Source organism: Psychrobacter sp. H26 (assembly GCF_059073035.1).
Window position 1 is genome coordinate 2,133,846 of the sequence record NZ_JCACRW010000001.1, and the last position, 230,686, is coordinate 2,364,531.

Below are 230,686 nucleotides of genomic sequence, written 5' to 3' on the forward strand. Positions count from 1 at the left end.
GCTGCCATCGGTCGCCTAAATGTTGGGTCAGCATCACCCCAACCGAACACCAATGGCAACATACCAGCGCCCATTGCAATAGTAGTCATGATAATAGGGCGCGCGCGTTTGCGGCATGCATCTACGATAGCTTCAAAACGTGCCAAGCCTTGGCGCTGCGCAATCAGTGCATAGTCGACGAGCAGAATTGAGTTTTTGGTCGCAATACCCATAAGCATGATAAAGCCAATCATCGAGGGCATCGACAAGCTACTATTGGTAATGACCAAACCAACAAACGCCCCGCCTATCGATAACGGCAATGCCATTAAAATAGTAAACGGCTGCAACAGACGACCAAACAACAAGATAAGCACACCCAAAATACAGACCACTCCTACCGACATGGCAATAATAAACCCACTAAAGAGATCGGCCATGTTCTCAGCTTGACCCTGATCAATGATAGTAATCGCAGATGGCAGTTGCTGCATGGTGGGTACAGATTTGACCGCTTGAACCAAATCACCAAGCTCACCACTCGCTGGTTGTACGGTGATACTGATAGCCCGCTCGCGATCTAACCTACTGATCTGCGCAGGACCTGTGCCAAAGTCTAGATCAGCGACCTCGCCCACACGTACCCCTTGTCCTGCAGGTAGTGTACTCGGTACATATAGACCTTCTAACTGACTCACATTTTGCTTGGCCACATCTGGCAGACGCACCACGATAGGAATCTGACGCGTATCCAGATTGAGCTTTGACAAGCGCTGCTCGTAGTCGCCAACAGTCGCCACGCGCAATGTGGTCGCTATGTCCTGAGTTGTGACCCCTTTATCAGCCATTGCCAGTCTATCAGGCGTTACCGTCAGCTCTTGACGCGGCAGACTACGGTCACTGGTCACAGCGCCTGCGCTCGGTAGCCCGCGTATTTCGGTCATGATTTGCTGGGCCGTTTGCTCCAGCAGTTGCGGATTGGTGCTGGTCAATGAAAAGTTATATCCACTCTCTCCGCCACTTGATAAGCCTACCGTAAAGCGTGCTCCTGGCACACCTGTCATCAACTCGCTGATTTTTCGTTCGATTTCTTTTTTGGTGCCTCGTTCTGCACGCGGCGCCAGCACAATATCTAAGCCTGCGATGTTCTCAGCTTTACCGCCACCACCATCTGATGCGCCCATTGACGCTTGCGCCTCTCCCACTGAGGTGAAAATATTGGTCACTTCAGGCATTGCTAAGATACGAGTGCTAGCAAGTGCCGCCACGCGTTCTGTATCGGCCAATGAGACATCAGGTGTCAGCTCAATGGCTACCCGAGTCTGGTCGATGTCATTATCCGGAATGAACGAGGTCGGTAACAGTTTGACTAACCCTAGTGAAGCCACGAACAGTACCAGCGTAGCAGCCATAGTGAGCCAGCGATGATGCAGTGTCCAAGAGACAATCTTAAGATAATACGTCATGATCGCGCTTTGTTTTTCGATGTGCTTTTTCTCTGGTCTGAGTATATACGCTGCCATCATAGGGGTGATCAGACGCGCTACCATCAGTGATGCAAAGATAGATAACGCAGCGGTCCAACCAAACTGACGAAAGAACTGTCCGACAATACCGCCCATAAATGCCGTCGGTAAAAACACCGCAATCAAAGTAAAAGTAGTGGCAACCACCGCCAGACCAATCTCATCGGCCGCTTCCATAGCCGCCTCATAAGGCGTCTTTCCCATACGTAAATGCCGAATAATGTTTTCGACCTCGACGATGGCATCATCAACCAACACCCCGATGACCAATGACAACGCCAGCAGCGAGATGATATTGAGGCTAAACCCAAACAGATACATACCCAAAAAGGTCGGTATTACTGATAAAGGTAGGGCAACAGCAGCCACAATCGTCGCTCGAATATTGCGCAAGAATAGAAATACGACGACAACGGCTAAAATACCTCCTTCGATTAGCATACGTAGCGAGGATTCATAGTCTTCAGCTACTGGCGTTGCGCGATCATAAACTTTTTCGATATTGATATTACCTACATCAGCTGTGAGCTTGGCAAGTTCCTCATCGACAAGCTTCATGACATCGACTTCGCTGGCACCGCGTGAGCGAGTGATGTCGAACGCCACCACCGTCTCCCCATCCAACTTAGCAATAGAGCTTGGATCAGCGGCGCCATCAGTAATTTGTGCCATACGTCCAAGCGCTTGTGTACCGCCTGTGGGCACAGCAACCTGTACATTATTGAGCTCATTTGCACGCTCAACAGCACCCAGCACACGGATAGTTTGAGTGGTATTACCCACTTCAGCTTCCCCACCCGAGCTGTCTTGCTGGATACCAGCGATTTGCTGTGACAGTTGCGAGATGGATAGTTTTAGACCACTGAGCGCAATTGGATCAGCAGCAACTGTGATTTCACGCTGTAGACCTCCAACACGGCTAACGGTACTGACACCAGGTATATCAGAGAGCCGCTTGGTGACGGTATCGTCGACAAACCACGATAGATCCTCCACACTCATGTTTTGAGCGGCCACAGAATAAGTGACGACTGGAAACCCTGCCGTAGATACTTTGGTAATAATAGGATCATTGGCAGCGGCTGGTAAATCTCCTCGTACTTCACCGACTGCCGAGCGTACATCATCGACGGCTTCTTGAATGTCTTTTTCTAACGTAAACTCAGTCGCCATCGTCGCGGCACCAGTCTGTAACGTGGTACGAATGTGACTCACACCCTCGATACTGGTCAGCTTATTTTCGATCTTTTTTGCGATGTCGTTTTCGAGCTGTGAGGGCGCGGCGCCTGGTAGTGTTACCGTCACGACCACAGCGGGTAGATCTATATCTGGGAACTGCTGCACCTTCATTTTCATGAAGCCGTAAATACCGCCCAATGTTAGAAGCACAAACAGCAAGATAGCCACTAGCGGGTTTTTGATCGAGTAAGCGGAGACGTTTAAACTCATGACTGTGCCTGCACTGCTGTACTCGTTTGGCTCACACCATCTACGATACGCACCAAGTCACCATCATTTAAAAAGCTACCACCTTGTTTTACAATTCGGCTATCACTTGGCAAAGGCTCTAATACGGCGACATTTTCACCCAGTCTTTCGCCTAGTGTCACACGCTGTTGCTTGATACGGCCCATAGACTTGTCGTCTCGAGACGTGGTCTCAGCCATCACTAGCATCACATAATCGTAGCCATCGTTGCTCACGATAGCGCTATTCGGAATCGTTTGGGTATTGGTACTTCCAAGCAGGAACTGGCCTGTCTGATACATGCCAGCACGTATGTTTGCATTGGGAGCCAAACTTGCATAAATCGTGATTTGGCGATTGCTGTCTGCTGTCGGGGCAATACGGCTCACCTGCCCCATCACTGCATCACCGCCAGGCAGAGCGACTCGTACCGATGTACCAACGTTGATATCGCCAATGAGTTTAGGGTCGATATCAGCCTGCCATTCTAAAATACCGCCTTTGATAATTGTAAATAAAGGCTCGCCGCCTGCGACCTGCCCAACCTCTACCATCTTGGCACTGATGATACCGCTCACTGGTGCGACCACTTTTGCATTATCACGTGTCAAACGCTGATTGCTCAAACGAGCTTTGGACGCCTGCAAAGCGGCTCTTGCACGTACTTCAGAGGTACGATAGCGATCAGCTTCTTGTTTGCTAATGGCATCAATATCGATAAGAGGCAATACACGTGCCGCATCTGCACTAGCATTGGCAAGCGTTGCTTCTGCTTCTGCGACATCTGCCTCAGCCTGCAGCACTTGTTGCTCCATCGCATCGGTGTCAAACATTGCGAGGACTTGTCCTGCGCTTACACGGTCACCCTCCTCGACCAGTATACGTTCGATGGCAACACCATTTACTTTTGCACTGACGTTGGCAGTGTCTTTGGCATTAATGGTGCCATCAGCACTGAGTGTACTACCGATATCCTCTTGGCTTGGACTGATAGTTTCTACTGAGAGCACAGACTGCTCCGTACTAGTGCTACCATCGGCTACACTATCGCCTGCCAAACTAGTGGACGCTGCTGACTCGTCCGTTGCTGCCGTATCATTATTGCCCCAATACTTGCCCAAGAGGACACCAACGACCAGCACCGCTGCCAATACAGGCAGCAGCCATAGCGGCATTTTGGAAGTGGGCTTTTGAGACAGGGTATCAGATTGACGATACGGTGGTAGTTTGGAGGGTTCGGATGGCTCAATATTGGTGTCTTGCTCGCGAGTTGGTACGTGCTTATCCTCAGGCTGTTTAAAATCACTCATAGTTGGTCTCTATAAATAAGCACGGTACTAACGCCGCAAAAAGTATAAGGGAAACAAGATGATGTAAACCGATATTATCAACAATAGTCTTTTATCATTGTAGACTATCTCTTTACAGGGTCAATTGTGTAGAATATCTGCATAGTCAATTGATGATGATTATCAGAATATAGTAAGACATTGAACTTGATAAAGATATTAACAGCCAAAATTATAATGTGAGTAAAAAACCGACCACGATAGTTTATCGTTGTGTATCCACATTGCGTCCAAACCTATTTATCTATTCTTTTATATCTAATATTCAACCTTCAAGGCATCTCTTTGACAATAACGCTTAATCCTTTATCCTTTGGATAGATAAGTAGCTGAACATGATGTCGCAGCGAATGCACGGATATGTAAAAGGCGCACTTAAAACAGCAACTTGCAATAACTCACGATACATACGCCCTACAGTTTATACTTGTATTTATGAGGTAATTTGTCATTATTGATATAATGTCATCAATAAAGGAAACCATCATGGCTAATAAAGTAGAAGTAAAAAAGATTAAGCAAGAGATTAAAGATACCAAAGTAAAAATTAAGAAAAAACAGAAAGACCTTAAAGATTTAAAGAAGTCATTAAAAAAAGCTAAAAAAGCCAAATAGCTTTTTGCTGAGAAATGGCTTAATGCTGAGAGTAAGCCGCTTTTATGAAATAGCTTGGGTTCAAAATAGAAGAGGATAGCTTTGGCTGTCCTCTTTTTTGCTGTTTATTAATGGTACGAAAATCGCAGACGATATTGCTAGGCTTGAGCTGACTAGGCGTTGGTATAACGACTGGCCTCTGGCATCCAGCGATGAATTAATTGGCTGACATCTGGTTTACGCGCTGGATCTGCTATCAAATGCTTAGCCAAACGCTGAGCAATGGCAAATAATTGCTCATCACGTATCAGGTCAGCCAAATAATATCCAACGTTACCCGTTTGGCGCTTACCCAGCAGTTCACCCGGTCCACGCAGCTCTAGATCCTTTTGAGCAATGACAAAGCCATCAGTGCTATCACGCAATACCTTGAGACGCTCTGTGCCAGTCTCTGAGAGTGGCTTTTGATAGAGCAGCACACAGTAGCTTTTAGTAGAGCCTCGCCCAACACGCCCGCGTAATTGATGCAGTTGTGATAGACCCAAGCGCTCAGCATTTTCGATCACCATAAGCGACGCATTAGGGACATCGACACCTACTTCGATTACCGTTGTCGCAATCAGCAAGTCCAAGCTACCTTCCTTAAACGCTTGCATGATAGCTTGCTTATCAGCAGATTTCATTTTGCCATGCACCAGCCCAATGCGAATATCTAAGCGCTCATTTAAGTCTTCATAGGTGGCTTCAGCCGCTTGTGCATCTAGCACGCTTGATGCCTCGACTAACGAGCACACCCAGTAGGCTTGCCTGCCTGCCTCACAATTAACAGCTATGCGCTCAATCACCTCATCACGTCGGTTCCGATCAACGGTCACCGTCGTAATTGGTGTACGTCCTGGCGGCAACTCATCAATGATGGAGGTATCCATGTCGCCATAGACACTCATCGCCAGCGTCCGCGGAATTGGTGTTGCTGTCATGATCAGTTGGTGCGGCGTGCTATTGGCCACGCCTTTATTGGTCAATGCCATTCGCTGCTCAACGCCAAATCGATGCTGCTCATCGATGATGACAAGACCCAGCTTGGCAAACTGCACTTGCTCCTGAAACAGAGCATGCGTACCAACGATGACTTGTACGGTATTTCCTGCAACTGCTTCCAATGCCTCACGACGTTGTTTGGCCGTTTGCTTGCCAGCAAGCCAGCCAACACTGATCCCTAGTGGCTCAAACCATTGCTTGAAGTTTACCAAATGCTGTTCTGCCAAGATCTCAGTCGGCGCCATTACGGCCACTTGCCAGCCGCTATCTAACGCATATCCGGCAGCCCCTGCTGCAACCAATGTCTTACCAGCACCCACATCACCCTGTACCAATCGCAGCATCGGAATTGAGGTTGCCATATCTGTGATGATATCTGTCATTACTCTTTTTTGCGCACCTGTTAAATCAAACGGCAATGCGCCAAACAACTTATCGGTAATCTGGCTATGAGTAGTACATTTAGGCGCTTTGTGCTGATGCAGTTGCTGGCGGCGATATAGTAGACTGAGCTGATGAGCAGTTAACTCTTCAATAATCAAACGCTGACAGGCAGCATGAGTGCGTGCCGTCAGTTGAGTCAATAACTTGTACTGCTGGCTCGCATTTGTATAAGTCGGCGGTGTATGTAACAGCACTAATGCTTCAAATATCGTCAAATTATAGACATTGTGCTGAGCAATACTGGCAGCGACGTTATGTATGTCGTTATCTGCCTGATAGGTAGAAGGACTGGGTTTATAGACTCTATTGCCAATCGCATTGCTAGTCACATTGTCAGGCACGCTACGCGCCAACGTCGAAAAAATATCTTCTGGGTATTCTGTCTCAGATACAGCTGGTGTGGCAGGTTCAAACGGCACGAGTGGTAAATCAGCAACGACTGTAAAGTCTTCGGCTGTGAATAAAGTCATGGGCAAACCCTGACTACGAACTGTCTGCAATGCCAGTTTAATCAAGGTGCGTAGTTTGTTTTGATGCAGACCTTTCACGCTAGGATAGATAGGCTGTAGACCGGTATCGGTTGTGACAGTATTGTCAGTGATGATCTGATACTCAGGATGATGTATTTGTTTGCCGTAACGGCTGACTTTGACTTCCCCAAACAGCTGTAGCCGTGTCCCCATATTCATGGTCTGTACCAGACCACGATAGACCTTAAAAAACCGCAAGGATATCGTGCCCGTATCATCGTCCACGGTCACGGTCATACCGCTGCGTTTGGTATCGACATGGACGACCCGACCAGTGATCAACGCCGACTGTCCATGCGCCACCTCACCGATTGATACCAGCCGACTACGATCTTCATAATCACGCGGTAAGTGGAGTAGCAAATCAAATATCCGTTTGATATTCAGTTGCGCTAGTTGCTCTGCCACTTTTGTCCCAACGCCTGCCAGCGCTGTCACTGGCATGTCTAGCGATGAAAGTGGTAAATCAGACCTTGTGTGGACTTTTACACTGGCTAAAGAAGTATTCGTTGATACTGACATCAAAAATCCTAACGATATTATTTTTAATTTTTATATACTAAGTGTGTTTTTAATATACCGTACATGTTGGCAGTTGTCATAAAATAGCTACCATATATAGCACATATAAAAATACCAATTCGTATCATTATAGCTGACAATACAATTGCTTATGCCCAGCTATTTGGTAGTACTGCTGCAAAACAATCCAATGGCAAACGACTGAACGTCTGACTGTTATCCATTGAACAACTTCTATCTTCTTTTTACATCATGGCAACGCTATAAGGTGCTTTTATGTTCGCTTCTGCTTTTTATAGTCACCTTCCTCTAGGCCTACTACGCGCCAGTCTGATGACTGTATTTGGACTTACTATCAGTGCTTGTAGCACCTTGACGCCCAACTATTCAGTAACGTCAGAACCAGCCATAGAGCCACCTAGTGTTGCACTGGTATTGGGCGGCGGCGGTGCGAAAGGCTTTGCTCATGTGGGGGTAATCAAAGCATTAGAAGAGAATGGCATTAAGCCTACAATGGTGGTTGGTACCAGTGTCGGTAGCTTAATTGGCAGCTTGTATGCGAGTGGCTACACGCCTGCACAGCTTGAGCAGTTGGCACTGACCACATCGAGCAGCCAGCTGACAGATTTTACGATATCCAATCAAGGATTTGTTGAAGGTATCAAGCTCAAAAACTTTATTAATAATAAAGTGAACGCAAAAGCAATAGAGGAATTTCCTATTAGCTTTGCAGCGGTCGCAGCAGAAAAGCATACTCTAAAAAAGGCCGTCTTTACGACGGGTGATGCAGGTCTTGCTGTTCAAGCCTCTTGTAGCGTGCCTAATATTTTTATCGCGCCGCGCATCCCCGAAAAAGTCGGTAAAAAATACGTCGATGGTGGGGTGGTGAGCCTAGTCCCTGTAGATAGCGCTCGTGACTTGGGTGCGGATATCGTTATTGCTGTTGATGTGACCACTGCTCAAGACAATGTCGCTACGATTAATCCCCCCTTAACCATCAGCTCATTGAGTGACTTTTGGGGGTTTCTCGAAACCAATATCGTATCACCCGCAACGAACAATCGCACCTCACCAATGCGCCGCGAGCGAGATCGTGCTGATATTGTCATTGCACCAAATGTGGGACACATAAGCTCAATAGATACCGGGCAGCGCCGTCATCTTATAGAAGCAGGCTCACAAGCGACTGCATCACACATCAGCGCTATCAAACAACTGATACAAGAAAAATCCAAAAGCAAATACGCAACCCTTTAGTCAGGCCTATCCAAAGACGCTTATCTAAAAGCACTTACTAAAAAATTTCAGCCAACATTTATTTCAGTACATAAAAAAGCACCATAGCCATAAGCCGTGGTGCTTTGTACTAGAACCTATTGTTACTTATTAGCGCTTAGCAAACGCCTCAAAGTAACGTTTTCCAAGCCGTAGCTGATTTAGTGTTATTTAACACGTGCGCGGTACTTTACTGCTACCGTATCATTCAGACCAACGCCTTCGAGATCCCAGCGAACTGCTTTATAGTATCTGAGCGCGACATCTTGCAGTTGATTATCTACCTTTGTACGTAGTGGCATACGAGCGAAGTTGTTGCCATCAACACTACCATATGGGAAATCAGGTGCCACAGTACCAAGCAGCTCTACTTGATCAGGAATACTCATAGTAACCGTCATCTTACGCACACGATCTGCATTGGTATTGGTGAAGTATCCTTGATACTCCAAAACATTGCCAGATTGCAATCTAGTATTAGTATCAACAGGAACGAGAGTCTCTTGACCATTGGCATCGACGCTTACCAACGATGCTGTGATTTTGCTATTGACCGCTTGGGCGCTTGAGTTACCGCTCGCACTTGCCTGCATTGCCATTGAACTATCAACTGCTTGCTCTGGTGTTGGGAGCATTGCTGACGCTTGCGTGACTACCATTGCACCGATGAGCGTACCGGCAACAACGTGAAATAAGCGATGACCGCTCCAAGCACTAAATGGGCTAGCAAATTGGTTACTTTTTTTCATAATTCTCATTATCCCTAGTTGATATTTCGGTAAAACGCAGATGGCAAAACGTAAACTTTTTAAATCTATTCAATAGTTGTCTTATATCGCTCATGACTACTTGAGCAACCTAGCCCTAATACTACAGCACATATAACTGATGGTATGACTTAAACCATAGCCGATAAGCAAGTTAGCATTATTTGCTTTTTGACTATTTTTTCCTATCAAGTACATGATCACGTCACAGTTGCTATTTTTTCAGAGCCACTCTTTTTATAAAGTCACTTCTTACAGAGTTGCTTCTTACAGAGTTGCTTCTTATAAAATCACTATTTTTATGATTATCTTCGTTCGCTAACCGTAAAGCAATAGCGCTTAGCATAGCAAAAAGCTTTTGTGTGTACATTAACCCCGTGTTGAGGTTGTGTATATCATAATATTGCGATAAAACACCCGAACACAGCTGAAATAAAAGATAGCTCATAACCGCGTTTTTTGCTATGGTAAATCTTTAGCGTAAGGCATGTTTTTGCTGCGCACTCTTTCTTATTCTAACGACTACTGCTCCCATTATGACTACTAGTTCCATGCCCCAGATTAATCCTGAATACGTCCATTGGTTCCGTAACTCTGCCCCATACATTAATACCCATCGCGGCAAAACGTTCGTGATCATGTTTGGCGGTGAAGCGGTCAATCATCCTAACTTCAGCACATTGATTCATGACTTTGCTTTGCTCCATAGTTTGGGCATCAAGCTGGTACTGGTGCATGGGGCACGACCACAAATCGAAAAGAACCTCAAAGACGACAACATTGAGTCTCCGCTACATCAAGATATCCGTATCACTCCGCGTGCAGCGATGCCAGCTATCCTACAGGCGGTTGGCGCTATTCGCTTACAGATCGAAGCACAGCTGTCGATGGGGCTTGCCAATTCGCCTATGTATGGTTCGCGCATTGATGCTATCTCAGGTAACTTTGTGACGGCGCGCCCTTATGGCATCCGTGAAGGCATTGATTATCAAATGACGGGCGAAGTTCGTTCTATCGATGTGGAAGCCATCAAAAACAATTTATTACACGACCACACCGTGATATTAGGCTCTATGGGCTATTCAGCGACGGGTGAGGTGTTTAACCTGTTGGCAGAAGACGTTGCGCTTAGTGCTGCAGTAGCGTTAGGAGCTGATAAGCTTATCTTCTTGGGTGAGGAAGCTGGCATCAATGATGGTGATCGTTTATTACATGAGATGATTCCCAACGAAGTGGATCGCTTCTTGCGTGACCGTGATCTAAACTGTGAAATCAATTACTTCTTAAACTGCGCAAGTCTAGCATGTCGCCAAGGGGTACATCGTACACATATCATCTCCTACGCCAAAAATGGCGCACTACTAGAAGAGCTATTCACTCGTGATGGTTCTGGTACGCTTATCAGCCACGACCCTTACGAAGAGATTCGCCGTGCTAACATTGATGACGTGGTTGGTCTTATCGAGCTGCTATCTCCTCTAGAAGAGCAAGGCATCTTAGTCAGCCGCTCACGTGAACGCCTAGAGCAAGAGATTGATAATTATAGTGTCATCGAACGTGATGGTATGATCTTGGGCTGTGCCGCGCTACATACGCTAGATGCTGAATCAGCAGAAGTGGCTTGTGTGGCTGTACGTCCTGAGTATCGCAGTGGTAGTCGCGGTGCTGACTTGCTGGCGTTCTTGGAGCAACAAGCGCGCAGTCATGGCTTGCATAAGCTATTTGTTTTGACGACTCGTACTGCGCATTGGTTCGTTGAGCAAGGCTTTGCTGAAGTTGAAGCAGATGCCTTACCAGAATCACGTCAAGAGCAGTACCACAATGGTCGCAACTCTAAAGTTTTTCAAAAGAACCTATAGAGGATAGCAAAGCTGATATTATTCTTATTTGACTTGTTCTAACAAGGGTAATATCAATCAAAACTAAAATATTTGCGCAAAAAAAGCCTTCATAATCATTATGAAGGCTTTTTATTCGCTAGATACTTATTTCACGCGCTAAATACTTACTTTACACTCAATAGCTCAACCGTGAAGATAAGCGTGCTGTTAGGCTCGATACCCGCATTACCCGCTTCGCCATAGGCGATATCTGATGGGATATAGAACTCGTACTTGCCGCCCTCTTTCATCAACTGTAGACCTTCTGTCCAGCCAGCGATTACTTGGTTAAGTGGGAACTCGATTGGCTCACCGCGCTCATAAGAGCTATCAAATACGGTACCATCAATCAATTTACCTTCGTAGTTGACTTCCACCACATCAGTTGCTTTTGGTGATTTACCAGTACCTTCTTTTAGTACTTTGTACTGTAAGCCAGAATCAGTTTGCTTGACGCCTTCTTTCTTCGCATTTTCTGCTAGGTATGCAGTACCTGCTGTTTTGTTTTCTGTTGCTTTGTTTTCCATGTCTTTGACGAACTGCTCTTCTTGTTCTTTTTGATAGGTCATCAATACTTCTTGCATCTGCTCTTGAGTCAATGCTGAGTCATTGCCTTCATAGCCATCACGGAAGCCTTTTTCAAAAGTATCTAGGTTCAGATCTTTAACTGCTTCTTTATTACCTTCTGCCATCATGAAGCCTAAGCTATAGCCCACTTTTTCACTTGCTGAGCTTTGCTCTGTGATAGAAACGCTTTGAGCGGCTGTTTCTTGACTGCCGTTATTAGTGCTACAACCTGTCATTAACAACATAGCACTAGCAAGAGCGCTAACGCTTAAAGTAGTGATTTTTTTCATAAAGTACTCTCTAATTGTAAGAATAGTGGCGAGATGTCACATTTCTCTATAATAACAAATCTTAGTTTTGGGAACCACGCTTTGCGCAAAATTATCGGGCGAATGTACAATCTGTGTAAATATTTCCTGTGATAATAACAAGTTATCACACAAATATAGTGTCGGGTAAAGCTTTCTGTCTTTAAATCCATCAATACTTCAGTTAAGCTGAGTTCGTTAAGGAGATAAGTAATCGAATGTTGACATTTATTATCAACATATGAGTATCAGTAGTAAATCGATAACTAAAAACCAAACTGATGCCGTTGATGATAGAACCATTCAAAAAATACTATCTTCGTATAACTAAACCCCAAGACATTATTTTAATAATCATCTACATATCTGTCTCGCTCACTCATAGTTTTATTAGCGATATTTATAGGATGCTTCAAGGAGGATAAGATGAACCCAATGTATACATCTTTTAACGGTTATCTTGGTGGGCCTATCGGTTCTATCATTGGTGCTATTTTGATATTTATCATTGGTTGGCTAGTAGCACTCGGTATCGCAGCACTTGTCCGCGGTGTCCTATCTAAAGTCAATCTCAATCAACGCATGAACTCTTCAACCGGTAAAACTTACGATCTTGAGGGCATTATCTCCAAGATTGTTTTTTGGTTTATCTTTATCATTGCCATTTCAGGCGCGCTTAGCCAACTGAACCTAAACTCAATCTCGGCGCCATTTGCAAATATGGTCAACCAAGTATTGGCGTTTATTCCTAACCTCATCGGTGCAATTGCTCTTGGTGTCATCGGTTGGGTCGTTGCTACGGTAGCTCGTACTGCTATCAATGCTGCACTGTCTAAAACCTCAATGGATGAGCGTCTAAGCGCAAAAGCTGGCGTAAAACCGATGAGCAGCACGATTGCTGACATGGTCTACTGGTTCATCTTGTTAGTGGTGTTGACCATGGTACTTGGTCAGTTAGAGCTTGATGGTTTGTTTGCCCCATTAACAAATATGGTCGACAAAATCTTCAGCTTTATTCCTAACATCCTGATTGCAGGTGTGGTATTTGTTGTCGGTTACATCATTGCCAAAGTGGTTCGCGGCATCGTAACCAATCTTGTTTCTACGTTTAACGTTCAAGCATTGGCGTCAAAAGCAGGCTTAAGTGAACAAAACAGCCTACCTAACATTGCAGGTTCGCTAGCATTTTTAGTAGTTATTATTCCAACGATTATTGCTGCGTTAAATGCATTGAAAATCGAAGTAATTGCTCGTCCTGCGACCAATATGCTTAACAAAATTATGGAAGCATTGCCAAATATCTTTATGGCAGTCGCTATCCTAGTAGTGACTTTCTATGTTGTTCGTATGGTCGCCAATATCGTCAAAGGTTTGCTTGAGAATACGCAAGTGAATCAATTGCCTGCCAAAGTTGGCTTGCAAGAAACCATGGGCAGCCAGAGAGTATCGGACTTAGTTGGTCATGCGATTATCTTCTTTGCTATGCTATTTGCAGCTATTGCAGCCGCCGATCTATTAGGTTTTGTTGCTATATCAGGCATCATCACGATGTTCATCGCTTTTGGTGCTAACATCGTATTGGGTGCGATTATCCTATTCATTGGATTCTGGCTTGCCAATATCATTGCAGGCGTTGTTGAACGTTCTGAGCAAGGTTCACAGTTTTTAGCAAACATTGTACGTGTATTGATTATGGGCCTTGTACTTGCTATGGGTCTAAAAGCAATGGGTATTGCTGATTCGATCGTCAATCTAGCATTTGGCCTAACTTTAGGTGCCGTAGCCGTTGCCTTTGCCCTATCGTTTGGTCTTGGTGGTCAAGAAGCAGCCGCACGCTTCCTACGTAAGATGCAAGACAAAATGGATCGTGAACGTGACGAAGCGAAAGCGAAGTCTGCAGTCACGCCAAGCTCATCGACGCAAGAAAAAGTCGCTGATTCAGTACGTGAAAACACGCCTTCAGCTGCTACTACGTCTACCACTGACTTGCGTACTGATGTTATCGAAACGCCTCGCGTAGATACCAATGACATCTACAACAGTGATCAGACGCTTCCTGGTAGCAATCTTAACGATGATATCAATAAGTAAGCATCCATAACGCCTTACTCTTAAATAAAAAAAAAGACAGCCTAGGCTGTCTTTTTTTGTGCGCGTATCAGTAGAAATCGCTTAGAGGTAGGGTACAAAAAAATTGAAACCACATTGAAATAGCGTTGAAACAGCACCTGACTCAGAACCACCCTGCTCTAAAAACTACTTTGTAGAAATCGTTAATCCCTATTTGTCTTTTTTTGCAGGTATAGAAAGACTTAGCTGTATTTGAGGTAACTTAGCAGGCTTATTATTGTTCTCGTCATTGTTCTCGGATTTAGCATTATGATCAGCTTGCTTATTTGTTCTTTGGACGTTTTTCTGCGACTCCTGCTTTTTTAACTGCTGTATTTGTTTAGTCAACTGCCGCTCTCTTTGAGTCATCGTATCGACTGGCTGTATCCACACATCAATATCAATAAATGTCTCATTATCTTCAGTAATAAAGTCGATACCAAGCACAACGATATGATGTAACTCTACTATTGGTAAGCGCGTCGCTACGTCCTGTGCAATTTTTGCTAGATTCGGCTGGATAGCCGCTTTGCTGTTATTTGCCTGAGCATCCTGACCATAGAATATGAGTACATAGTGCCGACCCAAGCTCTCGTAAGAATGCTGATGTACCACATAGCCATCTTGTCTCAGCTTATCACTTTGCTTAGGATGTCTATATAGCGTACGGACCAGCTCATGCCGCGAGAACAACGACTCATCCAGCAGTTGTTGCTGCCAGCGAGACACTGAGATATCTGGCTGTGTTTGGTCGTCTGTCGCTGTCTGCTTTTCACGATACATTGCTATCATCTGTGCACTTAACTGCGACCATAGTGTCGCTGCTTGTTGCATATGCTGATGATACATCTGGGCAGTTGCGCTCTGATTTTTGTACGCGAGCGCCATGGTGACAAGTGCTGGATTGGGTTTATCCTGAGTTTCATGTTTGATAAGCGTATTATCTACTGTGATAGCAGGCGCCAATAAAGATGGACTTTGCAAAAACTGAGCCGCGAGTACTTCTTCTGATACAAAACTTGGCGCATGACTGATAGCCGAGTATTGCAACTGTGCTAAATGATAACTCAAAAACCGCCATAACTCGCAAGGGGTCTGTACCGCTACCAAGACCGATTGCCAGTCGTGCCAGCTGAACACGTGTAGTTGTGGCCCAGCCTCACTCATATCTACCACCAAATCCTCCAAAAAATAGCGAGCGCCGAAGTCATGCTTTAGACGACTGGGTGGTTTGGTCTGATGACTATCAGTATGTGCTGCACTCCTCTCTTCCTCATCAGTCAGCTGAATATCGACAACTAAAACATCATGGCAAGCGGGCTCTATGTCTTTAGTGTTGGTGTCGATACTTTCGGTGCGGTTTTTTTCGATGTCGTTTCTTTCGGTGCTTTTATTTTGAGAGGCTGATGCCTTACGCCATGCGAGGGCAGATTTTACCGCAGTCATACGTGCTGCACTAATATCAGCTGAGCTGGTATCTAAAGGTAAATACAGTGTCAACGCCAGCAGTTGCAGCTTGCCTACTGAGAGTTGGTAGAGATATTGGCAAGCATCATATTTTTGTCCAGCTGCTTGTATAGCAGGCAGCGTGACGCCTATCGCAGCTGACTGTAAATAACAGGCAAGCTCACTAGCAAGATAACTTTCATCAGATATTGCAGTAGAGGACTGAGACACAAATTCCAACCTTTTATTATCGTATATTAGGCGATTAGTCGCCTTTTGACTTCTCAAAACCATAGCGTTTTTACTAATATCATTGCTAGTACTTTAGTGCATTTACGACTGTAAAATTACGCTACATAAGCACCATCATACACAGTCGCTTTCAACGCAATGACTTGTTATGATGATATCAAAGCGGTGTTACTTGTTCGTAGATTTTATAATTATAGGCTGCATTCACGCACCGCTGTTAGGTTCATTTATCAAATTTTAATCAGCACTATATAATAACAAGGATTGAGCATTATGAAGCGTTTTAAAGAAAAAACCGTGATCGTCACTGGAGCAGGTTCAGGTATTGGCCGTGCCACTGCCATTCGCTTTGCTGAAGAAGGTGCTAGAGTGGTTTTGGTAGGGCGTACTGCTGATACCTTAGCAGAAACAGCAGAACAGTTTCCAGAAGATCATACGTGGATTCATACTGACAATTATCTATGTGTTACTTGCGATATCAGTGTACAGAGCCAAGTACAGGAGATGATCAAGCATACTATCGATAAGTTTGAAAGGATTGATGTTTTGGTCAACAACGCTGGAAAAGCGACTCAAGGTAAGATAACAGATCTGTCTGCTGAAGACTGGCGCTCAGCCATTGATGTTAATCTAAATGGTACATTCTATGTCTCACAAGCAGCGATGCCCCATTTGATAGAAACCAAAGGCAGTATCGTCAATGTCTCATCCCTCTCGGGAATGGGCGGTGACTGGAATATGGCCGCTTACAACGCTGCCAAAGCAGGTGTAACCAACTTAACGCGTACACTGGCGTTAGATCATGGTCCTGACGGTGTGCGCATAAATGCTGTCAATCCAAGTGTGACTAAGACCAGCATGACCACTGCCATTCAAGACAATGACAGTAAGACAGACAAATTTCTAGCTCGCTGTCCACTTGGGCGTTTGGCTGCCCCAGAAGATATTGCCGCTGCCATTACTTTTTTGGCCAGTAGCGACGCTGCTATGATTACTGGGGTGAACCTACCTGTCGATGGCGGCGTTAGCGCCTCTAACGGTCAGCCACAGTTCTAGTATCTTGGCTATGTAAATTAACAGCCACGATAAAATCACTTAAAAAAAGCCCCTGATAACATATTATCAGGGGCTTTTTTATCTTTGGAGATATACTAAAAAAGGCTTATTCAGATTTAGCTGCGTTGTTGATATCCTGTAGCGGCTGCGATAGACGCTCAGGATGCCTTGGCATGACGCCTTGGTATTGAGCATAAATCTTTGGTAAATCCGCTTCAATATCTCCAGTTGGATGTATCACAGATAAAAAACGAACTTCTTTGGTATTATAATCCAGCGCGACTGGCAAGATAGGCACGCCAGCACCGAGCGCCAAATAGTAAAACCCTGTCTTCCAGCTCTCGGTATACTGCCGTGTACCCTCTGGTGATAAGCCCAAAAATAGTGGCTCACCCGTCTTAAACTTATCGATGCTGGCTTGCAATACTGAGCCTTTTTCAGTACGATTGATCGGGATAATTCCCATCCAGTACAGCAGCTGAGACAATACTGGCACTCTAAACAGCGTATGCTTTGCCATGATACTGATTTTTAAATCTAGCGCAAACAAACTAGGAAGTGCATAAACGCCATCAACATTAGAGGTATGGGGCAGTGCCAATACCACAGCCTGAGAGATATTAGGAATATCACCAACCGTTCGCCATCCCAATGTCTTCATGAGCCACAAGCCAATCACAGGCGACACTTTATTACCGCGCCTAGGCACGTTGTCACCCACTTGTTTTCTACTGAGCTTTGGCAGTATCTTTGAGCGCGTAGATTCAGTAATGGCAGACTTAGAACGTTTAAACATCTTTGGTATCCTGACAGCACAATATAGTGAAAGGTACTGATATGATAACATCTAGCCTGTTTAACTAGGCTGAATTTTGCGTGCTTTTACTATGTGCAATAGCGCGCAGCCATAAATATAAGTAATACCCTATGTCGTTCACTTTTACACACATTTCCCAAGGCTCACTGATATCGATTAAGAAATATCAGCCAAGTCCCCTTTGCTCTCAAGCCACGACTTACGATCAGCGGCACGTTTCTTTGCCAGTAGCATGTCCATGATGCCATTGGTCAGTACCATGTCATCCATATCTAACTGCACTAACCGGCGCGTATCACGGCTCATCGTCGTCTCACGCAGTTGCTCGGCACTCATCTCACCCAGACCTTTAAAACGAGTGATTTGCGCTTTTTTGTTACCCGGTACCTTGGACAAAATATGGGCAAGCTCTGGCTCATCCAATGCATAGTGCACTTCTTTGCCCACGTCCACGCGATACAATGGCGGCATCGCAACAAATAAATGACCAGCATCCACTAGCGCAGGGAAATGCTTGACGAACAACGCACAGATCAGCGTCGCAATATGTAGGCCATCAGAGTCAGCATCTGCCAAGATACATATCTTGTCATAGCGCAGCTCAGACAGATCATCAGAGGCAGGATCCACACCGATCGCAATAGCAATATCATGAATCTCTTGGCTTGATAGTACCGTGTCTGAAGAGACTTCCCATGTATTTAAAATCTTACCGCGCAGAGGTAATATCGCCTGATAATGACGATCACGTGCTTGCTTGGCACTGCCACCTGCCGAGTCACCCTCTACTAAGAACAGTTCCGCGCCATCACGCAAATCACCACGGCAATCTGCCAGCTTACCCGGTAATGCAGGCCCTTGGGTAATCTTCTTACGAGCAACTTTTTTGGCTGATTTTAGGCGACGTCCAGCTTTATTAATTGCCAATTCCGCAATCTGCGTACCCATATCGGCATGTTGGTTGAGCCACAGACTAAAGGCATCTTTTGCCAAAGTCTGTACAGCGCCCGCAGCTTCACGGCTCGATAAACGCTCTTTGGTCTGTCCAGAGAACTGCGGCTCAGAGAACTTCAAGGATAAGATATAGTTCACCCCATCCCACACATCTTCTGCGGTCAGTTTCACACTACGCGGTAGCAAATTATGAATATCACAAAACTCACGCAACGCTTCTAAGATACCCGTGCGCAGGCCGTTGACGTGCGTACCGCCTTGCGCTGTTGGGATCAGGTTCACATAGCTTTCTTGAATCGGCGTACCGCCCTCAGGTAACCAAGATAATGCAAAGGTCACACCCGCACGTTCGCCTGCTTTTGCATCGTAGTTATAATAAAACGGTGCTTCAGGTAGCGTCTCAAGACCATCTAATTGCTCGCTTAGATACTCGACCACCCCATCAGTAAATTGCCAAACGACCTTTTCATCATTGATATCATCGGTGAACTCAATCGTTAGCCCCGCAGACAATACCGCTTTGGCTTTTAGATTGTGTTTGAGCTGCTTTACATTAAATTTGGGCGTATCAAAGAAACTACCATCGGCCCAAAAATGCACTCTAGTACCACGTTTACGTTTATTGGAGCTGACCGCTTCTGTCAATGGCGTCACGGGTGCGCCATTTTCAAACGCCATATCAAACTGGGTGCTATCACGCCATACCGTCACTTCAACACGTGTGGATAACGCATTGACGACAGAGATACCCACACCATGCAGACCGCCGGATACTTCGTAATTGGAGGTCGAAAACTTACCACCCGCATGCAAACGGGTCAAAATCAGCTCAATACCTGATTGACCAAACTCAGGGTGAATATCAGTTGGCATACCGCGCCCATCATCTTCGACAGACAGCGACCCATCACTGTGCAGCTGCACCTTGATGGTTTTAGCATAACCCGCCAATGCTTCATCCACCGAGTTATCAATGACCTCTTGCGCCAAATGGTTTGGTCGCGTGGTATCGGTATACATACCTGGGCGACGACGAACAGGTTCAAGCCCTTCTAAAACTTCTAACGATTGCGCATTATATTGACTCACAAATGCATCCTTAACTATTCATGTGCGTTTAACTCTATAAAGCCATTATAACCAAAAACAGCGACGTTAAGGTCAATAGTCCATTGTTCACGTCATATAATGTCGTCTGTTTAAGACTTTACTAGGGCGTGTCATCATTTAGATAGCGAGGCTTAAAATGAGATAAATAGTAGTCAAACGAGGAAAAAATTGCAGAGAATATAGGTATATTCGCAAAATTTTTGACGATGTTTGACAAGATTTAGCCATTTTAAGACCGCTAAATGATTGAATGAGCTAGTTGATGATACGCCCTAGCTCTCGTAGCCTCTCTATTACCATCGGTAGCTGCTCACCAAAATCACTAAAGCGATGATCGCCGCCTGCTTGTACGGTTACCGATGCACCCTGCCCTTGATAAAAAGTTTGAGACAGTTCAGAATTCAGCAGCTCATCCCCTTCTTTAAGCAATACAGCGACCTTGTTGGGATAAGTGACTTGAGATATCTGATGGTCTGCAAACCATTGCAAATCTGACGGCGTAATATGCCAACCACCCGCTGTTGTATGCAGGACTTTATTATCCGATGACTTACCATCGCTATCTTGAACTGTCACTGAGTTATCAGAAAAACGCTGTAGCGTGATATGAGGTTGAATACTAGGATTTAGTAGCAATGCAGGGCAACCTATTTGATTACTGATTAAAGTGGAAAAATACCCACCCAATGAGCTACCGACCAATACCGTGTTGGACGATTCCGTCTGCTCATCTTGGCTATTGCTCAACCCATCTACCAATGACAACAACTGCTCACGCACTTGCGCAGGAGATTTGTTTAAATCAGGACGCAGTACATTGATATCAGGATGATACTGCTGGCAGTATTTTTCTAACAGCAGCCCTTTGGTCGAGTTGGCATCGCTGTCCAGTCCATGGATATAAATCAGGTTCACGTATCCTCTCACTTATTAATTTTGTTATGATTGTCTTATATAGGCCAGTGACACTAAGCATAGCACCCGATGCGCAAAAATAATAACAATAAAACGGCACACTATTAGTCGGTATTTACGACATAACAATATGGTCATAATCGTTTTGTGCCAGTCAAAGGAATGACGGTAATCGCAATGGAGTCGCCATGAATCAACAGTTTGAGCTGTTCGACATTGACAACCCTTGTATCGGTGTCTGTCAAAGCAATAAAAAAGGCTATTGCTTCGGTTGCCTGCGCAGTCGAGCCGAGCGCCAACGATGGCATCATATGACAACAGAGCAGCGACGCGAGGTGCTAAGGCTTATCGCAGGACGTAAGCTGCGTATCGAGCTCATGCGGCTACGTAAAAACGAGCAGCTAGGATTTGATTTTGAAGAAGACGTTGAGATGGGTGAGTTGTTTTAGGTTAGATAAATGATTTTATGGGTCATAACTATTTTTGAATAATGTATAAATAATCTAAAGAGACACTTTTAATCTAAATCATATTTTAAATCAACAGTGTCTAATGCTTACTCATTTGAGTAGATTATAATTCTCATTTTACTGTTCTGAACATTTAATTTTATCTTCAGTGATATTCTCTGGATCGGTATATTCACTTTATATAAAAGAATTTTCGTTGGCTTCATTTTTTTCAATTTGTTCTATAGTAGTTGGTTGATAGCCAAAAACTTCTGCGAAACCTGTTATAAACTCATCAGTATCTCTAAAATCTTTGAAACAAGGCCATTCTATATAATCAACCTCACCAACTGAACCTGAATTCCCAATTCTAAGCATTATTGTCTTTGCGGCTTCAAAATTTTCTTTAAGTACAGATACACATATATTGTAATTGTCACCACAAGCAGACCAATCTTGAGATGATAGTATTGATTGACATTTATCATTGTTCCCAGAAAATTTATAAGCTAGAGCTCGATTAATAACGTATACCAATCTATCTCCTTCTGAGCCCCACTTCTTCAATGTGCAACATGCAAAGTCCAATAGTCTTATAGCTAATGAATAATTTTCTTCAATCAGGAGCTCATATATACAATGTGAAAGACTTTTTTCTGCTTTTTCTATTTCATTTGGACTAAGCTTTCGCCAAAGTACTTGAGATAATTTTAAACCTATTTCGTAAAGCACTTCATAAGACTGTCGAAGATATTTTACATTTGCTTCAAGTTTTTTACCTAAAACTATTTCTTCATCAATAGTTACATTGTATTTATTGCAAACTTTTAGGTATTGCTCAGAAACCACCCCATCGCAATGAACAAACAAGTTTCTACGCTCTGTTAGTTCTACAAAGTTTGGCCATGAATTTAAACCTTTAGTCAAAACTACAGAAAAGTTTCTCTCCATCCATGAGAACTGTTCCATATGACTTGATCTTAAAAAGCTTTCAACTTCTTTTAATATAATCTGTTCACGAGCTGCCTCTATACTACCTAGTTCAACTAGATCAGATAGTGATATGTTTTTATCTTTGGAATCTATTATTTCCGGCTTGAATGTTAGTATTTTAGTAAGCAAATTGCCTAGATAAGAATCAAATTCTGACACATAAGATACGTGGAAATTCTTAGGTAAAATTCCCAAAACAGTTTTGGCTCTATCACTTTTTCGTCCAAGTCTATATGAGTTTCTAATATCTTTATAATTTAACTTATACTTGGTCGAATCATCATCTTCTTCAATTTTTTCTGCATTATTGTCTAGAAATGTTTTATGCTTCTTATCTGCTTTGTCAGCCGCTACACTAGCTAACGCTAGTTGTATTGGTAGCACTTCATGAAGGGCTTCTAAATTATGAATATAATTATCAACTACTTGGTGCAAGTCTAAATTATTTGTGTTGTTCATACTATTTACTTCTCATATATATAGTAAAGGTATTAGATTACAAATTATTGTTTACTAAAACATTGGAATCTAATTATTATAAACTAATAGTATGAATATAGTACTTCAATCAGAAATATTTGACTCCTAATAAAAGAGCAATGACAAAGAAAAGCCCCCAACGAATTAACGTTGGGGGCTTTTACTTTAGAATAGAGAGCTGACGATGACCTACTCTCACATGGGCGAACCACACTACCATTGGCGCAACGATGTTTCACTTCTGAGTTCGGGAAGGGATCAGGTGGGGCCATCGCGCTATTGTCGTCAGCAAAGGGGGCTAGATATGAGTCTGTTGTTTTTATTGTTTGACTATAAATGTTTAGTTTATGGTCGATCAACTTGTAACCTAACTGAATCAAGGTTAAAGGTGATATCGAAATGTTCTGTCTGTGACAGATTAATTAGACTTGGTACAAACCACTTGGGTGTTGTATGGTCAAGCCAAACGAGCAATTAGTACAGGTTAGCTACACACATCACTGTGCTTCCACACCCTGCCTATCAACGTCCTAGTCTTGAACGGCTCTTTAGGGAAATCTAATCTTGAGGTGGGCTTCCCGCTTAGATGCTTTCAGCGGTTATCCCATCCGAACGTAGCTACCGGGCAATGCCATTGGCATGACAACCCGAACACCAGTGGTTCGTCCACTCTGGTCCTCTCGTACTAGGAGCAGATCCTCTCAAATTTCCAACGCCCACGGTAGATAGGGACCGAACTGTCTCACGACGTTCTAAACCCAGCTCGCGTACCTCTTTAAATGGCGAACAGCCATACCCTTAGGACCTGCTTCAGCCCTAGGATGAGATGAGCCGACATCGAGGTGCCAAACACCGCCGTCGATATGAACTCTTGGGCGGTATCAGCCTGTTATCCCCAGAGTACCTTTTATCCGTTGAGCGATGGCCCTTCCATACAGAACCACCGGATCACTAAGACCTACTTTCGTACCTGCTCGACTTGTGGGTCTCGCAGTTAAGCGCGCTTTTGCCTTTATACTCTACGACCGATTTCCGACCGGTCTGAGCGCACCTTCGTACTCCTCCGTTACTCTTTAGGAGGAGACCGCCCCAGTCAAACTACCCACCATACATTGTCCTCGGTATTGTTATACCTGAGTTAGAACCCCAACATGACCAGGGTGGTATTTCAAGATTGGCTCCACCAAGACTAGCGTCTCGGCTTCAAAGCCTCCCACCTATCCTGCACAAGTCAGGTCAAAGTTCAATGTAAAGCTGTAGTAAAGGTTCACGGGGTCTTTCCGTCTAGCCGCGGGTACACAGCATCTTCACTGCGATTTCGATTTCACTGAGTCTCTGCTGGAGACAGCGCTGCCATCATTATGTCATTCGTGCAGGTCGGAACTTACCCGACAAGGAATTTCGCTACCTTAGGACCGTTATAGTTACGGCCGCCGTTTACTGGGGCTTCGATCAAGAGCTTCGCTTACGCTAACCCCATCAATTAACCTTCCAGCACCGGGCAGACATCACACCCTATACGTCCACTTTCGTGTTTGCAGAGTGCTGTGTTTTTAATAAACAGTTGCAGCAGCCTGGTATCTGCGACTGCCAACAGCTCAAGGAGCAAGTCCTATCACCATCAACAGCGTACCTTCTCCCGAAGTTACGGTACCATTTTGCCTAGTTCCTTCAGCAGAGTTCTCTCAAGCGCCTTGGTATTCTCTACCTGATCACCTGTGTCGGTTTAGGGTACGATTCGTTTATAACTATTGCTTAGAAGCTTTTCCTGGAAGCATGGTATTTGCCACTTCGTCCTACAAGTAGGACTTGCTATCAGATCTCGGTATGAAATAGCCCGGATTTACCTAAGCTATAAACCTACATCCTTTCACCTGGACAACCAACGCCAGGCTGACATAACCTTCTCCGTCCCTCCATCGCATTATAAACAAGTATCGGAATATTAACCGATTTCCCATCGACTACGCCTTTCGGCCTCGCCTTAGGGGTCGACTCACCCAGCCCCGATTAACGTTGGACTGGAACCCTTGATCTTCCGGCGTGCGAGCTTTTCACTCGCATTATCGTTACTCACGTCAGCATTCGCTCTTGTGATACCTCCAGCATGCTTTACAACACACCTTCACAGGCTTACACAACGCTCCCCTACCACTTGAAAACAAATTCAAATCCGCAGCTTCGGCTCCTAGTTTGAGCCCCGTTACATCTTCCGCGCGGGCCGACTCGACTAGTGAGCTATTACGCTTTCTTTAAAGGATGGCTGCTTCTAAGCCAACCTCCTAGCTGTCTATGCCTTCCCACCTCGTTTCCCACTTAACTAGGAATTTGGGGCCTTAGCTGGCGGTCTGGGTTGTTTCCCTCTCCACAATGGACGTTAGCACCCACTGTGTGTCTCCCGGATATCACTCATCGGTATTCGGAGTTTGCATCGGTTTGGTAAGTCGGTATGACCCCCTAGCCGAAACAGTGCTCTACCCCCAATGGTGTTCGTCCGAGGCGCTACCTAAATAGCTTTCGGGGAGAACCAGCTATCACCGAGTTTGATTAGCCTTTCACCCCTATCCACAAGTCATCCCCTGGCTTTTCAACGACAGTGGGTTCGGTCCTCCGGTGCCTGTTACGGCACTTTCAACCTGCTCATGGATAGATCACTCGGTTTCGGGTCTATGCCCTGCAACTAATCGCCCTATTAAGACTCGGTTTCCCTACGGCTCCCCTAAACGGTTAACCTTGCTACAGAACATAAGTCGCTGACCCATTATACAAAAGGTACGCGGTCACCTAACAAGTAGGCTCCCACTGCTTGTACGCACACGGTTTCAGGTTCTATTTCACTCCCCTCACAGGGGTTCTTTTCGCCTTTCCCTCACGGTACTGGTTCACTATCGGTCAGTCAGGAGTATTTAGCCTTGGAGGATGGTCCCCCCATCTTCAAACAGGATTTCTCGTGCCCCGCTCTACTTAATATGTTAATGCTAATGTTTCGAATACAGGACTATCACCTACTACGGTCAGCTTTCCCACGCTGTTCTTCTACATTAGTACTAATCGGCTTCTCCCCGTTCGCTCGCCGCTACTAGGGGAATCTCAATTGATGTCTATTCCTAAGGGTACTGAGATGTTTCACTTCCCCTCGTTCGCTTCCTAATAAATTAGGATACCTACCTTATGGTAAGTGGGTTTCCCCATTCAGAAATCTCCGGATCACAGGATATTGCCGCCTCCCCGAAGCTTATCGCAGGCTGTCACGTCTTTCATCGCCTCTGACTGCCAAGGCATCCACCATGTGCGCTTCATTACTTGACCATACAACCCCAAGTAGTCTCTCGACTTCTAAGTGTCATACAATCTAATTATGATAACGATATCACCTATGTTTATACGCTTGATTCAGTTCTCTTTACTTTTTTAATAACTCACCCCTGGGATAACAACTGATGTCGTTAAGAGGTGAGTTATTAAGGTTAAGAAGTGCGCGTGAACACGCTCTTCCTAACCCAGACTCATATCTATGTTTTTAAATAGTCTCTATGCTCTCGTCGAGTCACAGATTCTGTATAAAACAGAAAGAAGTAATCGTGTCTTTATTCAAGATGAATCACTTGTTTCTATTTGATACCTATTTTTATTTAGCACTCTAAGCTTAACTAAAGTAGTGGTGGAGCCAAACGGAGTCGAACCGTTGACCTCCTGCGTGCAAGGCAGGCGCTCTACCAACTGAGCTATGGCCCCATTATATAAATGGTGGGTCTAAGTGGACTCGAACCACTGACCCCCGCGTTATCAACACGGTGCTCTAACCAGCTGAGCTACAGACCCTAATACGTCCTAAAACGTAAGCTTAAACTAAAGAACAACTTGTTGTGAATTCTTGCTGACCGAATGCCATCTATAAGGAGGTGATCCAGCCGCAGGTTCCCCTACGGCTACCTTGTTACGACTTCACCCCAGTCATCAACCACACCGTGGTGAACGCTCCCCCGAAGGTTAAGCTATCCACTTCTGGTGCAATCAACTCCCATGGTGTGACGGGCGGTGTGTACAAGGCCCGGGAACGTATTCACCGCGGCATTCTGATCCGCGATTACTAGCGATTCCTACTTCATGGAGTCGAGTTGCAGACTCCAATCTGGACTACGATAGGCTTTTTGAGATTCGCATCACATCGCTGTGTAGCTGCCCTCTGTACCTACCATTGTAGCACGTGTGTAGCCCTGGTCGTAAGGGCCATGATGACTTGACGTCGTCCCCGCCTTCCTCCAGTTTGTCACTGGCAGTATCCTTAGAGTTCCCGGCTTAACCCGCTGGTAACTAAGGACAAGGGTTGCGCTCGTTGCGGGACTTAACCCAACATCTCACGACACGAGCTGACGACAGCCATGCAGCACCTGTATTCTAATTCCCGAAGGCACTCCCGCATCTCTGCAGGATTCTAGATATGTCAAGACCAGGTAAGGTTCTTCGCGTTGCATCGAATTAAACCACATGCTCCACCGCTTGTGCGGGCCCCCGTCAATTCATTTGAGTTTTAACCTTGCGGCCGTACTCCCCAGGCGGTCTACTTATTGCGTTAGCTGCGTCACTAAGTCCTCAAGGGACCCAACGACTAGTAGACATCGTTTACGGCGTGGACTACCAGGGTATCTAATCCTGTTTGCTACCCACGCTTTCGAGCCTCAGTGTCAGTATGATGCCAGGAAGCTGCCTTCGCCATCGGTATTCCTTCAGATCTCTACGCATTTCACCGCTACACCTGAAATTCTACTTCCCTCTCACCTACTCTAGCCTAACAGTTTCAGATGCAGTTCCCAGGTTAAGCCCGGGGATTTCACATCTGACTTATCAAGCCACCTACGCTCGCTTTACGCCCAGTAATTCCGATTAACGCTTGCACCCTCTGTATTACCGCGGCTGCTGGCACAGAGTTAGCCGGTGCTTATTCTGCAGCTAATGTCATCGTCTCCGGGTATTAACCGAAGAGTCTTCTTCACTGCTTAAAGTGCTTTACAACCAAAAGGCCTTCTTCACACACGCGGCATGGCTGGATCAGGGTTTCCCCCATTGTCCAATATTCCCCACTGCTGCCTCCCGTAGGAGTCCGGGCCGTGTCTCAGTCCCGGTGTGGCTGATCATCCTCTCAGACCAGCTACAGATCGTCGCCATGGTAGGCCTTTACCCCACCATCTAGCTAATCCGACTTAGGCTCATCTAATAGCGAGAGCAACAAGTTGCCCCCTTTCTCCCGTAGGACGTATGCGGTATTAATACGAGTTTCCCCGTGCTATCCCCCACTACTAGGTAGATTCCTAAGTATTACTCACCCGTCCGCCGCTCGACGCCTGGTAGCAAGCTACCATCGTTTCCGCTCGACTTGCATGTGTTAAGCCTGCCGCCAGCGTTCAATCTGAGCCATGATCAAACTCTTCAGTTTAATCTTGCTATGAAGCTCTTTAAAGAAGCTTCTAAACTTGGCTCATCTAATCTGGCAAAATCGCTAAAAATTATGTTCGTAATGAATTAACTTTGAGTTTTTCTGCTGTCTTAAATGATAATTTTTATAGTTAATAATCTTCCCGAAAAGAAAAGATAGTCAACTTTATTTTTTAGCATTCTGAATCAGCAAAAATCCACACAAGTTGTTCTTTAGTTATGCTTTTAAATAGTCTCAATCACTGTCGTCCAGTCATCGATATATAGGGTATTTCTTTTGCCATCTAGCCAATCCGTCTCCGGTTAAGCTATCTAGCGAGCCGACTATCTTATCATAATGATTTGATTTGTCAAGACTTTTTATAATTTCGTTTCACCAGGTTAACTAAGTTATTTATATGTAATTGACATATAAGCTTCTCAGTCCGTCTGATGAGGGCGTATTATAGACGCTTTATTTATTTAGTCAAGAAGTATTTTCTATTTAATTCAAACAATCTACATCGTTCAAATCAGTAAACCACTTCCCTTTCGACTGGGTGGCATTATACGCATATCTATTGAGAACGCAAGGAGTATTGTAACTATTTTATAAATAGATCTTTATACATATTTCAAAATTCCGGACAAAGAAAATCCCCCGCCTAGATAACTAGTCGGGGGATATTTCAGAATAGAGAGCTGACGATGACCTACTCTCACATGGGCGAACCACACTACCATTGGCGCAACGATGTTTCACTTCTGAGTTCGGGAAGGGATCAGGTGGGGCCATCGCGCTATTGTCGTCAGCAAAGGGGGCTAGATATGAGTCTGTTGTTTTTATTGTTTGACTATAAATGTTTAGTTTATGGTCGATCAACTTGTAACCTAACTGAATCAAGGTTAAAGGTGATATCGAAATGTTCTGTCTGTGACAGATTAATTAGACTTGGTACAAACCACTTGGGTGTTGTATGGTCAAGCCAAACGAGCAATTAGTACAGGTTAGCTACACACATCACTGTGCTTCCACACCCTGCCTATCAACGTCCTAGTCTTGAACGGCTCTTTAGGGAAATCTAATCTTGAGGTGGGCTTCCCGCTTAGATGCTTTCAGCGGTTATCCCATCCGAACGTAGCTACCGGGCAATGCCATTGGCATGACAACCCGAACACCAGTGGTTCGTCCACTCTGGTCCTCTCGTACTAGGAGCAGATCCTCTCAAATTTCCAACGCCCACGGTAGATAGGGACCGAACTGTCTCACGACGTTCTAAACCCAGCTCGCGTACCTCTTTAAATGGCGAACAGCCATACCCTTAGGACCTGCTTCAGCCCTAGGATGAGATGAGCCGACATCGAGGTGCCAAACACCGCCGTCGATATGAACTCTTGGGCGGTATCAGCCTGTTATCCCCAGAGTACCTTTTATCCGTTGAGCGATGGCCCTTCCATACAGAACCACCGGATCACTAAGACCTACTTTCGTACCTGCTCGACTTGTGGGTCTCGCAGTTAAGCGCGCTTTTGCCTTTATACTCTACGACCGATTTCCGACCGGTCTGAGCGCACCTTCGTACTCCTCCGTTACTCTTTAGGAGGAGACCGCCCCAGTCAAACTACCCACCATACATTGTCCTCGGTATTGTTATACCTGAGTTAGAACCCCAACATGACCAGGGTGGTATTTCAAGATTGGCTCCACCAAGACTAGCGTCTCGGCTTCAAAGCCTCCCACCTATCCTGCACAAGTCAGGTCAAAGTTCAATGTAAAGCTGTAGTAAAGGTTCACGGGGTCTTTCCGTCTAGCCGCGGGTACACAGCATCTTCACTGCGATTTCGATTTCACTGAGTCTCTGCTGGAGACAGCGCTGCCATCATTATGTCATTCGTGCAGGTCGGAACTTACCCGACAAGGAATTTCGCTACCTTAGGACCGTTATAGTTACGGCCGCCGTTTACTGGGGCTTCGATCAAGAGCTTCGCTTACGCTAACCCCATCAATTAACCTTCCAGCACCGGGCAGACATCACACCCTATACGTCCACTTTCGTGTTTGCAGAGTGCTGTGTTTTTAATAAACAGTTGCAGCAGCCTGGTATCTGCGACTGCCAACAGCTCAAGGAGCAAGTCCTATCACCATCAACAGCGTACCTTCTCCCGAAGTTACGGTACCATTTTGCCTAGTTCCTTCAGCAGAGTTCTCTCAAGCGCCTTGGTATTCTCTACCTGATCACCTGTGTCGGTTTAGGGTACGATTCGTTTATAACTATTGCTTAGAAGCTTTTCCTGGAAGCATGGTATTTGCCACTTCGTCCTACAAGTAGGACTTGCTATCAGATCTCGGTATGAAATAGCCCGGATTTACCTAAGCTATAAACCTACATCCTTTCACCTGGACAACCAACGCCAGGCTGACATAACCTTCTCCGTCCCTCCATCGCATTATAAACAAGTATCGGAATATTAACCGATTTCCCATCGACTACGCCTTTCGGCCTCGCCTTAGGGGTCGACTCACCCAGCCCCGATTAACGTTGGACTGGAACCCTTGATCTTCCGGCGTGCGAGCTTTTCACTCGCATTATCGTTACTCACGTCAGCATTCGCTCTTGTGATACCTCCAGCATGCTTTACAACACACCTTCACAGGCTTACACAACGCTCCCCTACCACTTGAAAACAAATTCAAATCCGCAGCTTCGGCTCCTAGTTTGAGCCCCGTTACATCTTCCGCGCGGGCCGACTCGACTAGTGAGCTATTACGCTTTCTTTAAAGGATGGCTGCTTCTAAGCCAACCTCCTAGCTGTCTATGCCTTCCCACCTCGTTTCCCACTTAACTAGGAATTTGGGGCCTTAGCTGGCGGTCTGGGTTGTTTCCCTCTCCACAATGGACGTTAGCACCCACTGTGTGTCTCCCGGATATCACTCATCGGTATTCGGAGTTTGCATCGGTTTGGTAAGTCGGTATGACCCCCTAGCCGAAACAGTGCTCTACCCCCAATGGTGTTCGTCCGAGGCGCTACCTAAATAGCTTTCGGGGAGAACCAGCTATCACCGAGTTTGATTAGCCTTTCACCCCTATCCACAAGTCATCCCCTGGCTTTTCAACGACAGTGGGTTCGGTCCTCCGGTGCCTGTTACGGCACTTTCAACCTGCTCATGGATAGATCACTCGGTTTCGGGTCTATGCCCTGCAACTAATCGCCCTATTAAGACTCGGTTTCCCTACGGCTCCCCTAAACGGTTAACCTTGCTACAGAACATAAGTCGCTGACCCATTATACAAAAGGTACGCGGTCACCTAACAAGTAGGCTCCCACTGCTTGTACGCACACGGTTTCAGGTTCTATTTCACTCCCCTCACAGGGGTTCTTTTCGCCTTTCCCTCACGGTACTGGTTCACTATCGGTCAGTCAGGAGTATTTAGCCTTGGAGGATGGTCCCCCCATCTTCAAACAGGATTTCTCGTGCCCCGCTCTACTTAATATGTTAATGCTAATGTTTCGAATACAGGACTATCACCTACTACGGTCAGCTTTCCCACGCTGTTCTTCTACATTAGTACTAATCGGCTTCTCCCCGTTCGCTCGCCGCTACTAGGGGAATCTCAATTGATGTCTATTCCTAAGGGTACTGAGATGTTTCACTTCCCCTCGTTCGCTTCCTAATAAATTAGGATACCTACCTTATGGTAAGTGGGTTTCCCCATTCAGAAATCTCCGGATCACAGGATATTGCCGCCTCCCCGAAGCTTATCGCAGGCTGTCACGTCTTTCATCGCCTCTGACTGCCAAGGCATCCACCATGTGCGCTTCATTACTTGACCATACAACCCCAAGTAGTCTCTCGACTTCTAAGTGTCATACAATCTAATTATGATAACGATATCACCTATGTTTATACGCTTGATTCAGTTCTCTTTACTTTTTTAATAACTCACCCCTGGGATAACAACTGATGTCGTTAAGAGGTGAGTTATTAAGGTTAAGAAGTGCGCGTGAACACGCTCTTCCTAACCCAGACTCATATCTATGTTTTTAAATAGTCTCTATGCTCTCGTCGAGTCACAGATTCTGTATAAAACAGAAAGAAGTAATCGTGTCTTTATTCAAGATGAATCACTTGTTTCTATTTGATACCTATTTTTATTTAGCACTCTAAGCTTAACTAAAGTAGTGGTGGAGCCAAACGGAGTCGAACCGTTGACCTCCTGCGTGCAAGGCAGGCGCTCTACCAACTGAGCTATGGCCCCATTATATAAATGGTGGGTCTAAGTGGACTCGAACCACTGACCCCCGCGTTATCAACACGGTGCTCTAACCAGCTGAGCTACAGACCCTAATACGTCCTAAAACGTAAGCTTAAACTAAAGAACAACTTGTTGTGAATTCTTGCTGACCGAATGCCATCTATAAGGAGGTGATCCAGCCGCAGGTTCCCCTACGGCTACCTTGTTACGACTTCACCCCAGTCATCAACCACACCGTGGTGAACGCTCCCCCGAAGGTTAAGCTATCCACTTCTGGTGCAATCAACTCCCATGGTGTGACGGGCGGTGTGTACAAGGCCCGGGAACGTATTCACCGCGGCATTCTGATCCGCGATTACTAGCGATTCCTACTTCATGGAGTCGAGTTGCAGACTCCAATCTGGACTACGATAGGCTTTTTGAGATTCGCATCACATCGCTGTGTAGCTGCCCTCTGTACCTACCATTGTAGCACGTGTGTAGCCCTGGTCGTAAGGGCCATGATGACTTGACGTCGTCCCCGCCTTCCTCCAGTTTGTCACTGGCAGTATCCTTAGAGTTCCCGGCTTAACCCGCTGGTAACTAAGGACAAGGGTTGCGCTCGTTGCGGGACTTAACCCAACATCTCACGACACGAGCTGACGACAGCCATGCAGCACCTGTATTCTAATTCCCGAAGGCACTCCCGCATCTCTGCAGGATTCTAGATATGTCAAGACCAGGTAAGGTTCTTCGCGTTGCATCGAATTAAACCACATGCTCCACCGCTTGTGCGGGCCCCCGTCAATTCATTTGAGTTTTAACCTTGCGGCCGTACTCCCCAGGCGGTCTACTTATTGCGTTAGCTGCGTCACTAAGTCCTCAAGGGACCCAACGACTAGTAGACATCGTTTACGGCGTGGACTACCAGGGTATCTAATCCTGTTTGCTACCCACGCTTTCGAGCCTCAGTGTCAGTATGATGCCAGGAAGCTGCCTTCGCCATCGGTATTCCTTCAGATCTCTACGCATTTCACCGCTACACCTGAAATTCTACTTCCCTCTCACCTACTCTAGCCTAACAGTTTCAGATGCAGTTCCCAGGTTAAGCCCGGGGATTTCACATCTGACTTATCAAGCCACCTACGCTCGCTTTACGCCCAGTAATTCCGATTAACGCTTGCACCCTCTGTATTACCGCGGCTGCTGGCACAGAGTTAGCCGGTGCTTATTCTGCAGCTAATGTCATCGTCTCCGGGTATTAACCGAAGAGTCTTCTTCACTGCTTAAAGTGCTTTACAACCAAAAGGCCTTCTTCACACACGCGGCATGGCTGGATCAGGGTTTCCCCCATTGTCCAATATTCCCCACTGCTGCCTCCCGTAGGAGTCCGGGCCGTGTCTCAGTCCCGGTGTGGCTGATCATCCTCTCAGACCAGCTACAGATCGTCGCCATGGTAGGCCTTTACCCCACCATCTAGCTAATCCGACTTAGGCTCATCTAATAGCGAGAGCAACAAGTTGCCCCCTTTCTCCCGTAGGACGTATGCGGTATTAATACGAGTTTCCCCGTGCTATCCCCCACTACTAGGTAGATTCCTAAGTATTACTCACCCGTCCGCCGCTCGACGCCTGGTAGCAAGCTACCATCGTTTCCGCTCGACTTGCATGTGTTAAGCCTGCCGCCAGCGTTCAATCTGAGCCATGATCAAACTCTTCAGTTTAATCTTGCTATGAAGCTCTTTAAAGAAGCTTCTAAACTTGGCTCATCTAATCTGGCAAAATCGCTAAAAATTATGTTCGTAATGAATTAACTTTGAGTTTTTCTGCTGTCTTAAATGATAATTTTTATAGTTAATAATCTTCCCGAAAAGAAAAGATAGTCAACTTTATTTTTTAGCATTCTGAATCAGCAAAAATCCACACAAGTTGTTCTTTAGTTATGCTTTTAAATAGTCTCAATCACTGTCGTCCAGTCATCGATATATAGGGTATTTCTTTTGCCATCTAGCCAATCCGTCTCCGGTTAAGCTATCTAGCGAGCCGACTATCTTATCATAATGATTTGATTTGTCAAGACTTTTTATAATTTCGTTTCACCAGGTTAACTGCGTTATTAATATGTAATTTACATATCAGTCACCGCTAGTCCGTCCGATGAGGGCGTATTATAGAGAGTTTAATCACTGTGTCAACCAATTTTATACATGTTTTTAAACTTATTTTACAGCTGTCGAAAATACTAAATAGTTTCAATAGCTTATAAGTTGGTCGATTGGTGGGTATGGTAGAGGAATAGGTACGTGCTGCGATAAGTGCGCTTTTATAGCTACTTTTGGCTTTTATTAGTATAGATAATATTTGTGTTTTCTACCTTTCTAATATTCGCTCTACTTAAGCACTTTATCGATTCTACCTTTTATATTGATATTTTCACAAATTATACTATATAGGAGAACCACGATAATCATTAATAGAGTACTAGCGATACTTTGACCCACAGAACTGGATTTATAGAATTGCGCGTTCAAAACTGTTTCTTCTTATCTCTTAGCTTTTGTACCTTCTGTTAACTGCCTCTCTATCCTTTGATATCTAGTGTTGTTAGAGGGTTTTTGCTATAATCATCGGTCTATTGCATTATTTGTTTTTGCGCCGCACTAGCATTGCTCTGACAACGAAGTATTACTTACTGTATTAATAGTGGTGAATCTCCTTGAAGAATAATTGAGCTTCGCAATATGCAGTATTGGACAGCTTATAGAATAATGTATACCTCCCACTACATATCACAATGATTGGATATAATTGATGCGGTCTCACGGTTACATGATTGATGGTTGCAGTCATCACTGCCAACGGACCCAATAACAGGCGAATAGATTATGGTAGCGATTACTTTACCCGATGGTAGCGTAAAAGATTTCGAAGGTAATACAACAGTCATGGAAGTGGCGCAGAGTATTGGGACGGGACTCGCTAAAGCGACGGTTGCTGGACGTGTAAATGGTCAATTAGTCGATGCGCACGACCCTATCATTGCTGATGCCAATGTTGAAATTGTAACGCCGAAAGATGATGACGGTGTCGATATTATTCGTCATTCATGTGCTCATCTATTAGGACATGCGGTTAAGCAGCTTTATCCTGACGTCAAAATGGTCATTGGTCCTGTTATTGACGACGGCTTTTATTACGACATCTTTAGTGAGACACCGTTCACACCTGAGCATATGGAAGCAATTGAAAAACGCATGATTGCGCTAATTAAGCAAGATTATGACGTTATCAAAAAAATGACGCCTCGTGCCGAAGCAATTGAGATATTTGAATCACGTAACGAAGACTACAAGTTAAAGCTTATTAATGATATGCCAGGCGAAGAAGCATTTGGTCTGTATCATCATCAAGAATATGTCGATATGTGCCGCGGCCCACATGTGCCGAACACACGCTTTTTAAAAGTATTTAAACTGACTAAAATGTCAGGTGCTTATTGGCGCGGTGATGCGAAAAACGAACAGCTACAACGTATTTATGGTACGGCTTGGGCAGATAAGAAACAGCTAAAAGCTTATATACAGCGTATTGAGGAAGCTGAAAAACGTGACCATCGTAAAATCGGTAAAGCGTTAAATTTATTCCATATGCAAGAGCAAGCGCCAGGTATGGTGTTTTGGCATGCGAATGGTTGGACGATTTATCAAGTACTTGAACAATATATGCGCAAAGTACAATACGACAATGGCTACGAAGAGATCAAAACACCGCAAATCGTTGATCGCAGCTTGTGGGAACGCTCAGGACATTGGGGCAATTATGCAACTAATATGTTCACCACTGCTAGTGAAAACCGTGATTACGCGGTAAAACCAATGAACTGCCCTTGTCATGTGCAAGTGTTCAATCAAGGCCTAAAGTCTTACCGTGACTTACCGCTGCGTATGGCTGAGTTTGGTTCTTGTCATCGTAACGAGCCATCAGGGTCATTACATGGTTTGATGCGCGTACGCGGTTTTACGCAAGATGATGCACATATTTTCTGTACTCAGGCACAGATTCAGCAAGAAGTGGCTGACTTTATTAAGCTAACGCTTGCTGTTTATGAGGATTTCGGCTTTGATAATATCATTATGAAGCTCTCTACTCGTCCTGAAAAACGTGTTGGTAGTGATGAGTCTTGGGATTTTGCAGAAAAGGCTTTAGCAGATGCGCTTGATAGCTCAGAGCTAGACTGGGATTACTTACCTGGTGAAGGTGCATTCTATGGTCCAAAGATTGAGTTTAGTCTAAAGGATTCATTAGGTCGTATTTGGCAGTGCGGCACCATTCAGGTTGATCCAAACATGCCTGAGCGTCTCGATGCAGAGTTCGTCAATGAGCAAAACGATCGTGAAGTACCTATTATGTTGCACCGTGCAATCTTAGGTTCGTTTGAGCGTTTCATTGGTATTTTGATCGAAAACTACGCGGGTTGGATGCCAGTATGGCTAGCACCGCAGCAAGTTGTGGTCATGAATATCACTGATAAACAAGCTGATGCCTGTGAAAACGTGGTTAGCGAGCTCAAAAATGCAGGTTTGCGCGCTATTAGCGACTTGCGTAACGAAAAGATTGGATTTAAGATACGAGAGAAAACATTAGAACGTATTCCCTATATGCTAGTATTAGGGGATAAAGAAGTTGAATCGGGCAGTGTCAACGTCCGAACTCGCGAAGGTGAGAACCTTGGCGTCATGAGTATTTCTGAATTTATTACATTAGTACAGACCGCTGTCAGCAAGAAAGGCCGACAGACCCCAAAAACAGATGAGGAGTAATACCTATTAAACAGTCAAACCGTTTGAACATCAACGAAGATATCAACGTCAAAGAAGTCCGTCTCGTCAAAGAAGATGGCGAGCAAATGGGCGTGGTTGATATCGCAACCGCGATGAAAGCGGCACGTGATGAAAACCTAGATTTGGTTGAACTAGTTCCTGAAGCTAAGCCACCAGTATGTAAGATTATGGATTATAAGCATTTCCTCTATGATCAAAAACAAAAGGCTAAAGAAGCTAAGAAAAACCAAAAGCAGACTCAGCTAAAAGAGATGAAGCTACGTCCTAGTACCGAAGAAGCTGATTATCAGGTTAAACTGAGAAAAATCGTAAGCTTCTTGGAAGATCAAGACAAAGTTAAAATTAGCATCCGTTTCCGCGGACGTGAAATGGCGCACCAAGATATTGGTCGCAAACAACTTGATCGTATCATTGAAGATACTGCTGATATCTCAAACGTCGAACAATACCCTAAGATGGAAGGTCGTCAAATGGGTATGCTGCTCGGACCTACTAAGAAAAAGTAATCTGTTAGTAGGATTGCTTTGAGTAGTGGCTGTTAGTTGATATAGCTATTTATAACTCTGACCATCAATATGCTGCGGGATATTGATGGTTTTTTATTACCTGTGCTGATGTATACCTCTTTGAGATGTGGGCAGGGAAATGTGTGTAGCCAGATATAATTGGCTGACGCTATTTTACAAAATCCACCTTCTCAACTATTTGATTACGCGGTAATCTAAAGGTCTGTTTTATATTTGCTAATCAGCATTTATTCGAACTTTTTAGGTAAGTGTATAAAAATAACGTACATCATGACCATCAGAGTCATTGACAACAAACACTACTTTTATCAGACATCAAAGGAAATTTCATGCAAGAATTGACGCCACCAGAAAACGCCGCAACTCCTACTATATCTCTCACAGCGCCTGAGCCTGTCAAAGAAATACAGAAAAGTGAAGCCGATCAGATGGTCAAGTTGGATGAAAGCCAAATTCCAGAACTCGATGCTAAAGTTGATGCATTTGTCGATCATGTGATTACCAATTCAGTGCATAGTCCAGAGTTTCAGCAAAACGTTCAATCTATCCATAATCTAGGGACAAAAGAGATTCGTGAATCGGCACAAGTCTCTAATCGTATGCTGGATCTACCAGCAAAAAGTCTTAATGACAGTTTGTTTGATAACTCCCCTATTGCAAAGTCTTTAACTGAGCTACGCGGTATTGTGGAAGATTTAGACCCAAGTAAAAAAGAGTTGACTAACTCACGTAAGCTATTCGGTCTGATTCCATTCGGTAATAAAGTACAAGACTATTTCCGTCAGTATGAGTCCGCCCAGTCGCACATTAATGCTGTTGTGACCAGTCTATACAATGGCAAAGATGAGCTGCTCAAAGACAATGCGATGATTGAGCAAGAAAAAGTCAATATGTGGGAGCTGATGCAATCTATTCGTCAATATGTCTATGTTGGCAAAAAAATTGATGAACAGTTGGAGCAAAAGGTCTACGCGATAGAAGCAACAGATCCAGAAAAAGCGCGCATCATTAAAGAAGAGATGCTGTTTTATGTCCGTCAAAAAAACACCGACTTTTTGACCCAGTTAGCAGTAAATGTACAAGGTTATCTGGCACTGGATACTATTCGCCGTAATAACCTAGAGCTAATTAAAGGCGTTGATCGTGCAACCACGACCACCGTTTCAGCGCTGCGTACGGCTGTTGTCGTTGCCCAAGCAATGACCAATCAAAAACTGGTACTAGATCAAATCACAGCATTGAACAAGACCACCAGTAGCTTGATTGAATCAACCTCGGCCATGCTCAAGCGTCAGTCAGGCGAGATCCATGAGCAAGCGACCAGCAGTAGTATTGAACTTGATAAACTGCAAAACGCCTTCAATAATGTCTATGACACTATGGATATGATCAGTAATTATAAAATTGAAGCGCTAGAAAATATGAAGCAAACGGTCAATACCTTGACCACTGAAGTAGATAAAGCACAAAAATATTTGGATAAATCAAATCAAACCACGGTGCTCGAAGTTTCAAAAGAATTGGATAGCAAAAAAATCACTAACCAATCAAACAGTGTCGATATTGATATTTGATTTATCTATATAGCAGTCACTAAAAGTTGGCTGCTTCCTGCTATCGAATACACATAAGAAAATTGACGCAAGATATTGCGCCGTCGTTCGTGTTAAGATAGCCCCTATTAATAGTCTTAAAAATAGATACGGTAATTTATGAGTTGGAATGATCCAAACGCCTCGAGTGAGGCAAAAAAATACGACAACCCGATTCCTAGTCGCGAACTGATACTCAGTACGATTAATGAACATGGGGAAGTCACACATCAACAATTGGCAAAAGCCTTTAATATTGATGATCCCGACCAATTCGATGCTTTAGGCAACCGCCTAAAAGCAATGGCACGTGATGGACAAGTAAACCGCGAAGGCCGTCCTTATCGCTATCGCACAGTTACTAAGCAAGATATCGTCACAGGTATGGTGTCTGCACATCCAAAGGGTTTTGGGTTTGTGGTATTGAGTGATATGCCAGATTTGTTTTTACATGAAAAACAAATGCGCTGGGTATTCAATGGTGATACGGTAGAAGCTGTCGGTACATCAACAGACAATCGTGGTCGCACTGAAGGTCGCATCGTCGATGTGGTTGAACGTCGCCAAAACAACTTCATTGGAACGCTTGCACGTGATGAAGACGGCTACTGCGTGGAGCTTGGTAGTCCAAACAACCATCAGCCAATTACCGTTACTGATGAAAACGTACAAGCGCTAAATGCTAAGCAAGGCGCACCTGTCAAAGTTGATATCATTGACTGGCCAAACCAGCATGAGTTTGGTACAGGTAAAATCACTGAAGTCCTATCTGACGATAATGATCGTGAACTGATCATCGAAACAACCCTTCTTAACTATGATATTCCATCAGAGTTCAGTGAGGCGGCTCTCAAGCAAGCTGGTGACTATCAAGAACCAACTGAAAATGATATCAAAGGTCGTAAAGACTTGCGCCATCTACCACTTGTTACTATCGATGGCGAAGATGCTCGTGATTTCGATGATGCTGTATTTGCTGAGAAACGCTCAGGTGGTAACTACCGTGTGGTGGTTGCAATTGCTGATGTTAGCTACTATGTCACGCCAAATTCACCACTTGATCAAGATGCCTATGAGCGCGGTACGTCCGTATACTTCCCGCATCGCGTGATTCCGATGCTACCTGAAGTGCTCTCTAACGGACTGTGTTCACTGAATCCTAATCTAGATCGTCTATGTATGGTCGCTGATATTAAGATATCGCGTGCTGGTAAAGTGACCGGATATGAATTTTATCCATCAGTCATGCATTCACAAGCCCGTCTAACCTATAATCAAGTGAACGATTATTTGGTGAACCCGAATGATAAGAGATTACCTAAGTCACTGACAGGTAATAAAGAGGTTAAAAAGTCTGTTGATACGTTGCATCAGTTGTATGAACTACTGCTCAAAAAGCGTGAAGAACGTCATGCCATGGAATTTGAAACGGTTGAAACGTACATCAAGTTCAACGAAAAAGGTGGCATCGAAGCGATTTTGCCACGCACTCGTGGTGACTCTCAAAAGCTAATCGAAGAGTGTATGCTCCTTGCTAACACCTGTGCGGCTAACTTTGCGCTGAAACACGAGTTACCAGTCTTATATCGTAACCATGATAAGCCTGATAACGAGAAGTCGATGCGTATCCATGAATATGCAAAAAACTTCGGTTTACCTTTCCCAGAAGAGAACCCAACGCAAGCGGATTATCAGCGGATTATTGAAGCGACCAAAGACAGACCAGATGCAATCAGTATTCATAGCATGCTACTACGTTCGATGATGCAAGCAAACTATGCACCTGACAATATTGGTCACTTTGGCTTGGCTTATGACGAATATAGCCACTTTACTTCGCCTATCCGCCGTTACCCAGATCTGATGCTGCATCGTGGTATCAAAGCACAAGTAACGAACAGCAAGCAGCCTGTCATGGACTTCTCGCTTGAGGGTGCTGGTACGCAGACCTCAGACACAGAACGCCGTGCAGAAAAAGCATCGCGCTTTGTAGAGTCATGGCTCAAGTGTCATTACATGACTGACCATGTTGGTGAAGAGTTTGAAGGTGTGGTGACTACGGTAACGAGCTTTGGTCTGTTTGTCACATTGACTGACTTATACATCGATGGTTTGGTACATATCTCAAATGTCGGTGATGACTTCTTTGTCTATGATGAGCAGCAACAACAGCTGATCGGTAAAGACAAAGGTACATTATTTGGGCTTGGTGACTCAGTCAAAGTACAAGTTGCTGGCGTGAACATGGACCTACTGCAAATTGATTTTGATTTAAAAGAAAAATTGCAGTCGAGTGCCATGAACCAGACAAAGAAACAGCCTGCTAAAAAAGATCAACCTAAAAAGAGTCCTGCGAAGAGAAGTAATAATCGCAGAGGGTCTAGCAAAAAGAGCTAATCTGTAACTGAGATTGTAATATTATAAATAAAAAGGGCTAACGTTATCGTTGGCCCTTTTTATTTATGTGCACTTCAATTATAAGATAAGTCGATGATTACTGTGCATTATTCATTTGATCCAAGCGATCTTGCTCAGATTGCTGCGCTTGATTGATTTTGTTAGTGGCATCGTCTAGCATGGCTTTTGGCTGTTCGCCAAGTGGCTTACTAGTAATAGCTGCTGCGTTGTCCTGACTACTATCTGCATCAGTAGCTGAATCAGTAGCGACAGTACTGACGGCAACCTCCCTATTTTTCTCGCGACTGTTACCGTTTATGATATTAAAGCCCAACAGTGCGACTATGCCAATCACTGCAAATATAATGACATGTTTCATTTCCATAAAAAACCCCGTGTTTGACTCACCATCAAATACGGGTTTCGTTGCACTTTTTGTGCCTATCTTGTGAAGCAGTAACTGAATATCAGTAATAGTAAATAAAATGAAAAACAACATGCAGATCGCCATAGTTACTTATGCGGACGAAAGCTTAATAGATATCGCTTGTTAAACAACATGTTAGAGCAGTAGCCTCAAAATGTGATAAACACAAATAACATTAATAAGAGTGGTCTGATACTATCAATCAACGCCTCTCAAAAAACAAAGCAACTGAAAATGAGATAAGGAACATTTATGGAAAAGGTACTGGTCAGCGCTTGTCTGTTGGGCAAACCTGTACGATATAATGGCAAGGGATTAGCAGCAGCCAGTGACATTCTGACACGGTGGCAAATAGAAGGACGACTGGTTTTAGTGTGTCCAGAGGTCGACGCAGGTATGAGCATACCAAGAGCGCCTGCAGAGATCGTACGCGGTAATGGTACTGATGTCTGGCTGGGTAAATCGGAGGTTATAGGAGAGACAGGCACTGATGTAAGCGTGTATTTCAAAAAAGGGGCTCAGTTGGCATTGGCACTGTGTCAAAAACATCATATTAAAGTAGCAGTGCTGACTGAAAGCAGCCCTTCTTGTGGTAGTAATACCATATACAACGGCCATTTTAGCAATAATAAGATAGCAGGTATGGGCGTGACGGCAGCGCTACTGAGAAAGCATGGTATTGAGGTTTTTAGTCAATATGATCTTGTTGCTGCTGCTAGCGCATTACAGTCCGTCATGCCCACAGGGGATTAGACTGTCTATTATCTAATAGGGTTTACTCTTGCGGACTATTGTTATTGAGTAAATCCGTCTCATCTGAGCTCTGGGCAATCTCCTGCTCGACTTTTTCCATTAGCTTGGCATCAGGGCGAGCATCGAGAACATCATCAGCATTTTGACCTTGTAAAATAACTTTGGCTCGTGCTTTTGCCTGTTTCTTATCCTTATCATCAATATCACGCTCATCATTTGCTGGTGCATCAGGCATAGTAGGCGTAATTGTCAGGTCAGATTTGTCACTACTCGCACCACTCTGCATATGCTCAAAGGCTTTTTCTAATTTGTTATTGAACCTGAGACGATAAATAGGTTCAGGCAAGCTAAAGCCCTCGTTTTCTAACGCATGCTTGGTTTCGCGAATGGCAATACTACGTGCTTTTAAAAAATCCGTTTCGGATTGATCAACCCACACTTGAAATTCAAGCACGATATTAGAATCACCTACATTGGTAATAATCGCAATTGCTTTTGGCTCTTCTAATACAAATGCTAATGTATGTATCGCATCCAGCCCTACTTTGATTGCCGCCAATGGATCATCATTGGCATCCACACCCAACTCAAAGGTGAAGCGACGCTCGGGATTTTTGGTATAGTTTAAGATCGTACCTTTAAACACTTCAGCATTTGGAATACGTAGCTGATTGCCATCTAGCGTCATTAATATCGTCGCACGTGACGTCAGACGAACCACAATCCCCTCTTGACCATTAATCACTACTTGATCACGTGCACGAAAGGGCTGACGGATACTGAGCATTAGTGAGGCGATATAATTTTCGATAGTGTCTTTGACCGCAAAACCGACCGCGATACCAATGACACCAGCACCGCCGAGCAACGTGCCCAATACTGTTTCTGCACCGATCAAGCTCAGTGCCAGAATAAGACCAAAAATAATAAAGATAACTTTAATGGTCTGCGACAAGAGCTCAGCGACAAAAGGATTGGGCGTGAGGCGCTGCCACATTTTTTTGCGTCTAGATAACCAACTACCAAACCATGTCACGAGTGCAAATATGACGATACCAACCAGCAATAAAGGCAGCGCCTTTACTAGGTTTTCCAGTTGCGCTTTTAGACCCTGATAAACTGTCGATACGTTTTCTTGAACATCTAGTGTACGGTTGATATTGTCATCAACCGTTACGACGTCTGTCAAACGGTTGGTCAGATTGATGGCTTGCTGCGCCTTTTTTTCGTTGGCAGTCTCTCCCGCCAAGGTGACGACACCTTGAGTAACACTGACAGTGACAGCTTGTAATCCTTCTATTTCAGAAAAGATACCATTGATTCGCTGACGGATGTCGTTGTCTTTTTGGAGGGTGGGTGTAGTTTCAATTTGACCATTATTGGTACTTTCGCCATTGATTGCGGGTGGCGGGGCAGGAGTCGGTGTGGAAATGTTGGTTTCTGACGTGTCGTCATCTGCTGTCGTTGTATTATCAGGTATTGCGTCCTCTACACCCAATGCCGCTGCAATACCAGAAACCTCTTCACCAGCAGCATAGGCTGGCAACGTACAAAAGATGCTTAGTAGCAACACCATTTGACCCCACGCTCTTAGAAGATGACGTATCCTTGGGCGGTCAAGATAAGTGTCCATAAGCATCCTTTGCTGTTATAGAGTTTGTACCATTACGTTTTTACTAACTTTGAGCGTTAGCTGTCTAGATAGCGCTGCGCCTCACTCAAGTTCAATGTGCCTTCGTAGATAGCACGGCCAGTGATAATACCTTCGATACAGTCGCCATAAGGCTTCAATAGCTCAATGTCTTTTATATCAGTAACGCCACCTGAGGCAATCACTGGTAATCCGCCTTCACGAGCCAAATTGACGGTTTGCTCTACATTAACGCCTTGCATCATGCCATCACGGGCAATATCAGTATACACAATAGAGGAGACACCCACATCAGCAAAACGCTTGGCAAGCTCAGTTGCCTTAGTATCAGTAACATTGGCCCAGCCATGTGTAGCCACCATACCGTCTTTGGCATCGATACCAACGATAATGTGTCCTGCAAACTCACGGCAAGCTTCTGCAACAAAACTAGGATCTTCGACCGCTTTTGTCCCAATGATAATATAAGTCAAACCTGCAGTGATGTACTGCTCAATGGTATTCATATTACGCACTCCGCCGCCCAACTGAATAGGCAAGTTCGGATAGGCTTTGGTAATGTCATTGACCACTTGTCTATGCACGGGTACGCCATCAAAAGCACCGTTCAAATCGACCAAATGCAGACGACGTGCGCCTTCATCTACCCAACGTGCTGCCATCGCAACCGGATCGTCAGAGAATACCGTATCATCTTCCATACGGCCTTGTTTTAAACGTACACATTTACCATCTTTTAAATCAATAGCCGGGATAATGACAGGCACAGCACACATATAGCATTCCTTATAAAGCACAGTATTGGTAATAAATTTAGACAAGCATATTTTTGGAAATCAAACGATATCGAAGCGTTAAACAACGATAGACAACACCACTTAACAGCGGTATAAATTACAGACAGATTATAAACCAAATACAAAAAGTCAAAAATCTGCTCAGATAGAAATAGGAAATGAGGGAAACCGAACAATCATAACCATAAGTTTTCGTATTTGGAATCACCACCAACATTCGTTAAATTCCATTACTGACTGGCAATTTTAGGTCAATTTAGCGTATAATCCTAGGTAAATTTTTATTTGTTTCTATGTGATGGTAACCAGGTGTTACGCTTTTTGTTGAGTCATTATTACTTAGTCGTAATTCAAGAGGACTCAGAGACAAAGAGCAATAGCTGAATGTATCCGTATGATATTGACTGATATATTGCCCAAAAAGGTTATAATAGAAATCTAATCTGGTAGCCTGTATACCACCGATTCTGCAGTATTAAGCCCCATTGGATACCTTTTAAATTCCTGTCACTAGCCAACAATATCAGAACCGTTAGACCTAGCGTTGTAGCAGCTCATCACAACGATGTGATCCTGCTGACCTAGATTATCTTTTAGCCAGTTTATCATCTACTCAATAGATCGTTATGTGGTCACACTTCTAACCAATCAGGTATGTTTGACTGATACTGATTGGATAAAAGTGGTCCCTATACTGGTGTTACAAGTTTTAAATTTCAATGAAACGTGTGATAGGACTGTTATTTTCAAAATAGTTTCTTTTGGCAATGTGCTTTAGAGGATTAATTTGGCTTAATAGTTTTAGCATACACCTTGGTAGCCAGTCGCCACTTTGGTAATTCGAATAAGACATTAACGTGTTGTTAAGGAGTCTAAGGTCAGCGTTAATACTCTTAATAGTAGTTATGATTATGTATTGTCCCAACAGAGCTTTCATCCCTATTTCGATATAGAAATAGACGATTGAAGGCTCTATTGAGTGATGCAGGTTTTCATACTACCGATGTGCCAAACAGGATGTCTGGTATCGTTTTAGACTATGGACTAAGTTTTCGCTTATGATTACCATCAAAAAAGGTTTGGATTTGCCCATTACCGGTGAACCCTCCCGCGAGATATCTGAGCACCAACCGACACATGTAGCACTTGTCGGCTATGACTATGTGGGTATGAAACCTACAATGAATGTCAAAGAAGGTGACATTGTAGCCAAAGGTCAGCCCGTTTTTGAAGATAAAAAACGTGTCGGCGTCATCTACACTGCCCCTGCTGCCGGTAAGGTCGTCGCTGTTAAACGTGGCGAGCGTCGAGTGTTTGAGAGTCTTGTGATTGCGGTCGACCCAAATGGTGAAGAAGTAGACTTTGAGCGCTATGACTCACAGCAGCTTGCTGACCTAGACTCTGAAGTCGTTGAAACCCAACTGATTGCCTCTGGCGAATGGACAGCGTTTCGCACGCGTCCCTATAGCCGCGCACCAGAAATCGGTGCTCGTCCACACGCTATCTTTGTCACAGCGACAGATACCAACCCATTAGCGCTTGACCCAATGCTGGTGATCAATGAGCAGCTACAAGCGTTCAATGATGGCCTTGCTGTACTGTCTACGCTCACGCCAAAGACCTTTGTCTGTCATCATGGTGATGCCAAACTGACGCCAGTTGCAAAAACTGCTGCGGATAATGTCACTGAATATCATGGTTTTGCTGGAAAACATCCAGCTGGTCTTGCTGGTACGCACATTCACTTTTTGCATCCGATTATGCGCGGTGTGACCGTGTGGACAGTTGGCTATCAAGACGTGATCGCGATTGGTAAGCTGTTTACGACAGGTCGTCTATATACTCGCCGTATGCTGAGCCTAGCTGGTCCTGCGGTTACCAACCCGCATTTGGTTGCAACCGAGCGCGGTGCTGATATTACGGCATTAACCAAAGGCAAGCTTGCTGCTGGCGAGAATCGTATTATTTCAGGTTCAGTGTTGTCCGGTCGCAAAGTGTTTGACAATGTGGCTTATCTTGGTCGTTTTCACAACCAGATCAGTGTACTGACTGAAGGTCATGAGCGCCCAGCGTTTCATTTCTTTAGCCCAGGTAAAAACCGCTTTTCAAAACTGCCTATCTATATTTCGCAGTTCTTTGGTGGCAAAAAATACAACTTCACCACGACAAGTAATGGCTCACCGCGAGCGATGGTACCCATCGGTGTCTATGAAGAAGTCATGCCACAAGATTACCTACCCACTCAATTACTACGTGCATTGATTGTCGAAGACATTATTAGTGCTGTAGATTTGGGCGTTCTTGAATTGGATGAAGAAGATTTGGCACTATGCACCTTTGTATCTCCTGGCAAATATGAGTTTGGTGATATTTTGCGTGATAATTTAACGCGCATTGAGCTGGAGGGCTAACCACGATGAAATTTTTACACAATATGTTCGATCGTATGGAGCCATCTTTCACCAAAGGCGGCAAACACGAAAAGTACTATGCTATTTTTGAGATGTTTGATACGTTTCTGCGTCAACCAGGTACAACGACATTTGCCTCATCACATGTACGCGACGGGATCGACCTAAAGCGTATTATGATTACGGTATGGCTATGTACGTTCCCAGCGATGTTTTGGGGTATGTACAACATCGGTCATCAAGCACTGACGGCTATCGCCCAGCTTGGTCTGCAACCTGAAGGCTGGCGTACCATCATCACTAGCATGGCAGGCTACAACCCAGACAGTATCTGGGCAAGCTTCGTTTACGGGGCCATGCAGTTTTTACCCATTTATATCGTCACTTTTGCTGTCGGTATTCTCTGTGAGATTATCTTCGCGGTCGTACGCGGACATGAAGTTAACGAAGGTTTCTTTGTGACTTCGGTTCTGTTTGCACTATGTCTACCACCAGATATTCCTTTATGGCAAGTTGCCTTGGGTATTATCTTTGGTGTGGTCGTCGCAAAAGAAGTGTTCGGTGGTACGGGTAAAAACTTCCTAAACCCTGCCCTATCAGGCCGTGCGTTCTTATACTTTGCTTATCCGGCCTACATGTCTGGTGACTCAGTATGGACAGCGGTAGATGGATTCTCAGGTGCAACCCCTCTCGGTCTTGCCGCGCTTGGTGTGGTTCCTCAAGACTTCGTTGATGTCTATGGTAATGCGATCACGTGGAGTGATGCATTCTTAGGCAACATGCAAGGCAGTATCGGTGAAGTATCAACGCTGGCTATCTTGATGGGTGCTGCCGTGCTGCTATGGACACGTATTGCCTCTTGGCGCATCATGGCAGGTTGTGTGGTTGGTCTGATTGCGACCTCTCTTGTATTCAACATGATCGGCTCTGATGACAATATGATGATGAGCTTGCCATTCTACTGGCATCTGGTCATTGGCGGCTTTGCATTCGGTGCGGTCTTTATGGCGACCGACCCTGTTTCAGCTGCACATACCAATAAAGGCCGCTGGGCTTATGGTATTTTGATTGGTTTTATGACCGTATTGATTCGTGTCATTAACCCAGCTTTCCCAGAAGGCATCATGCTGGCCATCTTATTTGCCAACTTATTTGCCCCATTGTTTGATTATTTTGTGACTCAAGCAAACATCAAACGCCAAACTGCTCGGAGGGTTCGTTATGTCCAAGCCCAAAAGTAATAACGCAAAAACCATCAGCGTGGCGTTGACGCTATGCTTGGTGTGCTCAGTATTGGTCTCAGCGGTCGCTGTTGGTCTAAAGCCTGCACAAGTCGAAAACGCACGCTTAGACCGCAACAAAAACATCTTGGTTGCTGCTGATCTATATGATGCTGAATCTGATACCGCCGATGATGTTGCTGAACGTTTTAAAGACTTTGATGTGAAAATCATTGATCTAAACGAAGGCACTTATCTCGATGACGATGCGCTAAAAACTGCTGGTATTCCTGATCGTAATGCCTATGACGCCAGTCAAGCGACGAAGAACCAAGCCTTGAGCGAAGACTTGGGTGACAACGATCCTGCTGGTATCGGTCGTAAGCCAAAGTATGCCAAAGTCTATGTCAAAGAAGATGATTCCGGTCAGCCAGAGGCGATTGTACTACCTATTCAAGGCTACGGTCTGTGGGGTACGATTTATGGTTTCTTAACGCTTGAGAGCGACATGAATACCATCAAGGGTATCAGCTTTTATGAGCATAAAGAAACCCCAGGTCTGGGTGCTCGTATCGAAGAGCCTGCGTGGCGTGCAAAGTGGAGCGGTATCGAGTCTTATGACGAAAATGGTGACGTCGCTACTGGTGTAACCAAAGCGGGTAATCCAAAAGAAAACTGGGTTGATGGCATCAGCGGTGCAACACTGACTAGCCGCGGCGTGAGTAACATGATTCAGTTTTGGTTAGGCGAGCAAGGCTATAAGCCTTATCTAGATATGCTACGTGAAGAGAGCGGTCAAACGATTGATGATGCAGAAGCGCAAGCCAATCAATCAAAACCGGCCGCTCAACCTAAAACCGAATTGGCAGCCAAGCTACCAGTAGCAAACGGCAAGGAGGCATAACATGGCTGATACTAAAAGTATTTTAACCACGCCTATTTTTGACAATAACCCCATTGGCCTACAGATCCTCGGTATCTGTTCGGCGCTGGCGGTCACCACAAGTATGGCAAATGCCATGGTTATGTGTGTGGCATTGACATTGGTGACGGCGTTCTCAAGCTTCTTTATCTCCGTGATTCGTAAAAAGATTCCATCAAGTATACGTATTATTGTACAGATGACGATTATTGCGTCATTGGTTATCTTAGTTGATCAGGTGCTAAAAGCTGTCGCTTATGATGTGAGTAAAGGTCTGTCGGTTTTCGTTGGTCTGATTATCACCAACTGTATCGTTATGGGCCGTGCTGAAGCGTTTGCCATGAGCAACCCACCAATTCCAAGCTTTTTAGATGGTATTGGTAACGGTCTTGGTTACTCTGCGGTACTGCTGTTCGTTGCCACTATCCGTGAGCTATTAGGCGCGGGCACTTGGTTTGGTATCACGATCCTACAGCCAGTTACTGATGGCGGTTGGTATATACCGAATGGGCTGTTGCTGTTGCCACCATCAGCGTTCTTTATTATTGCTTTGTTTATCGCGATTGTGCGTATCTGGAAACCAGAACAAGTGGAAGAAGCTGAGTTTGTAATGAAGCCGCAGTCTAAAGGCATGGCACATGGAGGCGGTCACTAATGGGACATTATATTAGTTTATTTATAACCTCAGTCTTTATTGAGAATATGGCACTTGCCTACTTCTTAGGCATGTGTACTTTTTTGGCCGTATCCAAAAAAGTCTCAACTGCTATCGGACTTGGTGTTGCCGTTATCGTCGTTATGGCCATCACGGTTCCGCTAAACAACTTACTATTCCAGTTCATTCTAAAAGACGGTGCACTGGCATGGGCAGGCTTCCCTGATATCGATTTGAGCTTCCTAGGATTGCTCAGTTATATCGGTTTGATTGCGGCCACCGTACAGATTCTAGAGATGTTCTTGGACAAGTTTGTACCCAGTCTTTACAACGCGCTTGGGGTATTCTTACCATTAATCACTGTAAACTGTGCCATCTTAGGTGGTGTACTATTTATGGTAGAGCGTGATTATAACTTTGGTGAGTCTGTTGTCTATGGTGTGGGTGCAGGCTTCGGTTGGGCACTTGCTATTACTGCATTGGCAGGTATTCGTGAAAAGCTTAAATACTCAGACATTCCAGCGCCATTGCGCGGTCTTGGTATTACCTTTCTCACAGTTGGTCTGATGTCGCTCGGCTTTATGTCGTTCGGTGGTATGTCCATCTAAACTGCTAAGCTCAAAGCTCTCATTAGCTGTTTGACTTATTTAATTCATTTATTCGGTAAGGGTTCGGATACAGCATAAAACATGCCTCCGCTCCCCTACCCCATAGATTAAGGATACCTACCATGGATTACGCTACGGCGATTGGTGGCGTTGCTATGTTTACCTTGATCATCATGGGCCTTGTCGCTATTATTTTAGCGGCACGCTCAAGACTGGTCAGTTCAGGCGATGTTACTATCCATATCAATGATAATCCCGATAATGACGTGGTGACACCAGCAGGCGGTAAGCTACTGCAAACCCTAGCAGGCGAAGGTATATTTTTGTCTTCAGCATGTGGTGGTGGTGGTACTTGTGCGCAGTGCCGTTGCCGCGTTATTGAAGGTGGTGGTTCTATTTTGCCCACCGAAGAAGGCTATTTTACTCAAGGCGAAATCCGCAATCACATGCGCTTGGCCTGTCAGGTAGCTGTTAAGCAAGACATGAAGATTGAGATCGACCCTGAGTTCTTTGATGTACAAAAGTGGGAATGTGAAGTTATCTCTAATGATAACGTGGCTACTTTCATCAAAGAGTTGGTACTAAAAATCCCAGAAGGCGAGGAAGTGAACTTCCGTGCTGGTGGTTATGTACAGCTTGAAGCGCCACCGCATGAAGTACATTACAAAGACTTTGCGATTGATGAAGAATATAGAGAAGATTGGGAAAAATTCGGTATCTTCGACTATGTCTCAAAAGTTGATGAGCCTGTTATCCGTGCTTACTCGATGGCCAACTACCCTGAAGAGAAAGGCCTGATCAAGTTCAACATTCGTATCGCAAGTCCACCACCACGTGGCGGTGAAGGTATTCCGCCAGGCAAAATGTCCTCATGGGTATTTAGCCTAGTCCCTGGTGACAAAGTGACGGTTTCAGGTCCTTATGGTGAATTCTTTGCCAAAAAGACTGAAGCTGAAATGATCTTTGTTGGTGGTGGTGCTGGTATGGCTCCGATGCGCTCGCATATCTTTGATCAGCTAAAGCGCTTAGACACTGATCGTAAGATCAGTTTCTGGTATGGTGCTCGCTCGATTCGTGAGATGTTCTATGTTGAAGATTATGATCAACTAGAAGAAGAGTTTGATAACTTTGAGTGGCATGTTGCACTGTCTGACCCATTACCAGAAGATAACTGGGAAGGTCCAACAGGATTTATCCATAATGTATTGCTCGAAAACTATCTGAAAGACCATCCAAATCCAGAAGATTGTGAGTACTACATGTGTGGGCCACCGATGATGAACGCTGCCGTAATCGACATGCTACACAGCATGGGCGTAGAAGACGAAAACATCATGCTTGATGACTTCGGTGGTTAATTTAGCTCCATATATCTAAAATCATTTATAAAAAGAGTCTCAATTGAGGCTCTTTTTTTATGCCAAAAAATCATCACGATATTTTAACTACAAATCTAATTGGTAGAGTGGCTTTGCTATCCTATACTATGGATGCTCTACATACTAAGAAAGGACTCTTATGAAAACAAAGTACAAAGATCTGACCATCTGGATCACAGGGGCCTCTAGTGGCATAGGTGAAGCCCTCGCTATTGCCTTTGCCAAACGTGGCGCTCGAATCGTTCTAAGTGGCCGTGATAGTAAAAAACTAGAAGCCGTCAAAAAAAGCTGCAAGCGTGCTGGCAAGCATATCGTAGTACCATTTGATATCAGTGATGCCAGTCAGACAAAAGCCGCTTACGATACTGCCAAAGCTCAAGCAGGAAAGATCGATTGGCTTATCAACAATGCTGGTATTAGTCAACGCTCGCTCATCATGGAGACAGATGAAGAGGTAGAGCGTCGGATTATGGAGATCGACTACTTTGCCCAAACGCGTCTAACGAGACTGATATTACCTGACATGATTGCACAAGGCGGTGGCAAGGTAGTGATGGTCTCAAGCGTGGCAGGTTTACTAGGGACGCAATATCGCGGCGCTTACGGGGCAGCCAAAGCGGCACTTCATATGTGGGCAAACAGTTTACGTGCTGAATTGTATGATCAAGGCATAGAAGTGGCGACAATATTCCCAGGGTTTATCCAGACCAACATCTCTATCAATGCGTTAACAGGTGATGGTAGTGCTCAAGGTACCATGGATGAAGCAACCAGTAACGGTCTGACTGCAACTGAGTTTGCCAAACAAGTTGTGAAGGCGCTCACAAAGGGCGAAGAATATATCATTGTCGCTGGTAGTAAAGAAAAGCTGGCAACCAGAGTCAATCGCGTGTCACCGCCAAAGCTGTATAAGCTGATACGTGAGTCACAAGTAAAATAGCTTGATATGCAGTAGATTGTCACTGAACATTGCCATCATTGGTATTTCTAGGGTCAAGGGGTGTAAAATGAGCATGACTTGTTTTACACCCTATTTATTTGTGCATCATACCGAAGATATTATGAAAAATAACACGTACCGCCCAGCTTCCAGAAACCTTTTGAACAACACGCTACTTAGCATCGTCGGTCTTGGTAGTATTATGAGCCTCAGCGCCTGCCAGCAGACACCAGATTATAACTATCTGACTGGTGAAACTATGGGGACGAGCTATCATATCAGTTATCAGCTGCCTGACGATGTGGACCATGCAGACGAAGCTGCCATACAAGCATCGATTGATAAGCGATTAAAACAAATCAACGACAGTATGTCGACCTACCAGAGCGACTCGACCATCTCTACATTCAATCAGTTGGGTGCAGACACCCCTATTGTCATTGATGCTGACTTCAGTCAGGTACTGGATATCTCTCAGGTTGTTTATGGAAAATCTGGCGGTGCGTTTGATCCTACTGTGATGCCATTAGTAGAAACTTGGGGCTTTGGCAGTACCATGACCGTTGAGCGTTTGCAGAGTCCCCCAACAGCACTTGAGATTGCTCAAGCAAAAGCGCTGGTAGACTTTGAAAGCATTATAAAAAAAGACCAAACCCTCTATAAGACGAAAGACGGTGTCGAGCTTGATTTTTCTGCGGTTGCTAAAGGATATGGCGTTGATGTGATTGCTGATGTACTCAGAGAAGAATATCAGATTCGTAATTATATGGTCGAGATTGGTGGTGAGATTGCCACTTCCGGTGTGAATAGCCAACAGCAGCCATGGCAAATTGCGATTGATGCGCCTATCGAAGGCAGTACTGTCAGCGAACGCCAAACGATATCTGCCATTCGCCAACCAACTACTACCGCTACCCGAATGCACTTGGCAACCTCAGGTAACTATCGCAACTCTGTGATCTTCGATGGTAAACGCTATAGTCATACCATCGATCCGACCACAGGCGAGCCTATTGCAGGCGGCGCGCCTTCGGTAACGGTTGCCGCTGACTCTGTTGCACTGGCCGATGCATGGGCGACTGCTCTTACGGCAATGCCTTATCAAAAAGCACTAGATGTGGCTACCACGCAAGACTTAGCCGCCATGTTTGTAATATTGGCTGATGATGTAGAGGTAGGTGGTACTGAGAGTAATACTTCGGATGACGCTACCAACGACAGTATCGACAACTGGCAAGTGGTGCAGACTCCAGCGATGCAAGCATTACGTGCAGACAAAAAACGCTAAACCTATGCTGAGCTCAGGGTCATGCAGTAGATGTATAGATGTGAAACAAGAGAATACGTTAATGCAAAACGAGCAGCGCCAAAATTTGTTATAATACAGCTATAGTTGCGAGCAAAGTTATTTATGAAAATCATTCATTAATATTTAACGCGACTGCCCTATTTTAAAACGAGGTTACCTCTATGCTTAGCCAATTGCTTCCTATGCTTGCCATTACTTTTACTGTCTTTGTCCTATTCTTTATCTTTATGGGCATTGGTTATATGGTCAAGAAAAAACCGCTCAAAGGATCTTGCGGTGGTGTTGCTAAGCTCATGGGTGATGAGCAGTGCTCATTCTGTGGTGACGATCCCAATAAATGTGACTCATTGATGGCTGAACAACAAGAGAACGCATTAAGAGCAGCTCAACTGGGTAAGTCGGTATAAGATTTTTCGATTACCTTATGCGGGTAGCATTTACCTGACATCTGTTCGTATAATAGCGTCAAGTTTTCTATAGGAGGCTTGACGCTATTTTTATTGCGCAATGCTATTTTCTGGCTATAGATGCCTTTTATTTGGATGCTTTCTATATAGAAATATTAGCCAGCAGATTTGTCTGTATTGCTTCCTGCAAAATTTTCGAATGCTGATCGATACTATCAATGATCGTCTCGGTCTGTTTCTAGGTATCAGTTTCTAGATAAATGCTCTCTGGTGTTGTTTTGCGGATGACGATATGTCGTCTCTGTCTTACAACAGTTCTTTTCTATTATCATCGTTGTATTGCTATGTCCACCTCCTCCCATCTACCGTCACCGCGTTTTACATTTTGGCTAGTCCTATGTGCCATGGTCTTGCTGGCGACCAATATGCGCGCGCCTATTGTTGCACTCGGCGCTATCGCTCCTGTGGTACAAGAGGCATTAGATATCTCCGAGTTTCAGATTGGCTGGCTAGGCGCTGTCCCTATGCTGAGTTTCGCCGTTGGGGCACTGATCTCGCCAGCAATTGCTAAACGCTTCGGGCTGGAGAATACGCTGATTGCGATGATTGGGCTACTGACCACAGGTATGATGATTCGTACCGTTATCCCAACGTGGACAGGATTTTTGGTAGGTACGTTGTTACTAACACTAGCTATTGGCTTTGCCAACACGCTGGCCGCGCCTGTCATTAAGCAACGTACGCCTAAGCATATCCCGCTGATTACAGGTTTGTTCAGTTTAACCATGACCGTGACCGCGGGAATAGTCTCAGGGGTAGTTCTGCCTTTATCTGAGCGAGTAGGCTGGCAATGGGCGCTAGGCGGTTGGACGATTTTAGGGGTTTTTGCCTTATTGATTTGGCTATTTTTGCGTGTGCGTCTTGGCTCATCAAACCATCAACCCATAGTCTCGACAGACCCAGACGCCTCTGATATTTCGATGTGGCGCACGGCCTTTGCGTGGCAGATTGCTGTTTTTATGGGGTTACAATCATTATTGTTTTACACCGTTGCCAGTTTTTTGCCGTCTATTTGGGTCAGTAAAGGATTATCTGCGGTGAGCGCTGGGCAAATGGGTTCTGTGTTTCAGTTTATGGCGCCCATCTCTATTTTGAGTCTCACATGGCTAATCAATCGCGGTCGTCCTATTCAGGCGCTCGCTGTGTTTGCCGCGGTGCTCAATGTCATTGGGGTGCTGGGCGTCAGCTATCTATCCACGGAGTTGGCGTGGCTCTGGTCAGCCCTGATGGGGATTGGGTGCTCAGCGATTTTTACCTTGAGTATGATGCTGTTCTCCCTACGAACCTATACCACCAATCAATCAAGTGAGCTATCTGGTATGGCGCAAACCGTCGGTTATTTGATTGCATTCTTTGGCCCGCTAGGCACAGGTTGGCTCCATGAAGCGACTGGTAGCTGGAGTGTACCTCTTTTTATTATGCTGATACTGATGATTGCAAACGTGGTGATTGCGTGGCTTGTGAGTCGTCCAGTGATGGTCGATGGCAAATATATTTGATTATAAAATTTTAAATACTCTAAATAGCACTCTCTACAAGTCTTTGATTTCTAAAGCGCAATAAACCTGTCTCTAAATTAACCTTAGGGCAATATTGGTTGCTGTCTTATTTTGCTACACTGGTTCGATTGCTTATAGGACACAACTCCCATGATGAACTCCCCCTTACGTTTCTTGCCTGCTATCGTCACGCTCGCGGCTGTCATGGCTATCAGTGGCTGTCAAAAAGAGACGGAAACTACTGAATCTACCAACACCACTGAAACACAGAGTACGAGTACTGAAACGACTAATAGTCAAGCCAATACGACGTCTGTAGACACTAATGCCGACGTATCCACCGATATCCAAGTCAACGACGCGCCCCTGACTATTTTGGCGCTTGGTGATTCGTTGACAGAGGGTCTTGGGGTGGATAAAGATGATAACTACCCCGCGCAGTTAGAAGATCGTTTGCAAGCCATGGGGTATAAGAATACTGAGGTCATCAATTCAGGGCTGAGTGGTGAAACCAGTACTGGACTGGTCAATCGTCTTGACTGGGTGCTACAAACCAAACCTGATGTGACGATTTTGACCATTGGTGCAAACGATGCTATACGAGGTATCGATGTAGCAACGATTGAAGCGAATATCCGCACAGCGGTTAAACGTCTACAAGACAATGGCAGTGTCGTCGTCTTGGGCGGGATGTCAATCTATGACAACTTAGGCGATGACTATGTTGCTGCATTCTCAGATATCTATCCTCGCGTAGCAAAAGACATGAACGTCACCCTTATTCCGTTTTTCTTAGAGGGTGTGGGCGGTGATCGTGAGCTCAATCAAGCGGATGCCATTCATCCAACTAAAGAGGGCTACACTATCATCGTTAATGACAATATCTTGCCTGTCTTAGAGCCCACGCTAAAAGGGCTAACAACAACTGATAGTATCAACGCAACTGAAGCCGCTCAGAACGACATGACCGACAAAAAGACAAACGAGACCACTTAACGAGACACTGTAATGACATCACCTTCGACTGCCACATCAACACCGCCAGTAGATACTAAAAAAGCCGCCCTACTCACCGCCTCCCAGTTAAACAAAACCGTGCAAGTCGGCGAGCAAAGCCTGTCTATCATCAAAGACGTCGATATATACGTCAACGCTGGCGAGTTTGTGGTTATCATGGGCAAATCAGGCTCAGGCAAATCGACTTTGCTAGGACTACTTGCGGCACTAGACTATCCCGATAGCGGTACGGTTACTTTGGCAGATCAAACGCTCAGCAGTTTGGACGAAGACGCGCTTGCCGTTATCCGCCAACAAGATATGGGCTTTGTCTTTCAGTCATTTCATCTACTGCCCACACTGACCGTCGCCGAAAACATCGCCTTCCCATTAGATATTGCACGGCGCTCAAACCCAGCGCGAGTAGACGAGCTTATTGACGCGGTCGACTTAGGTCATCGCCGTGACAGTCTACCCAATCAGTTATCAGGCGGTGAGCAGCAGCGTACAGCGGTGGCAAGGGCATTGGTGTCGCACCCAAAGATTGTGTTCGCCGATGAGCCAACAGGTAACCTCGATGAGCAAAATGCTGATCAGGTCATGCAGCTATTATTGGACTTACGCCAGCAAGTTGGCTCGGCATTGGTGGTGGTGACTCACGATCCTGCGCTTGCCGAGATGGCGGATCGCGTTATTACCATGCATGATGGGCGGATTGTAAGCTAATGAATCAACGCACAGACAACCAATCAACTGATGTTAAAAATACTGATACTAGTATGCTCAATCAACTGTTTACCAAGACGCTAGGCTCGCAAGCACTCAGCCGTAGCTGGTGGCAGCGCTGGGTCTATCCAGTATTGTTTTTGCTGACGCTCACCCTATCGCTTGCCACCTATCTGACCCTAGACTCGGTGCAGCAGTCTGTTGATCGCTATATCAATGACAATCAGCGTGCGCTCGTTGGTGGCGATTTGATTTTGAACGGCAAGCAGGATTGGTCAAGCGACGTATTGACCCAAGTAGAAACGATCCCTGACACGCAGGTTGTATACGATTATCAGTTTAGCGCCATGCTGGTCACTGATGAGCAAACCTTGCTTGCCCGCGTCAAAGCCGTCTCACCGTCCTACCCTTTATACGGCGACGTTGAGCTGGCCTCAGGACAGCCGCTATGGGATCAGCTAACCGCTGATAATGTCGTCGTCGCCCCAGAAGTGCTGAGCAGCCTAAACGCCAGTGTCGGCGACAGTATTGCTATTGGTGATGCGCAGTTTACCATCAGTGATGTGCTGACCAAAGAACCTGATCGACCGCTGACCGCGTTTGGTTTTGGCGGGCGGGTCTTGATGAAACAAGACGCCTTGGCAGCGACCAACCTACTCGGGCAGCGTAGCCGGGTAAATTACCGTATTGAAATAGCAGGTGATCCTGAGCTGATCACGACGCAGCGTGATGCGTTCACAGATATTCTGACCAATTATCCTGATATCGAGCTGTCTGAAGCCGAGTCCGAAGACACCTCTGTGTCACGTATCTCTGACAATGTATTGATGTTTTTAAAGCTACTGGTCATCGCCGTATTGCTACTCTCGGCGGTTGCCATGTATGGCGTCATTAGCGCGTTCGTCACCAAGCAGCAGTCAAACAATGCGATTCGCTTGGCGCTAGGTGAACCGCTTAGCTCACTCAAGCGCAGCTACTATCAACTATTAATAGTCACGACTGTCATAGCTTGTATCGCAGCAGTTGCCCTCAGTCTGGGTTTGCTTAAAATCGGGCAACCTTATCTCGTGGCTATCTTACCTGCTGATGTCGGTCTCTCTATCAATCCAATCAGTGCGATTAAGACCATTGCGATTGCCTTAGTACTGACGCTACTGATTGCGCAGCGCGGCTTGAGTACATTGAACACCACCAAACCCGCCACCCTACTCAATCAAGGGGCGAGCACTCAGACGCAAAACTTGCCTTGGTATCGACGCGTGCCATTACTGTGGTATGGACTGGTGCTGGCAGGACTGTATGCCTTCTTTGCTTATGAAGTTAGCTCACTGTCATTAGGGGCGCAGTTATTGGGCGGCTTAATCGCTCTGGTAGCGATATTTTGGCTATTGGCGCGTGGCTGGCTGTGGCTACTTAATAAGTTAGCGAGCAATACCAAGGTCAGCTGGATGCAGCGTATCGCCATTCATAATCTGGCGCGTAAGGGCAATCAGTCCGCATTATTCTTTGTCACCTTATCGCTATCAGTTGCGGTACTGACGCTCATCACCACCCTCAATCATAGTATCAATGCGCAGTTTATCAACGCCTATCCTGAAGACGCGCCCAATCTGTTTTTGCTCGATGTGCAGAGCGATCAGCATGATAAAATTGATACCATTATTGAAGCACCCGTCACTTATTATCCCGTCATTCGTGCGCGTGTAGAGACGGCGAACGATGTACTGGCAAAAGATATCGAGCCTGAAGATGGGTTTGATGACCCTACGCGGGTGTTTAACTTAAGCTACGCCGATACGGTGATGGATACCGAATATATCGTTGACTCGCTCACAGACGACGCGCTGTATACGCCTATCGACGCTACCGATCAGCAAGTCAAACCTTTGTCTATCTTGGACACTGCCGCCAGTATGCTCAATGTCGGCATGGGTGATCAGGTACGCTTTAACATTCAAGGTATCGAGATCGTCGGGCAGATTACCAGTATTCGCACGCGCTATGAGCGTGGCCCAAGCCCGTATTTTTACTTCTTGTTTGAGCCGTCGGTGCTGTCCGCTGCCCCGCAGATTCAGTTTGCTACTGCTCACGTATCAGAAGATGCGATTCCAGAGCTACAAGGCAAACTGGTACGCCAGTTCCCTGCGGTTACTACCATCGATGGGACTGCTATTGCGAAGCAAATCCAAGAGCTGGTGGTACAAATGAGCCGCTTGGTCTATGTATTCACCTTGCTTGCCCTACTCACTGGCGTCATGGTGCTGATCAGCTCGCTACTGTCTACTTCGCAAGATCGTATGAAGGACAGCGCATCGTTTAGACTGCTTGGTATGCAAAAACGTGACTTGTATATGCTCAATATCTTGGAGCTGGGCGTGCTTGGTATTAGCGCGGCGACCTTTGCCGTCGTCATCGCCAGCGTGGGCGCATGGGCGGCGATCACGCAGTGGTTTAATTTACAATTTAGTGTGCCGTGGACGAGCTTGGCTATTGGCGGTGCGGCATTAATCGTATTGCTGTTTGCCATTGCTATTATCTATGTGAGATTGGTGATTGGACGCGGGATTATGGCGAGAGTGAGGGCAATGATTTAGGCGTATTCAATTTCAGCTTAAACGAAAAAAACCCTTAATTGGGTTTTTTTTGATTTGCTATTGTTAGAACTAAACTACACCTTCAGTCAATGTTAGTTATATTTAATATATTAATACTAAGTTTCAATATTGCAACAATACTGTTATATTTTGAGATAAATTAGCTTTCAGAGTATGGCTTTCCTATGCAAATATCTCATCTTAGAATAAAGGGATTCAAATCATTCGCTCTAGATAGCGAAGAAATACCTTTGAAAAATAAGCTATCTGCTTTTATTGGTCTTAATAGTTCTGGCAAAACCACAGCTTTAGAGTCATTACGGAAACTATTTGGTTCCTCATTGTCAGAAAGAATGCTTGTAAGAGAAGATTTTCATATTGGTAAAGATGAAGACCCAAACACTATAGAAGAACGTGAGCTTTCAATTGAAGTAAAGATTCAATTTTCTGATGAAGATAGCGAACAAGAAGCAGTCGTACTTTATTTTGGTGATATGGTTATTGACGCACAAGGTGAAGACCCATATATACGCATTCGGTTAGAAGCACAGTGGAAAAAATCAGAAATTCAGCCTGATGGTGAAGTCGAATTTCAAACATTTTTTATAAAAGTTGCTGATAACGAAGAAGAATCTACAGAAGATAGAGTAGTATTAAAATCTCACTTAAGAAATCTCATACAAATCCTCTATGTACCTGCTATTAGAAAGCCTTCAGAACAAATAAAATACGCATCAGGTTCTATTTTATATAGAATTCTTCGAAAAATTCAATGGAATGACGCCTTTAAAGTAGAATTTGACGGCAAAATTCAGGAAATCAACCAATCGTTTAAAGGGCTAGATGAATTTGGTGTGATTGATGACGTCATTAAAAGTGTTTGGGGCAGGTTTCATAAGGATAAGCGCTATAGAGATACGGCTTTAGGGTTTGGCTCTAGCACGTCAGACGAAATTTTGAAAAAGTTAGAAATAACGTTTAGTCCTACAGGTACTCATAAACAGTTCCAGATTCATGAGTTAGGCGATGGCTATCGCTCTATGTTTTACTTAACCTTAGTATGCGCTTTATTGGAGATTGAAGAGAAGTTAGCAAATGAGAGTGACGATGACTCTCTAGAAGCTACTCGTCCTTTATTGACCATTTTAGCGATAGAAGAACCTGAAAACCACATTGCTCCGCAACTGCTTGGTCGTGTAGTCAAAATCCTTAATAAAATTTCTGAACAACACCACTCTCAAGTATTACTCTCCTCACATACTCCTTCAATTGTTAAACGAATAGACCCTGAAAGCATTCTTCATTTCAGAATAACTGATAGTTACGAGTCAGAGGTCAACGAAATAATACTGCCTAAAAAAGAAGATGAATCTTATAAATATATTAAACAAGCTATTAATAACTACCCTGAAATATACTTTGCCCGTTTAGTCGTTATTGGAGAGGGCGATACAGAAGAAGTTATTTTTAATAAATTTATGGAAATAGAAGAAGTTGATTTTGATGACAATATAATTACTTTTGCTCCATTAGGTCATAGGTTTGTCAATCATATATGGAAGCTATTGGAAACATTGCATATACCCTATATCACCTTATTAGATTTGGACTTAGAACGACATGGGGGTGGTTGGGGAAGAGTAAAGTATGCATTAAATCAACTTATCGAAAATGGAGTGGACAAAAACCAACTTTTAGTCTTAAAAAATGGAAGCATTTTTCCAGATGAAAAGTTGAAAATTATGCACAAACGCGATTTGAGCGACAATAATGTTAAAATTATATACCAGTGGATTAAACGCTTAAATACATACGATGTCTACTTCTCTCAACCTCTCGACTTAGATTTTTTAATGCTACAAAACTATGTAGAGTCCTATAAAAAGGCGATACCAAAAAACGGGGGTCCTGAAATACCTGACAGAACAACTCATCCTGCTGAATTTCTAGCAAAGGTAGGAGCTGGGGTTAAGGCAACTCTTAAATCAGACAGTGCTACAGGTGATACTTACAGTGAAGAAGATAAAGAACTAATGATTTGGTATAACTATCACTTTTTAGGAAGAGGCAAACCTACAACCCATATTCTCGCTTTATCAAAAATGACAGATAATGAAATCAAAAAGGCTACTCCTGACTTATTTAAGACACTCTTCAATCGTATAAAAGAGTTGCTCGTAGAACAACGATGAACATGCCAATGTTGAGCTTGGATGACGTTACAAGTATTTTTCTTTTGAAATTTTAATAGAGGGTTTATGCTAATAATTAGTCCAGAAGAGTGGCAACCTAGCGATGGTCTAAATCTTGAAGCTAACGCTCTACTCAGTGTTAAATCAGTAGATAATCGTTTGATTTTAGCAGGTCCAGGCGCAGGTAAAACGGAAATGCTGGCTCAAAGGGCTAGCTATTTGTTAGAAACTAACACTTGCAAATATCCTCGTAAAATTCTGGCTATTAGCTTTAAGAGAGACGCCTCGTTTAATCTTAAAGAAAGAGTCGAAAAGCGGTGTGGAGAAGATTTAGCTAAACGATTTGATTCTTTTACATTTGATTCTTTTGCTAAACAAATTTTAGATAGATTTAAAAAGGCTTTACCAGAGGGAATAAATGTTACTTCTGACTATCAGTTACTTTTAGATGATAAAGAGGTCCTAAAGCTTTACTCTAACAGAGGAGAAAGCCTAATTTATTCTCGTGAAAAGAAACGAATGATGGCTAGGCATAATGAGCAATTACCAATAGACTTTAATAAAACGTCAACAGGTGTAGTACATGAGGTTTGGTTGGAATTAATAAATTCTGCTCAATCTAAATTAACTTTTGCAATGATAATGCGGTTGGCTGAATTAATCATAAAGACCAACCCAAAAATCAAAAAATATCTACAGATTACTTATCAATTTGTTTTCCTTGATGAGTTTCAAGATACTACTAGTATTCAGTATGATTTATTCAAAGCCTGTTTTCTTAATAGTGATTCTATTTTTACAGCCGTAGGTGATGATAAACAACGTATTATGTTATGGGCAGGAGCAATACCTACTGTATTCCAAGATTTTATAAATGATACAGATGCAAGTGAAATACGTCTTCATAGGAATTACCGAAGTGCTCCTAGAATTGTTAATTTACTAAATTATTTCAGTGAGTATATGTTAGGAGACGCACAAACAGCCATAGCAGATACAAGATGGGATGAAGATGATGGTGACTGCGATATAGTATTTTTAAAGAATACAGAACAAGAGAAAGAATTTTTATTAGATGGTATTCAAAGTCTCATTTCTGATGACCATGTAAACCCTAGAGAGATATGTATCTTAATTAAACAGAGGTTAAACCTATATGTGGGAGAATTAATCACTCACCTTTGTGAAAATGGTATCCAAGCTAGAGACGAAGGTCATTTTTACGAATTACTCTCGGAAGAAATCACCCTTTTCGCTATTAATATGCTGTACAGAATTTTAGATAATAAAGACTCTACTACTAGGAAAGATACTTTTGACTTTATCAGTAATTTATATTCAGAGCTTGACCATCAGGGTTTATTAAATATAGAAAAGAAACTCTTCAAATTCATTAAGCAAGAAAAGATTAATTATAACTTTAATGACCTAACTGTAGATAATTTAAAGGAGTTGCTTAGAGATACAGTGAAGTTAATAGATACCAATAGATTAAAAGCTCAGTTTCCCAAGTATAAAAATAAAAAAGAGTTAAGTAGGCTTTTAACCAAATTGTATAAGGAGTTATGGAAATCCTATCAAGAATCTAATGACCTTAAAACTGCTTTAGATACCCTTGTAGGTAAAAACACCATACCTGTAATGACTATTCATAGAAGTAAAGGATTAGAATATCATACGGTTATATTTGTAGGGTTAGAAGATGATGCCTTTTGGTCATATAACAGTCAAGCAAATGAAGATAACTGTGCTTTTTTTGTTGCTCTGTCTAGAGCTAAAGAGAGAATCCTATTCACTTTCAGTCAAACTCGTAAGGATAAGGAAGGTAATTTAAAAAATCAATCTTTTGATAATATTAGACCTATATTTAATACTATGGATAAATCTGGTTTAGTTAATTTGGTTGACAAAATGAGTGATTAGATAATTAAGGACCACAAACGTCAATTGGAGGAGCGGTTTAGCCTCGACAGTAGTAAGTATACTTATGTGATCACTGGCTTGCGAGGACTTGGCTGAGAGGGTTATCGAGGCAACAGGAACACTATCAGCCTTTAGTCACCGCGCCAGTGGGCATATAAGATATTAGCGGATGGCGAGATTAGCTCCAAAACCCTAAGCCGTTTAAACCAAAACGCCTTCTACTCACCTAGAAGGCTTTTTTTTGCTTCATAAGCTGTATAGACATTTAAACCAATATCATCCATGCACTTTGCTTATTTTATAGTCCTCATTTGCTATACTAGCCCAACTTTATCGGTTCAATACCAACTTATAACACCCTCCCAAACAGCATGGTAGCCTTATGAAATTCTCAAAATTCGGTCAAAAATTTACCCAGCCCACTGGCATCTCGCAATTGATGGATGATCTGGGCGACGCGCTAAAAAGCGATCAGCCTGTCAACATGCTGGGCGGTGGCAACCCTGCCAAAATTGATGCCGTCAATGAGTTATTTTTAGAGACCTATAAGGCGCTGGGCGTTGATAACGACGCAGGCGTGCCCAATAGTAGCGCGATTATCAGTATGGCGAACTACTCCAATCCGCAAGGCGATGCCGCCTTTATCGATGCCTTGGTTGGCTTCTTTAACCGTCATTATGATTGGAACCTCACGGCGGAGAACATCGCCCTGACCAATGGCTCGCAAAATGCATTTTTCTATCTGTTTAATCTATTTGGCGGAGCGTTCACAAACGAGCAGAGCGAGTCTATCGACAAGTCCATTCTACTGCCATTGACCCCTGAGTATATCGGCTATAGCGATGTGCATGTCGAAGGTCAGCATTTCGCAGCCGTATTACCACACATCGATGAAGTGACGCATGATGGCGAAGCAGGCTTCTTTAAATATCGTGTCGATTTTGAGGCGTTAGAAAACTTGCCCGCGCTAAAAGAAGGCCGTATCGGCGCAATTTGCTGCTCACGCCCGACCAACCCGACGGGCAACGTGCTCACCGACGATGAAATGGCGCATTTGGCCGAGATTGCGGGGCGCTATGACATTCCGCTGATTATCGATAATGCTTACGGTATGCCCTTCCCAAATATCATCTATTCTGATGTCACTTTAAATTGGGATAACAATACAATCCTTTGCTTTAGCCTATCGAAGATTGGTTTGCCTGGTATGCGTACGGGTATTATCGTGGCCGATGCAGAAGTGATAGAGGCAGTTAGCGCGATGAATGCCGTGGTCAATCTAGCACCGACACGCTTTGGTGCAGCGATAGCCACACCACTGGTCGAAAACGATCGTATCAAGCAGTTATCTGATAATGAGATTAAACCGTTTTATCAACAGCAGGCGAAACTCGCGATAAAGCTGTTAAAAGCAGAATTAGGCGATTATCCATTGATGATTCATAAGCCTGAAGGGGCGATATTCTTTTGGTTATGGTTCAAAGACTTGCCGATTACCACCCTTGAGCTATACGAGCGTCTTAAAGAAAAAGGCACGTTGATTGTACCAAGTGAGTACTTTTTCCCCGGTGTCGATGTCAGCGATTATCAGCACGCACATGAGTGTATCCGTATGAGTATCGCGGCAGATGAGCAGACGCTAACGGATGGTATTAGGGTGATTGGTGAGGTAGTACGCGAGTTGTATGATGAGGCTAATAGCTAACATATAAACTCAAAGTCTGATAACTATGTACCCAATATTTTTACTTTATGGCATATTTATATTCTCAGCTACTTTTTTGGTGTGGATCTTAATAGGAATTATGACTGACTTTGCATTTTTATTTTTTCCAAAAATATCTGCAAAAGTTTTAAATAAAAGAATAGTGATTACATCTGCCAAATTCTCTTATCTGGGTGACGTACATGAGCTTTTTATTAAGTATCAATATGAGTTCGAAGGTGTCATTTATACCAACACATTATTGAATGCTTTTGGAGGAGTGCGTAGTTTTGGTGAAAACGGAGTTAGAAAGGCAGTAGCTAAGTCGATAACTTCAGAAGACAGAATAGCTGTCTATGTCTGCCCTTTTTACCCGAAACTGGCTTATGCTTTGCCGTTTGGATGGAGTAAATTTTTGGTGCTACCGATAATTGCTGTGGTATTAGCTTTGTTCCTTTCCTCAGGTAACAAACTAGATATCTTTTGAGTTACAACGAAAAACGGACCTTAATAGTCCGTTTTTTTATGCTCTGAAATGATCTACTTTATTTTAAGTGAACGGTTTGCCACCCTTTTAGCTAAGCGCTTTTAGTAATTCATTAACGCTTAGTTTACCAAACTCATTGGCAGCTAATGGTCCATCTCCTGAGATCAGTTTTCTATCTTGATGAGTGCTACCGGTGGCCAGTTTATTGCTAATAGTGACGCCTAGGTCTTCAAGCTTTTCCCCAAAGTACCATGGCATCGTACCAGGCAGATAGCCAATTTTTGGCATTTGCTTATCCATACCAGTGGGGAACGCTACCATCTCATAACCTTTAAAGATAAAGTCGCGCTCGGACTTATCATCTGCCTTATCAGAACCGTTTAGGTTAGCGGACAATAAAGCGGCAGGTCCATGGCAAATCGCTAAGGTAAACAAGTCATTTTCATGGCCCCAGCGTAGCAATTCGCCAAGGTTCTTGTCCTCAGGCAAGCCTAGCATCGCGCCATGACCACCTGGAATAAAAATCGCTGCATAGTCGTCGCTATCGGCCATGTCATTTTTGACAAAGTTAGCGATACTGTTCGGACTCTCAAGCTTTGACTGATACTCAGCGTATAATTGTTTAACGTCGTCATCATCTTCTGGCATCGCCCATTGCTCAACTTTGACAGACGCTCCTGTTGGCGTAAAAACGTCCACGTCAAAACCCGCTTTTTTAAAATGCAATAAGGGCACCATCATCTCAACAGGGTGATTGCCAGTATCAAATTTTTTACCATTTTCCATAGTCATGTATTGCTGCTCGGTACAGACCATGAGGATTTTTTTATTGCCCGTATACGGCGTGTCATACTCTGTATTGTCATAATTAGTTTTACTTGGGGCCGCCAATTTCAAAGATGACTTGGAAGGAATATATACCCCCGCTTCGGTTTCTTGTGCTTGCAACCCTAACGTTTCTTTTGCATTGTCTAGTATTTTTTGGATATTCATAGTGCTTCCTAGTTATTATTAATTATGGAGGATCGATACCGAGTCAGGCGATATCTAAAGGCAGTATCTAAAGACAATGTGCTTAGGATATACGCCGATACCGCGACTCTTTACTTTAAAATAACAAACTGAGAAAGGGTTAAATAGACAAGACTTTTTATATTTCGTAAGCTTTGTAAAGAGAGCGTGTTTGATCTGTCAAATCACAACCGCTGCAATAGCGATCAATTTAGGTGGAAGCTATTTTAGAAGTCATTTGTGTGGATGTTCTTATAGGAATACTGCTCTTGACAAACAAATGCAAAAGCATGGTATCAAAGCGATTGGCGGAAGTGTTTCGTGAGCTTTATAATTAAGCGCAAAGCAAATAGTCGTAAGTTCAAACGAACAAATAAAAACGGACTGATTAATAGTCCGTTTTTTTATGGCGTTTGGTTATTGAAGTAGATTTATTGGTTGGGTGAAAGACCGTCGTCCATTTATTGAGCGCAAAGAGCACATAAGATAGCAAGCACGTATTCATGAGATCGTGCAGGCTGGCCTTTATGTCCACCATTTCTAAAGCTAGGAGCCCTTTGGGTACGATGATATGGCGATTGTCCAAGTATTCACCAAATAACGCCACGCCAGTCACAACAATTAAAGCGATAAATGCTCTGATATTTTGGCTTTTAATGATAGGACGCAGTAAGAATAGACAAAGCAGGTAGACACCAATACCGACATAGATATGCAAAGCATCTTTGGCAAGCCCCGTAATCTCGACCATATTGAGTTTAAAATCGGTAAATTCCAATAGAGTATTCCAAATATAAGCGAACAAGAAGTAATTGAGCGTATCATCAAACAATAATAACTGAGAATCGACAACTAAGAATGACAACAGCAGAAAATAAAAAAGGTAGATTATACAATTGATAATCTACCCTTTGCTAAATTAAATATTCATTTTGCGTTTATTACCTGTTTATATATCCCACTCTACAAAATTCTTGAGTAGTTGCAAACCCGCAGTATGGCTCTTTTCTGGATGGAACTGGGTGGCGAATAGATTGTCTTTGATGACACTGGCACAGAACGGTTGACCATAGTCACATACCGCCGCGACTTGCGCACTATCAGCAGGCTCGCAGTAATAGCTATGTACAAAATAAAAATGCGCGTTGTCCTCAATACCGTGCCACAGCGGATGATCGGTATCCATCTCATTGATAGTATTCCAGCCCATATGCGGTACTTTTATCGTAGCGCCTTGCTCGTCTTTCCACGTCGGATCGAATGCTTCTACCGTGCCGTTTAAGATGCCAAGGCAATCTGTGCCACCATTCTCAGCGGATTGCTCAAACAATGCCTGCATACCCACACAGATAGCCATGACGGGCTTGTTGAACACTGCTTGGCGTATGACATCATCGATGCCTGCATCGTGCATACCAGCGATACAGTCGCGCATCGCGCCGACACCAGGGAAGACGATCTTGTCTGCTGCCGCCACGATTTTTGGGTCATTGGTGATAGAGACGTCTGCGCCAACGACTGACAACGCTTTGCCAGCTGAGTGCAGATTGCCCATGCCATAATCTAATAATGCTACTTTGGTCATCAACTGGCTCTCGTTTTTAAATATTTTGACTACTATACTATTTATATTACTAGCTATTACTAAGGTGTAGATAAGGTTTTGCTACAAGGAAGTCGAGCGCAGGCTGTACAACCAGTACACCAAGCTTGACTGACCCTCTTGAGTAACCCTTGTAGAAGAGCCTCAAATGCGCCTTAGAAAGCCTCTTTGGTCGATGGCAAGGTGTTCAATGCACGCTCATCATATTCACAGGCCATACGTAGCGCACGCGCAAAGGCTTTGAAGGTTGATTCGATCTGATGATGGCTGTTTTTACCTTTGAGATTATCCAAATGTACGGTCATCCATGAGTGATTGACGAATCCATAGAAGAACTCACTGAACAGATCAACATCGAAGCGGCCAACGTGCGAGCGGGTGAATGGAATATCCATGTGCAGCCCTGGACGACCTGATAGATCAACGACCGCGCGGGTCAGCGCTTCGTCTAGCGGCGCATAGAAATGTCCGTAACGACGGATGCCTTTTTTGTCACCTAAGGCTTTGTTGAATGCTTGGCCCAGCGTAATACCCGTATCTTCGACACTATGGTGGTCATCGATAAAGGTGTCGCCAACACATTTGATGTCTAGGTCAAACAAACCGTGACGCTTAATTTGATCAATCATATGATCCAAAAACGGTACGCCCGTGTCTACCACACCTTTACCAGTCCCATCGAGGTTGACGGTACAGGTGATTTGCGTTTCGGCTGTGATGCGCTCGACAGTCGCAATACGCTCAGGGCGACCATGTAGATTTAGGTTTGTTGTTTGATTTTGCTCAGTTGCATTGGCTGTCATGGCTACTCTCTATCGGTTCTTTATCAGTGAAAAGCGGTCAATAAGTAAGGCAAAAAATACCTATTACCTTATATTATGTTTTCTGCTAGCACTCTAATCAGCACTAGCGTTACAAGTATTAAAAAATGATATATACAAAAGATATCAATATATTAGGGTTTATACGTACTTAATATTATGTAGCCTCATCATAGCAAACCCTAACATTTACTGCCACGCTCAAGGGCCAAACCACGCACAAAATCACCTCATTCTGCTAAAATAGTGTGTTGAGTATTATCAATCATGACTTGCACCAACTTTTAGATACTCTATTCTGTAGCCTACTCTTTATAACGTTGTGCCGTGTTATGACTTTGTGCTGTCCCGTACTATACCCTTATACTATAAAAACCCTCTATTTATAGGAACCACTATGCCTTTAGAAGCGATCGCCATCAATAGTTTGGATGCACCACTCATCAAAAAACCATCTCGCGACAATGAGCTAGCAGAGCGTTTGCAGGCATTGTACGATAGCGATGATACGCAGCCTAATGGTACTGAGGTGTTAAATATCGTTGAGCAAGGGTTTAAACGCGGACAGACCCTATATGTCGGTATGTTCAATGACAAACCTATCGCTGCGGTTGGGTGTTTTGATGATGGACAGACCGATGCCAAACGTTTGCAGTATCTCACCGTGCATCCGGAGAATCGCAAACGCGCCATCGATGCCAAATTTATTAAATTGGTCTATGATGCGGAGGTCAAAAAAGGCGTCCGTGAGTTTGTACCTGCTGATACTGATATTCACCGTATTATGAGCGAGTATGAACTGCTGCGCGTAAAAGACTAAACCGAGCGCTAAAACGGTTAATTTTGTCCATATCTGATTATTTATCGTCTTTTATTAGATATAATTCGAAAATAGCTTGACAGCGACGCGTATATTTAGTTTAATAGCGACCTCAACGAAGACGGCTCGATAGCTCAGTCGGTAGAGCAACGGATTGAAAATCCGTGTGTCGGCAGTTCGAACCTGCCTCGAGCCACCATTCGTTAATAGAATTCTAAAAAGCCCCGAACAGCAATGTTTGGGGCTTTTTTTATGCCTGTTATTCATGCTTGTCGCACACCGTCACTATTGCATAACATTTTTATCCTGTTTTCTAAACAGCTTGGCTCAGTATACTCAATAACCATATGTGAGTAGATACCAATTATAATAAAGAACAAGGGTAGCCATTATGAGAGAATTTGATTACGACTTAGATTACAAAAACTTAGATTTGCGCGCTCAGCCTGAATTGTATCGTGTTGGCCGCGGTGAGCAAGGGGTGCTACTCGTAGAACCTTATAAGTCTGAAATCTTACCGCACTGGCGCTTTGCCACGCCTGATATCGCCACCGAGAGTAGTGAGACTATTTATCAGATGTTTTTGGACTACTTGGCCGACGATGATTTTGTTGGTGCGGATATGGCGCGTAAGTTTATACAAATGGGCTATACCCGCGCTCGTCGCTATGCCAATCACAAAGGCGGCAAAAAGTATAAAGGCGCAGTCCCTGATGATAAAAAAGGTCAAAGCGGTGCTCATGGTCGCGAAGAATTGCCAAGGCAAATCGAGGATCCTATCAAAGCAGAGTCTGCACGAATCTTTAAGGTCAAATGGGACGAGTGCCGAGAGAATGAAGATTATCTAAGAATGAAAAAAGAGCACCGCGAACGCTACAAAGATGTCGAGTAACTACAAGAGCAAATGCAAACCCATTAACCAATAGGCACGGCAATGAGTAAAAAAGAAATGAACAATAACGACAAGCAGCTTTTGATCTTTGATTTTGATGGCACACTCATTGATAGCGTGCCCGATTTGGCTGATTCGACCAATGCTATGCTGACCACTCTTGGTAAGAAAACCTACCCTATTGAGACGATACGCAATTGGATAGGCAATGGTTCACGGTTGCTGGTAGAGCGCGCGCTGGTGGGTAAAGTAGAGGTAGCAGACAGCGAGTTAACGGTTGAGGAAGCCGATCACGCAGAACACATATTTCTTGATGCGTATAACAAGCTAAGCGGTAGCAAAACTGTCGCCTATCCAGATGTCGACGAAGGACTCAAAAAACTCCATGACGCTGGCTATACACTTGCCCTGGTGACTAACAAACCCATTCGTTTTGTCCCAAAAATACTACAGTCATTTGGCTGGCAGGATTTGTTCAGTGAAGTGATGGGCGGTGATAGTCTACCTGCAAAAAAACCAGACCCAGCGCCCCTACTACACGTCTGCAAAAGTCTTGATATTGATGCTGCTCAAGCAATAATGATTGGCGACTCTAGAAACGATATGTTGGCTGGACAAAACGCCAATATGGATACGCTTGGACTGTCTTATGGCTATAACTACGGACAAGATATTCGTGAGCTAAACCCGACCGCAGCATTTGATAATTTTGCCGACTTGGTTGCTTGGATTATGGCAGATAGCATTTAATCCGTAATAATATCTGTCCAGTGCTCAGAAGGAATTGCCAAAAAATCTGCTAAAACCAAGGTTACGCTTTGCTGCGATAGCTCAGCGCCTCAGACACATGGGCGCTATTAATATCAGTACTATTGGCCAAGTCAGCAATGGTACGAGCCACTCGCAGTACCCGATGGTAACCACGAGCAGAGAGGTTCAAGCGCTGCTGGGCAAGCTGCAATAGTTGCTTTTCACTGTCACCCAGCTCAATGTACTGATCAATCTCACTAGGACTAAGCTCATTATTGACTTTTTGTTGCCGTTTTAACTGCTGCTGATGCGCAGTCGCTACTCGAGTACGCACTTGCTTAGACGTCTCACCTGCCTGCGTGTTTTGCAAGTCAGCAATAGGCAGCGCTGGTACGGTGATATGCAGATCAATACGATCTAATAGCGGCCCTGATAATTTGTCTTGGTAGCGTTTGATTTGCTCAGGTCGACAACGACAACGCCCTGAGGTATCGCCATCATAACCGCACGGGCAAGGGTTCATAGCAGCGACCAGCTGAAAGTTCGCCGGAAAGGTCATTTGAGAGTTGGCACGGCTAATAGTAATTTGCTTGGCTTCTAACGGCTGACGCAGCACCTCAAGCACGCTGCGATCGAACTCTGGTAACTCATCGAGAAACAAAACGCCCTTATTCGCCAAAGTAATCTCGCCCGGTTTGGGCCGTGAGCCACCACCGACCAATGCGACGGCCGATATCGTATGATGAACCTGCCTGAACGGCCTTGTCCCATAGTCATAATCGCTGTCTGCCACTGAGTACGTACTGGCAACTTCTAGCGCATCTTCATCGCTCAGATCAGGCAGTATCGTCGGCAGCCGTGATGCCATAAGCGTCTTACCCGAACCTGGCGGTCCAGTAAACAACAACGAATGACCACCAGCTGCTGCAATCTCTAGCGCGCGTCTGGCATGATGCTGTCCCTTAACATCCGCTAAATCTACTTGATACCCGACATGCTGCGGTGCTGGACGGGGCTGCACTACTTCCAAGCAGTCATAAGTTGCACTTGGGTCAGTCAAGGATTGTAGATGGTCGCAAACTGCCTTTAGACTCTGCGCGGCCAGTATCGTCACGCCATCGACGCGACTGGCCTCACCCCCATTATCAACGGGTACGATAAGTTGCGGTGTCTGCGATAGTTTTGATGCTAGCCCTTCCGCTTTGATCGCGCGGGCAACTGCCAAACTGCCAGTGACCTGCCGCAGTTCACCGTTAAGTGCCAGCTCTCCTATAAACTCAAACTTCGATAGCACCTCTGGCTCAAGCTGTCCGCTTGCCGCCAATATACCTATGGCTATTGGTAAATCTAAACGTGCACCATCTTTAGGTAGATCAGCCGGAGCTAAATTAATCGTGAGACGCCGATTGGGAAACTGAAACCCTGAATTAAGAATAGCAGAGCGCACTCTGTCTTTGCTCTCGCGTACAGCCGCTTCAGGCAGACCGACGATGGTCAACGCAGGTAACCCTTGCGACAGATGAACTTCAATGATGACTTTGGGAGCATGCAAACCGACGACTGAGCGGGTATAGACTTGAGCAAACGACATCAGTGTTTTCCTAATATTAGGGGATGATTGATGATAGAGTATTCTTTATCAGTGCGCAAATGTCGTGTTTTATCACTGGTATAGTGAGTAAATAGTGTTATATGATGAGTAGATGTTCGTTTTAATTTTGATCCTACTGGCTAAAGACTGAGGCATGTTTGATACCACTCTTGTTTGCTGCTCAGCAAACATCAAATCACTACTAGCGTTCAAAATCAATCAGAGCATTGGCAATAAAAGGATTTTATTGTCTATATAAAGCGGCTTCTTGCTATCCGCTTTATACACACCAACTAACCATGGATGGATAAGCTTATGAGCATCGATATGCTTCCTCAGCGTGTGCCTAGGCTCGCGCTACTCACAGTGGCTGTTTCTGTAGGACTGTCTGGTTGTTTCACAGATGGCGATAACGACCCCTTTGATTCTGAGACTACCTACGCTGCAGATATTCAGCGCACTGAATTTGGCATTCCACATATTACCGCACAGGATTATAAAGGGCTCGGTTACGGCGTAGGTTACGCTTTTGCGGAGGACAACATCTGTTCACTAGCACGTGAGGTCGTCGTAGCCAGCGGACAGAGCATGCGCTACCTCGGTGACGACGGTGACGTAGACAGCGACGTTTTTTATACTTGGTATAACTCTCCAGAGAGACGCGCTAGTTTCTTGGCTGCTCAGGATCCCGAGACTATTGATGCTGTCACAGGTTACGCTGCTGGCTATAGCCGATATCTACGTGATACAGGGGTTGATAACATCAATCCTGACTGCGCTGGCGCCGAATGGGTACGTGAGATTACGATTGATGATTTGCTGACTGTCTACGGCAAAGCAAACTTGCGCGGGGGCTTGTCTAACTTTGTCAGATCTATCGTCGCAGCAGCACCGCCTGATCAAGATATGACTATGGACAGCAGTAGAATGCGCACTATCAACCCAGAGCCAACAGCTGATTTTGATAATTCAACAATCAATGCGATGAAGGGTGGTAGTAATGCCTATGCATTTGGCAGCGAGGTAACCGGTACTGATAGCGGTATCTTGTACGGCAATCCACATGAGCCATGGGAGGGCGTACAGCGCTTCTATGAGTTTCATTTGACCTTGCCAGGTGAGCTCGATGTGATGGGCGCCGCTCAACAAGGCCAGCCCTTTATCAATATTGGTTTTAATAAAGATGTGGCGTGGAGTCATACGGTCTCTACCGCCAAACGCTTTACCCTTTATCAGCTTAGCTTGGTAAATGGCAATCCTATGAAATACAACTATCAAAATAGCGACGGTGTATTTGAGCAGCGTGATATCGAAGAAGTCGAGGTAACGATTCAGTTGCCAAATGGCGGTGAGCGCGTTGAGTCTTTATATCTATCTCAATATGGACCGATGCTGAATGTAAAAGCACTAAACGATCAGCTGCCTAACTGGGGTGATAACAATCTCGCTTATACCATTCGCGATGCGGCATCTGAGAATCCGCGTGCTCTCAATCAATGGCGTAGTATGAATAAAGCCACGAGTGTCGAAGACCTAGTCGATAGAATGCAGGATACCCTTGGTCTTGGGTTCGTCAATACCATTGCTACTGACCGCTACGGCAAGGCCTTGTACGCCGATATCTCAACCGTACCGCATGTTACCAAAGATAAGCTTGAAGCTTGTAGTGCCAATGCTGGTCCATTCCTTGGCGCGTTGATTGCAGCAGACTTGCCAGCACTAAACGGAGCCACAGCTGCCTGTGAATGGGGCAATGATGCTGACTCACCGCAAGCAGGTATTTTTGGACGCTCAAACCTGCCATTTTTGATTCGTGATGATTACGTCGCCAACTCAAACGACAGCTACTGGTTGAGCAATCCACAGCAGCCACTGACTGGGTTCTCACCGCTCCTACGTCGCCGTCTAACACCATTCTTAGGACCCAATGCAGTAGAAGGCGTACCGTTACTGATGCGTTCGCGTATGGGACTGACACAGATCTCAGACCGACTGAGCAATACAGACCAACTTGGTGGCACCACCTTTAATCTGGATAATATGCAAGACGTGGTCTATGGCAACCGTAGCTATGTTGCTGAGCTCGTACTCGATGATGTATTGGCAGACTGTACAACCAACCCTATGATGCCACTGACTAGCGGTGGTACTATCGATGCCACTCACGCTTGTAATATTCTGAGCAATTGGGATCGCCGTAATAACCTAGATAGCAAAGGTGCTCATGTATTCAGAGAGTTTTGGCGCAGCGTCGACTTTACTGAAACTACAGATGATGCCTTCAATGTGAAGTTCGATATCAATGACCCTGTCAATACGCCACGTGACCTGATTATCAATGATAATACGCGTCAGGCATTGGGAGATGCCATTAGCTACTTCAATGACAAAAATATCGCCCTTGATGCCTCTTTGGCAGACTTACAGTACGTCATCGATGCAGGTAGTAATAACGAAAAAATCTCTATGCATGGCGGACTTGGACGCGAAGGTATCTTCAACGTCGCTCAAGGCCCAGGACTCAATGAAGATGGTACTTATAAGCCAATCACTGCTGGTCCTACCTATATGCAGACCGTAACTTTTGATAGCAACGGCCCTGTCGTAGAAGCGTTACTGGCATATTCACAAGCCTCAGACAGCACGCGACCGTATCACCGTGATCAGACACGCCGTTACTCAGCCAAAGACTGGATACGCTTGCCTTTTAGTAAAACTGAAGTCAATGACCAAGCGGTTGGTGGTACCATTCAACTGAGAGAGTAGCATTGGCAAAATGAAGTAGATAAGTAAAGCAGAAATATAAAAACCTCAGCCCAGTGCTGGGGTTTTTTTTATCCAAAGTGCTGGGGTTTTCTGTGTCAAAGTAACCGCTGTATTTTAATAGCTGAGCACACTGACCAACCACCCCACTGGCAATAAGGATTTGTTATACTAGCCATCACAAATTCGGTGATAAATACAGCTACCAATAACCTGCTCAAATATTCTTATCAGCTTATTAAAAATAAGACTAGCATTCACTTACTGAACGACTAACCATATAAGAATCCGTATGTTCGGCGTCAAAACGAGGAATATCGCATGACAGACTACTCAGAACAACACACTCAACAGCCTTACAACCGTGCGGACGACTCGCCCACCACGGTGCGCCCTGTTATGCAACCAGACAATCCTTATGCCAGCACGCGCGGTAGCATCACCAGTAAGCAACTACCCCCGTTCGATGAGAGCATCATCAACAAGTATAATCGTTCAGGCCCACGTTATACCTCATACCCAACGGCGTTAGAGTTCACGCCGATACCGGACAGACTCGAAACGACTGCTCTTGAGACAAAAATTCTCCAAAATCGTGAGTCGCGCGCGCCACTATCTTTGTATTTTCATATTCCGTTTTGTCGTCACCTTTGCTATTACTGTGCCTGTAATAAAATCATTACCAAAAAAAACAGCGACTCTGGTGACTATCTACAATACCTGATCGCTGAGATTGCTCTGAAACGTCGCTTACTATCTGCGCCAGATGGCAGCGAAAAACCACTGGTCAAGCAGCTCCATCTAGGCGGTGGTACACCAACGTTTTTGCGTGACGAGGAAATAGTAAAACTGTGGGCGTTCTTGCACACTCAGTTTGAGTTTTTACCTGAAGATGAAGGTGATTACTCTATCGAGATTGATCCCCGTGAACTGGGTGACAATACCCTACAAACACTGCGCAACCTAGGTTTCAATCGTATCAGCTTGGGCGTACAAGATTTAGATGGAACGGTACAAATCGCCGTCAATCGCGTGCACTCAGCAGAAATGATTGAAAATGTGTTAAACGAAGCGCGTAAGCTTGGTTTTGGCTCTATTAATATTGACCTCATTTATGGTTTACCGCATCAAACACCTGATACTTTGGGCAACACTGTACAGCGTATTATCAAGATGTCACCAGATCGTCTGTCAGTCTTTAACTACGCTCACCTGCCCGAGCGCTTTAAAGCTCAGCGTCAGATCAAAGATGAAGACTTACCAACTCCAGCTGACAAACTTGCCATGCTCGGCAATACTGTCAATACACTGACCGAAGCTGGCTATCAATACATTGGCATCGATCACTTTGCCAAGCCTGATGACGAGTTGGCTGTTGCCCAGCGCCAAGGTAAGTTACATCGCAACTTTCAAGGCTATACCATCATGGGCGACTGTGATTTGTTGGGCTTTGGTGTCTCATCCATCAGTCAGATTGCCAATAGCAACACCCGCTATATATTGCAAAACGATACCGATCTACACACCTATCAAGCTAGAATAGACAAAGCAAAATCTAACCCTCTGGTTATGCCTGCTGTAAACTATATCAAGACATCTATCAGAGATCGATTGCGTGAATATGTCATTATGAATCTGCTCTGTCATGACTATCTCGACTTTAAAGATGTGAATCAAAAGTTTGGTATCGATGCCATTACTTACTTTATTGATGAGATTCAACAATTAGGGACGATGCAAAACGATAGACTGATCGATATGGATGCAGCGGGTATTCGCGTCTTACCAAGAGGACGCCTACTCGGTCGCAATGTTGCCATGGTGTTTGATGAGTACTTGAAAGATAAACATAATAGCCACTTCTCAAAAGTGATCTAAGCTTACGATTCAAAAACCAATTATCAGTCATAAAAAAAGACCTCATGCGAGGTCTTTTTTTATGACTGGCTAACTACACTTTCTACACTTTTAATTTATCACCGACCATACCTTTTACAGTGCTCAAGATATCTGCTGGTAGTACCACCATTTTTGAGTTATCAGACTCTGCCAGTTGGCGAATAGACTTGATGTACTGCTCACCAAGTAAGTAGACAATCGGCATCTCTTCATCACCCATCGCCGCTGTGATAAGACGAATCGACTCCTCTGAACCTCTGGCCAGTACCACTTGCGCTTCAGCATCGCGACGTGACGCTTCAAGACGTCCATCTGCTTCCAATATAGCCGCTTGTTTTTGGCCGTCAGCACGGGTGACTGTCGCTCGGCGTAAACGCTCTGCTGCTGCCTGCTCTTCCATAGAGGCTTGCATGGTTTGCGAAGGATTAATGTCTTGAATTTCTACCGTCTTTAAAGTAATACCCCAATCAGCGATGTCTTCTGAAATCGCTTGTTTGAGCAATGCCTTGATCTCATCACGACTCGATAAGGCATTATCAAGGTCCATCTCACCAATGATTGAGCGCAATGATGTCTGTACTAGATTACGGATACCATGCTCATAATCTTCGATACCATAGACTGCTTTGTCTGGGCGTAAGATGTTGATATAAGCGACCGCATTAGCGATGATGACCACGTTATCGCGGGTGATAACCTCTTGCGATGGGATATCTAGTACGATGTCTTTGGTAGTAACTTTATAAGCGATTCTATCCACAAAAGGAATAATAAGGCTAAAGCCAGGCTCTAAGGTCTGCTGATATTTACCCAGTCGCTGCACAACCCACTTGTACCCCTGCGGGACAATACAGACACTCTTAAAGACAGTAAAAACCACCAAGGCTGCTAATACCAACATCACGATACCGCCGCCATTTAAAATACTTAAGATGCTACTCATACGATTCTCCTTGATCCTCGCCTTGTTTGCCAGCGACGTGATTTATGTCCTTTTTATCTTGATTTAAAAATATTCGGTATATCATGCGCGTCATTTGCTAGTGCCTGTCTCTGTGGGGTCAGGTTTGTGCAAGCTCAGTCTATTCCCGTTAGGTTTTTTGGTAGACACTTGAGTATTTGCAGGTACTTGGCTATTGAGTGTCGGTGTAATATTTGGGCGTATCGTTTTGGGTGCTTGGAGGCGCTGTGTGGGAGCAACCACCAGCTCATCGCCGACCACTTTTAAGACCACCACGCGATCGCCCATCTCGACCCTCGCACCTGCTGTGCGGCATGGCCACTCATCCGCTCCCCAAACAGGTACGTTAAAGCGCACCATACCAGGGATACCTTTTTGTGGTTTGACCACGATCATACCGGTCTCACCAATCACTAAATTACTGCTTTGCGCCGCCTTTTTGCGACTCATGGATAGGGGCTTGATGTATTTGATCCAAGCCAACATAAACAAAACCGAAAGCGTAAGCCAGATCAGCACCTGAAATAATAAAGAAATAGGGAGCAACCACGCTAAGGCGGCAATGATCACGGCGGCTACGCCAAACCACAAGCTGGCGAACGTCGGCACAAACATCTCAACGATCAATAGTAAGAAGCCCAATACCAGCCAATGCCAAGGTTCAATCATCAAAAACATCTCCATCCTTGCCACCATTCCTATCTTTATCATTCCAGTTTTTAATGTATCATATTTTTAAGGATAACAATGCTTTAACCGTATTTCTGATACACATTTACATACTGTGCGCTCAAAATATCTGTTACGAATTTTAGGCAAAAAAAACGACCACCTAAGTGATCATTTTTTAGTTAAGGTTTGAGACTTAGAATTTGTAATGTGCACCAAGAGTTAATAGCGTAAGGTCTTCAGCAACATAGTCATATTCAGCTTCAACACTCATGTTAGGGTTGAAGTTATACCCTAAACCAATACCACCAGCGACACCACTATCACTACCACTGTTATTTTCAAAGTTGCCAAAGTCGTCGCTTATAGAAGCATCAATCTCGGCTTTAGCATAGCCTAGTTTACCTTTGGCATATAGACCAGTGTTAGGGAATGCATAGCGGTAAGTACCATAAGCACCATAGGTTTTAAGGTCATACTCAGCGTCAACACCACTATTACCTGTATCGACATCAGTATCACTAGAGCCTACGTATTCAATCTCGGCACCAAAGTTAGAATCAAAATTATAGCCAGCATATACACCGTACGCCGTTGGATCATCTAGATCATCAACATCTACCATGAACTTACCGGCTTTAATACCAACATACGATTGACCAGCACCATAAGAGATTGCTGCTTGCGCACTCATTGTCATTACTGAACCGACGATTGCTGCAAGTAACGCTTTTTGTAGATTTTTCATAGACTATTCTCAACCTTGGATTTAATAAACAAATGATTTGTTTAACCTTGAATACTACTCAACTATATTTCACTTGTTTTTAGTAGTGCGATATCATACCAAATTACCCAATAAAGTAAACATATGTTTTATATAATTTTAGACGAAAAAAAACGACCACTTAAAGTGATCGTTTTTTATTGCAGTACTTAAGCTAAATGCTTAGTCTAGGCTAAATACTTAGAATTTTAGCTGTGCACCAACAGTCATAAGATCTACATCATCACCTAACATGTCGTATTCAGCTTCAACACTGAAGTCAGAGTTTACTGCGTAACCAAGACCTACACCACCAGCAAGATTGGTATCGTCTCTTGAACCATCAGATAAACCTAGATTAGTATTAGATGCTTCTACTTCAGTTTTCGCTACACCCAGCTTACCTTTTGCATATAAGCCAGTATTTGGGAATGCATAACGATAGGTACCATAAGCGCCATATGTTTTGGCATCGATGTCGCCGCCTCTATAGTCAGCGTCATCTGAACCAACATACTCAGCTTCTACGCCGAAGTTAGGATCAAAGTTGTAACCAGCATACACACCATAGGCAGTTGGATCATCAGCATTATCGATATCTAAATCGAATTGACCGACTTTAGCACCAACATACGGCTGACCTGTATAGCCATTACCATAGTTAACAGCGGCTTGTGCGCTAACAGTAAGTAAAGAACCAGTTGCTAGTGCAAGTAACGTTTTTTGTAGAGTTTTCATTATTAGCTCCTCAGAGAAAATTGGGACAAACAAGTTGTTTATTTATAGTGGTCTTAGTGACCTATCGTCTTGTCTGCTAACGATGAGGATATAGTAACAAACTATTTCAGACACTCTGTCAGTGTTTAATGGTATGACAGTTAAAGTTTGAAAGCATTTATCAGTCCACTAGTTACAAAGGCTTAGATATGAAACCTTTTGTTACAACCGCTCCATTTGTGCAATAATTCCTACTCATTTCGCAGAATTTTTGCCAAATACGACTTAAATAATAGAAAAATAAAGAGAAAAGATGAAAAAAGCCATCACCGATCATTTGCAAGTCGCGCTTGCAGACCTCAAAGCAAAACAACAATATCGCCAACTGCCCGAGCTGCAACATCATGGTCGCTACATTATTAAAGAAGGCGAAGCATTACTCAATATCGCCAGTAATGACTATCTAGGCTTGGGCGGTGATACCGAGTTGCAGGCTGAATTCCTTGATCAGTTGGAGCAATCATCCGATACGCTGCCTCCCAAAATGAGCGCTACTTCATCGCGGCTATTAACGGGCAATGACACCCAGCTACAAACATTAGAGTCTGAACTGCAAAATTGGTACGAGAGCGCAGTAGAAAAACAAAACGTTCCTAAACAAAAAATCCTTAACTCAAAAACAGCACTGGTATTGAATAGTGGCTATCATGCTAACCTTGGTATTTTGCCCGCGTTGACCGCCCTGCCAGTCAAGACGCTGATATTAGCTGACAAGCTGGTACATGCGAGTATCATCGATGGTATGCGTTTGAGTCAAAGCAAACTGGTCACCTATCGTCGCTACCGTCACAACGATTACGAACATTTGGCTCGGTTTATTGAGCAGGCAGATGAGAGCGTTGAGCGCATCATCATTGTTACTGAAAGTATTTTTAGTATGGATGGTGACCGCGCGGATTTGCTTCAATTAGTACAACTAAAAGCAAAAGATGCTCGTATTGAATTATATGTCGATGAAGCACATGCTGTTGGCGTACTTGGCAAAACAGGTTTGGGCCTAGCAGAAGAAACACATACTTTAGTAGATATTGATTACTTAGTAGGGACGTTTGGTAAAGCCTTTGCATCAATTGGTGCTTACATCATGTGTGACGATATCACAAAGCAGTGGCTGATTAACGCTATGCGCCCACTAATTTTTAGTACCGCCTTACCCCCTATCAATCATGCATGGACACGATTTATTTTAGCAAAAATGCCAGCGCTCACTGATCAACGCGTACACCTGGCGCAAATTTCAAAACAACTGAGCCAAGCCATCAGTCCTGAATATCGTGTCCCATCATCAGCACAAACTCCTACCTACGAATCGCCTATTGTGCCTTATATCTTGGGTGACAATGCGCGTACCATGGCAAAGGCAAAACAGCTCCAAGCCGCTGGATTTTACGCCTTGCCTATTAGACCGCCTACTGTTCCTGCAAACACCGCTCGCATTCGACTCGTTATGAATGCCAAATTGACCATCGCAGACTGCGAGCAACTGATAGCGCAGTTATGACATAGTCGTTTAGCACAAACGTTTGCGCTCACTATCAGCTGATTAGTGACTCACTTGGATAGAATAAAGCACATGACAATACTTAGCGCCCCTAATACCTTTAGTGTCCGAAAACAAACCATCGCTCGTCACTTTGCTAGTGCCAGTGACTATGATCAGCACGCTAGTATTCAACAAGCAGTCTGTCAGTATTTGCTCGCAAATATCGCTCATACGAAGCAATCAAGTGTGTTAGAAGTTGGCGCAGGTACCGGTCAGATGACACGCCTGCTTGCTGAACATATTCATAGCCAACACTGGCTCATTAATGAGTTATGTACTGAGCAAGCTGCGACATTGCAGTCGATACTACCAACGGCTGAGATAGCCATCGGCGATGCTGAAACAATGAATTTGGCAGCAAATCACAGCCTAATCATCAGTGCCAATGCCGTGCAATGGTTTGACAATCCGCTCAGCTTTATTGCGCAATCAGCACAGCGCCTACAATCTGGAGGACAGCTGGTCTTTAGCACCTTTACGCCAAATAATTTTCTGCAAATCAAGACGCTCACTGGTCAAGGGCTGAGTTATCCAGACATTGATGCATGGCAATCAGCATTAGACTGTGCTGGTTTTAAAAATACTGAGCTTTCGGTTCAGCGCTATGATTTACCATTTCTATCTCCCTATGCTGTCTTAAAACACATGAAACTCACTGGCGTATCGACCAATCAGACACAACAGTCAGCCCATGATACTCAGACTTTTAGATGGACAAAGTCACGTCTACAGCAATTTGAGTCAGACTACTGGCAACATTTCTCCGCAGAAAATGAAACAGGGCAACCTGTTGTGAATTTAACCTATGAAGTACTGGCAGTGAGCACCTTTATGCCATAGGCGCGTAGCACGCAATCAAGGCAGTAGCTAGGGCATATCATAAATAGAAAAAGTAACAGCCATAAAAAAACGCATCTCGAAAGATGCGTTTTTTAATTTAACTGCTTGTCGATTTGTATCGACTATACCATTTTCAAAAACTTGAGTAGCCGAGAAAACGAGCGTAAGTACTACATTAAGTAGACTAGGCGAGTTTGACGCAGCTAAACGCGTTTTTGGAGTTGATATTATTTTTTGTCTTCGTCTACTTCAGTAAACTCAGCATCAACGACGTCGTCATCAGCCTGGTTGTTTTCTGCTGCACCTTCAGCGCCTTGTTGGAACTGGCTTGGATCCATACCTTCTGCGCCAGCACCGCTATCAGCGTAGATTTTTTGGCTGATTGGCAAGAAGGCATTGTCTAATGCTTCAAGCTTGGCTTTGATTTCGTCATGATCGTCTTCTTTCGCTGCCGCTTCAAGCTCAGTAATCGCAGCTTCTACTGTTGATTTTTCTTCATCAGTAACTTTATCTTCTGCTTCTTTCAGTGCTTTTTGTACCGCATGGATACGGCCATCTGCTTCGTTACGAACTTGCGCTAGGTTAGCGAATTTCTCATCTTCAGCAGCGTTGGCTTCTGCATCACGAACCATTTGTTCAACTTCTTCATCCGACAAACCAGAGTCTGCTTTGATTTGGATGCTTTGTGCTTTACCAGTACCTTTATCGGTTGCTGAGATGTTCATGATACCATCAGCGTTGATGTCAAAAGACACTTCGATTTGCGGTAGGCCACGTGGTGCTGGTGGAATATCCGTCAAGTCAAAGCGACCAAGCATTTTGTTTTGGTTAGCGATTTTACGCTCACCTTGATATACCTGAATCGTTACTGCTGGCTGGTTGTCTTCGGCCGTTGAGAATACCTGTGATTTCTTGGTAGGAATCATGGTGTTTTTCTCGATAACTGGCGTCATCACACCGCCCATGGTTTCGATACCTAGGGTCAATGGTGTCACATCAAGTAGCAATACGTCAGTTTTATCACCAGACAATACCGCACCTTGAATCGCTGCACCAGCTGCAACTGCTTCATCAGGGTTCACGTCTTTACGTGGCTCTTGACCAAAGAACTGCTGTACGTTTTGCTGTACTAGTGGCATACGAGTCTGACCACCAACTAGGATAACGTCATCGATATCGCCAATTTTTAGACCAGCATCTTCAAGTGCAGTCTTACATGGACCGATTGTACGCTGTACTAGGTCTTCAGTTAGGCTCTCAAGTTTTGAGCGGCTGATAGTAACAACCAAATGCTTAGGACCACTGCTATCAGCGGTGATGTATGGCAAGTTGACTTCAGTGCTTTGCGCGCTTGATAGTTCAATCTTCGCTTTTTCAGCCGCTTCTTTTAGACGCTGCATCGCAAGAGAGTCACCTTTTAGGTTCACATCTTGCTCTTTTTTGAATTCAGCAACTAAGAAATCAATCAATGCTGAGTCAAAATCTTCACCACCAAGGAAAGTGTCACCGTTGGTCGCTAGTACTTCAAACTGCTGCTCGCCATCGACGTCTGCGATTTCGATGATTGAGATATCAAAAGTACCACCGCCCAAATCATATACAGCAACCGTGCTATCGCCTTGCTTCTTATCCATACCATAAGCAAGTGCCGCAGCAGTTGGCTCATTGATGATACGTTTTACATCAAGACCAGCGATTTTACCCGCATCTTTAGTTGCTTGACGCTGTGAATCGTTGAAGTAAGCAGGTACAGTTACGACCGCTTCAGTTACGCTCTCACCAAGATAGTCTTCTGCTGTTTTTTTCATTTTTTTCAAGATTTCAGCAGAGACTTGTGGTGGCGCAAGCTTTTTACCGTTGATTTCTACCCATGCATCGCCGTTGTCTGCTTTAGCGATTTTGTAAGGTACCATGCCGATATCTTTTTGCACTACTTTGTCATCGAAACGACGACCAATCAAACGTTTGATCGCAAATAACGTGTTGCTTGGGTTGGTTACTGCTTGACGCTTAGCTGACTGACCAACAAGCGTTTCATCGTCTTTATAAGCGACGATTGATGGTGTGGTACGCGTACCTTCAGCATTCTCGATAACTTTAACTTTGTCACCTTCCATCACTGCTACACACGAGTTAGTTGTACCTAAATCAATACCAATTACTTTACCCATAATCAATTGCTCCTAATTTGTTTTTAACTATAAATACTTATTTATCCAGACCGTAGTCGGTCACTTGTTGCTATATATCGGTTTGCCTGTCGTATTTTTCAAGGCAATAAATACGCAAAAACTGTCTTTCCTGTGGTTTTTTGTGAAAAACCTTCATATTAGTAGGGTTTAGCCCCTAAAAATACTACTGACCAACACGAACCATCGCCGGACGCAATAGACGACCGTTTAGGCTATAACCTTTTTGCAAGACCGTACCAACCGTATCCGCTTCTGCTTCTGGGTCAATACCAACGGCTTCATGGAAGTCAGCGTTGAATTTTTCGCCTTGTGGGTCGACGGTCTCTACGCCATTTTTGGTCAATACAGCGACCAGCGCTTTATGAGTCAATTGAACCCCTTCAGCTACTGGATCGTTTGCATTTGCATTTTCCATAGCGCGCTCTAAGTTATCAACGATGTCGAGTAACTCTTTAGCGAATTTTTGCAGGGCGAATTTTTTGCTCTTATCTGCTTCTTGCTCAGCACGCTTTTGCGCATTGTAAGCTTCAGCATTAGCGCGCGCAGTACCTTCTTTGGCTTGTTTTACTTCGCCTTCTAGCTCAGCAATACGTGCTTTGAATGTATCGAGGTTGATTTCGTTTTCGATAGTCGCCTCTTCACCTGAGTTGTTCTGCGGATCAAACTCTTTCATGGTTTCTTCTAAGATACTGTTTTGATGCTCAACATTATCGTGTACCACAGTCTGGTCAAGCGTTTCTTTATTTGGGGTTTGCTCGCTCATGATAGCTCCTTGGAATTTCAATAATAATGATTACGACAATAATAGTTACGACAAGACGCAACAACTCAGCCAATTGTTGGCTGTATTGAACCTTTATCAGATGCCTAACGATTCTTACTCATTGTTTTTATTAATGCGCTCTAATAGCTGATTGATAAAGGTGATGCGTATAAATTTCAAGCCTAAAACGCAGGATTTTTTCGTATTTACGACAAATATAGTCAAAATACTCTTTAGCAGCGTTGCACAGTATTTTTCCGTTGTGTCAACGAATCTCCATATTTACTCACAAAACGTACAAAAAAACGTCAATTAGTCAAAACACTTTACTATTGCTATTCACGCCATTACTAAACAACACCCTGCTTTACGCACTACTGCCTTATTATTGCTACAAATATTATGACTTACATCAAAACGTACCTCGATGTAATCGTAAACACCCAAACCGTTATGAGAGATGTTATGTCTAATCCCACAGTATCATCAATCAACACCTTACTTAACAAAACCTTGATGGCGATGCACCTAGCATCGAATGATGAAACAGCCAATGGAACAAGAGAAAGTAGTCCACATGAGAAGCGTTTGAGCGTCAGAGAAAAAGTACTCAGCTACAATCCAGTTTCACAGTACCAACCACATACTTTGCATTATGCGATGAAAGGCTTTGGTTATTTGCCAACGCCGATACTAGAGGGCTTAATTGCCTATCTAAAAGGTCCGAACTCAAAACAATATCTTCATGCCAATGCACATTTACGCTTGATCCTCGCTGTAAACAGTCATCTGAAGACGCCTTTAGAGCTGACGCCCATGCATGAGCTTCGCGAAAGGTTCACTACCGATGCGGTGGCAATGCAGGCACCAAGAGTATGGCAGCAAGCTAGCGACAACATCCTGAACAATATCAAACCCTTTACCAAAAAGGGCGAGAAGCCTGTCAATTGGGAAGACAAGACGATAGCCAATGCTGATGACGGTGATATGACCATTCGCTGCTATCAAACGAAGGTCAATAAAAAACGTTCTAAGAAAGGGGCTGTCCACAATCCTGATGAGACAGTGATGTTGTTTTTCCATGGCGGTGGGTTCTGTATCGGCGATGTCGATACACATCATGAGTTCTGCCATGCAGTCTGCGAACAGACTGGCTGGCCTGTCGTTAGTGTCGACTATCGATTGGCCCCTGAATGTCCTGCACCAGCCGCCCTCAAAGACTGTATCACAGCTTATGCTTGGTTGGCTGAAAACTGTCATACACTAGGCGCGTTACCATCACGTATCGTACTTGCAGGTGATAGTGCAGGCGGAGGTTTATCTACTTTGATCGCACAGCAGCTGACTGCACCGACCGAAAGCGCTTGGTCAGACTTGGGCGCTCAAGGTCAGAAGATGTACAAGCTACTAGACAGTCTACCAAAGCCATTAGCACAAATGCCGCTGTATCCTGTTACTGATATCGAAACAGACTATCCAAGCTGGGAGTTATACGGCGAGGGATTATTGTTAGATCATGCGGACGTGGCAGTGTTTGATGCAGCCTGCCTAAAAGACAGTCCCCTACCACGCCTACACATACTAAACTCACCCATGCTCGGTGATAACAGCAAAGTGTGTCCGACTTATATCGTGGCCTCTGAGCTCGATGTACTGCGTGATGAAGCGTTTGCTTATGCAAAGCAGTTGAAAGGCTACAATGTGCCCGTTGAAACTCATACTGTTTTAGGTGCACCGCATGGTTTTATTCATTTTATGAGCGTGCATCAAGGTCTTGGGCAAGAGACAAAAGACATTATCAATGGGTTTTGTAGTTTTGTACGCGATGTCATCAGTACTCGATCACAGCTGGCAGCATAGTGGTTTTTGAAGGTATTTGGCTTAAAGGTATCGGCTTAAAGGTACCGTGATTTAAAGATGCCGCTATTTAAGAGTGCTATTACTTAGAGGTACCACTCAAAGACACTTTTTAGAAATGCTATTGTACGAATACATCAGTATGTTGAAGGTACAGGTCAATCGAAGGTACTGATCAATTAGAAACATCTATCAATCAGCATTACCAGACATCTTGATCAACCAGACCTCAGAGCGTGAACCCAATCTAAACGGAATGCCCCAAAACCCATAGCCGGAGGAGACTACAAAATGTCCTTGGCCGATTGCTTCATATCCATAGCCTAGTCTATTGATAGCACTGACAATAAAGTTAGCAGGAAACACCTGACCATTGTGGGTATGACCTGATACTTGCAGATCGATTGGTAACTGGCTATGCTCGTCGATATCACTCGGTCTGTGGTCTAGTAGGATCACAGGCTGTGAAGTATCAACCTTCGCTAACAGGTCAGTTGTCGCGACACGCTGTCGTTTGTGGTTATCAAAACGTCCAACCAACCATACCTTCTGCCCTTCATGCTCTATACAAAATACGTCATCATTTAATAAATGCACACCTGCATCATATAATGCCTCGCTAATCGGTCGCTCATGACCGTACAAATCATGGTTGCCAAGCGTCGCATAGACACCATATGGCAGGTTGGCACACAGTTCAGCTAGGTTATTTTCCATACTATAATCATCAAATGCATCTGTATTATCGTCCATGATATCCCCTGGCATCAGCAGTATATCTGCACGTGTGCTGTTCATCAGACGGGTGAGTCTATCTATCGCCGTCACACCGAATAATCGCCCTAGATGTAAGTCACTTGCAACTGCGATACGTAGTGGTTTTGCTAGAGGTTTATCAATACTGATAGACAGATGACGTACGATAGGGACATAAGCGCTGTACAGCGAAAAGATAAACAGTCCTAAAAATACGACTACTGCCAGTGCTCGCAGCCTAAGAGAAAGTGTATTTAATCCGTACCCTGTCTCACCTATTAGTGACACTACCAGCCAATAACAACCATACAAGAAACCTACTACCAAAGCGGTTAATAGTATGAAGTGCATGATTAGCATCCAGCCACTGACCCAGCGATAACTGTTTGCAAAGACTCGTTTTACACTAAGTACTAATAAGCCATTGGTGATAATAAACACGGCAGACCATACGATAGTTTGCAGTGTTTGGGTGATCCAAGGTTGTAGCCACCACTGTATATTCAACGCCGCACCTGCACTGAACAGCTGCAATAGCATAAAGATAGTAATAAAGAACGCATAGCGCATGGTAGATCCTTGAGCATGATTTACTGCAATATATAATGCCCAGAGCAAATAAAGCTATATAGAATAGCTTACTATGTTTCACATGAAACAATAAAAATTTACTGGTTTTGCTCTTCTAGTGCTTGCTTGAGTGTGGTGTGCTCAAATGAATAACCTGCTTCCAACAGTGCTTGTGGCAGCACCTTTTGACCATCGATGAGTAATGTCGACATCTCACCAAACATTAGCTTGAGCAAAAACTCTGGTAAAGTAAACACTGTCGGGCGATGTAACCACGAGCCTAGCGCCTTAGTAAAGGTATGATTGGTCACAGGCTCAGGTGCTGTAAGATTATAGACGACTGCCGTTGTATTATTTTGCGTCTTTAAGCTATTGTTATTTAAGGTGCGGTCGCTTAAAACTCGGTCGTTTGAAACATTACCACCTAAAGCCTGTTCGTTAAGACTCATAGCATCAGTAACTGGCTTACTGATATGTTTGGCAGCTTTTGTATTAGCAAGATGCTGTTCGATAATAAAAATTACCGCACTTACCCAATCATCTCGGCTAATCCAGCTCATGATTTGTTGTCCATCACCCAGTTGCCCACCAACACCAAACTTAAATGGTAGCAGTAACTTGGCTACCATACCGCCGTTGGGATGAATAACCACACCTGTTCGCACGATTGCCACAGGGACGTCATGCTCGGTCGCTCTGAGTGCCATATCCTCCCATTCCTGACACAGTGCATGCGCAAAATCTTCTTTGTAGTCGCTAGTTTCAGTTAGCGGTTTGTCGCCTTGTGTACCATACCAACCAATGGCTGAGCCGCTTACTAATAGCTTGGGCTTTGTGCTGATACGGGCGATGAAGTCGAGTATTGATTGCGTAGGTTTGATACGACTGGCAACCAGTTGCTCTTTGCGCTCATTGCTCCAGCGTGAATCGGCAATACCAGCACCCGCTAAATTTAAAATGACATCAAAGCTCGTCTCACACGTCGTAAGCTCATCATAAGTCATCATATTGACGTCACTGGGGTGCGCCTGACTACTATCGCGAGTCAACCAAGTCACACTCACATCTTTATCTTGTTTACGATACCGTGCCAGTAGCTCTCGGCTGAACGCACTGCCCAAAAATCCTGAACCACCACTGATTAAAACATGCATACCCTACTCCCTATATGTACCCAACACTGTTTGTCACTAACATTGCAACTATGACTTATCGTTAAATAATTTGTTATTCCATAAACACCAAACGGTTATAACCATCGTCTGCTTTTTTGTGGTGTTTATCAAAATGACTTTTACATACTTTTGGTAAAGCAAGCATGAGATTAGATAAGATTAAGATTAGTTGGGGCGGTACTCAGGAGAGATATTTCTATTTTAATGATATGACGATCGTAATCACTCGCTCAAGAACAGTTACTTTATACAAGAACAGTTAATTTATATAAGGAACTCTGCTTCATAAATGATAAAGTCAAAAGGAGTTATTGTAGAAGATTGCATTGCAGTTTTGTGTAAAGGGATATATTACATTTTAACGAATAACTAAGCCGGTCATGGCATCACGGATTTGGCTAGGGAGCGTGTAATGCAACGTATCCGCCTGCAAATAGCCGATTTGCTCATCAAAATACGCATAAGCAGCATCGAAAGTACTGGCAGGTGATTGACTTGATGGGTTGCAGCTGGTCGAGACAAGTAAGCCAAACGGATTACGGGTACTGACCATCTGTTGACACAGTTTACGTATGGTCGGATGAGCAATGACTCTTACCGCGACAGTCTGATGCTCACCAGTTATCCAAGTAGGAATGGCTGTAGACAAAGTATCAGGAATGGGTAGCAACCAAGTATGGGCTTGTCGGTTCTGTAGGTTATTGTCATCGTTATCATCACTGCCTATCTGCCAGCTGTCAATGACTTGTTTTCGCTGCTCATCGTTTAACGCAACCAATAACGGTGTCAAGCGAGCTGCGCTGTCAGTGATAACAATCATACCTTTGGCTTGTGGACGCTGCTTAATGTCTAAAATGCGCTGTACAGCCGCTTGGTTATAAGGATCACAGCCAATGCCCCAGACGCTCTCTGTTGGATACGCGAGCAGCTGTCCTTCTTTTAGCCACTGTGCAGCTTGGACGGTAGAATCAGTAATAAAAGATGTAGAGTGGCTCATAGCTGAAATATTTCATACTGGAATGGAGGTAGATGCTCATAATAGCATAACAAAAAGAGCAACTCAGAGCGCTACCATTATAGATGAGCCTTCTTTATATGTAGAAGCAAACATGTGTAACACTTTAAACACGTAGGTACCGTCCGCCCTGAACACTAATAATACCCATTAGCTCAAGCTCCATCAACTGTCCGATGAGCTGTGATGGCTCAAGCTTGGTTGCGACAATAAGCGCATCTAAATCCTGCCCATGCCAATCGAGCTGCTCATAGATTGGCGTCAAATGCTCAGGTATAACAAGCGCGCTACGAGTAGGTCTGACATTAGAAGGCTTTTGCTGGTTATTCGCTGTGCTAAGCGATCTACTAGGCAATGTACTAGGCGATTTTTCGATATCTGAGCCCTCAGAGAGCATTTTTGGAGAATGACTGGTTGCTGGTTGATCGCGACTTAGGTCAGTAGTAGCGCTTAGTGCACTATACGAGCGATTGTCGTAGTCGAGCTGAGCATTCACATCTTCTAGTACTTGCTCAGGATGATAGATCAACGTTGCGCCTTCACGTATCAAGTGATGGCAGCCTTCGGCATTGCTATTATCAATATGACTTGGAATCGCAAAGACTTGTTTGCCCTGCTCTGAAGTTAGACGGGCGGTAATGAGCGAGCCACTTTTTATTGTGGCTTCGGTCACGATAGTGGCTAGACTGAGCCCAGCTACCAGACGATTACGACGCGGGAAAGTATGCTTGTGCGGCTGAGTATGAGGTAGCAGCTCACTGATAATGCAGCCACCTTGATCAACAATTTGTGCAAATAACTGGTCACGATGATTGGGATAGTTCACATCAATCCCTGTACCCATCACGCCAATAGTACGGCCTTGATAGTCCTGATTTGTCTGCGCCAAGGCTCCTAAGTGCGCTCGTTTATCCACCCCTATCGCCAGACCACTAGTGATAATATATCCTGACTGCGCAAGATATTGCGCCATATCAAAGGTAATTTTTTGCGCGTGTGCAGTGGGTTTGCGGCTACCCACAATAGCAATTTGAGCCTGATGTAGACGCGCACTATTCCCCCGAAAAAACAATAGGGGCGGTGGGTCGTAAATCTGTAGGAGCTGGGCGGGATAATCAGGCTGATCAGCAAACAATAGACTATAGCGACTATCAACGAGTGCTTGCTGGATTTTATCGATACTAGCGCGCGTTTGATCTGGCTGCTCGTGGCGTTTGAGATGGGTGTGGTGCAGACCCAACTGCTTCCACGCCTCTACTGTGGCTTGCCAAGCAAGCTGCGCGTTACCATAAGAGGTGACTAGCTTGTGGTAGGCAGACAATGATGCATTCACCTCGTACCATAGCGACAATATAGCACGCTGATCGTCGGATAAAGAAGCGGTGACTGCCGTCATTTTATCTGTCTCTTATAAGCAAATTTAGTATGGCTGTTTTATCACTCGTATTTATAGATAAGGTGGTGGTAATAACTGGTCACCAACGTTGAGTGGTAGCTCAGAATCAAGTACATAAGCATAGCTGATGTGGTCAAAGGTGTTAAACACCATTACCATCCCACTTGGCTCATTTGGCAAACGTACAGGCATATCGTTGTCTTTGGTGTCACGTACTAATGGACCTTTTTGATAGACAGTCAACACATCGCCTGGCTTGGCACCATGTAGGCTACCTAAGTTGATAGCGACCACACTACCTTTAGCAGCAGCACTAATGGAATCCATCACCCGTACAATCATACCGCCACGGCTAACACTGGCAGGTGTTGGGTAAAATACTGGTGGAATAGCATTATCAAGCTCAACAAACACGCGATCGCCTTCGCGCACTTCTTTATCATAACTTTCGGTCAGCTGTAAGCTGGTAATACCATTCGTTTCTGTCGATGTGACAAGACCAGTCGCTACCTGTGTAACCTCTAATCCGATAACCTCTTGAGTTTTAGGATCGACATACAGATCACCCTCGCGGTATACGCCATAACGCTGACCGACGATAAGCGGTACACCTTTGGCATAGACCTTGTCACCGCTTGCAGTAATGAGGTTGCGGTTTTTTGACGCCAAAATATAAGGAGTAGTATTGAAATCTTCTGGATTTACAATAAGGGTTTTATCCAACCAGTGTTGGATAGCAGACCATGGAATAGGCGGGACACTATTGGCGGTTGAAGTAACAGTGACTGTACTCGCAACCACGTTACCCATCATTTGTTTTTCGATACCTGCACAGCCTTCACCCGTATCGACTCCGATCAAGGTTTTGCCTTGAATAACACAAAGGATCAGAATGTCATTGGGATAAATAAGGTTTGGGTTTTTGATTTGTTTGTTGGTGGCCCAGATCTCTTTCCAGCGCCAGGGACTGTCGAGGTAGCGACCTGAGATATCCCACAACGTATCGCCTTTTTTGACAGTATAGCGGTTGGGAGCATCAGCTTTGATAGTAGGTGGTGGATTGTTTGCGTGTGCTGTAGTCATCAACATAGCACTGCTAAATGTCGTAACTAATAATCCTTTTGCCAGTGCTTTTGCTGTCTTTTTTAAGCTCATCTTCATGGTTATATCCACAATATGTACCACTGTTTTGATCATGACAAACTGCACTAGCACCATTGATCTAAAGATATTTTACTTTATTAAAAAAATAGCAAAAATCATTTAATATCAGCAATCTACAAGCAGTTCAGTCATGACAACTATAGGGCGGCTGTTCAGTATAATTGGCTGGAACGATTCCTAAAAAAGCATCTAGCATAATGATGACTTGCCGACGCTGTTTCTAATACTACAATTATCTATACCATAACACAATCATAAACACTTTATTACAATAGTGTAACCTTTGGACCGCCCTATTGATTCCTTGAAGATAGGCTTAAACTATCTTGTTGTTTAAGCTGGGTTTGGGGCCACATGCTGACGAATTTGTTCAGCGACCAGATCAGCACTATTTTCTAGAACCACAACATGCTGCGGTAGGCTCTCTAAACCTTCCGTGTGAGCTGGGCGCTCGATGCCGATTTGACCCACTGCTTCGATGATAGTGTCAGCAAACTTGACAGGCAATGCGGTCTCTGCACAGATAATGATTTCACCCGCACGTTGTAGCTCTTTAGCGACCTTGATGCCGTCAGCCGTATGTGGATCGACAAGCTCACCATGCTGCTCATATAGTGCTTTGATTGTGTTTAAGCGATCGCTGTGGGTTGATTTGCCAGCAGCAAAACCATAACGCGTATTGACCGCTTCCATCAAATCAGACAAGTCAAAGCCTTGTCCTGATTTTACGCCGTCAAATAACTCGTGGACGCGCGCGCTGTCTTTATCCAGCAACAAATAAACAAAGCGCTCGAAATTCGAAGCTTTTGAGATATCCATTGATGGACTCGAGGTAACATAAGTTTTGTCAGTGGGACGCGGCTGATAAGCGCCTTGATTAAAGAAGTCATTGAGCACATCGTTTTCATTGGTGGCTACTATCAAACGCTCCACAGGCAGACCCATTTCACGTGCGATGTGACCGGCGCAGATGTTGCCAAAGTTGCCTGATGGCACGCTAAAACTGACTTTTTCGTCGTTACTCGTCGTCACCGCAAAATACGCTTTAAAGTAATAAACGATCTGCGCGAGGATGCGTCCCCAGTTGATAGAGTTGACCGTGCCCAAGTCATACTGAGCTTTGAAGTCAGCATCTTGCTGTAGCGCTTTCACGATATCCTGACAGTCATCAAACATACCATCGATCGCGATATTATGAATATTATCGTCGGTCAAGCTATACATTTGCGCCCGCTGAAACTCACTCATTTTGCCATGCGGTGATAGCATAAAGACTTCGACGTTTTCTTTACCACGCAGAGCGTATTCTGCCGCACTGCCCGTATCGCCGCTGGTTGCCCCAATGATAGTGATACGTGCCTCTTTTCTTTTGAGGACATACTCGAAGGCATTGCCCAAGAACTGCATAGCAACGTCTTTAAATGCCAGCGTTGGGCCGTTTGATAATCCTAAAATGTATAAGTTGTCTTCGAGCTTGCGGACAGGGACAATATCATCGGAGCCAAACACATCGGCCTTATAAGTACGCTCGATAATGTCCTGCAAATCAACCGCGGGAATATCAGTGGCAAAGCGCTGCATAATCGCCATCGCAAGCTGTGGATAGCTGAGCGTGCGCCATTCATCAAGTACAGCGCTATCAATCGTTGGGTAATGCTCAGGCAGCATCAAACCACCGTCTGGCGCAAGACCCATTAATAGCACATCACTAAAATCCATCGGTGCTGTCTGACCACGAGTACTGATATATTTCATTAGATCGTCCTGTCTACAATAATGTTATTCAATAGTTAAAAACGGTTTATTCAGCAGTCTTTTGCAATAACGCATAATAAAAACCATCGCCACTCTCGCTATCAATTGGCAAGCACTGGCGACCAATCTCTTGGGCAATACCCCAATTACAATCCTCAGTAAACTCAATCACTGATACATCGTTGTGATAGCTGATGAAGTCTTGCATTTGCAGCACGTTTTCTTGCTTTAAGATAGAGCACGTAACGTACAACAGATAACCGCCCGCTTTGAGCTGTGGCCATAGGTTATGCAATATATCAGCTTGCAGCAGGACCGTTTGTTCGATGTCTTCTTCAGTACGCAAAATACTGATATCAGGATGGCGGCGAATCACGCCCGTCGCGGTACAAGGAGAGTCCAATAATATCGCATCAAATACCGGCTCATTGGTCGCGGCTTTTTTATTTTTGCCGTGCTGCCATCTGGTGGCATCAGCACAGACAACGTTAAGGGCGATATTTCTCTCAGCTTGTTCTAAATCCTGCTGCTTCAAATTAAGACGCTGTAAATTGTCATAAATACGTTCGATGCGCGGTGCTTCATTATCGATAGCCGTTAGCTTGATTTTGGACACGGGCGAAATTGCTTCTGCATCGTCTTGTTTCACGTGAAACAACGATGGAGAGTCGTTTGAGCTGAGTAGCTCTAACCAATGTGCAAGCTTGCCACCGGGCGCAGCGCAGGCATCTAGAATATGTATCTCGTTATTGGTATTTTCCGTATCAGACTTTTCAGCGCTGAGCTTCGCCATTAACGCTTTGTTGACAATAGGTGCCGCAAGCTGAGCATGCATGTCTTGCACGCTAGCAATGCCTTCAGCAAAATGAGGCAAAGCATTGACAGCGGTAGTCTGATGCAGTCTTAAGCCTTTGGTCGACAACGTCGTCGTTGTCGCTGCCTCTGATGAACCAGTTAATTGTAAACCACTGGTAAGCTCAACGATATCGGCATCAATTTCTGCACCACACAGCGACTGTTGATAATCCTCTACTGAAGTAACTGCCGAGTTGACTCGCAAAAACATTGGCGCCGCTTGGCGTAAGCCTTGGGTCAGCTCATCGTACTGCTCACTCCAATCTTGCTTAAGCTGATAGGCAAGCCAGTTGGGCAAGCTGTGTTTTTTATCGCACTTCTTACGGAATTTACTCGGATTCTTAGCAACTTTACGCAAGATAGCATTGATCAAACCTGTCGCATGCGCAAATTCAATCTCCTTTGCCGACTCTACTGTCTCGTGGATCGCAGCATGATCTGCCACTTCTAAATACAACAATTGTGCTAAACCCACCTGAATTGTGGTACGAACTTCGACCTCATCTATAGGGTTGTCAGCTAGCGTATCAAGCAATCGTGCCAGAGCATGCCATTGACGTAGTGTTGTCAGCAATAACGCATGCGCAAAACCTTTATCACCATCGTGCAAGCTGTTTAATAACGGATCAAGCACGCTTGAGAGCGACTGACCATTTTGGATAGCCAATAAGGTACGAATCACACGTACGCGTACGCTACCGTTCATAATCAGATTGCTTGACGGTTTTAGCTTGTTGTTTCTAGATGCATTGTTTCTAGAGCCAGTGCTGGTTTGTCTCATTGAGTTGTATTTCCTTGACGTCGTATCGATCGCGTCTTGTGCAAGTAAAAGGGAGTGTAGTGAAACTATTTTGATTCTACTGTGAATTTATCACCATCGTTTAACTGGTTGCCATGACAAAGTTGCTCCGCCGTCATCGGCTTACCACCAGCGAACTGCAACTTAGTTATGGCCAGTGTATTACTCAGCTGTATGTCATGAGCGGTATTGTTGTTTGACGTCTCTACCTCTTTGCCGCAAGCGACCAAAATTGCTTTGCGCCCGACACTTACAACCGTACCTGCAGACTTATCTGATGTTTGTGTGGTGTTAATGGGTAGTGCCGTCAGTATTTTGACGCGTTGGCCTTCTAAGAAAGTGTATGCACCTGGCCACGGGGTCAATCCACGAATTTGACGCTCAATGGTAGCAGCTGGTTGTGTCCAGTCAATTTCACCTTCGGCTTTGATCAGCTTTTCCGCATAGTTTGCTTGACTATCATCTTGGGGAACGGCGTTCGCTTGATACTGTGACAAATCACCAAGCACCGTAGTGATCGCGGTCGCACCAAGAGTGGCCATCTTATCATGTAGGCTGGCAGCAGTATCATCCGGCGCGATACTGGCGCTAATCTTGTAAATCATATCACCCGTATCTAGCCCTTTGTCCATCTGCATAATGGTGATACCTGTCTCATCATCGCCTGCCAAAAGCGCACGATGGATAGGAGCAGCACCGCGCCAGCGTGGTAATAACGAGGCATGAATGTTCAAGCAGCCATGAGTAGGCGTGTTTAAGACGCCAATAGGTAAAATCAAACCATAAGCAGCAACAATCATAAGATCTGGCTGATACGTACGCAGTATTTGACGAGCATCCACTCCTTCTGTGCTCGATTTCTTAAAAGTAACTGGCTGCTCTACCGTGATATTATTGGCTAATGCCACTTCTTTCACAGCAGATGCTGATAGTTTCTGACCACGTCCCGCTTTGCGATCAGGCTGAGTGTATACCGCGACAATATCTATATTGAGTGCTTCTTGCTGACGTATCAACGCCTCTAGACTCACCGCAGCAAACTCAGGCGTCCCTGCAAATACCACCCTTAATCGCTGGACAGATGAGTTATCATGGTTAAAAGACGAATCAGATGGAGCAGAAGTGGCAGCAGTGGCAGCAGTGGCAGCAGTGGCAGCAGTGGCAGCAGTGGCAGCAGTGGCAGCAGTGTTAGTCATAATCATGCATTATATAAAGTTAATTCGCTCATTATAGGTGAGTTTGCGACGTAGTGCCATGACCGTGCTAGTGACAAAACCTGTAGAACCCTTGATACTGTTTACCTTTATAATATAAAAACGATAAGTATTTTATTGATAAACATTCTATTTATCGTCTTTATGCGTAACATAAAAACGTACCAATCGTGACGTGCTACAAACAGTGACCCATTATTCTGTTATAAATAATAGCTACAGGGATTCAGTATCAAGTCAGTACCAAGTTTTTGAGAAGATTAATTATTAAAAAATTACTATGATTTCACTATATTTCTTTGTGTCGATATAGGGCCATGCTCTTATGCAACAGTTTCAGTCCTTACAGCGCTTATTGATTTTTTATGCATTGACTCTGTTAGTAATGCTACTGCTGTATTACGTCACAATGTTCGATGGGATAAGACAACATAGCGAACAACATAGCATAGATACTTTTTACTCATTACAGCACAGTATCATTGAGCATGCTGACCCTATTGATGAAGATATAGAAACTATTTTAGATCAACCTACCCTTCACCATGTCAGTTATCAGCTTATTTTAATGATGCCATCTGGGCAAACCTATATCTATCGTAGGACTCGTCCTAACGAATCAGCGTTTGCTAACGTAACATTCCCTGCTATCAGTGCAACTGCCTCTGATAATAGTCAGCAGAGTGCGTATAGGGTTGGCAGTAGCGAGCTCACAGGAACTATAAACCTCAAAAGTGGCCATCAGGTCTATGTTATTTTGCGGCATGAGCCTTTTACGATTGACTGGACGTCTTATCGTTATTGGTTGCCTTTGATGGTCGCAATCATACTATTTTTTATGGCTATGCTTTACATGCTCAATCGTCGAACCAACTGGGAACAACTACTGGTTTATACCGACAACTTGAGCAGCCGGGCAAAAGAAGCCTACACACCGCCGCCCTTCTCACAAAAAAAATCTACCACTGAATTTTTGCTTTTAGGTAATGCGCTGAGCCGTGTCAGCTATCAGCTTCATAATGACTATCGACGCGTCAAAACACTAAAACATCGTTTGGAGCGCTTGGTTGATCAAGCACCGCTGCCCATGCTGATGAGTGTACGTCATGGTCAGATTAGCTTTTACAATCAACGCTTTGAGCAAATATTTTCGCCATCTTCCCAAAATAGTGGCAGGCATGAGCTTACTGATTTTTTTGTAGGTAAGGATGAATCGACCCAGCAACTATTACAGACTTTAGCCAACTTACGAGTTACACGCATTCTGACAGCTTACAGTATAGAAAATAAGCAAACCTACCAATTACATATTACACCGTGGTTTGGTGAACATGGACAGGTTCATGGTTTTACTGTCATTATAAATAATATCCATGAACTCATTAGCCAAAACGAACAATTGCAGCAGCAAAACACACAACTACAGCGTAAGCTTGATGAGTTTAATACGCTTAAATTTGCCATCGGTCACAAGCTACGCATACCGCTAGAGGCTATGATCGATACCCTTGAGCCAATCGACCCCAACACGTTAGATGCTAGGCAAAATAAAACGTTAGATATTTTGATTACCACCAGCCAAGATATGCTAACAGCGCTGAATGATACTCTACATATAGGAAATATCGAGGCAAGGAAGACTCGTCTCAGTGTTGAGCCTGTCGATGTATATAAACTGGGTCAAGAAGTTAACGACCTAATCTTAAATGATGCGCGGTACAAAGGGATTGAGTTAATATACTTCTTTTCGCCAGATGCTCCACGCTCTATCGCTACTGACGATATTCGTCTCCGGCAGATCTTGCTTAACTTATTGCACAATGCTGTGAAATTTACCCCTTCTGGTCACGTCGCGCTGACTATCAACCCGATAACTCAGGAGCAAATGTCAGAGGCCAGTAGAGAGACATTACGTCTTATTAGTAAAAACATAGTCACAAATGAAGTTGATTGCTGGATACAGTTTAGCGTGCAAGATACTGGTATCGGTATCTCCTCTGCAAAACAGCAACAGCTATTGGCATACTTCAATAAACCCCGCGGTCAGGATAATAACGAGATAGAGAAAAATGTAATCGACACAGGGCTTGGTCTAAAAAACGTCAATAGTTTTGCACGGTTATTAGGCGGATTTATTGAACTGACAAGTACGGTCAACGAAGGCAGCATATTTAACCTTTATCTACCTTGTAGACGCCCAAGTTATCAGCCGGTATATCATCATAGTCAGCATTTGAGTCAGATTTATCTTATTGCAGTTGTCCATCAACCACTTGTTGCAGCACACTTACAGCAACTGTGTGACCACTTGTCTATATCGACAACGATTTATACCTCTGTGGACCTAGCGACTATAGAGCAGCTGACAGACCGACTCAAACAGGATAAGCAAACCCTAGCACCTTTGCTGTTACTGGACTACGAGTACTATGATACCAGTACCATAGTAGTGGGCAGTAACTCTAATTCTGATAGTCTGGACACCTATCCGCAGCAGTTGAAACAGGCACAAACTGAATCGGCAACAGCCATACTAAGCAATAGCCCTAAGATAGCCCCTAGCATCGATAGACGACAAGCGCTAGACAGCCTACTTGCTAATACCATACTCCCTAAGATATTGTTCAGCATGAAGCCTGAGCGCCGTATACCGTCTGTGCTGCTCGATCAATGTGATGGTTTCTTAGCAAAACCTCTAGACAGTGCGCTGTTACTATCTGAGCTGATGCGTCTGACGTTACCAGTCAGGCAAACATTGACGCAGGTAAAAAACGTCAAAAACAATGTCAGTCAGATAAATACCTCAGATAGCGCTGAACAAGAAATACAGCCGCTTGTTTTAGTGGTAGAAGACAGCCCAACCAATCAAAAGATAGCTTGCAAGATGCTGAGTAAGATTGGCTATCGCAGTATCGTGGCAGAGGATGGACAGCAAGCGCTGGATGTACTGCAAACCCAACGCAAAGAGATTTCGCTGATCTTAATGGACTGCCGCATGCCTGTCATGGATGGACTAGAAGCCACCCAAGCAATCCGCGCACAAGGGGATAATATACCTATCGTGGCATTAACTGCAAACAACACAGAAGAGGATCGCGAGGCCTGTATGCAAGTCGGTATGGATGAGTTTTTAGCTAAGCCAATCAGTAAGAAAGAGCTAGAGACTGTTTTGCAGAGCTTTATACCCTAAGGAATAAATAAAAAACACTCTTTCAATATCACTAAATTAAAGCAATATTGGAAGAGTGAGTTATTTGATAAAGAGACTGAGATGGTGGCAGATTAAGGACCTAAACGTTATTTCATAAAACCATTATCTGCCAAAAAACCTTCCGTAATTTGGCTTTGAGGGTTTGACGTATTCATGCCACTAGGTTGCGACTTATTTAATAAACGCTCTAAATAACGTGCAACGATATCCACTTCAATATTAACCTTATTACCAACCAACCAATGCTTAGCGATATTGGTCACTTGAGCCGTATGCGGAATAATGTTTAAACAAACGATGTTGTCACGTACAAGATTGGTAGTCAGGCTAATACCATCTACTGTAATAGACCCTTTAGTCGCTGTATAGTGCGCCAGCTCTTGTGGTATTTCAATTTCAATATAGATAGAACGCGCATCTTGTTGCAGCTTACTAACAACACCCACCCCATCTACGTGACCAGCAACGATATGACCACCAAAACGAGTCGTTGGCAGCATTGCTTTCTCTAGGTTAACTATATGGCCTGCTTTCAACTCTTCTAGCGCTGTACGAGCAATAGTTTCACGTGAGACATCGACAGCATAGTAGTTGCTACCGAACTCTACCACAGTCAAGCAAATACCATTTGACGCAATAGAATCGCCTAACTTCACATCACCAAAATCCAAATCATCAGACTCTACGGTCAAGCGTATATCGCCACCTGTGGGCTGCATGGATTTAACTTTACCAACGCTTTCTATAATTCCAGTAAACATATTACCCTCATCTCATTATTGTATTGTCTTTAGCAGCGATATTTTGTGGTATACCAAAACATCAGTATTGTTCGATCAGATCTATGTGTATGGTGAGTTATATACTCAATGTAGACGTTCATAAGATAGATTGTGGATAAGTAATAGTAAATCAACGGTCATTCACCAAAAAAACTTGAGAATTATAGAGTTATCCACAACTTTTCTAAATTCATTTTTTAGCATAAACAGTAATAGCGTTTATGCCAAGTTATTGTTTTATAAAGTATTAATTTTTTTTAATATAAAAATTCGTATTTTACGTTTCATGTGAAACAGAGTTATACACAGTTTCATGTGAAACCCAACATATTCTAGCTTACTTATCCACATATAATGCACACAATAAGAAACTTATAAAGCGCAAGACGGAAAATAGGCAGTTTACAAAGGTAACAAGGTTAACTTGAGGTCAGAACCGAGCTGCTCGTGGCTCTGAATATCAAAGCGTAACTGCTGTGCCAGTGAAATAGGGTTAAAGTTAACCATCGGCCTTGCTTGATCACCGAGTAGACAAGGGGCTTGATAAACAATTAATTCGTCTACAAGCTGTTGACTCAAAAAACTACCGGCAACGCTAGCACCCGCCTCCACTAAGATGTCATAACATTGATACTTACTTACTAGCTCCGCGAGTAACCCTGTAAGATTATCTGTATGCCAATAAATTGTGTCTGTATGGCGACACAATTGATAATCAGACTGCAGGCTGTGTGCTAAACGCTGACGCCTATCAAGTACAATTACTTTAGGTCTTGGTATCTCATCAGCTGATACGCCTAACTGTGTTGAGCGTACATTGAGTTTTGGATCGTCCATTATTACTGTTTCACTACCTGTGATAATCGCGCCACTTATTGCTCTTAGTTTTTGCACATCTTCGCGAGCAGCAGCTGAGGTAATCCATTTAGATTCACCAGAAGCCATAGCTGTACGACCATCTAAACTGGTTGCTATCTTTAGTCTGACGTAAGGCATCTGTGTACGCATGGCTTTCAAAAACCCACGATTCAACGTCTCTGCCTGCTCTGTTAGCACACCAATTTTCACGTCAATACCTGCTTGCTCCAGCAGCTTTACACCGCGGCCTGCGACCTGCGGGTTCGGATCTAGACCTGCGATTACAACGCGCTGCACACTGGCTGCAACCAGTGCAAGCGCACATGGTGGCGTACGACCTGTATGACTACATGGTTCTAATGTCACATAAGCAGTTGCACCTACTGCGCGCGCGCCTGCTTCTTTGAGCGCAAATACCTCAGCGTGTGGCTCACCAGCTTTGGGATGAAATCCTTGACCGACTATTTCTTCTTTTTGGACAATCACACAGCCGACCGCTGGGTTGGGTCTGGTGGTATATAAACCGCGTTTGGCTTGTTCGATAGCAAGCATCATGAAGTAACGATCTTGCATATCTTGAGCGTGGTTTTCGGTTGGCATAGCAGTAGACTTAATGAATGATTAATAGTAATTAAGAAACAATGAGTGATTAGGAAACTATGTGCCGATAAGCTGCGAGCTTATTTATCGTTTGGACGGATATTGGCAATTTCTTGATGGAACGCATCAATATCTTGGAAGTCGCGGTAAACACTAGCAAAGCGTACATAAGCAACATCGTCCAATGATTTTAGCTCACTCATGATAATTTCGCCCAATACTTTACTGCTGATTTCACGCTCACCCATCTGTCTGACACGTTTTTCGATGCGACTGATCATCGCCTCTTGCTCGTCGATAGTGATCGGGCGCTTTTGCAACGGCAGTAAAATAGAACGGCGCAGCTTTTCGTTGTCATAAGGCTCAATTTTATTGCTTGATTTGATAATTCTAGGCATAACGACTTCTACCATCTCAAAAGTCGTAAAACGCTCTTGGCAGCTATTACATGAACGGCGGCGACGTACTTGTGCACCTTCTGCAGCGAGACGTGAGTCAATAACCTTTGTCTCTGATGCATTACAATACGGGCAGTGCATAGCATTTCCTTGTTTTACGATTGAGAATAAGATCGATGTTCCATAAGTAGCTAATACAAGTGATTCATAGAAGCTATTGCTGGGTCATTACTTGCCGATACAAAAGCTACCAAATATCTTACCTAATAAGTCATCAGCGCTAAACTCACCTGTAATCTCACCCAAGCTCTGCTGGGCTTGACGCAAGCTTTCAGCAACCAACTCACCTGCTTGAAATACGGTTAGTTGCTCATGTGCCTCTGCTAAAAAGTTAGCAGTTCGTCTAAGCGCATCTATATGTCTTGTACGAGCGATTAGACTATTTTCTGGTGGGTGAAAACCTACCTTTGCGCATAGTGCTTCGACCAGCATATCGATACCAACGCCTGTTTCACATGAAACATTAACTTGTTCATAGCCTCTACTTTTGATTTCGGCTTGCGTAATAGACGCAGATATCTCACTACTATGATCGCTCAATAAGTCGCTTTTATTGGCAATGATTAGTAAGCGTTTGGCTTCTGGTAGCTCACCAAACAACTGCTCGGCGAGTTGCAATGGTGTGCTCGCCTCTTCGACATCGCGAGTCACATCGTAGACCATTAACAGCATATCAGCTTGAGTGATCGCTGTACGGGCACGTTCAATACCGATACGCTCTACGGTGTCCTCTGTGTCACGTAGACCTGCCGTATCGGTAAGATGTAGGGTCAAGCCATTGAGTACCACTGTCTCTTGTAGCGTATCACGTGTGGTACCCGCGACATCTGTAACGATAGCACGTTCCTGTCCCGCTAAACGATTGAGCAAGCTTGATTTACCCGCATTTGGTCTACCTGCTAAAACAACGTGAATGCCATCACGCAAGAGCTGCCCTTGTTTTGCAGTCGATAAGACTTGCTGTATTTTATCTTGCGTTTGCTCAAGCTTGCTTTGTATCACACCATCAGATAAAAAATCGACATCCTCTTCATCAGGGAAGTCAATCGCCGCTTCAACATGCAAGCGCAAATGGATCAACTGTTCTAATAACTGATTGATTTTTTGTGAAAATTCACCGCTCAAAGAACGAATCGCACTACTGGCTGCAGCAGCACTGGTCGCATCAATCGCATCGGCAATCGCTTCTGCCTGTACCAAATCCAACTTATCATTATCAAAAGCGCGATAAGAAAACTCTCCAGCACTTGCTTGCTTGGCACCTAATTCGAACACGCGCGCGAGCAATTGGTTTTGCAAAATAACGCCACCATGCCCTTGCAGCTCAATCACGTCCTCACCCGTGAACGAATGCGGACCTTTAAAATACAGTACTAATCCTTCATCGATCACCGTACCATCCGCCTGATAAAAACGGCAAAAACTGGCCATACGCGGTGTAAATGCAGATTTGCCAGTGAGGGCGCAGGCCATGGCATAGGCACGGCTACCTGATAAACGTATAACGCCCACACCCCCACGTCCAAGCGGCGTTGCAATAGCGGCAATCGTGGCGAGTCCTGCTGTATTAGATTTTTCAGAAGAATTAGGTGTGGCTAGGGCCATCTCTAAGGAATCCACAATTACTCTCAATAGCTTAAAACCATATTATAGACGCCTGAACTCATACTGACAAAACAAACTTTGAAAGGTAGTCCTTTCTTTACTGTGTTGATAAGCTGTGGATAACTAACCTATCACCTATAAAAAAACCACCGCTTACGCGATGGTCTTTATTATTGAGTATTAAATAGTGTATCGGTTAATCAACTACTTTTACCGTACGGCGCTTTTGCTCTTCTTCAACCTTTCTGTTAACAATATATTGCTGAGTCATACTAAACAAGTTATTCACTGTCCAATATAGAACCAGACCTGCTGGGAAGAACAACATGAACGCTGTAAAGATAATCGGTAAGAACTTCATAACTTTTGCTTGCATTGGATCAGCTGGCTGAGGGTTCAGCTGTTGCTGTACAAACATTGAAGCGCCCATTAGCAATGGTAAGATAAACCATGGATCCATCGCGGAGAGATCTTGAATCCACAAAATCCAAGGGGCATGACGCAATTCGACACTCTCTACCAACACCCAATATAGCGCTAAGAAAATTGGCATCTGCATCAAAATAGGCAAACAACCCGCCATTGGATTAACTTTTTCCTCTTTGTATATCGCCATCATTTCTTGCGACATTTTCATGCGATCATCGCCGTGCTCTTCTTTAAGCACCTTGAGTCGTGGGGCGATAGCGCGCATTTTTGCCATAGAGTAGTAGCTCTTATTAGAGAACCACATTAGAGCAATTTTGACCAAGATAGTCAGTATAATAATCGACCAACCCCAGTTTCCTACTACTTTATGCACACCATCCAAGATAGCGAATAGGACCTTAGATATCGGCCATAATAAACCGTAATCAACTGTCTGGTTAAGACCTTCAGCCACATCTTTAAGCTCAGACTGTACTTTTGGACCTGAGTATAGCGTCGCATTCAAAGTCACTTGTTTGTTCGGTGCTACGTTTACTGGCTGACTATTAAAGCCAATAAAGTAATCATCGCCAGTTTCACGACTAAAGAACTTACCCGTAAAGTTTTGAGGCGTCCATGCAGAGACGAAATAATGCTGGACAATGCCGACCCAACCTTTATCACTGGTCGTAGTCAACTCACCATCACTAAAGTCACCAAATTTCAGCTTGTTATAAGGATCGTCTGGTGTACCCCAAGCACCGCCTAAATAGGTCGCCATGCTCAGCGCGCCTTTATCAGACATGCCAGGATCTTTACTATCGTCACGCTTTAGCTGCGCAAACATTTGGCCTTGCCAAGCGTTGGTAGAAGCGTTTTGAATTTTGTAACTGATATCGATTGGATATTTATTTTCGGTAAAGGTAAAGGTCTTAGTAACTGTTACACCATCTTTTTTGTACGTAAGCGGTACTGAGAGTGTTTGTTGACCATTTTCCATGACATAGTTGTTAGCAGTGTGCGTATATATCGCTCGACCTTCTGCTGTATCAATACCACTTTGACCAATCAGACCAGACTGAGCGACATATACACGGTTGCTATTATTTTCTAGCAATACGAAAGGCTTATCGCTATCGAGCGTTGCGTCATACTGCTTGAGTGCAGCATAGACAATATCACCACCTTCTGGGTTGATTTTAATATCATAGCGATCGGTCGTTACTGTGATTAAGCCTGTATCTTTCGCAGGCGCAGCTGTCACAGCTCCGTTATCGACAGGTATTGTCTGTACCGGAATATCACCTGCTGCACCAGTAGTAGAGGGAATGTCAGCACCTACTGAACTTGTAGTTTCTGGCACCGCATCGACAGCTGGCGCATCGGCATAATCATCTCGCCATGCCAAAATCAGCAGATAAGCGGTAATTAACATCGCAATGATGATCATCACCCGAAATATCTTTTGCATAAACCTTTCCTAGATTAAAAAATTAGGGAATGAAAAATTAGGGCATGTGTCATGACTGTACATCACAGTTGCTGGCTAACATGACAACTGCATTGATAGTCATTTACATAAAATGTGCATCATTTTACTAAAAATCTACTATAAATGATACCAAGAGTGTGGATAACTTGTGGGTAACTCATTAGTTATCCACATTCAAGTTTTGACGCCTTATTTTCTACATTGATTTCATCAAATAGTTGAGACGTGAAACGTAGCTCTGACTGTCTCGGTAAACGCTCCATCCTTGAACGCTACTAACTGATATGATAGTAGAGGATAAGTAATGATAGTGATAAGAGGATAGAGGAAGGGGTACAAAATCAATGCCATGTCCACCAAGGGGATGGCACTTACTAAGGCGTTTTAAAAGCAACCAACTACCTGCACGTGTTCCATGCCAAGCTAAAGCTTGTTTGCCATAGCTTGAGCAAGTTGGGTAATAACGACAGCGAGCAGGTAGTATCGGGCTAATTATTTTTTGATAAATAACAATTAAATTAAATAAGATTTTATAAATTATTTTATTTAATATATTTAATGAAAAATTCATTTTATTTTTTTTCTATTTTTTTAAAAATATTATTTATTTGATTTTTTATTTCTTCAGAATTTATATCTTTCAAAGGTTTTTTGATAATAAAAACAATATCCTTATTTTCTATTTTAAAAGCCTTTGTCCGAAACTGTTCACGTATATGTCGTTTGATCAAATTTCGAGCCACCGCAGTAGGGACTTTACGCTTAGTGATCGCCATGCCAATACGTGGTTTTCCGTACGCGCTGGGCTTCACAAAAGCCATAAGGTGGCTCTGATGTAGTTTACGCTCAGGTGCGTCAAACACTTCACGGAAAGCTGCAGGCGTAAGCAGACGCTGCTCTTTAGTGAAACTGGCTGCAGGTATAGCTGAAACGGATTTTGGCATGATATAACCTAGTATAAGAGCGAATGACGTGTGACAGATAATAGCAAACTATAGAAACAAAAAAAGCGCCGATGCGGGCGCTTTTAATATGTGGCTAAGTGTTAGTTGTGATGACTGCCTATAGCAATCCATAAACAATAAGAACACAACAAGCACTATTAGCCATGCTTATCGCAATCTAATGATTACACAGTAAGACGATGACGTCCTTTAGCACGGCGACGGGCTAAGACTTGACGGCCTTTTTTAGTTGCCATACGAGCACGGAAACCGTGAGTACGTTTACGCTTGATCACGCTTGGTTGGAATGTACGTTTCATAACTCACCTATCAAAATAATGGACTAAATTCGTAATAACGGAGGATTATACCATTCAGCATAGTATTGGTCAATAAACTAATTTTGCTAACTGTTAACTAGTCGATCTCTACTATCAAGTTAATAGTAATTCTCCAATGAATTCGTCATCTAATATCAGCTAATTTGGATCTTTATTCACTTGTACATTTTGAAGTTATCCACAGTTATTCTTCAACTCTATAATAATAATTAATTAATATATATGAGTATTGTTGTTATTGGGATCTTATTTTTCTGTGGTTAACTTGTATTTCTTCTTTACTATCAAAATACTAGACTATGGGTAAACCTGTGGATAACCTGTGGGCTAAATATGGATAACTCTCTGTCTGAACTTATCCACAAAACTGTCCACAGCCTTATCCCCAAAAAACAAGGTTTTATCCACAGGGTATCTGTGTTAGATTAGCGCCTACCTCAAAATCGCTTTCACATACTGTGCTAGTCTGGTTTTTGAGGTAAATAAACACTAGTGATATTGATAACTAAGCAACAAGCTAAACGGCTAAAAGTAGCTATCATTTCAAATTATAGGGTCAGTACTTTTCATGATAGACACAGCAAATATTTGGGATAGATGTCTGAACGATTTGCGTTATAACGTCAAAGATAACGTATTCACTATGTGGCTGAGGCCTTTGTCAGCTCATCAAGAAGCACAAACGCTTATCATTCTTGCTCCTAATGACTACTTTGTAACGTATATCAAAAAAAATCACTTGCAGGATATTCAGCAATTGGTAGCTAAGCACAGTCAAGGAGGTATTGAAGAAGTTGTCGTACGTGTTGATAATGCTGGTCGTGACGTAGAAAGTAGTAACCAAGATCAATCAGGCTCGTTGTTTGTAGAAGATAACCCCTCCCCTACCCCATCTGAGCACAAATTTGAATCTATTCATCATAATAATTCAAAAGCAGATATAGACGCTAATATGCGTCATGCAGAATTGATAGATTCCGTTGACGCCAAGTCACTAAGTTATCTTAATCCTGATTTTACTTTTGAGACGTTTGTCACTGGTAAGTCTAATAACCTAGCTTACAAGGCCTGCTATGAGCTTGGTAAGAAACAATCAAAAAATCGACACAATCCTTTATTTATATATGGTCCTTCTGGATTAGGAAAAACACATTTAATGCATTCTGTAGCGCATCGCTATTTAAAAAACAATCAAACTTTTTATTATTTCACTTCTGAAAAATTTATAAATCAATTGGTTTATTCATTGAGAAACAATAAAATAGAAGATTTTAAAAAGAAAATAAAAAAAGTAGATTTATTGATTGTAGATGATATTCATGTATTGGCTGGAAAGACAAAAAGTAGTAATGAATTTTTGACATTATTTGCTGATTTCACCAGTGGTGATAAGCAGCTGATCTTGGCCTCTGATCGTCATCCCTCACAAATGACAGAGTTCGATGAACGTTTTAGATCACGTTTTTCTTGGGGACTAACAGTTGCTGTTGACCCTCCCGAGATTGATACTCGTGTGCAAATTCTGCAGAAAAAAGCAGCCTCCTATGGCATGGCACTACCTAAAGAATGTGCTCTGTTTATTGCTCAGAATGTCGTATCCAATGTCAGGCGTTTGGAAGGCGCCTTAAATCAGGTATTTGCAAATGCTAACTTAACAGGCGCACAAATTACGCTTGAAATGGTGCAATACGCACTAAAAGATATCGTTGCAATGCGTGTGCAAGCCGTCAACATGGATAATATCCGTAAAATAGTCGCCGAATACTACGATGTAACTGTCAAAGATATTATGGGACGTAAACGTACACGTAGTATTGCAAGACCTCGCCAAATAGCGATGGCCCTATCACGTGAACTAACAGGTGATAGCTTCCCTGAAATCGGTCAGTCATTTGGTGGACGTGACCACACTACAGTGATGCACGCTTGCGATAAGGTAAATGAGTTAAGAGCAGCAGATCCTTCATTTGACAAAGACTACAAGACATTGGCTTTAATGCTACAGGCAGGTTAGACGCTGCAAATATCATTGTGTTTTAGCAGATGGAGATGGTCTATAATAGTGAAGATATAAGCGTACAGATGCTTTGTGGATTATCGTTAGTAGACAAGGTATTATTAGACCATTACGTTAGGTCATCACAAAAGAATCATTCAAATAAGAGTAACTAAGCATGCAATTATCGATCAATCGAGAATCGTTACTAAAAGCTATCAACTTGATCGCCAAAGCCGCTGATAAACGACACAATATGGTGATATTGGGTAATATTAAGCTTCAGTTATCAGAGTCTGAACTTGTCTTGATAGCCTCAGATTTAGAGGTGGAGCTGACATCGACATTGAAATTGCCTGCTGGCGCTTGTATTGAAGCGGGTAACACCACTTTGCCTGCGACAAAGTTAAAAGATATTTGCAAGTCGTTACCTGCACAGGCACAAATCAATCTAGCCACGCAAGCAAATGAGCGTTGCTTGCTCACTAGTGGTAAGAGTCGTTTTACACTAGGCACATTACCAAGTGAAGACTACCCAAGCTTGGGTAATCCTGAGAACATCACACCATTGAACATCAGTCGCAGCCGCCTAACAGACTTGATCCATAAGACTCAGTTTGCAATGGCGATCCAAGATGTACGCTACTATCTAACTGGTATGCTGTTTGATGTTTCACAGCAGCAACTGACGACAGTAGCAACTGATGGGCATAGATTGGCTCTAGCACGTAGCGTTATTGATGTGAATGCTGATCTAAATATGCAGGCTATCTTGCCACGTAAGGCAGTAATAGAGCTTGAACGTTTGGCGACTGAGCTGGGTAAGATGCTGGGTGATCAAGACAATGCGGTTACCTTGAGTTTTGGTCGTGAGTTTCTGCAAGTGAGCTTGCCATTTGGTGATGTAGATAGTGCAGGGCAAGTGAGCCAAAATCTAATGGTAACCTTTACTGCTCGTCTGATTGATGGAAAATTCCCTGATTATCGCCGTGTCATGCCAAGTAATACCGATAAACTTGCGTTATTTAGTCAAGAGAAGATGGCTGATGTATTACGCCGCGTTGCTATTTTGAGTAACGAAAAGTCTCGCGGTGTGGTCTTTAATTTTGCCAGTGATGGTATGGTGGAAGTACGTGCCAATAATGCTGAGCAAGACGAAGCCGTTGAAATGATACAAGCAAAATATCAAGGCGAGCCAATGGAGTTGTCATTTAATGCCGCTTATCTACAAGACGTGCTAGGAGTGATACAAGGTGATTTGCAGATGCATATGAGTCAGTCTAATGCATCTGTACTAGTAAATCAGCTCAATGATGAGTTCCATCAATACGTTATTATGCCGATGCGTATATAGTTTGATTTTTTACGATCTATACAGCATTTAACCACGTTAGTATTTTGAGAAATCTATGTGAACGAATGGAATTTAAATAAACTTTTGCCTAGTTTGATGTCTGGAAATAATAGGCGGCTATCGATAATATGATTGAACGTCTACAAATATCAAATCTGAGGAACCTCACACAAGTTAATTTACAGCCAGCTGTTTGCAACGTTATCATCGGTGCAAACGGTAGCGGTAAAACCTCCTTACTTGAAGCTATATTTTTGCTATCAAGAGGCAAAAGCTTTCGTCATCATCAGCCTAAACGCTATATTCAGCATCATCAAAATAACACCGTTGTATACGCTAAGCTTAATGATAGCCGTACATTAGCTATTCAAAAGCAAGCAGATGCCACAACTATTCTACGTCTTAATCAAGCCACTGTTTATAACCAAAGCATACTAACGGAGCAGCTACCTACGCTACTGATAGATCCTTCTACAATGGATATGTTAGAGCAGGGTAGTGCCAGTCGTAGGCAACTGTTAGATTGGTTAGTGTTTCACATGAAACATGGATTCCATGCACAGTGGGTAGCCTATCAACGTCTCCTGAAACAGCGCAATAGTTTGCTAAAAAGCACGCGCAACTTGACTAAATTTCAGTTGGCTGAACTCAAATCGTGGGATAAAGGGCTAAGCAATCATGCTGCATTGATCCATCATTATCGTGAGCGTGTCTTTACAGAATGGCAGCCTTATTTTGCTGAAAGTGTCCTCAAATTATTGCCAACCTACGCTGAACAATTGAGCCTAACGTATCAAGCTGGCTATGATACTAGTATTGCGCTGGATATACAGCTCAATGAGCGATTAGAGCAGGACTTACAATTAGGGTATACCCGTATAGGCAATCATCGCTCTGATGTTCATGTGCATTGGCGCTCTGATAGCGACACAGGCAAGCATGCTGAAAGTCTCAAAACGGCATCATCATCTCATGAGATGAGTGCTAAGCTGCCAGCTTTGAAAGAGCAAGCAGCAAACGTTTTATCTCGTGGTGAGAAAAAACTGCTTATTACCGCACTGCGCTTGTCTCAATTACCACTGCTACTCAACAGTACTGAAAACAACGCTTTAGTTGATACTGGTTCGACATTAGGATTTACTCCTGTTGTACTGTTAGATGACATCACCGCAGAGCTAGATGGCAGAGCGATAAAGATTCTTTTATCAGCCTTGGCTAAGCTGCCTTGTCAGGTTTTTATGACCAGTTTGACGGATGACATTGTTCCTTTAGTTAATGAGTTATGGGTAGAGCCTAAAATGTTTCACGTGAAACGTGGGCAGATATTCCCTGTTGATTAGTCTCTTATCTATCATTGCCTATGACTTTTCTTGGTCTATTCTCAACTCTTTTATGTGATATCTACTTACCGTCATAGGGCAGATATGGCGCAGATAATCTATCGGGTCAAAACACTGACTCTCTAGCAGTAAAACTCCCAGTAAACAGTGACTTAGAGACAAAAAAATGCTAAAATAGCACTTTATTTTTGTCCTGTTCTCAGCAAGTTATTTGATTGCATCATGCAGTTAGCTTTTATCGTTTCTTGATTTTTAACATATTGATATATATACGTTTTATTTTTGTATGGCTTTTATTGTGTTTAAAACAACAAAGGTCATCGTTAATAAATAGTTCGATAATTTCAATATTGTGCGCCCCTCCAAATGATCATGGTTGATAGTATATTCACCATCTATGTGCACTCAAGGTTTTGACGATAAAAGTTAATTTTAAAATGCCATCATAAAGCTTAGCCGTATAGGCGAGCTGATAAAGAAACAGCTGATAATGGCTAGATTAAGGAATGTACATGAGTGATTCATTACCTATTGACCACGAACAACTGACGTCAGATAGTGCTACCGAAACGATGGCCCCTGTGGTAGCGCCAGAAGGGTTGCCTTCTGATTATAGCTCTAAAGATATCCGTGTACTGCGCGGGTTAGAAGCGGTACGCGTGCGCCCTGGTATGTATATCGGCGACACTGACGATGGCACAGGCTTGCATCATATGGTCTTTGAGGTCGTGGATAACTCTATCGATGAAGCACTGGCCGGCCATTGTGATCAAATTGATATCATCATCCATGAAGACGAGTCTGTCAGCGTGATGGACAACGGTCGCGGTGTACCCGTTGATATTCATCCAGAAGAAGGGGTATCAGCGGCACAGGTCATCATGACGGTCCTGCATGCAGGCGGTAAGTTCGATGATAATAGCTATAAAGTATCGGGTGGCCTGCACGGGGTTGGGGTATCGGTCGTTAATGCGTTGTCCAAAAAGCTTGAGATGAATATCTGGCGTGAAGGTTATCACTACCATCAGACTTATACTGATGGGGTGCCTGACGCTGATATTCAGCAGATGGAAGCAACGGATCAAACGGGTACACAAATCCGCTTTTATCCGAGTAGTGAAGTGTTCACTGGTACGATTTTTGAGTATGATATTTTGGCAAAGCGCCTACGCGAGTTGTCATTTTTGAACTCTGGCGTGCGTATCGTTCTGACCGATGAGCGTATTGATAAGCGTCACGAGTTTGAGCACAAAGGTGGCTTGCTAGAGTTCGTCAGCTACATCAATGCGGGTAAAGACGGTATCAATGAAGTCTTTCATTTTACCAGTCAGCAGGATGACGGTATCAGTGTTGAAGTTGCATTACAGTGGACGGATACTTATAACGAAAAAGTATTGTGCTTTACTAACAACATTCCGCAAAAAGACGGTGGTACGCATCTATCAGGTTTCCGCTCAGCACTCACACGTGGCTTGAACAGCTATATGGATCGCGAAAACTTGTTTAAAAAAGAGAAGGTTGCGGCGACTGGTGATGATGCTCGTGAAGGGTTGACAGCTATTGTTTCGGTAAAAGTACCCGATCCGAAGTTTTCAAGTCAGACTAAAGATAAGCTGGTATCGAGTGAAGTAAAGTCTGCTGTCGAATCAGCGATGCATGATAAGTTCAATGATTATCTGCTCGAGAACCCAAGTGCGGGTAAGGCCATTGCCAATAAAATTATGGAAGCAGCACGTGCGCGTGATGCGGCTCGTAAAGCGCGTGAAATGACCCGTCGTAAAACTACTTTAGATATTGCAGGTCTGCCTGGTAAGTTGGCTGATTGTCAAGAAAAAGATCCTGTACTATCAGAGCTGTATATTGTGGAGGGTGACTCTGCAGGTGGATCAGCGAAGCAAGGTCGTAGCCGTAAGACCCAAGCTATTTTGCCACTAAAAGGTAAGATTCTAAACGTTGAGCGTGCACGCTTTGACAAGATGCTATCTTCTGCTGAGGTGGGTAATCTGATTACTGCACTAGGCTGTGGTATTGGCCCTGATGAGTATAATCCGGACAAAGTACGTTACCACAAAATCATTATCATGACCGATGCCGATGTGGATGGCTCACATATTCGTACGCTGCTACTGACGTTCTTCTTCCGTCAAACGCCTGAGCTAATCGAGCGTGGTTATGTATATATAGCTCAGCCACCGTTATACAAAGTCAAAAAAGGTCGTCAAGAGTTGTATTTAAAAGATGATGAAGCGCTGAAAGCGTATCTATTGTCGTCAACGATTGATAATACTAAGCTACATATCAGCGCTGATGCGCCTGCGATTACTGGTCAAGCGCTTGAGACATTGCTGAATGACTATAACCAAACGCAGCTTATCAAAGCGCGTTTGCAGATTCGTTTTCCAGCGGTGATTTTGGACGCGTTGACCCACACGCCAAAGCTCAGCACTGATATGACTTATGATAAGTCTGCAATGCAGGACTGGAAAGCAGCGATGCAGACGAAGCTCGATCATTTCGGTAGTGATTTAAGTCCTGAGATTGAATTGGTTAATATTCATGCGCCTCAGCCAGAAAACATGGACGCAGCAGCAGCCGATTTACTAGGTATGGCACCAGTACTAGGCGCTGAAGAAGGTGAAGTATCAGATAGTGAGGCGTTGTCTACTAAGGCTCAGTGGCTACCACGCGTCACGGTATACGTGCACCAGTTGGCGCATCATTATCTACTAGATGCCAGCTTTATCAACTCAGGTGAGTACAGCAAGCTGTTACGCTTATCGAGTGAATGGAATACCCTGCTTGAGGACGATGCTTTTATTCGCCGCGAGAGTAATAGTGGTAGTAAAGACATGCCGATACGCGACTTTGATTACCTGTGGCAGCAGATGATGCTTGACGCACGTCGTGGTCTATCGGTTCAGCGTTATAAAGGTCTAGGCGAGATGAATGCCGACCAGCTATGGGATACGACTATGGATCCTGAAAATCGCCGGATGCTACGCGTCACTATCGAAGATGCGATTGCCGCTGATCATATGTTCACTTGCCTAATGGGTGATCATGTTGAACCGCGCCGTATCTTTATCGAAGAAAACGCACTGACAGTGTCAAATTTAGACATCTAAATTTAAATTTGATCAGCAATAATATAAAAAATACCGCTTTGATAATCGAAGCGGTATTTTTGTTTCACATGAAACCTTTCTTATAAAGATTGCTATATCTAGCACTTGAGATAAGGTAAAAGTCATATGGCTACAAAGTCGCTCAATTAAATGACATTTTTCTTTTTTGCTGTATCAGTATCTCCAGAGGCTAAGAAAAATATCACTTAATCTTATTATCATCCCTTTATAAAATATGGACTATATCCCAAAATATTCCCAATAAAAAGCACCACTTTGATTATCAAAGTAGTGCTTTTCCGTTTCACGTGAAACTTGAACTAAGTGATATGTTTATCGATTATTCTTCATCGGTATCAAAACGCCAAGCGAGTACACGGGTGCTTTTTTGACCTTGGCTCATCTCAATGATACGCATTTGCGCAACATCCAGCTGCTTTAATAGCAGTTGCAAAGGTTTCACGTTTTCTGATTTTGAAACCAGTGTTGTGAACCATCCGACATGTTCAGCAAAGCTTTGGCTTTCTTTTGCCATCTTGGTTAAGAAAGCAATCTCGCCACCTTCGCTCCATAGCTCTTTATGCTGACCACCAAAGTTTAGGTTTTGCGCCGCGTTACCTGACTTGGTTGAATGACGGCTGATCTGCTCGCTTTCATTTTTACCACGATGGCGTTGCAAGTTGTGTTGCTTGCGGCTGTTGGCTTCCATCGCTTCTTCTAATGACGCGTGAAATGGAGGGTTACAAACCACCACATCGAAATAATCTTGACGACCGATGATGTTCTTAAAGATAAACTTAGGCTCAGGTTGCAGCTTTACTTTGACTGCGCTTTTTAGCTTAGGATTGGCGTCACAAATGAGGGCGGCAGTATTGACCGAAATCGGATCGATATCACTTGCGGTAAAGCGCCAGCCGTAGCTTTGGCTACCGACGATCGGGTAGATCGCACTGGCACCCGTACCAATATCAAGGGCATGAATCTCTTTGCCCGTTGGCGGTGTGTTGTCGGCATTGACATGCGTGGTTTGCGCGAGTAAATCCGCAATATAGTGGATATAATCGGCACGTCCAGGGATAGGTGGACATAAGTAGCCGTCTGGAATATCCCAAAACTTAACGCCGTAATAATTTGCCAGTAGCGCCTTGTTCAGCACGCGAACCGCTTGATGATTCGAGAAATTAATCGTCGGCTCGCCTTTGGGGTTGGTGATGGTGTGCTCAGCAAGCTCAGGCAACGCGCGTGTCAATACGGCAAAGTCGTAACGACCTTGGTGCGGGTTTCGCGGATGCAGCTGACCAAGTTTTTTGGCGGTCGCAGGCGATCGGTTTCTATGTTTGCTATTGGCAGGATTACGGGTCATGGGCTTACTTGTCATAATGTCAGGCTACGATATATGGATATAAGTCAGCAGTGTAGCAGATTTCACCGCTCACAAATGAGTTATCGATGACGCAAAATCAGGTTGAGTCCTAATACAATCATCGTGGACCCCAATACACGGTCGATCCAATGCTCAAAACGCTGAAATCGGCGGTGAATCGCAGGAATAGAGAGTAGCATCACCACGGTGCTAAACCATGCCATCTGCAATACCATCATCCATACACCATAGATGGCCAATTGCCAAAATGGGATGTCTGGCGATAAGACGAGGGTAAAGATAGCCACAAAATACACAGGCGCTTTTGGATTAAAGACATTACAGAAAAATCCACGGCGTAATGTGGCAACGGTAGGCTCAGCATTCAAAGATTCACTATTTACAGATTTGATATGCGTAGGGGCGTTTTGCTTCGCTTGTAAGTAATCAGTAGGTGCCTTCTCTTGCGTTACCGATGTTGCTAGTTCTGCTGACTTTTTTGGTTTTGCCTGAATACCTTGCCACCCTAGATAAATCAAATAGCCACCACCCAGCCATTTGATCGCGGTCAATAGCGGCTGCGAGTGAGCAATCACCGTTGCTAGCCCCAGCACCGAATAGATAATATGCACCGACAGCCCTAATGTAATCCCCAAACTACAAATCAAACCAGTACGGCGACCCTTAGCTAACGTCTGCTGTGAAACCAAGACAAAATCAGGACCGGGTGAGGCGGCTGCTAGTAAATGAACGCTCGTGATAAGCAAAAACCCATGCCAAAATTCCATAAAATACCCTGTACGCTACCTGAATCTGAATTATAGTTGCACTTATCGCAAATGAGGTCAACTTTTATCGATTAAGCTTCATGCAAGTCATCTCTACTGCTTGTGTTATGGCATCATGATGTCTATATTAAAAGTCAGATTAAAGACAGAACTATCGAAAAATCTCTATCAATATATCTCTATCAATAAGCAATCGAGATTGAGCGATGTGAGCGATATAACCACTTAATACAAAAAATTATTTCAACAAGGACAGTACCATGACAACGGACAGTAATACTCAAGACAATCGCATCACCTATGACACAGACGGCTACGTCTGCCTGATTGGGCTAAATCGCGCTAACAAACGTAACGCCTTTGACAGTCATATGATTGCTCAGCTCTCCGAAGCCATGAGCCGATATGAAAACGATGATCATTTACGCTGTGCGCTTATCTTCGCCCATGGTGATCACTTCACTGCTGGACTAGATTTGGTCGAGCTACAAGACAAGCTAAACGACGGTGTGTTTGAGTTTGATGACAATCAAATTGATCCATGGGGTATCAGTGGGAAGCTACGTACTAAGCCAGTAGTGGTTGCGGTAAAAGGCACATGCTTTACGGTAGCTATCGAGCTGATGCTCAATAGTGACGTGGTTATCGCCAGTGATAACTGTAACTTTGCTCAAATGGAAGTCCAACGCGGCATCATGCCATTTGGCGGGGCGACGGTACGGTTTGTCGCGGCGGCAGGCTGGCAAAAAGCCATGCCGTACCTACTCACGGGAAAAGCGTTCGATGCGCAAACGGCTGATCGACTGAACTTGGTCAGTGAAGTGGTGGCAAATGGGTCTGAATACGAGCGCGCATTAACGCTGGCACAAGAGATCTGTAAAGCCGCGCCGCTGGGTGTCAGAGGCGCACTATCCTCAGCGCAGGATGCGAGCCGCAATGGGGCTGCGACGGCACTGGCCAATATCCACAGCTATCTGCCACCGTTGTTTCATTCAGAAGATGCAAAAGAGGGCGTGATGGCGATGGTTGAGAGAAGGGAAGCTAAGTTTACTGGTAAATAGTTTTAGGAAAAATACTAAAAAATTATTAATTTATAGGAATAAATATGGAGCAGGTTGTCGTTAGAAGTGATGATTATAATTCTAATTCGCAAGTCACTAAGTATGAATGGTTAGAGATATTATCTAACGATAATTTTATGACCAATAACTATAAATATGTGCTGAGCATCTTCTTTTTAGAACCTGAGCACAAGGCAACCTGTAAATATTTAGCTGAGAAACATAATACCTCTCCTTTCTCAATCAGTGGGTTTATCACTGGGTTTAGCAGGGCTGTTCAAGAGCATTTAAATAGGTTTGAAATAACTACTGAGGAGGGTGATAAGACCTACTGGCTAGTTACAATGCTCGGTGAGAAGGTAGCGGGTAACTTGTTTGAATGGAAACTACGAAATGAGTTAGTTGAAGCAATGATGGAACTCGACTATATCAATGCCAATGCTATCAAAATAGACAGCATTGGTCATTTAGTCAGTCTTATAAACAAAGACGTTGGTAGTTTTAAAAAAGACTTTCTCATAGCGAGAAAAGAGCTGGTAGGTAATCAAAAGATCACTAACTCACAATTATTGTTTAAATATGATAGTGAAGATAGACAATGGGCGATCAATGAAGGAGCAGGCACCGAAGTTCAGTATCATATTTACTTATCAAATAATAAGATTGGTTATGGACTGGGGTTTAATACGCTGTACGTTAGATTTAAAGATGAAAAGACACCGATAGAATATATCAAACCTTATATGGATGCTTTTATAGCTTTGAAAAACAGTAACGAAATAACGAAGCTTACCGATAGAGATTTTGCATTGAGTACAAGCGATGTTGACTTCCGAAATCCTGTTGAGGATGAGCACTACTTATTCGGTCGAATTATAGAATTAGACGATGCACAGCAATTGTCTTTAATTGACTATTACTGCATCATAAATGACTTGAAGGGAGATTTATTTAACGCATATAAAAACATTTTTGAGTTTGCCAATAAGCTAAATTTGAACGGGAAAATAGCTACTCAAAAAATACAGCAGTTAATCACTCACCCACTACTTAAAGAAATTAGCGAGTTATTACTTGCTAATAAAAATCTCATACTTACAGGTGCACCTGGAACAGGTAAAACCTATTTAGCTAAAACGTTGGCTGAGGAATGGGGTGCAAAATATGAACTCATTCAGTTTCATCCCTCTTATGACTATACTGACTTTGTAGAAGGCTTACGTCCTATTCAAAATGAAAATGGAGAAGTTGGTTTTGAGCTACGAGATGGGAGCTTTAAAAAGTTCTGTAAAGAAGCCCTAAAATATCAAAATAATCAACAGTTAAGTAATTTTGAAGAAGTTTATCAAAGATTTATAGATGATATATCCGAAAGCGCTATAGACTTAGTGACGCCTAGCCATGGAAGTCCATTCACAATTATCGTGAACACGCGTGAAAATATCACAGCTGTTTTATCAAGTGAAACACAGAGACAAATCACATTAACTAAATCGTTGATACAAAATTACTTTGAAACAGGCAAAGCGCTCAACTGGAAGCCTTATCTGATTCCAGTATGCGAATACATCAAAAAAAACTATGACTTAACCCTTACCAATACAGATAATCAGAATAAAAAATTCATTATTATCTTGGATGAGATTAATCGTGCTGAAATCTCTAAAGTATTAGGTGAGCTTTTCTTCTCTATTGACCCTGGCTATCGAGGGGAGAGTGGTAGAGCCACTACTCAATATGCCAATTTGCAAACGGACGAAGATGTATTTAAAGAAGGTTTTTATATACCAGATAACGTCTATATCATCGGCACTATGAATGATATCGACCGCAGTGTTGAGTCTTTTGATTTTGCTATGCGCCGTCGTTTTGCATGGAAAGAAATTAAATCAGCAGATCGACTATCTATGTGGGAAGGTCAAATTGATGATTGGGCAGAGGAAGCAGAACAACGCCTAATGGATTTAAACAAGGCTATCGAATCTGTGCAAGGATTGAATTCGGCTTATCACGTTGGCCCATCTTACTTCCTAAAGCTTGCCAACTATGATGGCGATTTTGATAAGTTATGGACATATCATTTAGAGTCGCTACTTTTTGAATATCTGCGTGGTTATCCTAATGCTGAGCAACAGATTCAAGGATTAAAAGATGCCTATAATCTACAGTTAGGGTTTGATGATGATCGTAACGACGGATAATACCTCATTAATTTTAGGCTCTAATGAGCCAAACCTTAATAAAATTATAGATGATTTATCACTACTCGCTAGTAAAAATATTGGCGAGCTAGTGACCGCACACCCCAATTTATTGATTTTCCCTACACGTTTTGAAGATAACGAAGATGATGTTGCCAGTAAGCCAATCTTTGAATTAAATGTTAGTGAGTCTCAGACCGTTTTAGAGACAGGCAATGTCATGGGCTTTATTGGTGTAAAAGGTACACAGTTGAAAATCCAGTCCCGTTTTGCTCGGGCATCTGTTGTAGATAGTGATGACCAAGCCAATCAAGAAGAGGTTATTGAAGAAGATTATTTTCTACATTATATGCTGCAAAAAGTATTGTGTATTAACCTGTTTGATTTAAAGCACAGTAGAAATCAAACCAACCTATTTGATTTTTTAGTATATTTATTTCCTCATTTTCTTAAAAAAGCGCTCTCACAAGGCCTGTATAAAGAGTATCAAAAGCAAAGCTATAACGACAGTAGTCTCAAAGGGGCTATCGATGTCAAAGCCCATTTACGACAGAATCTGCCGTTTCGAGGCAATGTTGCCTACAGTGTGCGTGAGCATAGTTTTGATAATCCAATTTCCCAGCTCATTCGTCACGCCATAGAGTTTATCAAACAAAAACCCAATCTGAGAGATGTGTTGCATAGCGACAGCGAAACACTTGATTTCGTCAATCTGATTGTCCAACATACTCCGTCATATCATGTACGTGACCGGCATACTATTATCAATACTAACCGTAAGCCTTTTGTACATCCTTACTTTACGGAATACAGTGGCCTGCAAAAAATCTGTCTGCAAATTTTACGTTATGAAGGTTTGAAATACGCTAACGATGATGATAAAGCTCACGGCATTTTGTTTGATGGAGCGTGGTTATGGGAGGAGTACCTCAACACACTACTACGTCCTATCGGATATGACCATCCCACTAATAATAACCGACAAGGTGGTATCAAGGTCTATGCTCAAAAATTTTCAGGTAATAACGTCCGTCGTTATCCTGACTTTGTGAAAGACAATCGTATTATTTTAGACGCTAAATATAAGCGCATGAAAGATAATAAAATCGATAGAGATGACCTTAATCAAGTCCTGTCATACTTGTTTTTGTATAAAGCAGATATTGGAGGTTATATTGCCCCTACAGAAGAGGATAACTTGGCGCTAAATATGGGATTGCTTAATGGTTTTGGTGGCAGTATCCACAAATTTAAGCTCTCTATTCCGCAAAAAGTCACAAGCTATCAAGTGTTTAAAAACGCTATTGCTGAGAATGAAACTAAGCTGATTAATGCTATTAAAGAGCTGTCTTCTGAGCAAAATAATAATGAATAGTTTGCAATCATATAATAGTCATTTCGAGAAGCGTTTTAGCCCTGACAGTAGCGGCTATCCTGCTTGAATAGGCGTGTTGCGAAGGCTAGGTTTTGGGGCAGTATCGTGACCAAACAGGAATGACCCAAACCGTAGCCTCGCCACGCCTAGATAAGCAGATAATAGTGGATGGCAGGATTGGCTACTTTCTGCCATTACATATTTTATATCTCACCCAAATCTTCCAAATCCACATACTCTTTTTTACCATGTATCTTATACATCTTACGATTAATATCGGGATATAGGGTGATGTCAATCGGTGGTCGGCTGCCGCCCATCAAATAAGTGGCATCGGCATCACTATCATTGCGCATCGAGTGCGCCGCACCATGTGCAGGGAACGCCGCAAAGTCGCCAGCCTTTAGCTGATACTGCTCATCACCATAGCGTAGTGACAGCTCGCCTGACAGCACATATATGAACTCATCTGACTCCTCATGATAGTGATGTGTCGTCGTCTCATCGCCTGCCTCTACTCGCACCAGATGCAAGCCAAACTTGGTCAGACCGACAATATCACTGAGCGACACCGTATGGCGAATAGCGTGCTCGTTGAACTGATGGATATGCTTGGTCTCGGCAGTGTTATCGATATCGGATTTGGTTAAGACATATGTTTGCGTGTCTGTAGATGGCTTTTGTTCTGTCGTCATCATCGATCTCCATGATTTTTATTTTGAGTTCACACAGTCATTATCTAATAGTATTAGGTTGCAAAAAGTACAAAGTAGGCATGATTTTGTTAATGTCATCGCGCGTTTGTCTAATTCTCACAAAGCAATTGGTGATGATGCGATTCCTGTTGTACTCTAGGCCATTATCTTTAGATTTAGGAGCGTGCAGGTGTCATATAACTTTGATGAAGTCGTCGACAGACGGGATACAGGGTCGCTCAAATGGCATTATAGCGATGACACGATTCCGCTATGGGTGGCAGATATGGATTTCAAAGCTGCCCCGCCTATCTTAAACGCGATCGAGCAAGCCGTGCAGCATGGCATATTGGGTTACACCAAACCCACCAAAGCACTATATGACGCAATTATTAATTGGCACGGCAGTCGCTATGATTTGGCGCTTAATCAAGAAAATATATTGTTCTCACCGGGTGTCGTGCCAAGCCTAGCGCTAATGATGAATGTCTTCACCGATGTAGGGGATGCGGTACTGGTCAACGCTCCGATCTATACGCCATTTATGAGTAAGGTTGAGCAAAATGGGCGCACGCTCATTACTTCCTCGTTACAAGAGAGCGAGAGCAAATATCGTTTGAATTTGGTCGATATCGAAGCCAAGATTATCGAGCATAATGTGAAGCTATATTTACTTTGCAATCCACACAATCCGGGCGGGCGTGTGTGGACAGCTGATGAATTGAACGCACTGCTTGCTACTTGCAAAAAGCATGACGTGGCGATTGTCAGTGATGAGATTCACCAAGATTTGACCCTGAATGGACATACTTTTACGCCGTTTTTAACACTAGCGGCAGGATATGAGCATAAGGTGGTGAGCCTAACTTCTATGACCAAAACCTTTAATATCGCGGGTATCAAAGGCTCAATGATTTTTGCTAAGGATGCAGCATTAATCCAAAAAATCAATCAACAGCAGCAGCTAAACGACGAGTATGAACTGAATTTATTTGCATACACAGCGATGCGTAGTGCGTATAGCGAGGGCAGGGACTGGTTGTCGCAGGCGCTGGATTATATTGAGGGTAACATTAATTTAACCATGCAGTATTTCGCTGAGCACTTGCCTAAGATCAAGGTCATGCGTCCAGAAGCGTCCTATTTAATCTGGCTAGATTGCGCAGCCTATAGTCAAGACGATCAACAACTTTATAATGCTCTGCGTGCGGCAAAAGTGGAGCTCAACGCTGGAATTAAATATGGTGAAGAAGGGCACTCAAAAATGCGCCTTAACGTGGCTTGTCCTCAAGCGGTGTTGGTAGAGGGATTAAACCGCATCCATCACGCTTTTAGCACTATATAGTTCCTGTATATAAAAGCTATATACAGGGGCTATTATCAAATGACTTGCTCACAGGTTTCGTCACAGTGAGATATAAAAAACCCCGCAATAGCGGGGTTTTTTATTGTTGATAGAGTGAGTTGTAATTTTCTCGTATTATTGAGCTGATTTATAATAATCAACAAGCATGGTACCTAACGTGCCGTTCTCATCAATCGTTACGATACTGACTTGACCTGTCTGTGAGGCGGTACTTGATTTAACTTGTCCTGCATTACCCAAGACGACTTGATGTTTATTGGTTGCTTTAACGCCGTTACCGATAGCGATGCTGTTCAAACCGCTAGCAACTGAGATATTACCGATAGCAATAGATGCTTCACCCTGTGCCGCAGCGGCTTCACCAACTGCCGTTGCACGTATGCCACTAGCATTGGCTAGGTGACCAAACGCTTGCGCGCGCTCGCCCGTGGCTTTTGATTTCCAGCCGATAGAGGTGGAGCCTAGACCTGCTGCATTGGCTTCGCCGCCAACCGCTGTGGCAGAGTTCATGCCAGCATTGGCTTTGTTACCGACCGCGACAGTATCGTTAGTTCCACCAGCCATCGCGGCTTCGCCGACCGCTGTTGCGCGTACACCGCTAGCATTGGCTAGATGACCAAATGCTTGTGCACGCTCAGCCGTGGCTTTTGACTGCCAACCGATAGAGGTAGACCCTAGGCCCGCTGCATTGGCTTCGCCGCCGACCGCTGTGGCAGAGTTCATGCCAGCATTGGCTTTGTTGCCGACTGCGACAGTATCGTTAGTTCCACCAGCCATCGCTGCTTCACCGACTGCCGTTGCTCGTACACCGCTAGCATTGGCGAGATGACCAAATGCTTGCGCTCGCTCAGCAGTGGCTTTTGACTGCCAACCGATAGAGGTAGATCCTAGACCTGCTGCATTGGCTTGACCACCGACCGCTGTGGCAGAGTTCATACCAGCATTGGCTTTGCTACCGATAGCGACAGTATCGTTAGTACCGCCAGCAGTTGCTGCGCTACCACAGGCAATGGCAGACTTGACGTTGCTAGTAGCACCCATAATGGTTTGGGTATTGGCATCATTGATCTGACATTCAGCTGCCATCACAGCGGTAGTGCTTAAAGACGCTGCTGCAACTGTTAGGGCAAGAGTGCTGATCTTTCGTGCTGAGTATGACGAGACTGCAATTTTCATAATTTTTTCCTCTGTTAAAATAGTTAAAGACTTCCTAGTTGTTTTGATGGAACCGTAAACACGTCTCTGTGAAACGAATTTTTATCTATATTGAGTAAACCTCTAACGCTAAAAGATATCTACCTCGCTATGTTCAAATACGCATGCAGACGAGGTAAATATCCGTGTATTGACTAGCCCATATATCAATTAATAGACGAGCCAGTTGCTAAGCCAAAATTATCAAACGAAAATCACTAAGCAACACTTACCAAGCAAAGGTTACCCCGCCGCGTGCGCCTACTTTACCAGTGTCAGTACCGAAACCTGCACCAGTTGAGATAGTGATACTATCACTGACTCGACCAGCGAATGAGGCGCTGATGGCTGCGCTACTATTGTAATAACCCGTACCGATAGTCATGGCGTAACGCTTACCTGAAGGAATCACTGGGGTTTCCATCGATAGAGCCATCGCAATACCATCTTCCGCTTCATCTAAGCGGTCTTCTTGACGGTTGTATTGACTACGCAAATCGTTGAATTGTCTTGATGTTGCTAGGGATTCCATATTAAGAGTACCTAGCGTACCACTTGCATCCGCTGTCACAATATTGGTTACGCCAGATTGTGATAGAGTGCTCTCTTGCAGTTGGTTTGTGCTACCTAAGACGATTTGATTGTCGTTTGCCGCTGCAGCACCGTTACCGATAGCGATACCGTTTGAGCCACTAGCAGATGACTGATTACCCAGTGCTACTGAACCTGAACCTTGTGCTTGCGCAGCTTCACCCACAGCAGTAGAGCGTTCGCCAGTTGCAGATGCTAGATGACCGAATGCCTGTGCACGAACGCCACTAGCGGTTGACTGCCAGCCGATTGCGGTCGCACCCGCTTGCGTTGCTTGGGCTTGTGCGCCGATAGCAGTAGAAGAGGTACCAGAAGCGGTCGTTTGACGCTCGCCACTTCTATCACCACCGACCGCTACACCATCGAGACCTGAAGCGACTGAGTTATTACCAATAGCAATTGCATTGTCTGATTCAGCACTAGCATCTTCGCCTACAGCAAGTGAGCGTACGCCAGAAGCACTGGCTAGATGACCAAAAGCCTGCGCCCTCTCTGCGGTAGCCGTTGCACGCCAACCGACAGCGGTCGCACCTGCAGTCTCACCCGTAGAAGTTAGAGAGCCTGCGTTTAAGTCTGTACCATCCGCCACTGTTCCGGTAAAGGCTTCGCCGCCCAATACCGTCGTCGAATTACCATTGGCTTGAGTCTTGTTACCGATAGCCACGGTATCGTTAGTCCCGCCAGCAAAAGCGTCTTCACCGACTGCGGTAGAACGAACACCAGTAGCACTGGCTAAATGACCGACTGCGGTCGCTCTCTCTGCCGTAGCCGTTGCACGCCAACCGAGGGCAGTCGCACCTGCTGTCTCGCCTGTAGAAGTTAGAGCACCTGCATTTAAGTCTGTACCATCAGCCACTGTTCCAGTAAAGGCTTCGCCGCCTAATACCGTCGTCGAATTACCATTGGCCTGCGTCAAGTTACCAACAGCCACGGTATCATTGGTCCCGCCAGCAAAAGCTGCTTCACCAACTGCAGTAGAGCGTACACCATTTGCTTGAGCCAAGTGACCGAATGCTTGCGCACGCTCTGCATTTGCACCCGACTGCCAACCGATAGCAGTGGCACCAGGACCAGTTGCTACTGACTCACCACCAACCGCTGTCGTAGAGTTGCCTTGCGCGCTAGCACCAGCACCGATTGCTACAGCGTCATTACCATTGGCATTTGAGCCAACACCATCTTCGTCTAAGTTCCCGTCATTATTGACATCATTATTACCACCAATCGCGATAGCACCGTTACCTGTCGCCGTGGCATCCTCACCGACAGCAACTGACTGAACACCGATTGCAGAGGTCTGATGACCCAGTGCGGTTGATCGATTGCCTGCAGTAACTGCTTGCCAGCCGATAGCCGTTGCACCTGCACCATTTGCCGCTGACTCACCGCCAACGGCTGTAGTTGAGTTACCAGTTGCCGTAGAGTCTGTACCGACAGCAAGCGCATCTACACCTGTTGCAGCCGCATTGACACCGCACTCTAGAGCGGTGGCGTCAGTGCCTGCATTACAGTCTGGAGTGGTATCAGCAAAAGCAGAAACCGAAGTCAATGTTGCTGCAGCAACTGCTAAAGTGAGTGAGCTAAGCTTAAGTGCTGAGCGCTTTGAGAAGTCCTTTTCCATAATCTTATTCCTTTGATAAAAGCTCCTACGAGCTTTTTAGTTGGTACGGCAGGTGTGGGTAAAGGTGTATCAAACCCTGGATATATAGGGCGGTTATCTAAATGATTTAATGGTTTATTGTCTCTGTGATAGTAAGAACCTCTTAACAATGTACACGTCCTAGCAACAAAAATCGACTAATATTTCGCTATTGTTTGAATATATTTTTTATTGGATAGCAGTGCTTTATCGTCATTTAAGGATAGGTGTTAAGTGGGTGTAGTCGTTGTACTCTTGAGAAGATTTATAGCTAAAACATACTGAATAAAGAGCCGCTATAAAAACACAAGAATCGTTATATAGATATGATGCTGTAGCAAGTGAAAAGTTAGGAAAGTCTTAAACATACAACAATACGATTGAAAAATAATAGGATGCCAGAGGACAAGGTCGTTTAAATGACAGGATTGAATGTTTTTTCTAAAGAAAATGATTGAATAGTGAAATATTGCGGAGGAAGTAACCCTTATGAGGCGTAAACTTGTTAAAATAGGGCACCAATTTATCTATTGATGGACATCGATTTATGACCACTGCCGCTGCCACTCCTACAATCAAAGAAGATCGCATCTTAATTCTCGATTTTGGCTCGCAATACAGTCAGTTAATCGCCCGCCGTGTGCGCGATTCTGGGGTGTTTTGTGAGATGTTCCCTTATGACATCGATACTCAGCGCATCATCGATTTTGGTGCAAAAGGCGTCATCTTATCGGGTGGTCCTGAGAGCGTTCATGCTGAAAACAGCCCACGTATCAACGATGCAGTGTTTGAGCTAGGCGTGCCCGTATTAGGTATCTGCTACGGCATGCAGGCGATGGCAGACCGTTTCGGCGGGCAGGTTCATGCCAGTGATATTCATGAGTTTGGTGCCGCGACCATTGATGTCACTGGTCACTCGCAGCTCACTGACGGTATCGAAGACAGCAAGACTGACGGCGCGGCTGCCAAGCTAAACGTTTGGATGAGTCATGGTGACAAAGTCATCGAAGCGCCTGAAGGCTTCGACATCATCGCCAGCACGCCAAGCTGTCCGATTGCGATTATGGCCAATGATGACAAGCAATACTATGGCCTACAGTTCCACCCAGAAGTCACACATACCCTACAAGGTCAAGAGTTGCTTGGTCGTTTCGTCCATCAGATCTGCGAGTGTGCAGGTGAGTGGACGCCAGACAACATCGCTGATATGCGTATCGCACAGTTAAAAGAGCAAATCGGTGACAAGCAAGTATTGCTAGGTCTATCGGGCGGTGTTGATAGTTCAGTCGTAGCCGCGCTATTGCATAAAGCAATCGGCGATCAACTGACTTGTGTGTTCGTTGATAACGGTCTCTTGCGTCTACACGAAGGCGACCAAGTCATGCAAATCTTTGCAGAAAACATGGGTGTAAAAGTCATCCGCGTCGATGCTGAAGATTTGTTCTTAGATGCGCTAGCAGGCGAGTCTGATCCAGAGAAAAAACGTAAAATCATCGGCAAGACGTTTATCGACGTATTCGCTGATAGCGCGCGTCAAGTGAGTGAGCAGAGCGATGGAAAAGTCGTTGAATTCTTGGCACAGGGTACGATTTACCCAGACGTGATCGAATCTGCTAAGTCGCATCAAGGCAAAGCCCACGTGATTAAGAGCCATCATAACGTTGGCGGTTTGCCAGATGACTTGGCATTCAAACTGATTGAGCCGTTACGTGATTTGTTCAAAGACGAAGTGCGTAAGCTTGGTATTACGCTAGGGTTACCAGCCAAAATGATCTATCGTCATCCGTTCCCAGGTCCAGGTTTGGGTGTACGTATCCTTGGTGAAGTTAAGAAAGAATACGCCGACGTGCTGCGTTTGGCTGATGCCATCTTTATGCAAGAGCTTGAGCGTTCAGGCTGGTATGATAAAACGGCACAGGCATTTGCCGTATTCCAACCTATCAAATCTGTCGGCGTGGTCGGTGATGGCCGCCGCTATGCGTGGGTCATCGCGCTACGTGCGGTTGAGACGGTAGACTTTATGACCGCTCGCTTTGCACATCTGCCATATGATTTGATCGAGACGGTATCGAACCGCATCATGAATGAAATCGCTGACGTATCACGCGTGACTTATGATGTGTCGAGCAAGCCACCTGCAACGATTGAGTGGGAATAATTCGTTTACGTATTCTAAACGGCAACGGTGTTAACCTCGCTAGATGTACAAATACGTACTATCTGCGCTCGGTTGCCTTGTTACCATCTTAGATTACGTAAACTTATCTAATAGCTTTTCAACTCAAATTTTTTGAATTGATATACAGCTTGTCGTCAATAAAAAAACACTCAACTTTGTTGGGTGTTTTTTTGGTTGTTACAAGTACCTTATTGGTTTAGACTAGCTTCGATAGCAATAACTGTATCCATTAATTTACTGTTAAATTCTAAATGATCTAGAGAGTAGTGAGCTTTTCGATGACATATAGGGCACAACGCGATAACGTTTTGAGGTAAGTCTGCCCCACCGTCTGCCAACCTAGTTAAGTGATGGACTTCAAGGTAAGGTCCAGACTTAGTTTCAAATGGAGCTATTTTGTTACACCCTTCGCATATGCCATTAGCTCTTTTCTTAGCATAAAGTTTAATTGCTCTACTACGGTTTTGGATAGACTGAATTTTTTCTTGTGTACTTCCTTGGGTTGGCGTTGAACTTAAAGCAATCTCTCGTAATTTTTGTAATGACTGGCCTTTGCTAGGCTTAGTAATGTACATCGCTTTAGGTGATTCAACTAATTTGGAAGTTAGAGTGTGAGCTGCATCAATATTTCGATTGTTGACTATATCTAGATGGAAAACGATAGCCTCGCGAAGATTACCATTTCTATCTGGCCGCTCTTCAATATGATGAAAAACATAATTGCACGTTCCTAGAAGCCGTACATAACCTCGTGATGTAGATTCAAAGAGTAGGATTTCTTTATTGTTTTTTTGATGATCGCGAATAGCTAAATTGCCTTTAGACATTTTCATGTCACCCTCTTGTCCTTCTCCTGTGTATTTAAAGGTACCGTTAGGATCGAAATCGTCAATATATCCATACTCGCTACCAGAATCACCTGTAAATATAAATATATATGGATGAGCGGCAGGAGTAGCTATACCACCATATTGTTGGCCTTTATACCTACCGTGTATATCAGCACGCCTATTATAAATTTTTCCTATTTCAAACAATTTAGCTTCCTTATTATTAACATTCCATAAAGTTAATATACTAAACTTAAGTTCGTTCAAGTCAATTCATGTTTTTCGGATTTTTATTCTAAGTTTCAACATAGATAAATTTTTCATTGTTTATATGCAAAAAAAAGCGATGCTCTTTTAGATAAAGAACACCGCCACTGTTTATAATATCTGTCTTGAAGAAAACCTAACCCTTCACATTCACCACATAACGCCCAACTACTTTGCTCGACATAAAGCGATCTAAATACTCTGGCGTTTGCTCTAGCGTAATCTCTTCGCCATAGCTCTCAAGATTGGGCAGTTTCATATCAGTGGCGACACGTTTCCAAATAGCTTCTTTGTCAGCCAATGGAATATAAACCGAGTCGATACCCAGTAATGATACTGCTCTAGTGATAAACGGCATGACCGTCATGGAGAACTCAGCACCACCTGCTAGACCACAATTGGTCACTGCACCGCCCGCTTTGGTTTGCTTGAGCAAGTTAGATAGATACTCACCGCCGAGGGTATCGATAGCGTTTGCCCACAGCTCACGGCCGACAGGTTTTTTGCCGATTTCATTGATGGTATCGCGATGACGGACTTCGCTTGCGCCCACTGCTTTTAAATGATCGCTTTGCTCTGGCTTACCTGAGAATGCGATAACTTCGTAGCCGAGCTGCTTTAAGATAGCGATACTGATCGTACCGACGCCACCCGTTGCCCCAGTTACGGCAACTGGACCATCACTTGGTTTTGCACCCATTTTCTCTAGTTTTTGGACACTTAGTGCTGCGGTCAGTCCGCCCGTACCATAGGTCATCGCTTCTTTTAGTGTCAGCGTCTCTGGGCATGCTAGCGCCCACTCTGCTGGTATAGAGATCATTTGACCCAGACCGCCATCGGTATCCATACCGAGATCATAGCCGAATACCAATACCTTTTGCCCTACGCTAAACGTGCCTGACTTATCACTGACGACCACGCCCGCTGCGTCGATACCAGGGGTATGTGGATATTCTCTGGTGATTCGCTTGTTGCCTGACGCTGACATTGCATCTTTGAAGTTCAATGACGAGTAGTGTACTTCGATGAGTAGGTCGTTCTCTGGCAGGTCGCTGACACTACGTTCTTGGATACTTTTTTTGAATTCACCGTCCTCGGTTTCTTCGACGACGAGTGCTTTGAATGTTGTGTTGTTTGACATAGTTATATCCTTATTCGGTTTTATTATGGGTACTTATTGATGATGTAGCGACTATACTAGCGTCGCACTATGGTTAGAGACGTCTGGCCAAAGCAAAAGAGCCCACGGTATTATCTGACGAGTAATACGAGCGGGCTCTTTTGGATGTCATGTTACTTCTCTAGAGGACAGTCATTGTAAGGGTAGTATATTGCTTACGGCTTTAGGATGACCTTGCCTTTTTTGTTTGATTGTACTTTTCCAGAGACGGCAGTTGTGATGTCATCCAGGCTATAGATGGCTTCGATAGGGAGTTTTAGATCGCCGTTCGAAGCGCGCTCTAGTAGCTCATCGATCAGACGTTGTTTGTTATCGAGATCCATTTCTTGACTGGTTTTGCTGCCCCAGAACCCTTTTACCACCGCTTGTTTAAAGATGAGGCTACCAGCGTCTAGTGCCATTGGCTTGCCTGACATAATACCAAATGAGACCAGCGTGCCTTTGCTGCCCAGTAGTGATAGCAACTCATTGCTTGACTCACCGCCGACAGAGTCAACGGCTGCGGTAATCTTGTCATCACCGATGATGGCGCGGACTTGGTCTTTCCAATCATCGTCAGCGGTGACGACGTTGTTTTTGATATCAAGTGCAGTCAGCTCTTCAAGCGAGTCTTTACTACGTACTAGATTGATGGTATTCACGCCGCGCGCGGCAGCGAGCATGGCTAGTGTCTTACCGACTGCGCCATTTGCAGCGTTATGAATAATCCACTGACCGCTATCGACTTCTAAGAACTCTAATAGCATCAAGGCAGACAATGGCATAGCAATCAGCTGGGCTGCTAGCTCGTCTTTGATACTGTCAGGAATGACAAATACCATATCGGCAGGGGCGACAAAATACTCGGCCCATGTCTCATGCACACTGGCGCAAGCGACTCGCTGACCGACACTGAGATCTGTGACGTCGTCGCCGACAGCATCGATGATACCTAGCGCTTCACTACCACCGATGGCTGGCATCTCAGGCTTATAGCCGTATTGACCGCTGACGGTTAGCAGGTCATGGTTGTGAATAGGGGAGAGAATGGTTTTGATGCGGACTTCGTTGGCAGCAGGCTGCGGCATGGGACTATCGCCCACGCTTAAGACGTCAGAGGGTTTACCAAAACTGTTATGAATAGCACTACGCATGATGATTTCCTTTGCTTATTTGTGGTTTTATTTATAAGTATATTAAGAGTCTGAATAACCAGCTAAAACATGATGTTATCAAGGTTATCCACCAATATTTTTTTGTTCGAGTGAAAACAATACCACGATAATGATAAATATAGGCTATCGATTCACAAAGATAATATACTTGAAAAAGGATACTATACTTAAAAATAGACTGGTCGTCTAGACAGTGGATACATTCGTGCTAAATGGATTTTATTATAGAAAGTTTGGCTTACATCGGTAATATTTTTGTCTGCTACCTAAGTGCTCTAATAAAACTCAATACGACTGAGGACATGCTCTTGTATCATATAGGCACAGATATACGCGCTCGGCCATGCAAAGATAAAGGCTAATCCCCAAGAGTGCATCAACTCTGCAAAAAAGCCATCAACGTAGCCTACTTTTACCAATAATAGCGCTGACGAGATAATAAGCGACATCATCATCGCCATGAGACCTGTAAAAATAAGACGATAGAGTTTGCGACGGATGCGTATTCTGATAGTGGGGAAGTTTGTCATAGTGTTCGGTGTCCTACAGGATGATAGCAAATAGCGACGCTCAGCCTATGATGCTGGCGTATGGCATACATCTATGGTAATTAACAAACGTAGCCGACAGGATAGCTGGCTACGAGCGCACATGATACGCCTCAAAAATGAGTAGGTAAAATCGTTATTATTAATGGTAGTAATCGTTGTATATTGATTACAAGGGTTTTGTTTTGAGCAAAATAGCATTTATACACACGCGCATACTATAAATAGCCAACGTTGCTACGATAATTGGCGATGAGCCAGACGATAAAATACCTAGGAGAGTGACATGGCAGATTAACAACAGCGTGACTTTGAACAACGAACATTGGGCATCATCGGCGGTATGAGCTGGGAGAGCACCGAGAGCTACTATCGCCTGATTAATGAAGGTATCAAACATCAGCTTGGCGGACTACATTCAGCAGACTTGATGATCCATAGCGTGGATTTTGCCGCGATCAATGAGTTACAAGAGCAAGGTCAATGGGACGAGCTGGGCGCGATAATGGCTAGTAGTGCTCAGCGTTTGCAAGCAGCGGGCGTGCAAGGCATCATGATCACCTCCAACACGATGCATAAATTGTTTGATAACGTAGCAGCTGTCACAGCGCTGCCGTTGATTCATATCGCTGATGCGACTATCGAGGCTATCAAAAAGCAAAACCTGACCACAGTAGCACTACTCGGTACGCAGTTTACAATGACTCAGGACTTTTATAAGCAGCGCCTGATCGATGCAGGCTTGCAAGTGCTGATACCAGAGCAGGATGCAAGAGTAGAGGTACACCGTATTATCAAAAGAGAGCTGTGCGTTGGTGAGTTTAAAGACAGCTCAAAAGCGTACTATCGTCAAGTGATTAAGGACTTGGCAGCGCAAGGAGCAGAGGGTGTGATATTAGGCTGTACTGAGATTGGTCTACTTATCAAAGAAACCGATAGCTCAGTTCCTGTATTTGATACTACTGCTATTCATGCTGCGGCTGCGGTAGAGTTTTTGTTAAATAAATAAAGGCAGTGGAAAAGGCTAGAGCACAAAAGGGTGGCATAAATAGGTGTTGTGCGACTCATTTACCGATAACTAATAAGGATGTTTTGATGTCATTGATGCGTATATGTTTTCCTCTTTTCTTGGCTTTGTCCGTTGCCAGTTGTACAACGCCTAATAGTTTCACCGTTGCCACAACCCAAAAAATCATCCAGCACGAGCGCAATAAGTCTGATCTGACCACTAAGGTGTTTACGCTGGCGTCAGGTGAGCAGCTGACGTATGCCGAAAACAACAATACCACTGCTGAGCCTTTATTATTGATTCATGGCTTTGGTAGTAATAAAGACAGCTTTACGCGTGTTGCAAGCGAGCTTGGAGACTATCACCTCATTATCCCAGACCTACTAGGATTTGGTGACTCAAGCAAGCCCGATAGCGCAGACTATCGCGCAGATGCACAAGCGCAGCGCTTACATGAGTTGATGCAAGCGAAGGGCACCGCTGCCAACCTTCATCTAGGTGGTAACTCTATGGGCGGTGCTATCAGCGTGGCGTATGCAGCAAAGTATCCAACCGATATCAAAAGTCTTTGGCTCATCGACAGTGCAGGATTTTGGTCAGTAGGTGTCCCAAAATCACTGGAAAATGCCACGCTTGAGAACAACCCACTATTGATCAATAAAACAGAAGACTTCTACAAGCTGTATGAGTTTGTCATGTACAAACCGCCTTATCTACCTAAAACGGTGCAAGCAGTCTTTGCCCAAGAGCGTATTGAAAATAAAGCGCTACATGCCAAAATTCTTGAGCAAATCGTGGTAGACAATGTTGAGGCACGCGCCGCAGTCGTCGCAAACTATAACATTCCAACGCTAGTCGTTTGGGGCGAAGAAGACCGAGTCATCAAGCTTGAAACCACAGGATTGATCAAAGAAATCATCCCGCAGGCACAAACTATTATGATGCCTAAGGTCGGTCATGTGCCGATGGTCGAGGCGGTAACAGAGACTGCTGAGGATTATAAAGGGTTTCGGGAGGGGCTTAAAAGTGAGTAAATCTATAGCTGTTTTACCAACCGCCCAAGCAGATCAAGCGTGCTTTCTTGTTTGACTAAAGCCACCCCTTGTCCTGCCCATAATGATAGATGTTCTGCATCAAGATTATGAGCAGCATGCGCGCGCATAGACTTAGTCATAGCATTGAGTTGCGGGTAGGGTGGTAGCACATCCGTGTTCTCAAACTGAGCAAAATCACGTAGATAATCGTTCAATAAACCACGAGCGAGCTTACCTGAAAACAAACGAGTTAAGCGTGTTTCTGAGCTACGTCTGCTGTGGCTGGCATCGAGTAAGGCTTGTTTATAGGTGTCGTTAATACCGCATTGATCTGTGGTCAAAAACGCTGTTCCCAGTTGCGCAAGCTCAGCACCAGCGGCTTGTACTGCCTTGATATCTTGTGCTGTCATGATGCCGCCTGCTGCAATCAACGGAATCTCTATGCATGCGCGCGTTTGGCTAATCAGTGTCAGCAATCCCAAAGGATCGGTTTCGCTTTGTGGCAACCAGCCACCGCGATGACCGCCAGCTTCCACGCCTTGCACGCAGACCGCATCAGCACCAATCTCGCTCCATGCTTTGGCTTCTAATGGATGATTTGCCGTACCGACGACGCGTGTGCCGAGACTTTGTAGATGCTGAACCTGCTCTGCGCTGATAATACCAAAGGTAAAACTGGCGACAGGCACAGGGTTGTCATAGAGCACTTGTAGCTGATCTGCGAAATTCTGAGCGGGGCGTTCAGGTAATTCGGCGACTATGCCATTCTCTTGATAGTACTCACTTAGCCAAGCAGGTATAGCGGTATCAAAAATGTTCGAATCATACTCGGAGAGCACCATCAGATTAATCATAAAAGGACGGTCGGTCAGGGTCTTAATCGTATTGATTTGGCTATCCAAAACATCTGGTGCGGTCATGCCAGATCCCAATGAGCCCAACCCACCAAAGTTACTTACCGTCGCTGCCAGTTCAGGTGTGGTTGCGCCTGCCATCGGTGCTTGGATGATCGGGTAGGTTAAGTTTAGAGTATCAAGTAAGGTCATGACGGGTAGCCTTTTATTAAGGTGTTTGCATGACTTACTTTAACAGAGCTGAGTACAGAGTATATGAGATAGTGTTTATTTAGTTAGGAAATAGGAGGGGGGGGGTTTGGACTACAGTTTTATAGTTAAGATAGTTGACTATGAAAATGTCGCTAAGTGAATCAGCTACATTTTTTATCATACATATCTGAATAGAAGTTTGAGAAATAATCGACAGTAATTTCTAAACCATCTGGATTGTCCTTCCACTTAGGTATGTCACTCCCAATGTTAGCGTACTCTTCGTAAATACCATTATTACTGGGACGAATAGAGTCAGGAGCTTCAACAAGTCCTACCAAGCGTTTTTTGAGAGTGATATAACCGTCGCTTACTCTATAGTTTTCTGCATCTTGATAAACATAACCTGTATAAAAACTCTCATTATCAGAATTTCTTATTACCTCATTTGTCATATTTGTAGAGAAAAAAGGAGGCAGTTTGCTAACAGTGTAATTGTTATCTAAGTAGCTCTTTAATCTGTTATAAGTTTCATTCTGTTTTTCTTCAGTCTTTACATTCTTGACGAATAAAACTCTCTGCAACGAGTCTTTTTCATTAAAAGACATCACTGCTATGTTGAAATTAACATTGGCAAATAGACTGGGTTTACCTGTGTGCATTGTCCAATTAGGTAGAGTAGTAAAGTCATCCTCACAAAAAATATTAACCCCATTTATGTCTTGACCTATCTGTCTAACATTATCAGCTAGATTGAAACTGTCTGCTTGCGAGTTGTTAAGCGTGAAATAAAAGGGTTCATCCTTTCCCTCAGGAATAGCCTCTTTTATTTTTGCTTGGCTGATAGTTGTTTCAGAACACCCTGTCAAAAGCATAGTAGGTAAAAGAAAACTGAAAAAAACATTAGCTGATTTACTATTCATTTTTATATTTACTCATTACTTATAATATATTAATGAGATATTAGCATACTAAAGTTCATGTATTTAAGTTCTTAAAGTGTTCAGCGAAACAAAAAAAGGTCAGTCCCCAAACCATCAAAACGATGATTAAGAAACTGACCCACTTCTGTAGCTTTATTAACTGTTTTTTTACTTTTAGCTCAACTGCAACGACCCTTTCGCATTCATCAGCAGCTCAACCACATCATCACCGCTAATGACTTCAAAGCGTTTGTCGATGTCTGATTCTTCGACACCGCCATGTTTCATACAAGCGCCGCAGACTAGTACTTGTCCGCCTTTTTCGATGAAGGTCTCTAGTAACTCGCCAGCGGGCTCAAACGGATCGCCAATATCGACACCGTTTAGTGCGTTTGGTTTTGCCAGATGTACCGCATCCACCATGAGTATGACAGTAGCAGAATGACCTTTTTTGAGTGCTACGCCAGCCATAGTAAAGGCTAGGGTGATCTTGCTTGGGTTTGTCTCGCTATTATCAAATAACGTACCGACAAAATCCGTCATGTTAGCCATATTGTTCTCCTTATAGGACTATTTTTAGGTGAGTCAAATATAATACTCACTATTATTCTAACATTTATTATATATATTTATATAATGAGTTGTTATGGAATAGTAGCTATAAGGTGACTTGTTTGTGACATGACTTTAACTTGCCTGTAGTGTGCTTTTTCATGGCTTTGACGTGCTTTTAATCAATGTTCAGCAGCGCCGTTTTTAGCTAAGCGACAGGCACATTATTCCGTTGGCGGCCATGGACGATCAGCATCACTCTTGATCCATTCAGCCACGTAACCCGTTGGCGGGAGATCCCAATCAGACTGTCCTAATGCTGCCAGTACCTGTGCCGTGTCGATTACCCGTCCGCCTTTGGTCACACCCGTACGCAGTAATCCAGACGAGCAAGGCTTGCCCTTGACCCACATCGATTGCTCGATATAGAGCCAGCGCGCATCGATACCGACGATTTTGGTCTTTAGCGTGACTTTGTCAAAGGCGCGAATACGCTTACGGTATTGGATAGTACTGCCAGCGATGACCAAACCCCAACGCTGTTTTAGTAGCTGGTTGCCAAGACCTGTCCGTACCGCAAAGTCCATACGCCCCAAATCATACAGCGTAAATACGCGACCGTTATTCATCTCCAAAAAGTTATCGATATCAGACAAACGGCAGCGAAACTGAATCTCACTGGTGTCTTTGAACGTCAACGTATCACCTCGTTTTGCTTTTAGGGCGGCATGAGCGATGGTGGCGGCATAGCGGATAAATGGATACATAGAGCACTCTCAAAAGTTTGTAAACGTTGGCGTTATTATTTTGTCATTGATTATTTGTTGTCAGAGACCACATCTTGAGAAGGCCCGCTAATAGAAGCCAAACCAATCCAATTAAAATAAGCACTAACCGTTTCAGGTATCCAGTTAATATCGAATTTTGAAGTCTTAGATTTTTTATCATTGGTGACAGACGGTTTGCTTTTGGTCTGAGCACTGTCTGAGCGATAGCGCAGATAACCGATATGTCCACCGTGTTCCGTATCCAAGATAGTGACGCTATCAGAGACATCGTTTGGCGTTGCGGTAAAGCCAATGAAAGGATCGTCTTTTGCACTAATTAATAGTAGAGGCTTGGTGACGCTGATCAAGTAAGGTAGGGCAGAAGAAGAGTGATAATAGTGATTGTTAGAGCGGTAGCCATGACGGGGCGCAGTAAAGATATCATCGAAGTCGCTGATACGATTGACGGCTTTGATAGCATCAATTTCTTCTTTGGTGATGTCGTTCGCCAACGCTTTTTTAATAATTGGATTGAGCAGATAAGGCGTATAGATACGATGACTCAAAAAACTATGCATAGTAATGGCAGCTGATGACATATCGACGGGAGCAGAGATGACCGCCGCGCCTTTGCAAATGGCTTCGTCACCATACTCGCCCATATATTTCGCTAGTGCATTACCACCAAGTGACACGCCAGCCGCATAGATATTGGCATACTGCGCACGTAAGTTCTGTAGTGCGTGATGCACCTCATTGGTATCACCGGCATTATAAAAAACTCGTCCATTAGCTGGAATACCGCCACAACTACGAAAGTGCACCACTACAAAATGCCAGCCTTGCGCGTGCATCTGGTAAGCCAATGCACGAGCATAGTGACTGTCACTGCTACCCTCCATGCCGTGGAATAGGACAATCAACGGCGTTTGCTCAAGTGCTCCATCAGTCGATGGATTTATAGGATGCGCATCATAAAAGTCGTAAGCAATATCGGTTTCACTCAAGGAATCTTGCATCACCACACGGCGATACGTTGGTGCTTTGGGCGCAAAAAACTTGGGCAAGATGCTCTGCAAATGAGGGTTGGTCAGCCAAAACGGCGGCTTAAAGGGAGCTGGAGAAAAAGTTGTGGTCGAGGTGGACATATAAGGTTCTTATTTAAAGAGGGTTAAAAAGTAGTGTTTTTATCATAACGCTAGTACCTACGAAAACCAATGATTTTCAGTGAACGCATGCTTACTGAAAAACAGCTACTGAAAGTAGTTGTTCCAAAGCATTTTTTTAGAAGTAGCTATGCAATACAGAGACCAAAAGCAGCAGTTGAAAAAAGCGACTAGCAATAAAGCTGTCTAAACGAGCAGACGAGAGCAGTTAGTCAGATTTTTAACCTTATGGCTGATTCAACACGCGACCATCCATTGCCAAACGCTCTTTTAAATTATCAATGTCTGCTTCAGCAAGTGTTGCGTTCAAAGTGACTTGTTTGCTGTATGCGACATCATCAACACGCCCACCAAGACTCTCTATGATATAGCGGCATTGTGCCTCAGTCGCAAACGTCGCCAGCACCTGCACTTGTGCCATCGGTACATAGGGGCTCAATATCATCTCGTCAACAGCTGCTTGGGCCGCGCCTGCATAAGCACGAGTAAGACTGCCAGCACCTAATTTGATACCACCAAAATAACGCACCACGATGATAATCACGTTGCCGATGGACTTGTGTTGCAGAACATTTAATATCGGCCTGCCAGCCGTACCGCTTGGTTCACCATCATCATCGAACCCTGCACTGGTGGTGTTGTCAGGGTCACCAACGATATATGCCCAGCAAAAATGACGGGCATCAGGGTACTGCTCGCGTAGTTGTTCCACGTGAAACATAGCTTGCTCGCGGGCGGTCACAGGATAGGCATAAGCAATAAACTCGGACTTTTTGATTTCTAGGCGCGCGGTAACCGCACGTTTTAGCGTTTGATAGCTCATATTTCATCAGGCTTAGGTTGGATATGTTAAACTGGTCTGACTGTCACTGGCTTTTATATTGGGCGCAGTGTTCATTCAATTTTTCATTATAGTACCATTTCTAACCATCGAAGATAACGAGGCGCTCACGGCTGAGAGCTGGTATCGTTAGTTTCTGATTTAGGGCTGGTATCATAAAACCGATGGTAGTCATAGTATGCGTTTAGATAAATTTATTAGTAAAGCCACCGAGCTGTCACGCAAAGAATCAAAAAAAATCATGCACGCCGGCGAAATCACCGTGAACGATCAAGTGGTCAAAGACCCTGGTCTACATGTCGATATCGTCAATGACGATGTGATGTGGGCAGGCGAGCCACTGTCAGTGGCTACTGGCAATCGCTATATATTGTTATATAAGCCTGAGGGCTTTGAATGTACATTAAAAGCCAAAGAGTATCCAATCGTCACCGAGCTGATTGCGGTACCAGAGTTGGGTAGCTTGCGTATTGCGGGACGTCTCGACGTCGATACCACCGGCGCACTGCTCATGAGTGATGATGGTGGCTGGCTACACCGCGTCACTAGCCCCAAGCACGAGCATGCCAAGGTGTACGAGCTGACCTTAGCAGATGCGATGGATAGCGATTCACAAGAGAAAGCTGTGAAAAAAGTCGCCGAAGGGATTCTATTAGAGGGAGATTTTGAGCCAACCAAGCCTGCTGTTCTAGAATTCATTGATGAGACTCATGCACGCCTGACACTAGAGCAGGGTAAGTATCATCAGGTCAAACGCATGATGGGCTATTTTGGCAATAGAGTCACTGAGCTGCACCGTGCTAGTATCGGTCATATCAATTTAGAAGGTTTAGAAAAAGGCGATAGCCGCTTCTTAACACCAGAAGAAGTTGCCAAGTTCTAGTTATAGACTGGATTTACTCTTCGCACTATCATTTTTAGACTATTGTTGTACAACTCATAAGCAGCCGCGACACCGTGTGCTGCTTTTTGCTGTCCGCTGTTTTTGTTTACCGTTTTCATCCACTGTGCTTGTGTTGCCTATCTCTTAAGATTAGGTAGCAGTTTTGCGATAGGGGCCATTTATCACTTTGCAAAACCATCCTATGTGCTACAGTTATTTTTATCTATAGCGTGACTTGTCTATTATCACTTGCCGAGTCTGATTTGCTCAGTATGCCTGAGTCGTAAAAATAATCGTTATCGAAAAACTATCATCATTGAATAACCGTCATTATCAAAAACCAGATAGGAACCCTTCAGTGACATTATCTGTATTAAAACCTGTCAGTCTAATCAGCGTTATACTACTAGCAACCACGGCCTGCGCTCAGCCAAGCTCAGCGGATGCTACCAGTGCTCAGTTGAATAACAACAGCCAAAGCGCGCAAAAATCCAAAGCGGTAAGTACGGTTATCGATCAGCGCTTGCGCCAAGTATTGACCCAGGCAGGTATCAAAACGCAAATTACCTCTATCGTACCTTCCAACTTACCTAATATGTATCAAGTAAACTTGGCAGGGCAGTTACCGTTGCACATCACTGAAGATGGTAGATATGTCATCCAAGGTGAGCTGCAAAAGAATCCAAGCAAGCGGGTAGTGACCAAAACACCAGTACGTAGCACGAGTGCGCAGGTAGGCAAACCTGTCAGTGCTAGCGTCAAATCTGACATGCTAGCCAATATGGCAGCGCTGAAAAACATGAGTGCTAAAACGCCATTCTTTTATACTGCCGTACCAGGCGTGATTTGGGGAGCAACGCTAGAAGGCGTGCCGTTTTTACTATCAGATGATGCACAGTACATTACTGATGGTGAAATATCAGTGATCGAAAACGGTCAATTTATCGGGCTCGATGAGAATTTTGAAAAGCGCAAAAATCAGGCTGTATTTGTGACATTGGATAACAGCCAGTTGATTACTTATCCAGCGACTAGCCCTGAGAAAGCCGTTATCTATGTTGCGGATGATGTGAACTGCCCTTACTGCCGCAGACTGCATCAGCAAGTACCATCGCTCAATGCAAAAGGCGTGACGGTCAATATCATCGGCTATCCAATATATGAAGCATCACCTGAGCAAATGCGGGGTATCTGGTGTCAAGCTGATGAAGACAGTCGTCGTCAAGCATTTGATAAGGCGATGCTACAAGGTCAGATGACACCTGCATCCTCAAGTTGTACCGTCGATCATGTCACGCCCAATCGTGAAAAAGCCGCGGGACTCGCGGTAATGGCAACGCCAGCCATTTACCGTGAAGATGGTGTGCTATATCAAGCGAGTTTTGAAAGCCCTGAGTTCTTAGAGTTTCTGGGCGTAGAGTAACGATGTCAGCATAATACAACATTCATGATTCATGTAGTCCCGCACTTCAAGCGAACAGAAAAAACCGCCTTATGACGCTACGTATAAGGCGGTTTTTTGTTTCATCTAATAGCAGTTCGAATACCATAGTTTAAGGGTTATAGTTCGAATGCTATAGTTTAAAGGTCATTGGCTGCCAAAAAATAGTTATGGTAGCACCACATCTACAATTTTCCATCCGATCAGGCCTTCACGCTGCATCTCGATAGTAAGTGGATAGCCTTTCACTTGACCACTAATATCGAAGCAATTGATACCGCAATAGCTTAATGTTGGTTTTTCGCTGTCATTACCTTGGGCGGCTTGTTGTTCAAGCTCAGCCGCTTGTTTATTCATGACTTGCTGCATTTGGCTTTTGACCACAGCATCGACGTCGCCGCGTTGAGTAATCAAGCTTCGAATAAGGTTTTTTAGATCAACCTGATCACTAGCGATTGCCCATGCAGCAGCCAGCTCTTTGGTGGCTGTGTTTGCTTGGCCTTGGGTATTAATGAGCTTTTCGATATTTTGCGGGATGATGGCACCGTCGACGGCTTGCGTAATAAAGCCATTGGCCGCTTGGGTAAGTGGCTCACCACCCAGCTCAGAGATCAGTGGGTACTTGGTCAGGGTCGTCGCAAATTGACCAGTCAGCTGATTTTGAATACTTGGTCGCACCTGCTCATAGTCAATAGCTGCTGCGATAGTGGCCCCATCTTTATCATCATAAGCGTTTTTGAGCTGATAGGCGCTGTAGTAAGGGGAGCCTGCATAGACGACTACCGCAATGATGATTAATAAGAACATCAGCTTTTTCATAAGATTTGGCACCTTGTTGCGTGTTGTCGCAAACGTTATCGCTATAGGTATAAATGGCTGTAGATATGGCGGTAAATATTAGCACGACTGGACATTACTTCGGTACGAAAAGCTGTGTAGCAACCTTAATAAATCGTGTATATCGCTACCTAACAGCGTTAACTGCGAATTTCATGGCTTAAGCGCTTGATAAATCAGCAGACCATCTCCATAAATAGCGCAAACTTTTTATAATTGATTTGGCTAAGCAGCCCACCAAATTTGCTTGTTGCAACCACTTGTTATTAGCCCGTATTACTGTTGTTTTTTATGTTTCACATGAAACCTAATCGTGTAATTACATACGAACAAAGAGCTAATGAGTAACGTTGATGAGTCAATGAGCTGGCGGCACTGCGAAGACGATAGGAGAAACCATGAGTAAACGCGATTTTTATGAAGTATTAGGTGTCAGCAAAACCGCTGACAGCAAGGAAATTAAGCGAGCCTACCGCAAGCTTGCTATGAAATACCATCCAGATCGCAACTCTGATGATCCTGACTCTGATGACAAATTCAAAGAAGCATCGATGGCTTATGAAGTGCTAAGTGACGAAGAAAAGCGCTCAGCCTATGACCGCATGGGTCACGCGGCTTTCGAAAATGGTATGGGCGGCGGCGGTTTTGGCGGTGCAGGCGGCGGCAACTTCCAAGACATCTTTGGCGATATCTTTGGCAACTTTGGCGATATCTTTGGTCAATCACGTGGCGGCGGCGGTGGACGTTCACGCCGAGGCTCAGACTTACGTTATGTCATCGAGCTGACATTAGAAGAAGCGGTACGTGGCTGCAAAAAAGAAATCAGCTTTACTGCGCCAGCGCCCTGTGATACCTGTGATGGTAAAGGCGCAAAAAACGCCTCTGATGTCGTGACCTGTCAGATGTGTCATGGTCAAGGTCAAGTGCGTATGCAGCAAGGCTTCTTTGCAGTGCAGCAGGCTTGCCCACAGTGCGGTGGCTCTGGTAAACAGATCAAAAACCCATGTCCTGACTGTCATGGTAATGGCGTCAAAGACAAATCACGCACACTAGAAGTGTCTATCCCAGCAGGCGTCGATGATGGTGACCGCGTTCGCCTAGCAGGAGAAGGTGAGGCGGGCGGTGCAGGTGTACAGAACGGTGATCTGTATGTCGAAGTACGTGTCAAACAACACAATGTCTTTACCCGCCAAGGCGCTGACCTATACATGGACGTACCTGTTAGCATCACCGATGCAGCATTAGGTAAAGAAGTTGAAATCCCAACCTTAGATGGCAAAGTAAAGATCAAAGTCGCAGAAGGTACACAAAGTGGCAAATTGCTGCGTGTACGCGGCAAAGGCGTGACGCCAGTACGCACCACAATGAAAGGTGATTTGATCTGCCGCGTTGTCATCGAGACACCTGTCAACTTGACACGTGAGCAAAAAGATCTGTTACGTCAATTCCAAGATACTTTGGATGATGACAGCAAACATCAGCAGTCACCACACAAAAAATCATTCTTTAAAAAAATCGGCGATTTATTCGATTAAAAAATAGTCTAACTAAGTAGCTAGTACTAAACTAAGCCCAAAGGTTTCACATGAAACCTTTGGGCTTTTTCTTGTGCTGATAAAAAACCACTCAGGTAATGATATTTGCTAAACTTACGATAAATGATATTCACAATAATCCCAGTAAATATAAAGTATTTAAGGTAGAGAGATGAGTCAACAAACAAATGAGCAAGCCATCAAAGTTGGTGTGATCGGTGCAGGTGGTCGTATGGGCCGCATGCTTATCGAAGCCGTGCAGAACAATTCAAAAACTATGCTTAATGCCGCGATTGAGCGCCAAGGATCTAGTCTCGTCGGTGCTGATGCAGGAGAGATTGCTGCTATCGGATGTTTAGAGGTACAGATTGTTGATAACCTAGAGACTGTGATTAACGACATCGATGTGCTGATTGATTTTAGTCTGCCTGATGCGACCGAGCAAAATATGCAAGTCTGTGCTGAGCACAAGGTGGCAATGGTTATCGGTACGACTGGGTTCAATGAAGCCCAAGAGCAAGTACTAGCAAAAGCAAGCGAAGCAATCGCCGTCGTGTATGCTGGCAACTATTCGACGGGCGTAAATTTATCATTAAAACTACTTGGCATGGCCGCAAAGGCATTTGGTGCTGATGCTGATGTAGAAATCATCGAAGCACATCATAAGCATAAGATTGATGCGCCATCTGGGACAGCCTATATGATGGCAGAGGCTGTCGCCGACGCCCGCGGACAAAATCTAAAAGACGTCGCTATCTATGGCCGCGAAGGACAAACGGGCGAGCGTGAAACAGGAACCATCGGTATACATGCCGTACGCGGCGGCGAGATCGTGGGTGACCATACCGTAATGTTTATCGCAGATGGCGAGGTGGTTGAGATCACCCATCGCGCACGAGAGCGCATGACGTTTGCCGCAGGTGCTGTACGTGCCGCGACGTGGGTGACCGAGCAAGCAGTTGGGCAATACAATATGCAAGATGTACTAGGTCTGAATGACTAAAGCGCATTGATAATGGCGTGGGAACAATGAGGGGATGCAGGTGAGCCGTATTAGAAATGATACAAAGCACAAGTTGGCGAGTACTATTTTTGCGGTCAACATTGCTAACCGTATATGTTTCCCAGTGTTTGCCCTGAGTCTGGCTATCCTACCTATTGCAGTACAAGCGAGTAGCGTCGAAACCTATGTAATTCACACTTATGGTGGTGCGGCACTACTACCCGCAGTCAGACAACAGCTAAACACTAGCGCTGATGGTGGTACGGCAAGTGTGTATCAGGACCAGCTGATACTGAGAGCTACACCTCGCAATTATCAAACGATACAGCAGCTACTCGTGCAGATTGATCGTCAGCCGCAAGCGCTCACCGTTGCTGTACGTGTTGGGGGTACTCAGGACAGTCAAAGTAGCACTCGGCAGGGTCAAATCATTATTACCAACCGAGGTATCAAAGGGTCAGGTATTATCAACCAGCGTCGCAGCCAGCAGCAGAGCAATAATCTATACCAAGTACAAACGCTGTCTGGCAGCGCGGCCAGTATCAGTACAGGCACGCTCTACTCACTCTACAATACTAATATTTATTCAAGTTATACTCGACCCCCAAGACAAATCATTATCCAGAATCAAGTATTGCTACCGACTAGCAGAGGCATCGCTGTCATACCAAGGCTACTGCCCAATGGACAGGTTGAGGTCACACTGTCTCAAGTTGAAGAAACATTAGCTAAAAACGGAGTTGCGCGATCCAAATCGTCTTATCGTCAACATAGTTATGGCAATAATATGGTCGATGCTCAAAGATTGAACAGTACGCTCACTGTGCCACGTGGACAGTGGGTGACGATTGGTCAAATCTCACAAACCTCAATCAGTAGCGGCAGTCGAACGTCTAGTAGCAATAATAACGCACCGGTTGCTTTATTGGTTCAATAGCCTCTCAATCAAACAGCCAACCACAAAAAAAGCGCGGTGCTGTGATTAATCTATAATCAACAACGCTGCGCTTTTTTATGGACAACAGGTTTGAAATCTAGTCAATATAAACCACTTCGAGCGGCGGGAAACCGTTGAACTCTACCGATGAGTAAGAGTTGGTATAAGCGCCAGTGGTGAGCCAGTAGATTTTGTCACCAATCTCAAGCTCTTGAGGCAGCTGATAACCAGCTTCTTCGTACATAATGTCGGTTGAGTCACAGGTCGGGCCTGCCAGTACGACGGTACCTTCGCTGGTTGAGGTTTCCATCTTGGGCGTATAGACAGGATACTTGATGGCTTCGCCTAGCGTTTCGATCAAGCCTTGGAATAGACCGACATCCGTGTATACCCAGCGGGTCAAATCGGTATCTGATTTACGCGAGATAAGCACGACATCACTGACCAGCACACCTGAGCCACCGACCAATGAACGACCTGGCTCCAAGATGATTTCAGGCATCTCTTCAGCGTTGTAGTCATCGGTTAAGTAACTGGTAATCTCTTCGGCATAAACCTTGATCGGGTTGACTTCACTGATATAGTTGGTTGGGAAACCGCCGCCCAGATTGATCATCTGTAGCTTGATGTCTTCTTCGTTTTTCATCCAATCAAACATATATTTGACCTTGGCCAATGCATCATCCCATGCAGCCACGTCTTTTTGTTGACTGCCCACATGGAATGAGATGCCATACGGTACCAAACCCAGCTCGCGTGCTTGAACCAACAAATCAATGGCCATATTAGGGTGACAGCCAAACTTGCGCGATAGTGGCCACTCTGCGGTCTCTGAACCTTGAACCAAAATACGAACAAACACTCTAGAGCCTGGGGCATGTTTGGCAATATTTTTGAGATCAGCTTCTGAGTCGGTAGCGTATAGATCGATACCTTTTTCAAAAGCATATTTGACGTGTTCGGCTTTTTTGATGGTATTACCATAAGAGATGCGAGAAGGCTCAACCTCGCAGTCTAGCACTCGATCAAGCTCATAGATTGACGCGCAGTCAAAGTTTGAACCAAGCTTTGCTAATAAGTTGATGACTTCTACCGCAGGGCTGGCTTTCATTGCATAGTGCAATTTGGCAGTCGGAAATAGACTGACCATTTCGTGGTACTTTGTTTCTATGCGACTAAGGTCTACCACCAGAAATGGGGTCTCACGACCTTCGGCAGCTTTGGTAAATTTCTGCCAGCTGGCAGGTTCAAAATATTGGTCGATTTTGATCATTGTCATAGTAATAAACCTTTAGTAAAAACAATACCCAACAAAAAACGTCGCCACACCGTGAATGTTATAGAGTCACAGTCACGTTAGGCGAGACGATATTAAGGATAAGAAATTTAAGAGTTGAGGGTTTGTGCTTGCTTGTCAGCCGCCTGAGCTTCTTGTTTTTCTCGTATTTTGACGACTTTACGAACTTTATCACGCGCACGAGTTTGCTTTAGACGAGAGAGGTAGTCGACGAATATCACACCATTTAGATGATCCATTTCATGCTGGATACAGACAGCAAGTAAGCCTTCTACTTCTTCATCAATGATGTTACCTTCACCATCCAAAGCTTCGATGCGTACCTTGGTAGGACGTTCTACTTTGTCATAGACGTCAGGCACAGATAGGCAGCCTTCTTCATAGGGTTTTTTGTCATCTACCAAGGGCGTGACTTTTGGATTGATAAATACTCTAGGAGCAGTTTTGTCTTCAGACAGATCCATGACGATAAGCTGAATGTGACGATCGACTTGGCTAGCAGCAAGGCCAATGCCTTGAGCATCATACATCGTCTCGATCATGTCAGCGATTAAGGTTTTGATTTCAGCTGTCACTTCCTTGACAGGTTTGGCAATCGTGCGCAAACGCGGGTCTGGGTAACTTAAGATAGGGAGTAGTGCCATAACGCTCACCTCAATGATAGGGACAAAATAGGGTTGATATTATAAGATAAATGGGGACAAAAGTAATGCTTATCAATACTTTCCCGTTCATATTAGGTTCTATGAGTCTATAGAATAGAGAGGTTGATGTTTGGTGATACAAAAAAACCTCGCTTGTTGCGAGGCTTCTTTGAGTGTTTCATGTGACTACTAACTATGTGCAGCAATTATGCACGTCGTTTGTTTACAATCATTTCATACAAGAATAGCAAGATAATGGCACCGATTACTGAGAAGATAAGACCAGTGAAGCCGCCATCCGCATTAATACCAATCAAACCGGCAATGAAGCCACCTAGCATAGCACCGACGATACCTAATACAATCGTCATGATCCAACCCATAGGATCACTACCTGGCTTGATAGCACGTGCCAATAAACCTGCGACTAGACCTACGATAATCATCCAAATAAAGCTCATGTTATTCTCCTAAATTATTAATATTTATAATATGTCGTTAATTTGATGACTCCATTGTAAACAGTCTTCAAACACAAAAGTAAGCACGAAATGTTACCTGTGTAGGGGCTATGTGAGAAAAAAGTCTGATTTGCTATTACGTACAGGTAATAAGTAAACGAAAGGTTACAAAGGTAGCCGTGGTGCTAACAGGAGAGAATGTTGGCAGGTTGCGAGAGGTGAGTGTGTTCAAAAGCGCTTGCTTAGAAACAACTTATCCAGAAAAGCTAATTTGGAAAAGGCTAGATAAGTAAACTGGAATAAAAAAATGCAGCTCGTTTGCTAAACGGCTGCACTTTGCCCCATAGTAAATGCTGGATCTATTCTTTGGTTAATCGTCTAGTTATTACGCAGTGCAGTGAGCAGACGCTGATGAATACCCTCAAAACCACCATTAGACATGACGACAATGGCATCGCCTGCCTGTGCATGGGTAATGATATGTTCGATGATGGTATCGATGCTAGACATCACTTGCTGGTTACCGATAGAGTCACTTGTAGTGCAGGCGTGTTCGATGACTTCTTTTAGACCCCATTCTAGGCCCGTAGGCTCGTACCATATCGTATAGTCAGCGAGAGCAGCTGACTCAGCCAAGCTGTCTTGGTGAATACCCATTTTCATCGTATTACTACGTGGTTCGATAATCGCCCAAAGTCGTCTGTCGGCCAGTTTCTTTTTGGCGCCGTCCAAAGTCATCGTAATAGCGGTTGGATGATGAGCAAAGTCATCAAAAACGAGGATATCGTTTACATCACCGATCAGCTCCATCCGGCGTTTGATACCAGCAAACGCAGACAGCGCAGCGCAAGCAGTAGAAACGCTCACGCCAACGTTGTAAGCTGCTGCAATAGCAACCAAGGCATTGTTGACGTTATGAATACCGCTCATCGACCAATTTACGATAGCAGTTGCTTCTTTATCAGCTGCAAAGCTTACTTGGAACTGGCTGCCATCTGCTCGAATAAGCTCAGCTTGCCACTCGCTATTGTCTTTTAGCGTATCGTCCGTGTTCGAAACAGTAGTAGAGTCGATAACCGCCGTACGCCAGATAGGAGTCCAGACCCCTTTTGCTAACGTATCCTCTAAACTGATGGTCGCGGCAGGCATGATGATTTTACCCGTGCTTGGAATCATACGTACCATGTGGTGAAACTGAGTCTGAATAGCATCAAGATCTGCAAAAATATCAGCGTGATCAAACTCTAGGTTGTTCAAGATAGCAGTACGCGGGCGGTAATGGACGAACTTTGAACGTTTATCAAAAAACGCAGAGTCATATTCGTCGGCTTCAATGACAAAATAACCAGAAGGGACGGTATTATCATCGTTTGTTGTTTCTGCGCCCAGATAGCTACTGTGTGCAAACACCTTTTGCAAGTGCTCATCAGTCGTATCGACTAGTGGCACACCGCCGATCAAAAATCCTGCATCGATACCAGCGTAATGTAGTATCCAAGCGAGCATAGTGGTCGTGGTGGTTTTGCCATGGGTACCTGCGACGGCTATCACATGACGGGACTGCAACACTTGCTCGGACAAAAACTGTGGACCTGAGGTATAGCGTAGACCACTATCTAGCATATACTCGATAACATCCATACCACGTTTCATCGCATTACCAACGACGACTAAGTCTGGCGCTGGTTGTAGATGCTCAATGAGGTAACCTTCTTCGATAGTGACGCCAGCATTTTCAAGTTGGGTAGACATAGGAGGGTATACGTTGGTATCTGAACCAGTAACGGTATGCCCAAGTTCACGCGCTAATAACGCTAGCGAGCCCATAAAAGTACCACAAATACCAAGGATATGAATATGCATAGACGTTCCGTACGAGCTAGAATAAAGGAGGTAAACAGCTAATGAATGATAAGGTTTGGTGTGCTTAGCCGCTATCAGCAAGGATTAGTGCTTTGATCAGGCGTTGCCACTATAGCAGTGTGGCAGATCAGCAATCATTGTAAAGTAAACGCTGTTCGATGACCAACAAAAAACGCCCAACAAGTAGGCGTTATGTGGCTGACAAAATATGACTCGTCCAAAACGATGTTGAATACAGCTTACCTATTTAGAGAGGTAGGTTGTTGATATTGAGTTCATTGATGACTGCTCACGTCGTTTTACTAGTGACTATTTGCGCTAATGATTATTTACGTGACAACGTATAGTCGTTATTGAGATTCTTTTGCTCATCTATCAAAATCAAATGGTTGTCTTGAATGTGATAGGACTCAATGTTCTTGTCTTCGTATACGATGGTGATTTTGTCATTGTCTTGACGATAAACGCCAGATTCAAGTAAAGGGGGTCGCGGTCGTTCTGGATTGTGATAGGTACTGGCTTTCAGTACAGAACCGTCAGCAAATAAGTTTAATGTGACATCAATACTGTCGCAGTCTACGCAAGGCACCATACCGCCATAATCGCCCATTAATGTTGCTTGTAACGTACTGCTATTCGATTTTGAATAGGGTACCGATGATTTGGTTTTTCCATCATTATTTGATTGGGCAGCAGCAATAAGCGATTGCCCTTCGGTAGACTCGCTCAAGTTACTATTGGCATCTGATAGGGAGGTGCCGTCACTCTCTTCTGGCTTGTTTTGCGGTTCAGTCGTATCCGATGTATTGACAGAGCCAATTTTGGTCATCATGTCTTGGTCAGCATTAGATGAAGCGCTATCACAACTGGCCAACAGCGCACACAGCGGCATCGCCAACAAAGGTAGACGCCAGCGTTTGATAACAGTAAGTGTAGTAGAGCGAATGGGTGCAAGAGATATCATGGTCATACCAAAAACAGTTTCTAAATAGTGTTTCTAAAAAATCACCCTTACTATCGAAACCCCAAACTATTGACAATATAATGCCGTTGTCGAAACTAATCGACATTGGGGAATACAAGTTTAACGATAAAATAAACTTAGGAACTTGAGAACGTCATCTGCTCATCGAGATGCAGATAGCCTGTCGTTCTAAAGCAATTGAGCTATAAGGGCTAACGACTAATTGAATAAGCTGTATAAAGATATCAAAGGGTTAGGAATATCTCTGTAGACTTTTTGTTGTGCTTATTATATGTGCTAGATAAAAGAATATAGTTTTGCATCTGTCGATCGCCCTAATAGAGCTAATAAGAGATATTTAACAATGACATAAGTTAAAACAGACATTGCATAACAAAGTATGAATGTCTGTTTAGAAAAAACATTAGCTATAAAGTAGTAGAGTGCTTTGATGAATTACTAAGCGATACGAGCGTTAGGGGTAGGTCGTACGATACGCCATAGGATCAACCCGTGTACCACTAGGAGTACACTAAACAAAATCAAGGACTGCTCAGGAATACTCAACCCCATAAATGTCCAATCGACAGAGGCGCATTCACCAGAGCCTGCAAACACCTCTTTGAATACTTGCAAGATAGGCAAGGTATCAAGCCAATAGTCCAAACCCGGACCACATGAAGGAACTTGGTCGGCAGGCAAATGTTGTAACCATACATGGCGCGCGGCAACAGCAGTCGCCCAGCCAATACCTGCCAAGCTACCAAGCCATAACAGTAGCCTGACAACTTTAGACTTGGGATTGAACAACGCTGATAGTAAGGCAAAACCGCCCATGACCATCAGACCAATACGTTGAAAAATACAGAGTGGACAAGGGGATAGTCCAAGATGCCGCTGCAAGTAAAACAGCGCAAAACTCATGCCTGTTATGGCCATTATCACCAAAAATACTTGCAAGTTACGGTAAGTGGTCAGGTGTCGCATAGTGCGTTACTCTTATATAGTCATCTACAATAGATGTTGGATAGCAGTCAGAACCTAGTAATCAGAGCTCAGTGATCAGAACCTAGCAATTAGAACTCAGTCATAAAGACTCAGTAATCAAAACTTAGCGATACTGCTGCAAAAATTCCATAAAGTCTTCTGTTTCAGACTTTTCAATATCAGCTTGTTGTAGAACAGATTTTTCTGCCAATACTTCATACTTTGCTTGGGTATTCGGACTGAGCGTTTGTTGCAACAGAGAGTCACGGTGCTGCTGAGCCAAGGTAAAGCCAAGCTGCCATAGGCTACCCAAACGTTTGCTATCTGAGTTTACTTGCGCAGATATGGTCGACTCAGAGTGTCCTGCTTTGCCTTGCATCAATGCTACTGCTGCGCGGTAGTCATTACCACCGTAGTGAGCATCCAGTAGTGCGGCAAGGGGCTGCATACGCTCCAAATGTGTGAGCATCCAACGCCCTAGTGACTGCTCTTGACCGTTATTGATAATGTGTAAATCATCGCGGCGACCTTCATTGACCACACGCTCAAGATTGATAGCGAGTGTCTCTTCTTCTTCAGGAAGCAAGTCTGGCGACTCACTGAATAGACAGTAGAGCGCCATCACTTCTAAGAAGCAAGCACTGGATAGACGGATACCGACATCGCTATAAGGATCAAGGTCAATCGCACGAAACTCAACATAAGCGATACCGCGACGTTCAAGCGCTTCGGTCGGTGTCTCACCACTCATCGCAATCTGTTTAGGACGAATAGGGCTGTAATATTCGTTTTCTATCTGGAGGATATGATTATTGATTTGGACAGGGTTACCGTCGGCGTCTTCTAAACCAAGTTTAGAAAAGCTGTCATGCGGCGTTTGAATCGCACGGCGTAGCCCAGCGACATACTCTGGCAGATAGTTATAACGAATATCTAGCTGTTCTTGCACGCTATTGGTGTAGCCAAGCTTGCCCATACGTAGGCTCGTCGCAGCAGGCTTATAGTAGGTTGAGTCATTGAGCAACTCAAGATCATGCTCACGCCCTGCCACAAAACAAGGGCACACGCTTGGGCTGGCGCCCAGTAAATATAGCACAAGGCTGGTTAAGCGCTTGAAGTTACGAATGAGCCCCAAGTATTTTTCGTTTTTGAACTCTGTCAGCGTCTGATCTTGTGCCGTTGGGGTTTGCGCTTGCCAGGTTTCAAAGAGCGTATCACCAAAAGACAAGTTGTAATGTAGACCTGCGATGGTCTGCATGCGGCGACCATAACGAATACCCAAACCACTACGATATAAGGTTTTTAGCTTACCTGTGTTAGAGCTGCCATAATCAGCCAATGGAATATCTTCATCTTTCGATGACAACATACATGGCATAGACAAAGGCCACATCAGCTCACCTTCAGGCATACCCTGATACACCAACACGTGCAGCTGGCGCAACATGTTGAGGGTCTCTTTTGGGGAGGTTTTTGGTTCGGTGATGAGCTCGAGTAGGCTCTCTGAGTAGTCAGTAGTAATAAAAGGATGTGTCAGTTTTGATCCCAATTTGGCTGGATGCGGTGTCTGTGCCAAAAAACCATCAGGCTTTACGCGCAGTCCTTCTTTTTCGATACCACGAAGCATACCCGTCAGATGCTGGCTATCGAACCAGTTAGGAATGTCAAAGTTAACAAAGCTACTCGTAAAATTACTCATAATAGTCATCTATTGTTATTTATTATGGTGGATCAAAACACGATAGGCGTTTGACCATAAAATAGGTAAATGTTAGGTCAATAATCCCGTCAGTTTAGCTCAAAGCCGTATTGAAAACCACGGACAATTACAAATACGATAAGCTTTAGGAAGGATGATTTGACGAAGTTTTTCTCAGTATTTAGAGTCAAATTAGCTAGTATTCATGCTAGCCAGTTTTATCAGATAGACTTAAGAGTTATAAAAAAAGCACCTACCGTGTAGATAGATGCTTTGACCATTATGCTCTAAATCATCCAATCTCGTTTTGGCGCGCCCATTAAGTATCTTAGGCCATAGTGCCAAAACGACAGGCCATTTAAATAGAGAATGACGAGCCGCAGCCGCAAGTGGTGGTTGCATTTGGGTTGGTCACCACAAAACGAGCACCTTCTAACCCTTCAGTATAATCAACGGTCGAGCCTTGCAAGTACTGATAGCTTAGTGAGTCGACGACCAAGGTCACATCACCGTTATCAAAATTGGCATCGTCTTCGTTCAGATCATTGGCAAAGTTGAATCCATAGGAAAAACCAGAGCAACCGCCACCAGTCACATAGACGCGTAGCATCAGATCGCTATCACCTTCTTCTTCGCGTAGACGGCGTACTTTTTGGGCAGCACTATCGGTGAGACTCAATATGGTTGGGTCTACTGGTTGACTTGAGCTTGGACTAAATTGGTTGGCTGATTCGTTCATATCTACCTCAGTTGCTAGGATCAAATGCGGTCGTCGTCCTGTTTGGGTTTGCAATAAAACGATTGCAAAAAAAGATACGCACGGCGTTTGATTTAATTGGGTGCTGTCGTTATGTCAAAACTAGTAATGCATTATAAGCCGCTTTAAAAGAGTATTTGCGCTGCCACAATGCGTTATAGATGCTAAGCGCTTATATCCTGCACTGGTGCTTTCTACTTATATTAAGCACTTATTTTTTAGCAGTATATCATAATGGGGGTGCGGTTTCGTTTGTCAAGAGTGACACGACTCACTGTGTGCTAACCATGCCATTGATGACAATAGATAATGGGTTACTATCCTGATATTGTCTGTGCTGTTTTCCTTGCTAGGCTTCCATCTATCGTGTCTTTATCATTGTCTTTAGAGTGAAGACACGCTCTAGTATAAAGCACTATTAGACAGTACTAGAATGTATAACGCTTACTAGGCAGTATTGATACTCGCTGTCTATACATAGGCGCATTGTGATCATAACCTTTATAATAGTTATCTTTAAATTGCTAATCGGTATTTGAGCGCTCAATAGCCGACTATCGAACCTCAAGCTATTGTCATAATAAACACTTAGTTTTGAAATAGTTATTTAATTGTTTGCCTATGTGGCAAGCGTTTGAAATAATAGCCGCCAGTTGGCATACCCTATGTGTGTTTTTTATTGCCCTATATTTATATTATTGCTGAGATGAAGAAATTATATGATCGAATTTAAAGACGTTGGTGTTCGCCGTGATGGACGTGAATTGTTTGCAGGTGCAAGCTTTCAGCTACATCCAGGTCACAAAGTTGGCCTGACGGGCAACAACGGCACCGGCAAGTCGACCTTGTTTGCGCTACTACTGACGCAAATGGGTAAAGGCGATACCGAAGTCACGCTGGATAGAGGTGAAGTCAGTATTCCTGATAGCTGGCAAGTGGCGCATATGGCACAGGAAGTGGGTGCGACGACGCAGTCTGCGGTCGATTATGTACTCAGTGGTGATGAGCAGTGGTATGAAATCAATGCGGCACTCAATGACTTGAGCAGTGTCAGTGATGAGCAGATCGGCGTATTGCATCAGCAGTTTGATGAAATTGATGGCTATCGCACGCCCACCAAAGCCGCTCAAATCATGGCAGGTCTTGGCTTTAATACCAGTCAGCATGAGCTGCCTGTAGAAGGGTTTTCTGGTGGGTGGCGTATGCGCTTGAACCTTGCCAAAACCCTGATGAGCCGTGCTGACTTAATGCTACTCGATGAGCCAACCAACCATTTGGATTTGGATGCTATTTTGTGGCTTGAGACATGGATCAATGCCTATATGGGTTTAGTGATTGTCATCTCGCATGACCAAGCCTTCTTGGATGCGACAGTTGGTCATATCTTGCATGTCGAACAACAAAAAATCACCCTTTATACGGGTAATTATCAGCAGTTTATTCGCACGCGTCATGAGCGTATGGCACAGCAGCAGCAAGCCTTTGAAAAGCAAGAAGCGACCAAGGCGCATTTAGATGACTTTATTCGTCGTTTCCGTGCTAAAGCTAGTAAAGCTAAGCAAGCACAGAGCCGTATCAAACAGTTAGAGCGTATGTCGGAGCTGTCACCAATGATGGCAGACAATCCATTCTCATTTCAGTTTTATGAGCCAGCAAACATGAGCTCACCACTGATTGAGCTGACCCATGCAGATATTGGCTATAGCGAGACGCCACTGCTGCACAATGCCAGCATGCAAGTGACGCCAGACACGCGTATTGGCTTGCTGGGTATGAATGGCGCGGGTAAATCCACACTGATTAAAGCATTGGTTGGTGAGCTTGGCGTATTGACAGGTACCTACCGCGTTTCAGACACCTTAAAATTGGGCTATTTCAACCAGCATCAAATGGATATCTTGGACGCCAAAGCCACGCCCATAGAGATGCTGCGCCGCCTAGCAGGTAAAACCTCTGATGCGCTATTGCGTTCGTTCTTAGGCAGTTTTGATTTTCGCGGTGAGCGTATCGATACTCCAAGTGAGTTATTCTCTGGTGGTGAGCGTGCGCGTCTAACATTGGCGTTGATCGTTTGGCAGCGTCCCAATGTTCTCGTACTTGATGAGCCGACCAACCATTTGGACTTACAGATGCGCCAAGCATTGACCATTGCGCTGCAAGGGTTTCAAGGAGCCGTTGTCCTGGTATCACATGATCGCGAGCTGATTGCCAACGTCTGTGATGAGCTATATCTCGTTCATGATGGCAAAATCGATGAGTTCGACGGTGACATCAGCGACTATGGTAAATGGCTGGCTGAAAAGCGTAAGCAAGAAAGTACACAAGAGAAGAGTAACCATAAAAAGAAAAGCAAAAAAGAGAGTAAGAAGTTTGTTTCACGTGAAACAGATAATAGCCAAGCAAGTAATAAAGCAGCTGATCATTCCTCAAAAAGCAAAACGACGACGCCTGCACTTAGTAAAGAAGAACAGCGTAAGCTCGCTGCTGAACAACGTAAATTGACAGCGCCTATTCGTCGTGAGATAGAGGACACAGAAAAGCTACTGGCTAAAATTGACGGGCAGCTCGTGACGCTTGAGGAAAAACTGGCTGATACGACTCTATATGAAGAAAGCCGTAAGTCCGACTTGCTGGTTTTGTTAAATGAGCAAACGGCATTACAACAGCAGCATAGTGATAATGAAGAAAAGCTGTTGCTATCGATGACGACGTTAGAAGAAATGGAAAGTAGGTTTGCATAAACCGCTTTGAATACTTAACAGTGAACAATAAAAAAGGGAGGGCGTTAGCCCTCCCTTTTTTTTAGATCTATGACATCATTCTTTACGGTATTTACCATCACCGTAAGACAGTACTTCCATTGTGGTCGTACAAAGTTTACAGTTTATTTGACCAGCAGCGGCTTTCGATAAATCAAGAATGCGCCCACGAACAAATGGACCTCTATCGGTGATTTTTACGACTACGCTCTGCTTTGTCTTTTGGTTGGTTACTTGAACCTTCGTACCAAACGGTAACGTGCGATGTGCAGCGGTTAAAGAGTTCATATTGAAAATACTACCACTCGCTGTACGCTTCCCATGAAACTTACTACCGTAGTAACTGGTATTACCAGCAAAAACTGTAGTGCTCAGCAATAGTGATAACGCGACAACCAAAGACTTGATTAAATAAGACATTTAATACCTATAAGCAATTAATAAAATAGACAGATGCTCTTGCCTACGCTATCTATACTCCCTATGAGTACGAATAATGAGGGGATTCTACAAGAGATAGCTTGTCATATTATTACTGCTGTGTAAAAAACTCATGAGGTCAAATGATTGTTTTTTAAGGAGAAAAATATGTTTTTGCCAAGAAAAATTGATACAGAAAAGACTTAATATGACGTTATAGAGACTGGTTCTCATAAACAAGCTAACAAAATACGGGAGACTGAATAATACAATGCAAATGGGTAATATATAAATACAAATACTATCGATATAGCATTATTAAGGCGGTTTGCATCTATTAAAACACTATCTATTGAATGTAACAAAACCTTTCTATAGTGTTTCCAAACCACTAATATAAGAAATTAAATACTCTTTTAGACGCTTCATAAAAAATATTTATCAATTAATAAATACCTAGCTCAGAGTAAAAATACTTATTTATCTGTATTTTGGAGTCTCAGCATAGCTATACGTCGTGGCTGGTAATATTTATATAACGGTGTTTATCTTTATTATTACTACCATAAAAGGTAAGTTAGAAAGAGACAACATACCAGTATTAAGTGGTCGTTTATGACCTATCATTCAAAACTGGTGAACCGATATCACTAATATGCTTTTATTTTGAGGGAAATAACATGGCAGAAAAAAACTACTATGACATTTTAGGGGTCAAAAAAGATGCTTCAGATGCTGATATCAAAAAGAAATACCGTAAGCTCGTTCGTCAATACCACCCTGATGTCAGCGATCACCCCGACGCGGACAACAAGATTGCAGAAATAAACAACGCTTACGAGACCATCAGAGACAAAGACAAGCGCGCTGAGTATGACGCGATGCTAAACAATCCATTTGCAAATCAAAGCCGCGCAAGTGGCTTTGGTGGACAGAGTAGTGCAGGGCAAGGTGGGTTTCGTTGGGAAGATATCAAAAGCCAGTTTGGTGATGGTGAGGCTTTTGGTGATGGTGGTTTTCGCTTTGATGATATTTTCTCAGCGTTCGGTCGCGGCGCGCGTGGATCAGCTGGTGGGCAAGCGGGTAGCCGCTCTCAAAGCAGCGGGTTTGAACAGTTTGGTGGTGATTTTGGTACGCAAGATAGTAAAGGTCAGGACCAACATGCCGAGATTACGGTTGATTTATCCTCAGTATATAGTGGTGACGACTACAGCATCAAACTAAATGTCCCTGTGCGTCAGGCCAATGGTAACGTCGACTATGACAACAAAACCCTAAAAATAAAAATTCCAAAGGGTATCACGGATGGTAAGCAAATCAGATTGGCTGGACAAGGCGCTGCCGGTAGTAGTCATGGTAAAAATGGCGATTTGTTTTTAAAGGTTAAAATTCGCCACGATGCCAATATCCGAATAGAAGGCGCGGATGTCTACCAGACCGTAAATATCGCACCGTGGGAAGCGGCACTGGGCGAAAAAATTAACGTCAGTACGCCAGCGGGTACGCTTGGGGTAACGGTGCCCAAAGACAGCAAATCAGGTAGCAATTTACGTCTAAAGGGTAAGGGTATTCCTGCCAAACAATCAGGCGATTTGTACTTAACTTTAAATATTGTCAATCCTGATATCAGTAGCGAAGAGGCCATCGATGCGTATGAACAGCTCAAGCAAGCCTTTGCTGATACCAGTATCAACCGTTAGACGACGCCCTTGATAAGAGTCATCTATCACTACAATGATAAGCTATCCGTAGAGATGACTAGGATAACGATAAAATAGAGCAAACGAGGATAATAGCTATGAAACACTCGACTGAATTTACTGACATTATCATGAGTTTAGATGAGCTGGTCACGGCCTGTGGTCAAGAGCGCCAATGGGTCATTGAGTTAATCGAAGAAAATATCATTGAATATGATGTGCCAGAGCGCGAACAGTTCACTGGCTATCAGTTGACGACCGTACGCCGCGCTTCACGGTTGAGTCGTGATTTTGAAGCCAGTGTACCTGCCATTGGTTTAATTATTGAGTTATTAGATGAGGTTGAGCAGCTACGCCAACTCAAACGCCAAACAGAGCTGCAAACGCCAGTCATAGAGGTTGATATAGACAGTATAAAGTAGTTATTTGCTTGTAATACTCAATAAAAAAGGGCCCTTCAAAGGCCCTTTTTTATGTCTATAGAGATGCTGTGCTAGAGATTAGCGCGAGTAAGTAGGATCAGCGGCAGCGGTAAATAGTACATCAGTTGAAGAGTTCAAGGCTGTCTCTGCTGAGTCCTGAATGACGCCAATAATAAAGCCGATGGCCACCACTTGCATGGCGATATCATTTGGAATACTGAACAAGCTTGCTGCCAATGGAATGAGCAATAACGAACCACCAGCCACACCAGAGGCACCGCACGCACTGACCGTCGCAACGAGGCTTAACAATAGTGCTGATGCAAACGTGACTTCGATACCTAGCGTATGAGCGGCCGCAAGCGTTAATACGTTAATTGTGATTGCAGCCCCCGCCATATTGATTGTGGCACCCAGTGGAATGGTTACTGAATACGTGTCCTCATGTAAACCCAGTTTGCGTGCCAGGTTCATATTGACTGGGATGTTGGCAGCTGAACTACGGGTAAAGAAGGCCGTAATACCTGACTCACGCAAGCAAGTAAACACAAGGGGATAAGGGTTTTTGCCAGTCTTCACAAGGACAATTAATGGATTGGCAACCAAAGCAATAAATAGCATACAGCTGATGAGTACCATCAAGATACGTGCATAACCTGCCAAAGAAGCAAAACCTGTCTCAGCGACAGTACTGGCGACCAGTCCCAAAATACCAAATGGTGCCAACGCAATAATCCACTTAACGACCTGTGAGATGGCATCAGCAAAATCACCAACGACATTGCGCGCACTATCACTGGCCTGACGCAAGGCAAAACCAATGATAATCGCCCATGCTAATATACCGATGTAGTTGGCTTCAGCGATGGCATTGATCGGGTTTGCGACCAGATTCATCAACAAGTTGGTTAATACTTCTTTTAAATCAGCAGGTGGTACTTGCGCGATATCGGCGTTTACCAAGACCAAATTCGTCGGGAATAAAAAGCTGGCACCGACTGCTGTTAGTGCGGCCAAAAAAGTGCCGAACATATACATGATCAGCACCGGCTTTACGTAGACCTCATTGCCGCTACGGTGCTGACTAATCGCTGCCATGACCAAAACAAATACCAAGATGGGAGCAACTGCCTTTAAAGCACCGACAAATAGTGTACCGAGTAAGCCTATGGCAGTACCCACACTTGGTGCAAGCCAACCGATCAGTACGCCTAACACCAAACCAATAATAATGAGCGGCACCAGTCCTATACGCTGATACATCGCAATCAATGAACGCATTTGTATATCCTCGACGTCTGTCAAAAGTAAGTGAATTGTTTAAGGGGAAATTTGTCGAGGGATGGTAGCATTTTTTGGCATATTCGCATACCGCTCATAGCAGCGAGTGCCGTACGCAAAGTGGAAGGTAGTAGGCGAGCATATAGAATAGGATAAATTATGACGCTAGAAAGGGTTATACCTAGATAATACTTAGCTAAATCTAGGCAATAAAAATGCCTCAACAATGAGGCATCAAAGACAGCGATATATCAGGTAACAAGTAGATTTTATGACAGTAAATTCTATAAAAAGTGGCAAACAGACAAAGTGACAAGGTAAAAGGTAAAGCTAAACCTTAAAGTGGGTCAACTCATAGCCTAATTGCTGATACGCTTTATACTTATCACGGCCCGCTTGGGTACTTGCCGTATCTGGTTTGATCAGCTCAAGGACTCGGGAGGGTTTGGCATTACTAGTAGCTGCCATGAAATCATTAACAGGATGTGCAGTGGTATTGAGCACAATACCGTTGAAGTCTGCTGGCATATGATTACCAAGCAATACAGGTGTCATAGACTTACTAGCCGCCATGTCGACATCAGTTTGATTATCTAAAAGACACTGATGCGGTATAAAGCTCGTAGCATCGTATGCCCAAAGTGCCGTATCTAGGTCTGATAGTAAGGCTTTATCTTCAATTAAAATAAGCAAAGACTGAGCGCTTTTGTTGAGCGCTGTCTGAGTCAACTGACAAATAAAGCCCAAGAAATCTTGGGCCTTACTCTCACTTAATACATAAAAGCTGATCTTCATAGAACGCTTATACTCTGTCTGCGCTGTTTTTTAGATATTGCATGAATAGTGGCACAGGGCGACCAGTTGCTGCTTTGTCTTTACCTGAATTCCATGCGGTACCAGCGATGTCTAAGTGCGCCCATGCTTGACCTTCTTCAACGAAGCGCGACAAGAAGCAGGCGGCAGTGACAGCACCAGCACCTTTGCCACCGATGTTTTGCATATCGGCGATTGGTGAATCGAGCTGAGCCTGATACTCGTCATCTAATGGCATATGCCAAACAAGATCGCCCGACAGATTACTCGCGTTTTCTAAGTCAAACAGTACGTCTTCATCGTTACTAAACACCGCTGAGCGTACATGACCTAAGGCAACCACACAAGCACCAGTCAGGGTTGCCACATCGATAATGGCTTTTGGGTTGTAGCGCTGTACGTAACATAAGGTATCCGCGAGCACTAAACGACCTTCGGCATCCGTGTTCAAGATTTCAACTGACTTACCATTCATGGCTTTTACGATATCGCCTGGACGTGTGGCATCACCTGATGGCATGTTTTCAGCACAAGCGAGTGCGCCAACGACATTGATGGGTAGACGTGCTTCACACAAGGCTTTGATGGTACCAAGTACTGACGCCGAACCGCCCATATCAAACTTCATCTCATCCATTGCTGCACCTGGCTTGATTGAAATACCACCTGAATCAAAGGTAACCCCTTTACCGACCAATACGATTGGGGCATCATCGCTAGCATTGTCTGCTTTCTTAGCTGACTTTTTGGTTGGTAGCTTATCAGCCAGTGCTTTTAGACCAGATACTTTTGCGTTGCTGCTGGTTGTCTCAGTCGCTCCTGCCTCTGTGCCAAATGCTGATTTACCGCGATACTCCATTAATACCAGCTTGCCTTCTTTGGTAGAGCCTTGTGCAACGGCTAAGAAACAATGCATACCTAGCGCTGTCATCTCATCCTCGCCAAGTACCTTGACGGTCAACAAATCAGGATAAGTGGTTGCAAGTTCTTGAGCTTGTTCTGCCATATAAGCTGGGAAGCAAATATTACCTGGCTCATTGGCCACGTCACGAGTGAGGCTCTGACCGGCAAATACTGACTGAGCAAATGCAAGTGCAGGTTGCAAGGTGTCATCAGCTACTAGGTAAACATCAGTTAATACAGGCGTCGCTTGCTCAGACTTATACTTATCAAAACGATAACTGGCGGCTAGTAGATTGAGCGCAAATTGACCAAAATGATTCTCTTCTAGCGCGTCGCCCAATGCAACCGTAATAGAAGACACACGCTTTTGTGTGCTGCTATAGATGGTCTTAGCAATCTTTTGCAGTACAGTATTATTGAACTTATCCATGTTGCCTACACCGACTAGCAGTAATTGTACAGGATTCTGTTTGGTTGTCTTTTTATCACCTGCCAACGCATAGTCAGCAACGGTCTCACAAGCAGTGCCTTTGAAATGTGACACATCGATCAACTGCTCAATACGAGCGGTATATTCAGTCAGCACAGATTTTGCAAGAATGTTTTTCTTATCATCGACCAATACAACCAGACAAGCGTCGTCTTTGCTCTTGGCTTCTTTTTTTAGCATTTTTTGCGTATGGGTCTTTGGTAGGTGCTGAGATAATTTGATATTCATATCGTTATCCTTATTAGAGTTATGAAAAATACAGCGTTCGTATGAGTGCGTATGCCTGTTAAATTATTAGAGTATTTGGCCTATTGAGCAATCACAGTAGTGTAGCATATTGCGATGATAGTGCGCAGTTAGCAAGGCTTAGGTAATAAGTTCGTACAATTTTACTGCGCCAATTTACACGATCATTTTAAGACTTAGCCATTAACCAATTCGTCTGTCGTCATTAGGGCACTGAATCTATCTTGCAATGCTGCCATCGCCGTATCGTGCATAACTTCAGCACTGATGGTTTCTTGTTTGGCGCTCGGTAGGGCGCGAGTCGCACAAGCGTCATGACAGACAAAGCTATCAAAGCCCAAGTCAAATGCGGCGCGAACGCTTGAGCTGACACACATATGACTCATAAAGCCTGCAAAAATAACTTGCTGCTTTGATGCAGATGAAATCACTGATTGTAGCTGAGTATCGTGAAACGCATTGGGATGTTTTTTGGTAATCACCGCCTCGCTATCTTGCGGCTGGAGCTGCTCAACAATCTCAACGTTGTCTGATAGGGGATCAAAGACATTGCCGTTTTCTGGACCGTGATGGGTAATATGAAAGACAGGCACATTTTGCTGACGGGCTTTATCTAGTAAGCGCTGCGCGTTTTCAATCGCTTTGGTGCCAGCATCTCCTAATGGCATCGCGCCATCGACATATTCATTCTGATAATCAATAAGCACGAGCGCGCACTTCGACCAGTCGAGTGCATCAAACGTGCCGCCAGCGAGTTCAAGTAGGGTAGAGGGGGTAGACGTCATATTATTCATTGATCTTATTCTCCATTTGACGATATAAAAGTATTTTTTGCACTTGGCATTTTTTTACTTAACTTTATTTAGCAATGTCACTCAGTCTAGCAATTAATATTGGCCATACGCACTCAGTGATACGAACGACAAACAAACCTTTCTAAAATAAATAAAGCAAAAATATAATGGAAGAGAGGTCTTTTCAGTTAATCTCATTTGAAGCCTGGTTACTGCTTCATCCAATATTTGCTATATTTCTCTCTTACTGTCAATAATGCGCTATTAGCAAGGTGTAGGTAATGTTTTCAAACACATTTCACAGCCATTTTTAGGCAAAACATGCTAGCATTAGCGGTTATATTTGCCGCTTGTATTTGTTTAGTGTGACTAATCAGTCGTCCAGCAGTATTTGCTGAGACCTGAAGGTCTATTTGAACTTATGTCTTGACTATGCTGTGTTATCGTCGTCTTTACATTCGATGAGAACTGCTCAATCGACCATGCGCCTACCAACTGTTTAAGAGTACCCATTGTGATATTACGCCGCTATATGACTCAACAAGTTGCCTCGACCACTGCACTGGTATTGGGGTTTTTGGTGGTGATGATGCTTGGTGGACGTTTGATACGTTATTTTGGCATTGCTGCCGAAGGGCGTTTGGACGTTAGCCTATTGTTCACGATCATTGGGTACAATCTGCCGTACTTTTTAGAATTGATATTGCCGTTAGCTTTTTTTATTGCCTTGATGTTGGTGTTCGGTCGCTTATACGTCGATCAAGAAATGGCAGTTATTAATGCTAGCGGCGTGTCTCGTGGTAGATTGGCGCGATTGATGACGCCATTGATATTGGCCTTGTTCGTTGGAGAGGCTGCGTTGTCTATTGTTGGTAAACCATGGGGCGTACGCTCATCTGAGGCGGTCTGGCAGCAGCAAGCACTGACCAGTGCGTTTGATTTGATTCGACCGAATGAGTTTATCAGTAGCGGTAACTATCACTTATATGTAGGCAGTCTCAGCGATGATAAGAAAAAACTGCAAGATGTGATATTGATCCAGTCTGAGCCTGCGTCAAAAGGCAGTGATACTAAAGATGCTGCCGATATGAACAACACCATTGATCAAAAGACAGCAGATCAGGTCGGCATCTCTGATATGCCAAAAGACATTATAAATAGTGGTGCACAAAATATCAGCAAGGATACGATTACGCTTGCCAAGCGTGCTGAGCAAGTAAACACAGGTAATAGTGGCGTGACCCAATTAGACTTGTTCCAAGGTCGTCGTTACGAAGTGGGCGCAGGTAGCTTAAAATATAATCAAGTGGCTTTTGATCGTTATCGCATCACACTCACCGAGTCCTCACAAGACGTTATCACCGAGGACAATATAGAAACTCAAGCGATAGGACCTCTATGGCGCGCTGCAACGGGTGACGCACGGACCAGTACTAATAATGCGCTGCGTGCTGCCCAAGGCGAGCTAGGTTATCGTCTGGCATTACCATGGCTGATGATTATCGCACCGATGCTAGCAGTACCGCTTGCACAAGTACGTCCACGGCAGGGACGTTGGTTGCGTCTGTTTCCCTCTATCTTGTTATTTGTGAGCTGTGCGTTAGGTATCATCTCGCTCAAAAATGCGGTGAGCAAAGGCAGCGTCAGCGTGTGGGCATATGCATGGTTAGTGCTAGGGTTTATGGCATTGGCGCTCTATTTGAATTGGGGTAGCCGTGTGCAACATCGCCTGCGTTTTCGCAAACAAGAAAATAGACTGGCTGCAGCCACTACACATAGTGATATCGATAATAAAAATAACCGCTCATCAGGAGGGCAGTCTTAATGCGCTCTTTATTTGCTAAGTCTGCAAGCGCTGATCAACTGGCCAAAAAACCAGGTAGCCTAAAAGTGCTAGGCCGTTACGTCAAACTCAACGCCTTGCTTGCTATTATTGCTGCTGTCATGGGTCTATGGGCGTTGCAGCTGGTATTTTCTTATTTGTCAGAGCTTGATTCTTTGGATGACAGCTATACGATGGGTGAGGCGCTTAAATATATATTCTATCGTTCGCCGTACTTTTTAGAGCAGTTTATCCCAACGGGTGCTTTACTGGGTGCTGTTATCGGACTGGGCTTACTTGCTAACAAAAGCGAGCTGGTTGTCATGCGTGCAGCTGGAGTCAGCATCTATCGTATCGTTGGCTGGGTATTACAACCTGCTTTGATCTTTGTGCTGTTGGCATTAGCGATCAATCAGTTCGTCTTACCATCCTCTAATCAATTGGCAAAGCAGATCAATGACGAGGATAATATCTCTCTGGTTACCTCAGTACGAGGCTATTGGACGATACAGCCACGGTTTGATAGTGCAGAGGATGGTAGTGCCATACCTGATGGTAGCGATATTTTGTACATCGATTATGCTGATGTTGCAGGCAACATTGGCGAGGTCAAACGTTGGCATTTAGACAACAATGGCAATTTGCAAACGGCAGTTCATGCTGAAGGCGGCAAATATACGGGGCGTGAGCCGATTGACCTTAGCAGTGATAAGCCAAGCGAGCAGTATCGCTACGAGTGGCAACTGAATGACATGGTCAAGCTCAGTATCAATCAGGGTTTTGAAAGTAGTCAAGCAGTCTCAGCATCAGATACCCTCAGCTTACCTTTTGCCCCAAAGTCGGTTTACTTGCTCACGCGAAAAGCAGAAGATTTGTCATTGACGCAGCTATATGAGCATCGCACATTTATGCGTCAACAGGGCAATCGCTCCTTAGAGCATGAAGTGGCGTTTTGGCAAAAGCTGCTCTCACCTTTGTCAATATTGTCATTGGTCATCGTTGCTTGCTCGTTTGTCTTTGGCTCGCTGCGGACACACAGCTTAGGCTTACGTATCGTGGTGGCCTTGCTTTTCGGTCTGCTATTTAGCTATATTCAAGACTTGGTTGGGTTTGTATCGCTCGCCACAGGATTCTCGCCCATGCTCATGGTGTTACTACCAATTATCGGCAGTGCAGCGCTCGGTGGTTATTTGATAAAACGACAAATGTAGCAGATAACCTATACCCGTAAATAAGCCAATAAAAAAGCACGTTACATCAGAGGTAGCGTGCTTTTTTTAACGATCTTTTATGGCTAGATGCTAAAGATTATTCTTTGGTCGCCATAGTAATTGTGTAGGTTTTACCTTGTTTGATTTTATCGCTATTGCCAAACACTTCAGTAAATGAGCGTTTCACAAATTGACGTAAGCCATTGATCGTGACGACATAAAAACGTCCACCCTTGCGCATGCGCGCATAAGCATCTAGGAAATACAGATAATGCTGTTCTTTACCTACTTTGGCGGGCAAGTTTGACATCACAAGGCTGAAGTCTTTGTCGGCTGCCACATGGTTGAAGCCATTTGATAAATGCACATCGACGTTGTTTAGACCGTTTTTCTCACAGTTACGGCGCGCATACTCTACCGCCATAAAGTCTTTATCAATGAGCGTATGCTGACCATTTGGACATTCACGTGCTGCTGTCATACCCAGCACACCATAGCCACAACCCAAATCAATCGAATCATCATCGTCTTGGAAATCTACATAATCAAGCAGCATCAGGCTACCATCATCGAGCTTTTGCGGTGAAAAAATACCCCACGTGGTCGCAAAATCAAACGGCTTACCCAGTACGTCTTGGCGAAAGTTAATGTCTTCACGCCAGTGTTCAGCGTTTTTGAGGAGGTCAGCAGGTGGTCTATGGCTCATGGGATTCTCAATTGATAAGTATGGTGAGTATTGTAGCGACAACCGAATAAAATTTCAGCTTACTTTTTGGTTTGCTTCTCTGTTTTAAATGGACTAGAGAACTGCAATATCAAAAAACTAACAACAGATAAAATAATAGCGATCTCGTAGCGGCTGTAAGCGACTGAGATGCCAATAGCACCCGTATTCCATAAACTTGCTGCTGTCGCTGTACCCTTTACGCTGCCGCCACTTTTAAAAATAGCGCCACCACCGATAAAGCCCATACCAGTGATAATACCGTACATGATACGTGCTTCGGCATCACCATCTGAATAAATATCTCGACCCACCAACATAAAAGCACAGGTGGCAATCGTCACTAGCGGAAAGGTTCTGAGCCCTGCACCACTGTCTTTCATCTCCCGATTGAGGGCAATGGGCAATGACAATATAAAGGCAATACACAACTGAAAAAAATGATAACCCATTAACTGTAAGTCGATATCAAACCCAAACACAGCGCACCCCGCTATTCACAAGCCAGTAGACAATAATTCATGATACAGGGTTACGGCTCATTTAAAAAACAGCGATGTTTTTTTACTGGTTTCTGCACTATCGTCATCACTTCAGGGTATAGGTTTGTGTCATCAAGACTTTTTAATACTACTGTACCAGCCGCTTCTTCAATAAGTGATCAAACACAAACGGTCCAAAGGGTAGAAATGAGCCAAGCACACCAGCGGGTAGCGCCCATAGGGGCAGTTTTATTCTACCCGCTGTAATGATCAGCACCATGATATAAGCAACGAATAACACCCCATGGACTGGCCCGATATAGCTCACTGCTTCAGGTATGCCCAACATATATTTGAGTGGCATAGCGATACCAAGTAACAGCAAAAAAGACGTGCCTTCCAAATAACCCATAATGGTCAGTTTTTTGAGCGCAAATTCTTGCGCTTTGGTGAGAGTTGGCTTGGATGATGGCTCGGCGTACGACACGGTGTATTCCTCTGACGATTATAAATCAATATTTAATGACAATTCTATTCACCACGCTACCCAAAAGTTACCCACGCGGATGATGCGCGGCGTGTAACTGCTGCAATCTTGTGGTCGCCACATGGGTATAGATTTGCGTGGTGGATAAATCACTATGCCCAAGCAATAACTGCACGCTACGCAGGTCGGCGCCATGATTAAGTAGATGCGTGGCAAAGGCGTGACGCAGGGTATGCGGTGATAGTTCCTTATCGATACTGGCAACTTTGGCATACTTTTTAAGTAGATACCAAAAGTTCTGCCGCGTCATGTAGCCGCCTTGTGCCGTCAAAAACACCGCTTGGCAGTTGCCAGATTTCAAATGCGCAATCAAATCCCCGCGCCCATGCGAGAGATAGTCTTCTAGCGCGTCGCTGGCATATTCACCAAGTGGCACCAGCCTCGTTTTATTGCCTTTACCTGTGATTTGTAGCCAGCCAGCGTTTAGGTTCACTTGCTCAAGTGCTAGGTTTATCAGCTCACTGACGCGCAAACCACAAGCGTAGAGTACTTCTAGCATAGCTTTATCACGGAGACCGAGAGCAGTGCTGGTATCAGGCGCGGCTAAGAGGTTATCAATATCAGCCTCGCTCAAGTCTTTTGGCAATGGGCGACCAAGCTTTGGACTTTTGATACGCTCACAAGGATTGTCTTCACGTAGGTTGCTCGCGATCATCCACAGATAGAACTGACGTAGGCTTGAGAGCATACGCGCTTGGGTACGCGGGGTTTTGTCATCTTGAGTGAGTAGTGACAGACAGTGCAGCACATCATCAGGCTGCCAGCGAGTCAGGGCAATAGGATTGGTTAATTCACAAGCACGTAAATCGCGCACATACGCATTACGAGTACGCGTCGCTAGACCACGTGCCAGCATGGCTTGACGAAACTCCGTCATATAAGCTGGCTCATCATCGACTGCCAGTGCTTTGGGTTGCCTTTGCTGTACGGCGCGATCACGGCTCATAAGACAATCTCAGATAAGGGGTAGGTTAGCAGTGACAGGTAGTTATTAGGAAAAAACCAGACCTATTACGCCTCTTTTTTCTTAACCACATAACGGTACAGCGTCACGCTTGCAGGTGTAGTATCGTCACTATCGATGGTGATTTCGTCAGGGTCAGTGTCTAAGCTTACGTTTTCAGCCAGCGTTTCTTGGCCGATTAGTTCATGACCCAAATGACGACAGAAATTTGGAATATCGCGAGTGGTAGCAGGGTCGGTTGCCAGTATTTCGATTATATCTCCACTATCTGCTCTGCGGATGACTCGGTGTAGCATCATCACAGGTTCAGGGCAGATCAGCCCCTGCGTGTCTAGGTGATGGTTGATTGGGGTATCTGGTATAGAAGTGGTCATAGTCATTATCGTAAAGCTAAATAGGTGGGTTTAATAACAGTTGGTTTGCTTGATTTATTGATGCGTGCTGTCTGAATCGTCTACCATATCTGTCTCTGGCGTTTCGTCATTATCAGGCAAGTCAGCCACTTCTAAAAAGTTAAAAAAGCGCTTAAAACTTACTTTAAATAAAAAAGCCACACCCAGCCAACAGGACAATCCCAACCAGACGGTATCTGCAAATATTAATCCACCAACGAGTATGATAGTCGAGACACCAATGCTCATCGCAATCATCGAGGGCTGGTTCAAACGGTAGCGATACACCACCAGCGCATCATAAATAGTAATAGGAATGGTGAGAGCAACTAGAGCATAGGGTAGGTTATAAAACAATCGATAAAGAAGCTGGTTGTCATGGAACATCTTAATGCTAGCGATGGTGCCAAAGACCACAAATGCGAGAATAGCCGCATAAATAAGATAAATCGCTACTTGGTTTGCACGCTGCGCACCTTTAATACGGGCAATAGCAAGCGGTGCAAAACCATGTTGCGACTTAGTATGCAAATCTTGGTCTGAAGCGGTGGTCATAGTAATCAGTCATTTATCTGTGGAAAGAGACAATATAGCGAAGTCGCGTCATAAGGCAACTATGTATTTCAGGTGCTTTTTTAACTAGTCGGCTTTGATCGCGTCAATGGCAATACTGCTAGTTGGGTCCGAAAAATAGGTCGACATCAGGATACAGGCAGAGATGTCATCAATCGGGTCGCGCTCGTTTTTTATCCAACCGTTATCCCATGCGATTTCTCTTGCTTCGATTGAGGTCAGGCGCTCATCACATAGTGACACGGTTACGGGCAGATGTTGCTCCATAATCCTATGTGCCAAACGACGCGCAAATTTATGTGCTCGTTTTGAGAGCATAGAGCTACTGCCATCCATATTAAGTGGTAGACCGACGATAACTTGTGCCACGCCCCAGACCTTAATAATACCGATTAGATTGTCCCAGTCAGGCTGACCATTATTCATCGCCAAGATGTCAAATGCACGGGCGGTCTGAGTCATGGTATTACCAAGCGCCATACCCATTTTTTTGACACCATAATCTAATGCCAAAATAAGATGCGGCTTTACCGTTGGTTCAGCACTCTCAGTAATGCCAGTCTCAGCGGTACTGTCATTGTTACTATCAATGGTACTAAGGTCGCTGGTATTCAGGTCACTATGACTGACACCAGCGGCATTGAGACTATCAATGGCACTATTTATAGCGTCTTTGCTAGTGGCTGTAAAAGGGCTATCTACCATAGTCACGGCTATCCTTTGGTTCTCTATCTGTATTTATAAGACGCAATGCATGAAATATATGATATCAAGCGTGACCAATTTCACTGCTGAGATAATCAAAATTGACACCGATTTTGTCCGCAGCGATTTGCCAACGTTCTTCGAATGGCGTATCAAAAAGTAAATTAAGGTCGGCAGGGCACACCAGCCAATCACCATTACCCAGTTCTTGGTCCAACTGTTTTTTACCCCAACTGGCATGACCCAGACACAGCTGATAATGACCGACACCTTGTCCTGCAGCGATACGCTTTAGGATATCTTGACTGGTTGTGATACAGACGTTTTCCGAAATCGCAAAAGAGGACGCCCACTCTGGTTGACCAGTATGCAGCACAAAACCAACCTCAGGATACATGGGGCCACCTTCTAGTGCCACATCTTCCATCACTTGTGGATTGGTCACTTCGATATCTAAATCTTCTAATAACTTACCGACTCGAGATTGCTCAAGTGGACGATTAACCATCAGACCTAGCGCACCATGCTTGTCATGACGGCAGATGTAGATGAGCGCCTGCTCAAACCTGGGGTCTGACAGCTCCGGTGCTGCAATCAAGAAGTGATGGGTCAAATTGGTTTTAGACATAGAAACAAACGCAACCGAATAAAAAGGGTGAGAGACCACTATATGGTGATAATGGATAGAAAAGCAAGATTCACGCCACATGCTACTGATTGTTATAACTATCTAGTAAAAACTGTTTTGCTGACAAACAATAAAAGATTTGGCGACAGTGGGCGTGCTATTTGATAGTAGGCTATTTGACATCAGACAATAAGCTGCGAGCATGATCACGAGTGACCTCTGTAATAGTCACCCCGCCAGACATACGGGCAAGCTCATCTACTTGTGCACTGTTAGTCAATATGAGTAGCTCGCTTTCAGTTTGCTCTTGATGGTGCTTTTGTACCAATATATGCTGATGCGCCTGCGCTGCGACTTGGGCTTGGTGAGTAATGGCAAGCAATTGCTGCGTTTGCCCTAGTGTGCGTAGCAGCTCACCAACGACTTGTGCCGTACCGCCACTGATACCGACATCGACTTCATCAAATACGAGCATGGGCTTGGCAGCATTATTATCAGCATTGGTCGCTTGTAGTACTTGCATGACTAGCGCCATGCGCGATAGCTCACCACCTGAAGCGATTTTGTGTAGTGGCTGCATCGGCATACCGACATTGGCACTGAACAGTAAGTCGACATCGAAGCACCCCTGCGCGTTATAGTGACTCGGCTCTGCCTTTTCGGTAAATATGAACTCGCAGCGAGCATTAGGTAGTGCAAGCGGCTGTAACTGCTCAATAAGCTGTTTACTGATTGAGGGCGCGGCTTTTGTACGCGCTTTATTTAGCTGAGCTGCCAATGCCAAATAGTCTTGCCAAGCTTGCTCGATTTGCGCGGCCATTACATCACTGCTCGGCTCATTTTCTAATTGCTCTAATTGCTCTTGCCATCCTTTTGCTTCATCGATCAAATCACCCGCTGGCAAGTTGTGCTTACGAGATAGGCGATGACCCAAACTGATGAGATTGTCTAATGATTGCAAACGCTCAGGGTCAGGCAGTTGCTGCTCAGCATAGTCCGACAGTAGGGTCGTGGCTTCAGTGATTTGTTGCTGTGCCAAATGCAGCTGTTCAGAGGCTTGCTCAAACGTTTGGCTGACACTTACTTGATGATCACAGAGTTTTATAGCCTGACCAAGCAACGTCATAACGTCTGGTTCGTCGGTATCATTATCGAGCAGATGCAAGCCATGACTGGCTTCTTGCATGAGCGCTTCGATATTGGATAACTCTTCATGCTCAGATTCAACGTCTGTATAATCGACAGCCAATAAAGGGGTAACATCCGCCAGTTGGCTTTGTAATAATTGAATACGGTCTTGGCGCTGTGCTTCACGGCTAGCAAGATCATCAGCGCGGCGTTTTAGCTGCTGATACTCCTGATAGCTACTGGCAGTTTGTTCAGCTAGTGGCGTGATTTGTGCCATCTCATCGAGCCACTGCACCACAAACTGCGGCTTTAACAAGGCTTGCTGAGCATGTTGACTGTGTATATTGACCAGCAACGTGCCCAAGCTTTTTAGCTCAGCCAAGCTGACGGGTGAGCCGTTTAACCATGCTTTTGAGCGTCCTGTATCACTGAGCTGTCGACGAATAAGTACTTCAGGCTCTTCTAGTGCTCGATCATTTTTGGTAAACCACTCAGTGATAACAGGGTTATTCGCTATATCGAACTGAGCATAGACATCTGCATGTGCTGCGCCATGTCTGACCATCGCACTGTCTGCACGCGCGCCGACACATAAAGACAGCGCATCGAGTAATAACGACTTGCCAGCCCCTGTCTCACCAGTGATGACATTGAAACCTTCAGCCACACTCAGCTCATGCTTAGCGATCAATGCAAACTGATGTAAAGTTAATGATACTAGCATCAACGCCTCTCGTGACAGACAATGGACTTCATATAAAACTCAAGGAGCCATCTATGAAATGGGATAAATAATGAGATGATTTTATCTGCTTAACCGTATTAAGTAGATAGATGTTGTAGGCAAATAGTATGGTGCTAAATAGGCTTAAATACAAACTTTAAGACGATGTATAATAGACTTTCTTCTTGGAAGAGTATCATATAACTATCGAAAATAGACCGCAAGTCATTACTATAATGTCTACAATATCAACTATTAGGATAGTTTGATGTCCCAAAACCAAGTAGATATATAAACAGCCAATATATAAAATAACTCAGGCAGTGCTCATGACAGCCTATCTCTTATACTGATTAAATAGTCATACGAAAAAACACTAATTAAGTCGATGGATAATCAGTACTAAGCAGTATTTTCCTAGTCGCTTTAACAAACTTTATGGATATAATGTGGTAGCATAATCTCACACAATGATAAAATGTAATACATGACAACAAGTCATGAGTTTGTAAAATTATAGGCGTATAGTGGGAAGCACAATGTCCCGATCAGTTGTTGTTCCAAAGCGTTTTCATAGAAGCTGCGACTACTTGTAGTGCGCAGATATCTAGTATAAAAGGATACAGTACGTCGAGCAGAAGTGTCTGGTCATGACGCTATGCTGGGATGACTGTAACCCGTTACTTATTTTTTAGTTTTACCATAATTATTTGATAAGGAAGCCACGATGACAGCGGCGCAATTTACTAACGTAACAGTCAATGCACAAGCGACAATATCTTATGACGGTCGATGCTCGAGCCATACCATTATGTTTGAAGATGGTCGCCATAAGACATTGGGTGTTATCCTACCCTGTGATAATCTGGTAGAGCACTATCACTTTAGCACCAATACCTCCGAGCGTATCGAAATCACCAGTGGCGAATGTGAAGTGAAAATCAACGGCGACGAGGAATTTAGCTACTACCGTGCAGGTCAATCATTTGTCGTCGAAGGCAACAGTGGTTTCAATCTTCGTACCGAAGAGATCGTTCAGTATGTCTGCCACCTAGAGGGCTAATAATATTAGAAAGCTGATAGTGTTAGCAGTACAATAACAGTACCGTTACGCTAATATCATTAATGATTGGCTAATAATGTCAACAACCAAAAAATAAACAATATCAGGTTGGTATTGTTTATTTCTGTTTTTAAGTCTTGTTTAATTGGTAATGAGTAGTTATAGCTACATCTATTATCAGTGCCGATAACATCTTTTTTACTCCATCGCTTATCGCGATACCCACCTCATATTTAATAGGCCTATTATGGCAAAACCCATTTATTTTTATGGCATCCATGCAATTGATGCGTTACTTGAACATCGTCCTCTTGATGGTCTTAGCTTGTTTGTGCAGCAAGGACGCGAGACTGACAGTCATGTACAAGCCATCATAGCCCAAGCCCAAGCTAACGGTATTAGTGTTCAGCCAACCCAAAAAGACAAGCTAACGCAGTTATGCGGTAGTCCGCAGCATCAGGGCGTGGTTCTCAATGCTCGTCCACTAGGTTTCGCCGATGAGGGCTTATTCGATACCATTATTGGTCGTGAGCAGTGCTTGTTATTGGTACTGGACCAAATCACAGACGCGCATAACTTTGGTGCATGCTTGCGTACGGCAGTTGCCATGGGAGTAGATGCGGTCGTTTGTCCCAAGCACCATGCAGCAAGCCTAACGCCCACAGTAGCCAAAGTATCGGTTGGTGCAGCAGAGATGATGCCGATTATCAGTGTCACCAATTTGGCACGCACGTTGTCACAAATTAAAAGTGCTGGTGTATTTGTATTTGGTACGGCGCTCAATGCCGATGCCAAACCAATACATGCTGCTGATCTGACTGGGAAAACCGCTATTATTATGGGTTCAGAAGGAGAGGGAATGCGTCGCCTAACAATGGAAAGCTGTGATGAGCTTGTATATATCCCAATGTCAGGAAACGAGCATGGCAATTTACAGAGTCTAAATGTGAGCGTTGCAACTGGTATGGCATTGTACGAAGTTAATCGACAGCGAACTTTAGCTGCTGGGCAAGCATAAGATACTCTTGATGTAAGGGTTCTAGCTGTAGGTATAAGGATGCCAGATCACTTTCATTGAGTATGACGTTGTCCGCATGACGATTACGCTCTTCACGACTGAGCTGATTGGTCATAATGGCTTTGATTTTTTGTATACTTTGATCATCACGCTGACTGGCACGTGCAAGCTGCGTGTCCTCAGTGGCGTCCATGACTAGAATACGTTGACATAAATTAGCAAGTCCTGCTTCCGCAGCCTCAATCAGTAGCGGTGCGGACAATATCACATAGGGGGAGGTACTAGCCTCTAGCTGTGCTTTTGCCGTTTCACGTATCGCTGGGTGAGTGATAGCTTCAAGCTCAATCAGTGCTTCGGGGTTTGTAAACACATGAGTGCGCACAGCAGCTCTATCCATTGACCCATCACCGTTCAACACCCAATCACCGAATTTTTTCTGGATTTTGCGTAACGTGTCGCTGCCTTTGGCAACAGTCTCATGTGAAATCACATCTGCATCGATGATATCGATACCTTGTTCAGCAAACCAAGCGCTAGCAGCAGATTTACCACTACCAATACCACCTGTCAAACCGATTACAAGTGTTTTATTGCTCGTTTGGGGACTTTGTGATTGGTGCGAATAAGGGTGAGGCGTGTTTTTTAACATAGTAGTAGCTTGTCTAGTATATATAATAAGGAATGCAGCGATAAACCAACCATTAGATTTCAAAAAATCTTGTTTATTCGTTTATACATGTCCGCTGAAAAGTTATGAGAATCATTTAGTAAGTATACATGCCAAGATACCAACTGACGATATCTGAACCATACAACAACGCCACGATACCTGCGATAGCAATGTAAGGACCAAAGGCAAAAGGCTTGCTCTCACCTTGTTTTTTCATCAAGATTAACCCGACAATCGACCCAAGTAGAGATGATAATAGAATGATTAAGGGTAACATCATGGGCCCAAGCCAAGCGCCCAGTACTGCCAATAATTTAAAATCGCCTTGTCCCATTCCATGTTTTTTGGTGATTAAGTAAAACACCTTCACGATGATCCATAGCGATAAAAACCCGAGCAGTAATCCCCAAATCGACTGTGTTGGTGACACAAACCAACTTTGTGAGTTCACTGCGAGCCCTAAACCTGCCAATGGAAACGTCAAACGGTCAGGTAGTAGCTGCGTATCAAAATCAATCCCTGTCAAAGCCACTAATGTCCATACCAAAACCAGAGCAGACAGCCCCGTAGCATTTACACCGAATTTATAAATCACTAACACTGATAGTAGGGCAGTTATCAGCTCGACTAAAGGATAACGTATGCCGATCGAGGCTTTACAATCAGAGCAGCGTCCGCGCAGCATTAACCAACTGATTAAAGGTATATTTTCATACCACCTGATTTTATGGGCACAGTGAGGGCAACGTGACGCTGGACGACTCAAAGTGATTGGCTGATCTTTAGCTACAATGTTTGCTATCGGTAGCGTGTGCTCGCGCGGCATGTCTACTTGTTCAGTCATGAACTGACTGCATTCTTGTCGCCAGCCATGCAGCATCATGAGCGGAGTACGATGAATAACCACATTCAAAAAACTACCAATACAAAGACCCAATAGACCGAATATAACCAAAGCTAAGGCAGTATGTTCTTGTAGTAACTGTATAAATTGCATCGATTTATTATCCTACCACAGCGCCCATCTGGAAGATTGGCAAATACATTGCAATGACTAATCCACCGACCAACACCCCTAACACTGCCATAATCATTGGTTCCATCAAACTGGTCAAACCGTCGACAGCATTGTCGACCTCATTCTCGTAATAGACGGCGACTTTATCTAGCATTTCTTCCAAGCTACCAGACTCTTCACCGATACCAACCATCTGAATGACCAGACTTGGAAACAAGTTGGTAGATCGTATGGAGAATTGCAGTTGCTGACCAGTAGATACATCATTCTTGACCTGCTGCGTAGCATTGTAAAAAACAACATTGTTGGTTGCGCCAGCAGTAGAGTCCAAAGCGTCAATAAGTGGCACACCAGCAGCAAATGTTGTAGATAGTGTGCGAGAAAAGCGAGCGATAATTGCCTGATAGGCAATATTGCCAAATATTGGCGCTTTTAAGACAGCGCGGTCTAAAAAATCACGGAATTTTTTGGAACGTTTTTTAGCTTCTGAAAAACCAATAATGGTAGCACCAATTGCAATAATTAGAATGAACCACCATGCTTGCATCCATTCAGACATGTTAACTACCATTTGCGTAAACGCAGGTAATTCTGCACCAAACGACTCAAACAGATCTGAAAATACAGGTACTACTTTGATCAAAAGAATCATAGTAACAATAATAGCAACTATGATGACAGCAATAGGGTATTTTAAGGCTTTTTTGATTTTCGCTTTTAGTATTTCGCTTTTCTCTTTATAGGTAGCTACGCGTTCGAGCATCGTTTCAAGTGCACCTGATTGTTCACCTGATTCAACAAGCGAGCAGAACAAGTCATCAAAGTAGCGAGGATGTTTACGCAAAGACGAGGCAAACGTGCCACCTGCTTCAATATCTGCCTTAATTTGTAGTACTAAGTCTTTCATGCTTGGATTATCAAGCGAGTCAGCGACAATCTCGAAAGACTGGGTGAGCGGAACCCCTGCCTTCATCATCGTTGCTAGCTGACGAGAAAAAATAGCAATATCAATTGCTTTGATCGGTTTTTTAAAGGTATAAAGAGGCTTTGGTTTTTTCTTGATACCTTTAACCGTGATACCCTGTTTGCGTAGGGTCGCTTTGGCTAATTCTAGGCTGCGACTGGTCGTTTCGCCCTTTACTTTTTGTCCGCGTCGGTTTGTACCGTCATAGACAAAGTCCAACAACATATCTGTCTTAGCTTTTGCCATGTTACTACCCTCAAAATTATCCAGTATAGATATTACAAATGTATAGGATGATGCCGAACGCGTAATATTAGCTAGGCATACTTCATTTTAGCGTAAAAAACCAGTGTTTATCTGTTTTATTTTTAATTACTAGCTATAAACTTATGAGAGACCGATATCAACACTCAAGTGTCTATTCAGAAGTAACTCGCATCATTTCTTGTATACTGGTGACACCTTGTAGGACTTTTAAAATACCCGAACGTCGTAGATCGCGGAAACCATTTTTGAGGGCGGCATCTTTGATATCTATGGCATTACCGTCTTCCATAATAATTCTTGAAATATCAGGGCTTACCTTCATTACTTCGTAAATACCGACACGGCCTTTGTAACCTTCACGGCATTCATTGCAGCCTACTGGCTCATAAATAACATTATCTTGATTGTCCAAGTCAGCATCGGTAAAACCAATCTCTAGTAGGCTCTGCCGTGGAATATTAATAGGTCTTTTACAGTTTTTGCATAGTCGCCGTGCCAAGCGCTGAGCGATAACAAGATTGACCGAAGTCGCAATATTAAAAGAAGCCACTCCCATATTGCGTAACCGGGTTAATGTTTCGGGTGCAGAGTTAGTATGCAAAGTTGAAAGTACCATATGTCCAGTCTGAGCTGCTTTTATAGCAATCTCGGCGGTTTCTAAGTCACGAATCTCACCAACCATGACAATATCAGGATCTTGACGTAAGAAAGATTTGAGCGCATTGGCGAAGGTTAAGCCGACTTTAGGGTTGACGTTAACTTGGTTAATCCCTTCAAGGTTGATCTCGACAGGGTCCTCGGCAGTTGAGATATTGGTGGCACCAGTATTTAAGATGTTGATACCAGTATATAGCGAGACGGTTTTACCAGAACCTGTAGGACCAGTAATGAGGAGCATACCTTGGGGCTTGTGTAGTGCTTCTAAGAACATTTCTTGTTGATCAGGCTCATAGCCCAATGCGTCAATGCCGAGCATTGCTGATGAAGGGTCCAAAATACGCAAAACGATTTTTTCACCAAATAAGGTTGGTAAAGAGTTCACCCGGAAGTCGATGGCCTTAGTTTTAGAGAGTTTGAGTTTAATGCGTCCATCTTGCGGCACCCTGCGTTCCGAGATATCCATCTGTGACATGACTTTCAAACGGGCTGCGATTTTGTTGGCAAGTTGTACAGGTGGGTTGGCCATTTTTTGCATCACCCCATCAACGCGAAAACGTACTCGAAAAGACTTCTCGTAGGGTTCAAAATGTAGATCAGAAGCTCCCATACGTATAGCGTCAACCAGCATTTTATTAACAAACTTTACGACAGGTGCCTCATCGATACCTTCATTAAGTTTCGTCTCATTTTCTTCTTCCTGACCTTCATCGAAACCAATATTTAAGTCACTATCGGAAAAACTATCAAAGCTTTGCATCGTATCAGCGTAAACATCCTCAATTCGTTTCTTGAGTTTGTTTTCTTCAACAACGATAGTCTCAATCGACAAGCGAGAGTTAAAAGCGATGGCATCAATGGCATCAACACGGGTTGGGTCACTGAGTGCCACAAACAGGCGTTGACCTCGTTTGAATAGTGGCAGAGCATTAAACTTACGAACGATCTTTTCATCTACCAGATCTTTTGGAATAGCATCAGTGTTGAGTGCATCTAAATCAAACAATGGATCACCAAAGGCCTGCGATAGCATTTGGGCGAGGTGATAAGCATCGGCCAGTTTATTGTCTACAAGGTAAGGTACCAAACCTATTTGCTGTTGTTGCGATTCCATTTGCGCTGTTTTCATGTTTGCTTCGCTAACAACACCATCACTGATGAGTTGCTGGGCTAGACCAGCATACTTAGTGGTTGCAATAGACATTATGACCTCTCCTTAATACCAACTGTTTTGCATACGTCTTTGATACGTACATACTAATTATTTATAATTTAAAATATTTACGGTGATTGATACATTGTTTTCTCAGTAAATTTCTTTAACACTTTGTGATCTTGCTTAATCTGTCATTCTTGGCATATTTACGTAAAGAGAAGCCAATAACGGCATTTAATATGGTTATGCTCAATAATATACGACTTTACTTTAGTTTGAAGGCTTTATATTAACAATCAAATCGTCATAGTATAAAAGTATGGCTGACAACCTTGACGCTTGCATGCAGTGATCAAAACGCTCAGCGCTTCTTGATAGAACCCTACTATAGCACTTGCGAATTATTTGTTATACTGGCGCGTATATTAGCCGAATTGGCATCAATACATGAGACAAGGTAAATGAGTATGCAAGCTTGGGTGATTGGTAATTGGAAGCAAAATCCAGCAACTAGCAATGATGTTAGTATGTTGTTAGATGAGTTGCTGTCTAAAATGGGCACCCAAAAACAAACCGGAACGACAACTTCTAATAGCCAATGTAAGTTAATGGTAGCACCAAGCTGTATTCATTTATCCGCGGTCAGCGAACGCTTAGCAAGCAGCACAATACTCAGTGCCGCTCAAGATATTAGCACCTATAGCGCGAATGTTGGCGCGTATACTGGTGACTGTTCAGCACAGCAAGTCGCCGATGCGGGTGCCACTTGGACAATACTTGGTCATTCGGAGCGTCGCCAATACCATAAAGAATCTCACGATTGCCTGTTGAACAAGTTATCTCATGCATTTTCGGAGAACTTAGGTGTGGTGTTTTGTATTGGGGAAACACAAGAGCAGTATGATGACCATCAAACACTGAATGTTATTGATACACAGCTCTCAGTAATAAAAGACTTACTTGTCCAGCAGCCAAATCTTATCTCGCTGCTCTCTGAGAAACTGATTATTGCTTACGAACCTGTATGGGCTATCGGTACGGGTAAAGTGCCGACGGTAGAGGAAGTCAGTAAGACGCATCAGTATATCAAGCAAGCTATTGCAGGCTTTGCTAGCACCATAGACAATATCACCGTGCTCTATGGTGGTAGTGTCAATGCCAGTAATGCTGAAAGCTTTGCTGCAGATCCTATGATTGATGGTGCTTTGGTTGGTGGTGCTTCACTAAAGGCAGAGAGCTTTTTAGCAATTGCGAATGCTTTTAATCAAGCTAATGCTCAATTAGATAAATAATTCCCATATATCAAGATCATAGCCTATAGAGACTATTAGGTGCTGTGGCTTTATCAGTGGGTAAAAGTAGGTTTAACAGTGCCCTTGCAATCGTGTACAATGCGCCTTATTTATAGAATCGACCCAGCATCATTAGATGCTACTCCCATTAACCCTAAGTTTTATTTTTCGTTATCAGTCGTCATTACGCGGCAAAAGAGGCCACCATGTTTACGTTTATATTAGCCCTGCATATTATTGTGGCCATTGCCATGATTGGCTTGATTTTGATACAGCATGGTAAAGGGGCAGATGCTGGGGCTTCTTTTGGTGCTGGCTCGTCAGGTACGGTATTTGGCGCAGCAGGTACGGCTAATTTCTTGACGCGCGCGACAGCGGCACTAACCGTGGTGTTTTTTATTACGAGTATGACGCTTGCGGTCCATGCTCGTAAGCAGGCTGAAGATCAGTTCCGTTTGGATGCGCCAGTGTCAGTACCGCAAACACCGCGTCCGTTAACAGAAAATCCTGAATAAGTGTCTTTTGAGCAGGCAACGCTTGCTATTTTGGCACGTTAGATTTACAATGCTTTCCTGTTTTCGCAATGCCTATTTCTACCGATGCCTACCTTAAGCATTATTTACCGTAGATTAGATGCTAGAGAACAGCGTAGTAAGATGCGATTGTGGTGGAATTGGTAGACACGCCATCTTGAGGGGGTGGTGGCGCAAGCTGTGGGGGTTCAAGTCCCCCCAATCGCACCAAGTTTTATAGACGTAGCATAGCGTCAGGTTAGATCTTTTAGTAGAAAATACTTAATTTATAATTTATTTAAAATAAGTATTGACACTTCTATAAAGTATCCCTATAATATGCGTTCTAGATTGATGCGGGGTGGAGCAGTCTGGTAGCTCGTCGGGCTCATAACCCGAAGGTCGTTGGTTCAAATCCAGCCCCCGCTACCACTTTTTATACTGATGTTTTGTACACTAAATTTGTCAGTACCGATTAGCCCACCATTATGCTTGTGGGTTTTTTTGTATCTGAAGGTCGGTGTTATCGCGGTATCTATCCTACTTGTGCTAAGCTCTAGGTCAATAGAGTATGATGTTACTCGTCACTGGTCATCATCGGCCGCTACTGGCACGATGCTCCTTAAGCAACACTATCTTTTATTCCTCACGCTTTTATCGATAGTAGTGCTTTATGAGTAATAAAAGCATTGTTTGGCTGAGCTTGATGTTTTTTATGCTCATCTCTATATAAAGGCACAACACATCTAATATGTTTGTGATTTATAATTATATAATGACCGTGACTCTTCTTACTAAACTAAAAAATTTATATAGACAGAAGAGCAAGACTTCAATACGGTTTACTAAGTACGACAGATAAGTGAATAGGAAAAGACAAAGAGATTATGAAGCTTTCGACTAAAGTTGCAGAACTGACTAATATTATCGCCCCTGCTGTGGCTGCTTGTGATGTGTCACTATGGGGTATCGAGTTTGCGCCCCAAGGTCGCCGCTCTTTATTGCGCATTTATATTGAGGCATTGCCAGAAGAGCAAGCCCAAGATAAGCATGTGACAATCGAAGACTGTGCAGCGGTGAATCATCAGGTTAGTGGTATTTTAGAGGTACATGACCCTATCGCTGGCGAATATATCTTAGAAGTGTCTTCACCAGGTTTTGATCGTGCGTTTTTCTCAGATGAGCAGATGCATGCGTATGTCGGTCAAACTGTGAGCTTGCGTCTGATTCAAGCCATTGGTACTGGTGATCAAAAACGTCGTAAAGCGACAGGTACTTTAGATAGTATTGATGAAAATTCTTTAAAACTGACATCAAGTGATGGTGAACAGTTTGAGATTGCATTAAGTAATATTGATAAAGCCAATTTAGTTTATGAAGATGCCTAAATTTATACTATAACGTAACTGTTAAGAACCATAAAGTGACATATAAGAGAGTAGTGGTGTCATCTTTCAATAGCTTACATGGCTTATAGTAACGATATAATAGCAACACCCAAATTATAAAATTTAAGTCAATTAAAAAATGATAGGACAGGTATAGCATGAGTCGTGAAATCTTAACGGTAGTAGAAACTGTCAGTAATGAAAAGGGCTTAAATCCTGAAGATATCTTTGAAGCAATAGAAGATGCTTTGGTGGTATCGACTAAGAAAAAAGTATATACCGAACAGCCAGAAGTAGAAGTACGCGTATCAATCGACCGTGCCACTGGCGACTACGATACTTATCGTTACTGGACCGTGGTTGCAGATGAAGACCATGAAATGCCAGCTTGTCAGCTTGCGATCACAGATCTTGATCAAGAAGAATGGTCAATTGGTGATATCAAAGAAGAGCAGATCGAATCGATTGAATTTGGTCGTATTGCAGCTACTCAAGCAAAACAGGTCATCATTCAAAAAATCCGCGAAGCTGAGCGCGCGCTTGTTGCCGATGCTTTTGAGCCACGTGTCGGTGAAATGATGTATGGCGAAGTCAAAAAACAGACACGTGATGGCTATATCATTGACTTGGGTGATAACGCCGAAGGCTATCTATCACGCGATCAGATGTTGCCACGTGAGCAACTACGTGCCAAATCTCGTATCAACGCTATCTTATACCATGTGAACCGTGAAAACCGCGGTGCACAGTTATTATTATCTCGCACGCATCCAGAAATGCTATCAGCATTGATGCAAAAAGAAGTGCCTGAGATTGCAGAACAAATTATTGAAATTCGCAACGTTGCTCGTCTTCCGGGTACCCGTGCTAAAATAGCGGTTAAGACTAACGATCATCGTATTGATCCAGTGGGTGCTTGTATCGGTATGCGTGGTACACGTATTCAAGCGGTACAACAAGAATTGGATGGCGAGCGTATCGATGTTGTGGTCTGGTCAGATGATCCAGCTCAATTTATCATCAGCTCTTTAGAGCCTGCTGACGTTAGCAGTATTATTCTAGATGAAGATGCACAGACAGCAGACATTATCTTTAGTACAAATGATCAGCTAGCGCGCGCGATTGGCTCGCAAGGTCAAAATGTACGTTTGGCTTCTGAATTGACTGGTTATAAGCTGAATATGATGCTCGAAGAAGAGTATAAACAGCGTCAAGAAAATGAATCAAAAGCGTTTATTGAGTTGTTTTATGAGCGCCTAGAAGTTGATCAAGACTTAGCACAGGCATTGGTCGATATCGGTTTTACCAGTATTGAAGAAGTGGCTTATGTTCCAGTTGAGACCTTCTATGACATTGAAGGCTTAGATGATGAAGCCATTGATATGATTCAAGAACGTGCCAAAGAAGTTGTCATCGCAGACGAATTGGTCAAGCAACAGAACATGAAAGAGCCAAGTCAAGAGCTTCAAGAGATTGAAGGTATGACAGTCAGCTGGGCTTATAAAATGGCACAAAAAGACATCATTACCGTTGATGACTTGGCAGAACAAGCCGTCTTCGACTTAGAAGACATCGAAGGATTAGACTCTGAAACTGCAGGAAAACTCATCATGAAAGCTCGGGAATCTTGGTTCGATGAATAAGCGGTAACTGCATATCGCTGTCTTTTGGTGATATGCTATTGAGAATAAAGTGCTAATACTTACATGTTGTAGGTACTGGCCTTAACCCAATCATTTGTAGCCAACAACTGAATTGAACATATAGCAAATAATAGACAGTAGGTGATAATAAATGGCAGATAAGACCGTCAAAGAACTGGCAGAAATGGTAGGCAAAACTACAAATGCTGTACAGCAGCAACTAGTAGATGCTGGCCTACCTGCTCGCGCAGAGGATGACCTAGTCACCGAGCTTGAGCAAGAGAAGCTAGTGACGTATTTAAAGCAAAGTCATGGTCAACAAGAAAAGCGCCGTATCAGTCTTAAATCTAAGACGACCAGTACCGCGCGTGTGACCGGCTCTTCAGGTAAGTCTAAGAGCGTCAATGTTGAAGTACGTAAAAAGAAAGTATTCGAGAAGCCTGACCCAGAGAAAATGGCTGAAGAATTGGCAGCCCGTGAACAGGCTTTAGCTGAGTCTCAAGAGCGCGCCGCTAAAGAGGCTGAAGAACGTGCAGCCACTAAGAAAAAAGCTGAAGAACGCCAAGCAGCCACATTAGCTGCAATGCGTGCAAGTTTAGGTTCTAGCAAAAAATCAGATGACAAGAACGATGATGTTTCTACATCAGTTGTTGTAAAAAAAGGTGGTAAAGCCACTGCTGAAGTTAAGCCGAAAGAGCAGCCGAAGAAAAAAGTGGCTGCAACCAAGCCTAAAGTAGAAACAGCTGCTGAGCGTAAAGCTCGCGAAACGCGTGAGAAAGAAGAAGCGCGTTTACGTGAAATCGAATTAGAAACCCGCCGCACTCAAGCTGAAGAAGCGCAAAAGCGTACGCTTGAGCAAATGCGTAAAATGGCCGGTAAATATACGGATCGCGAGCCAGTTACTGAAGTGCGTAAAGATGAACCATTGGCCGAAGGTTTGGTTGGTGATGCCCTAGAAGAATCATTTGAAAAAGAGCGTCGCGAAATCAAACGCGGTTCAAACAGTACTGGCACACGTGGCCGTCGCCGTAAAAATCAAGATGAGCGTGAAATTAAGAACCGTAAAAACGGTTTGCGTTCAACTCAGGCGTCACAGCATAAGTTTGAAAAACCAGTTGAAAAAATCGTCTACGATGTTGAGATTAGTGAGCAGATTTCAGTTGCTGATCTTGCGCAGCGTATGGCAGTTAAAGCTCGCGAAGTTACTAAATTGCTTATGAAAATGGGTGAAATGGCTCGTGAGTCAGACACGATTGACCAAGCTACAGCAAGTTTACTTGTTGAAGAGATGGGTCATAACCCCGTGCCAGTCAGCGATACAAAAGTTGAAGATGATCTACAGTACGCCGTTGATGAGCGCAGTAGTAACATTCAAACGCGTCCACCAGTAGTAACTATCATGGGTCATGTTGATCATGGTAAAACGTCATTGCTCGATAAAATTCGTGAGACGAAAGTTGCGAATGGTGAAGCGGGCGGTATCACTCAGCACATTGGTGCTTACCACGTAAACACCGATCGCGGCGTTATTACTTTCCTAGATACGCCGGGTCACGCCGCCTTTAGTGCTATGCGTTCACGCGGTGCTCAAGCGACTGATATCGTGGTGCTTGTTGTTGCAGCTGATGATGGTATGATGCCGCAAACAGCAGAAGCTATTGATCATGCACGTGCTGCCGGTACGCCAATCATTGTTGCTATTAACAAAATGGATAAGCCAGGCGCTGATCCTGACCGTGTTCTTAACGAGTTGACTACCAAAGAAGTTATCTCAGAAGAATGGGGTGGCGATACGCCGATGGCTCGTATCTCAGCCAAAACTGGCGAAGGTATTGAAGACTTATTAGAATTCATTAGCTTGCAAGCTGAGCTAATGGAACTAGAAGCGCCTCTAGACGGTGCTGCGCAGGGCGTTGTTATCGAATCAAGACTTGAAAAAGGTCGTGGTCCTGTTGTTAGCGTATTGGTCAAAAAGGGTACATTGAAGCAAGGCGATTTGGTCTTGGCTGGTGAGCACTATGGCAAGGTTCGTGCACTAACTGACGAGCATGGTCAGCGTATCAAATCAGCTGGTCCTTCTATTCCTGTAGAAATCCTAGGTCTACCTGAGACGCCTGCTGCTGGTAGCGAGTTCTTGGTGGTTACGGATGAGAAGAAAGCTCGCGAAGTTGCAGATTTCAGAACCAACCGTGAGCGCGAGCGTCAACTCGAACGTCAGAATGCTATGCGTTTAGAGAGTATGTTTGACCAGATGGGTCAAGGCGATGTGTCATTCTTGAACATTGTGCTAAAAACAGATGTGCGTGGTTCGCTTGAAGCGTTACTAGCTGCTCTAAATGAGTTGTCTACTGAAGAAGTGAAAGTCAGAGTCATCAGCTCAGGTGTTGGTCCGATCTCTGAATCTGACGTAACGCTTGCAGAATCAAGTGAGGCGGTACTATTAGGCTTTAACGTTCGTGCAGATGCGACAGCACGCCGCAAAGCAGATACTGCTAATATGGATATTCGCTACTACAGCGTAATCTATGGTTTGATCGATGATGTGAAATCAGCAATGAGCGGTATGCTTGCTCCTGAACATCGTGAAAAAATCCTTGGTGTGGCAGACGTCCGTGAAGTATTCCGCTCTAGTAAGTTTGGTGCGGCCGCTGGTTGTATGGTCGTTGAAGGTACAATCTACCGTAACAAACCTATCCGTGTACTACGTGATGACCAAGTTATCTTTACTGGTCAATTGCAGTCATTGCGTCGCTATAAAGAAGACGTCAATGAAGTACGTACTGGTATAGAATGTGGTCTAGCGGTTCGTGGCTATGATGTCGAAGCTGGTGACAAAATCGAAGTCTTTGAAATCCAAGAGTTCGCACGTACTATCTAAAGCCACTGTTCGATAGCAGAGTATGCACAACACAGTAGGCGACATTCGCTAAGCATGTCGAATACTCTGTAAATATCTAGCGGTACATAGGCCTAACAGGTACACCCTGCTAGGCCTTTTTTGGCAAGTATTCGTACTAAATTAATTGATAAGTCTATTAATAAAAATAAGTATCATTAAAGTAAGGTAATAACATGAACCAACGTCTACAACGCTTGTCCGATCAGATTCAGCGTGAGCTTGCTGTTCTTATCCGTGATGAAGTCAATGACCCTCGTCTAACAGGTTTTGTCACAATCTCTAGTGTCAAAGTCAGCCCAGATCTAGGCTATGCTGATGTCTATGTCACCATCATGGAGCCTGAGCTCAACGATGCCATGACTAAGACCAATCATGAAGATAGTATCAAAGTGCTCAACAAAGCAGCAGGATTTTTGCGTACTGAGCTGAGCCATAGCCTCAAGACACGTACTACCCCGCGTCTACGTTTTCATTATGACGAAGTGACGGCTCGTGGTAATTACATGATGGACTTAATCAGCAAAGCCGTCACTCAAACTGAGCAAAACGAGAATGACGAGTAAATTATAATTATGTCTATAACGTCCAAGCAAGTGGATAAAAAAGCGAATAAAACGCCTGACAAAATAAAAGTGTCGGGTGTTATTTTGGTGGACAAACCTCAGGGCATGACTTCACAGCAAGTCGTATCTAAAGTGAAGTATTTGTTTAAATCACCTATGCATGACAGCAAAAAAGCAGGTCATACAGGGACGCTTGATCCAATGGCCACTGGCCTATTGCCCATTTGCTTGGGTGAAGCCACCAAATTCAGCCATTATCAACTGGATGCCGATAAATCTTATCAAGCAACTATTCTACTTGGTAGCCAAACGGATACTGGTGACGCTGATGGTCAAATCATCAAACAAGCACCTGTTCCAGAGTTTGACGAAGACTTATTAGCGACTATCGCACAGCAGTTTTTGGGTGCGCAGCAGCAAATACCACCGATGTATTCAGCACTGAAAAAAGATGGCAAAAAACTTTACGAATACGCCCGTGCTGGTATTGAGGTTGATAGGCCACCGAGAGATATTACCATTAAAGCGATCGATCTGAATGTGATTGACGATCAGCAAATCCGCTTAACAGTAACGTGTACCAAGGGTACGTATGTGCGTGTACTCGCGGAAGATATTGTAAAGGGTCTAGGTACGCTTGGGCATCTGACTGCTCTGCGCCGTACACAGGTAGGTAAGTTTAATATCGATAAATCTATCGCCTTATCATCGTTAGAAGAGTGTCTTTTAGAAGAACGTCAGTTCTGGTTACTACCTATCGATGCCTGTATCGATATCGACGCTGAGCTAACGCTTACAGAAGAGCAGTGTGCTCGTGTACATATGGGACAACGTTTGAATGTATTTGATGAGCTAAACGGAGGACTCAGGGACTACATTTCTAATAAGGTTTCTTATCAACTAACTAATGCTAATGCTATTAGCACTAATGACGCTGATCTAGAAATCGATAAAGAAGGCGACGCTGACCTTGAGTCTTATCAGCCCTTAGCACATGAGATACCTATTGATATACGTCTACTCAATGAACAAGGAGAGTTTCTTGGGTTGGGAGCTGTCAGTCTTAATGGGCGCTTACAACCAAAGAAACTTATTCAGCGCTGACACTGACATCACTTTGTATACAAACCAGTAGCCAGAACTCATTCGCTTTACTAATAGTTTACACTAATCACATACCGTCACATTTTATTGCAGGTTTCACCTATGGTGAAACCTGTTTTTTTTGTACATTATATACACCAGCTAGGGAAAGCTGAGCAGAAAAATAAGACGAAAAAACCATAACAATAGAAAATAATAACTAAAATAAATATCATTATAAAAACACGAACCAAAAGACTTTATAACAATAGACAATAAGAACGAACAATAATACAGCGCAATAATTAGCTGGATCATAAAATCAAAATAATTATAGAAAATAAATAACTATAGATAGTAAGGAATATTATGAAAACGATTGCTTTTCTACTACATAACAATTTTGAGCAAGCAGAGTACGAAGAAGTTAACAATAAGCTAAAAGGCAAAGGCTACAATACGCTTCTTATCACTACCAACAAAGACAAAAAAGTTCAAGCCATGCAGCAGGACGTAGACAAAGGTGATACCTTTACGGCTGATATCTTTGCGAGAGAAGCGAATGTCGAAGACTACGATGCGTTAGTGTTACCAGGCGGTACAGTGAACGCAGACACGATACGTGGCAACGAAGAAGCTCATCGTATCATCAACGCTATCAATGATGCAGGTAAACCGTTAGCAGCAATATGCCATGCTCCTTGGGCGCTTATTGATACGGGTATTGCCAAAGGAAAAACGCTTACTTCTTACCAATCATTGCAAACCGATTTAGAAAACGCAGGCGCCAATTACGTAGACAAAACAGTACAAATCGATGGTAATTTGATTACTTCACGTAATCCAGACGATATTGACAACTTCGCTGATGCAATACATAAAGCACTGTCTTAATCTTTTCATCTGGTTGAAGTTTAACCACGAATACATTTTAATTAATTACAACTATACTAGGGGAACATTATGTCAAACTCTAACCCAAACGACACTAAACTTGAGCAACAGCGTTCTGATTCAGCTAATGCGGCTCTTAAAAGCCAAACTGAAAACAATCATACTGGAGACAGTGAAGCTGCAGCAGATCGCATTGCAGATAATCTAGAGAGTGCTAAAGAAGACAAGTAATACATCTAATGCGTCATTCTTAACTGAATGACGCTATTTTTTTTGGTACTTATTTAGTTATTAAACAAACACTAGCAATCACGAAATTTAAAAATAATAATTTAGGAGTTAATATGAGTAATTCAGCAGATAACATGGATGAGCAAGAAAAAGAAATTGCACAGCTCTCAGAAGATATCAATCCCAGAGAAGATAAGACGCCTGATAGTTTGGCTGAGGCAACCACGGCACCGCTCGAAGATGACGAGTTAGGCGGTAACGCTAAGGAAAACGACGTTAAGTAGCAAATGAATGGTAACTTTGCTAGATAGACGATTAGACTTACAAGTATTATGAAAAACTGCTGCTAGTTCAGCGGTTTTTTGCTATAATCATCCTCACATTTAAATCAGGTTCTAGACAGTACATTGTATCTTGCCTAGCACTAAAACTAGGTAAGAAGTCAATATGCAGCAGTTTAGGCTTACTAAATGATTGTTATCTGTAACTGAGCTTGTCGTACACTAGGTCAACTCTAGTAATGCAGGGTTGTCCTGAATGGCGTACAAGTTATTTTATTTATTATTCTATTGCTTTAAAGCCGACTTAAATTGTAGTCCGTTCTAAAGCTCTTAGCATTGCCGGAGATATTTATGCTAACTAATACCGATCGTGAACAAATCATCGCTCAATACCAACGTGGCGAAAATGACACTGGTTCTCCAGAAGTTCAAGTAGCTTTGTTGAGTGCTCGTATCAATGATTTGCAGAACCATTTCAAAGCACATAAAGCTGACCACCATAGCCGTCGCGGTCTTATCCGTATGGTTAACACACGTCGCAAATTGCTTGATTACCTAAAAGGTAAAGATCTTGGTCGTTACACGACTCTTATCAGCCAATTGGGTCTACGTCGTTAATCTGACAAATACATCACGAGGGGCCACCAAAACTAAAGACACCATTATATGGCACAATCTTGAAGTTTTCGTTAGACCATTCGGGACTTGTTTGTTGTTATCGATAATATAGATTTTTATAAAACGGCGTGGAATAGTTTCACGCCGTTTTTTTATGCTTATTCATTTCATAAGACAGGTTCAGATAATCTCGTAAATCATTAGGTAAGACGCGCAGTGTAGACAGCAGCTTTAGTAAAAACAGCACGAAATGTATATACGATCGAATTTTTTCTATTGATAGTCGCTGTGTTTTGCAATTAATTGGTCAATGGCTCCAAATCACTGTAAAATAATGCTTTGTGACTTTTACAACATATCTACTCCATACATGGCGATTATCTAAAAGTAGTAGTCTCTTAGCCTATAAGTTGATTGGATGAGCAAATACCTGACAGGTGATATCCGATAACTGTGAGTGCAAAGGTAGCCTACATGATTTTTAGCACTAAAGTCTTTTGACTTGACGCCTTTTTGATAGTATTTATAGTAAAGTCAAAATTGAACGACCGAATATATATGATAGTACGATGTCTAGCACAGACAGATATAAGAGATAACCAATTGACGTTATTGGCAGTGATTGAGATGAGTTTTTAGAAAAAGAGTGTCAATCAGTAGTAGCCATATACATAGAATTTTAATGACAGATATCAGCTTATTAGGTTGCTGATATCACTTTTGTCAGTCAACATTAGGAAGATTATATGACAATGTTTAACACCATTAAGCGTGAATTTCAGTACGGTAACCAGCAAGTCGTTATCGAGACAGGCCGTATGGCTCGTCAAGCAAACTCTATTTTAGTACACATGGGCGGCGTAACAGTACTAGTTGCAGCAGTCGTAAAGTCAGAAGCTAAAGAGGGTCAAAACTTTTTTCCGCTCACCGTAAACTACCAAGAAAAAATGTATGCAGCGGGTAAAATTCCAGGTGCTTATGGCAAACGTGAAGGTCGTGCAAGCGAATTTGAAACTTTAACCTCGCGCTTGATTGACCGTCCGATTCGTCCGCTATTCCCAGAAGGTTATGTAAACGAAATCCAAATCACAGCGACGGTTGTATCATCAGATAAAACTCAGTCTGCAGATATCGCTGCACTAATTGGTGCTTCAGCGGCATTGGCTATCTCTGATGCGCCATTCAATGGTCCTGTTGCTGCCGCTCGTGTTGGTTTCATTAATGGTGAATACGTTCTAAACCCAACGTCTGAGCAGCTTGAGACCAGTGATCTAGATTTGGTTGTCGCTGGTACTAAGTCTGCGGTATTGATGGTTGAGTCTGAAGCGGCAGAGCTGTCAGAAGACCAGATGTTAGGTGCAGTATTGTACGGTCATCAGCAGCAGCAAATTGTTATTGATAATATCGCTTCAATGGCGGAAGAAATTGGTACTGCTAAGCAGCAATACTCTGCTCCTGAGCGTGACCAAGCACTTACCAGCAGCATGAAAGAGCAGTTCGGCGAGCAAGTGGCTGACGCTTATACCATTACTGATAAGCAAGCACGTTACACTAAGCTTGACGAAATTAAGCAATCAATTATTGATGCACTTGCTGGTGATGCTGAGTCAGAAACTTATGCTGATACCGTGTCTGAGCTTAAAGAAATATATAACGACCTTAAATATCGTACCGTTCGTGACAATATCTTGTCAGGTAAACCGCGTATCGATGGTCGTGATCCTGAGACAGTTCGTGCGCTTGACGTACAAGTTGGTGTATTGCCATATACGCATGGTTCAGCACTGTTCACCCGCGGTGAGACACAGGCATTGGTTACGACTACGCTTGGCAACAGCCGTGATGTCAACATGATTGACTCACTAGGTGGCACAATTCGTGACCATTTCATGCTGCATTATAACTTCCCGCATTTCTCAGTTGGTGAAACGGGCCGTGAAGGTATTCCAAAACGTCGTGAAATTGGTCATGGCCGCCTTGCACGTCGCGGTGTACAAGCAATGCTACCAGATAGCGAACGCTTCCCATATGTGATCCGTGTGGTATCAGAGATTACTGAATCTAATGGTTCATCTTCTATGGCGTCTGTTTGCGGTGCAAGCTTGGCATTGATGGACGCAGGCGTACCATTAAAAGCACCAGTTGCTGGTATCGCGATGGGTCTGGTTAAAGAAGGCGAGCGTTTTGCTGTCTTATCAGATATCTTGGGTGATGAAGATCATCTAGGCGACATGGACTTTAAAGTCGCAGGTTCTAAAGACGGTATCACAGCGCTACAGATGGATATCAAAATCGAAGGTATCACGCCTGACATCATGGAGCAGGCGCTTAAGCAAGCACATGCTGGTCGTATCCACATCTTGGACGCAATGAATCAAGTACTACCTGAGAGCCGTACTGAAATCAACGCTCATGCACCAAATTATGCGGTTATCGAAATCAACCCAGACAAGATTCGTGATGTTATCGGTAAAGGCGGCGCAACTATCCGTCAGTTGACTGAAGAGACTGGCGCAGTTATCGACATTGATGATGCCGGTACTATTCGTATCTTTGGTGAAAACAAAGCCGCTACCAAAGCCGCTATTGGTAAAATCGAAGCATTAACTGCTGAAGTTGAAGTTGGTAAAACTTATGAAGGTACGGTTGCTCGTATCGTAGACTTTGGTGCATTTGTCAACGTATTACCAAACACCGATGGTCTAGTGCATATCTCACAAATCGCAGAAGAGCGTGTAGAAAATGTATCTGATTACCTAAAAGAAGGCCAAGTCGTTAAAGTACTTGTGCAAGACGTTGACAACCGTGGTCGTATCAAACTTACTATGAAAGGTGTTGAACAGAACTAATATTCGACCTTTGATGTAGTTTGACCCAAAAAAACCGCCTTGAGTACTCATAAAGAGTATTTCAAGGCGGTTTTTTTTATCTTTAAAAATGATAGCTGAGCAACTCATAGTCAGTTTGTAAGTAACAGTCAGTTTATAAGTAATAGTCTATTTATAAACTGATACTTTTTGGGACGTGCACATCGATACGTAGCTTTGGTAGGTCTTGTAAATAGGTAGTCAGTAATGGCAATGTATCAGTCTGCCAATCTAGAGGCAGAGAATTTGCTTCAGTACTTTGGTGAGTTGCAGTATCACGTGGATTATCAAAAATAAGTGGACGTGCTAATAGTGCAACTCTGCGTATGCCTTTATAACGTATGAGCGGCATCATCTGCTGCTGTAGATCAATTAAGGCAGTGGTAAACCAACGCGTACGCGCAGGATGGTATGGGTGATTCGATACCACAAGGTTAGCGATATAGCTTGGCTGATTGCCATTACTACTGATACCCAGACCTGCTTGCTCACGCATGCGCTTATGCAGTAAGCAGCTGCCAACGTTTAAGCTACCATCACGGCAAGCACGATGATAGCGATGATAGTTATCAGGGTACAAGGTTTTGGCTCGTGCAAGGACAGGGTCCAAAAGAACGCCAGCGTTATTGACAGGTAATATGAGCAGTTGTGCTCTACTATTCAATATAGACGCATGCGTAAGTTGCAGGTTCGCCATCCTAAGCCTCTTTATCAGAAATGCTGTTTTTATTGTGGCTCTGTTTGACCAGCGCCATCTGCTTCTAGCTGTGCTATTTGCTGTTCGAGTAAGGCGATCTCTTCTGCTTTCATATCGGTGAGTTTTTTACTCATGGCTAATTGCTCAGCAGCCAGCTTTTCTTGTTCAGCTAAGCGCTTACGCTCATCTTCTAAACGATCAATCTCTTCTTTGGCTAGGCTGTCAGTCTTTGGTATAGGCGCGTTTAAGATAGCGGCGGGGCTGGGTAGTTCAGTGCTTACACTCTCATCTAAAATGACACTTTCATTCATGTCTTCGCTATCATCAATGATAATATCGTGCTCGTCATTGGTCATGTCTTTTGAATTTGAAGCGGCTTTAGCGGCCTCAGTTTGCTCAGCCATTGTTGGTGATTTGCTAATAGGTAAGACAGGATCTGGTTGAGGCTTCGCCCAAATAAAGTAAGCCACAGCGATAAGTAGCAACGCAAAAATAAGGGTAATCCAAACTCGTCGGCCAGCTTTTGCAGAGGTTGCTCTAGAAGACTTGGTAGATAAAGGACGCATTTTTTTACGGTTCATATTATGATCGATTTATGTCAAGACTATAAGTAGACATACTATAGCAAACTCAAAATAAAAAGCCTATCTATTGATAGATAGGCTTAATAGACCATGAAACAATGAGTGAGTAATACATAGGTACGCTGTTTGAGACAATTGCTGAGTAGTTAGCACTAAGCGACCAGTTTTCAACAATTAAGGTTTGAACTTTACGGTACCGCTAGTACCTGTAGTCATGGCATCACGAGCAAGCTGATCCTCTAAATGGTTTTTGGCACTAATCGCATCAGGATCAGGACGATGCTCAGAATGTCCACATTGGGTACACTCAATGTACTCATCTGGCGCTGGCGTGACAATATTGACTTGTACTACCGCGTCCATCTCCTGGCATTTTGGACAACGCACTCCTGCCAAAAACCGACGCTTGGGTTTAGATGACTGATAGCGCATTTAGATAACCTCGTGCGTCGTCTGGTCGTTTGTAGCGTCGATGTTCTTAGTATCGACAAAGCCATTGTGACGTAGTAGAGCATCAATACTGGCACTACGACCACGGAAGTTTTCAAAGTTGGTCTTGGCTGGGAAACTACCACCAACGGATAAGACAGACTCACGAAAAGCTTTACCAGTTGCTGGGTTAAAAATACCCTCTTCCTCAAACTTACTAAAAGCATCCGCTGATAATAGCTCTGCCCATTTATAAGAGTAATAACCTGCCGCATAACCACCCGCGAAGATATGACTGAAGCCATTAGCAAAACGGTTATAGTCAGGCGTCTGCATGATAGCGATATCGCTACGTACTGCATTGAGTGTTGCTAAGATACCATCGTAATCAAGGGCTGGGGTATGAGCGTGAATCAGTAAATCAAACAATGCAAACTCGATTTGACGCAGTGTCTGTAGACCGCTTTGGAAGTTTTTTACCGCCAATAGCGCATCCAATTTATCTTTAGGCAATGGCTCACCAGACTCGACATGGCTACTGATAAGCGCAATGCCTTCAGCATCCCACGCCCAGTTTTCCATAAACTGACTAGGCAGCTCGACGGCATCCCACTCGACACCATTGACACCTGCGACATCACCGACGGTAACTTGGGTCAATAAGTGATGCAGGCCGTGACCGAACTCGTGGAACAGAGTCAATACTTCATCATGGGTTAACAAGCTTGGTTTGCCATCAAGCGCTGGTGTGAAATTGCCTACCATGAAGCAGACAGGCAGTTGTGTGTGGTTTTGCTCTTCATAGCTATAGCGAGACTGAAAACCACTCATCCATGCCCCGCCACGCTTGCCACTGCGAGCAAATAAGTCGAAGTAAAAGCCGCCAATCAAGCGATCATCGGCATCAAACAGCTGATAAAAGCGCACATCATCGTGCCAGCGTGAGACAGTGGGAACATCAGTATCAGTATTATCAAAGTCTTGCTCTTGTACCGTAATACCGTATAGGCGTTCAACAATAGCAAACAAACCACTAATTACTTTTGGCAATGGGAAATAAGGACGGATCTCTTCTTGCGATAAACTAAACGCGCTTTGCTTTACTTTTTCGGCGATATAAGCGCTATCCCACGGTTGTAATTCATCAATACCATAATCCTGCGCACATTTTTGTAGTTGTGCCAAATCAGCCTTGGCAGCTGGAGTCGCTTTGGCAGCCAAATCACGTAAGAAGGTTTCCACCTCCAAGACGCTATCTGCCATCTTGGTCGATAGGGATACTTCAGCATAGTTGTCAAAGCCCAATAATTTGGCCTTTTGCTCACGTAATGTCAAAATTTGACTCATGATGTCGGCATTATTTAGCGACTCGCCTTTAGTATTGGTATGAGTATCAAACTCAGAAGCACGCGTGACATAGGCATGATACAGCGTCTCACGTAAGCTGCGATCATCAGCATGAGTCATAACTGCCAAATATACTGGGATATTTAGCGTTGCCACGTAATAAGGAGTAGGGAGCGCATCCACATCAGCTTGGCTGAGGTTATCGCTGGCAAGCTCACGTCCCTTATACTGCTCGCCTGCATCCGCCAATAGTGCCAACCCACTTTCTGTTAGACCCTTCAGCTGTGAGTCTGCTAGAGGCAATACAAATGCTTGGGTCGCATCTAAAATATGGTCTGAGAATGTCGCAGACAAGGTAGATAGCTCACTTTGGATAGCAGCAAATTTTTCTTGCTCGGTCTTAGGCAGTGCTACCCCTGATAGCTCAAAACTGCGCAGTGCCAACTCAATTGCGCGCGCACGTGCAGGCTCAAGCGTCGCAAAGAACTCTGTGTCACTGACGATAGTCTGGTAACGACTAAAGAGTGTCTGATGCTGACCAACTCGCGTGCCATAAGCGGAGAGCTTGGGCAGTAGCTCATGATGGACATGACGAATCTCGTCGTTACTCATCACGCCATTGAGGTGTGACAAGATACCCCAGCTGCGATCTAGCGCCAGATTGATATGATCAAAACGCATGACGTCTGCCAATGCCTGTTCAGCACTTACGCTGGTAGCGTCCGTCACTGCCGAAAGGTTATCTAGAAAATTATTGGCTTCATCGATAGCATCAACGACTTGGTTCTGTAGTGTGTGCGGCGCGGCATCGGCAAAGTCGACAAGGCGCAAGTCTGAAGAAGGAATAGTCATAAAAGTATCCAATATTAATGGTTGTTATAGAGCAAACTGTCGTATCAGATCGCACTCGTTACGGTTTCAATCTGTAATGCACGGCTATTTTTATAGTTTACGATCTATAGATAAGTTATATAAAAGATGGGTTCGTTTCATAAAAATACAACCTGAATGTGCACAACTGAGCGCGCGCACAATGTATGAGTACATAATATGGTCAGTAGAGTTCAGAAGACAGTTGGTTGAGACGATGTCTGTCTTTAACAATATAGATTGCTCTATTTACAAAGCGCTATCATTTGCTTGCATTTTAACCCTACAGAGAGTGAGGAGCAGCTGCTAGGATTAAGACAAAGGAATTCAAAAATTATGCACATATAAAGTGTGTACAACATGGAAAAGCAGAAGATGAACAGCAAATGGCTTTAGCAGTTTTTTATGAGCAGTCTATAGTTTGTGATTATACTGATAAAACCATCGCTAAGTATGGCATAGAGTAAAACAACATAACGCTGTACTAATAAGAAAATATATAAAATAGAAAGTAAATGATAATAAAACAAGGAGCACTATATGAAAGCGACTCTCAAAAGTTTACGTGAAACCAAAGCGAACCCAGCAGTGAGTATCTTTGTGAAGACTCACCGAGCACATCCTGCTAACGAACAAGATCCTATTGCCCTCAAAAATCAGTTAAAAGTCGTAGAAGATCGTCTGAATAAAGAGTATGACAAGAGCACAGCGACAATTATCTTGGATAACATTCATGCCAAGACCAATGACTTAAACCATAATTACAACCTCGATACCCTAGCTATATTTGCCAGTACTGATGATGTACAAGTTATCCGTATGCCAATTGACACAACAGAACGTGTGGTAATCTCAGATAGCTTCGCGACGCGCGATTTGGTACGTGACATGGCAAGCGCTGTCCATTATTACACAGTAATTCTAACCCGTGACAAAGCACGTTTAATCGAAGCTTCTAATGACCGTGTCATCAGAGAGTTTGACAAAGATGACGATGCGCAAAACAATATGGAAAATATTCAGTTCCCTGTAGAGAACAACGGACTGTATACAACGGGTGATGGTAGCTCGGATCGCTCATCAAATAACGAAAGCAGCCATCTTAAAGAGTACTTCAACCAAGTTGATAAAAGTGTACAAGAGCTGTGGGGCGAGCACAAAATGCCACTCGTAATTGTTGGCGACGCAAAAAACATCGGTTACTACAAAGAAGTGTGTGATCGTCCAGACAACATCATTGCCACGGTATCGAACGCTACTAATTTAGAAGATGGTAGTGCCCAGCATATCGTGGACAGTGTACAATATGCTGTAGAAGATTACCGTACATCATTGCATAAAGCAGCATTGGGTGAAATCGATAAAGCTCGCGGTGCCAATATGTTGCAAACTGATTTGCAAGAAGTATATCGTAGCGCGTTCCAAGGTGCTGGCGAGACTCTTTATGTGCGCCGTGGTTATATACAATCTGCCAAGATCGATGAAAAAGCTCAGACCCTAAGTCTTGCAAGCGATGTCACTGCAGAAGGCGTCACTGACGATGCAGTTGGTGAAATTATCGAGCACGTCATTCATAACGGTGGCGAAGCGGTGTTTATGCCACAAGATATCATGGGTGAAGATCAGCCTATTGCTTTGGTAACTCGTTACTAATTAAACAGGTTATTAATTAAACAGGCATATTTTATTAACGATGTTTATCCATAGATAAGTTATCGGCAATAAGTAATTACGATACAAGAGCGTTGGTTCTATATGGACCAGCGCTCTTTTTTATCATGCTTATTACTCATGTCCATGAGTACACATTATATTGGTTACGGATTCGAAGCACTGGTTCATATTGAGTCAGTGCTTTTTGCTATTTTTTACTTTCTAACAGTCAAATTACCGCAGATAAAGCTAAGTATCGATGCATACTTAGCATGGTTCAGAATAGAGCGATATTTCTCATTATGGTGCACGATGTTCTATGATAGTGCGTTTTTTAATTTACCTAGTAACTAACTCCTATCTTTTATGAACTGCTACTGCTAATCATATCAGAGCCCTGTTTTTAAGAGAGTATCGAACTTGCTATTATGTACTCAGCCTATATGTATCAGGCTATAAGCGTCCCTAGAAGTAAATTTATTTTGGAGAAATACGACTAATATAGCGAATTTTTTAGTGAGCTGATTTTAAGTTGTGCGATAAATAAGAGCCAAATCGATAGTGATGAATAATGGCTGGCATACTGCTTGCAGAGTTAATAGTACACGGTTAACTACCGTATGCTATTAATCTAAGAGCTAAAAAAATGCCGTCTAGGGTTCCGATATAGTAGAGGAAGGCTTTCTAAAACTATATGACTGGTCCGAGAGATGGCGGTTCGAAAGAACTACACGGAGGGATAAAAGCCCGGGAGACTCTAAGTGACACTGTTCACTTAAGCTCATAACTGTGGAGTTTTTTATGTCATCCGTTTCAATCACTACTTCCGATAGCTCGTATTCAGATCGTTTCACCACGCCTCTACCAGGTGGCCATCATTGGTGTGGACGTGTCAATAAAAACACTGTATTAACGCTCAAATCACTGGCAGCCAATGCCAATGCTAGCCTATATGTGGTCAATGCTGATGAGAAGCTTGAACGCTTCAATATGCCAGATAGTCTAAAAGCACAACACACCTTATACCTATCTGAAGGTCACGTACTCTACTCCGATATGGGCCGAGTGCTGGCCTCTATTATCAGCGATGACCATGGCTGGAACGATGCTATTTGTGGTCCTAGCACCGCTGCTATGATCAGCTCACAATATGGCAAAAAAACCTTCCAAGATGCTCGTAACGAGCGCTATCAAAACGGTCTTGACGGACTACTAACAGAGATGTCGAAGTTTGCGCTAAATGAGCGTGACCTTACGGCAACGGTCAATTTATTCTCCAAAGTTACCCCCGATCTACAAGGGCAGCTGTCCTATATCGCTGCTGACAACACAAACCAATCTATCGCCCTACGGTTTGAGATGAATTGCTTAGTATTCATCTGTAACGCTCCGCACCCACTTGATCCATCAGACATCTATGATCCAGCTGATATTGAGCTAACCATTCAGCAGGCAGCGCCTATAGTGCCAAAGGCAGAGCTTGATATTTGCCGTGACTCTTGCTCGCAAAACCAACGCGGGTTTGAGAATAATGCACGCTATTTTGGCGACTATACGAACGCCTAACGACAGGCAGTGTTCGATAGGCGAAAGCAGCTATTAAGTAAGTGGTTATCAATTTCTAATTTTTGACTGGTAAAACGACTCTATAGGTTCGTGAGCACCATACCTACGTCCATAACCATTCATAGTAACTATTTATAATAACTAAGAGAGCAGACTCATGACAATTAATAATGATATTAAAAATAACGATGAATATACGCAAAATCCAGCCACAACAACTTTAGAGTCAATGGATCTCAAGCAGATCAAGCTGCGTGAAACGTGTGCTGCAGGAGAGGGGTGGATGGCCGAGGTTAAGAAAAACCAGACCTTGCGCATTATAGATACTGAAGGTAATCAGGCAGTCGATACTTTGTTTATCAGCTGTGCTGATACGGCTGAACGTTATAGTGCCACGGATACCTTGGCACAAAATCAAAAGCTGTTTTTGGAGATGGGCAGTCAGCTATTCACTAATAGAGGGAAAGTTATTGCCACTATCACAGATGACACTTGTGGTCGTCATGATACGTTGGGCGGTGCATGCTCATGTGAGAGCAATACCGTGCGTTACGCTCATGATACTTATCCCATGCATAGCTGCCGTAACAACTTTATGCATACTCTAGCAACGCATTCAGTTGCTCAAAAATATGATCTGAACCTACGTCATGTCGGACCAAACATCAATTTCTTTATGAACGTACCTATTACGCCTGACGGTAGTTTGGCGTTTGATGATGGTATCTCAGCCCCTGGTAAATACGTCGATATCACCGCTCAAATGGACATGATTGTCCTGATATCGAACTGTCCTCAGCTCAACAATCCCTGCAACGGCTATAACCCCACGCCCATTGAGCTGGTGATTTATGAGTAAGTAAGCGATTTTCGAACAAGACGATACTGCCTATTAATGAGAATGCTGAGGAAGTTGTGATGTTTAAAAAAGTATTGATTGCCAATCGCGGTGCTATTGCTTGCCGAATTATACGTACCTTAAAGCAAATGGGTGTCGGCTCAGTCGTTGTCTATACCGATGTAGATCGAGGCTCACTACATGTCAGTCAGGCTGATGAAGCCATAAACATCGGCTCGGGACCTGCCAGTGATAGCTATCTGAATATGGATAAAGTATTGCAAGCAGCGATAGATTCAGGCGCAGAAGCCATTCACCCTGGCTATGGGTTTTTGTCAGAAAACGCTGCATTCTGTGATCGCTGCAGTGATGCTGGAATCGCTTTTATTGGGCCAACCTCTGAGCAGCTGCTGAGCTTTGGGCTCAAGCATACAGCTCGTAAGCTCGCCATTGACAGCCAAGTGCCATTGTTACCCGGTAGCGAGCTGCTACAAGATGTGGACGAAGCATTACGTGAGGCCGAGCGTATTGGTTACCCTGTCATGCTCAAAAGCACTGCAGGCGGCGGCGGTATCGGCATGCGTCTGGTATGGAATGAGCTCGAACTAAAAGATGCTTATGAGTCTGTGCATCATTTGGCACAAAGCAACTTCAGTGATGCTGGGCTATATCTCGAAAAATTTGTAGAGCATGCTCGCCATATCGAAGTGCAAGTATTTGGTGACGGGGCAGGCAATATCATCACCTTAGGAGAGCGTGACTGTTCTATTCAGCGTCGTAATCAAAAAGTGATTGAAGAAACGCCAGCGCCCTTACTATCAGACGTACAAAGACAAAACCTACAAGCGGTGGCGACTAAGCTCATGCAACAGGTCAACTATCGCTCTGCTGGTACCGTGGAGTTTGTGATGGATGTGTCAACGCAAGACTTCTATTTCTTGGAAGTGAATACACGCTTGCAAGTTGAGCATGGTGTCACAGAAGAAATCTATCAAGTGGATTTAGTACGTTGGATGATTGAGCTGGCTGCAGGCGAGTTCGTGTTGCCAGAGTTGCCATTGCACGCATCAGGACATTCAATTCAGGTGCGTCTGTATGCCGAAGACCCTGTCAAAAGCTTTCAACCAAGCACTGGGATTTTAACGGATGCTTATTTTGACCCAGCCGCTCGAGTTGAAACTTGGATAGAAACAGGCAGTGAAATATCAGCCTTTTATGACCCGATGCTAGCAAAAATCATTGTCACGGCACCTGATCGCAAGCAAGCACTGGAGAAAATGAGCCAAAGTTTGGCCGTGTCACGTATGGCAGGTCTTGAAACCAATCTTGAGTATTTGCAGCAGATAGTGGCTTCAGAGACATTTTATGCAGGCGAGCAGACTACAAGGTTTTTGAACACTTTTACATGGCTCAGTCAAAAAATCGAAGTGTTGCAGTCGGGCGTACAGACGGCCGTACAAGATGTACTCGGCCGAGAAGGTTACTGGGATGTGGGCGTACCTCCATCAGGTGCGATAGATGGTCTGAGTCTCAATACTGGTAATCAGCTGTTGGGTAACCCATTTAACACTGCAGGTCTTGAGTGCGTGGTTACTGGACCGACTTTATTGTTCCATTGCGACAGTCAGATTGCTATTACTGGCGGTAGCATGGCTTGTACCTTGGATGGTGTAGAGCAGCCGATGTGGCAAACCATTCCTGTGCGTAAAGGTCAAAAACTTATTTGTGGCAATATCACATCAGGTTGCCGAAGCTATATCGCTATCAAAGGCGGCATAGATGTCCCTGAGTATTTAGGCAGTCAAGCGACCTTTAGTTTAGGTCAGTTTGGTGGTCATGCAGGTCGTAACTTACTTATCGGCGACATGCTACCCGTTGTACAGTGCGATACGTCCATTGCTACTAAAGCCTTACCTGCTGCCCAGCAACCAACGTTTGATGGACTATGGCAAATCGCGGTCATGTATGGACCACATGGCGCGCCAGATTTCTTTACGGATGCTGATGTGACGCAGTTCTTTGAGCATGAATGGGATGTCCATCACAACTCTAGCCGTACTGGTATCCGTCTGGTCGGCCCTAAACCTGAATGGGCGCGTGAGGATGGCGGCGAAGCAGGGCTACACCCCTCAAATATCCATGACAATGCCTATGCTGTTGGTGCGATTGACTTCACAGGGGATATGCCAATCATCTTAGGACCTGATGGACCAAGCCTCGGTGGCTTTGTGTGTTTGAGCGTCATTGTCGCAGGTGAGCGCTGGAAAATGGGACAGCTCAAGGCAGGTGATCGAGTGCAGTTTGTCCCTGTCAGCTACGATCAAGCCGCACAATTACATCAGCGTTATGATGACATGCTACGGGCTGATCACTGTGATTTAGTGGATTATGATTTACCTATTCATACAGAAAACGCAACATTGCAGACAGCCATATTAGACACTTTACCCATTAATAATGACCAACCAAAAGTGGTATATCGCCCTGCTGGAGACAGCTATATATTGATTGAGTACGGCGAGCAGGTGCTTGATTTGCAACTGCGCTTCCGCGTTCAGGCATTAATGGAGTGCCTACAAGAACAGCATATCGATGCCATTATCGATATGACGCCAGGTATTCGCTCACTATTAGTGCATTACCATTCATTGAAATTGTCACAGGCAGCACTGCTGGCAATCCTCAAGCAAGCAGAAAGCGCGTTGCCCGATATTAAGAATATGCAAGTGCCGTCCAGAATTGTTCATTTACCAATGGCGTGGGCTGACTCTCAGACTAAGCTAGCAACTGAGAAGTATCAGCAACTTGTCTATCCTGACGCACCTTGGTGCCCCGATAATATCGAGTTTATCAGACGTATCAATGGCTTGGCCTCTGCCCAAGCGGTCAAAGATATTGTCTATGATGCCAGCTATTTGGTTATGGGACTTGGTGATGTCTATTTGGGTGCGCCTGTTGCCACACCGCTCGATCCCAGACATCGTTTGGTCACTACCAAATACAATCCTGCCAGAACATGGACACCAGAAAACGCGGTGGGTATCGGTGGCGCTTATATGTGCATCTACGGTATGGAAGGCCCAGGCGGCTATCAGTTCGTCGGTAGGACGCTACAAATCTGGAACCGCTATCGCTCACATCCAAGCTTTGAAGCCGAAAAACCATGGTTACTACGATTCTTTGATCAAATTCGCTTTTATGAAGTTAGTGAAGAAGAGCTGTTATCGATGCGAACTGCCTTTAAGGCAGGTGAGCTCTCGATTGAGGTTGAGGATAGTGTGTTAAACCTCGCTGAGTATTACGAGATGTTGCATGAAAACAAGGACAGTATTCAGACGTTCAAAGATCAGCAACAAGCCAACTTTGATGCAGAGCGACAACGTTGGAAGCAGCAAGGTCTTGACCAGTATGTTGGCGAAGATATTGACGCGGTAGAAGTATCATCAGAAGTTTCTGTACCTGAGGGCGGGGTAGTCGTCAAAGCTCATATGATGGGCAGTGTTTGGAAGATATCTTGCGCGGTAGGTGATGTGGTCGACGAGGGGCAGACCTTAGCAATCATAGAAGCCATGAAAATTGAGATACCAATTGTCTCACCCGTTGCGATGCAGGTCGTGAGTATTGAAATTGAGATTGGTACTACAGTGAAACCCGAGCAGCCTTTATTTGTACTTGCACCCATTACTGCTCACGAGACATTGGTGGCAGACTCAGACATGCACGAAAAAAGCTGATGTTGTACGGACTCATCTAGCCGATAGTGAGATAGCAAAACAACGATAAAAATGGCGAAGAATAATAGAGAGAGCAACTATGCAAAAGAATTGGACGATCAAAGATTGGCAAAACGCTTATGCCGAAGGAACTACCCAGCTAAGTGATCTATTAGATTATGTGGCGGGTATTAGTAATAACAATAATGCTTGGATTGAGATTGCGACTCCTGAGCAGCTGACCGCTCAGATTGACAGTATCGCCACGCAAAACTCCCAAGACTTACCGCTATACGGCATACCGTTTGCGGTAAAAGACAACATCGATGTGGCAGGGTTTCATACCACGGCAGGATGTACAGCCCCTTTGTATTTGGCTGACAAAGACGCACATGTGATCGCTAAGCTCAAGTCGGCAGGCGCTATCGTCATCGGCAAAACCAATCTTGACCAGTTCGCGACAGGCCTGGTAGGTACGCGCTCACCTTATGGGGCAGTGGCCAACAGTTTCAACCCTGACTATATCAGTGGTGGCTCAAGCTCAGGCTCTGCGGTCAGTGTGGCAAATGGTATCGTGCCTTTTGCATTAGGAACGGACACGGCAGGCTCTGGACGTGTGCCTGCGGGTCATAACAATATAGTGGGTTTGAAGCCTACAAAAGGCTGGTTTTCCAGTACGGGTCTCATTCCTGCTTGTCGATTACATGATGTGATTTCTATTTTTGCGCTGGGTGTTGATGATGCGTGGCAAGTAGCTCAGCTAATGAAAGGCTACGATAAAGAGGATGATTACAGTCGTATCCATCCTGCCACTGCGCCAGTCGCCTTTAGTCTTGGCAAAATTGCTATCCCTGATACCTTAGAGTTTTACGGTGATACCGAGTCAGAGCAGGCTTTTGAGATAGCCATCTCGCAGCTACAGACGATGGGTTATGAGATCACACCGATAGACTTTACCGTTTTTAATGAGTTAGCAGATGCGCTCTACAACGACAGCTGGGTAAGTGAACGCACCTTTACTATTGATCAGCTCGTCGAGCGTGATGTGCTGTTGTCTATTACACGTCAGATCATCAGTCAAGCTGATAACTACAATGCGGTTGATGCGATGAGTGCTGAGTATTCTCGTGCTGCATTAAGTCGCCGTATTCAACAAACGCTATCTAAATTTGATGCCTTAATGGTGCCAACCGCACCAACCATCTATACCATCGATGCGGTCAATGCCGACCCGTTAACGAAAAACAGTCACATGGGTGCTTATACTAATTTTGTGAATCTAGCAGACTTGTCGGCGTTGGCGTTGCCAAATCTAGTCGCTAGAGATGGCCTGCCACGCGGTGTGACCTTTATCGCTATGGGCTGGCATGATGAAGCCTTAGCCAACTTTGGGCATCAATGGCAAACCGCTCTGGATATACCAATGGGAACCTCTCACCATCATTATCACTCCGGCACCTCTCAAACCCAAACCGCTCAATCTAATCAACCACAATCGCTTATTCCACTGAGCACAGATGATAGTGATAGTAGTGTAGCACTAGCCGTGGTCGGTGCGCATTTGAGTGGTATGCCGCTCAACTATCAGCTGACCGATAGAGGCGGTGTATTGTCTGAGCAAACCCAAACGGCACATTCCTATCAGCTCTTTGCATTGGCAGGATCGATACCTGCCAAACCGGGACTGAAACGCCATGACGAAGGACGCTCGATTGCAGTAGAAGTCTGGCGAATCCCCAAAGCAAAATTTGGTGACATCGTCAACGAAGTGCCTGCACCATTAGGCATCGGCAATGTCGAATTGGCAGATGGACGCTGGGTCAAAAGCTTTATTTGTGAAGAGTACGGATTTGAAGGTGGTACGAATGTGACCGAGTTTGGTGGTTGGAAATCTTATATAGCTGAACAATCAGAGTCCGTAACTTATATCAAATAACTCTAATCATTATCCGAAAACAGTAACGCAAGCAATGCCGATATCTCTCATGGTATTGCGCAACAATAATCAACGGACATTCCCATAATGGGCCTGTCTTTATTCAAGGAGCAAGACTCATGAATCGACGCTTATTTACTTTTGCGGTTTTCTCAAGCTTTATGCTATTTGGTTGTGACAACACGGCTACCGTATCAGCACCTGAAGGGGAGGCAGCACCAGAAAAAGTCACTGCCTCAAATGACGATCCAATCTCTATCGGTTACAGTGATTGGCCTGGCTGGGTAGCTTGGCAGATTGCAATTGATAAAGGCTGGTTTGATGAAGCTGGCGTCAATGTTGAATTTAAATGGTTTGATTATTCTGCTTCGTTATCTGCTTTTGCCTCTAATCAGCTGGACGCCATTTCTGTGACCAATGGCGACAATTTAGTCAACGCTGCGAGTGGTAGTGAGGGCATTATTATCTTGGTTAACGACTATTCAGCAGGTAATGACCAGATCATTGCTAAACCGTCGGTCACTAGCATAGCGGACCTAAAAGGCAAATCAATCGGTGTTGAAAAAGGCTTGGTAGATCATTTGCTGCTCAATAGCGCGCTGGCCGATAACGGGTTGACAGAGGCTGATGTGACACTGGTCAATGCCACCACAAACGAGCTACCGCAAGTTTTCACAAATGACAGTATTGACGCCGTCTCCATCTGGCAGCCCAATGCCAATCAAGCCCTAAAAAATGTACCAAGTGCAAAAGCTATCTATACCTCAGCGGATAAGCCAGGTCTTATTTATGACACGTTAGCCGTCAGTCCCGCCAGCCTATCTGAGCACAAGGCAGAGTACACCAAAATCATCCAAGTGTGGGGCAAAGTCGTCAACTATATCAATGATCCAGCGACTAGAGATGATGCGATCAGCATTATGTCTAACAAGGTCAACGTGCCTGCCGATCAATATAGTGCCTTCTTGAATGGGACAAAACTGATGGGTCTTGAAGATAACAAGAGAATCTTTGCAAAATCTGATGAGCTCAGCTCTATCTATGGATCTAGCTATCATGTCAATCAGTTCAATATTGACAATCAGATTTATGATCAAAAGCTTGATATCGATAAATTGATCTATCCTGACTTGATTAATCAGTAAGGATAAGTGCCGTTTTATCTATTGCAAAGGCAGTGGTTGTTGAGTCTTCATCATCGTTTTAGAGGGTAGCCCATGAGTCATGTCAACACATATCTAACCAAGAAAACCACTCTTGGGCTCAATGTACTCTCATTTTTGATTCCGATCTTACTATGGTGTGCGGTCAGCTACCTTCCTTTTATCTGGCATCCACAAGTTGAGATTACCGATGCTGGCGCGAGTACTTATCTACAAGAGGGTAGCCGCATTGATAAAGAGGTATTTTACCGCGAAGCACAAGATGCGATGGCCTCTGATGCAGTACCACCGCAAGGAAAACTGGTCAATCCTGTCTACTTGCCAGCACCGGATGAGGTAGCCACAGCGATGGTCACTGCCTTCGTCACCCCGCCTGCGCAAGCGGATGGGCCGTGGTTACATGAGAGTCTCTGGCAGAGCATCCGTACGGTATTTATCGCTTTTTTTATCTCGTCTATCGTCGGTATTCCGTTAGGGCTGCTGTGCGGATTTTCTCAAAAAATTGCACAAATTACTCAGCCCTTCGTAGAGTTCTTTCGCTATCTACCAGCACCCGCATTTGGACCTTTGGCCGTGGCAGTGCTTGGTATCTACGATGGACCAAAAATCGCCATCATCGTGATTGGGACTCTATTTCAGCAGATTTTAATCATTGCAAATACCACGCGTACTATGGATCTTGGTCTGATTGAGGCTGGTTATACGCTAGGCACGACCAAACTAAAAAGCTTCTTTTATGTACTGCTGCCTGCCGTGTTGCCCGACGTCTATCGAGACCTGCGTGTTCTACTCGGCTGGGCATGGACGTATTTGATTGTCGCTGAACTGATAGGGACGACATCCGGTATTACTTGGTTTATTGTGCAACAAGCCCGCTACCAGCATTTTGATAACGTCTATGCAGGTATTCTACTCATTGGGTTTATCGGTTTAGGTACAGATATCTTGTTGTACCAGCTCGGTAAAAAACTCTTCAAATGGAAAGCGAGTATTTAAATGAGAAATAACGATATGGTCTCTTCCGTCCCTGCAGATAGTGCTCGCACCACCCATAGCGGTGCCACTGATTATTTCAAAGCTTTGTATCAGAGAAATGTAGTGTTGCAAGTTGATCAATTGACACAGTCGTTTGATCAAGGTGGTAGCCAAAAAGTAATATTGAAAGATGTCAGCCTAAAAATCTATGAGCGTGAGTTTGTATGTGTGATTGGTCCTTCTGGTTGCGGCAAGTCAACACTGGGGCGTATCGTTGCAGGCTTAGATGCGTATCCTAGCGGCGAGGTAGTCGTTGATAAAGAAAAAGTCAAAGGCCCAAGTGCTAGCCGCGGCATGGTTTTTCAAGGCTATACGTTATTTCCTTGGAAAACAGTCAAAGAAAATGTGATGTTTGGTCCTATCATGGGTGGCCGTAGTAAGTCGAGCGCAGAGCGTAGTGCCCGTGAGTGGCTAGATGTGGTCGGACTGACTAAGTACGAAAACCACTATCCGCACCAGCTGTCTGGCGGTATGAAGCAGCGTGTTGCGATTGCGCGCGCACTGGTCAACGAGCCAAAGGTGTTGATCATGGATGAGCCATTTGGTGCACTTGATCCTTATACACGTCAAAAAATGCAAAAGCATCTACTAGATCTATGGCGTAATATTGATATTACCATCGTATTTATTACGCATGATATGGATGAGGCGGTGTTACTGTCAGATCGTATCGTGGTACTCAAGGCAAATCCAGGAGAGGTACAAGAGATTATTGAAGTACCGCTCGCACGGCCTCGTTCTCCCGATATTGTGACAGACAGTCGTTTTTTACAACTAAAAGCTCGTATCAATAGTATCGTTCACAATCCACAACCTGTCATTGACCCTGCATTGACAGATATGCCAGATATCCCGCGCATGACCCCTTTGGACAAACACAAATCCGTAACATAGCTATTTGTCTTAAGTTGAAAAAGGCAGTGTTCGGTCTCCGTTCTAACCTGCACAATCGTTGCTAGCCATATAGCGCAGCGGTTGTGCTCTATTATCATTAGTCACAAAAGCTGTGATGGGTTTATCGGTTTTGCTTAGCAATACTACTACGAGTTATCTCTGATTAACTGCTGCTGATAAATACGACTGCTGTTATACTCAGTAGCGTATTCATCTGCTTGCTGATCTATTTATGACGAACAAATTTATGACTACCAACTCTTTTGTGTTGACCAGCTACAATATTCACAAAGGCATGTCACCACTAAACCGCCAAGTAAAAATGCAAGGTATTGCCAAAGCGCTAGAGGCTGTCGGTGCAGATATACTGTGTCTGCAAGAAGTGCAGGGACAGAACCTAAAGCGCAACATGCAATACAACGAATACCCAAATCAGTCGCAGCATGAATGGTTTGGTGAGTTTTTAGATCTAGAAAACAGCTACGGTAAAAACTCAGAATACGAGAATGGTCATCATGGCAATGCCGTATTAAGCCGATTCCCGTTAGATCCAAAACACAACGTCAATATTACCGTCAATAAACTTGAGCAACGCGGCGTCTTACACTGTGAAGTACAGCCTAATGGTTGGGAGCGACCGATCGTGGTATTGTGCGCGCATCTCAATTTGTTTGAGCGTGATCGTATCAAGCAGTATCAAGCGATTAGTGACTATGTGCGCCATGAGATTGCACCTGATCAGCCGCTTATATTGGCAGGTGATTTTAATGACTGGAAAAAGATGTCTTGTGACAAGCTTGCGACCGAGCTGGGTATGATAGAAGCGTTTAAGGATTGTCACGGTAAATTATTACCGACGTTTCCAGCAAAACTACCAGTACTCAGCTTAGATCGTATCTATGTGCGTAACTTGATAGTCAAAGATGCGTGGGTACACACTGGTAAGCCTTGGTCGGCGCTATCAGACCATCTACCGATTAGCGCAGAATTGGCCTTGCCATAAAACAGCATTACCGTACCGAAAAAATAATCAGTAAATTTCTATAAAATAAAGCTTCTATAAAAAACTCTATGACATAAAATGCTAGTCAATAAATGGGTAAAAATAAATCGCCCGATAATATATAAGGATATATAAAGATGTCTAATAATCAAATACCGAACACTCAGCATGCCGTACTCATACGCGAATTTGGTGAGCCTGAAGTCATGCAATATCAAGAGGGTGTGGCAGTGCCAGAGCTGGCCGATGAGCAAGTATTGATAAAAATTGCCTATGCTGGTATCAATCCTGTGGATTATAAGACGCGGCAAGGTAAAGGGTGGGGAGCGACTGCTATCCAAACAGAAAAGTTCGACAATGACCAGCCTGCGATTTTAGGATTTGATGTAGCAGGCGAGGTCGTCAGCAGTAATAGCAATAAGTTTGCTATCGGTGATAAAGTGGCTGCTTTGAGCTTTAGTGGTTGCGGCTATGCACAATATGCAGCAGTAGATGCCAAGTTGCTTGCAAAATTACCAGAAAACGTCACGTTAGAGCAAGCAGGGGCATTGCCTTGTATTGGTCAAACGGCATTACAGTTTGTAGATTTTGCTGATATAAAAGCAGGCGAGCACGTGGTGATCAATGCACCAGCGGGCGGCGTCGGTCATTTATTGATCCAATTACTTATGGACAAAGTGGCGCAAGATAATATCAAAGTAACGGTTATTTGCTCATCAGAAAAGTACGCTAAGCTTGATGAGTTAATAGAGGTATCTAATCTGGCAGGCTGGATTGATTACACCAAGGATGAGGATTTTCCTGAGCTGCAAGCGGATGTGCTGTTAGATTTGGTCGGCGGTGATGCAGGGATACGCGCACTTAGCGTGATGAAGCCTGAAGGTCATGTCTATGTATTACCCACCATTTGGGTAGATAAGCTCAAAGAAGCAGGCAGTCAAAAAAACCTAAACGTGGCAGGTTATAAGTCGCAACGTAACGGTGAAGATATGGCACGTGTTTTACAGCAAGTTGCTGATGGTAAGCTGATTTTGAAGATTCAGAAGATCTATTCACTATCTGAAGTTGTTGCCGCTCACCATGAGCTACAAAAAGGCGATGCTTTTGGCAAAATTGTCTTATCAGCTGCTGATTGAGTGTCAAGATCGCTCGAGTATTAGGCAGTATTTAGTCAAACTTATTAGTAAGGGGATTTCTGTTGAAGCCTAATAAAACCAACTGATGACTTAACAACTCATACAAAAGTTTTATGTTGGACAACAGAACATCCCTGTAGTCGCTGCTTATTTATCATAAGATAAAAAGTGAACGATACTAATAAAGGGACTAATATGACTACTAACGAAAAAACAAATGATCACATTGCTTATGAAGCCAAAGTCCGTGAAGACATAGAAGCGTGGAAAAACCCTGATAAAAGCGTACTTGATAAAGCGCTGTCCGTTATCAACAAACCTATTGTTGAAGCAGGTGACGCGCTTATGAGTATGCCGCAATTCGGTGATGCGCTGACAAAAGCCACAGAGCAGTCTATCACCGCTTTGAGTGATGCCGCAAACTGGACATTGAATACCCAGGACGTCATCAATACTTATCAAAACGAGTCTGATATCGCAGGCTCTTCCATCACTACATTCTCTGATATTGAACGCTTACCGATCGCTGTCGTTGACAAACAGGTTGAATTATTTAAAAGTAAATATGTGGCGTTAACTAGTGCCCAAGGGGTGACCACTGGAGTCGCCGGGTGGGTAGGTATACCTGCTGACGTGGTCGGTCTCATTACGGCAAATCTACGTGCGATTGGTGAGTATGCAACTTACTATGGTTTTGATATCAGTAATAAAGGCGAGCAGTTGTTTGCCATGTCTTTATTAGCGGTGGCGACGTCTGCATCTGCCGAGGAGCGCAAAGCTGCTTTGGATAATACTGATGCTATGGTTAAAGATCCGCAGACGCAGGCATTTAACCAAGTTAATGAAGAGGTAATGTCGCGGGTAGTACGTCAAACGGCAACCAAAGTGGCGACCAATATGGTCAAAACAAAAGCGGCGCAGATTATCCCAGCAGTGGGTGCGGTGGTCGCAGGCGGTGTTAACGCCAGTTATACTGCCAGTGTCTGTGAGGCGGCGCACCAATGCTACAGAGAGCGTTTTTTGGATCGCCGTGTATAATTAGTATTTGCGCATAACTACTAACCGTGCAAAAAACTAGATGACTTAATCGTCATATGGCTCGATATAGCGCTACTATTAACGTATGAGCATATGCCGAAATGTCAGACTGATCCGTCCAGTAGCGACTGCTTTTGTTTTAGTGACAGTATGCTTCCAAAAGTTTTGCGTCGCGCCATGCATGACAATTAATTGACCAGACTCAAGATGAAGCTCAACTTTGTCTTGGGTTTTTTTGTGTTTGAGGACGAACTTACGGGTAGCCCCTAAAGATAGAGAGGCAATAATTGGCTGATGACCAAGCTCTTTTTCGTCATCGGCATGGTAGCCCATACCGTCAACCCCAGAAGGATAATAGTTGAGCAAGCAGGTATTAAAATCGACCACAATACCGACATCTGCCAAAGCCTGTTCAATCTGTTGTTTCACGTGGAACACTATGCTTGACCACGGTACCGTCTGCCGTTTATGCCCTGAATACTGATAATCGGCATCCGTCTCTCCCATCCAGACAATTTGACGAGTCGTCACATGGGTCTTACCAAACAATCTCACGATGTCTGGCTGCCACGGTAACTCATCTAATAAAGTGTCATAGAGAGTATGAACGTCGTCGATAATTATGCCCAAATCATTAACTTTACCATCATAAGGCAATAAATTATCGGTAGGAGCAGGGGCAAAGAGATCAGTCATAGATTAGTGGTCGCTATTTGCTGTTTTGATGATGATCATTGATGACTCGGGCACAGAGTGTAGGCGCCTCAATCGGCAGTAGATGACCATAATCTGGTAATGAGATCAGACTGCCATCAGGTACAAACTTGCGCCACTTTTTACGTACTTTATCACTGATAAACAAGGTAGGTTTACCGGTGATTAACGTATAAGGGCAGCTCAATTTTTTGAGCGCAGCATCGATATGAGGCGCACCAAAATAGTTTGCCAGCTCTTGTTCAGGTGCAAACATAAGCGTGTAGCTGCCATCAGTATTTTTGCTCAGACTTTGCTCAGCAAATATCTGCAAGTGTGTATCACTGATGCGCTTATAAGCACGCTGCGCGCGTAGGCTCTGATAGTAGTCATCAGTACTCGACCACGTCGATTGCTTGGTTGATGTGCTTTTAAATGGTTCTTGGCTAAGAAGTACAGAGCGAGGTAATAGATTATATAAAGTGGCTTGGCTTTTGGTAAATGTGACAGGTTCTATGAGATACAGCTGCGAAAACAGTTCTGGACGCTTGGCAGCAGCGATTGCCGTGGCCGTTGCGCCTTGCGAATGTCCAATACCCACGACAGGCTTATCTTGCGTTTGTTCTAAAAACTCAATCAGCATATCAGCATCTTGCTCACGTGTGAGGCGACGGCTGTGCGGTTTATCATACCAGTAACCGCGCAAGGCAAGTGAGCTCAACTCAAATTCAGCCGTCAGCTCACTCAGTAGTGGCGTATAGGTGCCAACCGTAAAACTGTTACCACCATAAAAATGCGCTGGCGCACGCTGAGTCATCATTGACTCTACTGGCTGATTGAACTGGCTAAGGCTATAGTAGCGTGCTTGTTTTCCGCTAAGGGTGATGCTGCGTGTGAATGCGTCCATAAAATAAACACTTCCTTGTGACTTATTTATTATGATTTGTTTTTTGTGATCTATTGGCTTATCGTTTTAGTGAGTCTTAGTTGTCTTCACCTAAGAAGCCACCGCTTTGACGCTGCCACAATCTGGCATAGACACCGTTTAACGCTAGTAGCTCATCATGGCTACCTTGCTCGATGATACGTCCTTGATGCATGACAACCAGTCTATCTAGCGCAGCAATGGTAGAGAGTCGATGGGCGATAGCGATAACCGTTTTGCCTGTCATAATGTCATTTAGACTCTCAGTAATCGCATATTCAATCTCAGAATCTAGCGCACTTGTTGCTTCATCCAAGAGTAGAATCGGTGCGTTTTTTAGCATAACACGTGAGATAGCGATACGCTGACGTTGACCGCCAGAGAGTTTGACTCCGCGTTCACCCACTTGCGTATCGAGACCAGTATTGCCTTTATCGTCATATAAGTCTTTGATGAAGTCCCATGCTTGAGCTTGTTTTGCTGCAAACATAATCTCCGCGTCAGTAGCATCAGGGCGACCGTAAGCGATGTTTTCACGCACAGTACGATGCAGCAACGAGGTATCTTGAGTCACCATACCTATTTGTTGACGCAAGGATTCTTGAGTGACGGCATCAATAGCCTGACCATCGATCAAGATTTTTCCGCTATCGACGTCAAAGAAGCGCAGCAATAAGTTGACCAAGGTCGATTTACCAGCGCCTGAGCGCCCGACCAGACCAATTTTTTCCCCTGGTTTGATGTCTAGATGGAAGTTATCTAGTAGTTTGGTATATGAGTTAGGTGTGTGCGTAGTGCCATCATGAGACTCGCTGTCTTGCGCGCGCTCATCTTCTTCAGATTCATAACTGAAATCGACATGCTCAAATACAATACGACCATCAGTGACAGTAAGCGCGCTTGCATCAGGTTTGTCTATGATCGTTTGCGGTGCTGATAGTGTACGCATGCCGTCTTGCACGGTACCGATGCTCTCAAATAAACTGGCCGTCTGCCACATGATCCAGCGCGTCAGACCATTTAGACGTAATGCCATAGCGGTCGCCGCCGCAATTGCCCCGACACCCACAGCGCCTTGTTGCCATAAGTACAAACCAATACCTGCGGTACTACTGACCAAGATGACACTGATGAGGTGGGTTGAGACTTCCAGATAGCTGACCCAGCGCATTTGTGCATGTACCGTACCCAAGAACTGTCCCATGGCGTTTTTAGCATAACCCAGCTCACGACGTGAATGGCTAAAGAGCTTGACGGTCATGATATTGGCATAAGCATCTGTGATACGCCCCGTCATTAAAGCACGAGCATCAGCTTGAACGATAGCAGTGTCCTTGAGCTTAGGAATAAAGTACCAAATCGTTAGTGCTACTAACACCAGCCAGATAATAAAAGGTATGAGCAGCAGACTGTCTAGGTTGAATAAAATCACCCCTGAGGTAATAAAGTAGACAGAGACATACATAAACATATCAGTGACAGTCATGACCGTATCGCGGACAGCGAGTGCGGTCTGCATGACTTTGGCGGAGACACGCCCTGAGAACTCATCTTGATAAAATTGCATCGACTGACCAAGCATACGTTGATGAAAACGCCAGCGCATTTGCATAGGGAAAACACCCTGCAAGGTTTGAAAATGGACAAACGATGACAACGCAATCCACAACGGGCTAACAATCATCACCGCAAGCATAAGCAGTAGCATATCGCCTTTTTCTGCCCATAAGTTTTGCGGTGTATAGATACCTAGCCAGTCGACGATATCACCAATCCACGCAAACAGCATGGCCTCATAGATACCGATACCAGCGGACAAAACCATAAAGAGCAATAGCCAGCCACGCAGACCGTTGGTACATACCCACAGGAACTTCAGCATACCATCGCGAGGTGATGGCAGCGGCATAGGGGTGTCTGGAAAGGCGGGTAGACGGTTTTCAAAAAAGCGAAATAGAGCATTCATAGGCAGCAATAAAACATCAATAGCAGTACGTCGAGATGAACGAGAAGTCTCGTTATCTCAAATCTTTACTTTTGTGATTGGGGTTAGGTGCTATTTTAGCAAAATTACCCATCATACCTGCATGCTAATTGTAATTTGATCATCCATGATGCTTATTGCCAGCGCTTTGGTATGAGCAATGACAAACAGATTGCTGCAAAACATATATCTTGCTACCTTTTACAGCGCGCTTATTTAAGATGTCTGTTTATGTGCTTAAGTATAGTGTTGGCAGTTATGATGTGATCAGGCGTCCGTTGGATAAATAAAGTGGCTTAAGTCAGGTGCTACTGGTATACAAACAAGCACCCAATATAGAGGTCAAACAAGGTAGAAGTGAATGATGTACTTAACAATCGCGGTGCTATGCAGCGTCGCTGTCTCCGTGCTCTTAAAAGTATTGCGTCAAAAAAATATAGATATACGTCAGACTATCGTGGCGGGATATCCCGTGGCATTTTTACTGACGTGGGTATTATTACAGCCTGATATTGGTGCCATACATGCGCTTGATAGTGCTTGGGGTATTATCATCGCGCTTGGGGTATTGTTGCCCGCTATATTTATTATTCTTGGCCGTGCCATTGAAGCAGTCGGTATGGTAGCAACGGATGCGTCTCAGCGCTTATCGTTGATTATCCCTATTGTCGCCGCTTTTCTATTATTCGGTGAAGTGTTGACGGGTACTCGTATACTTGGGCTGGCCTTGGGGTTTTTAGCACTAGGTGCGCTTGTCTATCGACCACAGCATAATGATATCACTCGGCAAGCAAAGCATACGCCACTATGGTTATTCGGGGTATGGGCAGGCTACGGCATTATTGATATTTTATTCAAACAGGTCGCCAAACAAGGCGCCGCTTTTCCGTTGACGCTGTTTGTGAGCTTTGGTGTGGCAGGTATGCTGCTTTTTATCTATCTACTTATCAGCCGGGTACGCTGGCAAAAAGACGCACTCATAGCAGGTCTGCTGCTTGGAGCGCTAAACATGGGTAATATCTATGCCTACGTACGTGCCCATCAAGTGTTATCTGATTCACCCAGTATCGTCTTTACGGGTATGAATGTTGGTGTTATTGCGGTGGCAACATTAATTGGCGTAGGCGTATTCAAAGAGCAGCTTAACCGTATCAATATAGTGGGGTTACTACTCGCTGTAAGCTGTGTGGGCGTGCTCTTTTTGGCATAGTTTTTACCCAAAATAGTTGTATAAAAGTAATTTTAGACACGCTGTCACGTATCCTATATAGGCAGACAATCCATCCTATGATAAGGTTGTTTGCAAATAACATGGTTTATATAAGCCGTATACCGTCTCGTTATGATATTTGACCTCAACCAATAAAAACAGGATGCATCCTCAATGGAATACGATAAGCAATTACAGCACATAAAAAATGGCTCAGGTTTCATCGCGGCGCTTGATCAAAGCGGCGGCAGTACACCAAAAGCACTAGAGAACTATGGTGTTAGCGGTGAAGCGTACGATAGTGATGAGGCGATGTTTGATTTGGTGCACGAAATGCGTGCGCGTATCATGACATGTGACTGTTTTGACAAGGAACGTGTGCTTGGCGCTATTCTATTTGAAGACACCATGGAGCGCGATGTCAATGGTAAGTCGACTGCCAATTATCTATGGGAAGACAAAAATATTGTACCGTTCTTGAAGGTAGATAAAGGGCTGGCTGAGCAGATGGATGGCGTACAAGTGATGAAGCCGATGCCCAATCTAGACCTGCTATTGGATAAAGCAAAAAACTATCCAGTATTTGGCACCAAGATGCGTTCAGTGATCTATGAGCCAAGTGCTGATGGTATTGAGCTGGTGGTACAGCAGCAATTTGATGTGGCCAAGCAAATCATCTCAAAGGGTCTCATGCCGATTGTCGAGCCTGAAGTCAATATAGACAGCGCGCAAAAGCATGACTGTGAGCTACTATTAAAAGCCGATATCTTGCGTAACCTTGAGCGCTTGAATGATGAACATCAAGTGATGCTTAAGCTGACATTGCCTGAAGAAGCAGGATTTTATCAAGAGCTAATTGACCATCCAAAAGTGCTCAAAGTAGTGGCGCTATCTGGTGGCTATAGCCGTAGCGATGCCTGCGCCAAGCTCAAGCAAAACCCTGGTATGATTGCGAGCTTCTCTCGTGCCTTTACCGAAGGTTTGAGTAAGCAACAAAGCGATAGCGAGTTTGCTGACACAATCAATAATTCTATCGAAGAGATTTATCAGGCATCTAATGTTTAACAGTACTGACTTAATAAGATAGGTGTAATAGTACGGGCTTGATAGTCATACATAGACCAAAGAAAAGCCCGAACCTGATAGTCAGATTCGGGCTTTTCTTTGGTAGGACTCTTCTTTAATAGAGCTAAAAACCTTACACCTCTTTATACAACTGACGTCCTTCCTTATTGTACTTCTCCATCATCTCAGCCATTCCTTGACGGACTTCCTCAGCACTGGCTTCGCCAACTTGTCCCACCAGTTCAGTGTCAACTTTTTTAATCAAATGATCCGCATCGCTTAAGTCGCCTGATTGCGGTGTGACTTTTTTATTAGCGGCGTCTTTGTCCAAACCTGCTGCATACTCACGTACGTTTTGGGTGATTTTCATTGAGCAAAACTTCGGACCACACATCGAGCAAAAATGGGCTGATTTGTGTGCGTCTTTTGGTAAGGTTTCGTCGTGATATTCGCGTGCGGTGTCAGGGTCGAGCGCCAGATTGAACTGATCATCCCAGCGGAATTCAAAACGCGCTTTGGATAGTGCATTATCACGTGCCTGCGCACCGGGGTGACCTTTGGCCAAATCAGCAGCGTGAGCGGCAATCTTGTAAGTGATGATACCGTCTTTGACGTCTTTTTTGTTTGGTAGGCCCAAGTGCTCTTTTGGTGTCACATAGCACAGCATCGCTGTACCAAACCAGCCAATCATCGCTGCACCAATCGCACTGGTGATATGGTCATAACCCGGTGCGATGTCGGTGGTTAATGGCCCTAAGGTATAAAAAGGCGCATCCGCACACAGCTCAAGCTGCAAGTCCATATTTTCTTTGATGCGGTTCATCGCCACATGCCCAGGGCCTTCGATCATGACCTGTACATCATGTTCCCATGCGACTTTGGTCAACTCTCCAAGCGTACGTAGCTCACCGAACTGCGCCTCATCATTGGCATCTTGTAGACAGCCAGGACGCAGGCCATCACCTAGACTAAATGCTACATCGTACTGCTTCATAATCTCGCAGATGTCTTCGAAATGCGTGTATAAAAAACTCTCTTTGTGATGCGCCAGACACCACTGCGCCATGATAGAGCCACCACGCGAGACGATACCCGTTAGGCGTTTTGCAGTGAGTGGCACATAGCGGAGTAGGACGCCGGCATGAATGGTGAAATAATCCACGCCTTGCTCTGCTTGCTCAATCAACGTATCACGGAAGATTTCCCATGTTAGGTCTTCTGCGACGCCATCGACTTTTTCCAGCGCTTGATAAATCGGTACGGTACCAATTGGCACAGGCGAGTTACGGATTAACCATTCACGGGTTTCATGAATATGATTACCCGTTGATAAATCCATAATGGTATCCGCACCCCAACGTGTGGCCCACGTCATTTTGGATACTTCTTCATCGATAGACGAACCTAGCGCTGAGTTACCGATATTGGCATTGATTTTCACCAAGAAATTGCGCCCGATGATCATCGGCTCAGATTCAGGGTGATTGATGTTGTTTGGAATAATGGCACGTCCAGCTGCCACTTCGTCACGGACAAACTCAGGGGTGATGATAGTGGGTGTATTGGCGCCGAAGCTCTCACCGTCATGTTGACGCATATCGGTCAGTTCGTGCTGTTTTTGCGTCTCACGTATGGCGATATATTCCATCTCAGGGGTGATGATGCCGCGACGCGCGTAGTACATCTGCGTGACATTCCCTGGTTTTTCATCAATATCTTTAGCACGGCGTGGCTTATCAATATGAGCAAATCTAAGGTTGGCAGTGCTGATATCGCGAGCACGTGCTTGACCATATGAGCTAGATAGACCGCTTAATTGCTCTGTATCACCACGCTCAGCGATCCAGTTTTCACGCAGTTTTGGTAGGCCTTTTGTCAAGTCAATCTCGACATTGGGGTCAGTGTAGACGCCTGAAGTATCGTAAACATAAAACGGCGGATTATGCTCGCCATCCTTGTCACCCGTACCGCCAACTGGTGTATCCGCCAAGCTGATTTCGCGCATCGGTACTTGGATATCAGGTCTTGAGCCTTCTATATAGATTTTGCGAGAGGCAGGTAGGATACGGTGCAAGTCGCGTGCATCTTCTTCAAAGCGTGCATCACTGGCAGCACGGTGGGCAGGCGTTTTTAGGGCGTCTGCTTTTTTGTCTGCTTTGACGGTGTCAGTAGAGTCTGAGGTAAGAGGTATGTTGTTGGCTGGGTTATGAGTTTGTGCAGCTGAGGCACTGTCTAAAAAGGTGTTGTCTAAAGTGCTGTCTGAGATAGTCATATGCTGTCCTAGCGTGTTGGTTTTTGAATAAAATCAACACCGCCAGTATCTGCGGGTGCAGCATCTATCATTGAGACAAGTTTGGACTATCGACACCTAAAAGCGAGCAAAAAATTGCCGCGGTAAATGGTCATCAAATAGTGGACGCAGCTTTGTATCTTCGCTCGTTGTCTGCTCATGCGGCACGCATACTCAGACAATAGTGATGATAAAAATGTATTTCTACGCGTCCTTTGTCATCAATAACAAAGTGCTTAAGACTTCCCTGCGTCGGTACTAACCGCATCAGGTTCGGCGGGTGATCTCTCAGCGAATGTAGATAGGCGGCTACTGTTATTAATGTTTAACTATAAACGCTTAATAAAGTAGGCCAATGCTACACCGCACCCCGAGTCTGTCAGTGTTGTAAATCAGATTTCATACTAGCAAAATTCTGTACTAACAGCTAATGGTATTTAAACGTAAGTATCAGACTCCAAATGCGATGTTTAATATACTTATCCAATAGGCCACTCAGTATCAGTAACGACTATCGCTTGGTATCACTGGGCTAGGCAGAGGTTGTCTAAATATTATGTAAAGCGAATAAAAGATTGCGATGGTTGTCATTAAATTGTCATAAAGATTTGGCAAGATAGCACGCATATCACAAACAATGCTTTTTTATATCGTCGTTAAACTTCAGGAGTTCTACATGCGTTATTCGTTATTAGCAGTAGCCGTCAGTTGCACCTTAATGCTTACGGCGTGTAATAAGTCAACAGATACGACAGAAACCGCTGCCGCTGATACTAGTAGCGCTACGACCACTACTCAGACCCAGGAAACGACTGCTGCTGATGCTGGTTTTAAATCTGCTGAAAACATCGCAATGAATATCACGGGTGCAGGTGCCTCATTCCCGCAGCCTATCTATGCCAAATGGTCTTATGACTACAATGGTGCGACTGGCGGGCAAGTTAACTATCAGTCAATTGGTTCATCTGGCGGTATCAAACAAATTCAATCAAAGACTGTCGATTTTGGTGCCTCTGATGCGCCATTGACACCTGAAGAGCTAGCAGAATCTGATCTTATCCAGTTCCCAACGGTCATCGGCGGCGTCGTACCTATCGTTAATATTGATGGTATTGAGCCAGGTGCTTTGAAGTTAGATGGCACGACTTTGGCAGACATCTATCTAGGTAAGATTAGCAACTGGAATGACCCGGCTATCGCAGCTATGAACCCAGATTTGACCTTGCCAGACGCGGCAATCACAACGGTATTCCGCTCAGACGGTTCAGGTACGACGTTTAACTTTACTGACTATCTAGCAAAAGTATCACCAGATTGGAAAGATACGGTTGGTGTTGATAAAACGGTTAAATGGCCAACCTCTGCGACTGGCGCAGGTGGTAAAGGTAACGAAGGCGTCTCAAGCTATGTAAACCGCATGAAAAACTCTATCGGTTATGTTGAGTATGCATACGCTAAGCAAAACAACATGTCACATACCGCACTTAAGAACGCCGCGGGCAA

The 230,686-nt window shown here is 44.1% G+C and carries 176 protein-coding genes, 7 tRNA genes, 6 rRNA genes and 2 riboswitches (2 of these 191 only partly in view); of the genes, 89 read left to right on the plus strand and 100 right to left on the minus strand.

What is annotated here, in order from left to right:
* Positions 1–2,954 carry the 5' portion of an efflux RND transporter permease subunit gene (locus AC5JPT_RS08880; RefSeq protein WP_493857830.1) on the minus strand. Its footprint begins 151 nt before the window's first position, so only the first 2,954 of its 3,105 coding nucleotides appear in the window; the start codon lies at positions 2,952–2,954; the stop codon falls past the left edge of the window.
* Complete coding sequence (locus AC5JPT_RS08885) at positions 2,951–4,282, minus strand: efflux RND transporter periplasmic adaptor subunit (RefSeq protein ID WP_493857831.1); 1,332 nt, start codon at positions 4,280–4,282, stop codon at positions 2,951–2,953. Before AC5JPT_RS08885 ends, AC5JPT_RS08880 begins: the two co-directional genes overlap by 4 nt.
* 525 nt (positions 4,283–4,807) lie before the next feature.
* On the opposite strand from AC5JPT_RS08885, the gene AC5JPT_RS08890 reads away from it, so the two are divergent.
* A complete protein-coding gene (locus AC5JPT_RS08890) occupies positions 4,808–4,936 on the plus strand; it encodes a hypothetical protein (RefSeq protein WP_493857832.1) in 129 nt (42 codons plus the stop codon).
* A gap of 152 nt (positions 4,937–5,088) precedes the next feature.
* Here AC5JPT_RS08890 and recG read toward each other — a convergent pair whose 3' ends face one another.
* Positions 5,089–7,452, minus strand: a complete 2,364-nt coding sequence (recG, locus tag AC5JPT_RS08895) for an ATP-dependent DNA helicase RecG (RefSeq protein ID WP_493857833.1) — start codon at positions 7,450–7,452, stop codon at positions 5,089–5,091.
* 276 nt (positions 7,453–7,728) lie between these two features.
* Here recG and AC5JPT_RS08900 point away from each other — a divergent pair, with 276 nt between their 5' ends.
* Complete coding sequence (locus tag AC5JPT_RS08900; protein WP_493857834.1) at positions 7,729–8,709, plus strand: patatin-like phospholipase family protein; 981 nt, start codon at positions 7,729–7,731, stop codon at positions 8,707–8,709.
* Positions 8,710–8,894: 185 nt separating this feature from the next.
* Here AC5JPT_RS08900 and AC5JPT_RS08905 read toward each other — a convergent pair whose 3' ends face one another.
* Positions 8,895–9,476 carry a hypothetical protein gene (locus AC5JPT_RS08905; protein ID WP_319052099.1) on the minus strand — a complete coding sequence of 194 codons (582 nt, stop codon included), beginning with the start codon at positions 9,474–9,476 and terminating at the stop codon, positions 8,895–8,897.
* A gap of 554 nt (positions 9,477–10,030) precedes the next feature.
* Between AC5JPT_RS08905 and argA the strand changes: the two genes are divergently transcribed.
* Complete coding sequence (gene argA, locus AC5JPT_RS08910; RefSeq protein ID WP_319052100.1) at positions 10,031–11,353, plus strand: amino-acid N-acetyltransferase; 1,323 nt, start codon at positions 10,031–10,033, stop codon at positions 11,351–11,353.
* A gap of 146 nt (positions 11,354–11,499) precedes the next feature.
* On the opposite strand, the gene bamJ is transcribed toward argA, so the two are convergent.
* Positions 11,500–12,231 (minus strand): BamJ family beta-barrel-assembly machinery protein, encoded by a 732-nt coding sequence (bamJ, locus tag AC5JPT_RS08915; protein WP_443526796.1) that lies wholly within the window; start codon positions 12,229–12,231, stop codon positions 11,500–11,502.
* 444 nt (positions 12,232–12,675) lie between these two features.
* On the opposite strand from bamJ, the gene AC5JPT_RS08920 reads away from it, so the two are divergent.
* Complete coding sequence (locus tag AC5JPT_RS08920) at positions 12,676–14,340, plus strand: mechanosensitive ion channel (RefSeq protein ID WP_493857835.1); 1,665 nt, start codon at positions 12,676–12,678, stop codon at positions 14,338–14,340.
* A gap of 189 nt (positions 14,341–14,529) precedes the next feature.
* Here AC5JPT_RS08920 and AC5JPT_RS08925 read toward each other — a convergent pair whose 3' ends face one another.
* Positions 14,530–16,035, minus strand: coding sequence for a hypothetical protein (locus AC5JPT_RS08925; protein ID WP_493857836.1), 1,506 nt, complete (start codon positions 16,033–16,035; stop codon positions 14,530–14,532).
* A gap of 294 nt (positions 16,036–16,329) precedes the next feature.
* Between AC5JPT_RS08925 and budC the strand changes: the two genes are divergently transcribed.
* Positions 16,330–17,112: a meso-2,3-butanediol dehydrogenase gene (gene budC / locus AC5JPT_RS08930; RefSeq protein WP_493857837.1), complete on the plus strand. Its 783-nt coding sequence runs from the start codon at positions 16,330–16,332 to the stop codon at positions 17,110–17,112.
* Positions 17,113–17,218: 106 nt separating this feature from the next.
* On the opposite strand, the gene AC5JPT_RS08935 is transcribed toward budC, so the two are convergent.
* From AC5JPT_RS08935 to AC5JPT_RS08945, 3 genes are all read right to left on the minus strand, one after another.
* A complete protein-coding gene (locus tag AC5JPT_RS08935) occupies positions 17,219–17,908 on the minus strand; it encodes a lysophospholipid acyltransferase family protein (RefSeq protein ID WP_493857838.1) in 690 nt (229 codons plus the stop codon).
* Between the two features lie 177 nt (positions 17,909–18,085).
* Positions 18,086–19,972: a DNA topoisomerase IV subunit B gene (gene parE, locus AC5JPT_RS08940; protein ID WP_493857839.1), complete on the minus strand. Its 1,887-nt coding sequence runs from the start codon at positions 19,970–19,972 to the stop codon at positions 18,086–18,088.
* Positions 19,973–20,248: 276 nt separating this feature from the next.
* Entirely contained in the window at positions 20,249–20,908 is a 660-nt protein-coding gene (locus AC5JPT_RS08945) for a YqiA/YcfP family alpha/beta fold hydrolase (RefSeq protein ID WP_493857840.1), read from the minus strand.
* A 188-nt stretch (positions 20,909–21,096) separates the two neighbouring features.
* Between AC5JPT_RS08945 and AC5JPT_RS08950 the strand changes: the two genes are divergently transcribed.
* On the plus strand, positions 21,097–21,357 hold the full coding sequence (locus tag AC5JPT_RS08950; protein WP_493857841.1) for a DUF1289 domain-containing protein: 261 nt from the start codon (positions 21,097–21,099) through the stop codon (positions 21,355–21,357).
* Between the two features lie 198 nt (positions 21,358–21,555).
* On the opposite strand, the gene AC5JPT_RS08955 is transcribed toward AC5JPT_RS08950, so the two are convergent.
* The 11 genes from AC5JPT_RS08955 to AC5JPT_RS09005 all read right to left on the minus strand — a co-directional run bounded on the left by AC5JPT_RS08955 (position 21,556) and on the right by AC5JPT_RS09005 (position 34,200).
* Entirely contained in the window at positions 21,556–22,809 is a 1,254-nt protein-coding gene (locus AC5JPT_RS08955) for a hypothetical protein (RefSeq protein ID WP_493857842.1), read from the minus strand.
* 197 nt (positions 22,810–23,006) lie between these two features.
* Positions 23,007–23,120: ribosomal RNA gene (rrf, locus tag AC5JPT_RS08960) — 5S ribosomal RNA — on the minus strand.
* Positions 23,121–23,283: 163 nt separating this feature from the next.
* Positions 23,284–26,139 (minus strand): 23S ribosomal RNA (locus AC5JPT_RS08965).
* Positions 26,140–26,489: 350 nt separating this feature from the next.
* Positions 26,490–26,565: transfer RNA gene (locus AC5JPT_RS08970), tRNA-Ala, on the minus strand.
* 10 nt (positions 26,566–26,575) lie between these two features.
* A tRNA-Ile gene (locus AC5JPT_RS08975) sits at positions 26,576–26,652 on the minus strand.
* Positions 26,653–26,725: 73 nt separating this feature from the next.
* Positions 26,726–28,264, minus strand: a 16S ribosomal RNA gene (locus AC5JPT_RS08980).
* A gap of 678 nt (positions 28,265–28,942) precedes the next feature.
* A 5S ribosomal RNA gene (gene rrf, locus AC5JPT_RS08985) occupies positions 28,943–29,056 on the minus strand.
* Between the two features lie 163 nt (positions 29,057–29,219).
* A 23S ribosomal RNA gene (locus tag AC5JPT_RS08990) occupies positions 29,220–32,075 on the minus strand.
* Between the two features lie 350 nt (positions 32,076–32,425).
* Positions 32,426–32,501 (minus strand) — tRNA-Ala (locus AC5JPT_RS08995).
* Between the two features lie 10 nt (positions 32,502–32,511).
* A tRNA-Ile gene (locus AC5JPT_RS09000) sits at positions 32,512–32,588 on the minus strand.
* A 73-nt stretch (positions 32,589–32,661) separates the two neighbouring features.
* Positions 32,662–34,200, minus strand: a 16S ribosomal RNA gene (locus tag AC5JPT_RS09005).
* Together the 16S, 23S and 5S rRNA genes with 4 tRNA genes alongside form the textbook arrangement of a ribosomal RNA operon.
* 1,161 nt (positions 34,201–35,361) lie before the next feature.
* Here AC5JPT_RS09005 and thrS point away from each other — a divergent pair.
* The 4 genes from thrS to rnr all read left to right on the plus strand — a co-directional run bounded on the left by thrS (position 35,362) and on the right by rnr (position 41,833).
* Positions 35,362–37,296 (plus strand): threonine--tRNA ligase, encoded by a 1,935-nt coding sequence (thrS, locus tag AC5JPT_RS09010; RefSeq protein ID WP_493857843.1) that lies wholly within the window; start codon positions 35,362–35,364, stop codon positions 37,294–37,296.
* Between the two features lie 23 nt (positions 37,297–37,319).
* Positions 37,320–37,823 (plus strand): translation initiation factor IF-3, encoded by a 504-nt coding sequence (gene infC, locus AC5JPT_RS09015; protein ID WP_057762155.1) that lies wholly within the window; start codon positions 37,320–37,322, stop codon positions 37,821–37,823.
* 350 nt (positions 37,824–38,173) lie between these two features.
* Positions 38,174–39,418, plus strand: a complete 1,245-nt coding sequence (locus AC5JPT_RS09020) for a toxic anion resistance protein (RefSeq protein ID WP_443524853.1) — start codon at positions 38,174–38,176, stop codon at positions 39,416–39,418.
* A gap of 138 nt (positions 39,419–39,556) precedes the next feature.
* The gene (rnr, locus tag AC5JPT_RS09025) at positions 39,557–41,833 is read left to right on the plus strand and encodes a ribonuclease R (protein WP_493857844.1); all 2,277 of its coding nucleotides are present in this window, start codon (positions 39,557–39,559) and stop codon (positions 41,831–41,833) included.
* Positions 41,834–41,930: 97 nt separating this feature from the next.
* On the opposite strand, the gene AC5JPT_RS09030 is transcribed toward rnr, so the two are convergent.
* Positions 41,931–42,218 (minus strand): hypothetical protein, encoded by a 288-nt coding sequence (locus AC5JPT_RS09030; protein WP_493857845.1) that lies wholly within the window; start codon positions 42,216–42,218, stop codon positions 41,931–41,933.
* 294 nt (positions 42,219–42,512) lie between these two features.
* Here AC5JPT_RS09030 and AC5JPT_RS09035 point away from each other — a divergent pair, with 294 nt between their 5' ends.
* Complete coding sequence (locus AC5JPT_RS09035) at positions 42,513–43,013, plus strand: 2-thiouracil desulfurase family protein (RefSeq protein ID WP_493857846.1); 501 nt, start codon at positions 42,513–42,515, stop codon at positions 43,011–43,013.
* Positions 43,014–43,035: 22 nt separating this feature from the next.
* Here the strand turns inward: AC5JPT_RS09035 and AC5JPT_RS09040 are convergent, their stop codons facing one another.
* Together AC5JPT_RS09040 and hisA are read right to left on the minus strand one after the other, a co-directional pair.
* Complete coding sequence (locus AC5JPT_RS09040) at positions 43,036–44,646, minus strand: mechanosensitive ion channel domain-containing protein (RefSeq protein ID WP_493857847.1); 1,611 nt, start codon at positions 44,644–44,646, stop codon at positions 43,036–43,038.
* 56 nt (positions 44,647–44,702) lie between these two features.
* The gene (gene hisA, locus AC5JPT_RS09045) at positions 44,703–45,440 is read right to left on the minus strand and encodes a 1-(5-phosphoribosyl)-5-[(5-phosphoribosylamino)methylideneamino]imidazole-4-carboxamide isomerase (RefSeq protein WP_493844067.1); all 738 of its coding nucleotides are present in this window, start codon (positions 45,438–45,440) and stop codon (positions 44,703–44,705) included.
* Between the two features lie 1,079 nt (positions 45,441–46,519).
* On the opposite strand from hisA, the gene AC5JPT_RS09050 reads away from it, so the two are divergent.
* From AC5JPT_RS09050 to AC5JPT_RS09130, 17 genes are all read left to right on the plus strand, one after another.
* A complete protein-coding gene (locus tag AC5JPT_RS09050; protein WP_319050862.1) occupies positions 46,520–47,872 on the plus strand; it encodes a Na(+)-translocating NADH-quinone reductase subunit A in 1,353 nt (450 codons plus the stop codon).
* Positions 47,873–47,877: 5 nt separating this feature from the next.
* Positions 47,878–49,113, plus strand: coding sequence for an NADH:ubiquinone reductase (Na(+)-transporting) subunit B (locus AC5JPT_RS09055; protein ID WP_493857848.1), 1,236 nt, complete (start codon positions 47,878–47,880; stop codon positions 49,111–49,113).
* The gene (locus tag AC5JPT_RS09060; RefSeq protein WP_493844065.1) at positions 49,094–49,996 is read left to right on the plus strand and encodes a Na(+)-translocating NADH-quinone reductase subunit C; all 903 of its coding nucleotides are present in this window, start codon (positions 49,094–49,096) and stop codon (positions 49,994–49,996) included. Before AC5JPT_RS09055 ends, AC5JPT_RS09060 begins: the two co-directional genes overlap by 20 nt.
* A gap of 1 nt (position 49,997) precedes the next feature.
* Positions 49,998–50,669 (plus strand): NADH:ubiquinone reductase (Na(+)-transporting) subunit D, encoded by a 672-nt coding sequence (locus AC5JPT_RS09065; protein ID WP_201602231.1) that lies wholly within the window; start codon positions 49,998–50,000, stop codon positions 50,667–50,669.
* The gene (nqrE, locus tag AC5JPT_RS09070; RefSeq protein WP_075107228.1) at positions 50,669–51,277 is read left to right on the plus strand and encodes an NADH:ubiquinone reductase (Na(+)-transporting) subunit E; all 609 of its coding nucleotides are present in this window, start codon (positions 50,669–50,671) and stop codon (positions 51,275–51,277) included. Before AC5JPT_RS09065 ends, nqrE begins: the two co-directional genes overlap by 1 nt.
* 122 nt (positions 51,278–51,399) lie before the next feature.
* Positions 51,400–52,635: an NADH:ubiquinone reductase (Na(+)-transporting) subunit F gene (nqrF, locus tag AC5JPT_RS09075; RefSeq protein ID WP_319050859.1), complete on the plus strand. Its 1,236-nt coding sequence runs from the start codon at positions 51,400–51,402 to the stop codon at positions 52,633–52,635.
* A 160-nt stretch (positions 52,636–52,795) separates the two neighbouring features.
* A complete protein-coding gene (locus AC5JPT_RS09080) occupies positions 52,796–53,596 on the plus strand; it encodes an SDR family NAD(P)-dependent oxidoreductase (protein ID WP_493857849.1) in 801 nt (266 codons plus the stop codon).
* 202 nt (positions 53,597–53,798) lie between these two features.
* A complete protein-coding gene (locus AC5JPT_RS09085) occupies positions 53,799–54,884 on the plus strand; it encodes an FAD:protein FMN transferase (RefSeq protein ID WP_493858457.1) in 1,086 nt (361 codons plus the stop codon).
* A gap of 182 nt (positions 54,885–55,066) precedes the next feature.
* Entirely contained in the window at positions 55,067–55,312 is a 246-nt protein-coding gene (gene nqrM, locus AC5JPT_RS09090; protein ID WP_319050857.1) for a (Na+)-NQR maturation NqrM, read from the plus strand.
* A gap of 344 nt (positions 55,313–55,656) precedes the next feature.
* Positions 55,657–56,871 (plus strand): MFS transporter, encoded by a 1,215-nt coding sequence (locus AC5JPT_RS09095; RefSeq protein ID WP_493857850.1) that lies wholly within the window; start codon positions 55,657–55,659, stop codon positions 56,869–56,871.
* Between the two features lie 150 nt (positions 56,872–57,021).
* Entirely contained in the window at positions 57,022–57,867 is an 846-nt protein-coding gene (locus AC5JPT_RS09100; protein WP_493857851.1) for an arylesterase, read from the plus strand.
* A 12-nt stretch (positions 57,868–57,879) separates the two neighbouring features.
* Positions 57,880–58,593, plus strand: a complete 714-nt coding sequence (locus tag AC5JPT_RS09105) for an ABC transporter ATP-binding protein (protein WP_493857852.1) — start codon at positions 57,880–57,882, stop codon at positions 58,591–58,593.
* The gene (locus AC5JPT_RS09110) at positions 58,593–61,187 is read left to right on the plus strand and encodes an ABC transporter permease (RefSeq protein WP_493857853.1); all 2,595 of its coding nucleotides are present in this window, start codon (positions 58,593–58,595) and stop codon (positions 61,185–61,187) included. The genes AC5JPT_RS09105 and AC5JPT_RS09110 overlap by 1 nt, the downstream gene beginning before the upstream one ends.
* Positions 61,188–61,372: 185 nt before the next feature.
* Positions 61,373–63,379 (plus strand): AAA family ATPase, encoded by a 2,007-nt coding sequence (locus tag AC5JPT_RS09115; RefSeq protein WP_493857854.1) that lies wholly within the window; start codon positions 61,373–61,375, stop codon positions 63,377–63,379.
* Between the two features lie 66 nt (positions 63,380–63,445).
* Positions 63,446–65,302, plus strand: a complete 1,857-nt coding sequence (locus AC5JPT_RS09120) for a UvrD-helicase domain-containing protein (RefSeq protein WP_493857855.1) — start codon at positions 63,446–63,448, stop codon at positions 65,300–65,302.
* A gap of 382 nt (positions 65,303–65,684) precedes the next feature.
* Positions 65,685–67,007 (plus strand): valine--pyruvate transaminase, encoded by a 1,323-nt coding sequence (locus tag AC5JPT_RS09125; protein ID WP_493857856.1) that lies wholly within the window; start codon positions 65,685–65,687, stop codon positions 67,005–67,007.
* A gap of 100 nt (positions 67,008–67,107) precedes the next feature.
* On the plus strand, positions 67,108–67,494 hold the full coding sequence (locus tag AC5JPT_RS09130; protein WP_493857857.1) for a hypothetical protein: 387 nt from the start codon (positions 67,108–67,110) through the stop codon (positions 67,492–67,494).
* An 87-nt stretch (positions 67,495–67,581) separates the two neighbouring features.
* On the opposite strand, the gene hchA is transcribed toward AC5JPT_RS09130, so the two are convergent.
* The 4 genes from hchA to hisB all read right to left on the minus strand — a co-directional run bounded on the left by hchA (position 67,582) and on the right by hisB (position 70,911).
* On the minus strand, positions 67,582–68,487 hold the full coding sequence (gene hchA, locus AC5JPT_RS09135; protein WP_493857858.1) for a glyoxalase III HchA: 906 nt from the start codon (positions 68,485–68,487) through the stop codon (positions 67,582–67,584).
* Positions 68,488–68,893: 406 nt separating this feature from the next.
* On the minus strand, positions 68,894–69,283 hold the full coding sequence (locus tag AC5JPT_RS09140) for a hypothetical protein (RefSeq protein ID WP_493857859.1): 390 nt from the start codon (positions 69,281–69,283) through the stop codon (positions 68,894–68,896).
* Between the two features lie 171 nt (positions 69,284–69,454).
* Positions 69,455–70,090 (minus strand): imidazole glycerol phosphate synthase subunit HisH, encoded by a 636-nt coding sequence (hisH, locus tag AC5JPT_RS09145; protein ID WP_493858458.1) that lies wholly within the window; start codon positions 70,088–70,090, stop codon positions 69,455–69,457.
* A 173-nt stretch (positions 70,091–70,263) separates the two neighbouring features.
* Complete coding sequence (hisB, locus tag AC5JPT_RS09150) at positions 70,264–70,911, minus strand: imidazoleglycerol-phosphate dehydratase HisB (RefSeq protein ID WP_493844053.1); 648 nt, start codon at positions 70,909–70,911, stop codon at positions 70,264–70,266.
* Between the two features lie 415 nt (positions 70,912–71,326).
* On the opposite strand from hisB, the gene AC5JPT_RS09155 reads away from it, so the two are divergent.
* From AC5JPT_RS09155 to AC5JPT_RS09170, 4 genes are all read left to right on the plus strand, one after another.
* Positions 71,327–71,749: a hypothetical protein gene (locus AC5JPT_RS09155; protein ID WP_319050843.1), complete on the plus strand. Its 423-nt coding sequence runs from the start codon at positions 71,327–71,329 to the stop codon at positions 71,747–71,749.
* Between the two features lie 123 nt (positions 71,750–71,872).
* Positions 71,873–71,948 (plus strand) — tRNA-Phe (locus tag AC5JPT_RS09160).
* 192 nt (positions 71,949–72,140) lie between these two features.
* Positions 72,141–72,641, plus strand: a complete 501-nt coding sequence (locus tag AC5JPT_RS09165) for a DUF4385 domain-containing protein (protein ID WP_493857860.1) — start codon at positions 72,141–72,143, stop codon at positions 72,639–72,641.
* 42 nt (positions 72,642–72,683) lie between these two features.
* Positions 72,684–73,391 carry a phosphoglycolate phosphatase gene (locus AC5JPT_RS09170; protein WP_493857861.1) on the plus strand — a complete coding sequence of 236 codons (708 nt, stop codon included), beginning with the start codon at positions 72,684–72,686 and terminating at the stop codon, positions 73,389–73,391.
* Positions 73,392–73,452: 61 nt separating this feature from the next.
* On the opposite strand, the gene AC5JPT_RS09175 is transcribed toward AC5JPT_RS09170, so the two are convergent.
* On the minus strand, positions 73,453–74,982 hold the full coding sequence (locus tag AC5JPT_RS09175; RefSeq protein WP_493844049.1) for a YifB family Mg chelatase-like AAA ATPase: 1,530 nt from the start codon (positions 74,980–74,982) through the stop codon (positions 73,453–73,455).
* 315 nt (positions 74,983–75,297) lie between these two features.
* Between AC5JPT_RS09175 and AC5JPT_RS09180 the strand changes: the two genes are divergently transcribed.
* On the plus strand, positions 75,298–77,748 hold the full coding sequence (locus tag AC5JPT_RS09180) for a penicillin acylase family protein (RefSeq protein WP_493857862.1): 2,451 nt from the start codon (positions 75,298–75,300) through the stop codon (positions 77,746–77,748).
* 396 nt (positions 77,749–78,144) lie between these two features.
* Positions 78,145–79,623: an oxygen-independent coproporphyrinogen III oxidase gene (hemN, locus tag AC5JPT_RS09185; RefSeq protein ID WP_493858459.1), complete on the plus strand. Its 1,479-nt coding sequence runs from the start codon at positions 78,145–78,147 to the stop codon at positions 79,621–79,623.
* An 82-nt stretch (positions 79,624–79,705) separates the two neighbouring features.
* Here hemN and AC5JPT_RS09190 read toward each other — a convergent pair whose 3' ends face one another.
* The 4 genes from AC5JPT_RS09190 to AC5JPT_RS09205 all read right to left on the minus strand — a co-directional run bounded on the left by AC5JPT_RS09190 (position 79,706) and on the right by AC5JPT_RS09205 (position 82,778).
* Positions 79,706–80,587: an SPFH domain-containing protein gene (locus AC5JPT_RS09190; RefSeq protein ID WP_319050837.1), complete on the minus strand. Its 882-nt coding sequence runs from the start codon at positions 80,585–80,587 to the stop codon at positions 79,706–79,708.
* A gap of 90 nt (positions 80,588–80,677) precedes the next feature.
* A complete protein-coding gene (locus AC5JPT_RS09195; RefSeq protein WP_493857863.1) occupies positions 80,678–81,274 on the minus strand; it encodes an NfeD family protein in 597 nt (198 codons plus the stop codon).
* Positions 81,275–81,470: 196 nt separating this feature from the next.
* Positions 81,471–82,022, minus strand: a complete 552-nt coding sequence (locus tag AC5JPT_RS09200) for an outer membrane protein (RefSeq protein WP_319050835.1) — start codon at positions 82,020–82,022, stop codon at positions 81,471–81,473.
* Positions 82,023–82,241: 219 nt separating this feature from the next.
* A complete protein-coding gene (locus AC5JPT_RS09205; protein WP_319050834.1) occupies positions 82,242–82,778 on the minus strand; it encodes a porin family protein in 537 nt (178 codons plus the stop codon).
* A gap of 292 nt (positions 82,779–83,070) precedes the next feature.
* Here AC5JPT_RS09205 and AC5JPT_RS09210 point away from each other — a divergent pair, with 292 nt between their 5' ends.
* The gene (locus tag AC5JPT_RS09210) at positions 83,071–84,318 is read left to right on the plus strand and encodes an 8-amino-7-oxononanoate synthase (protein ID WP_493857864.1); all 1,248 of its coding nucleotides are present in this window, start codon (positions 83,071–83,073) and stop codon (positions 84,316–84,318) included.
* Between the two features lie 72 nt (positions 84,319–84,390).
* Positions 84,391–85,200: a methyltransferase domain-containing protein gene (locus AC5JPT_RS09215; RefSeq protein WP_493857865.1), complete on the plus strand. Its 810-nt coding sequence runs from the start codon at positions 84,391–84,393 to the stop codon at positions 85,198–85,200.
* Positions 85,201–85,427: 227 nt separating this feature from the next.
* Here the strand turns inward: AC5JPT_RS09215 and dnaK are convergent, their stop codons facing one another.
* Together dnaK and grpE are read right to left on the minus strand one after the other, a co-directional pair.
* Entirely contained in the window at positions 85,428–87,371 is a 1,944-nt protein-coding gene (gene dnaK, locus AC5JPT_RS09220; protein ID WP_493857866.1) for a molecular chaperone DnaK, read from the minus strand.
* 184 nt (positions 87,372–87,555) lie between these two features.
* Positions 87,556–88,155, minus strand: a complete 600-nt coding sequence (gene grpE / locus AC5JPT_RS09225) for a nucleotide exchange factor GrpE (RefSeq protein WP_493844042.1) — start codon at positions 88,153–88,155, stop codon at positions 87,556–87,558.
* A gap of 465 nt (positions 88,156–88,620) precedes the next feature.
* Between grpE and AC5JPT_RS09230 the strand changes: the two genes are divergently transcribed.
* A complete protein-coding gene (locus tag AC5JPT_RS09230) occupies positions 88,621–90,015 on the plus strand; it encodes an alpha/beta hydrolase (RefSeq protein WP_493857867.1) in 1,395 nt (464 codons plus the stop codon).
* A 189-nt stretch (positions 90,016–90,204) separates the two neighbouring features.
* Here AC5JPT_RS09230 and AC5JPT_RS09235 read toward each other — a convergent pair whose 3' ends face one another.
* From AC5JPT_RS09235 to fmt, 8 genes are all read right to left on the minus strand, one after another.
* The gene (locus AC5JPT_RS09235) at positions 90,205–91,338 is read right to left on the minus strand and encodes a metallophosphoesterase (protein WP_493857868.1); all 1,134 of its coding nucleotides are present in this window, start codon (positions 91,336–91,338) and stop codon (positions 90,205–90,207) included.
* Between the two features lie 98 nt (positions 91,339–91,436).
* Positions 91,437–92,492 (minus strand): TIGR01777 family oxidoreductase, encoded by a 1,056-nt coding sequence (locus AC5JPT_RS09240; protein WP_493857869.1) that lies wholly within the window; start codon positions 92,490–92,492, stop codon positions 91,437–91,439.
* A gap of 379 nt (positions 92,493–92,871) precedes the next feature.
* Positions 92,872–93,510 carry an L-threonylcarbamoyladenylate synthase gene (locus AC5JPT_RS09245; RefSeq protein ID WP_493857870.1) on the minus strand — a complete coding sequence of 213 codons (639 nt, stop codon included), beginning with the start codon at positions 93,508–93,510 and terminating at the stop codon, positions 92,872–92,874.
* Between the two features lie 124 nt (positions 93,511–93,634).
* Positions 93,635–94,924, minus strand: coding sequence for a DNA-processing protein DprA (dprA, locus tag AC5JPT_RS09250; protein WP_493857871.1), 1,290 nt, complete (start codon positions 94,922–94,924; stop codon positions 93,635–93,637).
* A gap of 51 nt (positions 94,925–94,975) precedes the next feature.
* Positions 94,976–96,085, minus strand: a complete 1,110-nt coding sequence (locus AC5JPT_RS09255; protein ID WP_493844035.1) for a LysM peptidoglycan-binding domain-containing protein — start codon at positions 96,083–96,085, stop codon at positions 94,976–94,978.
* A 336-nt stretch (positions 96,086–96,421) separates the two neighbouring features.
* Positions 96,422–97,843: a threonine synthase gene (gene thrC / locus AC5JPT_RS09260; protein ID WP_493857872.1), complete on the minus strand. Its 1,422-nt coding sequence runs from the start codon at positions 97,841–97,843 to the stop codon at positions 96,422–96,424.
* A 46-nt stretch (positions 97,844–97,889) separates the two neighbouring features.
* Positions 97,890–99,479, minus strand: coding sequence for a transcription antitermination factor NusB (locus AC5JPT_RS09265; RefSeq protein ID WP_493857873.1), 1,590 nt, complete (start codon positions 99,477–99,479; stop codon positions 97,890–97,892).
* 65 nt (positions 99,480–99,544) lie between these two features.
* Positions 99,545–100,693: a methionyl-tRNA formyltransferase gene (fmt, locus tag AC5JPT_RS09270; RefSeq protein ID WP_493857874.1), complete on the minus strand. Its 1,149-nt coding sequence runs from the start codon at positions 100,691–100,693 to the stop codon at positions 99,545–99,547.
* Between the two features lie 343 nt (positions 100,694–101,036).
* Between fmt and AC5JPT_RS09275 the strand changes: the two genes are divergently transcribed.
* The gene (locus tag AC5JPT_RS09275; protein ID WP_493857875.1) at positions 101,037–103,901 is read left to right on the plus strand and encodes a response regulator; all 2,865 of its coding nucleotides are present in this window, start codon (positions 101,037–101,039) and stop codon (positions 103,899–103,901) included.
* A 107-nt stretch (positions 103,902–104,008) separates the two neighbouring features.
* Here AC5JPT_RS09275 and AC5JPT_RS09280 read toward each other — a convergent pair whose 3' ends face one another.
* From AC5JPT_RS09280 to rpmH, 8 genes are all read right to left on the minus strand, one after another.
* Positions 104,009–104,683, minus strand: coding sequence for a riboflavin synthase (locus AC5JPT_RS09280; RefSeq protein WP_319050818.1), 675 nt, complete (start codon positions 104,681–104,683; stop codon positions 104,009–104,011).
* A 423-nt stretch (positions 104,684–105,106) separates the two neighbouring features.
* Positions 105,107–106,162: a bifunctional diaminohydroxyphosphoribosylaminopyrimidine deaminase/5-amino-6-(5-phosphoribosylamino)uracil reductase RibD gene (gene ribD / locus AC5JPT_RS09285; protein ID WP_493857876.1), complete on the minus strand. Its 1,056-nt coding sequence runs from the start codon at positions 106,160–106,162 to the stop codon at positions 105,107–105,109.
* A gap of 80 nt (positions 106,163–106,242) precedes the next feature.
* A complete protein-coding gene (gene nrdR / locus AC5JPT_RS09290) occupies positions 106,243–106,701 on the minus strand; it encodes a transcriptional regulator NrdR (protein ID WP_319050816.1) in 459 nt (152 codons plus the stop codon).
* An 87-nt stretch (positions 106,702–106,788) separates the two neighbouring features.
* Positions 106,789–108,225, minus strand: a complete 1,437-nt coding sequence (gene mnmE, locus AC5JPT_RS09295) for a tRNA uridine-5-carboxymethylaminomethyl(34) synthesis GTPase MnmE (RefSeq protein ID WP_493858460.1) — start codon at positions 108,223–108,225, stop codon at positions 106,789–106,791.
* A 196-nt stretch (positions 108,226–108,421) separates the two neighbouring features.
* A complete protein-coding gene (gene yidC / locus AC5JPT_RS09300; protein ID WP_493857877.1) occupies positions 108,422–110,104 on the minus strand; it encodes a membrane protein insertase YidC in 1,683 nt (560 codons plus the stop codon).
* A 217-nt stretch (positions 110,105–110,321) separates the two neighbouring features.
* A complete protein-coding gene (gene yidD, locus AC5JPT_RS09305) occupies positions 110,322–110,696 on the minus strand; it encodes a membrane protein insertion efficiency factor YidD (RefSeq protein WP_493857878.1) in 375 nt (124 codons plus the stop codon).
* A gap of 1 nt (position 110,697) precedes the next feature.
* Positions 110,698–111,069 carry a ribonuclease P protein component gene (rnpA, locus tag AC5JPT_RS09310; protein ID WP_493857879.1) on the minus strand — a complete coding sequence of 124 codons (372 nt, stop codon included), beginning with the start codon at positions 111,067–111,069 and terminating at the stop codon, positions 110,698–110,700.
* A gap of 185 nt (positions 111,070–111,254) precedes the next feature.
* A complete protein-coding gene (rpmH, locus tag AC5JPT_RS09315; RefSeq protein ID WP_007394757.1) occupies positions 111,255–111,389 on the minus strand; it encodes a 50S ribosomal protein L34 in 135 nt (44 codons plus the stop codon).
* Positions 111,390–111,978: 589 nt separating this feature from the next.
* Between rpmH and dnaA the strand changes: the two genes are divergently transcribed.
* From dnaA to gyrB, 4 genes are all read left to right on the plus strand, one after another.
* A complete protein-coding gene (dnaA, locus tag AC5JPT_RS09320; protein WP_493857880.1) occupies positions 111,979–113,424 on the plus strand; it encodes a chromosomal replication initiator protein DnaA in 1,446 nt (481 codons plus the stop codon).
* A gap of 160 nt (positions 113,425–113,584) precedes the next feature.
* The gene (gene dnaN / locus AC5JPT_RS09325; protein ID WP_493857881.1) at positions 113,585–114,760 is read left to right on the plus strand and encodes a DNA polymerase III subunit beta; all 1,176 of its coding nucleotides are present in this window, start codon (positions 113,585–113,587) and stop codon (positions 114,758–114,760) included.
* 128 nt (positions 114,761–114,888) lie between these two features.
* Entirely contained in the window at positions 114,889–116,100 is a 1,212-nt protein-coding gene (gene recF, locus AC5JPT_RS09330) for a DNA replication/repair protein RecF (protein WP_493857882.1), read from the plus strand.
* Positions 116,101–116,672: 572 nt separating this feature from the next.
* Entirely contained in the window at positions 116,673–119,225 is a 2,553-nt protein-coding gene (gyrB, locus tag AC5JPT_RS09335; protein WP_493858461.1) for a DNA topoisomerase (ATP-hydrolyzing) subunit B, read from the plus strand.
* A gap of 340 nt (positions 119,226–119,565) precedes the next feature.
* On the opposite strand, the gene rlmF is transcribed toward gyrB, so the two are convergent.
* Positions 119,566–120,603, minus strand: a complete 1,038-nt coding sequence (rlmF, locus tag AC5JPT_RS09340) for a 23S rRNA (adenine(1618)-N(6))-methyltransferase RlmF (protein WP_493857883.1) — start codon at positions 120,601–120,603, stop codon at positions 119,566–119,568.
* Between the two features lie 65 nt (positions 120,604–120,668).
* Positions 120,669–121,376: a LysE family translocator gene (locus tag AC5JPT_RS09345; protein ID WP_493857884.1), complete on the minus strand. Its 708-nt coding sequence runs from the start codon at positions 121,374–121,376 to the stop codon at positions 120,669–120,671.
* A gap of 260 nt (positions 121,377–121,636) precedes the next feature.
* Here AC5JPT_RS09345 and AC5JPT_RS09350 point away from each other — a divergent pair, with 260 nt between their 5' ends.
* Genes AC5JPT_RS09350 through AC5JPT_RS09360 form a run of 3 tightly spaced genes read left to right on the plus strand, consistent with a single transcriptional unit; the run spans position 121,637 to position 126,013 of the window.
* Positions 121,637–122,437, plus strand: a complete 801-nt coding sequence (locus AC5JPT_RS09350; protein WP_493857885.1) for a crotonase/enoyl-CoA hydratase family protein — start codon at positions 121,637–121,639, stop codon at positions 122,435–122,437.
* A gap of 44 nt (positions 122,438–122,481) precedes the next feature.
* Positions 122,482–124,638: an McrB family protein gene (locus tag AC5JPT_RS09355; RefSeq protein ID WP_493857886.1), complete on the plus strand. Its 2,157-nt coding sequence runs from the start codon at positions 122,482–122,484 to the stop codon at positions 124,636–124,638.
* Complete coding sequence (locus tag AC5JPT_RS09360) at positions 124,616–126,013, plus strand: McrC family protein (RefSeq protein WP_493857887.1); 1,398 nt, start codon at positions 124,616–124,618, stop codon at positions 126,011–126,013. The genes AC5JPT_RS09355 and AC5JPT_RS09360 overlap by 23 nt, the downstream gene beginning before the upstream one ends.
* A gap of 203 nt (positions 126,014–126,216) precedes the next feature.
* On the opposite strand, the gene AC5JPT_RS09365 is transcribed toward AC5JPT_RS09360, so the two are convergent.
* Entirely contained in the window at positions 126,217–126,711 is a 495-nt protein-coding gene (locus AC5JPT_RS09365; RefSeq protein ID WP_493857888.1) for a cupin domain-containing protein, read from the minus strand.
* Positions 126,712–126,898: 187 nt separating this feature from the next.
* On the opposite strand from AC5JPT_RS09365, the gene AC5JPT_RS09370 reads away from it, so the two are divergent.
* Positions 126,899–128,053 carry a MalY/PatB family protein gene (locus AC5JPT_RS09370; protein WP_493857889.1) on the plus strand — a complete coding sequence of 385 codons (1,155 nt, stop codon included), beginning with the start codon at positions 126,899–126,901 and terminating at the stop codon, positions 128,051–128,053.
* Between the two features lie 135 nt (positions 128,054–128,188).
* Here the strand turns inward: AC5JPT_RS09370 and AC5JPT_RS09375 are convergent, their stop codons facing one another.
* Complete coding sequence (locus tag AC5JPT_RS09375) at positions 128,189–129,250, minus strand: hypothetical protein (RefSeq protein ID WP_493857890.1); 1,062 nt, start codon at positions 129,248–129,250, stop codon at positions 128,189–128,191.
* 247 nt (positions 129,251–129,497) lie between these two features.
* A complete protein-coding gene (locus tag AC5JPT_RS09380) occupies positions 129,498–131,480 on the minus strand; it encodes a YadA-like family protein (protein WP_493857891.1) in 1,983 nt (660 codons plus the stop codon).
* Between the two features lie 565 nt (positions 131,481–132,045).
* Here AC5JPT_RS09380 and guaA point away from each other — a divergent pair.
* Positions 132,046–133,656, plus strand: coding sequence for a glutamine-hydrolyzing GMP synthase (gene guaA / locus AC5JPT_RS09385; RefSeq protein ID WP_493857892.1), 1,611 nt, complete (start codon positions 132,046–132,048; stop codon positions 133,654–133,656).
* Positions 133,657–133,865: 209 nt separating this feature from the next.
* Here the strand turns inward: guaA and AC5JPT_RS09390 are convergent, their stop codons facing one another.
* The 4 genes from AC5JPT_RS09390 to AC5JPT_RS09405 form a co-directional block, all read right to left on the minus strand.
* Entirely contained in the window at positions 133,866–134,774 is a 909-nt protein-coding gene (locus AC5JPT_RS09390; protein WP_493857893.1) for an SRA domain-containing endonuclease, read from the minus strand.
* A 136-nt stretch (positions 134,775–134,910) separates the two neighbouring features.
* On the minus strand, positions 134,911–135,915 hold the full coding sequence (locus AC5JPT_RS09395) for an oxidoreductase (protein ID WP_493857894.1): 1,005 nt from the start codon (positions 135,913–135,915) through the stop codon (positions 134,911–134,913).
* Positions 135,916–136,109: 194 nt separating this feature from the next.
* The gene (locus AC5JPT_RS09400; RefSeq protein ID WP_493857895.1) at positions 136,110–137,087 is read right to left on the minus strand and encodes a zinc-binding dehydrogenase; all 978 of its coding nucleotides are present in this window, start codon (positions 137,085–137,087) and stop codon (positions 136,110–136,112) included.
* 296 nt (positions 137,088–137,383) lie between these two features.
* Positions 137,384–137,638 (minus strand): DUF2798 domain-containing protein, encoded by a 255-nt coding sequence (locus AC5JPT_RS09405; protein ID WP_319050797.1) that lies wholly within the window; start codon positions 137,636–137,638, stop codon positions 137,384–137,386.
* Between the two features lie 343 nt (positions 137,639–137,981).
* Between AC5JPT_RS09405 and AC5JPT_RS09410 the strand changes: the two genes are divergently transcribed.
* Together AC5JPT_RS09410 and AC5JPT_RS09415 are read left to right on the plus strand one after the other, a co-directional pair.
* Positions 137,982–138,665, plus strand: coding sequence for an aspartate/glutamate racemase family protein (locus AC5JPT_RS09410; RefSeq protein ID WP_493857896.1), 684 nt, complete (start codon positions 137,982–137,984; stop codon positions 138,663–138,665).
* Between the two features lie 86 nt (positions 138,666–138,751).
* A complete protein-coding gene (locus AC5JPT_RS09415; RefSeq protein WP_493857897.1) occupies positions 138,752–139,699 on the plus strand; it encodes an alpha/beta fold hydrolase in 948 nt (315 codons plus the stop codon).
* A gap of 2 nt (positions 139,700–139,701) precedes the next feature.
* Here the strand turns inward: AC5JPT_RS09415 and AC5JPT_RS09420 are convergent, their stop codons facing one another.
* The 6 genes from AC5JPT_RS09420 to AC5JPT_RS09445 form a co-directional block, all read right to left on the minus strand.
* Entirely contained in the window at positions 139,702–140,745 is a 1,044-nt protein-coding gene (locus AC5JPT_RS09420; RefSeq protein ID WP_493857898.1) for an NAD(P)H-dependent flavin oxidoreductase, read from the minus strand.
* A 161-nt stretch (positions 140,746–140,906) separates the two neighbouring features.
* Positions 140,907–141,668 (minus strand): hypothetical protein, encoded by a 762-nt coding sequence (locus tag AC5JPT_RS09425; RefSeq protein ID WP_493853859.1) that lies wholly within the window; start codon positions 141,666–141,668, stop codon positions 140,907–140,909.
* A 174-nt stretch (positions 141,669–141,842) separates the two neighbouring features.
* Positions 141,843–142,220, minus strand: coding sequence for a DsrE family protein (locus AC5JPT_RS09430; protein ID WP_493857899.1), 378 nt, complete (start codon positions 142,218–142,220; stop codon positions 141,843–141,845).
* Between the two features lie 224 nt (positions 142,221–142,444).
* Complete coding sequence (locus AC5JPT_RS09435) at positions 142,445–142,987, minus strand: acyl-CoA thioesterase (RefSeq protein WP_493857900.1); 543 nt, start codon at positions 142,985–142,987, stop codon at positions 142,445–142,447.
* Between the two features lie 50 nt (positions 142,988–143,037).
* Positions 143,038–144,135: a YheT family hydrolase gene (locus AC5JPT_RS09440; protein WP_493857901.1), complete on the minus strand. Its 1,098-nt coding sequence runs from the start codon at positions 144,133–144,135 to the stop codon at positions 143,038–143,040.
* 244 nt (positions 144,136–144,379) lie between these two features.
* The gene (locus AC5JPT_RS09445) at positions 144,380–144,976 is read right to left on the minus strand and encodes an IMPACT family protein (RefSeq protein ID WP_493857902.1); all 597 of its coding nucleotides are present in this window, start codon (positions 144,974–144,976) and stop codon (positions 144,380–144,382) included.
* Positions 144,977–145,172: 196 nt separating this feature from the next.
* On the opposite strand from AC5JPT_RS09445, the gene AC5JPT_RS09450 reads away from it, so the two are divergent.
* A complete protein-coding gene (locus AC5JPT_RS09450; RefSeq protein WP_319050787.1) occupies positions 145,173–145,877 on the plus strand; it encodes a pseudouridine synthase in 705 nt (234 codons plus the stop codon).
* A gap of 358 nt (positions 145,878–146,235) precedes the next feature.
* Positions 146,236–147,300, plus strand: a complete 1,065-nt coding sequence (locus AC5JPT_RS09455; protein WP_493857903.1) for a disulfide isomerase DsbC N-terminal domain-containing protein — start codon at positions 146,236–146,238, stop codon at positions 147,298–147,300.
* Between the two features lie 186 nt (positions 147,301–147,486).
* Here the strand turns inward: AC5JPT_RS09455 and AC5JPT_RS09460 are convergent, their stop codons facing one another.
* A complete protein-coding gene (locus AC5JPT_RS09460; protein WP_493857904.1) occupies positions 147,487–148,137 on the minus strand; it encodes a DUF2939 domain-containing protein in 651 nt (216 codons plus the stop codon).
* A 416-nt stretch (positions 148,138–148,553) separates the two neighbouring features.
* Here AC5JPT_RS09460 and dnaJ point away from each other — a divergent pair, with 416 nt between their 5' ends.
* The 3 genes from dnaJ (at position 148,554) to AC5JPT_RS09475 (ending at position 151,630) form a co-directional block, all read left to right on the plus strand.
* Positions 148,554–149,690 (plus strand): molecular chaperone DnaJ, encoded by a 1,137-nt coding sequence (gene dnaJ / locus AC5JPT_RS09465; RefSeq protein WP_319050784.1) that lies wholly within the window; start codon positions 148,554–148,556, stop codon positions 149,688–149,690.
* Between the two features lie 172 nt (positions 149,691–149,862).
* Positions 149,863–150,693, plus strand: a complete 831-nt coding sequence (dapB, locus tag AC5JPT_RS09470) for a 4-hydroxy-tetrahydrodipicolinate reductase (RefSeq protein WP_493857905.1) — start codon at positions 149,863–149,865, stop codon at positions 150,691–150,693.
* Between the two features lie 40 nt (positions 150,694–150,733).
* On the plus strand, positions 150,734–151,630 hold the full coding sequence (locus tag AC5JPT_RS09475) for a hypothetical protein (protein WP_493857906.1): 897 nt from the start codon (positions 150,734–150,736) through the stop codon (positions 151,628–151,630).
* A 97-nt stretch (positions 151,631–151,727) separates the two neighbouring features.
* Here AC5JPT_RS09475 and AC5JPT_RS09480 read toward each other — a convergent pair whose 3' ends face one another.
* From AC5JPT_RS09480 to erpA, 8 genes are all read right to left on the minus strand, one after another.
* The gene (locus AC5JPT_RS09480; RefSeq protein ID WP_493858462.1) at positions 151,728–152,903 is read right to left on the minus strand and encodes a type III PLP-dependent enzyme; all 1,176 of its coding nucleotides are present in this window, start codon (positions 152,901–152,903) and stop codon (positions 151,728–151,730) included.
* A gap of 113 nt (positions 152,904–153,016) precedes the next feature.
* Entirely contained in the window at positions 153,017–153,571 is a 555-nt protein-coding gene (gene def, locus AC5JPT_RS09485; RefSeq protein WP_493857907.1) for a peptide deformylase, read from the minus strand.
* A gap of 206 nt (positions 153,572–153,777) precedes the next feature.
* On the minus strand, positions 153,778–154,032 hold the full coding sequence (locus AC5JPT_RS09490; protein WP_319050780.1) for a GlsB/YeaQ/YmgE family stress response membrane protein: 255 nt from the start codon (positions 154,030–154,032) through the stop codon (positions 153,778–153,780).
* A 378-nt stretch (positions 154,033–154,410) separates the two neighbouring features.
* Positions 154,411–155,895: a UDP-N-acetylmuramate:L-alanyl-gamma-D-glutamyl-meso-diaminopimelate ligase gene (mpl, locus tag AC5JPT_RS09495; RefSeq protein ID WP_493857908.1), complete on the minus strand. Its 1,485-nt coding sequence runs from the start codon at positions 155,893–155,895 to the stop codon at positions 154,411–154,413.
* Positions 155,896–156,220: 325 nt separating this feature from the next.
* The gene (locus AC5JPT_RS09500) at positions 156,221–156,865 is read right to left on the minus strand and encodes a copper resistance protein NlpE N-terminal domain-containing protein (RefSeq protein WP_493857909.1); all 645 of its coding nucleotides are present in this window, start codon (positions 156,863–156,865) and stop codon (positions 156,221–156,223) included.
* Positions 156,866–157,318: 453 nt separating this feature from the next.
* Entirely contained in the window at positions 157,319–157,846 is a 528-nt protein-coding gene (locus AC5JPT_RS09505) for a disulfide bond formation protein B (protein WP_493857910.1), read from the minus strand.
* 124 nt (positions 157,847–157,970) lie between these two features.
* Positions 157,971–159,545, minus strand: a complete 1,575-nt coding sequence (gene gshA, locus AC5JPT_RS09510) for a glutamate--cysteine ligase (RefSeq protein ID WP_493857911.1) — start codon at positions 159,543–159,545, stop codon at positions 157,971–157,973.
* Positions 159,546–159,903: 358 nt separating this feature from the next.
* Positions 159,904–160,284, minus strand: a complete 381-nt coding sequence (gene erpA / locus AC5JPT_RS09515) for an iron-sulfur cluster insertion protein ErpA (protein WP_010197674.1) — start codon at positions 160,282–160,284, stop codon at positions 159,904–159,906.
* A gap of 737 nt (positions 160,285–161,021) precedes the next feature.
* Here erpA and AC5JPT_RS09520 point away from each other — a divergent pair.
* Positions 161,022–163,043, plus strand: a complete 2,022-nt coding sequence (locus tag AC5JPT_RS09520; protein WP_493857912.1) for an ATP-binding cassette domain-containing protein — start codon at positions 161,022–161,024, stop codon at positions 163,041–163,043.
* Between the two features lie 75 nt (positions 163,044–163,118).
* Here the strand turns inward: AC5JPT_RS09520 and AC5JPT_RS09525 are convergent, their stop codons facing one another.
* The gene (locus tag AC5JPT_RS09525) at positions 163,119–163,481 is read right to left on the minus strand and encodes a septal ring lytic transglycosylase RlpA family protein (RefSeq protein WP_493857913.1); all 363 of its coding nucleotides are present in this window, start codon (positions 163,479–163,481) and stop codon (positions 163,119–163,121) included.
* A 680-nt stretch (positions 163,482–164,161) separates the two neighbouring features.
* On the opposite strand from AC5JPT_RS09525, the gene AC5JPT_RS09530 reads away from it, so the two are divergent.
* Together AC5JPT_RS09530 and AC5JPT_RS09535 are read left to right on the plus strand one after the other, a co-directional pair.
* Complete coding sequence (locus AC5JPT_RS09530) at positions 164,162–165,181, plus strand: DnaJ C-terminal domain-containing protein (protein ID WP_493857914.1); 1,020 nt, start codon at positions 164,162–164,164, stop codon at positions 165,179–165,181.
* A gap of 98 nt (positions 165,182–165,279) precedes the next feature.
* A complete protein-coding gene (locus AC5JPT_RS09535; protein ID WP_493857915.1) occupies positions 165,280–165,603 on the plus strand; it encodes a chaperone modulator CbpM in 324 nt (107 codons plus the stop codon).
* A gap of 78 nt (positions 165,604–165,681) precedes the next feature.
* Here the strand turns inward: AC5JPT_RS09535 and sstT are convergent, their stop codons facing one another.
* The 4 genes from sstT to AC5JPT_RS09555 all read right to left on the minus strand — a co-directional run bounded on the left by sstT (position 165,682) and on the right by AC5JPT_RS09555 (position 170,130).
* Positions 165,682–166,884: a serine/threonine transporter SstT gene (gene sstT / locus AC5JPT_RS09540; RefSeq protein WP_493857916.1), complete on the minus strand. Its 1,203-nt coding sequence runs from the start codon at positions 166,882–166,884 to the stop codon at positions 165,682–165,684.
* Between the two features lie 330 nt (positions 166,885–167,214).
* Positions 167,215–167,679: a DNA polymerase III subunit chi gene (locus tag AC5JPT_RS09545; RefSeq protein WP_493857917.1), complete on the minus strand. Its 465-nt coding sequence runs from the start codon at positions 167,677–167,679 to the stop codon at positions 167,215–167,217.
* Between the two features lie 7 nt (positions 167,680–167,686).
* Positions 167,687–169,318, minus strand: a complete 1,632-nt coding sequence (locus AC5JPT_RS09550) for a leucyl aminopeptidase (protein WP_493857918.1) — start codon at positions 169,316–169,318, stop codon at positions 167,687–167,689.
* A 194-nt stretch (positions 169,319–169,512) separates the two neighbouring features.
* Complete coding sequence (locus AC5JPT_RS09555) at positions 169,513–170,130, minus strand: cysteine hydrolase family protein (protein WP_493857919.1); 618 nt, start codon at positions 170,128–170,130, stop codon at positions 169,513–169,515.
* 532 nt (positions 170,131–170,662) lie between these two features.
* Between AC5JPT_RS09555 and AC5JPT_RS09560 the strand changes: the two genes are divergently transcribed.
* Together AC5JPT_RS09560 and lptG are read left to right on the plus strand one after the other, a co-directional pair.
* Positions 170,663–171,955: an LPS export ABC transporter permease LptF gene (locus AC5JPT_RS09560; RefSeq protein WP_493857920.1), complete on the plus strand. Its 1,293-nt coding sequence runs from the start codon at positions 170,663–170,665 to the stop codon at positions 171,953–171,955.
* Positions 171,955–173,163 (plus strand): LPS export ABC transporter permease LptG, encoded by a 1,209-nt coding sequence (gene lptG / locus AC5JPT_RS09565; protein WP_493857921.1) that lies wholly within the window; start codon positions 171,955–171,957, stop codon positions 173,161–173,163. The genes AC5JPT_RS09560 and lptG overlap by 1 nt, the downstream gene beginning before the upstream one ends.
* A 97-nt stretch (positions 173,164–173,260) precedes the next feature.
* Here the strand turns inward: lptG and AC5JPT_RS09570 are convergent, their stop codons facing one another.
* The 9 genes from AC5JPT_RS09570 to recN all read right to left on the minus strand — a co-directional run bounded on the left by AC5JPT_RS09570 (position 173,261) and on the right by recN (position 180,030).
* A complete protein-coding gene (locus tag AC5JPT_RS09570) occupies positions 173,261–173,869 on the minus strand; it encodes a class I SAM-dependent methyltransferase (RefSeq protein WP_493857922.1) in 609 nt (202 codons plus the stop codon).
* Between the two features lie 59 nt (positions 173,870–173,928).
* Positions 173,929–174,369 (minus strand): MgtC/SapB family protein, encoded by a 441-nt coding sequence (locus AC5JPT_RS09575; protein WP_493857923.1) that lies wholly within the window; start codon positions 174,367–174,369, stop codon positions 173,929–173,931.
* 148 nt (positions 174,370–174,517) lie between these two features.
* Complete coding sequence (locus AC5JPT_RS09580; protein ID WP_493857924.1) at positions 174,518–174,856, minus strand: DUF3817 domain-containing protein; 339 nt, start codon at positions 174,854–174,856, stop codon at positions 174,518–174,520.
* Between the two features lie 67 nt (positions 174,857–174,923).
* Positions 174,924–175,862, minus strand: a complete 939-nt coding sequence (xerD, locus tag AC5JPT_RS09585; RefSeq protein ID WP_493857925.1) for a site-specific tyrosine recombinase XerD — start codon at positions 175,860–175,862, stop codon at positions 174,924–174,926.
* A gap of 65 nt (positions 175,863–175,927) precedes the next feature.
* Entirely contained in the window at positions 175,928–176,260 is a 333-nt protein-coding gene (gene tusA, locus AC5JPT_RS09590; protein WP_493857926.1) for a sulfurtransferase TusA, read from the minus strand.
* A 48-nt stretch (positions 176,261–176,308) separates the two neighbouring features.
* Positions 176,309–176,827, minus strand: coding sequence for a hypothetical protein (locus tag AC5JPT_RS09595; protein ID WP_493857927.1), 519 nt, complete (start codon positions 176,825–176,827; stop codon positions 176,309–176,311).
* Between the two features lie 84 nt (positions 176,828–176,911).
* Complete coding sequence (gene ruvX, locus AC5JPT_RS09600; protein ID WP_493858463.1) at positions 176,912–177,400, minus strand: Holliday junction resolvase RuvX; 489 nt, start codon at positions 177,398–177,400, stop codon at positions 176,912–176,914.
* Positions 177,401–177,614: 214 nt separating this feature from the next.
* Positions 177,615–178,178, minus strand: a complete 564-nt coding sequence (locus tag AC5JPT_RS09605) for a YqgE/AlgH family protein (RefSeq protein WP_493853831.1) — start codon at positions 178,176–178,178, stop codon at positions 177,615–177,617.
* A gap of 172 nt (positions 178,179–178,350) precedes the next feature.
* Entirely contained in the window at positions 178,351–180,030 is a 1,680-nt protein-coding gene (recN, locus tag AC5JPT_RS09610; protein WP_493857928.1) for a DNA repair protein RecN, read from the minus strand.
* Positions 180,031–180,757: 727 nt separating this feature from the next.
* Between recN and ppnP the strand changes: the two genes are divergently transcribed.
* Both ppnP and rlmB read left to right on the plus strand, forming a co-directional pair.
* Positions 180,758–181,093 (plus strand): pyrimidine/purine nucleoside phosphorylase, encoded by a 336-nt coding sequence (ppnP, locus tag AC5JPT_RS09615; protein WP_319050756.1) that lies wholly within the window; start codon positions 180,758–180,760, stop codon positions 181,091–181,093.
* A gap of 247 nt (positions 181,094–181,340) precedes the next feature.
* Positions 181,341–182,111 carry a 23S rRNA (guanosine(2251)-2'-O)-methyltransferase RlmB gene (rlmB, locus tag AC5JPT_RS09620; RefSeq protein ID WP_493857929.1) on the plus strand — a complete coding sequence of 257 codons (771 nt, stop codon included), beginning with the start codon at positions 181,341–181,343 and terminating at the stop codon, positions 182,109–182,111.
* On the opposite strand, the gene coaE is transcribed toward rlmB, so the two are convergent.
* The 4 genes from coaE to pilB form a co-directional block, all read right to left on the minus strand.
* Positions 182,074–182,760: a dephospho-CoA kinase gene (gene coaE, locus AC5JPT_RS09625; protein ID WP_493857930.1), complete on the minus strand. Its 687-nt coding sequence runs from the start codon at positions 182,758–182,760 to the stop codon at positions 182,074–182,076. The genes rlmB and coaE overlap by 38 nt on opposite strands.
* A 115-nt stretch (positions 182,761–182,875) precedes the next feature.
* Positions 182,876–183,778: a prepilin peptidase gene (locus tag AC5JPT_RS09630; protein WP_493857931.1), complete on the minus strand. Its 903-nt coding sequence runs from the start codon at positions 183,776–183,778 to the stop codon at positions 182,876–182,878.
* 7 nt (positions 183,779–183,785) lie between these two features.
* Entirely contained in the window at positions 183,786–185,009 is a 1,224-nt protein-coding gene (locus tag AC5JPT_RS09635) for a type II secretion system F family protein (RefSeq protein WP_493857932.1), read from the minus strand.
* Between the two features lie 172 nt (positions 185,010–185,181).
* On the minus strand, positions 185,182–186,891 hold the full coding sequence (gene pilB, locus AC5JPT_RS09640) for a type IV-A pilus assembly ATPase PilB (RefSeq protein WP_493857933.1): 1,710 nt from the start codon (positions 186,889–186,891) through the stop codon (positions 185,182–185,184).
* A gap of 419 nt (positions 186,892–187,310) precedes the next feature.
* On the opposite strand from pilB, the gene tpiA reads away from it, so the two are divergent.
* The 14 genes from tpiA (at position 187,311) to pnp (ending at position 201,096) form a co-directional block, all read left to right on the plus strand.
* Positions 187,311–188,135 carry a triose-phosphate isomerase gene (gene tpiA, locus AC5JPT_RS09645; protein WP_493858464.1) on the plus strand — a complete coding sequence of 275 codons (825 nt, stop codon included), beginning with the start codon at positions 187,311–187,313 and terminating at the stop codon, positions 188,133–188,135.
* A gap of 206 nt (positions 188,136–188,341) precedes the next feature.
* Positions 188,342–188,650: a preprotein translocase subunit SecG gene (secG, locus tag AC5JPT_RS09650; protein ID WP_319050749.1), complete on the plus strand. Its 309-nt coding sequence runs from the start codon at positions 188,342–188,344 to the stop codon at positions 188,648–188,650.
* A gap of 143 nt (positions 188,651–188,793) precedes the next feature.
* Positions 188,794–188,878: transfer RNA gene (locus AC5JPT_RS09655), tRNA-Leu, on the plus strand.
* Positions 188,879–189,002: 124 nt separating this feature from the next.
* Positions 189,003–189,079, plus strand: a tRNA-Met gene (locus AC5JPT_RS09660).
* A 455-nt stretch (positions 189,080–189,534) separates the two neighbouring features.
* Complete coding sequence (rimP, locus tag AC5JPT_RS09665) at positions 189,535–190,035, plus strand: ribosome maturation factor RimP (protein WP_443525010.1); 501 nt, start codon at positions 189,535–189,537, stop codon at positions 190,033–190,035.
* Positions 190,036–190,193: 158 nt separating this feature from the next.
* The gene (gene nusA, locus AC5JPT_RS09670; RefSeq protein WP_493857934.1) at positions 190,194–191,678 is read left to right on the plus strand and encodes a transcription termination factor NusA; all 1,485 of its coding nucleotides are present in this window, start codon (positions 190,194–190,196) and stop codon (positions 191,676–191,678) included.
* A gap of 151 nt (positions 191,679–191,829) precedes the next feature.
* Positions 191,830–194,556 (plus strand): translation initiation factor IF-2, encoded by a 2,727-nt coding sequence (infB, locus tag AC5JPT_RS09675; protein ID WP_319050746.1) that lies wholly within the window; start codon positions 191,830–191,832, stop codon positions 194,554–194,556.
* Between the two features lie 194 nt (positions 194,557–194,750).
* On the plus strand, positions 194,751–195,140 hold the full coding sequence (locus AC5JPT_RS09680) for a ribosome-binding factor A (RefSeq protein ID WP_319050745.1): 390 nt from the start codon (positions 194,751–194,753) through the stop codon (positions 195,138–195,140).
* A gap of 9 nt (positions 195,141–195,149) precedes the next feature.
* Positions 195,150–196,244, plus strand: coding sequence for a tRNA pseudouridine(55) synthase TruB (truB, locus tag AC5JPT_RS09685; RefSeq protein ID WP_493857935.1), 1,095 nt, complete (start codon positions 195,150–195,152; stop codon positions 196,242–196,244).
* A gap of 348 nt (positions 196,245–196,592) precedes the next feature.
* A complete protein-coding gene (locus tag AC5JPT_RS09690) occupies positions 196,593–197,117 on the plus strand; it encodes a type 1 glutamine amidotransferase domain-containing protein (RefSeq protein WP_493857936.1) in 525 nt (174 codons plus the stop codon).
* 69 nt (positions 197,118–197,186) lie between these two features.
* The gene (locus tag AC5JPT_RS09695; protein WP_493857937.1) at positions 197,187–197,348 is read left to right on the plus strand and encodes a hypothetical protein; all 162 of its coding nucleotides are present in this window, start codon (positions 197,187–197,189) and stop codon (positions 197,346–197,348) included.
* A 113-nt stretch (positions 197,349–197,461) separates the two neighbouring features.
* Complete coding sequence (locus AC5JPT_RS09700) at positions 197,462–197,632, plus strand: hypothetical protein (RefSeq protein ID WP_319050741.1); 171 nt, start codon at positions 197,462–197,464, stop codon at positions 197,630–197,632.
* Positions 197,633–197,980: 348 nt separating this feature from the next.
* Positions 197,981–198,247 carry a 30S ribosomal protein S15 gene (gene rpsO, locus AC5JPT_RS09705; protein WP_045443035.1) on the plus strand — a complete coding sequence of 89 codons (267 nt, stop codon included), beginning with the start codon at positions 197,981–197,983 and terminating at the stop codon, positions 198,245–198,247.
* 746 nt (positions 198,248–198,993) lie between these two features.
* A complete protein-coding gene (pnp, locus tag AC5JPT_RS09710) occupies positions 198,994–201,096 on the plus strand; it encodes a polyribonucleotide nucleotidyltransferase (RefSeq protein WP_493857938.1) in 2,103 nt (700 codons plus the stop codon).
* 151 nt (positions 201,097–201,247) lie between these two features.
* On the opposite strand, the gene AC5JPT_RS09715 is transcribed toward pnp, so the two are convergent.
* From AC5JPT_RS09715 to AC5JPT_RS09730, 4 genes are all read right to left on the minus strand, one after another.
* Positions 201,248–201,811: a hypothetical protein gene (locus AC5JPT_RS09715; protein WP_493857939.1), complete on the minus strand. Its 564-nt coding sequence runs from the start codon at positions 201,809–201,811 to the stop codon at positions 201,248–201,250.
* Positions 201,812–201,840: 29 nt separating this feature from the next.
* Positions 201,841–202,392 (minus strand): hypothetical protein, encoded by a 552-nt coding sequence (locus AC5JPT_RS09720; RefSeq protein WP_057757770.1) that lies wholly within the window; start codon positions 202,390–202,392, stop codon positions 201,841–201,843.
* A 177-nt stretch (positions 202,393–202,569) separates the two neighbouring features.
* Positions 202,570–202,827: a YheV family putative zinc ribbon protein gene (locus tag AC5JPT_RS09725; protein ID WP_319050736.1), complete on the minus strand. Its 258-nt coding sequence runs from the start codon at positions 202,825–202,827 to the stop codon at positions 202,570–202,572.
* Positions 202,828–205,023: a M3 family metallopeptidase gene (locus AC5JPT_RS09730; protein WP_493857940.1), complete on the minus strand. Its 2,196-nt coding sequence runs from the start codon at positions 205,021–205,023 to the stop codon at positions 202,828–202,830. It abuts the gene before it with no gap.
* A 558-nt stretch (positions 205,024–205,581) separates the two neighbouring features.
* Here AC5JPT_RS09730 and AC5JPT_RS09735 point away from each other — a divergent pair.
* From AC5JPT_RS09735 to AC5JPT_RS09785, 11 genes are all read left to right on the plus strand, one after another.
* Positions 205,582–206,694: an AOC03_06830 family ribosome hibernation factor gene (locus AC5JPT_RS09735; protein ID WP_493857941.1), complete on the plus strand. Its 1,113-nt coding sequence runs from the start codon at positions 205,582–205,584 to the stop codon at positions 206,692–206,694.
* Positions 206,695–207,336: 642 nt separating this feature from the next.
* Positions 207,337–207,450, plus strand: a riboswitch (guanidine-I (ykkC/yxkD leader).
* Positions 207,451–207,495: 45 nt separating this feature from the next.
* Positions 207,496–208,260, plus strand: coding sequence for an urea amidolyase associated protein UAAP1 (locus tag AC5JPT_RS09740; protein ID WP_493857942.1), 765 nt, complete (start codon positions 207,496–207,498; stop codon positions 208,258–208,260).
* 229 nt (positions 208,261–208,489) lie between these two features.
* Positions 208,490–209,119 (plus strand): urea amidolyase associated protein UAAP2, encoded by a 630-nt coding sequence (locus tag AC5JPT_RS09745; RefSeq protein ID WP_493854027.1) that lies wholly within the window; start codon positions 208,490–208,492, stop codon positions 209,117–209,119.
* A gap of 59 nt (positions 209,120–209,178) precedes the next feature.
* Positions 209,179–212,832 carry an urea carboxylase gene (gene uca / locus AC5JPT_RS09750; protein WP_493857943.1) on the plus strand — a complete coding sequence of 1,218 codons (3,654 nt, stop codon included), beginning with the start codon at positions 209,179–209,181 and terminating at the stop codon, positions 212,830–212,832.
* Between the two features lie 79 nt (positions 212,833–212,911).
* Positions 212,912–214,747 (plus strand): allophanate hydrolase, encoded by a 1,836-nt coding sequence (atzF, locus tag AC5JPT_RS09755; RefSeq protein WP_493857944.1) that lies wholly within the window; start codon positions 212,912–212,914, stop codon positions 214,745–214,747.
* Between the two features lie 119 nt (positions 214,748–214,866).
* On the plus strand, positions 214,867–215,892 hold the full coding sequence (locus AC5JPT_RS09760; RefSeq protein WP_493843966.1) for an ABC transporter substrate-binding protein: 1,026 nt from the start codon (positions 214,867–214,869) through the stop codon (positions 215,890–215,892).
* Positions 215,893–215,964: 72 nt separating this feature from the next.
* Positions 215,965–216,906 carry an ABC transporter permease gene (locus tag AC5JPT_RS09765; protein WP_493857945.1) on the plus strand — a complete coding sequence of 314 codons (942 nt, stop codon included), beginning with the start codon at positions 215,965–215,967 and terminating at the stop codon, positions 216,904–216,906.
* Positions 216,907–216,921: 15 nt separating this feature from the next.
* Positions 216,922–217,839 (plus strand): ABC transporter ATP-binding protein, encoded by a 918-nt coding sequence (locus AC5JPT_RS09770; RefSeq protein WP_493858465.1) that lies wholly within the window; start codon positions 216,922–216,924, stop codon positions 217,837–217,839.
* A 247-nt stretch (positions 217,840–218,086) separates the two neighbouring features.
* Positions 218,087–218,842: an endonuclease/exonuclease/phosphatase family protein gene (locus AC5JPT_RS09775; protein ID WP_493857946.1), complete on the plus strand. Its 756-nt coding sequence runs from the start codon at positions 218,087–218,089 to the stop codon at positions 218,840–218,842.
* A 137-nt stretch (positions 218,843–218,979) separates the two neighbouring features.
* Positions 218,980–219,978: an NADP-dependent oxidoreductase gene (locus AC5JPT_RS09780; protein WP_493857947.1), complete on the plus strand. Its 999-nt coding sequence runs from the start codon at positions 218,980–218,982 to the stop codon at positions 219,976–219,978.
* A gap of 195 nt (positions 219,979–220,173) precedes the next feature.
* On the plus strand, positions 220,174–221,016 hold the full coding sequence (locus tag AC5JPT_RS09785; RefSeq protein WP_493857948.1) for an EcsC family protein: 843 nt from the start codon (positions 220,174–220,176) through the stop codon (positions 221,014–221,016).
* 78 nt (positions 221,017–221,094) lie between these two features.
* Here AC5JPT_RS09785 and AC5JPT_RS09790 read toward each other — a convergent pair whose 3' ends face one another.
* The 3 genes from AC5JPT_RS09790 to AC5JPT_RS09800 form a co-directional block, all read right to left on the minus strand.
* Positions 221,095–221,712 (minus strand): alpha-ketoglutarate-dependent dioxygenase AlkB family protein, encoded by a 618-nt coding sequence (locus AC5JPT_RS09790; protein ID WP_493857949.1) that lies wholly within the window; start codon positions 221,710–221,712, stop codon positions 221,095–221,097.
* 13 nt (positions 221,713–221,725) lie between these two features.
* The gene (locus tag AC5JPT_RS09795) at positions 221,726–222,616 is read right to left on the minus strand and encodes an alpha/beta fold hydrolase (RefSeq protein WP_493857950.1); all 891 of its coding nucleotides are present in this window, start codon (positions 222,614–222,616) and stop codon (positions 221,726–221,728) included.
* 76 nt (positions 222,617–222,692) lie between these two features.
* Positions 222,693–224,600, minus strand: a complete 1,908-nt coding sequence (locus AC5JPT_RS09800; protein ID WP_493857951.1) for an ABC transporter ATP-binding protein — start codon at positions 224,598–224,600, stop codon at positions 222,693–222,695.
* A 379-nt stretch (positions 224,601–224,979) separates the two neighbouring features.
* Here AC5JPT_RS09800 and AC5JPT_RS09805 point away from each other — a divergent pair, with 379 nt between their 5' ends.
* The gene (locus tag AC5JPT_RS09805) at positions 224,980–225,828 is read left to right on the plus strand and encodes an EamA/RhaT family transporter (RefSeq protein ID WP_493857952.1); all 849 of its coding nucleotides are present in this window, start codon (positions 224,980–224,982) and stop codon (positions 225,826–225,828) included.
* 174 nt (positions 225,829–226,002) lie between these two features.
* The gene (locus AC5JPT_RS09810) at positions 226,003–226,893 is read left to right on the plus strand and encodes a fructose bisphosphate aldolase (RefSeq protein ID WP_493843959.1); all 891 of its coding nucleotides are present in this window, start codon (positions 226,003–226,005) and stop codon (positions 226,891–226,893) included.
* Positions 226,894–227,026: 133 nt separating this feature from the next.
* On the opposite strand, the gene thiC is transcribed toward AC5JPT_RS09810, so the two are convergent.
* Positions 227,027–229,165 (minus strand): phosphomethylpyrimidine synthase ThiC, encoded by a 2,139-nt coding sequence (gene thiC, locus AC5JPT_RS09815; RefSeq protein ID WP_493857953.1) that lies wholly within the window; start codon positions 229,163–229,165, stop codon positions 227,027–227,029.
* A gap of 245 nt (positions 229,166–229,410) precedes the next feature.
* Positions 229,411–229,566: riboswitch (TPP riboswitch) on the minus strand.
* A gap of 293 nt (positions 229,567–229,859) precedes the next feature.
* Here thiC and pstS point away from each other — a divergent pair.
* A protein-coding gene (gene pstS, locus AC5JPT_RS09820) for a phosphate ABC transporter substrate-binding protein PstS (protein ID WP_443525058.1) crosses the window boundary here: on the plus strand, positions 229,860–230,686 show its 5' portion. 334 nt of this gene lie beyond the right edge of the window; only the first 827 of its 1,161 coding nucleotides appear in the window; the start codon lies at positions 229,860–229,862; its stop codon lies off the right edge, out of view.

What these genes read in the sequence shown, in the direction of transcription:
- AC5JPT_RS08885 (WP_493857831.1), bottom strand. Translation starts at nt 4,282, where the DNA reads ATGAGTGATTTTAAACAGCCTGAGGATAAGCACGTACCAACTCGCGAG.
- AC5JPT_RS08890 (WP_493857832.1), top strand. Translation starts at nt 4,808, where the DNA reads ATGGCTAATAAAGTAGAAGTAAAAAAGATTAAGCAAGAGATTAAAGAT.
- recG (WP_493857833.1), bottom strand. Translation starts at nt 7,452, where the DNA reads ATGTCAGTATCAACGAATACTTCTTTAGCCAGTGTAAAAGTCCACACA.
- AC5JPT_RS08900 (WP_493857834.1), top strand. Translation starts at nt 7,729, where the DNA reads ATGTTCGCTTCTGCTTTTTATAGTCACCTTCCTCTAGGCCTACTACGC.
- AC5JPT_RS08905 (WP_319052099.1), bottom strand. Translation starts at nt 9,476, where the DNA reads ATGAAAAAAAGTAACCAATTTGCTAGCCCATTTAGTGCTTGGAGCGGT.
- argA (WP_319052100.1), top strand. Translation starts at nt 10,031, where the DNA reads ATGACTACTAGTTCCATGCCCCAGATTAATCCTGAATACGTCCATTGG.
- bamJ (WP_443526796.1), bottom strand. Translation starts at nt 12,231, where the DNA reads ATGAAAAAAATCACTACTTTAAGCGTTAGCGCTCTTGCTAGTGCTATG.
- AC5JPT_RS08920 (WP_493857835.1), top strand. Translation starts at nt 12,676, where the DNA reads ATGAACCCAATGTATACATCTTTTAACGGTTATCTTGGTGGGCCTATC.
- budC (WP_493857837.1), top strand. Translation starts at nt 16,330, where the DNA reads ATGAAGCGTTTTAAAGAAAAAACCGTGATCGTCACTGGAGCAGGTTCA.
- AC5JPT_RS08935 (WP_493857838.1), bottom strand. Translation starts at nt 17,908, where the DNA reads ATGTTTAAACGTTCTAAGTCTGCCATTACTGAATCTACGCGCTCAAAG.
- AC5JPT_RS08950 (WP_493857841.1), top strand. Translation starts at nt 21,097, where the DNA reads ATGAATCAACAGTTTGAGCTGTTCGACATTGACAACCCTTGTATCGGT.
- AC5JPT_RS08955 (WP_493857842.1), bottom strand. Translation starts at nt 22,809, where the DNA reads ATGAACAACACAAATAATTTAGACTTGCACCAAGTAGTTGATAATTAT.
- thrS (WP_493857843.1), top strand. Translation starts at nt 35,362, where the DNA reads ATGGTAGCGATTACTTTACCCGATGGTAGCGTAAAAGATTTCGAAGGT.
- AC5JPT_RS09020 (WP_443524853.1), top strand. Translation starts at nt 38,174, where the DNA reads ATGCAAGAATTGACGCCACCAGAAAACGCCGCAACTCCTACTATATCT.
- rnr (WP_493857844.1), top strand. Translation starts at nt 39,557, where the DNA reads ATGAGTTGGAATGATCCAAACGCCTCGAGTGAGGCAAAAAAATACGAC.
- AC5JPT_RS09030 (WP_493857845.1), bottom strand. Translation starts at nt 42,218, where the DNA reads ATGGAAATGAAACATGTCATTATATTTGCAGTGATTGGCATAGTCGCA.
- AC5JPT_RS09035 (WP_493857846.1), top strand. Translation starts at nt 42,513, where the DNA reads ATGGAAAAGGTACTGGTCAGCGCTTGTCTGTTGGGCAAACCTGTACGA.
- AC5JPT_RS09040 (WP_493857847.1), bottom strand. Translation starts at nt 44,646, where the DNA reads ATGGACACTTATCTTGACCGCCCAAGGATACGTCATCTTCTAAGAGCG.
- hisA (WP_493844067.1), bottom strand. Translation starts at nt 45,440, where the DNA reads ATGTGTGCTGTGCCTGTCATTATCCCGGCTATTGATTTAAAAGATGGT.
- AC5JPT_RS09050 (WP_319050862.1), top strand. Translation starts at nt 46,520, where the DNA reads ATGATTACCATCAAAAAAGGTTTGGATTTGCCCATTACCGGTGAACCC.
- AC5JPT_RS09055 (WP_493857848.1), top strand. Translation starts at nt 47,878, where the DNA reads ATGAAATTTTTACACAATATGTTCGATCGTATGGAGCCATCTTTCACC.
- AC5JPT_RS09060 (WP_493844065.1), top strand. Translation starts at nt 49,094, where the DNA reads ATGTCCAAGCCCAAAAGTAATAACGCAAAAACCATCAGCGTGGCGTTG.
- AC5JPT_RS09065 (WP_201602231.1), top strand. Translation starts at nt 49,998, where the DNA reads ATGGCTGATACTAAAAGTATTTTAACCACGCCTATTTTTGACAATAAC.
- nqrE (WP_075107228.1), top strand. Translation starts at nt 50,669, where the DNA reads ATGGGACATTATATTAGTTTATTTATAACCTCAGTCTTTATTGAGAAT.
- nqrF (WP_319050859.1), top strand. Translation starts at nt 51,400, where the DNA reads ATGGATTACGCTACGGCGATTGGTGGCGTTGCTATGTTTACCTTGATC.
- AC5JPT_RS09080 (WP_493857849.1), top strand. Translation starts at nt 52,796, where the DNA reads ATGAAAACAAAGTACAAAGATCTGACCATCTGGATCACAGGGGCCTCT.
- AC5JPT_RS09085 (WP_493858457.1), top strand. Translation starts at nt 53,799, where the DNA reads ATGAGCCTCAGCGCCTGCCAGCAGACACCAGATTATAACTATCTGACT.
- nqrM (WP_319050857.1), top strand. Translation starts at nt 55,067, where the DNA reads ATGCTTAGCCAATTGCTTCCTATGCTTGCCATTACTTTTACTGTCTTT.
- AC5JPT_RS09095 (WP_493857850.1), top strand. Translation starts at nt 55,657, where the DNA reads ATGTCCACCTCCTCCCATCTACCGTCACCGCGTTTTACATTTTGGCTA.
- AC5JPT_RS09100 (WP_493857851.1), top strand. Translation starts at nt 57,022, where the DNA reads ATGATGAACTCCCCCTTACGTTTCTTGCCTGCTATCGTCACGCTCGCG.
- AC5JPT_RS09105 (WP_493857852.1), top strand. Translation starts at nt 57,880, where the DNA reads ATGACATCACCTTCGACTGCCACATCAACACCGCCAGTAGATACTAAA.
- AC5JPT_RS09110 (WP_493857853.1), top strand. Translation starts at nt 58,593, where the DNA reads ATGAATCAACGCACAGACAACCAATCAACTGATGTTAAAAATACTGAT.
- AC5JPT_RS09115 (WP_493857854.1), top strand. Translation starts at nt 61,373, where the DNA reads ATGCAAATATCTCATCTTAGAATAAAGGGATTCAAATCATTCGCTCTA.
- AC5JPT_RS09120 (WP_493857855.1), top strand. Translation starts at nt 63,446, where the DNA reads ATGCTAATAATTAGTCCAGAAGAGTGGCAACCTAGCGATGGTCTAAAT.
- AC5JPT_RS09125 (WP_493857856.1), top strand. Translation starts at nt 65,685, where the DNA reads ATGAAATTCTCAAAATTCGGTCAAAAATTTACCCAGCCCACTGGCATC.
- AC5JPT_RS09130 (WP_493857857.1), top strand. Translation starts at nt 67,108, where the DNA reads ATGACTGACTTTGCATTTTTATTTTTTCCAAAAATATCTGCAAAAGTT.
- hchA (WP_493857858.1), bottom strand. Translation starts at nt 68,487, where the DNA reads ATGAATATCCAAAAAATACTAGACAATGCAAAAGAAACGTTAGGGTTG.
- hisH (WP_493858458.1), bottom strand. Translation starts at nt 70,090, where the DNA reads ATGACCAAAGTAGCATTATTAGATTATGGCATGGGCAATCTGCACTCA.
- hisB (WP_493844053.1), bottom strand. Translation starts at nt 70,911, where the DNA reads ATGACAGCCAATGCAACTGAGCAAAATCAAACAACAAACCTAAATCTA.
- AC5JPT_RS09155 (WP_319050843.1), top strand. Translation starts at nt 71,327, where the DNA reads ATGCCTTTAGAAGCGATCGCCATCAATAGTTTGGATGCACCACTCATC.
- AC5JPT_RS09165 (WP_493857860.1), top strand. Translation starts at nt 72,141, where the DNA reads ATGAGAGAATTTGATTACGACTTAGATTACAAAAACTTAGATTTGCGC.
- AC5JPT_RS09170 (WP_493857861.1), top strand. Translation starts at nt 72,684, where the DNA reads ATGAGTAAAAAAGAAATGAACAATAACGACAAGCAGCTTTTGATCTTT.
- AC5JPT_RS09175 (WP_493844049.1), bottom strand. Translation starts at nt 74,982, where the DNA reads ATGTCGTTTGCTCAAGTCTATACCCGCTCAGTCGTCGGTTTGCATGCT.
- AC5JPT_RS09180 (WP_493857862.1), top strand. Translation starts at nt 75,298, where the DNA reads ATGAGCATCGATATGCTTCCTCAGCGTGTGCCTAGGCTCGCGCTACTC.
- hemN (WP_493858459.1), top strand. Translation starts at nt 78,145, where the DNA reads ATGCAACCAGACAATCCTTATGCCAGCACGCGCGGTAGCATCACCAGT.
- AC5JPT_RS09190 (WP_319050837.1), bottom strand. Translation starts at nt 80,587, where the DNA reads ATGAGTAGCATCTTAAGTATTTTAAATGGCGGCGGTATCGTGATGTTG.
- AC5JPT_RS09195 (WP_493857863.1), bottom strand. Translation starts at nt 81,274, where the DNA reads ATGATTGAACCTTGGCATTGGCTGGTATTGGGCTTCTTACTATTGATC.
- AC5JPT_RS09200 (WP_319050835.1), bottom strand. Translation starts at nt 82,022, where the DNA reads ATGAAAAATCTACAAAAAGCGTTACTTGCAGCAATCGTCGGTTCAGTA.
- AC5JPT_RS09205 (WP_319050834.1), bottom strand. Translation starts at nt 82,778, where the DNA reads ATGAAAACTCTACAAAAAACGTTACTTGCACTAGCAACTGGTTCTTTA.
- AC5JPT_RS09210 (WP_493857864.1), top strand. Translation starts at nt 83,071, where the DNA reads ATGAAAAAAGCCATCACCGATCATTTGCAAGTCGCGCTTGCAGACCTC.
- AC5JPT_RS09215 (WP_493857865.1), top strand. Translation starts at nt 84,391, where the DNA reads ATGACAATACTTAGCGCCCCTAATACCTTTAGTGTCCGAAAACAAACC.
- dnaK (WP_493857866.1), bottom strand. Translation starts at nt 87,371, where the DNA reads ATGGGTAAAGTAATTGGTATTGATTTAGGTACAACTAACTCGTGTGTA.
- grpE (WP_493844042.1), bottom strand. Translation starts at nt 88,155, where the DNA reads ATGAGCGAGCAAACCCCAAATAAAGAAACGCTTGACCAGACTGTGGTA.
- AC5JPT_RS09230 (WP_493857867.1), top strand. Translation starts at nt 88,621, where the DNA reads ATGTCTAATCCCACAGTATCATCAATCAACACCTTACTTAACAAAACC.
- AC5JPT_RS09235 (WP_493857868.1), bottom strand. Translation starts at nt 91,338, where the DNA reads ATGCGCTATGCGTTCTTTATTACTATCTTTATGCTATTGCAGCTGTTC.
- AC5JPT_RS09240 (WP_493857869.1), bottom strand. Translation starts at nt 92,492, where the DNA reads ATGCATGTTTTAATCAGTGGTGGTTCAGGATTTTTGGGCAGTGCGTTC.
- AC5JPT_RS09245 (WP_493857870.1), bottom strand. Translation starts at nt 93,510, where the DNA reads ATGAGCCACTCTACATCTTTTATTACTGATTCTACCGTCCAAGCTGCA.
- dprA (WP_493857871.1), bottom strand. Translation starts at nt 94,924, where the DNA reads ATGACGGCAGTCACCGCTTCTTTATCCGACGATCAGCGTGCTATATTG.
- AC5JPT_RS09255 (WP_493844035.1), bottom strand. Translation starts at nt 96,085, where the DNA reads ATGAAGATGAGCTTAAAAAAGACAGCAAAAGCACTGGCAAAAGGATTA.
- thrC (WP_493857872.1), bottom strand. Translation starts at nt 97,843, where the DNA reads ATGAAATATATCAGTACTCGTGGTCAGACAGCACCGATGGATTTTAGT.
- AC5JPT_RS09265 (WP_493857873.1), bottom strand. Translation starts at nt 99,479, where the DNA reads ATGAGACAAACCAGCACTGGCTCTAGAAACAATGCATCTAGAAACAAC.
- fmt (WP_493857874.1), bottom strand. Translation starts at nt 100,693, where the DNA reads ATGACTAACACTGCTGCCACTGCTGCCACTGCTGCCACTGCTGCCACT.
- AC5JPT_RS09275 (WP_493857875.1), top strand. Translation starts at nt 101,037, where the DNA reads ATGCAACAGTTTCAGTCCTTACAGCGCTTATTGATTTTTTATGCATTG.
- AC5JPT_RS09280 (WP_319050818.1), bottom strand. Translation starts at nt 104,683, where the DNA reads ATGTTTACTGGAATTATAGAAAGCGTTGGTAAAGTTAAATCCATGCAG.
- ribD (WP_493857876.1), bottom strand. Translation starts at nt 106,162, where the DNA reads ATGCCAACCGAAAACCACGCTCAAGATATGCAAGATCGTTACTTCATG.
- nrdR (WP_319050816.1), bottom strand. Translation starts at nt 106,701, where the DNA reads ATGCACTGCCCGTATTGTAATGCATCAGAGACAAAGGTTATTGACTCA.
- mnmE (WP_493858460.1), bottom strand. Translation starts at nt 108,225, where the DNA reads ATGGCCCTAGCCACACCTAATTCTTCTGAAAAATCTAATACAGCAGGA.
- yidC (WP_493857877.1), bottom strand. Translation starts at nt 110,104, where the DNA reads ATGCAAAAGATATTTCGGGTGATGATCATCATTGCGATGTTAATTACC.
- yidD (WP_493857878.1), bottom strand. Translation starts at nt 110,696, where the DNA reads ATGAATTTTTCATTAAATATATTAAATAAAATAATTTATAAAATCTTA.
- rnpA (WP_493857879.1), bottom strand. Translation starts at nt 111,069, where the DNA reads ATGCCAAAATCCGTTTCAGCTATACCTGCAGCCAGTTTCACTAAAGAG.
- rpmH (WP_007394757.1), bottom strand. Translation starts at nt 111,389, where the DNA reads ATGAAACGTACATTCCAACCAAGCGTGATCAAGCGTAAACGTACTCAC.
- dnaA (WP_493857880.1), top strand. Translation starts at nt 111,979, where the DNA reads ATGATAGACACAGCAAATATTTGGGATAGATGTCTGAACGATTTGCGT.
- dnaN (WP_493857881.1), top strand. Translation starts at nt 113,585, where the DNA reads ATGCAATTATCGATCAATCGAGAATCGTTACTAAAAGCTATCAACTTG.
- recF (WP_493857882.1), top strand. Translation starts at nt 114,889, where the DNA reads ATGATTGAACGTCTACAAATATCAAATCTGAGGAACCTCACACAAGTT.
- gyrB (WP_493858461.1), top strand. Translation starts at nt 116,673, where the DNA reads ATGGCCCCTGTGGTAGCGCCAGAAGGGTTGCCTTCTGATTATAGCTCT.
- rlmF (WP_493857883.1), bottom strand. Translation starts at nt 120,603, where the DNA reads ATGACAAGTAAGCCCATGACCCGTAATCCTGCCAATAGCAAACATAGA.
- AC5JPT_RS09345 (WP_493857884.1), bottom strand. Translation starts at nt 121,376, where the DNA reads ATGGAATTTTGGCATGGGTTTTTGCTTATCACGAGCGTTCATTTACTA.
- AC5JPT_RS09350 (WP_493857885.1), top strand. Translation starts at nt 121,637, where the DNA reads ATGACAACGGACAGTAATACTCAAGACAATCGCATCACCTATGACACA.
- AC5JPT_RS09355 (WP_493857886.1), top strand. Translation starts at nt 122,482, where the DNA reads ATGGAGCAGGTTGTCGTTAGAAGTGATGATTATAATTCTAATTCGCAA.
- AC5JPT_RS09360 (WP_493857887.1), top strand. Translation starts at nt 124,616, where the DNA reads ATGATGATCGTAACGACGGATAATACCTCATTAATTTTAGGCTCTAAT.
- AC5JPT_RS09365 (WP_493857888.1), bottom strand. Translation starts at nt 126,711, where the DNA reads ATGATGACGACAGAACAAAAGCCATCTACAGACACGCAAACATATGTC.
- AC5JPT_RS09375 (WP_493857890.1), bottom strand. Translation starts at nt 129,250, where the DNA reads ATGAAAATTGCAGTCTCGTCATACTCAGCACGAAAGATCAGCACTCTT.
- AC5JPT_RS09380 (WP_493857891.1), bottom strand. Translation starts at nt 131,480, where the DNA reads ATGGAAAAGGACTTCTCAAAGCGCTCAGCACTTAAGCTTAGCTCACTC.
- guaA (WP_493857892.1), top strand. Translation starts at nt 132,046, where the DNA reads ATGACCACTGCCGCTGCCACTCCTACAATCAAAGAAGATCGCATCTTA.
- AC5JPT_RS09395 (WP_493857894.1), bottom strand. Translation starts at nt 135,915, where the DNA reads ATGTCAAACAACACAACATTCAAAGCACTCGTCGTCGAAGAAACCGAG.
- AC5JPT_RS09400 (WP_493857895.1), bottom strand. Translation starts at nt 137,087, where the DNA reads ATGCGTAGTGCTATTCATAACAGTTTTGGTAAACCCTCTGACGTCTTA.
- AC5JPT_RS09405 (WP_319050797.1), bottom strand. Translation starts at nt 137,638, where the DNA reads ATGACAAACTTCCCCACTATCAGAATACGCATCCGTCGCAAACTCTAT.
- AC5JPT_RS09415 (WP_493857897.1), top strand. Translation starts at nt 138,752, where the DNA reads ATGTCATTGATGCGTATATGTTTTCCTCTTTTCTTGGCTTTGTCCGTT.
- AC5JPT_RS09420 (WP_493857898.1), bottom strand. Translation starts at nt 140,745, where the DNA reads ATGACCTTACTTGATACTCTAAACTTAACCTACCCGATCATCCAAGCA.
- AC5JPT_RS09425 (WP_493853859.1), bottom strand. Translation starts at nt 141,668, where the DNA reads ATGAATAGTAAATCAGCTAATGTTTTTTTCAGTTTTCTTTTACCTACT.
- AC5JPT_RS09430 (WP_493857899.1), bottom strand. Translation starts at nt 142,220, where the DNA reads ATGGCTAACATGACGGATTTTGTCGGTACGTTATTTGATAATAGCGAG.
- AC5JPT_RS09435 (WP_493857900.1), bottom strand. Translation starts at nt 142,987, where the DNA reads ATGTATCCATTTATCCGCTATGCCGCCACCATCGCTCATGCCGCCCTA.
- AC5JPT_RS09440 (WP_493857901.1), bottom strand. Translation starts at nt 144,135, where the DNA reads ATGTCCACCTCGACCACAACTTTTTCTCCAGCTCCCTTTAAGCCGCCG.
- AC5JPT_RS09445 (WP_493857902.1), bottom strand. Translation starts at nt 144,976, where the DNA reads ATGAGCTATCAAACGCTAAAACGTGCGGTTACCGCGCGCCTAGAAATC.
- AC5JPT_RS09450 (WP_319050787.1), top strand. Translation starts at nt 145,173, where the DNA reads ATGCGTTTAGATAAATTTATTAGTAAAGCCACCGAGCTGTCACGCAAA.
- AC5JPT_RS09460 (WP_493857904.1), bottom strand. Translation starts at nt 148,137, where the DNA reads ATGAAAAAGCTGATGTTCTTATTAATCATCATTGCGGTAGTCGTCTAT.
- dnaJ (WP_319050784.1), top strand. Translation starts at nt 148,554, where the DNA reads ATGAGTAAACGCGATTTTTATGAAGTATTAGGTGTCAGCAAAACCGCT.
- dapB (WP_493857905.1), top strand. Translation starts at nt 149,863, where the DNA reads ATGAGTCAACAAACAAATGAGCAAGCCATCAAAGTTGGTGTGATCGGT.
- AC5JPT_RS09480 (WP_493858462.1), bottom strand. Translation starts at nt 152,903, where the DNA reads ATGATCAAAATCGACCAATATTTTGAACCTGCCAGCTGGCAGAAATTT.
- def (WP_493857907.1), bottom strand. Translation starts at nt 153,571, where the DNA reads ATGGCACTACTCCCTATCTTAAGTTACCCAGACCCGCGTTTGCGCACG.
- AC5JPT_RS09490 (WP_319050780.1), bottom strand. Translation starts at nt 154,032, where the DNA reads ATGAGCTTTATTTGGATGATTATCGTAGGTCTAGTCGCAGGTTTATTG.
- mpl (WP_493857908.1), bottom strand. Translation starts at nt 155,895, where the DNA reads ATGCATATTCATATCCTTGGTATTTGTGGTACTTTTATGGGCTCGCTA.
- AC5JPT_RS09500 (WP_493857909.1), bottom strand. Translation starts at nt 156,865, where the DNA reads ATGACCATGATATCTCTTGCACCCATTCGCTCTACTACACTTACTGTT.
- AC5JPT_RS09505 (WP_493857910.1), bottom strand. Translation starts at nt 157,846, where the DNA reads ATGCGACACCTGACCACTTACCGTAACTTGCAAGTATTTTTGGTGATA.
- gshA (WP_493857911.1), bottom strand. Translation starts at nt 159,545, where the DNA reads ATGAGTAATTTTACGAGTAGCTTTGTTAACTTTGACATTCCTAACTGG.
- erpA (WP_010197674.1), bottom strand. Translation starts at nt 160,284, where the DNA reads ATGAACGAATCAGCCAACCAATTTAGTCCAAGCTCAAGTCAACCAGTA.
- AC5JPT_RS09520 (WP_493857912.1), top strand. Translation starts at nt 161,022, where the DNA reads ATGATCGAATTTAAAGACGTTGGTGTTCGCCGTGATGGACGTGAATTG.
- AC5JPT_RS09525 (WP_493857913.1), bottom strand. Translation starts at nt 163,481, where the DNA reads ATGTCTTATTTAATCAAGTCTTTGGTTGTCGCGTTATCACTATTGCTG.
- AC5JPT_RS09530 (WP_493857914.1), top strand. Translation starts at nt 164,162, where the DNA reads ATGGCAGAAAAAAACTACTATGACATTTTAGGGGTCAAAAAAGATGCT.
- AC5JPT_RS09535 (WP_493857915.1), top strand. Translation starts at nt 165,280, where the DNA reads ATGAAACACTCGACTGAATTTACTGACATTATCATGAGTTTAGATGAG.
- sstT (WP_493857916.1), bottom strand. Translation starts at nt 166,884, where the DNA reads ATGCGTTCATTGATTGCGATGTATCAGCGTATAGGACTGGTGCCGCTC.
- AC5JPT_RS09545 (WP_493857917.1), bottom strand. Translation starts at nt 167,679, where the DNA reads ATGAAGATCAGCTTTTATGTATTAAGTGAGAGTAAGGCCCAAGATTTC.
- AC5JPT_RS09550 (WP_493857918.1), bottom strand. Translation starts at nt 169,318, where the DNA reads ATGAATATCAAATTATCTCAGCACCTACCAAAGACCCATACGCAAAAA.
- AC5JPT_RS09555 (WP_493857919.1), bottom strand. Translation starts at nt 170,130, where the DNA reads ATGAATAATATGACGTCTACCCCCTCTACCCTACTTGAACTCGCTGGC.
- AC5JPT_RS09560 (WP_493857920.1), top strand. Translation starts at nt 170,663, where the DNA reads ATGACTCAACAAGTTGCCTCGACCACTGCACTGGTATTGGGGTTTTTG.
- lptG (WP_493857921.1), top strand. Translation starts at nt 171,955, where the DNA reads ATGCGCTCTTTATTTGCTAAGTCTGCAAGCGCTGATCAACTGGCCAAA.
- AC5JPT_RS09570 (WP_493857922.1), bottom strand. Translation starts at nt 173,869, where the DNA reads ATGAGCCATAGACCACCTGCTGACCTCCTCAAAAACGCTGAACACTGG.
- xerD (WP_493857925.1), bottom strand. Translation starts at nt 175,862, where the DNA reads ATGAGCCGTGATCGCGCCGTACAGCAAAGGCAACCCAAAGCACTGGCA.
- tusA (WP_493857926.1), bottom strand. Translation starts at nt 176,260, where the DNA reads ATGACTATGACCACTTCTATACCAGATACCCCAATCAACCATCACCTA.
- AC5JPT_RS09595 (WP_493857927.1), bottom strand. Translation starts at nt 176,827, where the DNA reads ATGACCACCGCTTCAGACCAAGATTTGCATACTAAGTCGCAACATGGT.
- AC5JPT_RS09605 (WP_493853831.1), bottom strand. Translation starts at nt 178,178, where the DNA reads ATGTCTAAAACCAATTTGACCCATCACTTCTTGATTGCAGCACCGGAG.
- recN (WP_493857928.1), bottom strand. Translation starts at nt 180,030, where the DNA reads ATGCTAGTATCATTAACTTTACATCAGTTTGCATTGATCGCTAAGCAT.
- ppnP (WP_319050756.1), top strand. Translation starts at nt 180,758, where the DNA reads ATGACAGCGGCGCAATTTACTAACGTAACAGTCAATGCACAAGCGACA.
- rlmB (WP_493857929.1), top strand. Translation starts at nt 181,341, where the DNA reads ATGGCAAAACCCATTTATTTTTATGGCATCCATGCAATTGATGCGTTA.
- coaE (WP_493857930.1), bottom strand. Translation starts at nt 182,760, where the DNA reads ATGTTAAAAAACACGCCTCACCCTTATTCGCACCAATCACAAAGTCCC.
- AC5JPT_RS09630 (WP_493857931.1), bottom strand. Translation starts at nt 183,778, where the DNA reads ATGCAATTTATACAGTTACTACAAGAACATACTGCCTTAGCTTTGGTT.
- AC5JPT_RS09635 (WP_493857932.1), bottom strand. Translation starts at nt 185,009, where the DNA reads ATGGCAAAAGCTAAGACAGATATGTTGTTGGACTTTGTCTATGACGGT.
- pilB (WP_493857933.1), bottom strand. Translation starts at nt 186,891, where the DNA reads ATGTCTATTGCAACCACTAAGTATGCTGGTCTAGCCCAGCAACTCATC.
- tpiA (WP_493858464.1), top strand. Translation starts at nt 187,311, where the DNA reads ATGCAAGCTTGGGTGATTGGTAATTGGAAGCAAAATCCAGCAACTAGC.
- secG (WP_319050749.1), top strand. Translation starts at nt 188,342, where the DNA reads ATGTTTACGTTTATATTAGCCCTGCATATTATTGTGGCCATTGCCATG.
- rimP (WP_443525010.1), top strand. Translation starts at nt 189,535, where the DNA reads ATGAAGCTTTCGACTAAAGTTGCAGAACTGACTAATATTATCGCCCCT.
- nusA (WP_493857934.1), top strand. Translation starts at nt 190,194, where the DNA reads ATGAGTCGTGAAATCTTAACGGTAGTAGAAACTGTCAGTAATGAAAAG.
- infB (WP_319050746.1), top strand. Translation starts at nt 191,830, where the DNA reads ATGGCAGATAAGACCGTCAAAGAACTGGCAGAAATGGTAGGCAAAACT.
- AC5JPT_RS09680 (WP_319050745.1), top strand. Translation starts at nt 194,751, where the DNA reads ATGAACCAACGTCTACAACGCTTGTCCGATCAGATTCAGCGTGAGCTT.
- truB (WP_493857935.1), top strand. Translation starts at nt 195,150, where the DNA reads ATGTCTATAACGTCCAAGCAAGTGGATAAAAAAGCGAATAAAACGCCT.
- AC5JPT_RS09690 (WP_493857936.1), top strand. Translation starts at nt 196,593, where the DNA reads ATGAAAACGATTGCTTTTCTACTACATAACAATTTTGAGCAAGCAGAG.
- AC5JPT_RS09695 (WP_493857937.1), top strand. Translation starts at nt 197,187, where the DNA reads ATGTCAAACTCTAACCCAAACGACACTAAACTTGAGCAACAGCGTTCT.
- AC5JPT_RS09700 (WP_319050741.1), top strand. Translation starts at nt 197,462, where the DNA reads ATGAGTAATTCAGCAGATAACATGGATGAGCAAGAAAAAGAAATTGCA.
- rpsO (WP_045443035.1), top strand. Translation starts at nt 197,981, where the DNA reads ATGCTAACTAATACCGATCGTGAACAAATCATCGCTCAATACCAACGT.
- pnp (WP_493857938.1), top strand. Translation starts at nt 198,994, where the DNA reads ATGACAATGTTTAACACCATTAAGCGTGAATTTCAGTACGGTAACCAG.
- AC5JPT_RS09715 (WP_493857939.1), bottom strand. Translation starts at nt 201,811, where the DNA reads ATGGCGAACCTGCAACTTACGCATGCGTCTATATTGAATAGTAGAGCA.
- AC5JPT_RS09720 (WP_057757770.1), bottom strand. Translation starts at nt 202,392, where the DNA reads ATGAACCGTAAAAAAATGCGTCCTTTATCTACCAAGTCTTCTAGAGCA.
- AC5JPT_RS09725 (WP_319050736.1), bottom strand. Translation starts at nt 202,827, where the DNA reads ATGCGCTATCAGTCATCTAAACCCAAGCGTCGGTTTTTGGCAGGAGTG.
- AC5JPT_RS09730 (WP_493857940.1), bottom strand. Translation starts at nt 205,023, where the DNA reads ATGACTATTCCTTCTTCAGACTTGCGCCTTGTCGACTTTGCCGATGCC.
- AC5JPT_RS09735 (WP_493857941.1), top strand. Translation starts at nt 205,582, where the DNA reads ATGAAAGCGACTCTCAAAAGTTTACGTGAAACCAAAGCGAACCCAGCA.
- AC5JPT_RS09740 (WP_493857942.1), top strand. Translation starts at nt 207,496, where the DNA reads ATGTCATCCGTTTCAATCACTACTTCCGATAGCTCGTATTCAGATCGT.
- AC5JPT_RS09745 (WP_493854027.1), top strand. Translation starts at nt 208,490, where the DNA reads ATGGATCTCAAGCAGATCAAGCTGCGTGAAACGTGTGCTGCAGGAGAG.
- uca (WP_493857943.1), top strand. Translation starts at nt 209,179, where the DNA reads ATGTTTAAAAAAGTATTGATTGCCAATCGCGGTGCTATTGCTTGCCGA.
- atzF (WP_493857944.1), top strand. Translation starts at nt 212,912, where the DNA reads ATGCAAAAGAATTGGACGATCAAAGATTGGCAAAACGCTTATGCCGAA.
- AC5JPT_RS09760 (WP_493843966.1), top strand. Translation starts at nt 214,867, where the DNA reads ATGAATCGACGCTTATTTACTTTTGCGGTTTTCTCAAGCTTTATGCTA.
- AC5JPT_RS09765 (WP_493857945.1), top strand. Translation starts at nt 215,965, where the DNA reads ATGAGTCATGTCAACACATATCTAACCAAGAAAACCACTCTTGGGCTC.
- AC5JPT_RS09770 (WP_493858465.1), top strand. Translation starts at nt 216,922, where the DNA reads ATGGTCTCTTCCGTCCCTGCAGATAGTGCTCGCACCACCCATAGCGGT.
- AC5JPT_RS09775 (WP_493857946.1), top strand. Translation starts at nt 218,087, where the DNA reads ATGACTACCAACTCTTTTGTGTTGACCAGCTACAATATTCACAAAGGC.
- AC5JPT_RS09780 (WP_493857947.1), top strand. Translation starts at nt 218,980, where the DNA reads ATGTCTAATAATCAAATACCGAACACTCAGCATGCCGTACTCATACGC.
- AC5JPT_RS09785 (WP_493857948.1), top strand. Translation starts at nt 220,174, where the DNA reads ATGACTACTAACGAAAAAACAAATGATCACATTGCTTATGAAGCCAAA.
- AC5JPT_RS09790 (WP_493857949.1), bottom strand. Translation starts at nt 221,712, where the DNA reads ATGACTGATCTCTTTGCCCCTGCTCCTACCGATAATTTATTGCCTTAT.
- AC5JPT_RS09795 (WP_493857950.1), bottom strand. Translation starts at nt 222,616, where the DNA reads ATGGACGCATTCACACGCAGCATCACCCTTAGCGGAAAACAAGCACGC.
- AC5JPT_RS09800 (WP_493857951.1), bottom strand. Translation starts at nt 224,600, where the DNA reads ATGAATGCTCTATTTCGCTTTTTTGAAAACCGTCTACCCGCCTTTCCA.
- AC5JPT_RS09805 (WP_493857952.1), top strand. Translation starts at nt 224,980, where the DNA reads ATGATGTACTTAACAATCGCGGTGCTATGCAGCGTCGCTGTCTCCGTG.
- AC5JPT_RS09810 (WP_493843959.1), top strand. Translation starts at nt 226,003, where the DNA reads ATGGAATACGATAAGCAATTACAGCACATAAAAAATGGCTCAGGTTTC.
- thiC (WP_493857953.1), bottom strand. Translation starts at nt 229,165, where the DNA reads ATGACTATCTCAGACAGCACTTTAGACAACACCTTTTTAGACAGTGCC.